The sequence below is a fragment of the Pseudothioclava alba genome, from assembly GCF_033100795.1.
In the GTDB taxonomy this organism is placed as follows: domain Bacteria; phylum Pseudomonadota; class Alphaproteobacteria; order Rhodobacterales; family Rhodobacteraceae; genus Pseudothioclava.
The window spans coordinates 53,907-275,993 of sequence record NZ_JAWLVI010000003.1; the positions used below are offsets into that span (position 1 = coordinate 53,907).

General features: G+C 61.5%; 225 protein-coding genes, 4 tRNA genes and 1 other RNA gene (2 of these 230 running past the window's edge). 91 read left to right on the forward strand and 139 right to left on the reverse strand.

Annotated features, from left to right (window positions below):
- The 3 genes from RYZ20_RS08295 to RYZ20_RS08305 form a co-directional block, all read right to left on the reverse strand.
- Positions 1-38 carry the start of a cupredoxin domain-containing protein gene (locus RYZ20_RS08295; RefSeq protein WP_317672352.1) on the reverse strand. The gene continues 379 nt to the left of window position 1, outside the view, so only the first 38 of its 417 coding nucleotides appear in the window; its start codon is at positions 36-38; its stop codon lies beyond the left edge, outside the window.
- Positions 39-107: 69 nt separating this feature from the next.
- Positions 108-1,901, reverse strand: a complete 1,794-nt coding sequence (locus RYZ20_RS08300) for a NapC/NirT family cytochrome c (protein ID WP_317672354.1) — start codon at positions 1,899-1,901, stop codon at positions 108-110.
- A gap of 119 nt (positions 1,902-2,020) precedes the next feature.
- A complete protein-coding gene (locus tag RYZ20_RS08305) occupies positions 2,021-3,700 on the reverse strand; it encodes a cytochrome D1 domain-containing protein (RefSeq protein ID WP_317672356.1) in 1,680 nt (559 codons plus the stop codon).
- A 277-nt stretch (positions 3,701-3,977) separates the two neighbouring features.
- On the opposite strand from RYZ20_RS08305, the gene RYZ20_RS08310 reads away from it, so the two are divergent.
- From RYZ20_RS08310 to RYZ20_RS08340, 7 genes are all read left to right on the forward strand, one after another.
- Positions 3,978-5,165 (forward strand): NnrS family protein, encoded by a 1,188-nt coding sequence (locus RYZ20_RS08310; RefSeq protein ID WP_317672358.1) that lies wholly within the window; start codon positions 3,978-3,980, stop codon positions 5,163-5,165.
- 129 nt (positions 5,166-5,294) lie between these two features.
- Positions 5,295-5,750 (forward strand): c-type cytochrome, encoded by a 456-nt coding sequence (locus RYZ20_RS08315; protein WP_317672360.1) that lies wholly within the window; start codon positions 5,295-5,297, stop codon positions 5,748-5,750.
- Between the two features lie 23 nt (positions 5,751-5,773).
- Positions 5,774-7,132, forward strand: coding sequence for a cbb3-type cytochrome c oxidase subunit I (locus tag RYZ20_RS08320; RefSeq protein ID WP_317672362.1), 1,359 nt, complete (start codon positions 5,774-5,776; stop codon positions 7,130-7,132).
- 26 nt (positions 7,133-7,158) lie between these two features.
- On the forward strand, positions 7,159-7,968 hold the full coding sequence (locus RYZ20_RS08325; RefSeq protein ID WP_317672364.1) for a CbbQ/NirQ/NorQ/GpvN family protein: 810 nt from the start codon (positions 7,159-7,161) through the stop codon (positions 7,966-7,968).
- Positions 7,969-7,976: 8 nt separating this feature from the next.
- Positions 7,977-9,920, forward strand: coding sequence for a nitric oxide reductase activation protein NorD (locus RYZ20_RS08330; protein ID WP_317672366.1), 1,944 nt, complete (start codon positions 7,977-7,979; stop codon positions 9,918-9,920).
- Positions 9,917-10,486 (forward strand): cytochrome c oxidase subunit 3 family protein, encoded by a 570-nt coding sequence (locus RYZ20_RS08335; RefSeq protein WP_317672368.1) that lies wholly within the window; start codon positions 9,917-9,919, stop codon positions 10,484-10,486. The genes RYZ20_RS08330 and RYZ20_RS08335 overlap by 4 nt, the downstream gene beginning before the upstream one ends.
- Positions 10,487-10,491: 5 nt before the next feature.
- Positions 10,492-10,770: a nitric oxide reductase F protein gene (locus RYZ20_RS08340; RefSeq protein ID WP_317672370.1), complete on the forward strand. Its 279-nt coding sequence runs from the start codon at positions 10,492-10,494 to the stop codon at positions 10,768-10,770.
- Here the strand turns inward: RYZ20_RS08340 and RYZ20_RS08345 are convergent.
- Entirely contained in the window at positions 10,767-11,471 is a 705-nt protein-coding gene (locus tag RYZ20_RS08345; protein ID WP_317672372.1) for a Crp/Fnr family transcriptional regulator, read from the reverse strand. The two genes, RYZ20_RS08340 and RYZ20_RS08345, sit on opposite strands and share 4 nt — an antisense overlap.
- A gap of 184 nt (positions 11,472-11,655) precedes the next feature.
- Here RYZ20_RS08345 and RYZ20_RS08350 point away from each other — a divergent pair, with 184 nt between their 5' ends.
- Together RYZ20_RS08350 and menA are read left to right on the forward strand one after the other, a co-directional pair.
- Positions 11,656-12,408: a ubiquinone/menaquinone biosynthesis methyltransferase gene (locus RYZ20_RS08350; RefSeq protein WP_317672374.1), complete on the forward strand. Its 753-nt coding sequence runs from the start codon at positions 11,656-11,658 to the stop codon at positions 12,406-12,408.
- Positions 12,405-13,298: a 1,4-dihydroxy-2-naphthoate octaprenyltransferase gene (gene menA / locus RYZ20_RS08355; RefSeq protein ID WP_317672376.1), complete on the forward strand. Its 894-nt coding sequence runs from the start codon at positions 12,405-12,407 to the stop codon at positions 13,296-13,298. The genes RYZ20_RS08350 and menA overlap by 4 nt, the downstream gene beginning before the upstream one ends.
- A gap of 68 nt (positions 13,299-13,366) precedes the next feature.
- On the opposite strand, the gene RYZ20_RS08360 is transcribed toward menA, so the two are convergent.
- A complete protein-coding gene (locus RYZ20_RS08360) occupies positions 13,367-13,816 on the reverse strand; it encodes a copper chaperone PCu(A)C (protein ID WP_317672378.1) in 450 nt (149 codons plus the stop codon).
- Positions 13,817-14,013: 197 nt separating this feature from the next.
- Here RYZ20_RS08360 and nosZ point away from each other — a divergent pair, with 197 nt between their 5' ends.
- From nosZ to RYZ20_RS08410, 10 genes are all read left to right on the forward strand, one after another.
- Complete coding sequence (gene nosZ, locus RYZ20_RS08365) at positions 14,014-16,302, forward strand: Sec-dependent nitrous-oxide reductase (protein WP_317672380.1); 2,289 nt, start codon at positions 14,014-14,016, stop codon at positions 16,300-16,302.
- Between the two features lie 79 nt (positions 16,303-16,381).
- Positions 16,382-17,032: a c-type cytochrome gene (locus tag RYZ20_RS08370; RefSeq protein WP_317672382.1), complete on the forward strand. Its 651-nt coding sequence runs from the start codon at positions 16,382-16,384 to the stop codon at positions 17,030-17,032.
- Positions 17,033-17,050: 18 nt separating this feature from the next.
- Positions 17,051-17,761 carry a c-type cytochrome gene (locus RYZ20_RS08375; protein ID WP_317672384.1) on the forward strand — a complete coding sequence of 237 codons (711 nt, stop codon included), beginning with the start codon at positions 17,051-17,053 and terminating at the stop codon, positions 17,759-17,761.
- Between the two features lie 67 nt (positions 17,762-17,828).
- Complete coding sequence (locus RYZ20_RS08380; RefSeq protein ID WP_317672386.1) at positions 17,829-19,010, forward strand: hypothetical protein; 1,182 nt, start codon at positions 17,829-17,831, stop codon at positions 19,008-19,010.
- Positions 19,011-19,019: 9 nt separating this feature from the next.
- Positions 19,020-20,309 carry a nitrous oxide reductase family maturation protein NosD gene (nosD, locus tag RYZ20_RS08385; RefSeq protein WP_317672388.1) on the forward strand — a complete coding sequence of 430 codons (1,290 nt, stop codon included), beginning with the start codon at positions 19,020-19,022 and terminating at the stop codon, positions 20,307-20,309.
- Complete coding sequence (locus RYZ20_RS08390; RefSeq protein ID WP_317672390.1) at positions 20,306-21,082, forward strand: 4Fe-4S dicluster domain-containing protein; 777 nt, start codon at positions 20,306-20,308, stop codon at positions 21,080-21,082. The genes nosD and RYZ20_RS08390 overlap by 4 nt, the downstream gene beginning before the upstream one ends.
- Positions 21,079-22,056: a NapH/MauN family ferredoxin-type protein gene (locus RYZ20_RS08395; protein WP_317672392.1), complete on the forward strand. Its 978-nt coding sequence runs from the start codon at positions 21,079-21,081 to the stop codon at positions 22,054-22,056. The genes RYZ20_RS08390 and RYZ20_RS08395 overlap by 4 nt, the downstream gene beginning before the upstream one ends.
- A gap of 10 nt (positions 22,057-22,066) precedes the next feature.
- A complete protein-coding gene (locus RYZ20_RS08400; RefSeq protein ID WP_317672394.1) occupies positions 22,067-22,930 on the forward strand; it encodes an ATP-binding cassette domain-containing protein in 864 nt (287 codons plus the stop codon).
- Positions 22,931-22,933: 3 nt separating this feature from the next.
- The gene (locus tag RYZ20_RS08405) at positions 22,934-23,431 is read left to right on the forward strand and encodes a hypothetical protein (RefSeq protein ID WP_317672396.1); all 498 of its coding nucleotides are present in this window, start codon (positions 22,934-22,936) and stop codon (positions 23,429-23,431) included.
- On the forward strand, positions 23,428-24,327 hold the full coding sequence (locus RYZ20_RS08410; RefSeq protein WP_317672398.1) for an ABC transporter permease: 900 nt from the start codon (positions 23,428-23,430) through the stop codon (positions 24,325-24,327). Before RYZ20_RS08405 ends, RYZ20_RS08410 begins: the two co-directional genes overlap by 4 nt.
- 1 nt (position 24,328) lies before the next feature.
- On the opposite strand, the gene RYZ20_RS08415 is transcribed toward RYZ20_RS08410, so the two are convergent.
- Positions 24,329-24,883: a TlpA family protein disulfide reductase gene (locus tag RYZ20_RS08415; protein WP_317672400.1), complete on the reverse strand. Its 555-nt coding sequence runs from the start codon at positions 24,881-24,883 to the stop codon at positions 24,329-24,331.
- Positions 24,880-25,503: an SCO family protein gene (locus RYZ20_RS08420; RefSeq protein ID WP_317672402.1), complete on the reverse strand. Its 624-nt coding sequence runs from the start codon at positions 25,501-25,503 to the stop codon at positions 24,880-24,882. Before RYZ20_RS08420 ends, RYZ20_RS08415 begins: the two co-directional genes overlap by 4 nt.
- A gap of 120 nt (positions 25,504-25,623) precedes the next feature.
- Between RYZ20_RS08420 and RYZ20_RS08425 the strand changes: the two genes are divergently transcribed.
- The 3 genes from RYZ20_RS08425 (at position 25,624) to RYZ20_RS08435 (ending at position 28,582) form a co-directional block, all read left to right on the forward strand.
- The gene (locus RYZ20_RS08425) at positions 25,624-26,484 is read left to right on the forward strand and encodes a bile acid:sodium symporter family protein (RefSeq protein ID WP_317672404.1); all 861 of its coding nucleotides are present in this window, start codon (positions 25,624-25,626) and stop codon (positions 26,482-26,484) included.
- A gap of 117 nt (positions 26,485-26,601) precedes the next feature.
- On the forward strand, positions 26,602-27,393 hold the full coding sequence (locus RYZ20_RS08430; protein WP_317672407.1) for an IclR family transcriptional regulator: 792 nt from the start codon (positions 26,602-26,604) through the stop codon (positions 27,391-27,393).
- 10 nt (positions 27,394-27,403) lie between these two features.
- A complete protein-coding gene (locus RYZ20_RS08435; protein WP_317672409.1) occupies positions 27,404-28,582 on the forward strand; it encodes an acyl-CoA dehydrogenase family protein in 1,179 nt (392 codons plus the stop codon).
- A gap of 135 nt (positions 28,583-28,717) precedes the next feature.
- Here the strand turns inward: RYZ20_RS08435 and RYZ20_RS08440 are convergent, their stop codons facing one another.
- The 5 genes from RYZ20_RS08440 to RYZ20_RS08460 form a co-directional block, all read right to left on the reverse strand.
- Positions 28,718-30,550: a bifunctional sugar phosphate isomerase/epimerase/4-hydroxyphenylpyruvate dioxygenase family protein gene (locus tag RYZ20_RS08440; protein ID WP_317672411.1), complete on the reverse strand. Its 1,833-nt coding sequence runs from the start codon at positions 30,548-30,550 to the stop codon at positions 28,718-28,720.
- Between the two features lie 232 nt (positions 30,551-30,782).
- Positions 30,783-32,579, reverse strand: coding sequence for a thiamine pyrophosphate-binding protein (locus tag RYZ20_RS08445; RefSeq protein WP_317672413.1), 1,797 nt, complete (start codon positions 32,577-32,579; stop codon positions 30,783-30,785).
- Positions 32,579-33,985: an aldehyde dehydrogenase family protein gene (locus RYZ20_RS08450; protein ID WP_317672415.1), complete on the reverse strand. Its 1,407-nt coding sequence runs from the start codon at positions 33,983-33,985 to the stop codon at positions 32,579-32,581. Before RYZ20_RS08450 ends, RYZ20_RS08445 begins: the two co-directional genes overlap by 1 nt.
- Before the next feature lie 30 nt (positions 33,986-34,015).
- Positions 34,016-34,855, reverse strand: coding sequence for a sugar phosphate isomerase/epimerase family protein (locus RYZ20_RS08455; protein WP_317672417.1), 840 nt, complete (start codon positions 34,853-34,855; stop codon positions 34,016-34,018).
- Positions 34,852-35,790 carry a hydroxymethylglutaryl-CoA lyase gene (locus RYZ20_RS08460; RefSeq protein ID WP_317672419.1) on the reverse strand — a complete coding sequence of 313 codons (939 nt, stop codon included), beginning with the start codon at positions 35,788-35,790 and terminating at the stop codon, positions 34,852-34,854. Before RYZ20_RS08460 ends, RYZ20_RS08455 begins: the two co-directional genes overlap by 4 nt.
- A gap of 121 nt (positions 35,791-35,911) precedes the next feature.
- On the opposite strand from RYZ20_RS08460, the gene RYZ20_RS08465 reads away from it, so the two are divergent.
- The 3 genes from RYZ20_RS08465 to RYZ20_RS08475 all read left to right on the forward strand — a co-directional run bounded on the left by RYZ20_RS08465 (position 35,912) and on the right by RYZ20_RS08475 (position 39,240).
- Positions 35,912-36,814 carry a LysR family transcriptional regulator gene (locus tag RYZ20_RS08465; RefSeq protein ID WP_317672421.1) on the forward strand — a complete coding sequence of 301 codons (903 nt, stop codon included), beginning with the start codon at positions 35,912-35,914 and terminating at the stop codon, positions 36,812-36,814.
- A gap of 46 nt (positions 36,815-36,860) precedes the next feature.
- A complete protein-coding gene (locus RYZ20_RS08470) occupies positions 36,861-37,892 on the forward strand; it encodes a LacI family DNA-binding transcriptional regulator (RefSeq protein ID WP_317672423.1) in 1,032 nt (343 codons plus the stop codon).
- A 139-nt stretch (positions 37,893-38,031) separates the two neighbouring features.
- The gene (locus RYZ20_RS08475; RefSeq protein ID WP_317672425.1) at positions 38,032-39,240 is read left to right on the forward strand and encodes a CaiB/BaiF CoA transferase family protein; all 1,209 of its coding nucleotides are present in this window, start codon (positions 38,032-38,034) and stop codon (positions 39,238-39,240) included.
- Positions 39,241-39,267: 27 nt separating this feature from the next.
- Here RYZ20_RS08475 and RYZ20_RS08480 read toward each other — a convergent pair whose 3' ends face one another.
- Both RYZ20_RS08480 and aroQ read right to left on the reverse strand, forming a co-directional pair.
- Positions 39,268-40,305 carry a Gfo/Idh/MocA family protein gene (locus tag RYZ20_RS08480; RefSeq protein WP_317672427.1) on the reverse strand — a complete coding sequence of 346 codons (1,038 nt, stop codon included), beginning with the start codon at positions 40,303-40,305 and terminating at the stop codon, positions 39,268-39,270.
- The gene (gene aroQ / locus RYZ20_RS08485; protein ID WP_317672429.1) at positions 40,302-40,742 is read right to left on the reverse strand and encodes a type II 3-dehydroquinate dehydratase; all 441 of its coding nucleotides are present in this window, start codon (positions 40,740-40,742) and stop codon (positions 40,302-40,304) included. The genes RYZ20_RS08480 and aroQ overlap by 4 nt, the downstream gene beginning before the upstream one ends.
- A 303-nt stretch (positions 40,743-41,045) precedes the next feature.
- Between aroQ and dctP (RYZ20_RS08490) the strand changes: the two genes are divergently transcribed.
- The 4 genes from dctP (RYZ20_RS08490) to RYZ20_RS08505 are packed head-to-tail and all read left to right on the forward strand — an operon-like array spanning position 41,046 to position 44,745.
- A complete protein-coding gene (dctP, locus tag RYZ20_RS08490; RefSeq protein ID WP_317672431.1) occupies positions 41,046-42,044 on the forward strand; it encodes a TRAP transporter substrate-binding protein DctP in 999 nt (332 codons plus the stop codon).
- Between the two features lie 3 nt (positions 42,045-42,047).
- Positions 42,048-42,563: a TRAP transporter small permease gene (locus RYZ20_RS08495; RefSeq protein ID WP_317672433.1), complete on the forward strand. Its 516-nt coding sequence runs from the start codon at positions 42,048-42,050 to the stop codon at positions 42,561-42,563.
- An 11-nt stretch (positions 42,564-42,574) separates the two neighbouring features.
- Positions 42,575-43,870, forward strand: coding sequence for a TRAP transporter large permease (locus RYZ20_RS08500; RefSeq protein ID WP_317672435.1), 1,296 nt, complete (start codon positions 42,575-42,577; stop codon positions 43,868-43,870).
- Positions 43,867-44,745 carry a shikimate dehydrogenase family protein gene (locus RYZ20_RS08505; RefSeq protein WP_317672437.1) on the forward strand — a complete coding sequence of 293 codons (879 nt, stop codon included), beginning with the start codon at positions 43,867-43,869 and terminating at the stop codon, positions 44,743-44,745. Before RYZ20_RS08500 ends, RYZ20_RS08505 begins: the two co-directional genes overlap by 4 nt.
- On the opposite strand, the gene RYZ20_RS08510 is transcribed toward RYZ20_RS08505, so the two are convergent.
- Positions 44,742-45,407: a GntR family transcriptional regulator gene (locus RYZ20_RS08510; protein ID WP_317672439.1), complete on the reverse strand. Its 666-nt coding sequence runs from the start codon at positions 45,405-45,407 to the stop codon at positions 44,742-44,744. The genes RYZ20_RS08505 and RYZ20_RS08510 overlap by 4 nt on opposite strands.
- 148 nt (positions 45,408-45,555) lie before the next feature.
- Here RYZ20_RS08510 and RYZ20_RS08515 point away from each other — a divergent pair, with 148 nt between their 5' ends.
- On the forward strand, positions 45,556-46,212 hold the full coding sequence (locus RYZ20_RS08515; RefSeq protein ID WP_317672441.1) for a GntR family transcriptional regulator: 657 nt from the start codon (positions 45,556-45,558) through the stop codon (positions 46,210-46,212).
- A gap of 2 nt (positions 46,213-46,214) precedes the next feature.
- On the opposite strand, the gene RYZ20_RS08520 is transcribed toward RYZ20_RS08515, so the two are convergent.
- The 3 genes from RYZ20_RS08520 to RYZ20_RS08530 form a co-directional block, all read right to left on the reverse strand.
- Positions 46,215-47,717 (reverse strand): tripartite tricarboxylate transporter permease, encoded by a 1,503-nt coding sequence (locus RYZ20_RS08520; RefSeq protein ID WP_317672443.1) that lies wholly within the window; start codon positions 47,715-47,717, stop codon positions 46,215-46,217.
- Positions 47,717-48,229 carry a tripartite tricarboxylate transporter TctB family protein gene (locus RYZ20_RS08525; RefSeq protein WP_317672445.1) on the reverse strand — a complete coding sequence of 171 codons (513 nt, stop codon included), beginning with the start codon at positions 48,227-48,229 and terminating at the stop codon, positions 47,717-47,719. The genes RYZ20_RS08520 and RYZ20_RS08525 overlap by 1 nt, the downstream gene beginning before the upstream one ends.
- A 70-nt stretch (positions 48,230-48,299) precedes the next feature.
- Positions 48,300-49,292: a tripartite tricarboxylate transporter substrate binding protein gene (locus RYZ20_RS08530; RefSeq protein WP_317672447.1), complete on the reverse strand. Its 993-nt coding sequence runs from the start codon at positions 49,290-49,292 to the stop codon at positions 48,300-48,302.
- Between the two features lie 285 nt (positions 49,293-49,577).
- On the opposite strand from RYZ20_RS08530, the gene ilvD reads away from it, so the two are divergent.
- Entirely contained in the window at positions 49,578-51,416 is a 1,839-nt protein-coding gene (ilvD, locus tag RYZ20_RS08535; RefSeq protein ID WP_317672449.1) for a dihydroxy-acid dehydratase, read from the forward strand.
- Positions 51,417-51,505: 89 nt separating this feature from the next.
- Here the strand turns inward: ilvD and RYZ20_RS08540 are convergent, their stop codons facing one another.
- On the reverse strand, positions 51,506-53,257 hold the full coding sequence (locus tag RYZ20_RS08540; RefSeq protein ID WP_317672451.1) for a hypothetical protein: 1,752 nt from the start codon (positions 53,255-53,257) through the stop codon (positions 51,506-51,508).
- 400 nt (positions 53,258-53,657) lie between these two features.
- Positions 53,658-53,734: transfer RNA gene (locus RYZ20_RS08545), tRNA-His, on the reverse strand.
- A 143-nt stretch (positions 53,735-53,877) separates the two neighbouring features.
- Between RYZ20_RS08545 and RYZ20_RS08550 the strand changes: the two genes are divergently transcribed.
- Positions 53,878-54,084 (forward strand): DUF6324 family protein, encoded by a 207-nt coding sequence (locus RYZ20_RS08550; protein ID WP_317672453.1) that lies wholly within the window; start codon positions 53,878-53,880, stop codon positions 54,082-54,084.
- Here RYZ20_RS08550 and RYZ20_RS08555 read toward each other — a convergent pair whose 3' ends face one another.
- Together RYZ20_RS08555 and RYZ20_RS08560 are read right to left on the reverse strand one after the other, a co-directional pair.
- The gene (locus tag RYZ20_RS08555) at positions 54,085-54,540 is read right to left on the reverse strand and encodes an MmcB family DNA repair protein (RefSeq protein ID WP_317672455.1); all 456 of its coding nucleotides are present in this window, start codon (positions 54,538-54,540) and stop codon (positions 54,085-54,087) included.
- Positions 54,541-54,579: 39 nt separating this feature from the next.
- Positions 54,580-54,972 carry a diacylglycerol kinase gene (locus RYZ20_RS08560; RefSeq protein ID WP_317672457.1) on the reverse strand — a complete coding sequence of 131 codons (393 nt, stop codon included), beginning with the start codon at positions 54,970-54,972 and terminating at the stop codon, positions 54,580-54,582.
- A gap of 125 nt (positions 54,973-55,097) precedes the next feature.
- Between RYZ20_RS08560 and ssrS the strand changes: the two genes are divergently transcribed.
- A non-coding RNA gene (gene ssrS / locus RYZ20_RS08565) (6S RNA) lies at positions 55,098-55,254 on the forward strand.
- An 8-nt stretch (positions 55,255-55,262) separates the two neighbouring features.
- Here the strand turns inward: ssrS and RYZ20_RS08570 are convergent.
- The 6 genes from RYZ20_RS08570 to RYZ20_RS08595 all read right to left on the reverse strand — a co-directional run bounded on the left by RYZ20_RS08570 (position 55,263) and on the right by RYZ20_RS08595 (position 59,296).
- The gene (locus RYZ20_RS08570) at positions 55,263-55,853 is read right to left on the reverse strand and encodes a LysE family translocator (RefSeq protein ID WP_317672459.1); all 591 of its coding nucleotides are present in this window, start codon (positions 55,851-55,853) and stop codon (positions 55,263-55,265) included.
- Positions 55,854-56,041: 188 nt separating this feature from the next.
- Positions 56,042-56,377, reverse strand: a complete 336-nt coding sequence (locus tag RYZ20_RS08575; protein WP_317672461.1) for a hypothetical protein — start codon at positions 56,375-56,377, stop codon at positions 56,042-56,044.
- A gap of 118 nt (positions 56,378-56,495) precedes the next feature.
- Complete coding sequence (gene nusB / locus RYZ20_RS08580) at positions 56,496-57,008, reverse strand: transcription antitermination factor NusB (protein WP_317672463.1); 513 nt, start codon at positions 57,006-57,008, stop codon at positions 56,496-56,498.
- A complete protein-coding gene (locus RYZ20_RS08585) occupies positions 57,005-57,556 on the reverse strand; it encodes a 6,7-dimethyl-8-ribityllumazine synthase (RefSeq protein ID WP_317672465.1) in 552 nt (183 codons plus the stop codon). The genes nusB and RYZ20_RS08585 overlap by 4 nt, the downstream gene beginning before the upstream one ends.
- A 4-nt stretch (positions 57,557-57,560) precedes the next feature.
- Entirely contained in the window at positions 57,561-58,700 is a 1,140-nt protein-coding gene (gene ribB / locus RYZ20_RS08590) for a 3,4-dihydroxy-2-butanone-4-phosphate synthase (protein WP_317672467.1), read from the reverse strand.
- Positions 58,697-59,296, reverse strand: a complete 600-nt coding sequence (locus RYZ20_RS08595) for a riboflavin synthase (RefSeq protein ID WP_317672469.1) — start codon at positions 59,294-59,296, stop codon at positions 58,697-58,699. The genes ribB and RYZ20_RS08595 overlap by 4 nt, the downstream gene beginning before the upstream one ends.
- A 203-nt stretch (positions 59,297-59,499) precedes the next feature.
- Here RYZ20_RS08595 and RYZ20_RS08600 point away from each other — a divergent pair, with 203 nt between their 5' ends.
- The 3 genes from RYZ20_RS08600 to RYZ20_RS08610 all read left to right on the forward strand — a co-directional run bounded on the left by RYZ20_RS08600 (position 59,500) and on the right by RYZ20_RS08610 (position 64,008).
- Positions 59,500-60,786 carry a capsule biosynthesis protein gene (locus RYZ20_RS08600; protein WP_317672471.1) on the forward strand — a complete coding sequence of 429 codons (1,287 nt, stop codon included), beginning with the start codon at positions 59,500-59,502 and terminating at the stop codon, positions 60,784-60,786.
- Positions 60,787-60,868: 82 nt separating this feature from the next.
- Complete coding sequence (locus RYZ20_RS08605) at positions 60,869-62,005, forward strand: polysaccharide biosynthesis/export family protein (protein ID WP_411572343.1); 1,137 nt, start codon at positions 60,869-60,871, stop codon at positions 62,003-62,005.
- Positions 62,005-64,008 (forward strand): capsular polysaccharide biosynthesis protein, encoded by a 2,004-nt coding sequence (locus RYZ20_RS08610; protein WP_317672473.1) that lies wholly within the window; start codon positions 62,005-62,007, stop codon positions 64,006-64,008. Before RYZ20_RS08605 ends, RYZ20_RS08610 begins: the two co-directional genes overlap by 1 nt.
- Here RYZ20_RS08610 and ribD read toward each other — a convergent pair.
- From ribD to dnaG, 6 genes are all read right to left on the reverse strand, one after another.
- A complete protein-coding gene (gene ribD, locus RYZ20_RS08615; RefSeq protein WP_317672475.1) occupies positions 64,005-65,093 on the reverse strand; it encodes a bifunctional diaminohydroxyphosphoribosylaminopyrimidine deaminase/5-amino-6-(5-phosphoribosylamino)uracil reductase RibD in 1,089 nt (362 codons plus the stop codon). The two genes, RYZ20_RS08610 and ribD, sit on opposite strands and share 4 nt — an antisense overlap.
- Before the next feature lie 3 nt (positions 65,094-65,096).
- Positions 65,097-65,564 carry a transcriptional regulator NrdR gene (nrdR, locus tag RYZ20_RS08620; protein ID WP_317672477.1) on the reverse strand — a complete coding sequence of 156 codons (468 nt, stop codon included), beginning with the start codon at positions 65,562-65,564 and terminating at the stop codon, positions 65,097-65,099.
- A 168-nt stretch (positions 65,565-65,732) separates the two neighbouring features.
- Complete coding sequence (locus tag RYZ20_RS08625; protein ID WP_317672479.1) at positions 65,733-66,236, reverse strand: hypothetical protein; 504 nt, start codon at positions 66,234-66,236, stop codon at positions 65,733-65,735.
- Positions 66,233-66,580, reverse strand: a complete 348-nt coding sequence (locus tag RYZ20_RS08630) for a hypothetical protein (protein ID WP_317672481.1) — start codon at positions 66,578-66,580, stop codon at positions 66,233-66,235. The genes RYZ20_RS08625 and RYZ20_RS08630 overlap by 4 nt, the downstream gene beginning before the upstream one ends.
- 102 nt (positions 66,581-66,682) lie before the next feature.
- Positions 66,683-68,671, reverse strand: a complete 1,989-nt coding sequence (gene rpoD / locus RYZ20_RS08635) for an RNA polymerase sigma factor RpoD (protein WP_317672483.1) — start codon at positions 68,669-68,671, stop codon at positions 66,683-66,685.
- 182 nt (positions 68,672-68,853) lie between these two features.
- Positions 68,854-70,809, reverse strand: a complete 1,956-nt coding sequence (gene dnaG, locus RYZ20_RS08640; protein WP_317672485.1) for a DNA primase — start codon at positions 70,807-70,809, stop codon at positions 68,854-68,856.
- A 295-nt stretch (positions 70,810-71,104) separates the two neighbouring features.
- Here dnaG and RYZ20_RS08645 point away from each other — a divergent pair, with 295 nt between their 5' ends.
- From RYZ20_RS08645 to RYZ20_RS08660, 4 genes are all read left to right on the forward strand, one after another.
- Complete coding sequence (locus tag RYZ20_RS08645) at positions 71,105-72,928, forward strand: TadE/TadG family type IV pilus assembly protein (RefSeq protein WP_317672487.1); 1,824 nt, start codon at positions 71,105-71,107, stop codon at positions 72,926-72,928.
- Positions 72,929-72,950: 22 nt separating this feature from the next.
- Positions 72,951-73,529 carry a TadE/TadG family type IV pilus assembly protein gene (locus tag RYZ20_RS08650; RefSeq protein WP_317672489.1) on the forward strand — a complete coding sequence of 193 codons (579 nt, stop codon included), beginning with the start codon at positions 72,951-72,953 and terminating at the stop codon, positions 73,527-73,529.
- Between the two features lie 52 nt (positions 73,530-73,581).
- Positions 73,582-74,205: a TadE/TadG family type IV pilus assembly protein gene (locus tag RYZ20_RS08655; RefSeq protein ID WP_317672491.1), complete on the forward strand. Its 624-nt coding sequence runs from the start codon at positions 73,582-73,584 to the stop codon at positions 74,203-74,205.
- 108 nt (positions 74,206-74,313) lie between these two features.
- A complete protein-coding gene (locus RYZ20_RS08660) occupies positions 74,314-75,225 on the forward strand; it encodes a pirin family protein (protein WP_317672493.1) in 912 nt (303 codons plus the stop codon).
- 29 nt (positions 75,226-75,254) lie between these two features.
- Here the strand turns inward: RYZ20_RS08660 and RYZ20_RS08665 are convergent, their stop codons facing one another.
- Positions 75,255-75,842, reverse strand: a complete 588-nt coding sequence (locus RYZ20_RS08665; protein WP_317672495.1) for a TetR/AcrR family transcriptional regulator — start codon at positions 75,840-75,842, stop codon at positions 75,255-75,257.
- 103 nt (positions 75,843-75,945) lie between these two features.
- On the opposite strand from RYZ20_RS08665, the gene RYZ20_RS08670 reads away from it, so the two are divergent.
- The 6 genes from RYZ20_RS08670 (at position 75,946) to RYZ20_RS08695 (ending at position 80,707) form a co-directional block, all read left to right on the forward strand.
- Complete coding sequence (locus RYZ20_RS08670) at positions 75,946-76,155, forward strand: hypothetical protein (protein ID WP_317672497.1); 210 nt, start codon at positions 75,946-75,948, stop codon at positions 76,153-76,155.
- 82 nt (positions 76,156-76,237) lie between these two features.
- Entirely contained in the window at positions 76,238-77,542 is a 1,305-nt protein-coding gene (locus RYZ20_RS08675; RefSeq protein ID WP_317672499.1) for a homoserine dehydrogenase, read from the forward strand.
- Positions 77,543-77,651: 109 nt separating this feature from the next.
- Positions 77,652-78,620 (forward strand): class II fructose-bisphosphatase, encoded by a 969-nt coding sequence (gene glpX, locus RYZ20_RS08680; protein ID WP_317672501.1) that lies wholly within the window; start codon positions 77,652-77,654, stop codon positions 78,618-78,620.
- 70 nt (positions 78,621-78,690) lie between these two features.
- Positions 78,691-80,445, forward strand: coding sequence for a single-stranded-DNA-specific exonuclease RecJ (recJ, locus tag RYZ20_RS08685; protein ID WP_317672503.1), 1,755 nt, complete (start codon positions 78,691-78,693; stop codon positions 80,443-80,445).
- Between the two features lie 91 nt (positions 80,446-80,536).
- Positions 80,537-80,611, forward strand: a tRNA-Glu gene (locus RYZ20_RS08690).
- A 21-nt stretch (positions 80,612-80,632) separates the two neighbouring features.
- A tRNA-Glu gene (locus RYZ20_RS08695) sits at positions 80,633-80,707 on the forward strand.
- A gap of 40 nt (positions 80,708-80,747) precedes the next feature.
- Here the strand turns inward: RYZ20_RS08695 and msrQ are convergent.
- Together msrQ and msrP are read right to left on the reverse strand one after the other, a co-directional pair.
- Positions 80,748-81,341 carry a protein-methionine-sulfoxide reductase heme-binding subunit MsrQ gene (gene msrQ / locus RYZ20_RS08700; protein ID WP_317672505.1) on the reverse strand — a complete coding sequence of 198 codons (594 nt, stop codon included), beginning with the start codon at positions 81,339-81,341 and terminating at the stop codon, positions 80,748-80,750.
- A complete protein-coding gene (msrP, locus tag RYZ20_RS08705; protein WP_317673005.1) occupies positions 81,341-82,255 on the reverse strand; it encodes a protein-methionine-sulfoxide reductase catalytic subunit MsrP in 915 nt (304 codons plus the stop codon). Before msrP ends, msrQ begins: the two co-directional genes overlap by 1 nt.
- 171 nt (positions 82,256-82,426) lie before the next feature.
- On the opposite strand from msrP, the gene RYZ20_RS08710 reads away from it, so the two are divergent.
- Complete coding sequence (locus RYZ20_RS08710) at positions 82,427-82,876, forward strand: DUF302 domain-containing protein (protein WP_317672507.1); 450 nt, start codon at positions 82,427-82,429, stop codon at positions 82,874-82,876.
- Here the strand turns inward: RYZ20_RS08710 and RYZ20_RS08715 are convergent.
- Entirely contained in the window at positions 82,873-83,391 is a 519-nt protein-coding gene (locus tag RYZ20_RS08715) for a potassium channel family protein (protein ID WP_317672509.1), read from the reverse strand. The two genes, RYZ20_RS08710 and RYZ20_RS08715, sit on opposite strands and share 4 nt — an antisense overlap.
- A 91-nt stretch (positions 83,392-83,482) precedes the next feature.
- Here RYZ20_RS08715 and smpB point away from each other — a divergent pair, with 91 nt between their 5' ends.
- The 3 genes from smpB to RYZ20_RS08730 all read left to right on the forward strand — a co-directional run bounded on the left by smpB (position 83,483) and on the right by RYZ20_RS08730 (position 86,086).
- Positions 83,483-83,956 carry an SsrA-binding protein SmpB gene (gene smpB / locus RYZ20_RS08720; RefSeq protein WP_317672511.1) on the forward strand — a complete coding sequence of 158 codons (474 nt, stop codon included), beginning with the start codon at positions 83,483-83,485 and terminating at the stop codon, positions 83,954-83,956.
- Between the two features lie 97 nt (positions 83,957-84,053).
- Positions 84,054-84,905 carry a 3-mercaptopyruvate sulfurtransferase gene (gene sseA / locus RYZ20_RS08725; protein ID WP_317672513.1) on the forward strand — a complete coding sequence of 284 codons (852 nt, stop codon included), beginning with the start codon at positions 84,054-84,056 and terminating at the stop codon, positions 84,903-84,905.
- Positions 84,905-86,086 carry an amino acid aminotransferase gene (locus RYZ20_RS08730; protein ID WP_317672515.1) on the forward strand — a complete coding sequence of 394 codons (1,182 nt, stop codon included), beginning with the start codon at positions 84,905-84,907 and terminating at the stop codon, positions 86,084-86,086. The genes sseA and RYZ20_RS08730 overlap by 1 nt, the downstream gene beginning before the upstream one ends.
- Before the next feature lie 119 nt (positions 86,087-86,205).
- On the opposite strand, the gene RYZ20_RS08735 is transcribed toward RYZ20_RS08730, so the two are convergent.
- Together RYZ20_RS08735 and RYZ20_RS08740 are read right to left on the reverse strand one after the other, a co-directional pair.
- Positions 86,206-87,552, reverse strand: coding sequence for an ammonium transporter (locus RYZ20_RS08735; RefSeq protein ID WP_317672517.1), 1,347 nt, complete (start codon positions 87,550-87,552; stop codon positions 86,206-86,208).
- Between the two features lie 23 nt (positions 87,553-87,575).
- Complete coding sequence (locus tag RYZ20_RS08740; protein WP_317672518.1) at positions 87,576-87,914, reverse strand: P-II family nitrogen regulator; 339 nt, start codon at positions 87,912-87,914, stop codon at positions 87,576-87,578.
- 267 nt (positions 87,915-88,181) lie between these two features.
- Between RYZ20_RS08740 and RYZ20_RS08745 the strand changes: the two genes are divergently transcribed.
- Positions 88,182-90,395, forward strand: coding sequence for a transglycosylase domain-containing protein (locus tag RYZ20_RS08745; protein WP_317672520.1), 2,214 nt, complete (start codon positions 88,182-88,184; stop codon positions 90,393-90,395).
- A gap of 37 nt (positions 90,396-90,432) precedes the next feature.
- Here RYZ20_RS08745 and RYZ20_RS08750 read toward each other — a convergent pair whose 3' ends face one another.
- Positions 90,433-91,032, reverse strand: coding sequence for an MlaC/ttg2D family ABC transporter substrate-binding protein (locus RYZ20_RS08750; RefSeq protein ID WP_317672522.1), 600 nt, complete (start codon positions 91,030-91,032; stop codon positions 90,433-90,435).
- Positions 91,022-91,798 (reverse strand): MlaA family lipoprotein, encoded by a 777-nt coding sequence (locus RYZ20_RS08755; RefSeq protein ID WP_317672524.1) that lies wholly within the window; start codon positions 91,796-91,798, stop codon positions 91,022-91,024. Before RYZ20_RS08755 ends, RYZ20_RS08750 begins: the two co-directional genes overlap by 11 nt.
- Before the next feature lie 205 nt (positions 91,799-92,003).
- Between RYZ20_RS08755 and RYZ20_RS08760 the strand changes: the two genes are divergently transcribed.
- Entirely contained in the window at positions 92,004-93,752 is a 1,749-nt protein-coding gene (locus RYZ20_RS08760; RefSeq protein ID WP_317672526.1) for a type I secretion system permease/ATPase, read from the forward strand.
- Positions 93,749-95,083 carry an HlyD family type I secretion periplasmic adaptor subunit gene (locus tag RYZ20_RS08765; protein ID WP_317672528.1) on the forward strand — a complete coding sequence of 445 codons (1,335 nt, stop codon included), beginning with the start codon at positions 93,749-93,751 and terminating at the stop codon, positions 95,081-95,083. Before RYZ20_RS08760 ends, RYZ20_RS08765 begins: the two co-directional genes overlap by 4 nt.
- Here RYZ20_RS08765 and RYZ20_RS08770 read toward each other — a convergent pair whose 3' ends face one another.
- Complete coding sequence (locus RYZ20_RS08770; protein ID WP_317672530.1) at positions 95,084-96,265, reverse strand: lytic murein transglycosylase; 1,182 nt, start codon at positions 96,263-96,265, stop codon at positions 95,084-95,086.
- 190 nt (positions 96,266-96,455) lie between these two features.
- On the opposite strand from RYZ20_RS08770, the gene RYZ20_RS08775 reads away from it, so the two are divergent.
- Complete coding sequence (locus RYZ20_RS08775) at positions 96,456-96,803, forward strand: hypothetical protein (RefSeq protein ID WP_317672532.1); 348 nt, start codon at positions 96,456-96,458, stop codon at positions 96,801-96,803.
- Positions 96,804-96,810: 7 nt separating this feature from the next.
- On the opposite strand, the gene fmt is transcribed toward RYZ20_RS08775, so the two are convergent.
- Genes fmt through def (RYZ20_RS08790) form a run of 3 tightly spaced genes read right to left on the reverse strand, consistent with a single transcriptional unit; the run spans position 96,811 to position 98,743 of the window.
- Complete coding sequence (fmt, locus tag RYZ20_RS08780) at positions 96,811-97,707, reverse strand: methionyl-tRNA formyltransferase (RefSeq protein ID WP_317672534.1); 897 nt, start codon at positions 97,705-97,707, stop codon at positions 96,811-96,813.
- Positions 97,707-98,207, reverse strand: coding sequence for a peptide deformylase (gene def, locus RYZ20_RS08785; RefSeq protein ID WP_317672536.1), 501 nt, complete (start codon positions 98,205-98,207; stop codon positions 97,707-97,709). Before def (RYZ20_RS08785) ends, fmt begins: the two co-directional genes overlap by 1 nt.
- A gap of 5 nt (positions 98,208-98,212) precedes the next feature.
- A complete protein-coding gene (gene def, locus RYZ20_RS08790) occupies positions 98,213-98,743 on the reverse strand; it encodes a peptide deformylase (RefSeq protein ID WP_317672538.1) in 531 nt (176 codons plus the stop codon).
- A gap of 126 nt (positions 98,744-98,869) precedes the next feature.
- Between def (RYZ20_RS08790) and RYZ20_RS08795 the strand changes: the two genes are divergently transcribed.
- On the forward strand, positions 98,870-100,048 hold the full coding sequence (locus RYZ20_RS08795; RefSeq protein ID WP_317672540.1) for a MalY/PatB family protein: 1,179 nt from the start codon (positions 98,870-98,872) through the stop codon (positions 100,046-100,048).
- Between the two features lie 30 nt (positions 100,049-100,078).
- On the opposite strand, the gene RYZ20_RS08800 is transcribed toward RYZ20_RS08795, so the two are convergent.
- Positions 100,079-101,515, reverse strand: a complete 1,437-nt coding sequence (locus RYZ20_RS08800; RefSeq protein WP_317672542.1) for an aldehyde dehydrogenase family protein — start codon at positions 101,513-101,515, stop codon at positions 100,079-100,081.
- Between the two features lie 154 nt (positions 101,516-101,669).
- Between RYZ20_RS08800 and RYZ20_RS08805 the strand changes: the two genes are divergently transcribed.
- Together RYZ20_RS08805 and RYZ20_RS08810 are read left to right on the forward strand one after the other, a co-directional pair.
- The gene (locus RYZ20_RS08805; RefSeq protein ID WP_317672544.1) at positions 101,670-102,323 is read left to right on the forward strand and encodes a peroxiredoxin; all 654 of its coding nucleotides are present in this window, start codon (positions 101,670-101,672) and stop codon (positions 102,321-102,323) included.
- A 191-nt stretch (positions 102,324-102,514) separates the two neighbouring features.
- Positions 102,515-102,733, forward strand: coding sequence for a DUF1127 domain-containing protein (locus RYZ20_RS08810; protein ID WP_317672546.1), 219 nt, complete (start codon positions 102,515-102,517; stop codon positions 102,731-102,733).
- Between the two features lie 69 nt (positions 102,734-102,802).
- Here RYZ20_RS08810 and RYZ20_RS08815 read toward each other — a convergent pair whose 3' ends face one another.
- The 3 genes from RYZ20_RS08815 to tnpB all read right to left on the reverse strand — a co-directional run bounded on the left by RYZ20_RS08815 (position 102,803) and on the right by tnpB (position 106,069).
- Entirely contained in the window at positions 102,803-103,144 is a 342-nt protein-coding gene (locus RYZ20_RS08815; RefSeq protein WP_317672548.1) for a hypothetical protein, read from the reverse strand.
- A 103-nt stretch (positions 103,145-103,247) separates the two neighbouring features.
- A complete protein-coding gene (gene pnp / locus RYZ20_RS08820; protein WP_317672550.1) occupies positions 103,248-105,392 on the reverse strand; it encodes a polyribonucleotide nucleotidyltransferase in 2,145 nt (714 codons plus the stop codon).
- A gap of 344 nt (positions 105,393-105,736) precedes the next feature.
- Positions 105,737-106,069: an IS66 family insertion sequence element accessory protein TnpB gene (gene tnpB, locus RYZ20_RS08825; protein ID WP_317672552.1), complete on the reverse strand. Its 333-nt coding sequence runs from the start codon at positions 106,067-106,069 to the stop codon at positions 105,737-105,739.
- 390 nt (positions 106,070-106,459) lie between these two features.
- On the opposite strand from tnpB, the gene RYZ20_RS08830 reads away from it, so the two are divergent.
- The 12 genes from RYZ20_RS08830 (at position 106,460) to nirD (ending at position 121,476) form a co-directional block, all read left to right on the forward strand.
- A tRNA-Ser gene (locus tag RYZ20_RS08830) sits at positions 106,460-106,549 on the forward strand.
- Positions 106,550-106,649: 100 nt separating this feature from the next.
- Positions 106,650-106,997 (forward strand): hypothetical protein, encoded by a 348-nt coding sequence (locus tag RYZ20_RS08835; RefSeq protein WP_317672554.1) that lies wholly within the window; start codon positions 106,650-106,652, stop codon positions 106,995-106,997.
- A gap of 403 nt (positions 106,998-107,400) precedes the next feature.
- Positions 107,401-107,985 (forward strand): ANTAR domain-containing response regulator, encoded by a 585-nt coding sequence (locus tag RYZ20_RS08840; RefSeq protein ID WP_317672556.1) that lies wholly within the window; start codon positions 107,401-107,403, stop codon positions 107,983-107,985.
- A complete protein-coding gene (locus tag RYZ20_RS08845) occupies positions 107,982-109,145 on the forward strand; it encodes a CmpA/NrtA family ABC transporter substrate-binding protein (protein WP_317672558.1) in 1,164 nt (387 codons plus the stop codon). The genes RYZ20_RS08840 and RYZ20_RS08845 overlap by 4 nt, the downstream gene beginning before the upstream one ends.
- A 274-nt stretch (positions 109,146-109,419) precedes the next feature.
- Positions 109,420-110,787: a CmpA/NrtA family ABC transporter substrate-binding protein gene (locus tag RYZ20_RS08850; protein WP_317672560.1), complete on the forward strand. Its 1,368-nt coding sequence runs from the start codon at positions 109,420-109,422 to the stop codon at positions 110,785-110,787.
- Between the two features lie 65 nt (positions 110,788-110,852).
- The gene (locus RYZ20_RS08855) at positions 110,853-111,935 is read left to right on the forward strand and encodes an ABC transporter permease (RefSeq protein WP_317672562.1); all 1,083 of its coding nucleotides are present in this window, start codon (positions 110,853-110,855) and stop codon (positions 111,933-111,935) included.
- A gap of 5 nt (positions 111,936-111,940) precedes the next feature.
- A complete protein-coding gene (locus tag RYZ20_RS08860; protein WP_317672564.1) occupies positions 111,941-113,620 on the forward strand; it encodes an ABC transporter ATP-binding protein in 1,680 nt (559 codons plus the stop codon).
- 4 nt (positions 113,621-113,624) lie between these two features.
- Complete coding sequence (locus RYZ20_RS08865) at positions 113,625-114,848, forward strand: NAD(P)/FAD-dependent oxidoreductase (protein WP_317672566.1); 1,224 nt, start codon at positions 113,625-113,627, stop codon at positions 114,846-114,848.
- Positions 114,848-117,481, forward strand: a complete 2,634-nt coding sequence (locus tag RYZ20_RS08870) for a molybdopterin-dependent oxidoreductase (protein WP_317672568.1) — start codon at positions 114,848-114,850, stop codon at positions 117,479-117,481. Before RYZ20_RS08865 ends, RYZ20_RS08870 begins: the two co-directional genes overlap by 1 nt.
- 13 nt (positions 117,482-117,494) lie before the next feature.
- Positions 117,495-118,298, forward strand: coding sequence for a uroporphyrinogen-III C-methyltransferase (gene cobA, locus RYZ20_RS08875; protein ID WP_317672570.1), 804 nt, complete (start codon positions 117,495-117,497; stop codon positions 118,296-118,298).
- Between the two features lie 404 nt (positions 118,299-118,702).
- Complete coding sequence (gene nirB / locus RYZ20_RS08880; protein ID WP_317672572.1) at positions 118,703-121,159, forward strand: nitrite reductase large subunit NirB; 2,457 nt, start codon at positions 118,703-118,705, stop codon at positions 121,157-121,159.
- Positions 121,156-121,476 carry a nitrite reductase small subunit NirD gene (nirD, locus tag RYZ20_RS08885; protein ID WP_317672574.1) on the forward strand — a complete coding sequence of 107 codons (321 nt, stop codon included), beginning with the start codon at positions 121,156-121,158 and terminating at the stop codon, positions 121,474-121,476. The genes nirB and nirD overlap by 4 nt, the downstream gene beginning before the upstream one ends.
- A gap of 2 nt (positions 121,477-121,478) precedes the next feature.
- Here nirD and RYZ20_RS08890 read toward each other — a convergent pair whose 3' ends face one another.
- The 8 genes from RYZ20_RS08890 to gabT form a co-directional block, all read right to left on the reverse strand.
- Complete coding sequence (locus RYZ20_RS08890) at positions 121,479-122,228, reverse strand: cyclic nucleotide-binding domain-containing protein (RefSeq protein ID WP_317672576.1); 750 nt, start codon at positions 122,226-122,228, stop codon at positions 121,479-121,481.
- Between the two features lie 582 nt (positions 122,229-122,810).
- Positions 122,811-123,473: an iron-sulfur cluster repair di-iron protein gene (gene ric / locus RYZ20_RS08895; protein ID WP_317672578.1), complete on the reverse strand. Its 663-nt coding sequence runs from the start codon at positions 123,471-123,473 to the stop codon at positions 122,811-122,813.
- A 97-nt stretch (positions 123,474-123,570) separates the two neighbouring features.
- Positions 123,571-125,316 (reverse strand): cytochrome D1 domain-containing protein, encoded by a 1,746-nt coding sequence (locus tag RYZ20_RS08900; RefSeq protein WP_317672580.1) that lies wholly within the window; start codon positions 125,314-125,316, stop codon positions 123,571-123,573.
- Positions 125,317-125,592: 276 nt separating this feature from the next.
- Positions 125,593-127,140, reverse strand: coding sequence for a DHA2 family efflux MFS transporter permease subunit (locus RYZ20_RS08905; protein WP_317672582.1), 1,548 nt, complete (start codon positions 127,138-127,140; stop codon positions 125,593-125,595).
- A complete protein-coding gene (locus RYZ20_RS08910; RefSeq protein ID WP_317672584.1) occupies positions 127,137-128,234 on the reverse strand; it encodes an HlyD family secretion protein in 1,098 nt (365 codons plus the stop codon). The genes RYZ20_RS08905 and RYZ20_RS08910 overlap by 4 nt, the downstream gene beginning before the upstream one ends.
- Positions 128,231-128,674: a MarR family winged helix-turn-helix transcriptional regulator gene (locus RYZ20_RS08915; protein WP_317672586.1), complete on the reverse strand. Its 444-nt coding sequence runs from the start codon at positions 128,672-128,674 to the stop codon at positions 128,231-128,233. The genes RYZ20_RS08910 and RYZ20_RS08915 overlap by 4 nt, the downstream gene beginning before the upstream one ends.
- Before the next feature lie 135 nt (positions 128,675-128,809).
- Complete coding sequence (locus RYZ20_RS08920) at positions 128,810-130,249, reverse strand: aldehyde dehydrogenase family protein (RefSeq protein ID WP_317672588.1); 1,440 nt, start codon at positions 130,247-130,249, stop codon at positions 128,810-128,812.
- A 67-nt stretch (positions 130,250-130,316) separates the two neighbouring features.
- Positions 130,317-131,609, reverse strand: coding sequence for a 4-aminobutyrate--2-oxoglutarate transaminase (gabT, locus tag RYZ20_RS08925; protein WP_317672590.1), 1,293 nt, complete (start codon positions 131,607-131,609; stop codon positions 130,317-130,319).
- 120 nt (positions 131,610-131,729) lie between these two features.
- Here gabT and RYZ20_RS08930 point away from each other — a divergent pair, with 120 nt between their 5' ends.
- From RYZ20_RS08930 to RYZ20_RS08945, 4 genes are all read left to right on the forward strand, one after another.
- On the forward strand, positions 131,730-132,305 hold the full coding sequence (locus RYZ20_RS08930) for a cupin domain-containing protein (RefSeq protein ID WP_317672592.1): 576 nt from the start codon (positions 131,730-131,732) through the stop codon (positions 132,303-132,305).
- A 281-nt stretch (positions 132,306-132,586) separates the two neighbouring features.
- Positions 132,587-133,606 carry a TRAP transporter substrate-binding protein DctP gene (gene dctP, locus RYZ20_RS08935; RefSeq protein ID WP_317672594.1) on the forward strand — a complete coding sequence of 340 codons (1,020 nt, stop codon included), beginning with the start codon at positions 132,587-132,589 and terminating at the stop codon, positions 133,604-133,606.
- On the forward strand, positions 133,603-134,133 hold the full coding sequence (locus RYZ20_RS08940) for a TRAP transporter small permease subunit (protein ID WP_317672596.1): 531 nt from the start codon (positions 133,603-133,605) through the stop codon (positions 134,131-134,133). The genes dctP (RYZ20_RS08935) and RYZ20_RS08940 overlap by 4 nt, the downstream gene beginning before the upstream one ends.
- A gap of 51 nt (positions 134,134-134,184) precedes the next feature.
- Positions 134,185-135,504 carry a TRAP transporter large permease gene (locus tag RYZ20_RS08945; RefSeq protein ID WP_317672598.1) on the forward strand — a complete coding sequence of 440 codons (1,320 nt, stop codon included), beginning with the start codon at positions 134,185-134,187 and terminating at the stop codon, positions 135,502-135,504.
- Positions 135,505-135,546: 42 nt separating this feature from the next.
- On the opposite strand, the gene RYZ20_RS08950 is transcribed toward RYZ20_RS08945, so the two are convergent.
- The gene (locus RYZ20_RS08950) at positions 135,547-135,999 is read right to left on the reverse strand and encodes an Lrp/AsnC family transcriptional regulator (RefSeq protein ID WP_317672600.1); all 453 of its coding nucleotides are present in this window, start codon (positions 135,997-135,999) and stop codon (positions 135,547-135,549) included.
- A gap of 342 nt (positions 136,000-136,341) precedes the next feature.
- Here RYZ20_RS08950 and RYZ20_RS08955 point away from each other — a divergent pair, with 342 nt between their 5' ends.
- The 4 genes from RYZ20_RS08955 to lpdA are packed head-to-tail and all read left to right on the forward strand — an operon-like array spanning position 136,342 to position 141,214.
- On the forward strand, positions 136,342-137,568 hold the full coding sequence (locus RYZ20_RS08955; protein ID WP_317672601.1) for a thiamine pyrophosphate-dependent enzyme: 1,227 nt from the start codon (positions 136,342-136,344) through the stop codon (positions 137,566-137,568).
- A 1-nt stretch (position 137,569) separates the two neighbouring features.
- On the forward strand, positions 137,570-138,583 hold the full coding sequence (locus RYZ20_RS08960; protein WP_317672602.1) for an alpha-ketoacid dehydrogenase subunit beta: 1,014 nt from the start codon (positions 137,570-137,572) through the stop codon (positions 138,581-138,583).
- Positions 138,584-139,819, forward strand: coding sequence for a dihydrolipoamide acetyltransferase family protein (locus tag RYZ20_RS08965; RefSeq protein ID WP_317672603.1), 1,236 nt, complete (start codon positions 138,584-138,586; stop codon positions 139,817-139,819).
- 3 nt (positions 139,820-139,822) lie between these two features.
- Entirely contained in the window at positions 139,823-141,214 is a 1,392-nt protein-coding gene (gene lpdA, locus RYZ20_RS08970; RefSeq protein WP_317672604.1) for a dihydrolipoyl dehydrogenase, read from the forward strand.
- Here the strand turns inward: lpdA and speB are convergent.
- A complete protein-coding gene (speB, locus tag RYZ20_RS08975; RefSeq protein ID WP_317672605.1) occupies positions 141,211-142,167 on the reverse strand; it encodes an agmatinase in 957 nt (318 codons plus the stop codon). The genes lpdA and speB overlap by 4 nt on opposite strands.
- A gap of 225 nt (positions 142,168-142,392) precedes the next feature.
- Here speB and RYZ20_RS08980 point away from each other — a divergent pair, with 225 nt between their 5' ends.
- Together RYZ20_RS08980 and RYZ20_RS08985 are read left to right on the forward strand one after the other, a co-directional pair.
- Positions 142,393-143,223: a thymidylate synthase gene (locus tag RYZ20_RS08980; protein WP_317672606.1), complete on the forward strand. Its 831-nt coding sequence runs from the start codon at positions 142,393-142,395 to the stop codon at positions 143,221-143,223.
- A gap of 3 nt (positions 143,224-143,226) precedes the next feature.
- Positions 143,227-143,703 (forward strand): dihydrofolate reductase, encoded by a 477-nt coding sequence (locus tag RYZ20_RS08985; protein WP_317672608.1) that lies wholly within the window; start codon positions 143,227-143,229, stop codon positions 143,701-143,703.
- Here the strand turns inward: RYZ20_RS08985 and RYZ20_RS08990 are convergent.
- Complete coding sequence (locus RYZ20_RS08990; RefSeq protein ID WP_317672610.1) at positions 143,700-144,533, reverse strand: alpha/beta fold hydrolase; 834 nt, start codon at positions 144,531-144,533, stop codon at positions 143,700-143,702. The two genes, RYZ20_RS08985 and RYZ20_RS08990, sit on opposite strands and share 4 nt — an antisense overlap.
- Before the next feature lie 60 nt (positions 144,534-144,593).
- Between RYZ20_RS08990 and RYZ20_RS08995 the strand changes: the two genes are divergently transcribed.
- On the forward strand, positions 144,594-145,181 hold the full coding sequence (locus RYZ20_RS08995; RefSeq protein ID WP_317672612.1) for a hypothetical protein: 588 nt from the start codon (positions 144,594-144,596) through the stop codon (positions 145,179-145,181).
- Here the strand turns inward: RYZ20_RS08995 and RYZ20_RS09000 are convergent.
- The 4 genes from RYZ20_RS09000 to fabA form a co-directional block, all read right to left on the reverse strand.
- Positions 145,178-145,849 carry a haloacid dehalogenase type II gene (locus tag RYZ20_RS09000; protein ID WP_317672614.1) on the reverse strand — a complete coding sequence of 224 codons (672 nt, stop codon included), beginning with the start codon at positions 145,847-145,849 and terminating at the stop codon, positions 145,178-145,180. The two genes, RYZ20_RS08995 and RYZ20_RS09000, sit on opposite strands and share 4 nt — an antisense overlap.
- A 79-nt stretch (positions 145,850-145,928) precedes the next feature.
- A complete protein-coding gene (locus RYZ20_RS09005) occupies positions 145,929-146,717 on the reverse strand; it encodes an enoyl-ACP reductase FabI (RefSeq protein ID WP_317672616.1) in 789 nt (262 codons plus the stop codon).
- Between the two features lie 19 nt (positions 146,718-146,736).
- Positions 146,737-147,966 (reverse strand): beta-ketoacyl-ACP synthase I, encoded by a 1,230-nt coding sequence (fabB, locus tag RYZ20_RS09010; protein ID WP_317672618.1) that lies wholly within the window; start codon positions 147,964-147,966, stop codon positions 146,737-146,739.
- Between the two features lie 26 nt (positions 147,967-147,992).
- Positions 147,993-148,502 carry a bifunctional 3-hydroxydecanoyl-ACP dehydratase/trans-2-decenoyl-ACP isomerase gene (gene fabA / locus RYZ20_RS09015; protein ID WP_317672620.1) on the reverse strand — a complete coding sequence of 170 codons (510 nt, stop codon included), beginning with the start codon at positions 148,500-148,502 and terminating at the stop codon, positions 147,993-147,995.
- Positions 148,503-148,656: 154 nt separating this feature from the next.
- Here fabA and irrA point away from each other — a divergent pair, with 154 nt between their 5' ends.
- Entirely contained in the window at positions 148,657-149,073 is a 417-nt protein-coding gene (irrA, locus tag RYZ20_RS09020) for an iron response transcriptional regulator IrrA (RefSeq protein ID WP_317672622.1), read from the forward strand.
- Positions 149,074-149,100: 27 nt separating this feature from the next.
- Here the strand turns inward: irrA and RYZ20_RS09025 are convergent, their stop codons facing one another.
- Together RYZ20_RS09025 and efp are read right to left on the reverse strand one after the other, a co-directional pair.
- Entirely contained in the window at positions 149,101-149,859 is a 759-nt protein-coding gene (locus tag RYZ20_RS09025; protein WP_317672624.1) for an SDR family NAD(P)-dependent oxidoreductase, read from the reverse strand.
- 108 nt (positions 149,860-149,967) lie between these two features.
- Positions 149,968-150,537: an elongation factor P gene (gene efp, locus RYZ20_RS09030; protein WP_317672626.1), complete on the reverse strand. Its 570-nt coding sequence runs from the start codon at positions 150,535-150,537 to the stop codon at positions 149,968-149,970.
- A gap of 103 nt (positions 150,538-150,640) precedes the next feature.
- Between efp and epmA the strand changes: the two genes are divergently transcribed.
- A complete protein-coding gene (epmA, locus tag RYZ20_RS09035; protein ID WP_317672627.1) occupies positions 150,641-151,678 on the forward strand; it encodes an EF-P lysine aminoacylase EpmA in 1,038 nt (345 codons plus the stop codon).
- Here epmA and RYZ20_RS09040 read toward each other — a convergent pair.
- The 5 genes from RYZ20_RS09040 to RYZ20_RS09060 all read right to left on the reverse strand — a co-directional run bounded on the left by RYZ20_RS09040 (position 151,675) and on the right by RYZ20_RS09060 (position 154,635).
- Positions 151,675-152,046, reverse strand: coding sequence for a DUF2237 family protein (locus tag RYZ20_RS09040; RefSeq protein ID WP_317672628.1), 372 nt, complete (start codon positions 152,044-152,046; stop codon positions 151,675-151,677). The two genes, epmA and RYZ20_RS09040, sit on opposite strands and share 4 nt — an antisense overlap.
- 22 nt (positions 152,047-152,068) lie before the next feature.
- Positions 152,069-153,226 (reverse strand): serine hydrolase domain-containing protein, encoded by a 1,158-nt coding sequence (locus RYZ20_RS09045; protein ID WP_317672630.1) that lies wholly within the window; start codon positions 153,224-153,226, stop codon positions 152,069-152,071.
- An 89-nt stretch (positions 153,227-153,315) separates the two neighbouring features.
- On the reverse strand, positions 153,316-153,825 hold the full coding sequence (locus tag RYZ20_RS09050) for a MarR family winged helix-turn-helix transcriptional regulator (protein WP_411572344.1): 510 nt from the start codon (positions 153,823-153,825) through the stop codon (positions 153,316-153,318).
- A gap of 163 nt (positions 153,826-153,988) precedes the next feature.
- Positions 153,989-154,261 carry an FAD assembly factor SdhE gene (locus RYZ20_RS09055; protein ID WP_317672632.1) on the reverse strand — a complete coding sequence of 91 codons (273 nt, stop codon included), beginning with the start codon at positions 154,259-154,261 and terminating at the stop codon, positions 153,989-153,991.
- A complete protein-coding gene (locus RYZ20_RS09060) occupies positions 154,258-154,635 on the reverse strand; it encodes a helix-turn-helix domain-containing protein (RefSeq protein WP_317672634.1) in 378 nt (125 codons plus the stop codon). Before RYZ20_RS09060 ends, RYZ20_RS09055 begins: the two co-directional genes overlap by 4 nt.
- An 81-nt stretch (positions 154,636-154,716) precedes the next feature.
- Between RYZ20_RS09060 and RYZ20_RS09065 the strand changes: the two genes are divergently transcribed.
- Positions 154,717-155,919, forward strand: coding sequence for a pyridoxal phosphate-dependent aminotransferase (locus RYZ20_RS09065; protein ID WP_317672636.1), 1,203 nt, complete (start codon positions 154,717-154,719; stop codon positions 155,917-155,919).
- Between the two features lie 34 nt (positions 155,920-155,953).
- Complete coding sequence (locus RYZ20_RS09070; protein ID WP_317672638.1) at positions 155,954-156,364, forward strand: hypothetical protein; 411 nt, start codon at positions 155,954-155,956, stop codon at positions 156,362-156,364.
- On the opposite strand, the gene RYZ20_RS09075 is transcribed toward RYZ20_RS09070, so the two are convergent.
- The 4 genes from RYZ20_RS09075 to ppk2 all read right to left on the reverse strand — a co-directional run bounded on the left by RYZ20_RS09075 (position 156,361) and on the right by ppk2 (position 160,151).
- Positions 156,361-157,728 carry an MATE family efflux transporter gene (locus RYZ20_RS09075; RefSeq protein ID WP_317672640.1) on the reverse strand — a complete coding sequence of 456 codons (1,368 nt, stop codon included), beginning with the start codon at positions 157,726-157,728 and terminating at the stop codon, positions 156,361-156,363. The two genes, RYZ20_RS09070 and RYZ20_RS09075, sit on opposite strands and share 4 nt — an antisense overlap.
- 72 nt (positions 157,729-157,800) lie before the next feature.
- Entirely contained in the window at positions 157,801-158,424 is a 624-nt protein-coding gene (locus RYZ20_RS09080; RefSeq protein WP_317672642.1) for a cytochrome b/b6 domain-containing protein, read from the reverse strand.
- A gap of 3 nt (positions 158,425-158,427) precedes the next feature.
- Positions 158,428-158,892 carry a c-type cytochrome gene (locus RYZ20_RS09085; protein ID WP_317672644.1) on the reverse strand — a complete coding sequence of 155 codons (465 nt, stop codon included), beginning with the start codon at positions 158,890-158,892 and terminating at the stop codon, positions 158,428-158,430.
- A gap of 236 nt (positions 158,893-159,128) precedes the next feature.
- Positions 159,129-160,151, reverse strand: a complete 1,023-nt coding sequence (gene ppk2 / locus RYZ20_RS09090) for a polyphosphate kinase 2 (protein WP_317672646.1) — start codon at positions 160,149-160,151, stop codon at positions 159,129-159,131.
- A gap of 137 nt (positions 160,152-160,288) precedes the next feature.
- Between ppk2 and RYZ20_RS09095 the strand changes: the two genes are divergently transcribed.
- Together RYZ20_RS09095 and parE are read left to right on the forward strand one after the other, a co-directional pair.
- A complete protein-coding gene (locus RYZ20_RS09095; RefSeq protein ID WP_317672648.1) occupies positions 160,289-160,954 on the forward strand; it encodes a glutathione S-transferase family protein in 666 nt (221 codons plus the stop codon).
- Positions 160,955-161,075: 121 nt separating this feature from the next.
- Positions 161,076-163,034, forward strand: a complete 1,959-nt coding sequence (gene parE / locus RYZ20_RS09100) for a DNA topoisomerase IV subunit B (protein WP_317672650.1) — start codon at positions 161,076-161,078, stop codon at positions 163,032-163,034.
- A 291-nt stretch (positions 163,035-163,325) separates the two neighbouring features.
- Here the strand turns inward: parE and RYZ20_RS09105 are convergent, their stop codons facing one another.
- Positions 163,326-163,784 (reverse strand): Lrp/AsnC family transcriptional regulator, encoded by a 459-nt coding sequence (locus tag RYZ20_RS09105; RefSeq protein ID WP_317672652.1) that lies wholly within the window; start codon positions 163,782-163,784, stop codon positions 163,326-163,328.
- A 124-nt stretch (positions 163,785-163,908) separates the two neighbouring features.
- On the opposite strand from RYZ20_RS09105, the gene putA reads away from it, so the two are divergent.
- Together putA and RYZ20_RS09115 are read left to right on the forward strand one after the other, a co-directional pair.
- Complete coding sequence (putA, locus tag RYZ20_RS09110; protein WP_317672654.1) at positions 163,909-167,313, forward strand: bifunctional proline dehydrogenase/L-glutamate gamma-semialdehyde dehydrogenase PutA; 3,405 nt, start codon at positions 163,909-163,911, stop codon at positions 167,311-167,313.
- 308 nt (positions 167,314-167,621) lie between these two features.
- A complete protein-coding gene (locus RYZ20_RS09115) occupies positions 167,622-168,251 on the forward strand; it encodes a cytochrome b/b6 domain-containing protein (RefSeq protein ID WP_317672656.1) in 630 nt (209 codons plus the stop codon).
- Positions 168,252-168,284: 33 nt separating this feature from the next.
- On the opposite strand, the gene RYZ20_RS09120 is transcribed toward RYZ20_RS09115, so the two are convergent.
- The 6 genes from RYZ20_RS09120 to rocF form a co-directional block, all read right to left on the reverse strand.
- Positions 168,285-169,019, reverse strand: coding sequence for an ABC transporter permease (locus RYZ20_RS09120; protein WP_317672658.1), 735 nt, complete (start codon positions 169,017-169,019; stop codon positions 168,285-168,287).
- Positions 169,016-169,714: an ABC transporter permease gene (locus RYZ20_RS09125; protein ID WP_317672660.1), complete on the reverse strand. Its 699-nt coding sequence runs from the start codon at positions 169,712-169,714 to the stop codon at positions 169,016-169,018. The genes RYZ20_RS09120 and RYZ20_RS09125 overlap by 4 nt, the downstream gene beginning before the upstream one ends.
- Before the next feature lie 57 nt (positions 169,715-169,771).
- Positions 169,772-170,497, reverse strand: coding sequence for a transporter substrate-binding domain-containing protein (locus RYZ20_RS09130; RefSeq protein WP_317672662.1), 726 nt, complete (start codon positions 170,495-170,497; stop codon positions 169,772-169,774).
- A gap of 31 nt (positions 170,498-170,528) precedes the next feature.
- Positions 170,529-171,302: an ABC transporter ATP-binding protein gene (locus tag RYZ20_RS09135; RefSeq protein WP_317672664.1), complete on the reverse strand. Its 774-nt coding sequence runs from the start codon at positions 171,300-171,302 to the stop codon at positions 170,529-170,531.
- Positions 171,303-171,458: 156 nt separating this feature from the next.
- Positions 171,459-172,505 carry an ornithine cyclodeaminase gene (locus RYZ20_RS09140; RefSeq protein ID WP_317672666.1) on the reverse strand — a complete coding sequence of 349 codons (1,047 nt, stop codon included), beginning with the start codon at positions 172,503-172,505 and terminating at the stop codon, positions 171,459-171,461.
- Entirely contained in the window at positions 172,505-173,431 is a 927-nt protein-coding gene (gene rocF / locus RYZ20_RS09145; protein WP_317672668.1) for an arginase, read from the reverse strand. The genes RYZ20_RS09140 and rocF overlap by 1 nt, the downstream gene beginning before the upstream one ends.
- A 120-nt stretch (positions 173,432-173,551) precedes the next feature.
- On the opposite strand from rocF, the gene RYZ20_RS09150 reads away from it, so the two are divergent.
- A complete protein-coding gene (locus RYZ20_RS09150; protein ID WP_317672670.1) occupies positions 173,552-173,980 on the forward strand; it encodes an Lrp/AsnC family transcriptional regulator in 429 nt (142 codons plus the stop codon).
- Positions 173,981-173,992: 12 nt separating this feature from the next.
- On the opposite strand, the gene mgrA is transcribed toward RYZ20_RS09150, so the two are convergent.
- The 5 genes from mgrA to RYZ20_RS09175 all read right to left on the reverse strand — a co-directional run bounded on the left by mgrA (position 173,993) and on the right by RYZ20_RS09175 (position 177,462).
- Positions 173,993-175,024 carry an L-glyceraldehyde 3-phosphate reductase gene (mgrA, locus tag RYZ20_RS09155; protein ID WP_317672672.1) on the reverse strand — a complete coding sequence of 344 codons (1,032 nt, stop codon included), beginning with the start codon at positions 175,022-175,024 and terminating at the stop codon, positions 173,993-173,995.
- Positions 175,025-175,092: 68 nt separating this feature from the next.
- Positions 175,093-175,521: a DoxX family protein gene (locus RYZ20_RS09160; RefSeq protein ID WP_317672674.1), complete on the reverse strand. Its 429-nt coding sequence runs from the start codon at positions 175,519-175,521 to the stop codon at positions 175,093-175,095.
- The gene (locus RYZ20_RS09165) at positions 175,518-176,279 is read right to left on the reverse strand and encodes an HvfC/BufC N-terminal domain-containing protein (protein ID WP_317672676.1); all 762 of its coding nucleotides are present in this window, start codon (positions 176,277-176,279) and stop codon (positions 175,518-175,520) included. Before RYZ20_RS09165 ends, RYZ20_RS09160 begins: the two co-directional genes overlap by 4 nt.
- Entirely contained in the window at positions 176,266-177,111 is an 846-nt protein-coding gene (gene bufB, locus RYZ20_RS09170) for an MNIO family bufferin maturase (protein WP_317672677.1), read from the reverse strand. Before bufB ends, RYZ20_RS09165 begins: the two co-directional genes overlap by 14 nt.
- A gap of 66 nt (positions 177,112-177,177) precedes the next feature.
- The gene (locus tag RYZ20_RS09175) at positions 177,178-177,462 is read right to left on the reverse strand and encodes a BufA1 family periplasmic bufferin-type metallophore (protein ID WP_317672678.1); all 285 of its coding nucleotides are present in this window, start codon (positions 177,460-177,462) and stop codon (positions 177,178-177,180) included.
- Positions 177,463-177,650: 188 nt separating this feature from the next.
- On the opposite strand from RYZ20_RS09175, the gene RYZ20_RS09180 reads away from it, so the two are divergent.
- Both RYZ20_RS09180 and RYZ20_RS09185 read left to right on the forward strand, forming a co-directional pair.
- Entirely contained in the window at positions 177,651-178,208 is a 558-nt protein-coding gene (locus RYZ20_RS09180) for a sigma-70 family RNA polymerase sigma factor (protein WP_317672679.1), read from the forward strand.
- A complete protein-coding gene (locus RYZ20_RS09185; protein ID WP_317672681.1) occupies positions 178,205-178,840 on the forward strand; it encodes an NrsF family protein in 636 nt (211 codons plus the stop codon). Before RYZ20_RS09180 ends, RYZ20_RS09185 begins: the two co-directional genes overlap by 4 nt.
- Positions 178,841-178,902: 62 nt before the next feature.
- On the opposite strand, the gene RYZ20_RS09190 is transcribed toward RYZ20_RS09185, so the two are convergent.
- The 51 genes from RYZ20_RS09190 to rplL form a co-directional block, all read right to left on the reverse strand.
- Entirely contained in the window at positions 178,903-179,694 is a 792-nt protein-coding gene (locus tag RYZ20_RS09190) for an amino acid ABC transporter ATP-binding protein (protein ID WP_317672683.1), read from the reverse strand.
- Positions 179,695-179,706: 12 nt separating this feature from the next.
- Entirely contained in the window at positions 179,707-181,194 is a 1,488-nt protein-coding gene (locus RYZ20_RS09195; protein ID WP_317672685.1) for an ABC transporter permease subunit, read from the reverse strand.
- 1 nt (position 181,195) lies between these two features.
- The gene (locus RYZ20_RS09200) at positions 181,196-182,461 is read right to left on the reverse strand and encodes an amino acid ABC transporter permease (RefSeq protein WP_317672687.1); all 1,266 of its coding nucleotides are present in this window, start codon (positions 182,459-182,461) and stop codon (positions 181,196-181,198) included.
- 135 nt (positions 182,462-182,596) lie between these two features.
- Positions 182,597-183,613, reverse strand: a complete 1,017-nt coding sequence (locus RYZ20_RS09205; protein WP_317672689.1) for an amino acid ABC transporter substrate-binding protein — start codon at positions 183,611-183,613, stop codon at positions 182,597-182,599.
- Positions 183,614-183,827: 214 nt separating this feature from the next.
- Entirely contained in the window at positions 183,828-184,538 is a 711-nt protein-coding gene (locus tag RYZ20_RS09210; RefSeq protein WP_317672691.1) for an ATP12 family chaperone protein, read from the reverse strand.
- Positions 184,535-185,200: an HAD-IA family hydrolase gene (locus RYZ20_RS09215; RefSeq protein WP_317672693.1), complete on the reverse strand. Its 666-nt coding sequence runs from the start codon at positions 185,198-185,200 to the stop codon at positions 184,535-184,537. The genes RYZ20_RS09210 and RYZ20_RS09215 overlap by 4 nt, the downstream gene beginning before the upstream one ends.
- Complete coding sequence (locus RYZ20_RS09220) at positions 185,197-186,261, reverse strand: RluA family pseudouridine synthase (protein WP_317672695.1); 1,065 nt, start codon at positions 186,259-186,261, stop codon at positions 185,197-185,199. Before RYZ20_RS09220 ends, RYZ20_RS09215 begins: the two co-directional genes overlap by 4 nt.
- Positions 186,258-186,644, reverse strand: coding sequence for a fluoride efflux transporter CrcB (gene crcB, locus RYZ20_RS09225; protein ID WP_317672697.1), 387 nt, complete (start codon positions 186,642-186,644; stop codon positions 186,258-186,260). Before crcB ends, RYZ20_RS09220 begins: the two co-directional genes overlap by 4 nt.
- Positions 186,645-186,690: 46 nt before the next feature.
- Positions 186,691-188,001: a replication-associated recombination protein A gene (locus RYZ20_RS09230; protein WP_317672699.1), complete on the reverse strand. Its 1,311-nt coding sequence runs from the start codon at positions 187,999-188,001 to the stop codon at positions 186,691-186,693.
- 84 nt (positions 188,002-188,085) lie between these two features.
- Positions 188,086-188,673 carry an acyl-homoserine-lactone synthase gene (locus RYZ20_RS09235; RefSeq protein ID WP_317672701.1) on the reverse strand — a complete coding sequence of 196 codons (588 nt, stop codon included), beginning with the start codon at positions 188,671-188,673 and terminating at the stop codon, positions 188,086-188,088.
- 56 nt (positions 188,674-188,729) lie between these two features.
- Entirely contained in the window at positions 188,730-189,341 is a 612-nt protein-coding gene (locus tag RYZ20_RS09240; protein WP_317673009.1) for an autoinducer binding domain-containing protein, read from the reverse strand.
- A 162-nt stretch (positions 189,342-189,503) separates the two neighbouring features.
- A complete protein-coding gene (rplQ, locus tag RYZ20_RS09245; RefSeq protein ID WP_317672703.1) occupies positions 189,504-189,923 on the reverse strand; it encodes a 50S ribosomal protein L17 in 420 nt (139 codons plus the stop codon).
- Positions 189,924-190,075: 152 nt separating this feature from the next.
- Positions 190,076-191,092 carry a DNA-directed RNA polymerase subunit alpha gene (locus RYZ20_RS09250; RefSeq protein WP_317672705.1) on the reverse strand — a complete coding sequence of 339 codons (1,017 nt, stop codon included), beginning with the start codon at positions 191,090-191,092 and terminating at the stop codon, positions 190,076-190,078.
- 119 nt (positions 191,093-191,211) lie between these two features.
- Positions 191,212-191,601 (reverse strand): 30S ribosomal protein S11, encoded by a 390-nt coding sequence (rpsK, locus tag RYZ20_RS09255; RefSeq protein ID WP_096433975.1) that lies wholly within the window; start codon positions 191,599-191,601, stop codon positions 191,212-191,214.
- Between the two features lie 15 nt (positions 191,602-191,616).
- Positions 191,617-191,985 (reverse strand): 30S ribosomal protein S13, encoded by a 369-nt coding sequence (gene rpsM, locus RYZ20_RS09260; protein WP_317672709.1) that lies wholly within the window; start codon positions 191,983-191,985, stop codon positions 191,617-191,619.
- 185 nt (positions 191,986-192,170) lie between these two features.
- A complete protein-coding gene (locus tag RYZ20_RS09265; RefSeq protein ID WP_317672711.1) occupies positions 192,171-192,827 on the reverse strand; it encodes an adenylate kinase in 657 nt (218 codons plus the stop codon).
- 24 nt (positions 192,828-192,851) lie between these two features.
- Positions 192,852-194,216, reverse strand: coding sequence for a preprotein translocase subunit SecY (secY, locus tag RYZ20_RS09270; RefSeq protein ID WP_317672713.1), 1,365 nt, complete (start codon positions 194,214-194,216; stop codon positions 192,852-192,854).
- Positions 194,217-194,321: 105 nt separating this feature from the next.
- Positions 194,322-194,792: a 50S ribosomal protein L15 gene (gene rplO, locus RYZ20_RS09275; protein WP_317672715.1), complete on the reverse strand. Its 471-nt coding sequence runs from the start codon at positions 194,790-194,792 to the stop codon at positions 194,322-194,324.
- Between the two features lie 132 nt (positions 194,793-194,924).
- Positions 194,925-195,254 carry a ribonuclease E inhibitor RraB gene (locus RYZ20_RS09280; protein WP_317672717.1) on the reverse strand — a complete coding sequence of 110 codons (330 nt, stop codon included), beginning with the start codon at positions 195,252-195,254 and terminating at the stop codon, positions 194,925-194,927.
- Between the two features lie 94 nt (positions 195,255-195,348).
- A complete protein-coding gene (gene rpmD / locus RYZ20_RS09285; protein ID WP_317672719.1) occupies positions 195,349-195,537 on the reverse strand; it encodes a 50S ribosomal protein L30 in 189 nt (62 codons plus the stop codon).
- Between the two features lie 12 nt (positions 195,538-195,549).
- A complete protein-coding gene (rpsE, locus tag RYZ20_RS09290; RefSeq protein ID WP_317672721.1) occupies positions 195,550-196,110 on the reverse strand; it encodes a 30S ribosomal protein S5 in 561 nt (186 codons plus the stop codon).
- A 114-nt stretch (positions 196,111-196,224) separates the two neighbouring features.
- Complete coding sequence (gene rplR / locus RYZ20_RS09295; protein WP_317672723.1) at positions 196,225-196,584, reverse strand: 50S ribosomal protein L18; 360 nt, start codon at positions 196,582-196,584, stop codon at positions 196,225-196,227.
- 11 nt (positions 196,585-196,595) lie between these two features.
- On the reverse strand, positions 196,596-197,129 hold the full coding sequence (gene rplF / locus RYZ20_RS09300; RefSeq protein WP_317672725.1) for a 50S ribosomal protein L6: 534 nt from the start codon (positions 197,127-197,129) through the stop codon (positions 196,596-196,598).
- Positions 197,130-197,139: 10 nt separating this feature from the next.
- Positions 197,140-197,538 (reverse strand): 30S ribosomal protein S8, encoded by a 399-nt coding sequence (rpsH, locus tag RYZ20_RS09305; RefSeq protein ID WP_317672727.1) that lies wholly within the window; start codon positions 197,536-197,538, stop codon positions 197,140-197,142.
- An 11-nt stretch (positions 197,539-197,549) separates the two neighbouring features.
- On the reverse strand, positions 197,550-197,855 hold the full coding sequence (rpsN, locus tag RYZ20_RS09310) for a 30S ribosomal protein S14 (protein WP_317672729.1): 306 nt from the start codon (positions 197,853-197,855) through the stop codon (positions 197,550-197,552).
- A 19-nt stretch (positions 197,856-197,874) separates the two neighbouring features.
- Positions 197,875-198,432 (reverse strand): 50S ribosomal protein L5, encoded by a 558-nt coding sequence (gene rplE, locus RYZ20_RS09315; RefSeq protein ID WP_317672731.1) that lies wholly within the window; start codon positions 198,430-198,432, stop codon positions 197,875-197,877.
- Positions 198,432-198,737 carry a 50S ribosomal protein L24 gene (rplX, locus tag RYZ20_RS09320; RefSeq protein WP_317672733.1) on the reverse strand — a complete coding sequence of 102 codons (306 nt, stop codon included), beginning with the start codon at positions 198,735-198,737 and terminating at the stop codon, positions 198,432-198,434. Before rplX ends, rplE begins: the two co-directional genes overlap by 1 nt.
- Positions 198,737-199,105 carry a 50S ribosomal protein L14 gene (gene rplN / locus RYZ20_RS09325; protein ID WP_035714274.1) on the reverse strand — a complete coding sequence of 123 codons (369 nt, stop codon included), beginning with the start codon at positions 199,103-199,105 and terminating at the stop codon, positions 198,737-198,739. Before rplN ends, rplX begins: the two co-directional genes overlap by 1 nt.
- A gap of 76 nt (positions 199,106-199,181) precedes the next feature.
- Complete coding sequence (gene rpsQ / locus RYZ20_RS09330) at positions 199,182-199,415, reverse strand: 30S ribosomal protein S17 (protein ID WP_096433962.1); 234 nt, start codon at positions 199,413-199,415, stop codon at positions 199,182-199,184.
- 11 nt (positions 199,416-199,426) lie between these two features.
- Positions 199,427-199,627 carry a 50S ribosomal protein L29 gene (gene rpmC, locus RYZ20_RS09335; RefSeq protein ID WP_317672740.1) on the reverse strand — a complete coding sequence of 67 codons (201 nt, stop codon included), beginning with the start codon at positions 199,625-199,627 and terminating at the stop codon, positions 199,427-199,429.
- Between the two features lie 183 nt (positions 199,628-199,810).
- A complete protein-coding gene (gene rplP / locus RYZ20_RS09340; RefSeq protein ID WP_275811937.1) occupies positions 199,811-200,224 on the reverse strand; it encodes a 50S ribosomal protein L16 in 414 nt (137 codons plus the stop codon).
- 13 nt (positions 200,225-200,237) lie between these two features.
- The gene (gene rpsC, locus RYZ20_RS09345; protein ID WP_317672744.1) at positions 200,238-200,948 is read right to left on the reverse strand and encodes a 30S ribosomal protein S3; all 711 of its coding nucleotides are present in this window, start codon (positions 200,946-200,948) and stop codon (positions 200,238-200,240) included.
- Positions 200,948-201,328: a 50S ribosomal protein L22 gene (rplV, locus tag RYZ20_RS09350; protein ID WP_317672746.1), complete on the reverse strand. Its 381-nt coding sequence runs from the start codon at positions 201,326-201,328 to the stop codon at positions 200,948-200,950. The genes rpsC and rplV overlap by 1 nt, the downstream gene beginning before the upstream one ends.
- 5 nt (positions 201,329-201,333) lie before the next feature.
- Positions 201,334-201,612 carry a 30S ribosomal protein S19 gene (gene rpsS / locus RYZ20_RS09355; protein ID WP_317672748.1) on the reverse strand — a complete coding sequence of 93 codons (279 nt, stop codon included), beginning with the start codon at positions 201,610-201,612 and terminating at the stop codon, positions 201,334-201,336.
- A 3-nt stretch (positions 201,613-201,615) separates the two neighbouring features.
- Positions 201,616-202,452, reverse strand: a complete 837-nt coding sequence (gene rplB / locus RYZ20_RS09360) for a 50S ribosomal protein L2 (RefSeq protein ID WP_317672750.1) — start codon at positions 202,450-202,452, stop codon at positions 201,616-201,618.
- Between the two features lie 153 nt (positions 202,453-202,605).
- A complete protein-coding gene (locus tag RYZ20_RS09365) occupies positions 202,606-202,902 on the reverse strand; it encodes a 50S ribosomal protein L23 (RefSeq protein WP_317672752.1) in 297 nt (98 codons plus the stop codon).
- The gene (gene rplD, locus RYZ20_RS09370) at positions 202,899-203,519 is read right to left on the reverse strand and encodes a 50S ribosomal protein L4 (protein WP_317672755.1); all 621 of its coding nucleotides are present in this window, start codon (positions 203,517-203,519) and stop codon (positions 202,899-202,901) included. Before rplD ends, RYZ20_RS09365 begins: the two co-directional genes overlap by 4 nt.
- A complete protein-coding gene (gene rplC, locus RYZ20_RS09375) occupies positions 203,516-204,250 on the reverse strand; it encodes a 50S ribosomal protein L3 (RefSeq protein WP_317672757.1) in 735 nt (244 codons plus the stop codon). The genes rplD and rplC overlap by 4 nt, the downstream gene beginning before the upstream one ends.
- 11 nt (positions 204,251-204,261) lie before the next feature.
- Complete coding sequence (rpsJ, locus tag RYZ20_RS09380) at positions 204,262-204,570, reverse strand: 30S ribosomal protein S10 (protein ID WP_036639457.1); 309 nt, start codon at positions 204,568-204,570, stop codon at positions 204,262-204,264.
- Positions 204,571-204,784: 214 nt separating this feature from the next.
- On the reverse strand, positions 204,785-205,960 hold the full coding sequence (gene tuf / locus RYZ20_RS09385; RefSeq protein WP_317672766.1) for an elongation factor Tu: 1,176 nt from the start codon (positions 205,958-205,960) through the stop codon (positions 204,785-204,787).
- 66 nt (positions 205,961-206,026) lie between these two features.
- The gene (gene fusA / locus RYZ20_RS09390) at positions 206,027-208,144 is read right to left on the reverse strand and encodes an elongation factor G (RefSeq protein WP_317672768.1); all 2,118 of its coding nucleotides are present in this window, start codon (positions 208,142-208,144) and stop codon (positions 206,027-206,029) included.
- 18 nt (positions 208,145-208,162) lie between these two features.
- The gene (rpsG, locus tag RYZ20_RS09395; RefSeq protein WP_317672771.1) at positions 208,163-208,633 is read right to left on the reverse strand and encodes a 30S ribosomal protein S7; all 471 of its coding nucleotides are present in this window, start codon (positions 208,631-208,633) and stop codon (positions 208,163-208,165) included.
- A 12-nt stretch (positions 208,634-208,645) separates the two neighbouring features.
- The gene (rpsL, locus tag RYZ20_RS09400; protein WP_096433949.1) at positions 208,646-209,017 is read right to left on the reverse strand and encodes a 30S ribosomal protein S12; all 372 of its coding nucleotides are present in this window, start codon (positions 209,015-209,017) and stop codon (positions 208,646-208,648) included.
- Between the two features lie 251 nt (positions 209,018-209,268).
- A complete protein-coding gene (locus tag RYZ20_RS09405; protein ID WP_317672775.1) occupies positions 209,269-209,982 on the reverse strand; it encodes a phosphatase PAP2 family protein in 714 nt (237 codons plus the stop codon).
- Positions 209,979-211,406, reverse strand: coding sequence for an ArnT family glycosyltransferase (locus RYZ20_RS09410; protein ID WP_317672777.1), 1,428 nt, complete (start codon positions 211,404-211,406; stop codon positions 209,979-209,981). The genes RYZ20_RS09405 and RYZ20_RS09410 overlap by 4 nt, the downstream gene beginning before the upstream one ends.
- Positions 211,381-211,674 carry a lipid-A-disaccharide synthase N-terminal domain-containing protein gene (locus RYZ20_RS09415; RefSeq protein ID WP_317672779.1) on the reverse strand — a complete coding sequence of 98 codons (294 nt, stop codon included), beginning with the start codon at positions 211,672-211,674 and terminating at the stop codon, positions 211,381-211,383. The genes RYZ20_RS09410 and RYZ20_RS09415 overlap by 26 nt, the downstream gene beginning before the upstream one ends.
- 15 nt (positions 211,675-211,689) lie before the next feature.
- On the reverse strand, positions 211,690-212,421 hold the full coding sequence (locus RYZ20_RS09420; protein WP_317672781.1) for a glycosyltransferase family 2 protein: 732 nt from the start codon (positions 212,419-212,421) through the stop codon (positions 211,690-211,692).
- 121 nt (positions 212,422-212,542) lie between these two features.
- The gene (locus RYZ20_RS09425; protein WP_317672783.1) at positions 212,543-213,253 is read right to left on the reverse strand and encodes a hypothetical protein; all 711 of its coding nucleotides are present in this window, start codon (positions 213,251-213,253) and stop codon (positions 212,543-212,545) included.
- A gap of 146 nt (positions 213,254-213,399) precedes the next feature.
- On the reverse strand, positions 213,400-217,629 hold the full coding sequence (gene rpoC / locus RYZ20_RS09430) for a DNA-directed RNA polymerase subunit beta' (RefSeq protein WP_317672785.1): 4,230 nt from the start codon (positions 217,627-217,629) through the stop codon (positions 213,400-213,402).
- Between the two features lie 50 nt (positions 217,630-217,679).
- Positions 217,680-221,816: a DNA-directed RNA polymerase subunit beta gene (rpoB, locus tag RYZ20_RS09435; protein ID WP_317672787.1), complete on the reverse strand. Its 4,137-nt coding sequence runs from the start codon at positions 221,814-221,816 to the stop codon at positions 217,680-217,682.
- A 245-nt stretch (positions 221,817-222,061) separates the two neighbouring features.
- A protein-coding gene (gene rplL / locus RYZ20_RS09440) for a 50S ribosomal protein L7/L12 (RefSeq protein WP_317672789.1) crosses the window boundary here: on the reverse strand, positions 222,062-222,087 show its final stretch. Its footprint extends 346 nt past the window's final position; the window shows 26 of its 372 coding nt (coding positions 347-372); its start codon lies off the right edge, out of view; its stop codon occupies positions 222,062-222,064.

A 222,087-nucleotide genomic window follows, 5' to 3' on the forward strand; every position in this document is an offset into this window, starting at 1 on the left:
GACAGGGCGAACAAAACGGACGAGGCAAGCAGACGCATCATATATCTCCGGCTTGAAACAGACCAAGGGCGGCCAGTTTCCTGACCGCCCCCAAGTTTAGCATGGTTTTACTGCGCTGTGGCGTTGATCTCGACACCCGGATCATCCAGACCCAGACGCCAGTCCATCGACACATGGTGGAACCGCGCCGAGGTGAAGTCATCGTGGATCGCGAAGCCGACGGTATAGACCTTGCCGGGTTCGATCTTGATGTCGCCAGTCGCGCCGGTATCAAGCGGGCGCTTGATCACAGCAGTCCAGGTGTTGCCCTCAAGCGTGACCGAGCTTTCGATCGCCCCGCCCGAATTGCTGACACGCTGCTCAAGGATGTGACCGTTGTCGCCACCGGCCGACGGGCTGGCACGCAGCACATCCATGAACGAGCCACCCTCCAGAAGCGCGGTGATCTCACCCTCTTCTTTCAGCTTGTCCCAGCCGCCAAGCGGCTTGCCGCCACGGCCTTTCAGCTCGATGTCAGTGCGGCTTTCGGCGATGTATTTGGTCACATAATCAGTCGCGCCGATCCGTGCAGCCACATCCCCCGCAGCACCCAGAGCCGCCGCATCCGGCGCATCGGGCATATAGCGGTTGTCGTTGTGACAGGTCGCCCAGCAACCGGCCTGATCGACATACTCGATGCCCGTGCCCGCGATCATCATCGCAACCTTCACCGGATTTTCCGGGTCCATCTTGCCGCCGTCAACGAAGGGCACGGGCGTATGCGGCGCGGCCTCCCATTGCAGCTTGAGATACAGGTTCTCGGCGTCATGCGTCGCTTGCAGCGTCACGTCGATGGAACCGCGCTTGCCGGGGATCGGGGTCGGCTCGGCCTTTTCGCCTTTGACGATCTTGGCCCCCATATTCGCAAGTTCCTTGGCGTGGCAGGTCGAGCACTTGTCGCCGCCCTTGGTGAAGGGTCGTGCACCACCGTGCGTTTTACCGTTCTGCACCCATTCAAAGCTGGCTTGCCCCGGATAGAACAGCGTCACCGGAACCGGAGCCGCAGAGCCCCAGTCCAGATCACCGCCGACCGTGTCACCAGAAGCAGCCGCGGGAGCAGCTTGACCCGAGGCTTTCGCCTGCTCTTCGGCGCGTGCCTTCTCGACCGCGGCTGCGATCTGTGCGGCGACGGCCTCTTGCTGCGCCTTGGCAGCGGCAGCAGCGGCGTCGGCCTCTGCGGCTTCCTTGGCCTCGATTCTGGCAAGGCTATCAAGGTAAAGCTGCGGAACCTTGCGGGCATAGTCCGGGTTCGGCGATTCCAGCTCGGCGAGATATTCCTCGTCGGCGCGGTCGCGCAGATCTTTGTGCGCGATCCCCTTGTGGCAGTCGATACAGGTCTGCCCTGTTTCGATCGCGTTCAGGTGCTGCTGACGCGCGCGCGGGCGCTGTTTTTCGGGCAGCATCGATTCGAAATCGTGGCAGTTGCGGCACTCGCGCGAGTCGGAACCTTTCATCCGCTCCCATTCGTGCATCGCCAGTTCAAGGCGTTTGGCATCGAATTTCTCGGGCGTCGCGATCGAGCCGGTCAGCTTGCCCCAAACCTCTTTCGAGGCCTTGATCTTGCGGATGATCTTATGCGTCCAGTCCTTCGGAACGTGGCAGTCCGAACAGACCGCGCCTACACCCGAGCGGTTCACATCGTGGATGGTGCCCTGATACTCGGCGTAGACGTTATCTTCCATCTCGTGACACGAGATACAGAAGGTCATCGTATTGGTGGCTTCCATGGCGGTGTTGAACCCGCCCCAGAACATGATACCCGCCACAAAGGCGGCGGCGGCACCCGCGACGGGCACCCCGAAGTAGACATAGCGCCGCCACAGGCGGCCGGTTTTTTGCGTTTCTTCGCTCTCTAGCGGCATGATGCGGCTCCTGTGAAAAAGGCCAGCCTTGACGGCATCTCAAGCCGAAGGCGGCCTCTTACAAGTCCTTGAGGATAAAGGGAGGCGGGCCACCCCAAGGGCAGCCCGCCGGTCCCACATCAGGTGACGTGGTTGGTGCGGTTGTAGACGTTGAATTTGCCGGTCGGAGCATAAAGCCCTTTGACCCGTGCTTTTTCTTCAAGCGTCTCGGCGTCGTAGATCACCATCTCGCCATTCGGCTCTTTCGAGTTCTTCAGGTTCCACTTGGACACCCAAACTTCGGTGCCGTCTTTGTTGAACTCGAAGTGGACAGCCGCGCTGCCAGCCTCGTCCGTAACCTGGATGGTCTTGGCAATCTCGCCCGTGGCTTTGTCGATAACCTGGATCGACTGCTGCACTTCCGGCTCCGGGTGTTTGGTCTGGTCAGCCCAGACATACTTGGAGTTCGGGTGCGTGCGGACGAACAGGCCGGGGCCATCGGTTTCGACCGTGTAGCAGACCTTCCATGCGTTGTCGGCGTGGCCTTCGGGGTCGTTACCCCAAACCGTCACGGTGCCTTCGCCAAGGTGCGTGGTGCCGGCAACCGGACCGCAGTTCGGGTCTTCCCAGTTCGCGCCCGGACCCGGGTGCGGCAGGGCGCCGACGTCGATCATAGCCTCAAGCTTGCGCTCTTTGGTGTCGACCACGACCATCTTGTTCGAGGCGTTCGCCGCGATCTGGAAGTAACGGCCGGTCGGATCGAAGAAGCCGTCGTGCAGGAACTTGGCCGAGTTGATTTCTTCGATACGCAGGTTGTCGAGATCCGAGTAGTCCACCTGCCACATCTGACCAAGCTCTTTGACCGCCACAAGGAAGGTCGGCTCGTTCGGCGTGGTGTAGATAGCGGCCACACGGGCTTCTTCGACATAGTTGCCGTCGACGTTCACGCCACGGGTCGAAACCACTTTCAGCGGCTCCATGGTCTGGGCGTCTGCGATCACGAAGTGCGGCGGCCAATAGCCCCCACCGATCACATATTTGCCGTCGCCCGACACAGCAACGTCACGGGCGTCGTGTGCGATGTCGACTTCGGCGACCAGCATCTTGTCCGGCGTCTGCCAGAGGTCGATCTTGGTCATCTTGCCGTCGCGGCCCATGGTGTACCAGAAGCGGCCCGGGTTCTCCATGTGCTCCACATTGTGGTGCTCGGAAGCCTTGATCACGTGCACGGCATAGCCGGTCGGGATGTGGGTGATGACTTCTTTGGTGTCGCCGTCGATGATCGCGACCTTGCCGACATCACGCTCGATGACGACGAAGAAGTTTTCCCAGTTGCGGCCGTGCTGCGGCTCGGTCGGATAGTCGGCCGGGTCCACATAGACCTTGCGCGAGGCTTTCATCTGCTCGAGCGACCATTCCGGAGGCTTCGGCGCATCCATCTGGATGTAGGTCGCCATATCCTTGATTTCCTGCTCGGACAGGATGTCCGAGAAGTTGTTCATCCCGCCTTCGGTGCCGAAGGAGATGATCTTCTCAAGGCGTTCCTGACCAAGGGTCAGCGTGCCGCCTTCGGTGACGGTGCCGTCTGCTGCGGTTTTCTTCCACTTCGGCTCGAGGTTCTTACCGGTCGCGCCTTTGCGCAGGACACCGTGGCAACCTGCACACTGCTGGAAGTAGATCTCTTTCGAATGCTCGAAAGCTTCTTCACTCAGCGTGGGTGCGTCCTGGGCGAGCGCAGGAAGCGCCACGCCAGCAAGGAATACGGCGAGACCCGCACTCGGGGCAAAGCCGAAGCGATTGTTCTTTTTCTCAAGTGACATGATCACTCTCCTGTGGGGCGATGAGGCAAGTGGAACCTCGCAAGACGGGGGCACAAGAGCATTGACCAAAGTCAAGACTTTGTGAGCATCCGTGATCGCACCGCACGGCACCCATCAAGCCACTGATTTATAATAATTTATTTACCTGCGACTTTGCGCCCCGCCTGCATCTTGACTTTCGTTAAGGTGACGCAGGCGGGCAGCTTGCATCCTGACCCGGAACAGGAATTTGACCCGCCCGCGCAACTGCGCGCGCGGACTATAGGAGATGCCCCGAATGCAAGGCTTCAAACGGCTGTTTTCCGAGGGCTTCCGAATCTTCTTTCTGGCTGCCACCCTCTTTGCCATCGCGGTTATCGCGGCTTGGGAAGTGAGTCTTGCTGGCGACTTGGGCGGGCTTGACCTGATGCCCTTCCCGATCGCCCCCGCCCCGACGGGCTGGCACGCGCACGAGATGATCTTCGGCTTTGCCACGGCGGCACTTGGCGGGTTCTTCCTGACCGCCGTGCCAAACTGGACCGGCACGAAGGCCGCGCAGCAGATGTTTATCGCCTCGGTCGCGGGGTTCTGGTTTGTCGGGCGGCTGGCGGTCTGGTTTTCCGGCGTCCTGCCGCCCGCCCTTGTTGCGCTGGCCGCGCTATCCTTCGTTCCGGTTCTGGGCGCCAAGATCGCCAGCCAGCTTATCAAGCGTCCAAAACCGCAGAACATGATGTTTCTGGGGATTCTGGCGGCGCTTTGGGGCGGTGAGCTTTTGGTTCTGGCCGAATGGATGGGCCTTGGTTGGGGCGACGCCTCGCGCGGGTTGCGCGTCGGGCTGTTGGCGGTTTGCGCGATGATTGCGGTGATCGGCGGACGGATCACGCCTGCCTTCACGCGCAACGCGATGGTGCGGCTTGGACGTGAGACCGGATTACCCGACTCGCCCAAGCCCCTCGATGTCGCGGGGATCGCCAGTGCAATGATCCTCCCGCTTGCGATTCTTTTTGGCCTCCCCGCAGTAGTGTCAGCCCTGATCGCCTGCCTTGCCGGAGCGGCGGCTCTTGGGCGTCTGGCCTTCTGGCACGGGTCATGGACGCGGCCCTTCCCGATTCTCTGGACGATGCACCTGTCCTATGGCGTGCTCGGGCTTGGCTATCTTGCATTTGGTTTCTCGAACCTCGGGTTTGGCGACGAAATCCCCGCGCTGCACCTGTTGGGGATCGGGGCGGTCGGCGGCATGGTGCTGTCGGTGATGACCCGCGCGAGCCTTGGCCACACAGGCCGCCCGCTGATCGCGCCGCGCGAAGTGATCCCCGCTTTTGCCCTGATACCCGTCGCCGCGGTCCTGCGCTGGAGTGTGACGCTTGCGCCGTCCTATGATCTGGAAATCTCACTTGTGGCGGGGGCTTTGTGGCTGATCGCCTTCGGGCTGGCCGCGCGCGCCTTGTGGCCGATTTTGCTGGAGCCGCGCCTGCCGCGCGCGTAACCCGCGACGCCTGACTTTTTCCTGACTGATGGCGTCAAGAATGGCGGACGATTGACTTTCGTTAAGGCGAGTCACCCCCCGTCACGGTCATGTGAACACACCATCAACCGCTCCGAAAAGGAGAGCGCAATGCGCGAAGTCATGACCAAGAGCATGGCCCGTAACATTTTTTATGGCGGGTCACTGTTCTTCATCATCATTTTTGTGGGCCTCTCGGCACAGTCCCACTTCCATATCGTCAATAACTCGACAAATGCCGAAACGCTCACCGACTCCGTTCGGGCGGGCAAACGTGTCTGGGAAGAAAATGCCTGCATCAACTGCCACACGATCATGGGGGAAGGCGCCTACTTCGCACCTGAACTGATGAACGTGATGACCCGTTGGGGCATTGAACCGGGCGACCACGAAGGCGCCAAAGACTCCCTCGCTGCCTGGATGGACGCTATGCCCACGGGTATCGAAGGCCGTCGCCAGATGCCGCAGTTTAACCTCTCGGACGAAGAATACCAAAACCTCGCCGACTTCCTGCTCTGGGTCGATACCATCGACGCACAGGGCTGGCCGCCGAACGACGCCGGTTGAACGAGAGGGAAGGAGAAACGGATATGAAATATCAATCCCAGAAAGTCGCCCTCATCTATATGCTGACGGCGCTCGCACTCTTCGCAGTGCAGGTTTCGATGGGTCTGGTCATCGGCTGGATCTATGTCGAACCGACCTTCCTGTCAGAGCTTCTGCCCTTCAACATCGGGCGGATGCTGCACACCAACTCGCTGATCGTGTGGCTGATTACCGGCTTCTTCGGCGCGGCCTACTTCCTTGTGCCCGAAGAATCCGAGCGTGAACTGCACTCGGTGAAACTCGCCTATATCCAGCTTGCCATCCTCGTGCTTGGCACCGCTGGTGTCGTTGTGACCTATCTCTTCAACCTGTTCGAAGGCAACTTCCTGCTGGGTAAAGAGGGCCGCGAATTCCTTGAGCAGCCGCTCTGGGTGAAAGCGGGTATCGTGGTCGCTGCGCTGATCTTCCTCTACAACATCACGCTGACGGTGCTCAAAGGCCGCAAGACCGCGATCACCAACATCTTGCTGTTGGGCCTGTGGGGTCTGGCGCTGCTGTTCCTCTTTGCCTTCTACAACCCCGGCAACCTCGCCCTCGACAAGCAATACTGGTGGTATGTTGTCCACCTGTGGGTTGAAGGCGTGTGGGAACTGATCATGGCCTCGATCCTCGCCTTCCTGATGCTCAAGCTGACGGGTGTCGACCGCGAGATCGTCGAGAAATGGCTCTATGTGATCGTCGCTGCCGCACTGTTCTCGGGTATCCTGGGCACCGGCCACCACTACTACTGGATCGGCACTCCCGCTTACTGGCAGTGGATCGGCTCGATCTTCAGCTCGCTCGAGGTTATCCCGTTCTTCGCGATGATGGCGTTTGCCTTCGTCATGGTCTGGAAAGGCCGTCGTGACCACCCGAACAAAGCAGCCCTTCTGTGGTCGCTCGGCTGTGCCACGCTCGCCTTCTTCGGCGCTGGCGTCTGGGGTTTCCTGCACACCCTGCACGGCGTGAACTTCTACACGCACGGCACGCAGATCACCGCTGCGCACGGACACCTTGCTTTCTTCGGCGCCTATGTCTCGCTGAACCTTGCGATCATGTCCTATGCGATGCCGATCTTGCGGGGCCGCGATCCCTACAATCAGGTGCTCAACATGGCCTCTTTCTGGCTGATGTCGGGTGGCATGGTGTTCATGACTTTTACGCTGACCTTTGCCGGCACGGTGCAAACCCACCTGCAACGCGTTCTGGGCGAAGGCTTCATGGATGTGCAGGACCAGCTTTGGGTCTTCTACGTGATGCGCTTCGGCTCGGGCGTGGCAGTTGTCCTTGGTGCTCTGCTCTTCATCTACGCGCTGCTTGCACCGCGTCGTGAAGTCATCAGCCAGGGTGTTGCTGCGGAATAACGCAAGCCAGAACAGGACATCAGGAAATGAACGCGCAAACAAACAAACTGGAGGGGGCGGCGAAAGCCCCCTTCTACCTCCCGCAGGGCGATGAGTGCGAGATCTTCGCAGCCGCCTATCAGAATCAACTGCCGGTCCTTCTGAAAGGTCCGACCGGCTGCGGCAAAACCCGCTTTGTGGCCCATATGGCCGCGCAGCTTGGTCGTCCGCTTTATACCGTTGCCTGCCACGACGATCTGTCGGCCGCCGATCTGATCGGTCGCTACCTGCTCAAGGGCGGCGAGACGGTCTGGGTTGACGGCCCGCTGACCCGCGCGGTGCGCGAAGGGGCGATCTGCTATCTCGACGAGGTGGTCGAGGCCCGCAAGGACGTAACAGTCGTCCTGCACCCGCTGACCGACGACCGGCGCATCCTGCCGATCGACCGCACCGGCGAGGAACTGGAGGCAACGCCCGGCTTCATGCTGGTCGCCTCGTATAACCCCGGCTACCAGAACATCCTGAAAACGCTGAAACCTTCGACCCGTCAGCGTTTTGTCTCGATGGAATTTGACTTCCCTGCCCCCGAGCATGAAGTGCCCGTGGTCGCCCGCGAATCCGGCCTGTCCGAAGATCGCGTGCAACCGCTGGTGCGACTGGCCAACAAGCTGCGTGGTCTTAAGGGGCAGGACCTTGAAGAAGGCGTTTCGACCCGTCTGGTCGTCTACGCTGCGACCTTGATTGCGCAAGGCATGAGCCATGAACGCGCGATCAATGCCGCGATGATCGAGCCGCTCAGCGATGATGCGGACGTGAAACGCGGGCTCCACGATCTTGTCACGGCCATTTTCGGGTGAGGCACACCGTGTCCAAGATCGACTTCGAGCCATGGGAACCCGAAGAATCCGTCGGGAAGCTGTGGCACGCCCTTGCCAGCCGTCTTGACGCCCCCGAGGCGTATGATGGAGCCCGTGTCGACCTCTCCGAGGTCGGCGGACGGCTGGCAGTCCTATTCCGCGCCCTTGGGGGTGCTGCTTCGGTCGAAGTAAAACCGGTGTCCGAGGAAATCTCGCGCCACCGGCTCAGCTTCCTGCGCCGTCTGGGGACCGAGGCCGAGGCGCTGCCGCGCGCCTCTTTCGACGGGGCGGCGCTGCGCCTGCCCGCGTCGCTGGCGATTTTCCCCTCGCGCGAGGCGAACGCCGCCACCTATCTGTGGCTGGCCGCTATTTCCGCCCATGCGGCACAGACCGACGAGCGCCCCGAAGACCCGCTTCAGGCGGACCTTTTGCAACTGGCCTATGCAAACCGCATGGTGCGCGACACGCTGGCCGATGCAACGGGCCTGCGCTCGCTTTATGCGGACCTTTGCGCGGCCACGCTGGCGCTGCGCCCGACGCCCTCGCTACCCACAACCGAGGCCGCGATCGAGGCGCTGATCCGCGCCGAACTGGGGGACACCGCGCCTCTTTCCCCCGCCGCGCAAGAGCTGCGTTCGGCGCTGCTCTCCGGCGATATTTCCGCGCTTCAGGCGCCCCGCGGCTATCAGCCCTTCCGCCCCGTAGCGCTTTGGCCCGACCTGCGCGCTGTTGGCAGTTCGGCAGGCACCTCGGTCGAGACACGCACGACCGAAGGCACCCCCGAAGAGGGCGAGGGCAACAAGACCCACCGCGCCAAGCGCCGCAAAGCCGATCAGGCCGAGCGCCGTGACAGCCTGATCTTGCACAAGTTCGAGGCGATCCTGTCCTGGGCCGAGTTCATGAACCTCAACCGCCGTGTCGAGGATGACGACCCGGACAGCGCCAAAAAGGCCGCCGACGATCAGGAAGAGATCGGGCTGGGGCAAATCTCGAAGGCGCCCGCGACCAAGCTGAAGCTGCACCTTGACCTAGCCCCCGAAGACGTGGACCGCGAGGCGCTGTCGGGCGAGTTCACCTATCCCGAATGGGACGTGCGCACCGGCGCCTATATCCCCGCCCACGCCCGCGTTCTGGCCAGCCGCGTCGACGAAAGTGACGAAGACCCCGGTTTCCGCAAAGACCCGCGCGCGCATCGGCGCATCCGCGCCGTCAAGCGCCAGTTCGGAGGGCTGCGGCCGGGTCGCGTGTCGACCAGCGGGCACCTTGACGGCGACGAGCTGGACATGGAGGCCACCGTGCGTGCCGCCTGCGATCTGCGCGCAACGGGCGCCCCGCAAGAGCGCATCTGGCGCCAGACCCGCCCGCTCAAACGCGATCTGGCGGTGTCGATCCTGCTGGATGTGTCGCGCTCGACCGAAAGCGCGGTCGCGGGCCGCGCCGTCATCGACATCGAACGCGAGGCCTTGGCCGCGCTCGCTTGGGGGCTGGATGCCTGCGGCGACGATTTCGCAATCAACGCGTTCTCCTCGCTCAAGCGCAACCGCGTCTATTTCCTGAATTGCAAACGCTTCGGCGAGCCGATGACGCAAAACGTCGAGGCCCGCATTGGCGCGCTGCGGCCCGGTTTCTATACGCGGCTTGGCACGGCGATCCGCCATGCCTCGGCCGATCTGGCAACGCAGGGGCGCAAGCGGCGGCTGTTGCTGGTCATCACCGATGGCAAGCCGAACGACCTTGACCACTATGAGGGCCGCCACGGCATCGAGGACAGCCGCATGGCCGTCCTGGAGGCGCGACGCGCAGGCCACGCTGTCTTTGGCATCACCATCGACCGCGAAGGCAAATCGTGGTTCTCGCGCATCTTCGGGCGGGGCGGCTTTGCCGTTATCCCGCACCCCGACCACCTGACCGCCGCCCTCCCCGAGATTTACCGGCAACTGGTGGGCGCATGAGCGATACCCGCACCCCGGACGAGCCGCTTCATCCGCTGGAGCAACTCCCCGGCGATCTGATGATGTGGGTGCTGATTATTTCAGAGCTTCTGGTTTTCGGCGCGGGGCTTGCGGCCTTTCTTGGCGTGCGGATCACCGATCCGGCGGGTTTTGCCGAGGCGCAGGACGCGCTCCACCGCACTGGTGCTGGCATCAACACGCTGGTGCTGGTGACATCGGGCTTTTTTGCCGCGCTGGCGGTGCGCATGGCCGAACATGGGCGCAGAATGGCAACGCGGGCGTGGCTGGCTGCAGCCTCGGCGCTTGGGGTCGTGTTTCTGGTCATCAAGGGGCTGGAGTTTCTGGACAAGGCCCGCCACGGCATCGGCCCCGACACCCACGCCTTCTATACGTTTTACTACCTGCTGACGGGTTTCCATGCCGCACATGTGGTTGCGGGGATCGTAATCCTCGGGCTGGTCGGCATCCATTGCAAACCGCGCACCGTCGAGGTTGGCGCGGCGTTCTGGCATATGGTCGATCTGGTCTGGGTGCTCTTGTTCCCCGTGATCTATCTGCTGAGGTGAGGAGAATGGGCTGGCTCTCTGATCCTTTGATCCGCGCATGGGCCTGGCTGATCGGGCTGTCTGCGGCCTCGACCGTTCTGGCAGCGGCGGTTTCGGCGGGATGGCTGGCAGGCACAGGCGTCACAATCGGAGGCGCGGCGATCCTGACGCTCGCCTGGGCAAAGGCAGGCGTGATACTGTCGCGATACCTCGGGCTGGCAGCCGCGCCCTTCTGGCATCGCGGCTTTTCAATCGTGCTGGCGCTTTATGCGATCTTGCTGCTCGCGCTATACCTGATCGGTTAGCCCTTTTGCCACGCGGTCGCGGGGTCTTCCTCGGCGTAATCGCGCAGGCTTTCGAGGTGTTCGATCACCGCGTGGTTCTGCTTTACCTTCACCCCGTGCTCGCGCAGCTTGGCAAAAGCGCGCGAGAGGCTTTCGGGTTTCATCCCCAGACGCCCCGCGATCAGCACCTTGTCATAGGGCAGCTTCACCTCGACCTTGCCGCTGGCATCATCGGGGACAAGCTCCAGCAGGAACTCGGCCACGCGCTGCGCGCCGGTTTGTGCCTTGAGCTGCTCGATCTGCGCCACCAGCCGGTGCAGGTGGGCAAATGTCGCGGACAGAAGCGAGAGCGCAAACTCGGGCTTGTCACGCACCATGCGCAAGATCGCGTCGGTTTCGATGCGGATCAGCGTGCAGTCGGTCGCGCATTCGGCCGACACCGGATAGGCGTCATGGGTAAAGGCGACGGCCTCGCCAAAGCTGTGGCCTTTGGTGAAGACACCCACGACGGCTTCGGCGCCATTAGGCGCGATCCGATACAGCTTCACCCAGCCTTCGATCACGATATAGACCGCTGCCGCGCGCTCGCCTTGCAAGAACACGGTCGCTCCGCGCTCGGTCTCGCGCACGCGGGCGCGCTCCAGAATCGCCTTGGCGGCATCCTCTGGAAGACCTGCAAGCAGAAGCGATTTCCGCGCGACCTGATAGATGGACGACAGCATACCCCATCCTTTCGAAAGCAAAAAAGACCCCGCCCCCCACAAGCACGATCAATGCAGTCTTTCCCCTGCCAGAGCCTTGCGGAAATGTAAATGCGGCGGATCAAACGAATCCGATTGAGCGAAGTCAAGGTGGCGATCTGCCTCTATGATAGCCCGAAGCGACCCCATGACGAAGAGGACGCAGATGACGCGCGCCAGCAAACTTGACGAGATGCGCACGAGCTTTGGCTCGGAAAAAGTGTCGATGGACGAGCGGCGCTCGCGCGTGACCGCGTTGTTTGACCGGATTGCCCCGCACTATGACCTGATGAACGACCTGATGAGCTTTGGCCTGCACCGGTTGTGGAAATCGGTGATGGTGCGCGAGACGCTAAAGGTTCTGGCGCGGCGCGAGGGGCCGCTGGTCGATCTGGCAGGCGGGACGGGCGATATTGCGCTGGCGGTCAAAACCGCCGATCCGTTACGTCACGTCATTGTGGCCGATGCCTCGTCGGGGATGCTGGCCCAAGCGCGCGAGCGGGGCGGCGAGCGGTTGGGCTATATCCATGCGCCCGCCGAGGATCTGCCGCTTGAGGATGGCGCGGCGGCGGCGGTGACGCTGGCCTTCGGGCTGCGCAACATGACCGACCCGACCCGCGCGCTCTTCGAAGTCGCGCGTATCTTGCCGCAAGGTGGCGCGCTCGTGTTGCTGGAGTTTTCCGAGCCAGACCGCTGGTTCGCGCCACTTTACGCACTTCACGCGCGCTTTGTCATTCCCGCGCTTGGCGCATTGGTTGCCCGCGATAAGGGCGCCTATCAATATCTGGTCGAGTCGATCGAGAAATTCCCCAACCGCGAGGATATATCGCGCGAGCTTGCACTTGCGGGGTTGCAGCTTGTGCGCGAACGCGCCTTCATGTTCGGGATTGCCCGCCTTCACATTGCCGTAAAACCATGACGATACAGACCGATGCCCTGCGCGCGCGACTGGAGCGCCTGCCCCGCCCCGCCCTTTGGGCGATTGCCGCACGCCTGAAAACCCTCAGCCTGTCGGTCGCGCCGGTGCTGGCAGGAAGCTGGCTGGCCGCGACAGCCGGATCATGGCGCCCCGATGTGACGCTGGCGGCGGTTGTTTCGGCCGCCGCGATCCAGATCGGCACGAACCTGTGGAATGACGCTGCCGACGCCGCAAGCGGGGTTGACCGGCCCGACCGGCTTGGCCCGCCGCGCCTGACCGCGCTTGGCCTCTTGCCCGCGCCCGAGGTGCGGCGCGCCGCGATGCTGGCTTTCGGAGTGGCGATTCTGGCAGGGCTTTATCTGGCAGCACTTGGCGGCTGGCCGATTGTTGCGATCGGCCTTGTATCGCTGGCCTTGGGGTATCTTTATTCGATGGGACCGTTCCCGATGTCGGGCCTGCCCTTTGGCGAGGCTTTGGTCATCGCCTTTTTCGGGCTTGTGGCGGTGTCTGGCACGGCATGGCTGCAAGGGGTGGCGCCACTGGCACCGCAAACACTGGGGCTGGGGCTGATGATCGGCTTGCCCGCCGCTGCCGTATTGATCCTGAACAACCACCGCGACCGGATGCAGGATGCCCGCGCGGGGCGGCGCACTCTGGCGATTCTGATCGGCCCGACGGGCGCGCGTCTGTTCTATTTCGGCTTCCTTTTGGGGGCCATTGCGACAGCCGCCACGCTTGCGCCGAGCCTTTGGCTACTCGCACCTTTCGCGCTGGCGCTCTGGCTGGGCCACGCGATGTGGCACTGGCCGGTATCCGCACGGCTGAACGCCCTTCTGGGGCAAACGGCGCTGTTCCAGCTTTTGCTGCTGCTCTGCGTCGCCCTTGCGTGACCCCCTGAAATGACGAAGACCGCCGGTTTCCCGACGGTCTCATCAAGCGCATGAACTGGAAGGGACGGTCAGTTCATTGCGCCGGGCTTCTTGACGGGCAGCGACACGGCCACCTCGCCTGCTTGTTCGAAAATCAGGGTCACATCGACGACATCGCCCTCGGCCAGCGGGCCGGTCAGGTCGATCATCATCAGGTGCAGGCCGCCGGGTTTCAGCTCGACCATGCCGCCTGCGGGCACGTCAATCGCCTCGACCTGACGCATCCGCATGATGCCGTTGTCGTTGATATGGGTGTGCAGCTCGGGGCGGTTGCACTGGGGCGAACGGAAAGCGACCAGACGGTCGGCCTCGCCCTTGGAGCGGATGGTCAGAAAGCCCGCGCCATTCGGGCTGACCGAGGCGCGCGTGAACCCGCCTGAAATCTCAAGCGTATCGGTCTGCGCCTCTTGCGCGAAGGCCGGAAAAGCGGCGGTCATCGTCAAGGCAACGGCGGCGAAAAGGGCGGTGCGGCGTTTCATAAGGTGGTCGGCTCCTTGCAGTCGAATCCCGCTCAAACGGGTGCAAAGCCTTCTTCGCGCAAATGACACATCTGATCCTTAACATATGTCAAGGCGACTCCCCTCTCGATCATGTGATGACAAAGCAGGCACAGGCAACGGACCACTGTGCCTATGGGAAACGCGTTTCGCTCTGGGTCCGAAAGCGAGGGCAAACAATGGGTAAGACCATTTATCAAAGCCTATTGGCCACGACGGGAATCGTTGCCATGGGCGTCGCGATGAGTGCTTCTGCGGAGACGCTCGACGAGGTCATGGCGCGCCGGGGACTGTCCCAACAGGATCTGGTTGCTGCGGCAAAAACGTATACGCCGACCGGCGGACGTGACGAGTTCATCGTATTTTCTTCGGGCGGTCAGTCGGGCCAGGTGATGGTCTACGGCGTGCCGTCGATGCGCATTCTGAAATACGTCTCGGTGTTTACGCCCGAGCCGTGGCAAGGCTTCGGCTTTGACGAAGAATCCAAAGCGATTCTCGAAGCTGGCAAGGTTGACGGCCGCGAACTGCACTGGGGTGACACGCACCACCCGGCAATTTCGGAAACCGACGGCAACGTGGACGGCGAATACCTGTTCATCAACGACAAATCGGCGCCGCGTATCGGCGTGATTTCGCTGCATGACTTCGAAACCCAGCAGATCGTCGTGAACCCGATCCTGCAATCCGAACACGGCGGCGCTTTTGTCACGCCGAATTCGGAATATGTGATCGAAGCCGCGCAGTATCCGGGCGTTCTGGGCCGTGGCTATGCGCCGCTGTCGCAGTTCAACGAGAAGTTCCGCGGTGCAGTCACCTACTGGAAATTCGACCGCGAGGCAGGCCGTATCGACCCGTCGCAGTCGTTCTCGATCGAACTGCCGCCCTATAGCCAAGACCTTTCGGACGCAGGTAAGCTGGTTTCCGAAGGCTGGTCGTTCACCAACTCCTTCTGCGCCGAGCGTTATGTCGGCGGGATCGAAAACGGCCGCCCGCCCTTCGAGGCAGGCTGCTCGCAGAACGACACCGACTATCTGCATGTGATCAACTGGAAGAAAGCCGAAGAGCTTTATAAGGCTGGCAAGGTCACGATGATCAATGACCACCCGGTCATTTCGATGCAGACCCTGATCGACGAAGGCGTTGTCTACCTGATCGCCGAACCGAAGTCGCCCCACGGCGTCGACGTTTCGCCCGACGGTAAGTTCATCGTCGTCGGCGGCAAACTGGATACCCAAGCCTCGGTCTATTCGTTCGAAAAGATCATGGCAGCGGTCGAAGCCAAGAAATTCGCTGGCACCGACCCCTACGGTATTCCGGTCATCGCGATGGAAGACGCCATCCACAAGCAGGTGCCGCTTGGCCTTGGCCCGCTGCACAACCAGTTCGACAGCAAGGAATGCGTTGTCTACACCTCGCTCTATGTGGACAGCCAGATCGCCAAGTGGGACTACTGCGAAGGCAAAGTGCTCGACAAACTGTCGATCCACTACAACGTCGGCCACCTTGTCGCGATGGAAGGTGAATCCATCAACCCGGCAGGTAAATACCTGATCTCGCTCAACAAGCTGGCAATCGACCGGTTCAACCCCGTGGGTCCGCTGCACCCGCAGAACCACCAGCTGATCGACATCTCGGGCGACAAGATGGAGCTGCTCTACGATATGCCGGTGCCGCTGGGTGAACCCCACTACGCAACCGCTATCGCAGCCGACAAGCTCAAGCCGCTGGTCCGTTATAAGTACGGCACCAACTCCCGCACCGGCGGTCGCCACGAAGGCGCTGTCCGTCCGGGTCAGGAGCGCATCGAGCGCGACGGCACGAACGTCAAGGTCTACATGACCGCGATCCGTTCGCACTTCACGCCTGAAATCGTCGAAGTGAACGAAGGCGATACCGTCGAGTTCATCATCACCAACTCCGAGCGTGCGCAGGACGAAACCCACGGCTTCTCGGTCTCGACCTATGACGTGAACCTCTCGCTGGAACCCGGCAAGACGGCAACCGCCAAGATCGTCGCAGACAAGCCCGGCGCATTCTCGTTCTACTGCACCGAGTTCTGCTCGGCGCTGCACCTCGAGATGACCGGCTACCTGATGGTGAAACCGAAAGGTTATGTTGACGAGACTTCCGGCCAGATGACTGAAGGCCAGGCCTACACCCAGGCCGATTACGAAAAGCAGACCGCGAACAACGTGGCGACGCAAGAAGTGATCGACTCGGTGGTCGTCTACATCACCGAACGCAACTACGACGCGTTCCCTGAAGTTGTCTCGCTCGTCGAAGACGCTACCGACCAGCTGAACTTCGCAGCAGACGCCAAGGCGAAAGCCGAAGACGCCGCCGCGAAAGAAGACTGGCAGAACGCGACCCTCTGGGCCGGCCAGTGGTGGCAGTATCAGGTTAAAGCGGCAGACATCGGTCTGCGCGCCAAGACCTTCCTCGACGAACATGGCGCTGTGAAGAAATAAGCACCCTCGGAAGGCGGCGGTTTTCTATCGCCGCCTTCCTCCATCCGAATACATTCAAATATTCACAAGGAACCGCGATATGCGCCCGATCCTGAAAAGCCTTCTCGCCGCAGCGTTCGCGCTTTCCGCGACCGTCGCCTCGGCGGATGCAATCGCTGACGGCAAAAAGGTCTACATGACCAAATCGTGCATGGCCTGCCACGGTATCAAGGGGGCCAAGCCTGTGCTCTCTTATCCGATGCTCGCCGGTCAGAACGAGAAATACCTGCTCAACCAGCTCAAAGACATCAAAGCCGGCAAGCGCGTCGGCACAGTCGACACCACCACTGGCGCCCCCTTTGTGCAAGGCATGATCGACATCATGCATCTGGTTGATGACAACGACCTGAAAAACGTCGCGAAATACCTGTCGTCGCTGCCGCCCGGCAAGCCGAAGCCCGTCGACCCGCCGTTTGAGGCCGACCTTCTGGCCGCTGGCGAAAAAGCGTTCAACTCGCTTGGCTGCAAATCGTGCCACGGCGCGAACGGCGTGAAGCCCACCGCCAAGACCTATCCCTTTATTGCCGGCCTGAACGCGCAATATCTCGCCCGCGCCATGACCGAGATGCGCGACAAAGTGCGCGTCGGCGGCCAGTCGAAACTCATGTTCGGAACGATCAAGAAAGCCTCGGATGAAGACATCACCGCGATGTCCGCCTGGCTCTCGCAGATCGACCGCTCCGCGAACTAAACACAAAGGAAACGACCCATGAAAACCCATCTCCTCTCCGCTGCCCTGATCGCGCTGGCGCTGCCCGCGATGGCAGAGGGCACTGTTGATACCTCGTCGTGGAACCAAGGCGGCGGCGAACAGGACGAAGCGCTGACCCTGACGCCGAACCACGAGCACGGCATCGAAGTTTACGAGGTCTGCTCGGCCTGTCACCAGCTTAACGGCTGGGGTCTGACCGATGGCACCTTCCCGCAGATCGCGGGTCAGCACTTCAACGTCATCATCAAGCAGCTTGCCGACATCCGCGCGCTGAACCGTGACAACCCGACGATGTATCCCTTCGCGCTGCCCTCGGAAATCGGCGGCTCGCAGTCGATCACCGACGTTGCTGCCTATATCGAAAAGCTGCCGATGAATCCCGAAAACGGCGTCGGCGAAGGCACCGATCTTGAGCACGGCGAAGCGCTGTATAAAGAGAACTGCGTGCGCTGCCACGGCGAAGAAGGCGAGGGCAACAACGAGAAATACTACCCGCGGATTCAGGGTCAGCACTACAACTATCTTGTGCGTCAGTATCAGTGGATCAAGGAAGGCAAGCGCCGCAACGCGAACCCGGACATGGTGCAGCAGATCCAGACTTTCACCGACAAGGACACCAAAGCTGTTCTGGACTATGTCTCGCGTCTGAAGCCGCCGGCTGATATGCTGGCCGCGCCGGATTGGGTCAACCCCGACTTCGACTGGTAAGACCCCTCAGATACGGGCGGAGCTGGCCGGTTCCGCCCGTTGACTTCATAGCCAAAGGACCTCACCCATGGACCAGGCCGCTTCGCGCAAGCGCGGTATCATCTACCGCGTCCTGACCCTTATATCTGTCTGTCTTATCGCCTTTTCCTTCGTCAGCCCCGGCTGGTGGGTGTCTTTGACCGCCCCCAACTACCCCGAGGCGACCTTCCCGCAGGGGATCAAGATCCTGTTCCATATGGACTCGGTCCGTAACGGCTGCACCATCCGCGCCAGCCAGGAAGTCGAAGAGAACGAAGCCCTTGATTGCGTTCACGAAATGGACACGATCAACCACTACGTCGGCATGTATCCGATCGCCTCGGGCGGTCCGGTCGAGAAGGCGTTTTCGCCGTTCCTGTTCGCGATGATGGGCGTGATGCTTCTTGCCTTCGCGGCCCCCGGTCGCAAGTCGCGCATCGGCGTTTCGGTTCTGGGCTATGGCGCGATTGCCGCATGGATGGCGATGGCGATGTATGGCGAGAACGGGATTTCCAAGCATACGTCAGGCTATCTTGAGGGGCTTGTGGTTTCGCTTGGTCAGGACAGCAAAGAAGCGGTCGATGACAGCAACCTCTCGCCCATCGTCAAGATGCTCAAGCAATCGCTGGCCGAAACCGAAGATCAGGAAACCAAGGCCGTCGCCGCCAGCGGCGACAAGCAATCGCTGATCGACAATATCCGCGCGAACTATAACATCGACAACAACAAGAAACCCGCCGCCGAACAGGAAGAGTGGAACGGTTCGGTCATGCAGGTGTTCCAGTGGCACTATGCCAAATCGCTGGCACGCTGGTTCAACGAACCCGAGCGCAACGACCCGCTGGTCGCTACGATGAGCTCGGTCGCGCAAATCCTGTTCGTCGTGATCATCGCCTTCATGGCGCTGATGGTCTTTGCCGCTTTCTCGGCGCGCTCGGTGTTCTACTGGCTTTTGGTGATCGTGCCGATGGCGCTGCCGGTTGGCTTTTTGGCGGAATACGCGGGCTGGCTGTGGTGGTATGGCCATTCGCTGAACGAAATGGGGGCGTTTACGCTTAAACCCTTCATGCCGACGGTGTTCGGTGACGGTAAGGTCGCGCAGTTCACGACCCACTCCTATCCGGCACAGGGCTTTGGCCTGATGGCGGCCTCGTCGCTGGTGCTTGCACTGGCCGCGCTGATCCGGTTCAAACAACTCAGGCTGGCGGGTGATGCCGCCAAGGAGATGTGAGACCTGACCATGCGTGCCCTGCCCGCCCTTCTGACTGCTCTTTGGGCCTCGCTGGCGGCGTCAACGGCGCTGGCGAGCACCCTGCAAGAGCGGATCGACATGGCCCCCGATGGCGCCGAGATCACGCTTGAAGGGGTGAATGAAGGCCCGATCGTGATCCGCCATCCGGTGGTGATCGACGGGCAAGGCAGCGCCGTGATCGACGGCGGCAGCACCGGCACGGTCGTGACCATCGAAAGCGATGCTGTCACGCTGAAAAACCTGACAATCCGCAACTCGGGACGGCTTCATAACAAGGTCGATGCCGGGCTGCGGATCAAGGGCAATTACAACGTCATCCGCGATGTCCGCATCGAGAACTCGCTCTTCGGGATGGACCTGACGCAGGCCTCGAACAACGTGATGCGGCGCAATTATATCACCTCGAAGGACATGCCGCTTGAAATGCGCGGCGACAGCGTGCGCATTTGGTATTCGAACGACAACGTCTTTGAAGACAATCTGATCGAGCATTCGCGCGACTTCGTGATCTGGTATTCGCAAGGCAACAAGATCCGCAACAACCGCATCCGGCACGGGCGCTATGGCATCCATTTCATGTATGCCCACGAGAATTTCGTCGAGGACAACGAAATCTCGGACAGCGTGGTTGGCGTTTTTCTGATGTATGCCAATAACATCAAGGTGACGGGCAACCAGATTTTACGCTCTTGGGGCGCCAGCGGTATGGGCGTCGGCTTTAAGGAAACCTCGGGCGCCGTGGTCGAAGACAATAAAATCCTCGGCAACGCGGTCGGCATCTATATCGACCCCTCGCCCTGGGACCCGGACATGACGAACGAGTTCCACCGCAACCACATCGCCTATAACGGCATCGGGATCGAGTTCCACACCGATTGGGTGGGTAACAACTTCTCGCAAAACAACTTTATCTCGAACTTCACGCAAGTCTCGGTGCGCGGACGCGGCACGGCGCTGCGCGAGGGCTGGAACGGCAATTACTGGGACGATTACGCGGGCTTCGACCATGACGGCGACGGCATCGGCAACGCCCCATACGAGATTTACAACTACGCCGACCGACTGTGGATGGACCGCCCCTATGCGGCTTTCTTCCGCGGCGGCATCGCGCTTTCGGCGCTTGATTTTGTCGAACGGCTGGCGCCCTTCACCGAGCCGCAGCTACTGGTGCGCGAGGCCGCGCCCCTGTTCGAGCCTGTTGACCACGCTGCCTCTCGCGCCGAAACCCGCGCGCAGAGCGGCAAACCCAAAACCGCCCTGGAGATGCTGACGCAATGACCGAGGCAAACACCCCTCCCGCCGCCCCCAAGAAAAAGCGCCTGACTCGGCGCGAACTGGAACGTCGCCGGATGCTGCTGCGCTCGCTTGGTGCAGGCGTGGCCGCCGTGACGGCGGGGCTTGTCGGCTGGTATCCCGTTCACAACCGGATTTTCGACCGCCTGCGCCCGCCGGGCGCGATCCCCGAGGATGATTTTCTGGCCGCCTGCATCAAGTGCGGCCAATGCGTGCAGGTCTGCCCTGTCGAGGCGATCAAGCTGGCCGATGGCGACGAGGGCTACGGTCTTGGCGTGCCCTATATCGACGCGCGCGCACAGGCGTGCGATTTCTCCTGCGACGCAGTGCAATGCGTTCTGGCCTGTCCGACGGGCGCGCTGAGCCACGAGATCGCACGGAAGGAAGAGGTCTCGATCGGCTATGCCCGCCTTGCCCGTCCCGATAGCTGCCTTGCCGTCAAGGGCGAGGGCTTCAGGGGGCTTGCACGCGGCTATGATTTCGAGGGGCTTTTGCGCTACGAAGAGATCGACCGCTGGGACCCGCAGCCCGTCGCCTCCTATCCCTACGACCTTGATCTGTGCGACCTGTGCCTGCGCGAATGTCCGATCGAGGGGGCCATATCGCTGGAGCCCCTCTCGGATAACCCCGATGACAAGCGCCGCATCCCGACGATCCACAAATCCTGCGTCGGCTGCGGCACCTGCGAGATGATGTGCCCGACCGAGCCGGCCTCGATCATCATCGACACCGAACTGAAACTGGAGGCGCAGGCATGAAGTGGTATCTGCACAAGCTCGCCATGATGTTCGGCGCGGAGGGCCGCAAAGCGACCCCCGATGAAGAAACCGACGCCGCGCGCGAGATGAAGAAGCTCAAAAAGACCCCCGAGCAGGTCCAGAAGCGCAAAGAGATCATCGAGCACGAGCATAAGTATCCGGTCATCAGCAACAAGTGGCGCAACCTGCGCTGGCTTTCGATCATCGTGATCAATGCGATGTTCATCGTGTCCTACGCGTGGGATGTGCAGCTTGTCGAAGGAGCGCTGACCGCCTCGCGCTTCCTTGGCTTCCACATGGCCGACCCGAACGCGGCGCTTCAGGTGATGCTTGCCTTCAAAGAGGTAATGCTGAACCTTGTGATCGGCACCGTGACCGTGGTCGTGATCTGGTGGCTGGTGGGCGGGCGCGCGTTTTGCTCATGGGCCTGCCCCTATCACCTGCTGGCCGAATGGGCCGAGGCGATCCACCTGTTCCTTGCCCGCAAAGGCTGGGTCAAGGACCACCCGTTCCACCGCGGAATGCGCGTCGTGCTATGGGTGATGTTCATGGCGCTGGCTTTCCTGACCGGCTACACCGTCTTCGAATATATCAACCCCGTCGGCATCATCAGCCGCGCGTTGATCTATGGCCCGACTGTCGCCGTGATGTGGGTGATTTTCCTGCTTGGCATCGAGATTTTCTTCTCGCGTCGGTTCTGGTGCCGCTACGTTTGCCCGATGGGTTTTACTTATGGCATCACATCTGCGGCAGCACCGATCCAGATCAAATACGATCTCGAGAAATGTGTGCATGAAGGGGAGTGTCGGGCCGTCTGTCTGGTGCCGCATGTGCTCGAGATTACCAAGATGGGCTATGCTTCGGATACCACCGAATATGTCGGCCCCGATTGCACCCGCTGCGGTCTGTGTGTAGATGCCTGCCCGCAAAAGGCACTAAGTTTCACCGTCCGGGGGCTGGACAAGATCATCTGAGGACCCTGTCATGATCACCATCGACCGCCTCACCAAACGCTTCGACCGCCGCGCAGTGCTGGACGAGCTGACGCTTGCTATCGACGCGGGCGACCGCATCGCACTGATCGGGTCGAACGGGGCGGGCAAAACCACGCTGTTCCGCTGCCTTCTGGGCCATTACGGCCATCAGGGCAGCATCAGCTTTGCCGGACAATCGGGCCGCCGCCGCGCGCCTGAACAACTCGCCCGCGTGGCCTTTGTGCCGCAGCTTCCCCCGCCCTTGCGGATGCCCGTGGGCGAATTGATCGGCTTTGCGGTGAATGGCGCTGGCGCCGACCGCGAAGCAATGACCGAAATCGCGCATCGCCTTGGCATTGATCTGGACGAGGTGCGCACCCGCCCCTTTTACCGGCTGTCGGGCGGGCAAAAGCAGAAGCTTCTGGTGACGATTGCGCTTGGCCGCGCCGTGGACCTGATGATCTTTGACGAGCCAGCCGCGAACCTTGATCCGGCTGCGCGCGCGGTGTTTGTCGACCTGCTGGCCGAACGGCGCGAGGCCTCGATGCTGATTGCCTCGCACCGGCTGGAAGAGGTCGCGCCCCTTGTGAACCGCGTGATCGAGTTGGACCGTGGCCGCGTTGTGCTGGATGACAGCATGGTGGACCGGCTGCAAGCGGGCGAGTTGCGCACCGCGCATATCGTGCTAAGCCAGCCGCACGCGCCCTTCGCCGCCGCGCTGACCGCTTGGGGCTTTACCGTCGATCCGGCGGGCTTACGGTTTTCGGGCGCGGTTCCAGCGGCTGAAACCTTCCGTTTTCTGGGGCTTCTGGCCCGCTATGGCAGCCTGATCGAGCAGCTTTCGCTTGACGAGCGCCTGTCTGAAAAGGTCTGAGCTATGTGCCGCCATTGCCATATGATCGACCGCCGCAGCTTGCTTGCCCTGATGGCGGCAACGCCCGTGCTGGCCGCGTGCAAGCCGCAAACCGAAGGCCCGGAAGACATCCGCTGGGGCCGCGAGCCATGCGAGATTTGCGGCATGATTATCTCGGACCCGCATTATGCTGCCGAAGTGCGCGGCGGTCCTGAAAAGAGGCTGGTCAAGTTCGATGACATCGGGGATGCGGTTCACTGGCTCGACCAGCAGGACTGGAAGGACGATCCGGCGGTCGAGTTTTGGGTCATGGACAGCGACACCGGCACCGAGTGGCTGGACGCGCGCCAGGCCCAGTTCCGCGCGGGCGCCCTAAGCCCGATGGATTACGGCTTTGCCGCGGTGAAGCTGCCCGCCTCGGACACGGTCGATTTCACCTCGATGCGCAAAGCCGTGCTGGAGCGCGGGTTGACATGGCGCTGCCTGCCCGATGGGCAAATTGTAGGAAACACCAGCGAATGAACGCGATGAGCTTTGATCCGAACGCACAGCCGGAACCAACCCTGATGCCACGCGCCACCGATGTTCGGGGCGCGAGCCTCGGCCTTTCGATGCGCCTTGAGCTGGCGGAATCGCTGCGCTCGCGCTGGTTCCATTTCTATTCAGCCGTGGTGATCGGGCTGATGCTTTTGCTGGTCACGACCGGCATTTCGGAAAGCCGCGTGCTTGGCTTTACCGGCCTGTCGCGCCTTTTGGTGACCTATATCCAGATCATGATGGCGGTGCTGCCCTTGTTCATCGTCATCACCACCGCGCGCTCGATGGTGGGCGACCGCGAGGCGGGGAACCTTGAGTATATGCTGGCCTTCCCGATCTCGCTGAAGGTCTGGTTCTGGGGCCGGTTTCTGGCGCGTCTGGCGCTGATCGTGCTGCCGATTGCGGCCTCTCTGGCGCTGGCGGCGGGCTATGGCGCGGTGAAGGGCCACGCGATCCCGTGGACGCATATCGGCCTCTATTCCGCGCTTCTGGCTGCGCTGACGACCTGTTTTCTGGGTATCGGTTTTCTGATTTCCTCGCTCGCGCGCTCGACCGAGGTCGCCCTTGGCCTGAGCCTTCTGGTCTGGATGGTACTGGTCGCGCTGCTGGATCTTTTGCTGCTTTCGATCCTGATCCAGGGGCAGTTTCTACCTGACTTCGTGATCGGCATTGCACTGGCGAACCCGCTGCAATCGTTCCGCACCGCGTCGATGATCCTTTTCGACCCGCAGCTTATCTTGCTGGGGCCGTCATCCTATGTCATCCTCGACCACTTTGGCGTGAATGGCTATGTGATCTGGGCAACCGTCTATCCGACAGTTCTGGGCGTGGTGATGGCGGGGCTTGGCTACCTGCGCTTCTCGCGCGGCGATCTGGTCTGATCTAGAGCAGGCTGCGCAGCCAGTCCTGCGTGGCCTGATCGTCCCATTGCGCCTCGGCGGCGATGGAATGGGTCACATGCCCGTCGGGCGCGACAATCAGCGTTGTCGGCAGGTTTTCCAGCCCGAGAACCGCCTTGAGGTTCTCGCCGTCCCCCATCAGCACCGGCAGATTGTCGATGCCCAGTTCCGCAAAGAACCGCCGCACCGTCACCGGCCCGCGCCAGTCAAAGGCCAAGGGCACAACGGCGATTTCCGGCATCACCGCCGCCAGCGCGGCGACCGAGGGCATCTCGCGGCGGCACGGAATACACCACGGTCCCCAAAGGTTCAGAACCGCAAGCCGCCCCTTTGCCACCGCGTCATAGCTGGTTGGCTGGCGCTGCCCGTCGCGGATGTCCAGATCGCGGGCGTTCCCGGGCGTGCTGAAGGCGCGCGCCAAACTGGCCGCAGGCGGCGCGAACACCCCCTCCGAAGCGATCAGCGCGCGCGGGAACACAGCCGCCGCACAGGCCGCCCCGCCCGCGCGCAAAATCTGGCGCCGCCCGAGGCGCATCATTGCGCGGCCTTGTCGATCTCGGCCGCGATGTCCTTGGCTATGTCCTCGGCGCTGGTCCCATGCGGGAAGCGCTTGATCAGCATCCCCGCCGGATCAAGCAGGGCCATCGACGAGGTATGATCGACCGAGTAACGCTTGGGGTTCTCGGGGTCTTCGATGTGAAACTCGTAGCGCGCGTTGAACGCCTTGACCATGTGATCGGTATAGGCTTTGGGGCCGCGCAAAGGCACGATCCGCGTATGGAACATCGCGGCGTATTCACGCAACAGTTTCGCCGTGTCGCGATCCGGGTCCACCGTCACGAACAAGGGCACCAGCGCATCGGCCTTGTCGCCCAGAATATCCAGCATATCCCCCATCGTCGACAGCGAGGTCGGGCAGACATCGGGGCAGCCGGTATAGCCGAAATAGACCAGAACGAATTTGCCCTGATAATCCTCGTTCGTCTGCACGTTGCCGTAGGTGTCTTCCATCATATAGCGGCGCGGCATTTCGGGCAGGCCATCGGAGGCCGCCGCTTCCTCGGTCACACCAAGATCGACATGCTGGGCAAAGCCCGCAATGGGCGTTGCAAACAGCCCCGCGCAGGCGGTGGCAAGAAGGGTTCTACGGCTAAGCATCTGCGACGTCCTATGCTGAATTCACGCCGACACTAGACGCACAAACCGGTATCGGCCTTGACTTTGGTCAGAGTAAACTACGCCACAAGCAGGCAGTTCGAAAGGCAGAGGAGATCACATATGCAGCAGCTTCTATCCATTTTTCTTCCCGTCGCGATGATGATCCTGATGGTGTCTTTGGGGCTGCGGCTGTCGCCCTCGGCGCTGATGCGGGCCTTCGGGGCGCCGAAGCCCTATCTGGCGGGGCTGACGGTTCAGGTTCTGGGGCTGCCTGTGCTGGCTCTGGCGCTGGCGCAGGCCTTTCAGCTTTCCGCGCCCCTGACGTTGGGTCTGATACTGGTGGCAGCGTCGCCGGGCGGAGTGACCTCGAACTATGTCACGCTACTGGCCAAAGGCTCGGTGCCGCTGTCGGTGGCGATGACCCTGACCACAAGCCTTATCGCCCCGATCACCCTGCCGATCGTTCTGGCTGTGGCGGGAACGGTCGCGCCCGATCCGGCTGGCCTTTGGAAAATCAGCCTTGGCATGAGCGGCGTCGCCCTTGTGCCGCTTCTGATCGGCGTCGGGCTTGGCGTCTGGCTGCCGCGTTTTGCCGCCGCCCTTGCGCGCCGCCTTGATCCGGTCGCGAAACTGCTGTTCGTGCTGATGGTGCTGGCGACCTTTGCCCAGAACTGGGGTGCCATGCGCGAGGCTTTCGCCCAAGTCGGGCTGGCTGTGATGGCGCTTAGCCTTCTGGCCCCCGCCCTTGCGCTGATCACCGGACGCGGGCTGCGCCTGCGCGGGGCCGAGACACGCACGGTCATGGCCGAAGCCTCGCTGCAAAACGTCGCGATCACGATCTTCGTCGCCTCGCAGCTTGTGGGCGACCCGACGCTGGCCCTGCCCGGTCTGATCTATGCGGTCCTGATGAACATCGTCGCGCTTGTGCTGATCGGTCACGCCCACCTTGGCAGCCGCAACGGGGCCGAACAGACCGCCTGATCTTTTCCGAACCTCCCTCCTGCCCGCGTCAACTTTGTTTGGCGCGGGTTTTTTCTTGCCCATTGCAACGATATTCATTATTCAAACACTGTTCCACTTTTGGAATCAGGAGAAGCCATGTCTTTCAGCCATACCGAGCGCAGCCTGCGCGCCCTCGAAGTTCTGGCCGAAGCGCCCGAGGGGCTGCAACTGGCGCAGATCGCGGTGGAGCTTAAGATGCCCAAGCCCGGCGCGCACCGCCTCATGGCCGAGCTGATCCGCCTTGAATATGCCGCCCAAGCCCCGAACGGTGCCTACCACCTGACCCCGCGCCTCGTGTCGGTCGCCTTCCGCCATCTGGCGTGCCTTGGCACCGTCGATGCCGCGCAGCCGGTGCTGGACGATCTGGCGCAAGCCTCGGGCGAGCTGGTGCGCCTGTCGGTCACCGATAGCCAGCGTCAGGTCTTTGTGGCCAAGGCGCAGGGCGCGCGCGGCGGGCTGATCTATGACCCGCAGATGGGTGAGGCGGCGCATCTGGCCTCGATGGCGACGGGGCAAGCGTGGCTTTCAACGATGGATGATGTGTCCGCGATGCGATTGGCGATGGCACAGGGGCTTGCCGCAGCGGGGCTTGGCCCGAACGCGCCTGCCTCTCCTGCCGCGTTGCTAGACCGTCTGGCCGAGGCCCGTGCGCACGGGCTGGCCATTGCGCTTGATAGCTCTGCCCCCGGCATGTCGGCCCTTGCCGCCCCGATCTACCACCCCGCGACCGGCGCCTGCCTTGGCACGGTTTCCATCGGCGGCCCGTCTACGCGGCTTACGCCCGAACGGATCGACGCCCTGACAGATACCCTTCTCGAGGCCGCCCGCGCCCTTTCGGATCGCGTTGCCGGATCAAGCTATTTCACCCCCGCCCGCGCGGCGATCTGAGGAGAGACCTATGGACCTGACGCTCAGCCACGAGCAACGCCTGCTTGTCGACACCGTGCGCGACTTTATCGCGACCGAACTGGCACCGCTGGAAGAAGAGGTCGAACAATCCGGCGCGCTCGCCCCCGAAAAGGCAGCCGCGATTTTCCGCAAAAGCTCGGAACTTGGCCTTTACGGCATGAATATCCCCGAAGAGCACGGCGGCGGCGGGCTGTCCGCCCTCGACACCATGCTCGTCGAAGAGCAATTCGGCCGCACGACCGACATCCTGATCCGTCGCGCCTTCGGCAATGTCTACGAGGTTCTTCTGGCCTGCACCGGCAATCAGGTCGAGCGCTGGCTGCGCCCCGCCGTGCGCGGCGAGCGGGTCTGTTCCATCGCCATCACCGAGCCGGGTGCGGGATCGGATGCGGCCTCGATCACCACCAAGGCTGTCGAGGACGGGCAAGGCGGCTGGCTTTTGTCCGGCGCCAAGCATTTCATCTCGGATGGGCTTGTGTCGGATTTCTTCGTCGTCTCGGCCGTGACCGATCCGGGCAAGGGCGCGCGCGGGATTTCGCTGTTCTTGGTTGATAAGGGCTGCGAAGGGCTGACCATCGGGCGCGATCAGCCGATGATGGGTCTGCGCGGCACCTCGCATGTGGAACTGGCCTTCGATAATGTCCGTCTTGGGCCGGAAAACATGCTGGGCGCGCGGGGCGAAGGGTTCCGCATGGCGCTTGGCGTCCTGGGGCGGGTGCGTCTGGCACAGGTTGGCGCGCGGTCCATTGGCAAGGCGACGAAGGTGCTTGACCTGATGGTCGACTACGCGCGCGAACGCAAACAGTTCGGCCAACCGATTGGCGAGTTCCAACTGGTCGGCCAGATGCTTGCCGACAGCGCGCTTGAGATCAACGCCGCACGGCTGGCGCTGTGGCAAACCGCCATCGAGATTGACGAGGGAAAAGACCCGCGCACCCGCATCAGTCTGGTCAAGGTGCAGGCGGCGGAAACCCTTGGCCGCGTCGTGGACCGCGCGGTGCAACTCTTTGGCGGCATGGGGTTTTGCAAAGACCTGCCGATCGAGCGCTATTACCGCGACGCACGGATTTACCGCATCTTTGACGGCACCTCCGAGATCCACCGAACCGTCATGGCGCGTATGCTGATGAAGGGCGAATCCACGCTTTACGACCCCTTCAGCGGTTGATCCATCCGGCCCTGACAAAGCTCTCAACAGGGCCAAAACGAAGGCGCGGGAGACCCCTCTCGCGCCTTTCGCGGTGCGGTGGCGACGCCACCGGCGCGGCAAGGGGGTTCGACGCCCCCGCGCCGCGCGCGCCCCTTACAAAAGGTGCAGCGCGTCCTCGGTTTCAAGCTCGCGCAGCTGCGCCAGCATCCGCACCGGCGCATTCGCCGCGCCCATGCCGGTATAGCCGCGCCGCTCGACCACCTCGAAGAAAACCCCATTGATCGCGCGGGTATAAAGCTGGAAATACTCGCCCCCCGCATCGCGATCATAAAAGATATTCAGCGCCTTCATCTGTTCGATCAGCCCCGCATCCAGATCGAAACGGCACGCCAGGTCTTCGTAATAATTCGCGGGCACCTGCAGCACGTCGAACGGCTCCATCGTCTGCGCGAAGGCAAAGATGTCATCGCTATGGAACGCGATGTGGTGCCACGGTGCGAAGCCCGATTTCTCAAGGAAGCGCTGCGTCGTCGTGCCCGCCCCGAAGGACGCATTCAGCGAAATCCGCACAGCCCCCGTATCATTGGCCAGCGTGCGCGAATGCACCGTTCCGTGTGGGTCGAGCACATCGCGGATTTCCTCGGAGCGCATGTCAAAGATCGAGCGATAGAACATCAGCCCCGACAGGAACAGATTGGGCTGGAGCGCCTGCGCGCAATGGTCGATCCGCGAGATCAGGGCGGCGGGCACCTCTCCCGTCGGCGCGAACCCTGCGTAACCTGCGGTGGTCTCGATCGGCCCCGAGGCCAGATAGAAGACCGATCCACCCGGCCCGCGCAACACCGGCAGCCCGTAGGGAGGCTCGGCGGCCTCGCCCACGCGCTCGCCATGGAAGAGACCAATCCGCGCGTCCATCTCGTTCAGGTCGTCGACGATCACACCAAGGCCCGAGACCGACAGGCCTTGCAGCAGATAGATCGAATGGGCCAACCCCTCGGTCATCTGGTTCAGCGCGATCACCGCATCGCCCTGCCGCCACAGCGCCACCTGCCCCGCCTCATGCGTGCGCGCAAACCCCATCGCGCGCAGCAGGCTTTCCAGATCGGCGGCCTCATCCTCTTGCGCGACAAATTCGACAAACGACGGTGCGACCAGATCGGAATGGGGCTGCGTGTCGCGGCGGTGGGTCTCGGCCAGCAGGTGAAACGCCCGCATCCCGTCGCGCGCGATCTGCGAGGGCGGCAACGAGCGGATCTGGTCATTGAAGGTTTCGATCGACATCGGCGCACTTACGCCAAGCGCCAGAAGTTGGGAATAAAGTGCGGCCACGGGCAGGTTGCCCTGCCCCGGAAACAGGCGGAAGGATTGGGTCAGAAGCGCGCGATCAATCCGCGTCGTGGGCGCGTCGGCCAGGTGCACCAGTGCGATCCGCTCGGGCGGGATTTGCGCCAGAAACGCCGGATCGGTCTCCATCGCGAACAGATGCACCGCGCCAACCACAAGGCCAAGGTTCGGCGCCGCGACGTTGCGCACGACCTCCCACGCGGCCTCAAGCGTGTTGATATGCGCGGATGTCGCCAATGCCTCGTAGCCAAGGGTCAGCCCGCGATCCGCCGCCATCCGCGCAAGCTCGGCCAGATCGGCGGCAAGGACAGCGGTTTCCGCAGAGGCCTCGGGGCGGGTGTTGGCGCAGACGATCAGCATCGGCGCCCCCACGCGCCTGGCCAGATCAAGGAACCGCTCGGCACGACGCAAGGCGGCCTCGCGGGCGTCCCCCGCAAGCCCCTCAAAGTCGCGCAGGCTTTGCAGCGAAACAATCCCGATCCCCGCGTTTCGGGCAAAAACCGGAATATCCTCGGGCGCGCCCTCAAAACCGATAATGTCTTCGCGGAACAGCTCGATCCCGTCGAAACCCGCCGCCGCAGCGGCCTCGATCTTGTCTTCGAGCTGGCCCGAAAAACTGATCGACGAAATTGAGCGGAACATGTCTGTCCTCCTGCGAAGGGTTGCGGCAAGTGCCTGATTTCACCGCGAACGAAACGGCCCCGGCAGGCCACAAAGAGAGGTTATCGCCTGCGCGTCAGCCGCGCAAACCGAAAGCGAAACCCGCCGCATCCTGAAGGGAGGATGCGGCGGGCAGAGCCATGCCGCCCACGGTGGAGCGGGCAGCATGTCAGCCTTGCGCGGGGGCATTGGGCCCGCCCCCGCGCGGAGGCGATTACGAGGTCGAAACGTGCCCGACACCGCCCTCGGGCGAGTAGATGTCGAGAATGTTCCAGTGACCCGAAGTCGGCGTCGGGTTGTTGATCATCGCCACGTCGATCACCGTCGGACGTCCCGAGGCAATCGCCGCTTCAAGTGCGGGCTTGAACTCGGCCGCTGATCCCACACGCACCCCGTCCACACCATAGGCGCGGGCGATTGCGGCGTAATCGGGGGTCTGTTCCATGATCGAGTTCGCCTTCTGGAAAGTCGTCCCGTAGGTCAGATCGTAATGCGCCTTTTGCAGGCCCGCGATGGTGCCAAACGCGTTGTTGTTCATCACGACCCAGATCACGGCAAGGTTCTCGGCAGCAGCGGTCGCCAGAACGGCGGGGTTCTGGCCAAAGCCACCATCCCCCACCAGCGAGATCACCACGCGATCAGGCGCAGCCACCTTGGCACCAACAGCTGCGGGCGGGCCAAAGCCCATCGTCGCGAAACCGCCGGGGATCAGGATCGAGCCGGGGGTATAGATGTCGAACTGCTGCGCGACACCGTTCTTGTTCCAGCCCACATCCGAGGTCAGGATCGCATCGCGCGGCATTGCCTCGCGCAGGTCCGCCAGAATGCGCTCGGGCATCATCGGGAAGGCATCCGAGGCCTGCATCGCGGCATTGCGCGCTTTGAACTCGGCACGGAAATCCCCGATGGCCTTGACCAGATCGGCACGTTGCACACCGTTCGGCGCCATTTCCTTGGCGACGCGGGTCAGCACTTTCAGCGCGGCCTTCAGGTCAGCCACCGCACCAATCTCGACCGGATAGTTGCGCCCGATTTCCTGCGGTTCAATGTCAAGGTGGATAAGCTTGGTCGCCCCTTCCCCGATGTTGAACGTGTATTCGGGATACCACGAGGAGCTATCCGCCTCTTTGAAGCGACTGCCAAGCGCGATGATCCAGTCGGCGTTGAGCGTTTGCGCGTTGGTGAACTCGGTCCCCCAGAAGCCCGTCATCCCCAGCACCAGCGGGTGATCATCCGGCAGGCAGCCCTTGCCCATCAGCGAATGCGCCACCGGAATTTGCAGGTGGTCAACAAATTCGCGCAGCTCGTCCCATGCTTTCGCCAGCGCAACACCGCCGCCCGCATAGATCACCGGACGCTCGGCGCTTAGCAGCGCGCCGATGATTTCACGCGCGGTTTCGTCGTCAAGCGAGGGCTTCTTCAGAACCTTGGTATTGGCGTTCTGTTTCTCCCACAGGACGTTCGGGATCTGCGCCGAGAAGTAATCCATCGGCACGTTGACCAGAACCGGCCCCGGCTGGCCGCTCTCGGCCAGTTGGAACGCCTTTTCCATGATCTCCGGCAGCAGCTCGGGCGTATCGACGCGCCAGGCGCGCTTTACGAAGGGGCGATAGATTTCATATTGCGAGCCATCGGCGTGCAGGTTCACCTCCTGATGGGGGTGCTTGCCGTAGTAATAGCTCGGGATGTCGCCCGCGATCACCACCATCGGGATGCAGTCCAGCGCCGCGTTGGCAACACCGGTCGCCGCATTGGTCAGGCCGGGCGAAAGGTGCGACAGAACCACCGACGCCTTACCTGTGACCCGCGCATACCCGTCTGCCGCGTGGGCCGAGATCTGCTCGTGGCGCACGCTCACGAACTCGATCCCGCTTTCGGCCATCGCCGCCAGAACGGCGATGTTCGTGTGTCCGCACAGACCAAAGACGTGACGCACGCCGCGGCCCTCAAGATAGCGGCAAAGCTGATTGGAAATCAGGTCCTTGCCCGGTTCAATGTTCTTCGTCGCCATTACATCACCTCGGTGTTGTAGAACTCGCCAAAGAGTTCTTCGTCAGAGGGGCGGTCAGCCGCAATCGGGCGCGCCACCCAGGTCACATTCATGTAGTGCTTGAGAGAGACGTTCTCGTTCGTGATGTTGCCCCCCCAGATGCCGCAGCCAAGGCTGGAGGTCATCGGCATACCGTTTTCGAACGAGCCAGCGTTCGCTTTCGATTGCGGCTGGCGCACCATGACGCGGCTCACCGGCGCGTTCATCGCGTGACGGATGATATGATCCTCGTTGAACGAGTAGATCCCGCACGAATGGCCCTTGCCGCCGACGTTGTAGATCGCGCGGACCTTGGCAAGCGCATCCTCGAAATCGGCCGCCTTATACAGAGCCATCGTGACCGAGAGCTTCTCGCCCGAGAACTTGTGCTGGTAGCCGATCTCGTCTTGCTCGACCATCAGGAACTTACGATCCGCAGGGATCTCGAAGCCTGCGAATTCAGCGATTTTCTGCGCGGCGATTGCCACGGTCTCGATGCGGCGGCCGCCATCCTCTTTCCACAAAGCCTTGGCCAGCAGTGCTTTTTCGTCAGCGTTGCACAGATAGCCGCCCTCTTTGACCAGCGCCTCTTTCATCGCGTCATAGATTTTCGAGTGGATCACAAGGTTTCCATCCGCCGAGCAGCCCGACCCGAAGTCCGAGGTTTTCGAGATACGCGAGTTCATCGCGGCTTCTGCGATGTCTGCGTCCTCGTCGATCACCATGGTCGCATTGCCCGCGCCCACGCCGTAGGCCGGCTTGCCCGAGGAATAGGCCGCCTGCACCATCGGCTTGCCGCCGGTGGCCATGGTCAGATCGCAGTTTGCCATCAGGTAATCGGTCAGCGGGATCGAGGGGTTCTCGACGCACTGGAAAATGTCCCGCGGCGCGCCCAGTTTCGCCAGCGTCTCACGCATCACGCGGACCATCTCGAAGGTGGTCGCCTTGGCGCGCGGGTGGGGTGAAAAGATCACCGCATCCTTGCACTTGATCGCGTAGATACCCGTGACCGGCGGGGTCAGCTCGGGGTTGGTGGTCGGGATCAGCGAGGCGATCACACCAGCGGGTTTGGCGATCTTGGTCAGACCCTTGACCGGATCTTCCTCGATGATGCCGACCGACTTACCGCGCAGCGCATCACGCAGAACACCAAGGATCTTGAAACGCTTGCCAGCGCGGCCAGCACGGTCACCGATGCCGCTTTCATCAACGCCCATCTGGGCGATGCGGACAAAGGTGGTCTCGTTGCCGCAGTTCCAGCCAAGCGCGCGGGCAAGGCGGTCAACCTGCTCCTGGTCATAGTCCTTGATTTCTTCCATCGCGGCGCGGGCGCGGGCGATCAGGTCGTCGGTATAAGCCATTTCTTCGGAGGTAAGTTCACGGGCCATTGGGGTTTCCTTGTCTATAGGTCGGGCCGCTCAGGCGGCAGAGGTGGCGCGAACATCCGCGCCGTTGTCAAAAAAGCGTTTGGCGCCCTCAAGGCAGCGGCGCGCGTGTTCCGTGTGGCCGTATTGGGCCGAGCGCGCCGCATTGGGCAGTTCCAGCGAGATCGCCGCATCCGGCAGCGCCGCCGCGATCAGCGGGAAGGAGATCACACCCTCGCCCGGATAGAGGCGGGCGTCGCGGGCGATATGGATCATCTCTTCCTTGTTGTAGGCGACGTGATCGGTGTCGCAGACATGCAGAAAATTGACCCATTTCTTCGGCACACGGGCCAGATCGGCCAGCGTGCCGCCGGTGAAGTGGTGGTAAAGCGTGTCGATCAGCAGCCCCTGGTTGGGGCGCGCCGCCAGACGCAGAACCTCCAGCGCATCGTCGATGCAGCACAGACGCGAGAAGGCGGGGTATTCAAGGTTCACCGTCAGATCGTATTGCGCCGCCAGATCGCAAATCTCTGCAAAGCGCTCGACGACGAAGCCTTTATCGTTGCGCACATCGGTCCAGGCCGACGAGATCACCTGACGCGCGCCAAGCTCGGCACCCGCGGCGAAGGCGCGCTCATAGGCACTGGCGGGGGTGGCGCGCAGGATGCGAGCCAGTTCGATGTCATAGCAGGTCAGCCCTGTATCATTCAGCGCGGCCTTGGTCGCCCGCACGACCTGCGGATCGCACGGATCAATATCGGGTTCACCGGCCACACCCATCTGGATCAGGCGAAAGCTGGCGGCGTCATAACCCGCCTCATGCGCGATATGCACCTGCTCGACAGGCGTCACACCCGGCACGGTCAGATAGGCAAGCGAGTAAATCCGGCTCATGCGCAGGCTCCCAGGTCTTCGGTTCCGGCATCGCCGGGTTGGTTGATGTGCCCCATACGTCCGGGCAGGCGACGGCCCAGCATCTCTTCGGCGCGGGCAATGGCGGGTTTGAGCGCCCGCCAGTCGATCCCCGTCGCCATCCCCATCTCGGTCAGGGCGAAAACGGCGTCTTCGGTCGCAATATTTCCGGTGGCTTTCGGAAGGAACGGGCAGCCACCAAGCCCGCCAAGGGCCGCATCAAAAATGCGCACGCCCGCCTGAAGGCCGGCCACCATATTCGCCAGCCCTAGCCCGCGCGTGTCATGCAGGTGGAGCGAAAGCTGGACCTCGGGGCGGATCACATCACGCACCACGCGACACAGGTCGAAAATCTGACGCGGGTTCCCCAACCCCGAGCTATCGGCAAGGTTGATCTCATGCGCGCCAAGGTCGGACCACTGGCGCGCAATATCCAAGACCACAGCCGGATTGATCTCGCCTTCAAAGCCGCAGCCAAAGGCCGACTGGATACCGGCACGCACCGCAACACCCTCTGCCAGCGCCTTCTCGATGACAGGCGCGATGCGGGCACGGGCGTCCTCGACCGAGCGGTTGGTATTCTTCATCGAATGGGTTTCCGAGGCCGACACCGAAATCGACAGGTGCTTCACCCCCACATCCAGCGCACGATCCAGCCCCGCCTTGTTCAGGATCAGCGCGGTGTAGGTCACCCCCGCTTTCGGCGTGATGCGCGAAAACAGCTCATCCGTGTCGGCCATGGAGGGCACCCACTTCGGATGCACGAACGAGCCAAGCTGGATACGGCGACAGCCCGCAGCCTCCAGGTCGGTCAAAAATCCCAGCTTTTCTTCGATGGAAAACAGGCGCTTTTCATTCTGCAAACCGTCGCGCAGAAATTCGTCCTCGATCAGGACATCGCCTTTCAGATCGTACACGGCATTCCTCCCATAGGGCTAACCCTTTGAAAGAACGATACCCGCAACAGAAACTAACAACAAATACCACTCTGGACGCCGGTGTAGCCTTTATGTTAATTTCTGAAAAACGGAGGACGCCATGCTGACGCTCAGACAGATCGAAGTGATCCGCGCGATTCTGATTACCGGCACTGTGAAAGGGGCTGCCGATCTGCTGGGCGTCTCGGCGCCCGGTATCAGCCGCGTCATGAAGCACACCGAAAGCCAGCTTGGGCTGCGGCTGTTTTCGCGCGCACACGGGCGCTTTGCCCCCACCGAAGAGGCCCGTCACATCTTCGGCCAGATCAACGAGGTCTTCACCAAGGTCGAGAACCTTCAGGAATCGATCGACATGCTTAAACGCGGCGAAAGCCGGATTTTCGCCTTCGCCTCGGTGCCCTCGATCGCGCAAAGGATGCTGCCGAACGCGGTCAAACGCCTGCGTGAGCGCTACCCTGATCTGCGCATGACCATCGACCAGACAAAGATCGAAGAATCCATCGACTACCTTCTGCTGCGCAAGGGAGAGCTGGTCGCCAATTCGTTCAAGATCGACCATCCGGGGTTGATTTCGCTGCCGATTGGCACAGGCCGCGTGATGGCCCTTTTGCCCGAGGATCACGAGCTTGCCGCCGAGGAAACCGTCTCGGTTCACGATCTTGCGAAAAACCCGATGATCGGGATTTCACCGACCGACCCTTATGGCACGATCATCTCGCGCCCCCTGCGCGACGCGGATCTGCCGGTCGAGTATCAGATCGAAGCGCGTTTCGGGCAGACGGTGCAGGCGCTTGTGAAAAAGGGGATGGGGGTTGCGCTGATCGACGAGTTTTCGGTGGCCGACCAGAGCCTTCCCGGTCTTGCGGTGCGCCCCCTGCGCGAGCCGACGACCTTCCGCACCTATGCCGTCGTGAATGCCGAGGCGCCGCGCTCGATCTTTGCGGAAACGCTGATTGATCTGCTCAAGCAAGAGATGCGTGCCGTCACCTCGCGCAAGCACTAGGGAAATTCTTGGCATCGGCGCAGTTTTGAGGCATCAAATTGATCTTATGACCGATCAGATGCCTCCAAAGCCCCGAATCGTAGACATCGCCCTGCAAGCAGGCGTCGGCACCGCCACGGTTGACCGCGTGCTGAACGGGCGGCCCGGCGTCAAGCCGAAGACCGTGCAAAAGGTGATGGAGGCCGCACGGTTTCTGGAAGAAAGCGGCGGGCGCCCGACGGTGCTGGCCCCTACCCCCGCAGGGCTGAAGCTACGCGCCTTTCTGGGTGGCTCACCGGGGTTCGCGAATGAGATTCTGGCGCAGGCTCTGCGCGAACGGGCGCGCGCGGCAGGGTTTCCGCTACGCCTTGAGTTTGTCCGCCGGACCGAACCGGCAGCACTGGCACAGGCGCTTCTGGACTGCGGGACCGATGGCACCAGCGGCGTGATTGTGCAACCGGTCGAGCACCCTTTGGTGCGCGATGCGCTCGCAACACTGGCGGCAAAAGGCGTGCATATCGCGACCGTCCTGACGCAGATCCCCGGCATCGACGGGCTTGGATATGCCGGACTGGACAACCGCGCAGCCGGGCGTGTCACCGGACAAATCCTTGGTCATATCATTGGAAAACAAGGTGATATTGCGATTTTTCACTCGGATGCCCTCTATCGCAGTCATGAGGAACGCGAGGCGGGGCTACGCTCGATCCTGCGCGAAGATTTCCCGATGGTCCGCATCATCGAGACCGCCTCGACCGACGACAACCCCGCTGAATGCCTGCGCATGACGCATGACCTGATTGCCCGTCACCCTGACATTTCCGGCATCGTCAATTTCGCAGGCGGCAATCGCGGGATCGAGCGGGCCTTGCTGGACGCAGGCCGCGCGCAGGACATCACCTATATCGCCTTCAACCTGACGCCGCTCACCCGCAAGGCGCTGATCGAGCGGACGATTGATGTGGTTATCCATCAGGACATGGGTCGGATCGCGGAATCGGCGCTCTCTGCCCTGCTGAGCGCCCATCAGGGCGCACCGATGCGGATCACGACCGTCCACGCCGAGCTGATCCTGCGCGAGAACTTGCGCGATATATGATCGCCAAATGATGCATCAATTTATATTATGATGCATTATTTTGGATTTTGCGTCATAAGAAGGCGGCAAACTCATAGTTGCGGATTGGGCACCTGGCGGGCAGCGGATATGCCTAAGAAAACGCACCGATGAGGTTCCCATGACCGACCTTCCGCTAAAAGGCATCAAGGTTATCGACTATTCGCATTTTCTGGCCGGCCCCTTCATGAGCCGCACGCTGGCTGCCCTTGGGGCCGATGTGATCAAGGTCGAGCGCCCGAAAACGGGCGACGCTGGCCGCGCCAGCCCCACGCAGAAAGACGGGATCTCGGGGTATTTTCTGCAGCAGAACATGGGCAAGCGCGGGCTTTGCCTTGATCTGCGCCACCCCAAGGCGGTCGAGCTGATGAAGCGCCTGACCCGCACGGCGGATGTTTTTGTTGAAAATTACCGCCCCGGCGCGCTGGCAAAATTCGGTCTGGGCTATGAGGATCTGGCCAAAGACAACCCCGGTCTGGTCTATGCCTCGGTCTCGGCGTTCGGGCACACCGGCCCGCTGTCGGAACGCGCGGGCTTTGGCCTGATTGCCGAGGCGATGTGCGGCGCGATGTCGATCATCGGCAAGAAGGGAGAGGCTCCGCCCCTGTTCCGAATGCCGCTGGCCGATATGTATACCGGCATCCACGGCACGGCGGCGATTATCGCGGCGCTTTATGGGCGCGAAAAGACGGGCCTTGGCCAGCACATCGACCTTGCGCTTTATGACTGCATGGTCTCGATGCACGACTACGCGCTTCAAGGCTATCTGATGTCGGACGGCCAAAACCTGCCCGAGCAGACGGGCGACAACCTGCCTGACTCAACGGTTTACGGCTGCTTTGCCGCGCCCGATGGCTATCTGGTGATCGCCGCGCAGGTCGATGATACATGGATCCGGCTGGCGAGGCTGATCGGAGGCGACGCACTGGCAAATGACGCGCGCTTTATTGGCGCGGCCAACCGCAACGCCCATAACGCCCAGGCGATCGCGCTGGTCCGCGACTGGTGCGCCGCGCAAGAAAGCCGCGCCGCGATTTTGCAGATGCTTGATGCGGCGGGTGTGCCTGCGGCCCCTGTCCAGACGATCGACGAGGTGGCGAATGATCCGCAAATCGCCGCGCGCGGTATGATTATCGAACAAGACCACCCCAAGCTTGGCAAGGTTCGCCTGCCCAACCTGCCCTTCCGCTTTTCGGGCTACGATCTGGGGGTGCCCAAAGCCGCGCCGGAGTTGGGCGAGGACAACGCCTCGATCGCGCAAGAGCTTGGGTTTTCGGCGGATGAGATTGCCGAAATGCGGGAAACGGGCGCGCTGTATCAGGACAGCTAAGGCGGGGGCCAAGCCTCCCCCGCCCCTTTATTCACCCAGAACCACGCGCTGCCCCGTGGCCGCAGAGCGCTGCACCGCCTCGATCAGTTCGATCGTGCGCAGCCCCTCGCGCCCCGACACAAGCGGCGCCTCGCCGTCACGAATGACGCGCGCGAATTGCTCGGCCTGCAAAATCAGCGGATCGCCATTGCCGCGCGGGCTGTAGCGCGCGGTCAAAGGCTCCCACCAACTGCGCTTGGCCGGATGGCTCCAGACCCGCCCCGAGGGCAGATCAAGCGAGCCATGCGTGCCGCCGATCTGGTAGCAGGCCTGCTGCGTCGGTGCGTAGGCGGGGTTCTCGCCCGTCGTCAGCTCCCACGACCACGGCGCCACAATGCTATCCGAGATATTCGCCGTGCCAAGCGCGCCGTTTTCGAACTCGAAGGTCAGCACACAGGTCTCTTCGATCTCGTGGCCCCTGATCGCGTTCGAAGTCACCGCCTGAACCGCGCGGACCTCGCCAACAAGGTGGCGCATCAGGTCGAAGTCATGCGCAAGATTGGTCAGGATCGGACCCGCGCCCTTTTTGCGGCGCCACTCGACATCGAAATAATCGTCGGGTTTCATCAGCCAGAACATCGCGTGAGCCGAGACGATCCGCCCCAAGGTGCCCGCCTCGATCTCGGCCTTCGCGGCCGCAATCAGCGGGTTATGGCGACGGTGATGCCCTGTCAGCAGCGGCACGCCCGCGGCCTCGGCCGCTTCGACCATTCGGCGCGCCGCAGCCGTATCTGAATCCAGCGGCTTTTCGACCAGAGACGGAAGCCCTGCCTCGATACAGGCCATCCCTCCCGCCGAATGAAGCGCCGTGGGCGTGCAAAGATAAACCCCGTCGCAGGCCCGCGCCGCGATCAGCGCGTCAAGCGTCGGGAAATGCGCCACGCCAAGTTTCGCCGCGAAATCAGCCGCCTGCGGGGCCGGATCGACAATCGCCGACACCCGCGCCCCGTCGGCTTGCGCGATTGCGGCTGCGTGGCGCTGACCGATCAGCCCCGCGCCCGCAATCGCGAACCGGACCCCGGTCATTCAGCCAGAACCGAGCACGCCCGCTGCACGCAAAGCTCGTAACCCTGCACACCAAAGCCCGCCATCACGCCATCGGCGCGCATCGAGACATAGGAATGGTGGCGGAAGCTCTCGCGCTTGTGCACGTTCGAGATGTGGCATTCAAAGACCAGGCCGTCGAAGGCGTTGAGCGCATCAAGGATCGCAACCGAGGTATGTGTATAAGCGCCGGGATTGATGACAATGGCGCAAGCCTCTTCGCGGGCCTTGTGGATCAGCTCCACGATGCCGCCCTCAAAATTCGACTGGTAAAGCGCAACCTCGAAGCCGCGCTCGGCAGCGACAGCGGCGCAATTACGCTCGACATCCTCAAGCGTGTCATAGCCGTAGATCTCCGGCTGGCGCTTGCCCAGCAGGTTCAGGTTCGGGCCGTTCAGGATGTAGATCAGTTTGCTCATGGGTTCCTCCCCTAAAGAAGCAGATGCGCCCGGCGAAAACCGGGACCGTTGCAGAATTCGTAAACCACCTGCCCCCGTCTGGCGAGGGCATTGGAAGAGGTTAGGGATGCCTTTTTGTTACATCTCCAATATCTGATCTCAAAATAAACGATTATTTTTATAATTTCATTATTATGACAGATAATTAATTTCATCAATCTGCATAAGATATTTTCTGGACAGATCGACTCGAATCCTTCACCCTCCGCAACGCGCCCCTTTGGAGGAAGGGGAATCCGACATTTTCAACGGGAGGAACCCTTGATGACCGCTACCTTCACCCGCCGAGCCATTTTGGCTGTGACCGCCGCCGCGACGCTTGCGGTTTCAACGGGCGCCTCGCTGGCTGACGGCAAAACCCAGTTGCGCCTGTCATCGGTGAACTCCGAGACCGACCAGCGCGCCATCGCTCTGGTCGAGAAATTCGGCCCCGCTATTTCCGAATTTGCCACCTTTGAACCGCACTGGAACGGCACGCTGTTCAAGCAAGGCACCGAGCTGGAAGCCATCGCCCGCGGCAATCTGGAAATGGCGATCACCTCGGCGCAGGAACTGGCCGAGTTCTTCCCTGAATTCTCGATCTTCTCGGCGGGCTATGTGCACCAGTCGGCCGAACATCAGGTCCGCGTTTTCAACGCGCCGCTGATGGATGCATTCAAGCAAAAGGTCGAAGACGAGCTGGGGATCAAGCTGCTCGCGGTGATGTATCTGGGCAAGCGCCAGCTGAACCTCAAGGGCGACAAAGCGGTCAGCGCCCCCGCCGATCTGGCGGGCGTCAAGCTGCGGATGCCCGGCTCGGAAGCCTGGCAATTCCTTGGCCGCGCGCTTGGCGCCGCGCCGGTTCCGGTCGCTTTCACCGAGCTTTACACCTCGCTCCAGACCGGCGCGGTGGACGGGCAGGACAACCCGCTGCCGACCGTTGTTGACGCCAAGTTCTACGAGGTTACCAACCAGATCATCCTGACCTCGCACCTGGTTGACCTGAACTACATCGCGATCTCGAAGGCCGCTTTTGACGCGATGACGCCCGAGCAGCAGGCGACCGTCACCAAGGCTGCGGAAGACGCCGCCGAGTTCGGCCGCCAGAACCAGCTCAAGAAAGAGGGTGAGCTTCAGGCGTTCCTCGAAGAGAAGGGCATCAAGTTCTCGACCCCCGATGTCGCCGCCTTCCGCACCAAGGTGCAGGCCGACTATCTGGCGTCGGATTACGCGGCAAGCTGGCCCGAGGGCGTTCTCGACCAGATCAATGCGCTTGGCGACTAAGCGATGAAACGGCTGACCCACTTCCTCGGAATGGGCGCGAATATGGTGGCGGCGGGGATGCTCGCCGCCATCTTTGCAACCTTCCTGATCCAGATCGCGGCCCGGTATCTGCTGACGCAGTTCGGGGTCCAGCTTGAGCTGGGTTGGACGATCGAGCTGAACCTGACGCTCTGGCTCTGGCTGGTTTTATTCACTTGCGCCTTTGTCCTGCACGAGCGCGACCATGTGAAATTCGACCTGATCTATTCCCACGGCTCGATGCGGCGCAAACGGGTGTTCGCCGTGCTTTCGGCCCTGTCGATCATCGTCGCACTGATCGCCGCGATGCCCGACACATGGGACTACGTCAGCTTCTACAAGATCAAGAAATCGCCCACGATGCGGATCAGGCTGAACTATGTGTTCTCGATCTACCTTGTCTTCGCGGGCGTGATTGCGTTGCGCTATGGCTGGCGCCTGATCGACGTGGTCCGCGGGCGCGATCTGACGCGCGATGACCGCGATATTCTGGCGGACTGACGGGGGACGATATGAGCTTTGCCTTCGCGATCTGTCTGGCCGTCCTGTTTGGCGTGGCCGCCCTTGGGACGCCCATCGGCTATTCGATGCTGGTGGCCTCGATTGCCTATCTGGCGGCCTCGGGAGCCGACCTGTCACTGGCCGCCGAGCAACTGATCCAGAACATCTATACCGGCTACATCCTGCTCGCGGTGCCGCTGTTCATCGTCGCCGCCAATATCATGAACGCCGGCGCGATTTCCGACCGCCTGCTGGAGTTCTGCATCGCGCTGGTCGGGCGGTTCCGTGGCGGGATGGGTTATGTGAATATCGCCGTATCGCTGATCTTCGCGGGCATGTCCGGCTCGGCGGTGGCGGATGCCGCTGGCCCCGGCAAGATGATTATCGGAATGATGACCAAGGGCGGGCGCTATTCGCGCGGGTTTGCCGCCGGCATCACGGCGGCCTCGGCGACCATCGGGCCGATTGTGCCGCCCTCGATCCCGATGGTGATGTATGCGCTGATCTCGGACCAATCCATCGGTTATCTGTTTCTGGCGGGCGTCGTGCCAGGGTTGCTGATGGCGCTGGTGCTGGCGGTGATGAACTACGTTCTGGCCAAGCGGGGCGAGTTGGTGCGCGAAGAGCCTGTGCCGTTGCGCGAGCTGCCGCGCCTGACGCTGCGCGCGATCCCCGTTCTGTTCATGCCGGTGATCCTTTTGGGCGGGATCTACGGCGGCGCCACCACACCGACAGAGGCCGCCGCGATCGCTGCCCTTTACGCGCTTGTCCTCGCCATGGTCTTTTACCGCCAGCTTAGCCTGCACGGTCTTGGGCAGGTGTTCTCGGAAAGCGCGCGCCAGGCGGCAACAGTCGGCATCGTCATCGGCTCGGCGCTGATCTTCAACTACATCGTTGCGGCTGAGCGTATCCCCGATGCGTTGGCGGGCTTTCTGGCCGGGATCAACCTTGGCCCCGTCGGCTTTATGGTGCTGGTCAATATCCTGCTGCTGCTTTTGGGCACGCTGCTGGACGGAGGAACCATCATCCTCGTCGTGCTGCCCCTCTTCATTCCTGCCGCCCGTGCGCTTGGCATCGACCTGATCCATTTCGGCGTCGTGGCGGTTGTGAATACCATGATCGGGCTGGTGACACCTCCCTATGGCATGTTGATCTTCGTGATCAATGCCGTCACTGGCATCGCGATCAAGGACATCATTCGCGGGGTCCTGCCCTTCCTTGCCGCCTTGCTTATGGCTTTGGTGGTTTTGGCGGCTTTCCCGGACCTCATTCTATTCCTCCCCCGACTGCTTGGATACCAAGGATGACCTCTCAACCCTCTTCCGCCTGTTCTCCTGCCCGGTCTTTCCGGCTTGGCCTTATCGGCGGCAATATCAAAGAAACCCGCTCTCCGATCCTGCATATCTCTTGCGGGCTGTCGCACGGGCGCAATGTCACTTACGACCTGATTATCCCCGCCGAGCGGGGCGAGGAATTCGCGGCCCTGCTGAAGCAATGCGAAGAGGCCGGCTTTGACGGTGTGAACATCACCTACCCGTTCAAGGAAGAGGCCGCCAGGCTGGTGCCTGCGGGCGATCCGGTGGTGGCGGCGATGGGATCGGCGAACACCATCAAGTTCACCCCGCAAGGGCCGCGCGCCTTCAACACCGATCACTCGGGGTTTGTGGCCGCCTATCATGCACGTTTCGGCGCGGTCCTGCCCGGTCGTGTGCTGATGCTCGGCACGGGCGGTGTTGGTCGCGCGGTGGCCTTTGGTCTGGCCGATCTGGGCGCCTCCGAGATTGTGCTGTTCGATCTGGACGCCAGCAAGGCCCAAAGCCTCGCCGCGGCGGTCGAGGCCCATGCGCCGGTGAAGGTCACGCTGGCCACGCCCGAGATGCTGCATGATCTGACAGGCTTTGACGGTGCGATCAACTGCACCCCGCTTGGCATGGTGGGGCGTGATGGCTCGCCGCTGCCCGCAGGTGCAACGGGGGCTTTGCGGTGGGGGTTTGACGCTGTCTACACGCCGATCGACACCCAGTTCCGCGCCGAAATCGAGGCGATGGGCGCCGACTTTCTGAACGGATACGAGCTGTATTTCCATCAGGGCATTGATGCGTTCGAGATCTTCACCGACCTGACGGTTTCCGAAACCGCCTGGGTGCGCTCGATCATCACGCACAGCCCCGCGAAACGCTAAGCCTGTTCTGCGCTCTGGTCTCTTTGCGCGGCCAGAGCGTGTTTGACCCCGCCCTCGATGTGGCGGGCCAGAACGCCCTTGGCCGTTGCGACATCACGCGCCAGTGCCGCCTCTTTCAGGTGCAGATGCTCGACGCGCGAAATCTCGCCGCGATCTGTCAGGAAGAGCATCTGGTAGCGCAGATATTTGTCGAAGACCATCGCATGAACCGCCATCAGCTCCTGCGAGCCGCAGGCGGAAATCAGCGTCTGGTGGAACTCCCAGTCATAGCGCCGCCAGTCGTCCAGCGTGGCAGCGTCCTTGACCCCCGCGCCCTCGACCCGCGCCAGCTTGTGATGGGCCGCAACGACGCGCGCCTCCCACTCCATATCACCGTTGCGGATGGAATGCTCCAGCGCGTCCATCTCGATCAGGCGACGCAGGCTGGCCAGTTCCAGCAGGTTCTCGGCCGAGATCGGCGCGACCGCGAAACCGCGCTGGTCCTCTGCCACGACAAACCCTTCAGAGGCCAGCCGGTTCAGCACCTCGCGCAGGGTAGGCACCGAGGCGCCATAGCTCGCGCGCAACTCGTCCAGCCGCAGCTTTCGCGACGGCGCCAAACGCCCGAAAATGATGTCCGCGCGCATCTGCATAAAAACGGATTGCGCCAAAGAATGCGACATTTTGCGGCCTCCCGGCCCTGAGTATAGAAAGCCCGGCCCAGCCTCGCCATGAAAATCTGACAAAATCGGAAAAATCAATTTTTGACCAAATCATTGCCTGAACCTGTTGCGCCGACTATTGTGACCTCACCTTTCGGCAGGAGATCACATGGCGCGCGACACGACCCGCAAAGCAACGCATTCCTCGCGGATTTCAGCAGAGTTGCGCGAACAGATCCTGCGGGGCGATCTGGCTCCGGGTGAGAAGATCAACCTTGACCGGCTGCGCGACGCTTACGCCATTTCCATCAGCCCGCTGCGTGAGGCGGTGTCGCGGCTGGTCGCAGACGGTCTTGTCAGCTTTGAGGACCAGCGCGGCTATACCGTCACCCCGATTTCCACCGCCGATCTGGCCGAGGTCACGCAATTGCGCGGAGAGCTTGAGGTGATGGCGCTGGCGGCCTCGATCGCCGAGGGCGACCTTGACTGGGAAAGCCGGATCATGGGCGCGCAATATCGGCTCAGCCGCACCCCAAAGGCCGACACCGACTGGGAAACAGCGCATACCGAATTCCATCTGGCGCTGATCTCGGGGTGTAACAAACCGCGGCTATTGCAATTTTGCACCGTGCTGCGCATCCAGCATGACCGATACCGTCGCGTGCTTTTGTCAGGGGCGGAAGCGCGGCGCATCGACGAGGAACATGCCGCCATCGCCGGGGCCGCCGTGCAGCGCGAAAGCGCCCGCGCGCAGGCATTATTGCGCGCCCATATCGAGGCGACAGGGGCGGAGCTGCGCGCCCTTTTGCAAGCGCGCGCAGTCTAGGTTCAGGCGGATCTGCGCGCCAGTTTGCGCTTGATCCAGGGCCAGGCAGGCGTATTGGTCACAAAGATCATCACGACGGCGGCAAACAGCACCAGCGACAAAGGCGAGCCAAAGATCCCCGCGAAGAAGCGCGGCAGGCTTTCCTGCTCCGAGATGATCGCGCGGCGCCAGTTATCGTCGATCAGCCGCGACAGGATCACACCCAAAATCACCGGACCGACCTGATAGCCGTAGATTTTCATGAAGTAGCCCAGAACCCCGAAGCCCAGCATAAAGTAGACATCAACGATCGAGTTGTTCACCGCAAAGGCACCGACGATCGACAAAAGCAGGATCAGCGGGAACAGGATCGCACGCGGAAGTTCAACGATTTTGACGAAGAGGCGGATGCCGGTCAGGCCAAAGATCAACATGAAGATGGTCGCCAGAACCAGCGCGCCAAGGATGAACCAGAACATCTCGGGGCGCTCGATCATCAGCATCGGGCCGGGATTGAGGCCGTGGATGAACATCGCGCCGATGATAATCGCCGTCACCGCATCGCCCGGAATACCCAGCGTCAGCATCGGGATAAACGCTCCACCGACGGCTGCGTTATTCGCGGTTTCGGGTGCGACCAACCCCTCTTTCGCGCCCTGTCCAAAGGGAACTTCGGGGTTCTTGGTGGTGCGCTTAGCCTGATCGTAGGCCATCAGCGCCGCAATATCGCCACCCGTGCCCGGAAGCGCGCCGATGATAACCCCGATCAGCGACGACTGGATCGAGACCGGCAGGTATTTGACCATCGCGCTCCATTGCGGGACGACGCGGCGGATCACCTGCTTCACGGCCTCGGTATCGACATGCTGAAGCTGCAACAGCGCCTCGGAGACCCCAAAGAGGCCAATCATCACCGCGATGAACGAAATCCCGCCCCACAGCTCGACATAGCCAAAGGTGAACCGCTCTTGCGCGGTCAGCGGATCAAGGCCAACGGCACCGATAAACAGACCCAAGCCCCCCGCGAAGATGCCCTTCATCAGGCTTTCGCCCGAGAGAGAGCCGACCAGCAGGATGCCAAGGATCGCCAGCAGCAGATAATCGCGCGGCTGGAAGGTCAGCGCGAAATCCGACACGGCGGGGGCAGCAAACCCAAGAACCGCGATGCCGATAAAACCGCCAAGCGCCGACATCGTGGTCGAAAGGCCAATCGCCTCGCCCGCAAGCCCCTGTTGCGCCAACGGATAACCGTCAAGCGCGGTCGCAATCGCCGAAGGCGCGCCCGGGATATTCAGCAGAATTGCCGTGCGAGAGCCGCCATAGACACCGCCCATATAGATGCCGATCATCAGCGAGAGCGCGTCATACATCTCCCACGAGAAGGTAAACGAGATCAGGATCGACACGGCCATCGTCACCGACAGCCCCGGAATAGCACCAACGTAGATGCCCGCGAACGTGCCAAGCGCCACAAGCCCCAGAAGCTGCGGATCGAGCCATGAAATCAGGAAATATTCTAGGTTCATCAGTTCGCTCCTCCGCCAAGGGCCGCGCGCAGATAGGCAAGGATTTCGCGTTCCGGCACAACGCCTTCGGGCATCAGCACCGAGAAGACGAGGCGGAACACCACATAGACCAGCGCCAAAAGCAGCACTGACAGGATCGCCGCGCGCCAGACCGGAATACGCATCATCACCTTGGTCGAGATCATCAGGAACACGAACGAGGTGGGCAGGAAGCCGACGGGTTTAAGGGCAAAGGCGTAGAACACCATCAGCACCGTCATGAACACCACAAAGCCGGGCAAAATCGCACGCCAGCCATGTTCGTCCGTGGCGGGCAGGCGCAGGGTTTTGAGCGAGATCAGAAGCGCGGTCAGCGCCATCAGGCCGGTCGCAAACATCGGGAACGAGCCGGGCTCGGACAGCCCCGCAAAGCCGGAAATCAGCGTCGCCTGATAGAAAAGGTAAAGGCTAATGCCAGTCAGCAAGAGGGAAAACAGCCCCTCTCCGGGCAGCCTGCGGTTCGGGTTATGCATGGGTCCTCCCCCCGGGTAGTAAAACGCCGCCCCCAAGGGTCAGGGGCGGCGCAAGCTCTGTCAATGCCGATTACGGGCGCGGAATGCCGAACTCTTCGGGCGACTTCTTGGCAGCACCTGCATCGTAGACCAGCCACGAGGTGACCGACTGCCACTTGTTCAGGAACGCACGGGCCTCATCGCCAGCAAGGTTCAGAACCGCAAAGCCACGGCCTTCGATCAGCGAGACGAACTCGGGGTTCTTCACGCCTTCTGCATAAGCGGCCTGAAGTTTGGCAACTGCGTCTTCCGGCGTGCCGTTTTTCACGAAGATGCCGAAGAACGGCCCCCAGGGCAGGAACTTCTCATAACCCGGATACTCGGCGGTGATCGGAGCCACACCCGGAAGGGCCGCGTTTTCTTTGGTGTCGACGAGGGCGATAACCTTCATGCGGCCAGCCTTCACGCCTTCGATCGCAGCGCCCAGAACGGCGGGCATCACGTCAATTGCGCCACCCTGAAGGGCGGTCAGCGCCGGACCGTCACCGTCGTAAGGAACGAAGGTCACATCCAGAGCAACTTCCGAGGTCAGCATCGCGGTCACAACCGACGGCAGGCCGCCCGGGCCGGTCGAGCCGAACTTCACCTCTTTCGGGTGAGCCGCGACATACTCGACCATCTCTTTGAACGAGTTGAAGGGCGCATCGTTATTGGCAACCAGCAGCGGAACGCCACGCGCGATCACGTTGATCGGGGTGAAGTCTGCGTAGTCGGTGTCGCCAAGGCCCATGACCTTGTAAAGCTGCGGGTTTTCAGCGCCCATCAGCAGGGTGTAGCCATCAGCATCCTGAGCGCCCACGAATTTGGTCGCAATCGCGCCAACGCCGCCGGTCATGTTCTGCATCACGACCTTGCCGCCCAGAACGGCCTCGGCGTGCGGCGTCACAGCGCGCATAACGGTATCGGTCGAGCCACCTGCACCCCACTGGATGATACCCGCGACTTCTTTCTCGGGATATTCAGCCAGCACCGGAGCGGCAGCGACCAGCAGCGCGGCAACCGCGCCAAAAAGTTTGGTTTTCATGTCATCCTCCCAGTTGGATAAACCGTCTCAACACCACGGCACGGGGTCGTCCCGCGCCTCCTCCGGCCTTGAGATCGAACACGCGCTCAGTAAGCGGATACAGGGCCGGATGGTCAATTGATTAGACCTGCGCTCGGAATAACCTGATGTTAATTTTTGCGCCATTCTTGCGCATATTGTCCGCCGCGACATTTTGATGCATCAAACCCGCCTCTGTTCAAAAGGGCGCGGCTGTTCTATGCATCCCCTCAACCCCTAATGACGCCAGAAACGGAAAGAGTCGAGATGCCCCATTACCGTTCCCGCAAATCCACCCACGGCCGCAATATGGCAGGCGCGCGCGGCCTTTGGCGCGCAACCGGCATGACCGACGGCGATTTCGGCAAGCCGATCATCGCGGTGGTCAACTCGTTCACGCAATTCGTGCCCGGTCACGTCCACCTCAAAGACCTCGGTCAGATGGTTGCGCGCGAGATCGAGAAAGCGGGCGGCGTTGCCAAGGAATTCAACACCATCGCCATCGACGACGGGATCGCGATGGGCCACGACGGGATGCTCTATTCGCTGCCCTCACGCGAGGTTATCGCGGATAGCGTGGAATATATGGTCAACGGCCATTGCGCCGACGCGATGGTCTGCATCTCGAACTGCGACAAGATCACGCCCGGTATGATGATGGCCGCAATGCGCCTGAACATTCCGGTGATCTTTGTGTCCGGCGGTCCGATGGAAGCAGGCAAGATCAGCCCCGATGTGATCGACCATGACCTCGACCTCGTGGATGCGATGGTCGTGGCCGCTGACGACAATTACACCGACGAGCAGGTTCTCGAAATCGAGAAAGCCGCCTGCCCGACCTGTGGCTCGTGCTCGGGGATGTTCACCGCCAACTCGATGAACTGTCTGGCCGAGGCGCTTGGCCTTGCGCTGCCGGGCAACGGCTCGATGCTGGCGACGCACGCCGATCGCAAGGAGCTGTTCCTTGAGGCGGGTCGCAAGATCGTCGAGATCACCAAGCGCCACTACGAGGGCGAAGAAAAGGGTCTCCTGCCGCGCGACATCGCCTCTTTCGCTGCGTTCGAGAACGCGATGAGCCTTGATATTGCGATGGGCGGCTCGACCAACACCGTGCTGCACCTTCTGGCGATCGCCTACGAAGGCCAAGTCAACTTCACGATGGACGATATTGACCGCCTCAGCCGCAAGGTGCCGGTGCTGTGCAAGGTCGCCCCGGCCCTGCAATCGGTCCATATGGAAGACGTGCACCGCGCTGGCGGCATCATGGGCATCCTGGGCGAGATGGGCCGCGCGAGGCTTCTGAACACCGATGTCGGAACCGTGCATTCCGAAACCCTTGGCGAAGCGATCCAGAAATGGGATGTCGTCACCGCCAATGATCCGGCCGTGGACGAGTTCTACCGCGCCGCACCCGGCGGCGTGCGCACAACGCAGGCCTTCTCGACGCAGAACCGCTACAAAGAGGTCGACCGTGATCGTAAGGCGGGCGTGATCCGCTCGGCCGAGCACGCCTTCTCGAAAGACGGCGGTCTGGCGGTGCTCTTTGGCAATATCGCCGAAAAGGGCTGCATCGTGAAAACAGCGGGCGTGGACGACTCGATCCTCAAGTTCACCGGCACGGCCAAAGTCTATGAATCGCAAGACGACGCGGTTTCGGGCATCCTTACCGGCAAGGTCACGGCAGGCGAAGTGGTCATCATCCGCTACGAAGGCCCGCAAGGCGGCCCGGGTATGCAGGAAATGCTGTATCCCACCAGCTATCTGAAATCGAAAGGTCTGGGCAAATCCTGCGCGCTTCTGACCGACGGTCGCTTCTCGGGCGGCACCTCGGGCCTGTCGATCGGCCACGTCAGCCCCGAAGCCGCCGAGGGTGGCCTGATCGGCCTTGTCGAGACCGGCGATACGATCGAGATCGACATCCCGAACCGCACGATCAATCTGGCCGTGGACGAGGCCACGCTGGAGGCCCGCCGCGCGGCAATGGGACCGCTGCCGTGGAAACCTGCCCAGGCCCGCCCGCGCGCCGTTTCGACCGCGCTCAAGGCCTATGCGCTGCTGGCCTCTTCGGCCCATATGGGCGGCGTGCGCATCCTGCCGGGCGAGTAAGCCTGCGCCAACAGACACATGTTTAAAGCCGCGCCCGAAAGCGCGGCTTTTCTTCTGCTCGATCACTGCTCTCTTTATCTGTGACGCCGTCAGGCAATGCCGCCAAACGCCAGAAGCGGCAAGAACGCGGCAAAGAACCCAACATCCATCCCGCCAGCACCATCGTCGCCACCGTCTTCCGCAGCTTGTTCTTCTTCGTCCTGCGTGTCGTCATATTCGGGGATCTGAACGAGCGGCAGGTCGACAACCGGCTCGTCAATCCCGACATCGGCAACTTCAAAAATCGCGTCGTCAAGGACCGCATTGCTGGCCGCGAACACCTCTGCAAAGTCATCCGTCGGCGTCACATCATGGATCACGACCTGCATGATTTCGCCCGGATCCAGCGTCACGCTCAGATTGCCGTTCGCGTAGATGCTGGCAGGGTTCACCGTCTCGACAACCGCATCAGACTGGTTGCTACCCGCCGCCTGACCATCCGCAACACCAAGAACCGTAACCTCCATCGCGCCGTGCCCCGCGATCAGGCCCGAGAAATCAAGCGCCGTTGTTGCGGTCGCATCGGCGTTCGACGTAATGTAGAACACCACGTCGCCCTCACCTGCGAAGCCGTGAACGTCAACTGTATCGGTCTCGAGCTGGGTTTCGCGGTCGTTCGGCGTGAAGTCGAGCATCGACTTGCCGGGCAGGTTTTCGGCCATCATACGGAACATCTCGGCAGGCGAGTTCATGCCGGTGTAATCAAAACCGCTGCTCAGCGCGTTGCGCGTGTTCTGGATCAGCGGCCAGACATGGGCTTCGGTCACGTCGTAGGTCATGAATTCCTCGACGATCTCAAGCATCTCTTGCGCTTGATACAGACCGTAGTCCGCGTTCGGGTCGAGAGCGGTCGTGGATTTCAGGTTCCATTCCGTGACGTGAATGTCGATGTCGCGAAATGCCGGATCGTCACGCCAGATATGGTCGATCGTCGAAAGATCGTAGGCTTTCGAGTAATCATCCAGTTCGCCAGTCGAATAGACATGCGCCACGATACCGTCGACGGCGTCCTGTTCCTCGACCGTGTCGAAATTCACCTTGATCAGCTCGTTATTGACTTCGGTCCAGTTCAGCGTGCCGTTGGCGCGGATATTGGCATCGGTCAGATTTGTGCCGTAGGCGCTGTTGATCTGGGCGATAGCCTCGTGCGCATCCATCGCACCATATGTGTCGGAAATCCGCGAGGTGCCGTAGTTCAGACCCATCTGAACCAGAATATCGGTCTGATTGGTGTCGATCTCAGGGTGCGCGTCATTGACGATGCGCAGCTGATCGTCGATGAGCGTCGCCATTTTCGAGGCAAGACGACCGTATTCGGTCGCGTTCATCTCGCCGCCGCTCCAGTATTCGTTGCCTATTTCGAAGGCAGAAACCTTCGCATCGCCATAGACACCTGTCATGACATCATTGACGAAAGTGCGCAGCGCGTCTTCGTCAATATGCGGAAGGCGGTCGCCATTTGCATCGACGCTATCGGTCAGCAGATCGCGCGTCGGGATTACGATCGTCACCGGATGCCCTTCGACAGCGGCAAAGTTCATGAAATCGCTCAACGGGATGAAGTCGGTCGTTTCGCCTGTGCTTTCGTCGACACCAATCTCGGCATTGGGGTTGCTGATGTCGAAGAACTGCTCGGCGAGCGTCCCGCCAGGATAGCGAAGCGAGGTGACACCCATGTCATTGATCGCTTCGCCATAAGAGCCGTCACCGGCCATATCACTGCGCGTTGCAAGAACATTTCCACCGAAAAGATCTGCACTTGCGATGCTGCCTGCGAGTTCGGGGATATTGAGCGTAACCATAACAATCGTCTCCTTTGGTTAAAGGAGAGCGCGGAATTAACCTGATTGGAAAAACGCACCGGAATAGATTCCGGCCCACATTGGTTAATCGGATGACCGTGTGGGATGGGTATTTTGCCCCAAGGGATGTAGGCCGATACCTGCGTATATATCCTGCTGGTATCTGGCGGACGTATCTTTGCTATCTTTTGATTTTTTACGGTAACCCTAACCGATGGTTAACCTGCCAGTTTTGGGTATGACCATACCTATCGTTAACCCTTTTGGGGTGGTGATTCTCGAAGGATTACGCCCTTCGGACTGCCGTGGCGCCTTATGGATATGTCAGGAGAGCCGCGCGGCCTCGACCCTGCGAGGCGCCAAAAACACCAAAGCCGCCCCCTTCGGAGCGGCTTTTGAGTGGTACCGCCTCCCTGGCTTGAACAGGGGACCTCTGGATCCACAATCCAGCGCTCTAACCAACTGAGCTAAGGCGGCACTGCGCGCGGATTTAGCGCCCGCGCGCGCCGAATGCAAGAGCGCATCTTGCGAAAATCGCAATGACACGCTCGGGGCTTGTGAGATAAGGAACAAAGGGCTAGGGCCAAGGTCAGGCACCAGCCCAGTTCAAGGAGGCGATCATGGGGATCAACAACGAAAGCGATATTGCGGCGAATCTGCAGATCGGCCCGACAGACGTCGGCATGGTCCGCATCTACCTTGAGGGGGACGGCATCGACCTGCCGCTGGACTTCGACCCCGAAGAGGCCGAGGAAATCGCTGAAGAGCTTTTGGCCGCGGCCGAAGCTGCCCGCCAGATCGGCGCCGGCTCCAAAAAGAAGAAGTAATCAGCGCCGCGTGTCAAACGGTGGGCGCGGGTCAAGCACCCCATGCAAGCGCGTCGCGGCACGGCGCGCAAAATCGAGCGTAAGCACCTTGCGCCGCGCAGGCGCAAGCGGCGCATAGACAGCCTCGCGGACGATCTCGGCCCCGAAACCGTCCGCAAGGATGATCCCAGTATCATCGGGCAGAACCTCCTGCGGGAAGGCCGTATCAACCGCCCAGAAATACCGGTCGCACCATTCCAGATAGCCTTGCCACTTGCGATCGGCCTGAAAATCAGCGCGCGAGGATTTGCACTCGACAATCCAGACCTCCCCCTTCGCGCCAAGAGCCATCACATCGGCACGCAGCCGCCCCTTCAGCGGCATCTCGACAACGCTGGCGAAGCCGTGCCCCGCGAGCGCGCGCTGGACACCACGCGCAAGGATTTGACCGGGAGGGGGATCGGAGATACGGACCATCCCCGGAACATGAACGAAAAGAGAACGATTGTCGAGAGATCAGAACCCCACGACCCAGATCAGCAGCACGAGATGCGCCATCATCGACAGCGCAACGGCAAGCGACCCAAGGTCTTTGGCATGTTTCGCAGTTTCCGACCAGTCGGGTGAAACGCGGTCCGTCAACTCTTCGATGGCCGTATTGAGCGCCTCGAAAGCGAAGGTCAGAAAGGCCAGCATGACGAAGAGCACAATCTCGAAGGGCGTCGCATGGGCCGCGACATAGACTGGCAGCAATAGCCCCGCCGCAAGCACCTGATGGCGAAAAGCCGTCTCGCGCCACAGCCGACCGAGCCCGTCAAGCGAATATCCCGCAGCCGCAATAATATGGGGAAATCCGGCCACGGCATCCGGTGCGGAACGTTTGCGTCCGCTCTCCTCCTCTGCGTCCATTCCTGCGCTCCCTGACTGACAGTTCGCCCGCCTGCGAACCGCAATGCTAGGCGACAAGACCGACGACCTCAAGCCGTTCGCAGGGGCTTGCCAAGCGGCTGGCACGCTCCTATCTGGGGAACTGGTGGTTACTGCTCTGCGCGTGTAAGGCCCTTTTCCAGTGGCCGATAAGCATTTCCGAGGGAGCTGGCTCTGTCGAGATCCTGGTCTCGTTACCTGGCGCCCACCTGATTAGTCAGGCTCTCGGGAAATTCACGCCTTCACGGCTGCTGTGGTTTCCACCACCCCAACTACTCGGCCAGCCTCTGGACGCGCGCCAGCTTGAGCCCGAAGCCGATGAAGACAACTCCGGTTACCCCCTTGAGCCAGCGCTGGAAGCGTCCGCTCCGCGCCAGACCTGCCAGCTTCGCGAACAGCACGACCATCGCCCCGAACCAGAGCGCGTTGACCATCGAGTGCAGGAAGACAAGCAGGAACGCCGCCCCCGTCGCGCCCTCGCCCGCGGGGATGAATTGCGGAAACGCGGCAAGGTAGAACATCGACACCTTGGGGTTCAGCGCATTCGTCAGAAAGCCCTCGAGCCAGGCGCTGCGCAATCCGCGCCTGCGATGTGCCGGGACATCGGCGCGCGGCACCTCCAGCCCCCTATAGGCCGCAACCAGCGCTTTCAGGCCAAGCCAGACCAGATAGGCCGCCCCAAGATATTTCACGATCGTGAACAAGGTCGCTGACTGCACCAGAACGATCGAGATGCCCAGAATGGAAAGCGCCCCGTGCAGATAGAAGGCGCAGACAAATCCGGCGACATTCATAAACCCCGCAGCCCGCCCGGACGTCGGAACAATTTTCGCGATCAGCGCCCCGTTCGGCCCTGGCGACATGACGAGAAGGGAGACCACAAAAACGAAGGTCAGAACTTCGGAGAACGTCACTTGCCCCTCGCTTTCAGTGGATGCTGATTGCCCTTGCCAGCAGGCTAGCAAAGCGAGGCACGACGACCAAGCCGCGGCTGGCAGCGTCCCGCACCCGAGTGCTTGCCCGTGAGCAAAAACGTCCCGTATCGGATTGTTCAGCGGCGCAGCTGCTTGCGCGATTGCGGTTCGACCGGCACGCGCACGGGCACCATTTCGGCCACATGCTGCGCGGGGATCGCATCGCGCTTGCCACCGCCGGGGGGAGTTTCATCCTCGGCCATACGCATAACCGCAATCGCGAACTGAACACCCGCGAAAACGATGGTGTTAAACACGACCAGCAGGGCCAAGGCGATATAACCGACATCCGAGGTCGAGATCAGGTGCCACAGATTCGCGACATTGAACCACAGCAGAAGCCCGACAAAGGCGACCGCAAGGCCAAATCCCATCACGATATTCTTGATATAAAGCCTGACCAGTTCCGGCATAATGTTCCCCCTAAAGCACACGCCAATCTTACCCGCCACGCGGGCAGAATCAAACGCGCAATCTCGCCGTAGGCAAAGATAGCGCGGATTTGGCGAAGATCGGGTAAATTTCAGGCGGTCAGAACGCGTCGGCGCGCAGTTCGTGGGCCATATGGTCCAGAACGGCGTTCACGAACTTGGGTTCCTTGCCTTCGGGAAAGAAAGCACGGGCCACATCGACGTATTCGGTGATAACCACCTTCGGCGGCGTCGCGGGGGTTACCATCTCGGCTCCGGCGGCGCGGAACAGCGCACGCAGAACCGGGTCGATCCGGTCGATCGGCCATTTCGCAACCAGCGCGCGGTCGGTCGCCTGGTCGATCTTGCCCTGCCACATCACCGCATCATCCAGAACGCGGCGGAACAGAGTGCTGTCGCCCTCGGCCATTTCGGTGCCGTCCTCATCGACCGCACCGAAGCGGTAGCTTTCGAACTCGCGCGCGACACGGTCCACGCCCTGCCCGCCGGCTTCCATCTGGAACAGCGCCTGCACCGCATAAAGGCGCGCAGCCGATTTGCGCTGGCGCTTCTCTTCGAGGGTCAGCTTGCGCGGCTTTTCAGCCGGAGTTTCGGGCGTGGTATCGTCGGTCATGCGGTGGTCGGTCCTTCGGTGTCGCCTGCGATGCGGAACGACTCAGCTTCCGGTTTGAAGCCGATGCCGCGCGTCAGGCCCGCCCATTTGCGCGACAATGCGACAAGATGCAAGGCCGCAGCCGCCGCGCCACCGCCTTTGTCCTGATCGGCGGGGTCAGCGCGGACCTCGGCCTGATGCCGGTTCTCGACCGTCAGGATGCCATTGCCGATGCAATAGCCCTGAAGCCCGAGCATGGTGATTGCGCGCGAGCTGTCATTGCAGACCGTGTCGTAATGGGTGGTTTCGCCGCGAATAACACAACCAAGCGCGACAAAACCGTCGTAATTGGCCATCCGCCCCGCCATACCGATAGCGGTCGGGATTTCAAGCGCGCCGGGAACCTCGACCAGATCGACCTCGGCCCCCGCCTTGGCCGCCATTGCTTTGGCGCCCGCGATCATATTGTCCGCGATGTCCTTGTAGTAAGGAGCGACCACGATCAACAGCTTCACCGGCTTGTCGAAGCTGGGCAGATCAAGCGTGTAATGGGATTCATGCGCGGCCATTGGATTATTCCTCGGAAATCGGGCGCGTGCCGACGATTGACAGGCCATAGGCGTCCAGACCGACATAGCGCGTTTGCGGGTTATCGGTCAGCAAGATCAATTCATGCAGACCCATCGACGAGAGAATCTGCGAGCCAAGCCCGATCTGCTTGATCGTGCGCGGCCCCTTTTCCTCTTCGCGGAACAATTTTGCACTCGGATCACGGAACAGGCACACCGCGCCACGCCCTTCGGCGGCGACGATCTCCATCGCGCGGGCCAGCTCACCCGCGGGGGCGCCGACACCCAGAACGTCCTCAAGCACATTCAGCGAATGGGTGCGCACCAGAACCGGTTCGGGCGTGGTGATGTCGCCCTTGGTCAGCACGATATGGTCGATGCCTTCGGCCTGATCGGTGAAGACGCGCATCTCCCACTCGCCGCCATGCAAAGCGGTGACGGTCTGAGACAGGGTCTCGCGCACAAGGTTATCGTGACGGCGACGATAGGCGATCAGATCCGAGATCGTGCCGATCTTCATCCCGTGTTGCTTGCCGAACTCGATCAGGTCGGGCAGGCGCGCCATCGTGCCATCGTCCTTCATGACCTCACAGATCACACCCGACGCATCGAGGCCCGCGAGGCGCGAAATATCGACCGCAGCTTCGGTATGGCCCGCGCGCACCAGAACGCCCCCATCGCGCGCGCGCAACGGGAAGACGTGACCGGGCGAGGCAAGATGCTGCGGCCCTTTCGACGCATCAATCGCCACGGCAATCGTTTGTGCGCGGTCATGCGCCGAGATGCCCGTCGAAATCCCTTCGCGCGCCTCGATCGTGACGGTAAAGGCCGTCTCGTGGCGCATCGAGTTCGAGCGCACCATCGGCGGCAGTTCCAGAGCGTCCACACGCGCCGAGGTCAGCGGCAGACAGATCAGCCCGCGCCCGTAGGTCGCCATGAAATTCACCGCATCCGCCGTGCACTTCTCGGCCGGGATATAGAAATCGCCCTCGTTTTCGCGGTCTTCGTGATCGACAAGGATCACCATCCGGCCCGCGCGGGCCTCGGCGATGATTTCCTCGGTCGGCGAGATCGCGTGACGCAGGCTTTCCTCCACCGCGCCCGGAACATCGTGCGTGCCGGATTTATCGACGGGTTTGATCATGCGTTCCACTCCTGAAGGCGGGCGACATAGCGCGCCAGCGTATCTATTTCGAGATTGATCCGGTCACCCGTGCGCGCAGCGCCCCAGACAGTGACCGATTTCGTATGCGGGATGATGTTGACGCCGAAGTCACAGCCTTCGACCTCGTTCACGGTCAGAGACGTGCCGTTCAGCGCAACCGAGCCTTTCGGCGCGATGAATTTCGCCAGCGCCTCGGGGGCGCGGAAGGTAAAGCGGGTGCTGTCGCCCTCGTCACGCATGGCGACGATCTCGGCCACGCCGTCCACATGGCCCGAGACGATATGGCCACCCAGCTCATCCCCGACCTTCAGCGCGCGCTCAAGATTAAGGGGCTTGCCCACCGCCCAATCGCCGATATTCGTTTTCGCCACGCTTTCCGCCGAGATCTGCACGTCGAACCAGTTTTGCGGCTCGGTGCCGGTGGCGATGACCGTCAGGCAAACCCCGTTGCAGGCGATGGACGCGCCCAGATCAATCCCCGCCACATCATAGCCGCACCCGATCCGCGCGCGCAGGTCGCCCGCTTGTTCCAAGGCAAGAATGGTGCCGACATCGGTGATAATTCCGGTAAACATCGCGGTCCCCTTCGTTTCTGCCTCTGCCTAGCCCGAGGCGCGCCCCCGTGCAAGGCCCGCCGCCTTGCGCAAACGCAGGGAAAGTTAAGCATCCATGCACCGTTCTGCCCCATTCTGGTCGCACCCTTATGCGACAAATGCGCATCGTCAGGTGACATTCGCGCCAAAATCGCGCAAAAGCATGGGTAAAGCCGGATACGAGTATGAACCGTTTTACAGATCGTCGCTTTCTTCTGTTGCAGGGGCCGCACGGGCCTTTCTTTGACCGGCTTGGCCGGATGCTGCGGGCTGCGGGCTGCGATGTTTGGCGCGTCGGCTTCAATCAGGGGGACGAGGCGTTCTGGCGCGACCGTCGCTCGTTCATCCGATATGCGGGCTCTGCAGCAGGCTGGCCCGCGACTGTAAGCTCCCTGATCGCGGACAAAGGTATCACTGATCTGGTCCTTTACGGCGACACCCGCCCGATCCACGCCGACGCCATTCTGGCGGCCCGCGCGGCGGGGTTGCGCATCCATGGGTTCGAAGAAGGTTACATCCGGCCCTATTGGGTCACCTATGAGCGCGGCGGCGCCAACGGCCATTCACGACTGATGGAAATGAGCGTGGCCGAAATGCGCACGGCTCTGGCCCAGTCCGAGATTGAATGGCCCGACGCCCCCCCTCGCTGGGGCGATATGCGCCAGCATATGTTCTATGGCGCGCTCTATCATTTCTTCGTGCTGGCCCTGAACCGCCGCTATCGTAACTTCGCCCCCCATCGCGGCGTGACCGTCTTGCAGGAGTTCCGCCTTTATCTGCGCCGCCTGCTGATGCTGCCCGCGCATATTCTGGAACGGCGCCTCGCAACCGGACGGATCAAGCGGGGCGGCTTTCCCTATCATCTGGTGCTGATGCAGCTTGAGCATGACGCCAGCTTCCGCATGCATTCGGAGTTCACCTCGCAGACGCAATTCATCGAAGAGGTCATCGCAGGCTTTGCCGAAGGTGCGCCGCGCCATCATCATCTGGTCTTTAAGGCCCACCCGCTAGAGGACGGTCGCGCGCCCGTCACAGCAGCGATCAAACGCGCGACCGAACGCTGGGGGCTGAAGGGGCGCATCCATTTCGTGCGCGGCGGGAAACTGGCGGGGCTGCTTGCGCAGGCGCGCTCGGCCGTGACGGTGAATTCGACCGCCGCGCAACAGGTGCTCTGGCGCGGTCTGCCGCTCAAGGCCTTTGGTCGCGCGGTCTTTGCCAAGCCCGAGTTCGTCTCGACCCAACCTCTGCGCGAGTTTTTTGCCGAGCCTGCCCGCCCCGACACCCGCGCCTATCGCGACTATCGTCACTTCCTGCTGGAAACGAGCCAGGTTCCGGGCGGTTTCTACTCCGCCAGGGGGCGGCGCACCTTGTTGCGCCAGGTTGTCGACATGATGCTCTCTGACGTTGACCCTTATGAGGCGCTCATCGCAGGCAAAGCGGCGCCACGGCAACAGTTGCATGTCGTGAAATAACCCTACTGGCTTTTTATCAACTCTTTCTGTAGGGTTGCACCCAAAAGATAATGCAAGCATCCCGCAAAGAGGAGCTCGAGCAGTGACGACCAAGACTTCCCGCAGGGCCGTTCTGGCTGGCCTGTCGGCGGCGCTTATGGGCGCGGCTTCGTGTGGCATGCCCCGTTCCGGCCCCAGCAAACGTGAAATTTTCGCCGGCTCCGTGCTGAAAGAGGGCGATGCCTTCGTGGTGTCGGTCAACGATTTCGTGACCCGCACCACCGGCGTCCAACCCGCGCTCGGGTTCAGTTCCGCCTTCCGCAATGCGGGTGTGGTCGGCTCTGACATCATCCGCCCGGGCGACACGCTTGGCCTGACGATTTGGGAAAACGTGGACGACGGGCTTCTGGCCTCGCAAGGGGTCAATGCGACCGCGCTGACCGAAGTGCAGGTCGATGGCGCAGGCTTTATTTTCGTGCCCTACGCAGGTCGTGTCAAAGCCGCGGGCAACACGCCCGACGGGCTGCGCAAGGTTATCACCTCCAAGCTGGACCCGCAGACGCCGGACCCGCAGGTCATGGTGACGCGCGTTGCGGGCGACGGTGCGACCGTGTCGATCATGGGCTCGATCAACGGGCAAGGTGTCTACGCGATCGAGCGCCCGACCCGCACCCTGTCTGCCATGATCGCGCGCGCAGGCGGCGTGGCCATCAAGCCCGAGGTCGCCAAGGTGACCGTGACCCGCGGCAAGGCCACGGGAACGATCTGGCTGAAAGATCTGTATAAAAACCCGCAGATGGACATCGCGCTGCGTCCGGGCGACGTGATCCTCGTCGAAGAGGATACGCGGGCCTATGTCTCGCTTGGCGCGACCGGAGCGCAGGCGCGCGTGCCCTTCGACACGCAAACGCTCTCGGCGCTCGAAGCCATCGCGACCGTTGGCGGGCTGCAAACCAATCTTGCCGATCCGACGGGTGTGTTCATCTTCCGCAACGAGCCGGTCGAGATTGCCTCGGCCGTTCTGGGGCGCAACGATCTGATCGGCGATCAGCGGCTGATCTATGTTCTTGATCTGACCGAACCGAACGGCATGTTCCTTGCGCGCGATTTCATCATCCGCGACGGCGATACGGTCTATGTGACCGAGGCGCCTTATGTTCAATGGACCAAGGTGCTGAGCGCCATTACCGGCGCGGCGAATTCCGCGTCGAATTTCAACAGCCTCGCCACAGGAAACTGATGACGGGCGAGATGCGAACGAATGCCGCCGGAAGCGAACTCCGGCGGCTTTTCTTTTACAACGGCGGCTTTCTGCGCAACGACCTCCGCGCGATCTTGCGGGCGGGCGGCTTTGCTGCGCGCATAGGCCTGCCCAAGCCCGGCGACATGGTGGCCGTCTGGGGCCGCAGCCCCTATGCCGCGCGAGGCGAGGCGATCGCCGCGAAATACGGCGCCCCCATTGTGCGGGTCGAGGATGCGTTTTTGCGCTCGATCCACCCCGGACGCGCCTCACGCGAAACGCCGCTCGGGTTGATCATCGACGAGGACGGGGTGCATTTCGACGCCTCCAGCCCGTCCAAGCTGGAAAATCTGCTGGCCAAGCACCCTCTGGATGACACCGATCTGCTGAACCGCGCCCGTGACGGCATGGCCCGGCTCAAGCAGCTTGAATTGTCGAAATATAACAATTTCGACCCGCATATCCCCCCTCCAAAACCGGGATATGTGTTGGTTATTGACCAGACCGAAGGCGACGCCTCAGTGACTTATGGCAAAGCGACGCCCGCGACGTTCCGCGAAATGCTGGCCACCGCGCAGATCGAGCACCCCGGCCAGCGCATCCTGATCAAGACCCACCCCGAGACCCGCGCGGGCCTGCGCCGCGGCTATTTCGGGCCAGAGCATTGCGACGCCCGCACCGAACTGATGACGGATGCCGTTTCGCCCTGGGCACTGCTGGAGGGGGCGATTGCGGTCTATTGCGTTTCGTCCCAGATGGGGCTTGAGGCGATTTTTGCGGGCCACAAACCGCGCATCTTCGGCCAGCCTTTCTATGCCGGATGGGGGCTGACGCAGGACGAAAATCCGGTGCCGCGTCGCACGCGGAAACTGACCCGCGCGCAGCTTTTTGCCGCCGCCTATATCCTTGCGCCAACGTGGTTCGAGCCGTGCCGCAAGCGCGCGTGCAGCTTTGAAGAAGCCGTCGATCAGCTTGAGGCCGAGGTGCGCACGTTCCGCGCGGATCGTAATGGCTATGACGCGGGCGGGATGCGCCTTTGGAAGCGTCGGCATTTGCAGGCGTTTTTCGGGCACCATGCGCCGCTGCGCTTCATAAAAAACGCAGACACCTCTGACCGCCCGCTTCTGTGGTGGGCTGGATCGGCCCCGCCTGACCAGCCCCTGATCCACGTCGAGGACGGTTTTCTGCGCTCTCGCGGGCTTGGGGCAGAGCTTGTGCCACCGCTGTCGCTGGTCGCGGATCAAAGCGGCATCTACTACGACCCGACGCGCCCTTCCGATCTGGAGACCCTGATCGCGCAGGAACCTCCTGCCGGCGGGCGCCTGCGGGTCGAACGATTGATCGCCAAAATCCGCGCGGCAAAATTGTCAAAATACAACATTTCCGGCGCGATGCCCGAACTGCCCGAAGGCCGTCGCATCCTTGTTCCGGGACAGGTCGAGGACGACGCCTCGATCCGTCTTGGTGCAGGAGATATGTCGACCAATCTTGCGCTTTTGCAGGCTGCGCGCGCGGCAAACCCTGATGCGATCATCGTCTACAAGCCTCACCCCGACGTCGAGGCCGGTCTTCGCAAGGGCCACATCACGCCTGAAATCATCTTGCAGTTTGCCGACATTATCGCGGATCACGCCGATCCGGTCGCGCTATTGGAAAACGTCGAGGAGGTCTGGACGATGACCTCGCTTCTGGGGTTCGAGGCACTGCTACGCGGCAAGAAAGTCACCTGTGCCGGGATGCCATTTTACGCGGGATGGGGACTGACACATGACCTGATGATCCCGCCTGCGCGGCGGCAGGCGCGGCCCGATCTGCTGCAACTGGCCTATGCGGCGCTCATCGCCTATCCGCGCTATCACGACCCGATCAGCCGCCGCCCCTGCCCGCCCGAAGTTGCGGTCGAGCGGCTGGCCTCGGGCACCCTGCCGCGCGCGGGCGCGGCAAACCGGATCCTGTCAAAGCTTCAGGGGGTCTTCGCCTCAGCCGCGTGGCTCTGGCGTTAAACTGCCAGCCAACGGTGCAGAATATCGACGCCAACGGGGCGGCTTTCGACCAACCGGAAACGGGGCGCATCAGCCAGATGCGCTAGCCCCATCGGCCCGATCGAGGCGCGCCCTTCGGATCCAAGCGCGACACCGGCGGTAAAGCCGATCAGCTCGTCGACAAGCCCCTCGCCCAGCAACGCCGCCGCCAATTGCCCGCCGCCTTCGCAGAAGACCCGCGTCAAGCCGCGCGCAGCCAATTCCGACAGCATCGCTGCCGCCGAAAGCCCCTGCGGCCCCGTCGGCACCTCGATCAGTTCGGCCCCGCGCGACATCCAATAGTCGCGCGCCTCCGATGGCGCCTCGGCACCGTGCAAAATCCAGAGCGGCGCCGCGCCAACCGAGGCCGCCAGCCGCCCGCGCGGCAGATCAAGCCGCGCCGCAGCCACCACGCGCACGGGTTGGCGCAAGGGAGCAAACCCGCGCACGGTCAGCAACGGATCGTCAGCGCGCGCCGTGCCCCCACCGACCATCACCGCATCGAACCGCGCGCGCAGCGCATGGACATGGGCGCGCGCCTCGGGGCTGGTGATCCACTGGCTTTCACCGCTGGCGGTCGCAATACGGCCATCAAAACTGGTCGCAAGCTTTAGCGCGACCCAAGGCCGCCCGCGTTCGATCCGTGACAGAAAACCGCTTTGCTGCGCGCGGGCCTCGGCCTGCATGACGCCGGTTTGAACCGCGATCCCCGCTTGCCGCAGAATATCGTGCCCCCGCCCCGAGACGCGCGGATCGGGATCCTCTAGCGCACTGACAACCCGCACCACGCCCGCCGCCACAAGGCTTTCGGCACAGGGCGGGGTTTTGCCGTGATGCGCGCAGGGTTCCAGCGTAACATAGGCTGTAGCCCCTCGCGCCGCCTCGCCCGCCTGCGCCAAGGCCCGCGCCTCGGCATGAGGGCGCCCGCCCGGCTGCGTCCAGCCCCGACCAACGATCCGGCCGTCGCGCACCAGCACGCAACCGACCGCAGGGTTAGGCCAGACATTGCCAAGCCCCCGCGCCGCCAAAGACAGCGCGAGGGCCATATAACGGCGGTCCTCGCTCAAGGGTTACTCCGTGTCCGCAACCGGCGGACGCAGTTCTGAGACGAATTTATCGAAGTCGTCCGCAGCCTGGAAGTTCTTGTAAACGCTGGCAAACCGGACGTATCCGACAGTGTCGATCCGCGCGAGGGTCTCCATCACGATCTCACCGATGGTCTTGGAGGGAATGTCGGTTTCGCCCATCGACTCCAACCGGCGCACGATCCCCGAGATCATCTGGTCGATCCGCTCGGGTTCAACCGGACGCTTCTGCATCGCGATGCGGATCGAGCGCTCCAGCTTGTCGCGGTCGAAATCTTCGCGCTTGCCAGAGGATTTGATCACCACCAGATCGCGCAACTGCACGCGTTCGTAGGTTGTAAAACGACCGCCACAGGCCGGACAAAAGCGACGCCGACGGATCGCAACGTGATCCTCGGCGGGGCGACTGTCTTTTACCTGAGTGTCAACATTACCGCAAAATGGGCAGCGCATCGGCTTCCCCCTTCTTCCTGTTCCCGCCTCATGATGGGGTCTTTTCGCCCCAGTTATCCACAAGACTATAGGACGGGTCCGAAATTTTGGGTAGCGAAAATATTGCCCCACCAGATGTAGGCAAAAACCTGTGGCACATGAGACTCAGCAAGCATCGGCCAACGCAACCTATTCGCAATACCACCCGCCAGGCCCGCGCTTCCAGCGGTCCACCGCGCGGCAATACCCCTGCGCGACCAGTGCCTCGCCCAAGGGAGTGAAATCGGCGGTCTGTTCGCCCGCGCATTCGATCTCGGCAAGCGGTTCCTCCCCGCGCAGCACGGCGACGCCTGTGCCGGAGCTGCCCGGATCGCTGTCGTCGATCGGACGCTCCACCCATGTATGGACGGCGTAGGTGATGCCCTTGTTGCGGATCTGGACATCCTCCCAGATCGTGCGCCCGACGCCGGGCCACGGGGTGTAGACGACGTCTCCGACATCGCGCTCCAGCACCAGTTCCGGCGCTCCTTTAGGGCCAAAGCTGTAGCGCAGAGCACCGCCCGTCAGGCACAGATCCAGCCACTTGGACGACCCTTTGATCTGGCACGACACAAGCACCGTTCCGGCGCAATCGGCCAGAACCGGCACCCCAGACAACAGGGCCGCCAGTGCGACGACGCCCAACCGGATCATTTCTCGGCAGCGGGCTGTTCGGGAGCGGGCCGCGCCATCGAGCGGTCCTCGGCAATAATCGCCAGACACTCGGGGTTCACATCCATGATCCTGCGCTCTTTCGCCCAAAGCGCGTCCAACGCCTTGGCGCTCAGCCCCCGCTTGACCATCGCATTCGGCGTCTTGCTGCCATCACCCACACCCGAGGTCAGCGTAAAGCGCCCCGACGGCTCGGCGGTCACATAAAGAAAGCAGGTGCCTTCCCGATCAATCCGGGGCTTTGCGGTTCCATCCGGATTATACCCCTCCATCTGGCAGGCTGCGAGCAGCGCGAAAACCGAAGTGGCGGCAAAAAAACGGATCATCGTAACCTCAACTGAAAACCTGTCATCAAGGGATAGCAGAGAAATCGCGGCGCGGAAAAGGGCGCCAGAAAAGAAAACGCCCCCTTTACGGGGGCGCCTTGATTACTGGTCGAGGAAGGAGCGCAGCTTGCGCGACCGTGACGGGTGCTTGAGCTTGCGCAGCGCTTTCGCCTCGATCTGGCGGATACGTTCGCGGGTAACGCTGAACTGCTGCCCCACCTCTTCAAGCGTATGGTCGGTGTTCATGCCAATCCCAAAGCGCATCCGCAGCACGCGCTCTTCGCGCGGGGTAAGGCTGGCCAGAACGCGGGTCGTGGTTTCCTTCAGGTTTTCCTGAATCGCGGAATCCAGCGGCAGAACCGCGTTCTTATCCTCGATGAAATCGCCAAGCTGGCTGTCTTCCTCGTCGCCGATCGGCGTTTCAAGGGAGATCGGCTCCTTGGCGATTTTCATCACCTTGCGGACCTTCTCAAGCGGCATTTGCAGCTTTTCGGCCAGTTCCTCGGGCGTCGGCTCGCGGCCGATTTCGTGGAGCATCTGGCGGCCGGTGCGCACCAGCTTGTTAATCGTCTCGATCATATGCACCGGAATACGGATGGTGCGCGCCTGATCGGCGATCGAGCGGGTGATCGCCTGACGGATCCACCACGTCGCATAGGTCGAGAATTTATAGCCGCGGCGGTATTCGAACTTATCGACCGCTTTCATCAGGCCGATGTTGCCTTCCTGAATAAGGTCAAGGAATTGCAGGCCGCGGTTGGTGTATTTCTTGGCGATCGAGATCACCAGACGCAGGTTCGCCTCGACCATCTCTTTCTTGGCCTGACGGGCTTCTTTCTCGCCCTTCTGGACCTGGTTCACGATGCGGCGGAATTCCGAAATATCAACGCCGACATATTGACCGACCTGCGCCATCTCGGCGCGGAGTTCCTCGATCTTGTCGGTGCTTTTCTCGACCAGCATCTGCCAGCCACGACCGGCCTTGTCGGCCATCCGCTCAAGCCAGGTCGGGTCAAGCTCGTATCCGCGATATTCGTCGATGAACTCGCGGCGGTTAATGCGCGCCTGATCGGCAAGCTTCACCATGCCGGAGTCGATCGACATGATCTTGCGGTTGATGCCGTAAAGCTGGTCGATCAGCGCCTCGATACGGTTGTTGTGCAGATGCAGCCCGTTCACCAGCTCGACGATCTCGGAGCGCAGTTTCTGATACGCCGCTTCTTCGGAAACCGAGAACGAGCCGTCCTCGTTCAGTGTCGCCGACATCCGCAGATCCTGCATCTCGGCCAGCGTCGCATAGTCGCGCGCGATCAGTTCGAGGGTTTCCAGAACGCGCGGCTTGAGCGCGGCTTCCATCGCGGCGAGCGAAAGGTTCGCCCCCTCGTCATCGTCGTCATCATCCGACTGGATCGGGTTGCCGTCGGCGTCAAGCTCCTGCTCGGACTCTTGGGTCTGCTCGCCCTCACCAGAGGAAACGCCATCAAGCGAGGTCTCGCCCAGTTCGTCGTCCTCTTCGCCTTCCATCGAGTTGCCGAAGGTCGCCTCAAGGTCGATCACGTCGCGCAGCAGGATGTCTTCGTTCAGAAGCTCGTCGCGCCAGATCGTGATTGCCTGAAACGTCAGCGGGCTTTCGCACAGCCCGAGGATCATCGTGTTGCGCCCCGCCTCGATGCGTTTCGCAATCGCGATCTCACCCTCGCGGGACAGCAGTTCGACCGAGCCCATCTCGCGCAGATACATGCGCACCGGATCGTCCGTGCGATCCAGCGTTTCGGTGGTCGAGGAAGACAGCGCCACCTCGCGCGAGCCGGAATCCGTCGTGGCGACCTGCGTGCTGCGATCCTCGTCCTCGACTTCCTCGGCCTCGATCACGTTGATGCCCATTTCCGAGAGCATCGACATCACGTCTTCGATCTGGTCCCCAGACACCTGATCGGGCGGCATCACCTTGTTCAGCTCGTCATAGGTAATGTATCCGCGCTCTTTCGCGTCGGCGATCATCCGCTTTACAGCGGCCTTCGACATGTCGAAGGAGGAGTCGTCGTCGCTGGAGGTATCCGGCTTGTTCTCGTCGATGTCTTTTGCGGCCATGGGGGCTCCTTGGTCGGCTTGGCGGTGAAGCGTCCCTCACCTTGGCTCCGAAGGCATGACCACTCGAATCATGCCGCTTGGTTGTATCGAATCGCAAAACCGAATCACAGGGGCGAATCGCAGATTTCATCTGCCTGCGCGCGTGCCGTGTCCGGCTTTGGCTCTCTCTCATGTAATGCGCGTTATTTTTTGCGCCAGATCTCCTTGTCGATCATCGCCTGCAATTGGGCAGACAGGGCCGAACGATCCTCGCCCATATCGCTGTTATCGTCCAGTTTCGAGCGTTCTGCCCGATGGCGCGCCGTCGTCGCCTGATTAAGCCGCCACGTCACGCCCTCGTCCGCCAGCCCCTCCAGATCTTCCATGGCCTCCTCGACCTCCGCGCGGATTGCGCGATCAGCCGAGAGTTTGGCCAGTTCTTCCGCCAGACACATGCGGGCAAGCTCGGGGTCGTCGGCCTTACGCACGGGCGGCGCAGTTCGGACATGGGGAAGCGCCATCAGCTTTTCAAGATCAAAGCTGGCCTCTGCTTCCAGACGCGCGCGCAACTCCTCGGGCGGGGCATCCACATGCATCAGCATCAGGTGGCGCAGCCGGTCATGGGCGGGATCAACCAGCGGCACGCGGTCAAGCTGGCTTTCGAATTCGGCGACAAGGGCGGGGTGGGCAACACAGATACCCAGAACCATCGCCTCGCGCAGATGCTCGGTCACATTCTCGCCTGTCGCCGTCGCCAACAGGGTCGAGCGCGTCGAGGGAAGCGGCTGCACTGGCGCGCCCTTCCAACCTGCCTGCCCCGAACGCGCAGGACGCCCACCGCCAAACCGCCCACCCGGGCGCGCGACCGGACGCCCGGCGCGGAACAACTCTTGGCGCAGCGCTTTGAACTCTTCACCGTAATGGGCCTTGATCGAGGGGTCCTTGATCCGCGAGATCGCCTCGTGCAGACGCTTCTCCAGCGCGGCTCGGCGCTCGGGGCTGTCGAATACGCGGCCCTCGGTCTCGCGCGACCAGATCAGATTGACCATCGGTTGCGCGCCATCCAGCACCTTTTGCATCGCCTCGCGACCCTGCGCTTTAATCAGGTCGTCCGGGTCCAGCCCCGCCGGCATCATCGCGATACGCAGCGCCTTGCCCGCCTCGATCAGCGGCAGCGCCAGATCGACAACCCTCAAAGCCGCCCGCTGCCCCGCCTGATCCCCGTCGAGCGCAATGATCGGCTCGTCGTGCAGGCGCCAGAGCAGTTGCAACTGCGTCTCGGTCACGGCGGTCCCCAAGGGCGCAACGGCACCGTTAAACCCCGCCTCGGCCAGCGCGATCACATCCATATAGCCTTCGGCGACAATCAACTGCCCGCCCTTGCCACATGCCTCGCGCGCGGGGCCGTGATTATACAAAGAGCGCCCCTTATCGAAAAGGATCGTCTCGGGCGAGTTAAGGTATTTCGCGTTATCGTTCGGGTCCATCGCGCGCCCGCCAAAGGCGATGCAGCGCCCACGCGGGTCGCGGATCGGAAACATGATGCGGTTGCGGAAGGCGTCATACGGGGCTTTGCCGTTCTGGCTCGCCTTGGCCAGCCCCGCTTCAAGGATCAGATCATCCGCGATCCCCTTGGCGTGCAGCGCATCGCGAAGGTTCTGCCATCCCCCCGGCGCAAAGCCGATCTCGAAACGCCCCTGCGCCTGTGCGGACAACCTGCGCCGCGCCAGATAGTCGCGCGCCTCGGCCCCCGCCTGCGTGGACAATTGCAGACGGTAGAACTTCACCGCCTCTTCCATGACTGCCGCCACCTCGCTGCGCCGGTCGGCCTTTTCCACCGCGCGCGGATCGCGTTCGGGCATCTTCAGGCCAGCCTCACGCGCGAGGATCTCGACCGCCTCCATGAAGCCCACATTCTCGGTCTCGCGCACGAAGCTTAGCGCGTCGCCCTTCGCGTGGCAGCCGAAGCAATAGTAATAGCCCTTCTTGTCGTCCACATGGAATGAGGCCGATTTTTCGTGGTGGAAGGGGCACGGCGCCCACATATCCCCCTTGCCCATGTTGGACTTGCGCATATCCCACATGACTTTGCGACCGACCACTTGGGCGATCGACACGCGGTTGCGCAACTCGTCTAGGAATCCGGGCGGCAGGCTCATGCGGCCTATATTGGCCGGAGTGCGCCCAGAGTCGAGAGGGCAGAGACGATTCGTCTCCTCTCATCAGCGGCGGTAATATTGGTTAATCAAATGACTATTGGTTACTGACAATTTTTCGCAAATCCGAACGATTGCCGGAATTAAGCGCGATTTAACACATATCCCCCCACAATAAGGCGGTTTCGCCCGTTCCGTGCCATTTTTTCGCCTCAGGTCTTTGCGACACCAGCATGAGAGAATTTCCATCTTTGCGTTCTCGGCGGGGCAGCCCCGCCGCGGCACAGGGAGACGTAGAATGCAAGATTATGACCGCCCGAGGCAGCACCTTCACCACGCGACGAAAGCGGGGTGGTTCAAGCGGTTTGCGCGCGAAGAGGACGGCTCGATCCTGATCCTCTCCTTGCAGATTTTCATCATCATGCTGGTCTGCACCGGCATCGCGATTGATATGGTCCGGCAGGAAGAGCGCCGGACGCTGATCCAGGGCACGGTCGACCGCGCAGTTCTGGCGGCGGCAGCGCTGAACCAGCAGCTTGATCCCAAACTGGTGGTCAAGGACTATCTTGCAAAGGCCGGACTGGACTACCTCGAGATTGACCCTGTGATCGAGCAGTCGGACACCTCTTCGGGGCAGGCGCTGTCGTGGCGCAAAGTGTCCGTGTCGGTCAAGGACAACATGCCCACACTGTTCGGCCCTCTGATGGGCGTCACTTCGCTGGCGTCGAACGGGACAAGCCAAGCAGAAGAATCTGTCGGCAACGTCGAGATTTCGCTGGTTCTCGACATCTCGAACTCGATGAACACCTCGACATCCAGCGGCAAGACACGCATCCAGTTGCTGCGCACCGCAGCGCGCAATTTCGTGGCACGCATGTTCGATACCGTGCAGCCTCCAGACATGCCCGGGGACCGTCTTTCGATTTCGATTGTGCCCTACAACCAGCAGGTTGTTATCGGCAATGATCTGGCTTCGGTCCTCAACCTGTCGACCGATCACACCAAAAATACCTGCGTCGATGTGCAGACCCTTGGCTGGAACAGCACGTCGATTTCGCCGACAACGCCGTTGCTGCGCACCCATTACGCTGACAACTTCGACTTTTGGTATTACTGGCAACTCTACTACGGCAACACCTCTAACACCGGCGCCTACAAAACCTATACGGTCGACAGCACCGGCAATGCGAACTCGTCGATTCCCGGCTGCGTCCAGAACAATGCCGCTTCCATCATGGCCTTTTCGACAAGCCGGTCAAATCTGCAAAGCAAGATCGACACCCTGTCCTACATTGCCGACGGGAATACCTCGATCGACATAGGTGCACGGTGGGGGCTGGCGCTTCTTGACCCGGCCTTCCAGCCCGCGACGGCGGAACTAGTCCAGAAGGGCAAAGTCGCGGGGTCTATGGTCAATCGACCGCTGGCTTTCGACACAAACGGCGTAACGGTCGACGAGACCGCGCTGAAAGTGCTCGTGCTGATGACGGACGGCGCCAATACGACATCCTACTCTTTGAAAGAGGAATACCGTCAGGGCGCGTCGGGCCTTTACTCGACGATCAGCTCCACCTCCATCCGCCCCTACGGCACCTACTACGGAAACGTCTACGAGGAATGGAAACAGCTCTATTATTATGCGCCTTCGCGTAGCAAACCCTGGTATTCCTTCTATAGGAACAGCTGGTATTCCGAGAGCGACATCAAGTCCGTCACGGGCTACAAGAAGCTCTACTCGATCGACTGGAAGGTCTTGTGGGACAATAAGCGCTATACGCTGCAATACTCGATCGAGGCGTTCCTGCAATACCCGTTCAAGACGATCTACTATGATCTGCCCAATGACGCGGCCCGTCGGAAAGCCGTCTATGACAGCATGGCACTTCAAGGGGAATACGACGAAAAGGACGACAACCTTCGCAGCCTGTGCAAAGTCGCCAAGGACTCGAACCACCGCATCGTGATCTACACTGTCGCCATGCTCGACGGGATCTCGGGCGCCTCGGTTCTGAACGACTGCGCGACAAGCTCAGCCTATGCCTATAACGTCAATTCGTCAGATCTGAACAATGCCTTCGCGGGGATCGCCACCTCGATCACGGCATTGCGCCTGACCAACTGACCCGAAAAACGAGCCCTGCGCCATGACCAGTAACCTCGCCACCAGACACAAGCCCGAACGTCGGCAACGACGCAGCCTTCTGGCGCGCTTTCGCCGCGCTGAAGATGGCGCGGTCACGATTCCGGCGGTTCTGTTCCTGCCACTGTTCATCATGATCATGGCGGCCTCGGTCGAGCTTTGCGTGCTGGCCTTCAAACAGACCCTGATGGAGCGCGGTGTCGCCCTGTCGGCACGGGTCATGCAACTGGGGATGTCAGATCTGCCGGATCACACAACACTCAAACGCTCCATCTGCCAGAACATCGCCTTTTTGGGTAACTGTATGGACGATCTGCGGGTCGAAGTGTTCGAAGTCGACAAAACAACGTGGAGTTCGTCACGGTCGGGCACCAGCGCGACATGTGTCGACCGTAGCGATGTCACTCAGCCCGACCCCGACATCGAGGGCGGAGCCTCCGACCAGCTTATGATCATGCGCGCCTGCCTGTTGGTTGACCCGATGATGATGGTGAACCCTCTCGCCCGCGCATTGGTGCAAGGCACAGAAGGCGAATACGCACTCGTCACCATCACCAGTTTCGTCAACGAACCACGCATCTAGACCGTGAGGACACGGGCTTTCGCCGACCAACAAACGAGCAGGAACCAGAACAATGTATAACATTTTCAATCGGTTCAGAAAGAACGAAAGCGGCTCGATCCCGATCGAGGGGGTGATGGGTGTGCTATTGCTTCTTGGCTGGTATGCGATTGCCTTCGAGTTTTACGATGCGTTCCGGATGCGCGCCAAGGCATCGAAGGCCGCCTACACGGTTGCCGACCTTCTCTCCCGTCAGCAAGAAGAGATCGGTCCTCGTTTCGTCGGCGGCATGAAGAAAGTATATGATTATGTAGCCGAGGCACGCATCAGCGAGCGCAGCTGGATGCGCGTCTCGCTCATCGAGTGCCGCGCCGATAATGATGACTGGGATCCCTGCGACGGCGTGAACAAGAAAGTCTCCCTGATCAACAGCTATTCGACCGACCCCACCGTCGATACGCACACAGATACCACCATCAAGGATGAAAGCTTCCGCATCCCGATCATGTCTGCGGGCGAAACTGCCTCCATCGTCGAGACCTCGTCGCACTACAACCCGGTGATCGGCATTGGCGACAAGGTTTTGATCATGGGCGGAGAGAGCACACGGATCGGGCTGTCCTCTTCGGTGCGGTTCTCGAATTTCGTCGTAACCCCTCCCCGCGACGAGCGTCACATCTGGAACACCTCGAAGTAATACACTCCGGCCGGTTCGCGCATTTTCACACAGGCGCTCTGCCCAAGGGCGCAATTGCTTTGCGCCCCGTTCCCCCTATGTTTGGCTCAAGACTAGGGGAGACCACATATGTCCATTCGTCCTGTTCTCGACACCCGCCAGGCCCGCCCGACGCTTGAAGGCGCAGGCGTAAAGCTGCATCGCGCCTTCGGGTTCACCGACCCGTCCGAGTGCGACCCGTTCCTGATGTTCGACGATTTTCGCGGCGACCATCCCGCCGATTACATGGCGGGTTTTCCGTGGCACCCCCATCGCGGCATCGAGACGATCACCTATGTTCTGGCAGGCAGCGTCGAACACGGCGACAGCCTTGGTAATCAGGGCACTCTTGGTGCGGGCGATGTGCAATGGATGACCGCCGGTTCGGGCATCATGCATCAGGAAATGCCCAGTGGAAACGCAACCGGCCAGATGCACGGCTTCCAGCTTTGGGCGAACCTGCCGTCGGATCTGAAGATGACCGCGCCGCGCTATCAGGACATCAAATCGGGCGATATTCCCGAGGTGATCGACGATGACGGCACCCGTGCGCGCGTGATCGTGGGCGAGTTCTGGGGCCAGCGCGGGCCGATCGACGGTATCGCCGCCGACCCGCAATATCTGGACATCTCGATCCCTGCGGGCGTGAAAAAGCGCATCAAGATCGACACCTACCGGCGCGCCTTTGCCTATGTGTTCGAGGGGTCTGCCTATTTTGCCGATGCCGCAGCTCCTCAGGGGGTTCTGCTGGAAAAAGAGGTCATGGGGCAAGAGGTCAACATCCGCGATCTATCCGGCAATCGCACGCTGGTGCGTTTTGGCACAGGCGACGAGATTGTGGTTCAGGCGGGCGAGCGCGGGGTCCGCTTTTTGTTGATCTCGGGTGCACCCATTGAAGAACCCGTCGCATGGCATGGCCCGATTGTAATGAATACCCGATCCGAGCTGGAGCAAGCCTTCCGCGAATTGCGCAACGGCACTTTCATCAAGCCGCAGCACTAGACAGCGGGGGCACAATGCCCCCGTTTGCCTCAGGCGCGCACCGATTTGCGCACCATATCCCAATAGATCCCCTCGACGGTCTCGCGCGACAGGCGCCCGCCTTCACGGAACCATGTATTGACGCCGGTCAGCATCGCGATAATCGCCATTGTTGCCAGCTTGGTATCGGGCAGATCGAAGGCGCCGTCCGCCTGCCCCTGCTTCAGGATGGCCTCAAGCTTGGTCTCGTAGGACTTGCGCAGCCCCTCGATGACCGCGAAATTCTCGGGGCCAAGGTTGCGCAGTTCCATATAGCTTAGAAACACCGCATCCGCGCGCTCAAGGTTATAACGGATGTGAAAGCGCACAAAGCTTTCCAGCCGCGCCAGCGCGCCGGCGCCCACCGGCTCTGCTGCCCAAGCCTCCAGCAACCCGTCCATATGGGTTTTCAGAAGGTCGAACAGCAACGCCTCTTTGTCGGGCGTATAAAGATACAGTGCCCCTGCCTGCACCCCCACCGCCGCCGCAATCTGGCGCATGGATACAGCCGCAAAACCGTGGCGCGCGAACAACCGCTGCGCCTCGGTGCGGATGCGCGGGCCTGTGATTTCAGAATGTGATCCGGTCTTGCGTGCCATGACGCGACGCTAACTGAACGGTCGTTCAATAGCAAACGCCAAAGCACCTCTGGAAACGCGGCCCGCTTGCGCATACTGTGCCGCTGTCTGAAGGTGAGGTCCGATGCGCTACCTTTCTGTTTTGTCCGTGTTGTTTCTGCTCGCCGCCTGCGCCACAGGCCCGGAGGCGGACTATCCGCGGCTGGTCCCAAAGGCCTCGCTGCTGGAGGCCGCGCCCCTGCCTGACGACCCAAGCGCTGCAGTGCTTGCCCGCGCGGCAGCGCTGAATTCCCGCGCCAATGATCTGCGCGCACTGGACGACGGCACCCAATAGCATCGGGCAGCGCCACCCGCGCGTTGCAAGCCTCGTGCGAAGGCTGTAACAGGGCGAGGCAAACAGAATGAATGAGGTTCCCATGTCCGCCCAGACCGCATCCGGCAAAGCGCTTCGCCTTGGCATCGCCGGTCTTGGAACCGTGGGGATCGGGGTCGTCAAGATCGTGCAGCGCCACGCTGAGATGCTTGAGGCCCGCACGGGTCGCCCTGTGGTGATTACCGCCGTTTCCGCGCGCGACCGCAGCAAGAACCGCGACGCGGATCTGTCGGAATATGCGTGGGAGACGGATCCGGTCGCCCTTGCGACGCGCGACGATGTTGACGTGTTCGTCGAACTGATGGGCGGGCATGAAGGCGCAGCCAAGGATGCGATGCTTGCCGCGCTGAAGGCGGGCAAGGATGTGGTCACGGCGAACAAGGCGCTTTTGGCCCATCACGGGCAGGCTTTGGCCGAGCTGGCCGAGACCGAGGGGCGCGTGATCCGCTTCGAAGCCGCCGTGGCTGGCGGCATTCCGGTTATCAAAACTCTGACCGAAGGTCTGGCGGGCAACCGCCTGCGCCGCGTGATGGGCGTGATGAACGGCACCTGCAATTATATCCTCACACGGATGGAAGATGCGGGTCTGCCCTATGATGTCGTCTTCGAAGAGGCCAACCAGCTTGGCTATCTCGAAGCCGACCCGAACCTTGATGTCGGGGGTATCGACGCCGGTCACAAGCTGGCGATTCTGGCCTCGATCGCCTTTGGCACCAAGGTCGCATTCGACCATGTCCAGCTTGAAGGTATCGGCCGGATCTCGATCGACGACATCCGTCGCGCCTCGGATATGGGCTACAAGATCAAGCTGCTGGGTGTCGCGCAGATGACGGGCCGCGGCCTTGAGCAGCGCATGACGCCTTGCCTTGTGCCGGCTTCCTCGCCGCTGGGGCAATTGACCGGCGGAACGAATATGGTCGTGCTCGAAGGCGACTCGGTCGGCCAGATCGTGCTGCGCGGTGCGGGCGCGGGCGAAGGCCCGACAGCCAGCGCGGTGATGGGCGACGTGCTGGATATTGCGCGCGGGCTGCGTCTGGCAACCTTCGGGCAGCCCGCAACCACATTGGAAGAGGCCCAACCCGCCGTTTCGGCAGCGCCTGCGGCCTATTACCTGCGCCTCAACCTGATGGACAAACCGGGCGCGCTGGCCAAGGTGGCTGCTGTTCTGGGCGAGGCAGGCATCTCGATCAGCCGGATGCGCCAGTATGGCCACGCCGACACCGCCGCGCCGGTTCTGATTGTCACGCATAAAACCACGCGCGACGCGATCGACCTTGCGGTGGGCAATTTCCTTCCGACCGGTGTGGTCGAAGGCGATGCCATCGCGATCCGGATCGAGGAACTCTGATCCACTCCGCAATAAAAGCGGCCTGTTAGCGTTCCCAGACTTGCCCTTTCGGGCGAGATGGGGCTTTTGTGGCGCAGGCCCGAAAGCGTAACGCAAACAGGAATGTTCGATGACTCCTCAGACTGATTTTTCCGACCGTATGCTCAGCCTCGGCTTGGCGCGCGTCTCCGAAGCTGCCGCCCATGCGTCGGCCACGCTGATCGGCCGCGGCGATGAAAAGGCTGCCGACCAGGCGGCGGTCAACGCCATGCGCGACCAGCTGAACCTGCTCGACATCAAAGGCGTTGTCGTCATCGGCGAGGGTGAGCGCGACGAAGCTCCGATGCTCTATATCGGCGAAGAGGTCGGCACCGGAGAAGGTCCGGCAGTCGACATCGCGCTTGATCCGCTCGAAGGCACGACGCTGACCGCCAAGGACATGCCCAACGCCCTGACCGTTATCGCAATGGCACCGCGCGGCACGCTTTTGCACGCGCCCGATACCTATATGGAAAAGCTGGCCATCGGGCCGGGTTATCCGACGGATGTTGTCTCGCTTGAGATGTCTCCGACCGAGCGCGTGCTGGCTCTGGCGGCCGCACAAGGTGTGAAACCGACCGACATCACCGTTTGCATTCTTGAGCGCCCGCGCCACGAAGACATGATCCGCGAAGTGCGTGAAACCGGCGCCGCGATCCGCCTGATTACCGATGGCGACGTCGCAGGCGTGATCCACTGCGCCGAGCCGGAAATCACCGGCATCGACATGTATATGGGTCAAGGCGGCGCCCCCGAGGGCGTGCTGGCGGCTTCGGCGCTTAAATGCATGGGCGGCCAGATGTGGGGCAAGCTCGTGTTCCGCAATGATGACGAGCGTGGCCGCGCGGCCAAAGCTGGCATCACCGATTACGACCGTATCTATTCGCGCGACGAAATGGTGCGCTCGGACGTGATTTTCGCGGCGACCGGCGTGACCAATGGGTCGATCCTGCGCGGCGTGAAGCGCGAGCCGAACTTCATCGAGACCGAAACGCTACTCATGCGCTCGAAAACCGGGTCTCTGCGTCGCATGACCTATCGCAACCCGATCAAGCGCTGATCGCGGCTCAAAATACCCATAGAACGGCCCTGCCTCTGGCGGGGCCGTTTGTTTTTTGGCATGAGGGGGCATGAGCAATTCACAAGCCTATCTTGGAGTAGAAGCCTCGCTGAACGGGCGCCGCTGGGTCGGCCCCTCACCCGAGGCTGACCGTCTGGCCGAAGCCATGGTGCAGGCAACCGCCCTGCCCGAGGCGCTGGCGCGTATCCTTGTCGCGCGGGGCGTATCGCCCGAAGAGGCGGCGGGTTTTCTGGAGCCGACGCTGCGTGACCTGCTGCCCGATCCGCGCTCTCTGAAAGACATGGAGCTTGCGGCGCGGCGTTTTCTGGCCGCCGTGAAAACCCGTGAACCGATCGCGATTTTCGCTGATTACGACGTGGATGGCGGATCGTCAGCGGCCCTGCTGATAAGCTGGCTGCGCGCGATGGGCCGCGAGGCGACGCTCTATATCCCCGACCGTATCGACGAAGGCTATGGCCCCAACGAACCCGCGATGGAGGCCTTGGCCAAGGATCACAAGCTGATCGTCTGCGTCGATTGCGGAACCCTTAGCCACGGGCCGGTGGCGGCAGCCAAGGGGGCCGATGTCGTCATTCTGGACCACCACCTGGGCGGCGAAACCCTGCCCCCCGCGCTGGCCTGCGTGAACCCGAACCGGCAGGACGAAAGCGGCGATCTGGGGCATCTTTGCGCGGCAGGCGTCGTCTTTCTGATGCTGGTCGAGGCGAACCGCCAGTTGCGCGACGAGGGCGTCAAAGGCCCGGATCTGATGGGGCTTCTGGATCTGGTGGCGCTGGCAACGGTCGCCGATGTCGCACCTCTAACGGGCGTGAATCGCGCGCTTGTCCGTCAGGGGCTTAAGGTCATGGCGCGGCGTGAACGTCCGGGCCTTGTGGCGCTGGCCGATGTCGCGCGAATGGACCAGACGCCCAATACCTACCATCTGGGCTTTCTTCTGGGACCGCGCGTGAACGCGGGTGGCCGGATCGGGGCGGCCGATCTGGGCGCGCGGCTTTTGGCCACGACCGACCCGCACGAAGCCACCGCTTTGGCCGAGCGGCTGGACATGCTGAACACCGAGCGCCGCGACATCGAAAACCGTGTGCGCGACGCAGCCCTTGCGCAGGCCGAAGAGCGCGGACTTGACGCGCCGCTGGTCTGGGCCGCGGGCGCGGGCTGGCATCCGGGCGTCGTCGGCATCGTCGCCGCGCGTCTGAAAGAAGCCACCAACCGCCCCGCCGTTGTGATCGGGCTTGAAGACGGGATCGGCAAAGGCTCGGCCCGTTCGGTTCCCGGCGTAGACCTTGGCGCAGCCGTGCAGCGCGTCGCCGCCGAGGGGCTGTTCCAGAAAGGGGGCGGGCACAAGATGGCGGCGGGCCTGACCGTCGAAGAGGGAAAACTTGAGGCCGCGATGGAACGGCTGTCCGAGCTGCTGGCAAAGCAAGGCGCAGGCGTGGGTGGCCCTCGTGACCTGCGGCTGGACGGGCTTTTGATGCCAGGCGCCGCAACGATTCGCCTGATCGAAGAGATCGAGCAGGCCGGCCCCTTCGGCCAAGGTGCCCCCGCGCCGCGCTTTGCCTTTGCCGATGTCGAGATTCGTGGTGCGCGGCGGATTGGCGAATCCCATCTGCGCTTCCGCTTTGGCGACGGGATGGGCGCGCAGATCGACGCGGTCGCCTTTGGTGCCTTTGACGGTCTGTTGGGAGAGATCCTCCTGACGCCGGGCGCGGGGCGTTTTCACCTTGCGGGGCGGCTTGAAATCAACACTTGGGGCGGGCGTTCGAACGTGCAGCTCCGGCTGGAGGATGCCGCGCGCGCCGGTTAGTCACCCCCCGCGAAAATCGCTGCTTAAAAACCGAAAAAACCTCTTGCGCGGCCATTGCGCCTACCGTATGAACCGCCCACGCCGCTGCGATGGCCCGTTCGTCTATCGGTTAGGACGCCAGGTTTTCAACCTGGAAAGAGGGGTTCGATTCCCCTACGGGCTGCCACTTCAGCGACGCGCCAAGCACGGCCCGTTCGTCTATCGGTTAGGACGCCAGGTTTTCAACCTGGAAAGAGGGGTTCGATTCCCCTACGGGCTGCCACTGCTTTCCCCTTCAATAAAATGTAACGTTGCAACGCTGCCTATCGCTTTTTCGGGATACGCAGCGCCAGTAAAACGACGATCACAGCAAGCCAGGTCCAGCCTTCGGCGGACACTACTTTCATTTGCAGAAGATAGTGCACCACGCCAAGGAACACTGCCGGATAGACCAGCCAGTGAACGCGGCGCCAGTTGCGCCCCAGCCGACGCACGGACCAGTTATTCGAAGTCAGCGCCAAGGGCAGAAGCATTAGGAACGCAGAGATCCCCAGCAGAAGATACGGCCGTTTTATCAGGTCGTTAGCTGCCTGCTGCCAAAGCAAGGTCATATCCAGAACAACCCAGGCCATCAGATGCAGCACCAGATAGAAAAAAGCCAATAGCCCGATCGCACGACGATAGCGGATCAGGTTTAGCCCCCATATCCGGCGCGCGGGCGTAATGGCCAGACCACCAACCAGAAACCAAAGCGCGTCCTTGCCCAAGCGGTGCTCGATCTCCTTCACGGGGTCCACTCCGATGTCGCCGCCGATCACCAGCCAGACGATCCACGCCAGCGGCAAAAGTCCCGCAAGATAAACCGCGCCGACCGGAAGCCGACGCAATGTTCCGTTCAAAGGCGCCACAAGCTGCATCAGTAGTTCTTTGCCAGATCCATGCCCGAATATAGCGCGGCGACCTGCTCCTCATAGCCATTGAATTTCAGCGTCGGTTCACGCGGCGCAAACAGCCCCGCGCCGATTTTGCGCTCGGTCGCCTGCGACCAGCGCGGGTGATCCACCTCGGGATTCACATTGGCGTAAAACCCGTATTCGCGCGGCTGCAACGATTTCCACGTCGTCGCCGGTTCTTTATCGGTCAGGGTGATTTTCACGATGCTCTTGATCGACTTGAAGCCGTATTTCCAAGGCACAACCAGCCGGATCGGCGCGCCGTTCTGCTTGGGCATTTCCTCGCCATACAGCCCCGTCGCCAGAATGGTCAGCGGGTTCATCGCCTCATCCAGCCGCAGCCCTTCGCGGTAAGGCCAGTCGATGCCGCCCGCACGCTGCCCCGGCATTTCCTCGGGGCGATAGAGCGTCTCGAACGCTACATATTTCGCAGATGGCTGCACGCCCACACGGTCCAGAAGCGCGCGCAGTTCGAACCCGATCCACGGGATCACCATCGCCCAGGCTTCGACGCAGCGGAAACGGTAGATACGCTCCTCAAGGGTCACGGGCTTGAGAATATCATCCAGCGGATAGGAGCCGGGACGATCGACCATCCCGCCGATCTCGATCGACCACGGATCGACCGACAGCTTGCCCGCGTGCTTGCGCGGGTCGGATTTATCCCAGCCGAATTCATAGAAGTTGTTGTAGTTGGTAATATCCTCAAGGCTGTTCGGCTTGGCCGATGTTGAAAACGCCGACTGTTTCGCGGCGATCTTTGCCAGCGCGGGCGCGCCCGCAAACCCTGCCCCCAATGCCGCGGCCCCCGCGATCACGCTGCGCCGGTTCAGAAACATCTCCTTGGGCGTGACCTGCGACCATAACAGATTGCGAATTCCTGAGCGCTTCATCTCGATCTCCCTCTACTCACGGCCCAAAGGTAGGGCATCTCCTCGGGCTTTCTCTTCACAATACGATTAGCGCCCTCGAATGTTACATCTTAACTTTTGAATATATCTGCGCCATTGTGCGTCTGGCCGGATGGGAGCCGGCAGGGAGATATATGGATGAATACAATTTTTTCGGGCGCTTTTGCCCTTTTGTGTCTGTCGGCCACGTTTGCCAATGCCGGAGACGGGCATTTCTGGACCGTCGAGGACGATTTCGACAACGTCACCTTCTCGGTTGAAAGTGCAATTCTTGACGCGGGGCTGGTCATCGACCACACCAGCCACACGGGCGAAATGCTCGAGCGGACCAAGGGCGATGTGGGTGCGACACGAACGATCTTTACCGCCGCCGATGTGTTTTCCTTCTGCTCGTCGAAAGTGTCGCGCGCGGTGATGGAGATCGACCCGGCGAACGTGCAATTCTGCCCCTACAACGTCTTCGTTTTCGAGCGCCCCGAGGAACCCGGCCAGATCACGGTGGGTTTCCGCGATTACCCCGAAGGCGAGATGGACATGGTCGAAGACCTGCTTGGCGGCATCATCAAAGAGGCGCTTGGGCTGGACTAGCCCTGCGCGTCACTGCGCGCGCTTGCGATGCGCTCGCGTTCGGCCTGTTCTTCGGCAATCCGGCGGGCGCGGCGCACCTCTAGCTGGCTTAGCCGGACATGGCGCAGCGCCTCGACCAGAAGCGCGGTCAGCAGGCCGATGTTCAGCAGCCCGTTGGCCGCCGCCATGCCACCCAGAATGCGCCACTCATGGGTCAGCAGGATGTCGCCATAACCAAGCGTGGTATAGGAAACGAGCGAGAAATAGACCGCCGACTCCATCGTGATAAAAATCCCGAGCGCGCGAAAGCAGAACGCCCATAGCCAGACGCCAAGCGTGACCAGCGCCAGCGCGGCAAGCGCGGTGATCAGCGTCACGACCATCAGCTTCGGGCGGTGCGGCTCTGCCATCAGCCAGCCATGCGAGCGGGCAAACAGCGCCTCCATCACCCAAGCGGCCATCCCTGCGATGACGACGGTCAAGACCATCATCGCCGAGCCGATCCCGATCTGGATGAACATTTGCTGCGATTCCATCCGTCAGCGCCTAATTCCTTGCGAGATTCCGGTCAAGCGGCTTCACGCCCCTCTGGACAGCCCCCCTGCCCTGCCCTATCTCGGTGCGACCATGGCAAAGAAGTCCGATCCCAACTCCAAGCTGATCGCCGAGAACCGGCAGGCACGCTATCACTACGCTATCGAGGACACGCTCGAAGCGGGGGTCATGCTTATGGGCTCCGAGGTGAAAAGCCTGCGTATCGGTCAGGCGAATATCGCGGAAAGCTACGCCTCGGTCGAGGATGGCGAGCTGTGGCTGATCAACGGCTATATCGCGCCCTACCTGCAAGCCGCGCATTTCGGCCATGAAGAACGCCGCAAGCGCAAGCTTCTGGTCTCGAAAAAAGAGCTGTCGCGCCTTTGGAACGCGGTAGGTCGCGATGGCATGACCATTGTGCCGCTGAAGATGTATTTCAACGACAAGGGCCGCGTGAAGCTGCTGCTTGGTCTGGCCAAGGGTAAAAAGCTGGCCGACAAGCGCGCGACCGAGGCCAAGCGCGACTGGGACCGCCAAAAGCAGCGCCTTCTCAAGCAGAACTACTGATCTGCGGGGTTTTTCGCCCCTTATATCCCGTCTCCCCTTGCACCGATTGCCGCCTTGAGTCTAAGGACAAAATGACAAACAGGAGGTGCGGAATCCCATGGACGATCCGAAAACGCTCGTTTCTACCGAGTGGCTCGAAGCCCATCTGAAAGACCCCGACCTGCGCGTGCTGGACGCCTCGTGGTTCCTGCCCGCCATGAACCGCGATGCAAAGGCCGGCTATGCCGAGGCGCATATCCCCGGCGCGCGTTTCTTCGACATCGACGAGATTTCAGACAACCGCTCGGAGCTGCCGCATATGGCCGCGCCGATCGAGAAATTCGTCTCACGGATGCGCGCGATGGGCGTGGGTGACGGCCATCAGGTCGTTGTCTACGATCAGGCCGGGATTTTCTCGGCTCCGCGCGTTTGGTGGAACTTCCGCCTGATGGGCAAAATGGACATCGCCGTTCTGGATGGCGGCCTGCCCAAATGGATCGCCGAAGGCCGCGAGACCGAAGACCTGCCGCCGATGCCGCGCGACCGCCATATGACCGTGCAGCGTCAGGCGCATCTGGTCAAAGACGTGACGCAGGTCGCCCATGCCTCGAAGCTGGGCGATCACGAGATCCTCGACGCCCGCCCGTATGGCCGCTTCATCGGGCAGGACGACGAGCCCCGCCCCGGCCTGCGCAAGGGCCATATCCCCGGCGCGAAAAGCATCCCGTGGGATTCGCTTCTGAACGCGGACGCCACGATGAAATCCCCTGATGATCTGCGCGCCCTCTTTGCCGCAGCCAAGGTCGATCTTGCAAAGCCCGCGATCTGCTCGTGCGGCTCGGGGGTTTCGGCGGCGATGATCGCGCTGGCGCTGGAACGTGTCGGCCACCTGAACTGGTCGCTCTATGACGGCGCATGGGCCGAATGGGGCATGTATAACGATCTACGCATCGCAACCGGAGAAGCATGATGCTCAATAACCTCAAGCCGCAGGCGCCGGATAAAATCCTTGCGCTCATGGGCGAATTCCGCGCCGATCCGCGCGAGAACAAAGTCGATCTGGGTGTCGGCGTCTACAAAGACGCGGAAGGCAAGACCCCGATCATGCGCGCGATCCACACTGCCGAGCAGCAGATGTGCGACACCGAGGTTACCAAGACCTACGCCGGCCTCGCCGGTCAGCCCGAGTTCCACGCCGCAATGGCCGAAATGGTTCTGGGCAAGGGCTATCCGGCGGATCGCCTGTCGTGCCTGTCGACCGTGGGTGGCACCGGCGCGTGCCGCATGGGGTTCGAACTGGCCCGTATGGCCAACCCCGACACGACCGTCTGGGTTTCCGACCCGACCTGGCCGAACCACCTGTCGATCCTGAATTTCATGGGTCAGGGCTACAAGCTTTATCACTACTTCGACAACGCTACCCGCTCGGTCGATTTCGATGCGATGATGGGCGACCTTCAGGGCGTCAAATCGGGCGACATCGTGCTGCTGCACGGCTGCTGCCACAACCCGACCGGCGCGAACCTGACGCTTGATCAGTGGGGCGCCGTAGCCGACCTGATCGAGGCCAAAGGCGCGATCCCGATGATCGACCTTGCCTATCAGGGCTTTGGTGACGGGCTTGAGGAAGACGCCGCAGGCACCCGCCTGATCGCCTCGCGCCTGCCCGAAGTTCTGATCGCTGCCTCGTGCTCCAAGAACTTCGGCATCTACCGCGAGCGCACCGGTTGCCTGATGGTTCTGGGCGATGCAGCCACGCAACCCGTGACGCAAGGCACGCTCGCCTTCCTGAACCGCCAGTCCTATTCCTTCCCGCCCTTCCACGGGCAGCAACTTGTGACCAAGGTTCTGACCGATCCGACGCTGCGCGCCGAATGGGAAGCGGAACTCGAAGCCGTGCGGGGCGGTATGCTGGACCTGCGCCAGCAGCTTTCCGACGAGCTGCGCAAGCTCTCCAACTCGGACCGCTTCGACTTCGTCGCAGAGCACCGCGGCATGTTCTCGCGCATCGGAGCCACGCCCGAGCAGGTCGCCACGATGCGGGAGAAAGACGCGATCTACATGGTCGGCGACTCGCGGATGAACATCGCGGGCCTGAACGAGCAGACCGTGCCGCTTCTGGCCAAAGCCATCATCGACGCGGGCGTCTAAGACGCTCGCGGAGACATGCAGCAAACGGCGGCCCTTGGGCCGCCGTTTTCATTTGGATCAATCAAAAAAGGCCCGGACATTCGTCCGGGCCTCTCGTTTGCAGGGAGGGAAGTGAAGGATCAGACCTTGAACTCCGGGTAGGCTTCCATGCCAAGTTCCGCCTTATCAAGGCCCATCATCTCGTCTTCTTCCGGCGCACGGATGCCCATCACCGCCTTCAGGATCACCCAGACGATCAGCGAGACCACGAAGGTAAACGCGCCCACGATCACAACCGAGATAAGCTGCCCGCCGAAGCTCGCGTCCGAGTTGGTCAGCGGAACAGCCAGCGTGCCCCAGATACCGCAGATCAGGTGGACCGGGATCGCGCCGACAACGTCATCGATCTTGATCTTGTCGAGGAAGGGCACCGCAAAGACCACGATCACGCCGCCAATAGCACCGATCAGGGTTGCAGCGCCAATGGTCGGGGTCAGCGGCTCTGCCGTGATCGACACAAGGCCCGCCAGCGCACCGTTCAGAACCATCGTCAGATCAGGCTTCTTATACAGGAACTGCGTCATCAGGAGGGCAGCAATAGCCCCACCGGCAGCGGCGGCATTGGTGTTCACGAAGATGCGCGAAATATCCGCCACATCGCCGATGGACCCCATCGCAAGCTGCGACGCGCCGTTAAAGCCGAACCAGCCAAGCCACAGGATGAACGTCCCAAGCGTCGCCAGCGTCAGGTTCGAACCCGGCATCGGATGCACGCGGCCATCCTTGTATTTGCCCAGACGCGGCCCCAGCACCAGCACACCGGCAAGCGCTGCCCAGCCACCGGTCGAGTGCACGACCGTCGAGCCAGCGAAGTCAAGAAAGCCGAACTGCGTATCAAGGAAGCCGCCGCCCCATTTCCACGAACCCACGATCGGATAGATGATCGAAGTCAGGATCGTCGTGAAGATCAGGAAGGGCCAGAGCTTGATGCGTTCAGCCAGCGTGCCCGAAACGATCGACGCCGTGGTCGCGCAGAACATCACCTGGAAGAAGAAATCCGATCCGGTCGAGGCATAGGAATAATCATCCACCGCATCGGCACCAACACCAACCGCTTCCAGCACCGCCACAGCGAAGGCGCCCAGATAACCGCCGGTCTCATCGGCACCAACCGACCAGTTCCCCAGCGGATACATCAGGTTATAGCCGATCAGGTAATACATCGTGCAAGCAATCGCGAAGAGGATCACGTTCTTAAGCAACTGCATCGTCACGTTTTTCGAGCGCACGAGACCCGCTTCGAGCATGGCAAACCCTGCCGCCATCCAGAAGACGAGGAAGCCACCGATCAGGAACAGAACCGTATTGAGGATCCAGACCACATCGGTCGGAACCATTGCGGGCGCTTCGGCGTCTTGCGCAAGCGCGGGAAGGGCAGCAACGGCCAGAGCCGAGGCAAGACCCGAGATTTTGAAGAGGTTTTTCATATCAGCCTAGTCCTGTCGCTATCTCACAAAGCGTCGTCATTGGCCTCGCCCGTGCGCACACGGACGGCCTGATTGACGTCGAGAACAAAGATTTTGCCGTCACCGATCTTATCGGTTTTGGCGGTCTTGAGGATCGTATCGACGACCTCGTCGGCGAGGCCATCCGAGACGACAATCTCGAGCTTGACCTTCGGCACGAAGTTCACGGCGTATTCCGCGCCGCGGTAAATTTCGGTATGGCCCGACTGTGCGCCAAAGCCCTTGATCTCCGTCACCATCATGCCGCGAACGCCGATTGCGGTGAGCGCCTCGCGCACCTCCTCGAGCTTGAACGGCTTGATTGCAGCAATAATCAGTTTCACCTGCTATCCCTTCCTTGATCAGATTTGGCTGGCTGCAGGGCCGGCCTCACAAGGGACAGAAGGCCCGCACCGGTCGCAGCGAACAAGGAAAGCTATGGGTGGCCAAGGGACCGGAGGCGGTATTTTTGCCCAAAAAATGCACAAATCAGGCAACTCGCCTAACTTTTAATCAATCACAAAAGAGAATCGGCGCGGTTCCCCGCTCCACATCCGCAATCGCAGCGTGTAGATTGGCGCAAACAAGAACACAGGCACCGGACCAAAGATATGGCAGGATCAGGTCGGCCTCGCAGGCCACTGGTGGCGGAAAAACGCTATTCGCCCGCAAAAGCGAGCACGGACAAACCGAAGGCGAAACCCGCGAAACCCCCAAAACGCAAAGCGCCGCGCAAACGCGGCCTGATCGGCACGCTTGTCTATGGGCTTCTGGGGTTCGTGCTACGCCTGTTCTGGGGCATCGGCTGGCGGGTCGGACTTGTGGTCGCAGGCATCGTCGGGCTCGCGACATTCTATTTCTACTCGCAACTGCCCGAGGTTTCGGCCCTTCTGGACGGACGCCATCGCGGTTCGGTCACGATGCTGGATCGCGAAGGCAAAGTCTTCGCCTGGCGCGGGGAAACCTTTGGCGGCCAAACAACGGCAACCAATGTCTCACCCCATCTGAAAAATGCGGTCGTCGCCACCGAGGACAAACGTTTCTACGGTCACTTCGGCGTCTCCCCGCGCGGCATCGCCTCGGCGGTGCGGATCAACCTGTCAGAAGGGCGCGGGCCGTTCTCGGGCAACGGCGGCTCGACGATCACGCAGCAGGTCGCGAAACTGCTGTGCCTCGGTGTCAAATACGATCCGGCAATCTGGAAGACCGAGGCCGCCTATGAAAACGACTGCCGTTCGGGTGGGCTGAAGCGCAAGATCAAGGAGATCCCTTTCGCGCTTGCGATGGAGGTCAAATACACCAAGGACGAGATCCTGACGATCTATCTGAACCGCGCCTATCTGGGGGCAGGTGCGCGCGGGTTCGAGGCTGCGGCCCAACGCTATTTCGGTATTTCCTCCGCCAATCTGAACCCGCAGCAGGCCGCAATGCTGGCGGGACTTCTGAAAGCGCCCACGCGCTATGCGCCGACGAACAACCTCAAACGCTCGCAGGATCGCGCCGAGACCGTGCTCGCGCTGATGCACGATCAGGAATTTCTGACCGACGCCGAATGGCGCGAGGCGGTGGCTAACCCTGCCACCCTGTCGGAAGCTGCACAAAAGCGCGCGGGCGGCTATTTTGCCGACTGGATCATGGATGCGGCCCCCGATTTCCTGACGACGCAGACGACCGAAGACGTGATTATCGACACGACCCTTGACCAGCGCATCCAGACAGCCGCCGAGGATGCAATGAAATACATCTTCGAGACCAAGGTGAAAGAAGGTTCCGAGGCCGAGGCCGCAATCGTTGTGATGTCGGCGGATGGTGCGGTGCGCGCGATGGTCGGCGGGCGCGCGACGCAGGTGACGGGCGCGTTCAACCACGCGACGATGGCCAAACGGCAGACCGGATCGACCTTCAAGCCCTTCGTTTACGCCGCCGCGCTTGATATGGGCCACACGCCCGATGACATCGTCGAGGATGCGCCGCTCACGATCAACGTGCCCGGTTCGGGCAACTGGTCCCCCAAGAACTACACCCGCGAATATCGCGGGCCGATCACCCTGACGGATGCGCTGACCCATTCGGTCAACACCGCGACCGTGCGCGTCTCCGAGGCTGTCGGACGCGACGCAGTGCGTCAGGTGGCGCGCGATTTCGGCTTTGCCTCTGATCTGGCGGATGGGCCGGCGGTGGCGCTTGGCGTGTCCGAGTCCACGCTGCTGGAGATGACCGGCGCCTATGCGGGCATCCTCAATGGCGGTTCGGCGGTGAAACCCCACGGGCTAAGCGCGCTGCGCCTGAAGGGAGATAGCGCGCCGCTGTTCACCGAGACACAGGGAATCGGCGAGCGGGTGATCTCGGAGAAGGCCGCGCGGGAGTTGATCTATATGATGCGCTCGGTGGTGCAGAACGGCTCGGGACGGCGCGCAAACCTGCCCGACCGCGAGGCCGCGGGCAAAACCGGCACGACGCAGGCGTCGCGCGATGCGTGGTTCATCGGGTTTACCGCCGATTATGTGACGGGCATCTGGATGGGCTACGATGACAACCGCCCGCTTTCGGGCGTGACGGGGGGCGGATTGCCCGCCGACATCTGGCGCGAAACGATGGTCCGCGTCGAAGAAGGGCTGCCCGCCTCTCCCCTGCCGATGGCTGACCCGTCGGAATGGCGCTATGCCGCACAACCTTGGGCGCAAGAGGGCGTGACGCTTGGACCGGGCAATCGCAAGGATGACTGGTCGCAACCGATGGACGCGCGCCGCCCTGTCGAGAAATCCCCCGATGTCGCTGAATCCATCCTGCTGGAGGTGCTGCGCGCGATTACGGGGGGCAACTGAACCGGCGGGGCCATGGCGGCCCGCCCGCCACGCCGGATCAGCCCGCTTTTTTCAGATCCTTGATCATCGCGTCCAGATCGCCGCGCCGCTTGTCCAGCATCGCGCCGACTTCTGAACGCTCCAGCGTGAGCATGTTCACACCTTCGATGACCAGATTGAAGAACCGGTCTTGCCCGGATTTATCCGAGACATGCCACAGCACCTCGAACGGCGCCTCGCCCTTGAAAATAGCGGTGGTCTTGACCTCATAGAAGGTCTTGACGGGACGAGCGCCCGCCACCTCGAACTTGGCGCCGATAAACTCGCGGAAGCGCTTGCCGTATTTGCGCGACAGATAGCCCTGAAACGCCTTGGTGAAAGCCGCCATCTGCGCCGCCGAGGCCGCGCGCGCGGGCGCACCAAGCGCAGACCGCGCGATAATCGGCACATCCCCGTATTTCACGAAAATCCGCTCGAAATCGGCGTATAGCGCTGTTCCGGTCTTGCCCGAGGAGATGGCCTTGTTCACATCCTCGACCGCGCGGGCAATCAGGCTTTTGGCCTGCGTATCATTCAATGCCAGCGCCGCGCGGGGCATCAGCACAGCGGCCAGCCCCAGCCCGAGCGCCGCGCGCCGGTCCAGCCCTCTATTGCGCATAGGGGTCAAGGTAGGGGTCTTCATAGGGATCGAAGCTTTCGGCATCGAGGTCCTCCTGACCTGAAAGTTGGTGGCGCCGGTTCTGCAGATACAAAAGCCGGCTTTGGGTGTAACTGTCAGCGCTGTCGAACAGGATCGAATTCGCGGTCGCCGCATAGCGCTGGCTATCCACGATCTTCGCGCCAAAGCGCAACGCGACCGAGGCCGCGCGCTCGTTCCCGCGCAGCAGATGGCCGACGGGATCAATCGCCATATCGACGATTCGCCCGAGCGTATCGCGTTCCGTCGAGGGGCCGATCACAGGCAGCTCCATATAGGCGCCTTCGCGCACGCCCCAGACATGGAGCGTCTCGCCGAAATCCGTTTCCTCTTCGGTCAGGTTGAACCAGTGCCCCGCCGGATCGAAGATACCCGCCACCCCGATGGTCGAGTTCACCGCGAACCGCAGCGTGTTCTTCACGGCAGGTTCGGGGCGCCCCTGCAACACCGAGTTCAGCACCATACGCGGCAGGCCAAGGTTATGCCCGACATTCGACACCGCCTTGCCCAGCGGCCCCGGCTCGCCCCCTTTGGCATCTTTCGCGAAAGTCGCAACCAGCGCCTTGTTCATCTCGTGGGTTTCGCGGTTGGATTGTTCGTAGGGATCCCAGACCTGCCCCACAGGCGGGCGCTCGGCCGCGCAACCGGTCAGAAATGCCGCGCACACCGCACCCGTCGTCAGCGTCAGCACCCGACCGGAAACTCCCTTTTCAGCGCGCGAACCCATAAACCCTCCGGTTACCTGCAGTTGCCTATAGTGGCGACAACCGTTTAAATTCCGATCACAAACCTCTGCCCCAAGAAATATTCTTTCCCGCCCCGAAGAACAAGGTCGCCCCAGTAAAGACTAGCTGATACCGAAGTTTCAGAACCCATATTTACCAGTTTCCGGCAGGCGATGGACCGCCGCCATGGAGTGCAGGAGCCAACAGATGCGCACAGCCGAACAACGCAAAGGTGCCGCCGAGTTACATTCGGCCCGCAAGACCGTGCGCGCACTGGTGTTCTCGGCCGCGCTGTTTTCGGCGTTCGTGAACCTGCTGATGCTCACCGGCCCCTTGTTCATGTTGCAGGTCTATGACCGTGTGATCTCGGCCCGATCGGTCGAAACGCTGAGCGCCCTGTTCATTCTGGTCATTTTCCTATTCCTGATGATGGGCATTCTGGACAGCGCGCGGTCGCGGGTGATGAGCCGCGTTTCGGCGTGGATACAGGCGCGGCTGGAGGCGCGGGTATTCACGTCGGTTCTGCGCCGGAACTCCGCCAACCCGGGCGACGCGCTGGCAGCCACTGGAATGCGCGATCTCGAAGCGGTGCAGAGGTTCGTTGCCTCTCCGATCTTGCTGGCGATATTCGACGCACCGTTCACGCCGCTTTTCCTTGCCGCGATCTTCATCTTCCACACATGGCTCGGGCTTTTGGCGCTTGGCGGCGGCGTTCTGTTGCTGTTCGTGACAATCCTGAATCAAAGGCTGACGCAGGCGCCTTTACAGCAAGCGACGGTTGCGCAAATGGCGGCCGACCGTCTTGCAGACCAATTGCGCGACGAGGCCGAGTTGATCCAATCCCTCGGGATGCGCGAGGCCAGTTTCAAGCGCTGGCTCCGCGCGCGTGAAATGGCGATGACAGCGGTGCTTTCCGCCAGCGATCTCAGCTCTGGCTTTTCGGTTTCGACCAAGGCATTCCGGCTGTTTTTGCAATCCGCGATGCTGGCGATGGGCGCGCTTCTGGTGCTGCGCGGAGAATTGACCGCGGGCGCGATGATCGCAGGTTCGATCCTGATGGGACGGGCGCTGGCGCCGGTCGAACAAATGATCGGCGGGTGGGCGCTATTCGCGCGCGCGCGTGATGGCTGGCATCATCTGGAACTTCTGCTGGGCGCGACCCCGCCCGAGCCACCCCGCACGCCCCTGCCGCGCCCTGCCGCCAACCTAGAGGCGAACCAGTTGGCCGTAGTGCCCCCCGGCCATCGCGCGGCCACCCTGCGCGGGGTCAGCTTCAAGCTGCCGCCGGGAACGGCGATGGGGGTGATCGGCCCTTCGGGATCGGGCAAATCGACCCTCGCACGGGCGATCTGTGGCGTCTGGCCCGTGTCGAACGGGTGGATTCGCCTCGATGGCGCGACGCTGGACCAATACGATCCCGATGTGCGCGGCCGGTTGATCGGTTATCTGCCGCAGCGCGTCACCCTGTTCGATGGCACCATCGCGGAAAATATCGCGCGACTTTCGCCCACGCCGGACCCCGAGCAGGTTGTCAAAGCCGCACAACGTGCCGCCGCGCACCAGATGATCCTTGATTTGCCAGAGGGCTACGACACCCGCGTCAGCCAGACGGGCGGGCGGCTTTCGGGCGGGCAGATCCAGCGGATCGGCCTTGCGCGCGCCTTCTACGGCAACCCCGTTTTGCTGGTGCTGGACGAGCCGAACGCCAACCTCGACAATGACGGCTCGGTTGCGCTGAACGCTGCGATCCGCGAGATGAAAGCGGCGGGCGGCTCGGTGCTGATTATGGCGCACCGCCCCGCAGCAATCGCCGAATGCGAGACGCTGATGGTTCTGGATAACGGGCTATGCAGGGGCGTTGGACCGCGCGACCAGATCCTGAAATCCATGGTCACGAATGCGCAAGACATCACACGCGGCCAGACCGGAACGATCCAGCCCGGAGGTGTAGCATGAGCCCCCTGAAACCCTCCACACCTCCGAACGCTTCGAGCGGCGCAGAGCCCTCGGCGCGTGGCCCTCTGATCCTTGGATTTCTGGCGGTTGCGATTCTGTTGGGCGGGTTCGGCCTATGGTCGGTGGCGACCTCGATCTCGGGCGCAGTGGTCGCGTCGGGCCGTGTCGAAGTCGAACAGAACCGCCAGATCGTCCAGCACCTTGACGGTGGCATCGTGGCTGAGATCGCCGCAAAAGACGGGGATCGCGTTCACGCGGGCGACATGCTGTTGCGCCTTGATGGCGAGATGCTGCGCTCTGAACTCGCGATTGTGGACGGGCAGTTTTTCGAATTGCTCGCCCGCCGCGGACGGCTTGAGGCCGAGCGGAACGAAGACCCCGCGATCCGCTTCCCCGACGAGCTTGTCAATGCCGCGCAATCCTCCGCCGAGGTCGCGCGCATGATGGCAGGGCAAAGCGACCTGTTCGATGTGCGCCGCACCTCGTTGCAAAAAGCGCTCGATCAGTTGGCAGAGCGCGGCGCACAGGTCGAAAAACAGATCGAAGGGATCGACGCGCAGCTTGCCGCGCTCTCGCGCCAGCTTGAACTGATCCAGCAGGAACTGACGGACCAGCGCAAACTGCTGGAACGCGGGCTTGCACAGGCCAGCCGCGTGCTGTCTCTTGAGCGCGAAGAGGCGGCGCTGTCGGGACGCGTCGGTGAACTGATCGCCGCGCGCGCGCAGTCGCAAGGCAAGCTGGCCGAAAACGAAATCGAAGCGCTGCGCATGACCGCCAAGCTGCGTGAAGATGCCGAGACCGAACTACGCGACACCAGCACCCGTGAATTAGAACTGGCCGAGCGGCGGCGCGCGCTGCGAGGCCAGATCGAGCGGCTGGATATTCGCGCCCCCGTTTCCGGCGTCGTTTACGCGATGAGCGTGACAACCCCGCGCTCGGTCATCCGCCCCGCCGAGCCGATCCTCTATCTGGTGCCACAGGATCGCCCGCTGGTCATTTCGGCCCGCATCTCGCCGATCAACATCGACGAGATCACCATCGGCCAGCCGGTCACACTACGGTTCTCGGCGTTTTCCTCGCGCACCAGCCCCGAGTTCTTCGGGCAGGTCAGCCGGATCTCAGCGGACGCACTGACTGACGAGGCGACGCAAGTGTCCTATTTTCTTGCAGAAATCGCGTTGAACCCCGGCGAGGAGGCCAAACTTGACGGCCTTGTCCTTGTGCCCGGTATGCCCGCCGAAGTCTTTATCCAGACGCAGGAGCGCAGCCCGCTGGCCTATCTGCTGAAGCCCGTCGCCGATTATTTCAACCGCGCCTTCCGCGAAAGCTGATTACAGCCCGTTCAACAGCGCCCGCGTCGGCCATGCGTCCGCAGGCAGGCCAAGGCGCTGTTGTTCGGCCTGCACGGCGGCGCGGGTTTTCTCGCCCAGAATACCGTCGATCTTGCCCACATCATGCCCGCGCGCAGTCAATTTCTGTTGCAGCGCTTTCATCTCGTTTCCGCTCATCGCAGGATCGGGTTGGCCCAGATCGAACTTCGGCGCGCCCTCAAGACGGGTCGCGAAATAACCCGCCGAGGTGACATAGACGAAGCTCTTGTTCCATTCGAACAGCACACGGAAATTCGGATAGACCATAAAGGCCGGCCCCTTGCGGCCCATCGGCAAAAGCACCGATCCTTTCAGTCCACCGGCCAGCGCCCCCGAGCGCGCCTTGACGCCCATCTGCGCCCATTGGTTTGTGGCCAACTCGGTTTCCAGACCCGTTTTCGACCAATCCAGATTGGCAGGCACAACGACTTCCTGCATCCACGGTTGTCCGGCTTTCCACCCCAACCCGCGCAGCATCCTGGCGCCCGACATCAGCGCATCCGCCGACGAGCCGCGCAAATCGACATGCCCGTCACCATCCCCATCGGTGCCGTTGCGCAAAATATCCTCGGGCAGCATTTGCACCTGCCCGATCTCGCCCGCCCAAGCGCCCTGATTGCGCGCGGGGTCGAAATCGCCGCGTTGGTATAGCTTGGCCGCTGCCAGAACCTGAGGCCGGAAGAGATCTGGCCGACGGCAATCATGCGCCAGCGTCACCAGCGCATCGCGGGTGTTGAAGTCCCCCTGAAACGCACCGAAATCGGTTTCCAGCCCCCAGAAGGCCACGATCACCCCGCGCGAGACACCAAATTTCTGCTCTACCGCATCCAGCGTCTTGCGATAGGCCTTCATCTTCGCCGCGCCGGTTTGCAGGCGATTCTGGCTGATGACCCGGCCTGCGAATTCGGCAAAAGGTTTCTGGAACACGCCCTGCGCGCGATCCGCCTTAAGCACGCGCTGATCCTGCTTCACGCCTGCGAAAAACGCTTTCGCCTGCTTGTCGGACAGCCCCTCGGCCATCGCCTCGCGCTTAAGACCCTCGACAAAAGCGTTGAAACTGCCCCCGCAAGTTTGAGCCAAGGCACCCCCTGCACTCGCCAGAGAGGCGATAAAAACCAACGGGAAAAGGGGAAAGCGGTGCATCGAAGGCTCCTGTTACTTGTTACACGGCGCAGGGTATCGCGCGGGCGTCGGCAGGACAACTCTTCGCTTGGTGCCCGTGTCTTTCGCGCAACCCTATCGAAAGTCATAATTTTTCACAGAGCCTTAGCTTGATTTTTACAATTCCCGACGCAGGATTAACCACGGGGAGACTGGCAGAGCGGAGGGACCAATGGAGTTTCTGCCTAAAGAGCTTGTTCAGGCAATGCGCGAGGCGCAGGCCAAGGCTGCCAAACGGCGTTCGCGCCTGCGGGTTGTTTCGGGAGAAGACAGCTGGCCGGTGTTGCGCAAAATTGCGGGCGGTGTCGTGCTGGACGCGGCCGAGGTCACACACCTGCGTGGCAATGTCGCGCTTTATGAAGGCTCACGCCATCTGTCGAACCTGCTGATCGTCGCCTCGGAAATCGAGAATGGAGAGCTGATCTGCCGCGCCAAGCGCGAGACCTCGGTCACAGAAAAGCCGCCGCTTGATTTCGTGCGCGCGCCGGATGCGCCGATGGGGTATCTGCCCCGCGCGTGAGCGCCCGTCAGCCCAGCAATTCGGGTAGGGTCAGCCCCTTCAGAACCTCGTCTGCGGGCATCGGGCGCTTGCCTTCGCGTTGCGCCAAGACCACGCGCAGCGCGCCCGAACCGCAAGCGATGGTGAACCCATCCAGCGGGGCGCCAGCCGTGCCGGAGCCGTCCGCAGGCTCTGCGCGCAACAGCTTGATCCGCTCTTGCCCCGCCATGCACCACGCACCCGGAAAGGGCGACAGCCCGTTGATCTGCCGGATCAGCTCGGGCGCGGGTTTGGTCCAGTCGATCCGCGCCTCGGCCTTGTCGATCTTATGCGCGTAGGTCACGCCCTCATCCGGCTGCGGAACGGACGTCAGCGTGTCCAGTGACGCCAGCGCATCAACAATCAGTCGCGCGCCCATTTCGGACAGGCGGTCGTGCAGCTCTCCGGTGGTCTCGGTCGCGCCAATCAGCGTCGCCTCGCGCAGCAGAACCGCGCCGGTATCAAGCCCCGCATCCATCTGCATGATGCAAATGCCGGTTTCCGCATCCCCCGCCATGATCGCGCGGTGGATCGGCGCGGCCCCACGCCAGCGCGGCAGCAAGGACGCGTGGATATTCAGGCACCCCTTCGCAGGCGCATCCAGAACCGCTTGCGGCAGGATCAGCCCATAGGCCACGACCACGGCAACATCGGCGTTCAGCGCAGCCAATGCCGCGCGCTCGTCTGCATCCTTGAAGTTCAGCGGAGTGCGGACCTCCAGACCCAGTTCCAGCGCGCGGGCATGAACCGGCGTCGGGCGGTCCTTTTTACCACGACCTGCCGGACGCGGCGGCTGCGAATAAACGGCGACCACCTCGTGCTCGCGGGCCAGCGCGTCCAGCACCGGAACCGAGAAATCCGGCGTCCCCATAAAGATCACACGCATCAGCGGCCTCGCAGCTTTTTCGACTTCTGCACCAGCATCTTGCGCCGTAGGGGCGACAGATGATCGAGATAGGTCTTGCCGTTCAGATGGTCGATCTGGTGCTGCACCGAGGTCGCCCAAAGCCCGACAAAATCGCGCTCTTCCACCTCTCCCGCCTCGTTCAAAAACCGCACAGTCACAGCGCGTGGCCGCTCGATCGAGGCCCAGACACCGGGCAGGTTCGGCGAAGCCTCGTCATGTTTGCGCATCTGCACCGAGGCGTGCAACACCTCGGGGTTTGCCATCCGCACCGCCTGCCCGCGTTTGTCCGATGCATCCACCACGGCAAGGCGCATCGTGATCCCGATTTGCGGCGCGGCCAAGCCGACACCCGGCATTGCCTCCATCGTCTCGATCATATCATCCCAGATCATCCGCACGGTCTCGGTGATCTGCGCCACAGGATCGGCGGGCGTGTGCAGGCGACGGTCATCAAAGGGAATGAAAGGGCGGACCGACATCAGGCTTACGCCTCCTTATCGCGCGCACGCTCGCGTTTGAGCTTTTCCATCTTGCGGGTAATCATCTTGCGCTTCATCGGGCCAAGATAATCAATGAACAGCTTGCCGTTCAGGTGATCGTTCTCGTGCTGCGCGCAGGTGGCCCAAAGACCGTCGAACTGCTCTTCATGCAGTTGTCCATCAAGGCCCAGCCACTTCATCCGCACCTCTTTCGGGCGGGTGACTTCGGCGAATTGCTCGGGGATCGACAGGCAGCCTTCTTCGTAGACATTGGTCTCTTCGGAAATCCACGAAACCTCGGGGTTGATAAGCACCATAGGATCGGGGGCAGCATCCTTTTCCTTGACGCAATCCATCACGAACAGGCGCTTGAGAACGCCGACCTGCGGCGCCGCCAGCCCGACACCGGGCGCGTCATACATGGTCGCAAGCATGTCATCCGCCAGCTTGCGGATGTCATCGGTTACTTCGGATACCGGCTCGCACAGCTTTTTCAGCCGCGGATCGGGATGGATAAGGATCGGTCGTAGGGTCATTTTGCCCATGTAGGCGATCGGCTGCCCTCGCGCAATGCCCGAGCGATTGTCACAAGGACAATTGGGGCTTTGCCAAACCGGCCCGATGCTGTTTGGATGCGGAAAAAGCAGAATAAAGGACGACCCATGGGCCATTTTCCGAATTTCGACGAGCAGATCGACCGCGTCGGCACCCATTCCGCAAAATGGGACCAGATGGAGCCGATCTACGGCGTTTCGCCGCAAGACGGTATCTCGATGTGGGTGGCCGATATGGATTTCCGCCCGCCTGCCGCCGTGCAAAACGCGGTCGAAGGCATGGCCGCGCATGGGGTCTATGGCTATTGGGGCGGCGAAGAGGACTACCGCGCCGCGATCAGCTGGTGGATGAAGGCGCGCCACAACTGGCAGGTTGCACCCGAGTGGATTTTCACCACGCACGGGCTGGTCAATGGCACGGCGCTTTGCGTGGATACTTTCACCAAGGCGGGCGACGGCGTTGTGCTTATGACGCCCGTTTACCATGCCTTTGCCCGTGTGATCCGTGCGGCAGAGCGTAAGGTTGTCGAATGTCCGCTGGCGCTGGTGGATGGCCGCTACGAGATGGATTTCGACGCTTGGGATCAGCAGATGGACGGATCGGCCAAGATGCTGATCCTGTGCTCTCCGCATAATCCGGGCGGGCGCGTCTGGACCAAGGCCGAGCTTGAGGGCGTCGCCGCGTTCTGTCAGCGGCACGGGCTGGTGCTCGTCTCGGATGAGATCCACCACGATCTGGTGATGCCGGGGCAAAAGCACCTGCCCTTCCCCGTCGCCGTTCCCGATCAGCCGGTCATCATGATGTCCGCAACGACCAAGACCTTCAACATTGCAGGCACCCATTCGGGCAATGTGATCATCGCGGACGAGGGGCTGCGTGCGCGTTTTGCCACGCGGATGATGGCGCTAGGAATTTCGCCAAACTCGTTCGGGCTTGCGATGGCGACCGCCGCCTATAGCCCCGAGGGTGCCGAATGGGTCGATGCGCTGGTCGCCTATCTGGATGGCAACCGCAAGGTTTTCGACGCAGGTATCGCCGCAATTCCGGGGCTGAAATCCATGCCGCTGGAGGCCACCTATCTGGCGTGGGTCGATTTCTCGGGCACCGGCATGTCGCGCGAGGAATTCACCGCACGGGTCGAGAAAGAAGCGCAGATCGCCGCGAACCACGGGCCGACCTTCGGGCTTGGCGGCGAAAGCTTCCTGCGCTTCAACCTTGCGACACCGCGGGCGCGGGTCGAAGAGGCGGTCTCCCGCCTCCAGCGCGCATTCGCGGATTTGCAGTAATTCGGACGGGGGCTTCGGCCCCCTGCCCGCTTACTCGGCCCAGCCAGAGATCGACTTGACGTCGCAGAACTCCTCGATCCCCCAGTGACCGCCTTCACGCGCGCGGCCCGAGGCGCCAACGCCGCCGAAAGGCGCGCCAGCTCCGCGGCTTTCGCCGTTCATCTCGACCATGCCTGAACGCAATGCGCGAGCCAGACGATTGCGCCGCGCACCGTCCTGCGACTGGACGTAATTCGTCAAGCCATAGGGCGTATCATTGGCCAGCGCGATCGCCTCTTCTTCGGTGTCAAAGGGCATGATCGACAGCACAGGCCCGAAAATCTCTTCGCGGATCACCGTCATATCGGGCGTGCAATCGGCAAAGACCGTCGGGCGCACATAATAGCCGCGGTTCAGCCCCTCGGGCCGCCCCGGACCGCCCGCCAGAAGTCGCGCACCCTCACTGATGCCGGCCTCGATAAGCCCCTGAATTTTATCGTATTGCGCCTTGTTAATGACCGGCCCGATATGCTTGCCATGCTCGCGCGGGTTGCCCACGCGGGTTTTCTCGGCTTCGACCTGTGCGATTTGCAGCGCGGTCTCGTAATAGCTGCGCTCGACCAGCATCCGCGTCGGTGCGTTACAGCTTTGCCCCGAGTTCTGGAAGCAATGCCGCACACCGCGCGCGACCGCCTTGTCATCCGCATCGGCAAACACAAGGTTCGCGCCCTTGCCGCCCAGTTCAAGACAGACGCGCTTGAGCGTCTCCGCTGCCGCCTTCGAGATCGCCTTGCCCGCGCGGGTCGAGCCGGTAAACGAGATCATCTCGACATCAGGGTGCGCCGATAGCTGCGAGCCAACCCCCACACCATCGCCATTCACAAGGTTGAACACACCCGCCGGAACGCCCGCCTCATGCAGCATTTCCGCGAACAGCAGCGAGGATAGCGGTGCCTCTTCCGAGGGTTTAAGCACCATCGTGCAACCCGCGATCAGCGCCGGAACAACCTTCAGCGTGACCTGATTCATCGGCCAGTTCCACGGCGTAATCAGTCCGACAACGCCCACCGGCTCCAGCGCGATCATCGCGCCCTTGGTGCCATCCCCAAGCGGGCGAACCCAGTCGATCTCTTTCGCGGCGGTGATGAAATTCGCGATGTGCCACGCCCCCGCGCCCACCTGATTGGCCGCCGCCAGATCAATCGGCGCGCCCATCTCAAGGCTCATCGCTTCGGCCATCTCCTGCGCACGGGCCTGATAAATATCGAGAATTTTCTCGACATAGGCCAGACGTTCAGCCGGCGGCGTTGCCTTCCAGCCGGGCAAGGCGCGCTTCGCAGCTGCCACCGCCGCATTGGTGTCTGCCTCGGAGCCAAGGCTGATCACCGCGCAAGCGTCTTCGGTCGAAGGGTCGATGACACTGTGATCGCGCGTGATTGCAGGCGCAACCCATGCCCCGTCGATATAGAACTCGCGTTTCTCGATCATTGCAGCCTCCGTGTGCGCCGTTTCCTGCAACAAGGTGACACCACCGCCCCACAGACGCAAGCTCCCGCACAAGCATGTGACGCGTCGGCAATCCCCCTGTTGAAAACGCCCGCGCCCCCCTATATCCATCTAGAACCATTACAGGAGGGAGCCTATGGGCCTGCGCATTAACGACATCGTTCCGAATTTCACCGCCCAGACCGATCAGGGCGAGATCAGCTTCCACGACTGGATCGGCGATAGCTGGGCTATCCTGTTCTCGCATCCGAAAGATTTCACCCCCGTCTGCACGACCGAGTTCGGCGCCGTGGCGCAGCTTGCGGCCGAATGGGCCAAGCGCAACACCAAGGTCATCGGCGTTTCGGTCGATGGCGTGGAAGAGCACAAGGGCTGGAAGGGCGACATCGAAAGCTTTGCCGGCACCACCGCAGGTTTCCCGATCATCGCGGATACCGATCTGGCCGTTTCCAAAGCCTTCGACATGCTGCCCGCCGAGGCCTATCTGCCCGAAGGCCGCACCCCCGCGAATACCGCGACGGTGCGCTCGGTCTTTATCATCTCGCCCGACAAGAAGCTGCAACTGACGATGACCTATCCGATGTCGGTCGGTCGCAACTTCGCCGAGGTGCTGCGCGCGCTGGACGGCCTGCAAAAGACCTTTGGCGTGCCGCTGGCCACCCCGGCCAACTGGGTCGCAGGCCAGGACGTGATCGCCGCGCTGTCGCTTGATGACGCAGCCGCCGAGGCGAAATACGGCGCGCTGGATAAAAAGCTGCCCTATCTGCGCTTCGTCAAAGATCCGGCCTGATCGCCTGATACAGTCCTCGAACGGCCTCGCAATCTGCGGGGCCGTTTTCGTTTTCCTTCCGGTAACGAGCCATGCGATTTCTGCATCGCGGCAATATCGCAACGGCATTTGTGCAAACGCAGCATTTGCCCCATGTTAGCGCCATCAGCCAAGGGAATGGGCCCAAGGCTGGATCGTAAGGAGAGGCTCAAATGGCACTCGCACATGGACTGCACGCACCGAAACACTTCAACCTGCTCGACGCTGTCGCGCATCTGGCCGCAGTGATCGAAGAAAAGCGCGAGCGTTATTCTGTGTATCGTCAGACCCTTGCCGAGCTTGACGCGATGAGCGACCGCGATCTGTCCGACATCGGCATCGCACGCGTTTCGATCCGAGACATCGCGCGGCAGGCGGCATACGGTAAATAATCCGCTTGGCGGAACTGCGATAGCGAAGGCGGGCCCGGCGGAAGCATGGGCCCTTTTTCGTGTCTGGCGTTATTCTGCTGGGCGGTAGACGTGGCCCGCCTTTGTGCCCCGCTCCCCATCAAAGCGGTAGCCATCACCATCGCGCAGAATTGCGATGCAATCCTCTTGCCCGAGCGGCTCACCATCCAGCGTCAGGCTGCGGCAATAGAAACCGTCCTCGATATGCCACGCGCCGCCCATGACCTTACCGTGAAAATCGCCGCTGATCGTGCCATCCGCATGAATGGTTGCCGTCACCGCGCCGGTTCCAAGCTGGCGATCCAGAATTTCGGCCAACAGGTCTTCGGTCGTCTCGGCCCCTGCGGGCAAAGCAAACCCCGCACATAACATCGCCGCAGCAAAACGTTTCATCTGGTCCTCCTATGGTCGGTCACAAGATGCCCGATCGCGCGGCAGGCGCAACAAAAAAGCCCCGAGGTTTCCCCCGGGGCTTCTGATTTCAACGATGGGCCGATTACTCGGCTTTCTCGTCTTTTTTCTCGGGCGCGATTTCTTCGCCGGTCTCTTGGTCGACCATCTTCATGCCAAGGCGCACCTTGCCGCGATCGTCAAAGCCCAGAAGCTTGACCTTCACTTCCTGACCTTCCTTGAGCAGATCGCTCGGGTGGTTCAGGCGCTTGTTGGCGATCTGGCTGACGTGCACGAGGCCGTCACGCTTGCCGAAGAAGTTCACGAAGGCGCCGAAATCGACGAGCTTCACGACCTTGCCGGTGTAAACCTTGCCTTCTTCCGGCTCGGCCACGATCGAATAGATCATGTCATAGGCTTTCTGGATCGAGTCGGCATTGGCCGATGCGATCTTGATGACGCCGTCATCGTTGATGTCGACCTTGGCACCCGAAACCTCGACGATCTCGCGGATCACCTTGCCGCCCGAGCCGATCACTTCACGGATCTTGTCGGTCGGAATGGTCATCGTTTCGATGCGCGGCGCGTGGGCCGAGAACTCGGTGCGGCCTTCGGCCAGCGCTTTGTTCATCTCACCAAGGATGTGCATCCGGCCTGCTTTGGCCTGAGCCAGAGCCTGCTCCATGATCTCGGGCGTAATGCCTGCGACCTTGATGTCCATCTGCAGCGAGGTGATGCCTTCCGACGTGCCCGCGACCTTGAAGTCCATGTCGCCAAGGTGATCTTCGTCACCAAGGATGTCGGTGAGAACGGCGTAACGGCCGTCTTCTTCAAGGATCAGGCCCATCGCAACGCCAGCCACCGGAGCTTTCAGCGGAACGCCCGCATCCATCATCGAGAGCGAGCCACCGCAGACCGACGCCATCGAGGACGAGCCGTTCGATTCCGTGATCTCGGACACAAGGCGGATCGTGTAGGGGAAGTCGGTCGCAGCCGGCAGAACCGCCTGAAGCGCACGCCATGCCAGTTTGCCGTGGCCGATTTCACGGCGCCCCGGCGAGCCAACGCGGCCAACTTCACCAACCGAATAGGGCGGGAAGTTGTAGTGCAGCAGGAAGTTCGAACGCGAGTTGCCATGCAGCGCGTCGATGATCTGCTCATCATCGCCGGTGCCGAGCGTCGTCACGACCAGCGCCTGCGTCTCTCCGCGGGTGAACAGGGCCGAACCGTGGGTGCGCGGCAGAAGGCCGACTTCCGAAACGATCGGACGCACGGTTTCCTTGTCACGGCCATCAATACGGTCGCCGCCGTTGATGATGTCACCGCGCAGGATGCTCGATTCAAGCTTCTTGATCGCCGAGCCGAGGTTCGCATCAGCCAGATCTTCTTCCGACAGCTTGCCTTTGATCGCCTCGACAGCAGCCGAGATCGCGTTCGAGCGTTCCTGCTTGTCTTTCAGGGCGAAAGCGGCGCGCATTTCGGTCTCGCCAGCGGCTTTCACCTTGGCGTAAAGCTCGCTGTAATCGGGAGCCACGAAATCGAAAGGCTCTTTCGCAGCGGCTTCTGCGAGGTCGATGATCAGGTCGATCACCGGCTGCATCGCTTCGTGGCCGAACTTCACAGCGCCCAGCATTTCGGCTTCGGACAGCTCGTAAGCTTCGGATTCCACCATCATCACGGCGTCTTTGGTGCCAGCGACAACCAGATCGAGGCGCTGCTCGGGGTTCTCGCGCAGCTTCTGCATGTCGTCAACTTCGGGGTTGAGGACATATTCGCCATCCGAGAAGCCGACGCGCGCCGCACCGATCGGGCCCATGAACGGCACGCCCGAAATGGTCAGCGCAGCCGAGGCCGCGATCATCGCCACGATGTCAGGCTCGTTCACCAGATCGTGCGAGAGCACGGTGCACATCACCAGAACTTCGTTCTTGAAGCCCGGGACGAAGAGCGGACGGCACGGGCGGTCGATCAGACGCGCGGTCAGCGTCTCTTTTTCCGACGGGCGCGCCTCGCGCTTGAAGAAGCCGCCCGGAACTTTACCGGCGGCATAGTATTTCTCTTGGTAGTGAACCGTCAGCGGGAAGAAATCCTGCCCCGGTTTCGCGGCTTTCGCGAAGGTCACGTTTGCCATGACCGAGGTTTCACCAAGCGTGGCAATCACGGTGCCGTCAGCCTGACGGGCAACCTTGCCGGTTTCCAGCGTCAGCGTCTCTTCGCCCCACTGGATTGATTTTTTAGTCACGTTGAACATCAGCGTATCCTATCTGGAAGCACTCCGGGCCCTCCCGGTCTTCCGTTTGCGTGGCGGCCCCATTGCCGCCGCCCCTATCCTTTGCATGTGCCCGGGGCTAGGCGTCACGTCGCAGATGCGCTGGCCCATACACGAAAACACCCCCTTTGGAAAGTGGGCACGGGGTCGTGCGCCCCTTTATTCATCAGGCTTGCGGCGCGCATCCCCCGCCCGCGCGGCATCGGCGCGCAACCCCTTGTTTTGCGACCTTTCCAGCAGGTGCGAAAATCTGGCGATAGTAGCGAAAACTATCCGCCCACCGACGATAGTCTCTTCGCGACGACCGCTCTGGTTATGACCGCTGGCTACGCTGCGGCAGAAGTTTCGATTTCGGGTTCGGCTGTTATGTCGGTTACGAGCTGCGCCGCAGAGATCGCAACAGACGCGCCCTCCCGGCTCACGGGCCAGATGAACTTCCCCGCTTCAAGCCGCATCAAATACAGGGACAGTCCGACCCCGTCATGCCAGAGCAGTTTCACCAGATCGCCCTTGCGCCCCCGAAAGCAGAAGATTTCTCCTGCATGCGGGGCGCGGCCAAGACCCTGCCGCACGGTCAGCGCCAAGGTGGTCATGCCCCACCGCACATCCGTCACGCCCCCTGCAATCCACACCTTCGTGCCCGCCGGAAACGCAATCATGACCGCACCATCAAACCGTTCAGCAGATGTGCCGCAGCTGCCATGTCAAACCCGGACGGGACCGTCACACGGCACCGCACCCCCATCCCAACAGCAGCCAGACGGCCTTCCGCGCAGACTTATCTTGGGAGTGAAACTCAAACCTATACACTCAAACAAGAATTAATGGGTGTGCTGCCTGATTTTGGCGGGTATTCCCCCTCCGTTCCCAACCAATAATACAGGGCGTTGGACCTGCTTTGCCTAGCAAATATTCGTTGTAGGCCGCTTTGTCCTTCCGGCCAGCACACCAACCATTCGGGACACTGTGCCGAACTCCGGCACAAAGACAAAAATTAGTTTTTCAGGAGGTCTTGCAAAGCCCTTATTTTACAGATACCTCCCGGCCTTGGAGACGTGGCCGAGTGGTCGAAGGCGCTCCCCTGCTAAGGGAGTAGGCCCGGAAGGGTCTCGAGGGTTCGAATCCCTTCGTCTCCGCCACCACACATTGATTTTATTGAAGAAATTGGCGATCAGCCAATCCTACCCATGAACTACCCATGCGATTTTCAGGGTAAGATGTGCGGCGAGAGGTGATAAATTGGCATCAGAAATTCTACCGATCCATACCCTGAACGCGCGCGGCAACGGGATGCTAGAGGTTATTCGCGACTACTTTGGGTTGTCCCCGGATCGGATGCTCCTTGAGATACAGGGGATGCGTGCTCAAATTACACGGACATTGAAGACTAAGGGCATCAACTACGACGACCTGCGTGCAGCGTTGGTGCCCGACCGCGAAAAGCCTGAGATAGCTTTGATCTTCGACACGATGCAGATTGAAGATAGCTGGTATGGCTACCAAGTGTTTGAACGCATCATTCCGCTGCTCGATCCAAGAACTAAGAACAGCATTTTGGTTGGCGACTACATCGGAAGCAACAGCTAACAAGAGACCCTGTATGAAGCCTTCTGTGAGGCGGTTTGCCCGGTGCGTCGCATCGACTATCGGCATAGCAGCCAATTCTACGTGGTTTACATCAACAACTTGACGGATTCTGCGTTCCAAAAGCTTGCGGACGGGCTGATAGACTATGAACCGTATGTGGGTTGCGCAAAGGCCAGGCTACATCGCTACGTCTGGCTCTATAACCAACAACTCCCGCAATCAGCCTTGGGCAGCAAGTCGCCCTTGCAGTTCTCCAGTGGTCCGATTTGGGTCCACCATTCCAAGCCCAATAATTCCTCACGAACCGCGCATAGCGCCCATTTAGCGGGCAACTCCGATACAGCCGGGGTCGCCATGCAGGGCGCTCTTTACTTCGCCGCGCCGCGCCCCGCTTGTTGGCGCCATGCCCCAGTCACTTTCGATCACCCTTGTTGAAACAGATCCCGCGCGTGCCGCGCTGATTGTCGCAAGCCTGCGCGAAGCGGGTGAATTCGACATCAGCGTCATTTCGCAGATCACCGGCCTCGCGCATCAGATCAAGGTGCGCAATCCCGATGTGGTGCTGATCGACATCGAAAATCCCTCGCGCGATATGCTTGAGGAATGCGCGCTCGCCTCGGGGCCGCTTGAACGTCCTGTTGCGATGTTTGTCGACCGCTCTGATGCCGCCATGTCCACTGCCGCCATCGAGGCGGGCGTATCGGCCTATGTCGTGGACGGGCTGAAGTCGCAGCGGGTCAAACCGATCCTCGATGCGGCCATTACCCGCTTTCGCATGTTCCAGCGGATGCGCACCGAACTGGCCGAAACCAAGCGCGCGCTGGAAGAACGCAAAGTGATTGATCGCGCGAAAGGCATGCTGATGAAGGCCCGTGGCATCGGTGAGGACGAGGCCTACGCGCTGTTGCGCAAGGCCGCGATGGATCAGGGCAAGCGGGTCGCGGATGTCGCACAGGCCCTTGTGACGGCGGCGGGGTTGCTGGGATGAGATCAGCTATTCTCTCCGTTGGCTTCATTCCGCTTGTCGATGCAGCCCCTCTGATCGTCGCACAGGAAATGGGCTTTGCCGCCGAAGAGGGCATCGCGCTTGACCTCAAACGCGCGCCCTCATGGTCGAGCCTGCGCGACATGCTGACCTTCGGGCGCGTCGATGCGGCACACATGCTGTCGCCTGTGCCGGTCGCGACGGCCTTGGGGCTTGGCGGGGCCGGCACACCGCTGACCGCCGTGTCGGTGCTGTCGATGAATGGCAATGTGATTGGCGTCAGCCGCGCGCTGGCGCAAAAGCTGCGCGACAACGGGCATGATTTCGGCTTTGCGGATGCGCGCGCGGCCGGACAAGCCTTGATTTCGGGCGCGGCCGGTCGCTTGCGTATCGGGGTGCCGTTTCCCTTTTCGATGCATGCCGACCTTGTTTACTACTGGCTTTCGGCGCTTGGCCTGCCCGCGCCGCAAAACATCGACATCCGCACGGTTCCGCCGCCGCTTATGGCCGACGCGATCCGCGCAGACGAGATCGACGCCTTTTGCGTGGGCGAGCCGTGGGGCTCGCAGGCGGTAGAAACCGGCATGGGCGAATTGCTGCTGCCGACCTCGGCAATCTGGAGCTTTGCGCCCGAAAAGGTGCTTGCCGTGCGTTCGGACTGGGCGGACAGCGAAGCCGCGCTTCTGGGGCGTCTGATCCGCGCGGTCTGGCGCGCCGGTCGCTGGCTGGCGGATCCGGCCTCGCGCACGCTTGCCGCGGAACTCTTGGCGCGCCCCGAATATCTGAACCTTTCGCCCGAGGTTCTGGACCGTGCGCTGACCGGACGCTTGGTGATCTCGCCGAACGGAGACGAGCGGCAGACGCCGAATTTCGTCGAATTCCACCAGAACAACGCAGGCTTTCCCTGGGCCTCGCAGGCCGAATGGATCGGGCTGCAACTGGCCGCGCGCACGGGGCTGGACCGGGTCGCCTCGCAACGGACGGCGCGCTCGGTGTTCCGCTCGGACATCTACCGCGCGGCCCTGCGCGGAACGACGGCAGAACTGCCAGCCGATTCCACCAAAACCGAGGGCGCGGATACGGCGCTGGCCCGCCAAGAGATGCGCGACACCCCGCATAATGGCTTTTTCGATGGCCGGATTTTTGACCCGCTCGGTGACTAACGCCCAATATTTCCGCACATCCGCGCAAAACGATGCTGCATTGCGGCACAAACATCCTTCGTGGCGCGCTTTTCCTTTGAGCCACACCGCCCGCTTTGGCACGATGATCCCATCGGCAGGCAATGGCGCCACGGGCCGATACCTCTCCCGAAGATCGGGAACGATGAGCAAAGCCGCTCGACCCTCCGCCCTCCCGCGGAGCGTGTCAGCGGCTTTTTTGGTTTTTCGCCCGCCTCTCCTCCTCCTGCGGGCACTGAGAAGGGACAGACGTATTATGAAACGACTTCTGCTTGGCCTTGTGATGACTTCGGCCCTTTCTGCCCCCGGCTTCGCCGCGCCGCTTGCGCTGGAAAAGGACGAACTCACCTTCGGCTTCATCAAGCTGACCGACATGGCGCCGCTCGCGGTGGCCTATGAACAGGGCTACTTTCTGGATGAGGGTCTCTTCGTCACGCTCGAAGCACAGGCCAACTGGAAGGTTCTGCTGGACGGGGTGATCTCGGGGCAGCTGGACGGGGCGCATATGCTGGCAGGTCAACCGCTGGCTGCGACCATCGGCTACGGCACCGAGGCGCATATCGTCACGCCCTTCTCGATGGACCTGAACGGCAACGGCATTACCGTCTCGAACGAGGTCTGGGAGCTGATGAAGCCCGCGCTGCCCACGGATGCGGATGGCAAGGTGCAGCACCCGATTTCGGCCTCGGCCCTTGCGCCGGTCGTCGAGAGTTTCAAGGCCGAGGGCAAGCCGTTCAACATGGGCATGGTCTTCCCCGTTTCGACCCATAACTACGAACTGCGCTACTGGCTGGCCGCAGGCGGGCTGAACCCCGGCTTCTACAGCCCCGAAAACATCACCGGCCAGATCGGCGCCGATGTGCTTTTGTCGGTGACCCCGCCCCCACAGATGCCCGCGACCCTCGAGGCCGGCACGATCAACGGCTACTGCGTGGGCGAGCCGTGGAACCAGGCAGCGGTCTTCAAGGGGATCGGCGTTCCGGTCATCACCGACTACGAGTTGTGGAAGAACAACCCCGAAAAGGTCTTTGGCCTGACCGCCGAATTCACCGAGCAATACCCCAACACCACGCTTGCCATCACCAAGGCTCTGATCCGCGCGGCAATCTGGCTTGATGAAAACGACAACGCGAACCGCGCCGAGGCTGTCCAGATCCTTGCCCGTCCCGAGTATGTCGGCGCCGACCCCGAGGTCATCGCGAACTCGATGACCGGCACCTTCGAATATGAAAAGGGCGACAAGCGCCCGGTGCCCGACTTCAACGTCTTCTTCCGTCACAACGCCACCTATCCGTTCTATTCGGATGCGGTCTGGTACCTGACGCAGATGCGCCGCTGGGGCCAGATCCCCGCGGCGAAGGCGGATGGCTGGTATGATGAGGTCGCGAAATCCGTCTACAAGCCCGCGATCTATCTGGAGGCCGCGCGCCTGCTGGTCGACGAGGGGCTGGCGAACGAAGCCGACTTCCCCTGGGACAGCGACGGCTACAAGCCCGCCACCCCGGCCGAAGACGTGATCGACGGTATCGGCTTCGATGCCAAACTGCCTAACGCCTACCTGGACAGCCTGCCGATCGGCCTCAAGGGCGCGCAGACCGTCGTCGGAAACGACATTCAGGGCTAAGACCCCATCCCCTCCCCGGACTGCGGGGAGGGGCCACCGAAACTCCTGTCCCGAAGGATCGCACCATGACCGTCGCTGACCCCGATTTCGCCCGCGAAGAGGCCCGTGCCGCCCGCCGCGCCCGCCTGTTCACCCGCATCAATGCCGCTGACAAATGGTTCCGTATCCTTGGGATCGCATGGGTAACGCCGATGCTCAAAGCGCTGGCCGGGGACAACCCCAAGACCCAGGCGCGTGACATCTGGCGCTTGCTGGGGGTGCCGCTTGTCGCGATTGGCGCGTTCCTGCTGCTGTGGGGTGCACTGGCGCCCAAGGTGCAAACCTCGCTTGGTGCGGTTCCGGGACCCGCCGAGGTCTGGACCGAAGTCGTCAACCTGCACGCCGACGCCGTGGCCAAAGCCGACAAGAAAGAGCGCTTTGAAACCATGGTCGAGGCGCGCAACGCCAAACTGATCGCCGCCGGTCGCGCCGACGAGGTCAAGTCAGTCGCCTACACCGGTGCGCCCAGCTATTACGAGCAAATCTGGACCTCGATCAAAACCGTGTTCTTCGGCTTTCTGATCGCGACGCTTGTGGCGGTGCCGCTTGGCATTCTGGGGGGGCTGTCACCCACGGCAAATGCCGCGATCAACCCGCTGGTGCAAATCTTCAAGCCCGTTTCGCCGCTGGCCTGGCTGCCGATCGTGACGATGGTCATCTCTGCGATCTATGCGACCAATGACGGGTTCTTCTCGAAAAGCTTCCTGATTTCGGCAGTCACCGTGACGCTGTGTTCGCTTTGGCCCACGCTGATCAACACAGCACTTGGTGTGGCCTCGATCGACAAGGATCTGGTCAGCGTCTCGAAGGTTCTGAAAATGAACACCTGGACCAAGATCACCAAGCTGGTTCTGCCCTCGGCGCTGCCGCTGATCTTTACCGGACTTCGGCTGTCTCTGGGCGTGGGCTGGATGGTGCTGATCGCCGCCGAGATGCTGGCGCAGAACCCCGGGCTTGGCAAATTCGTCTGGGACGAGTTTCAGAACGGTTCGTCCAGCTCGCTTGCCAAGATCATGGTCGCGGTCTTCACCATCGGCATTATCGGCTTCCTTCTGGACCGCGTGATGTTCGCCCTGCAGTCGCTCTTTACCTTCTCGAACAACCGGTGATCGCTATGGGACTTCTGACACTTTCCAATGTTTCCATAGGCTTCGGCGAGGGATTGAACCGCACCGACGTGCTGAGCGGGATTGATCTGGATATTGCCGAAGGGGAATTCATCGCGATCCTCGGCTTCTCGGGGACGGGCAAATCGACGCTGATCAACCTGATGGCGGGCCTGAGTTTCCCCGACACCGGTTCGGTGACCTTCAAGGGCAAGCCGATTACCGGGCCGGGGCCGGAACGCGGGTTGGTGTTCCAGAACTACTCGCTGATGCCGTGGCTGACGGTTCTGGGCAATGTGATGCTGGCCGTTGACGCTGCCAATCCGACGCTTGGCAAACCCGAGAAAGAGGCCAAGGCGCTCCACTATATCCAGATGGTCGGGCTGTCGCACGCAGCCAGCCGCCGTCCGGCCGAGCTGTCGGGCGGGATGCGCCAGCGGGTCTCGGTTGCGCGGGCGCTGGCGCTTGACCCCGAGATGCTGCTGCTCGACGAACCGCTCTCGGCGCTTGACGCGCTGACGCGTGCCAATCTGGCCGATGAAATCCTCCAGATCTGGGAGCAGGACAAAAAGACCTGTGTCCTGATCACCAATGACGTGGACGAGGCGATCCTGCTGGCCGACCGGATCATCCCGCTCAATCCCGATGGCACAATCGGCAAGGCGTTTACGGTCACCCTGCCCCGCCCGCGCGACCGCGGCGCGATGAACCATGACGCCGCCTTCAAGAAGCTGCGCGCCGAAGTCACGGGCTATCTGATGGACACCGGCATTCAGGCGCGCGTCGAGGGCACGCGCCAGCTTCCGGAAGTGACCCCGTTGCACTCGCTGCCCAAAGCCCTGTCAGAGGCCGCGCGCTCGACCCTTGAAGACCGCTATCTGGACTATTCGCAGCTGTATAAAATCTACCCCACGCCCAAAGGGCCGCTGACGGTCGTCGAGAACTTCGACCTGAAGGTCCGCAAAGGCGAATTTATCTCGTTGATCGGTCATTCGGGCTGCGGAAAATCGACGGTTCTGACGATGACCGCCGGGCTGAACGATGTGTCCAAAGGCGGGATCAAGCTGGATGGCTACGAGGTCAGAGGCGCCGATCCGGAGCGCGCCGTTGTGTTCCAGTCGCCCAACCTGTTCCCGTGGCTGTCGGCCAAGGAAAACGTCGCCATCGGCGTGGACAAGGTCTATCCCAAGGCCTCGCTCGCCGAGCGTCAGGACGTGGTCGAATATTACCTCGAACGGGTCGGCCTGGCCGATCAGATGGACCGCCCCGCCTCGGATATGTCGAACGGGATGCGCCAGCGCGTCGGCATCGCGCGGGCCTTTGCGCTTTCGCCCAAACTACTGCTTCTGGATGAACCCTTCGGGATGCTTGACAGCTTGACGAGGTGGGAGCTTCAGGAAGTGCTGATGGAGGTCTGGTCGCGCACCAAGGTGACCGCGATCTGCGTCACCCATGACGTGGACGAGGCGATCCTGCTGGCCGACCGCGTGGTGATGATGACCAACGGGCCGCACGCCACCATCGGCAAGATCACCGAGGTCGACCTGCCCCGCCCGCGCACCCGCAAGGCGCTTCTCGAACACCCGGACTACTATCGCTACCGGCAAGAAGTCCTTGATTTTCTGGAAGAATACGAACACGGCGCCAAGCCGAAGCCCGGCCCCTCGAAGGCGATAGCAGCGGAGTAGCCCCATGCGACAGAAACTCGTGATCGTGGGGGCCGGCATGGCAGCGGGGCGCCTTCTGGACAGGCTGAGCGCGGCGCCCGCACGCTATGACATCACGCTGGTCAATGCCGAGCCACGCGGCAGCTATAACCGGATCATGCTGAGCCCGGTTCTGGCGGGTGACAAGGCATTTGCCGACATCGTCACGCATGACGAGGCCTGGTATCGCGCGCAGGGGATAACCTGTCAGTTCGGCCAGCGCGTTGACACGCTCGACCGCGACGGCAAGCTTGTCACGCTGTCGGACGGGACCGCACTGCCCTATGACCGGCTTGTGCTGGCGACAGGGTCGATGCCGTTCATGCCGCCCCTTCCGGGGATCGGGCTGGCAGGCGTCATCTCTTACCGCGATCTGGAAGACACACGCACGATGATGGACCTGCGCGCGGGGCAACGCGCCGTGGTTCTGGGCGGGGGATTGCTTGGCCTCGAGGCGGCGGCGGGCATGGCGGCACGCGGCATCAAGGTCAGCGTCGTCCACCTGAACACGCATCTGATGGAACGCCAACTTGACGCCGAAGCCAGCGCGCTTTTGCGGACCGAACTGGAGGCGCGCGGGATTAACATTCATTGCGGGGCGCAATCGCAGTCCATCGTTGGGAGCGACGGGCGGGTGCAGGCACTGCGCCTTGAGGACGGACGCGACCTGCCCTGTGATCTGCTGGTTATTGCGACCGGTATCCGGCCCTCGGTCGCACTGGCCCAGTCTGCGGGCCTGACGACTGCGCGAGGGGTCACGGTTGACGACCGCATGACCACCTCTGATCCGGCGATCCTTGCCATCGGGGAATGCACCGAGCACCGCGGCCAGACCTTCGGCCTTGTAGCGCCCGTCTTCGATCAGGCAGATGTCGCCGCCCGGATACTGGCCGGGCAGGAGGCCACGTTCACCCCGCGCGAGATTTCCGCAAAGCTCAAAGTCACGGGCTGCGACCTGTTCTCGGCCGGGGACTTCGATGGCGGCCGCGATACCGAGACCATCGTCCTGCGCGATCCTGCGCGCAGCCGCTATCGCCGCCTTGTGCTGCGGGACAACCGCATCATCGGTATCGTTCTGTATGGCGATACGTCCGATGGCCCGTGGTTCTTTGACCTGATGAAAGCACGCGCGGATGTGTCGTTGATGCGCGACGCACTGATCTTCGGGCAGGCCTATGCGGCCGCCTCCAGACACGGGATGGCTGCGTGATGGATGGATCTTCCCTCCCCGAAATCCGCTCGACTTGCCCTTATTGTGGCGTGGGCTGTGGCGTTCTTTTGCGCGGTGATGGCCACGGCGGGTTGACCGTGCGCGGCGACACCGATCACCCCGCGAACAAGGGGCGGCTGTGTTCCAAAGGCTCGGCCTTGGGTGAAACCGTCGGCCGCGCCGGTCGCCTGACCACCCCCCTCGTGAACGGAGCGCCGAGCGACTGGAACAGCGCCCTTGATCTGGTGGCTTCGACCTTAACGCGCACAATCGCGGAACACGGGCCCGACAGCGTGGCCTTCTACGTCTCGGGGCAGCTGCTGACCGAGGATTACTATGTCGCCAACAAGTTGATGAAAGGGTTTATCGGCTCGGCCAATATCGACACGAATTCAAGGCTGTGCATGGCCTCGACGGTGGCAGGCCACAAGCGCGCCTTTGGCACCGATACGGTGCCCGGCACCTACGAGGATCTTGACGAGGCCGATCTGGTGGTTCTGGTCGGTTCGAACCTCGCGTGGTGCCATCCGGTCTTGCATCAGCGCCTGCTTGCCGCGCGCAAGGCCCGCCCGCAGATGAAGCTTGTGGTGATTGATCCCCGCCGGACGGCCAGCTGCGACGGTGCCGACCTGCATCTGGCGCTCAAGCCCGGCAGCGATGTGGCCCTGTTCAACGGGCTTCTAGCACAAATCGCCGCTCAGGGTGCAATCGACGGGGATTTCGCGCCGCATCTTGATGGGCTTGAGGCCGCACTTGCGTCGGCGCGGGCCGATGACACCGCGCAAACCGGCCTTGACCCCGCCTCGCTTGGCGCCTTTTTCGACCTGTGGATCGGGACGAAGAAGGTCGTCACCGTGTTCAGCCAGGGGGTAAACCAATCCTCGTCGGGCACGGATAAGGTCAACGCCATCCTGAACTGCCACCTTGTGACGGGACGGATCGGCAAACCGGGATGCGGGCCGTTTTCCGTGACCGGCCAGCCCAATGCGATGGGCGGCCGCGAGGTCGGGGGGCTGGCCAATATGTTGGCCTGCCATCTCGATCTGGAAAACCCCGCGCATCGCGATGCCGTCAAGCAGTTCTGGAGCGCCCCCGCCATGCCCGAACAGGCGGGGCTGAAAGCGGTCGATCTGTTTCGTGCGGTGGCGCAAAAGCGGATCAAGGCGCTCTGGATCATCCATACCAACCCCGCCGTCACTCTGCCCGATGCAAGCGCGGTGCGCACCGCGATCGAGGGGTGCGATTTCGTCGTCGTCAGCGATGTGACGGGCGCGACAGATACAGCCCGCCTTGCCGATGTCCTGTTGCCAGCCACGGCATGGGCCGAAAAATCCGGCACGGTCACCAATTCCGATCGCACGATATCGCGTCAGCGCGCGGCCCTTGCGCCCCCCGGGGCCACCCGCCCGGATTGGGATACTCTGGCCGAGGTTGGCCGCCGCATGGGATGGGCAGGCGCCTTTGATTACCGCTCGCCCGCGCAGATTTTCCGCGAATATGCCGCGCTTTCGGGGATCGCAGGTGCCTTTGGCCGCGATTTCGATATCTCGGGGCTCTCTGAAATTTCGGACACCGATTACGAGGGGATGCCTCCGCAGCGCTGGCCGGTCAGCGCCACGAAAACGGGGGGGCGTTTCTTTGCTGACGGGCAGTTCTTTCACGCGGATAAGAAGGCGCGCCTGATCGCGGTTCGCAACAGCGCGCCGAAGCACGCGCCGGACGCGGAACGTCCTTTCCTGCTGAACACAGGGCGGCTGCGCGACCAGTGGCACACGATGACGCGCACGGCGCTTTCGCCGCGCCTGTCCGCGCACCGCCCCGAGCCCTTTGCCGAACTGCACCCCGCAGACGCGGCCGCGCTTGGCATTGGCCAAAGCGATCTGGTCGCGTTGTCGAATGAGCTGGGTCAGGTGATCGTGCGGGCGCAAATCACCGATGCCGTGGCGCAAGGCCAGATCTTTGTGCCGATGCACTGGACGGGCGAAACTGCGCCCACCGCGCGTATCGATACCCTTGTGCGGGCGGTGACCGACCCTGTGTCGGGTCAGCCCGAGAGCAAAGCCTCGACCGTTTCCATCTCGCGCTTTGCGGCCCGCTGGTATGGGTTCGCAATCAGCACCGACGGGTTCCGCCCAAAGGCCGAATATTGGGCCGTGGCGAAAACGGCATCGGGCACGCGCGCCGAACTCGCGGGGATGAGCGATCCGGCGGATTGGGAAAGCTGGGCGCGCGATCTGTTCGGGCTTCCCCATGCAAGCCTGCAATCAGTATCCGACGAAACCCGCGGGTTGCACCGTTTGGCCTTTGAACAGGACGGGCGCCTGCTGGCGGCGCTGTTCATCTCGCGCGAGCCTGTTGCCGTCATGCGCGACTATCTTTCCAGCCTGCCCGGAACCGATGCCCCCGAGGCGCTGTCAGGGCGCACTCCGCCAAACCGCCCCGATCCGGGACCGATCATCTGTTCGTGCTTTGGCGTCGGGATGAACACGATCCTCGCCGCTATCGAGACCGACGGGTTAAGCGATGTCGACGCAATCGGCGCCGCATTGAAGGCAGGCACAAACTGCGGCTCGTGCCGCCCCGAAATCGCAGCCCTGCTCGCGCGCGCCAGCGCACGCGAAGCCGCCGAATAGCCAAGGAGCCACGATGCGACACGATCCGTCCCTTACGACCCCTGCGGAAATCCCGGGCTCGAAACCCGCCTCCATCTGCCTGATCGGTGCCGGCCCCGGCGCGCGCGACCTTTTGACCTTGCGGGCGGTTGCACGACTGGCCGAGGCGGATATCGTTTTCTTCGACCGTCTTGTCGACGAGGGCGTGCTCGATTTCACCCGCCCCGGCGCCGAGCGCGTCTATGTCGGCAAAGCCGTCGGCGCCTGCGCCTGGCCGCAAGAGCGGATCAACGCGCTGATCGTCGCGCACGCCCTGCGCGGGCGCCGCGTCGTGCGGCTGAAATCCGGGGATCCGGGTATTTTCGGGCGCGCGGGCGAGGAAATTGCCGCGGCCAGCGCACACGGCATTCCGGTTGAGGTTGTGCCCGGCATCACCGCCGCCTGCGCGGCAGCCGCAAGCGCGGGGCGCTCTTTGACCGAACGGGGCGAGACCGACACGCTGATCCTGACGACAGGTCAGGCGCGCGCGGGCGCCCCCCTGCCCGATTGCACCCGCCACGCACAGCCCGGCACGACGCTGGCCTTCTATATGGCCGTGGCTCAGGGCGCGCGGATCCGCGACGGGCTGACCGCGCAAGGGATGCCGGGTGACGCACCAGTCACCGTGGCGGTCGAGGTTTCGAAAGCGGGCGAACGGATCATCGAGACGTCACTCGCATGCCTGCCTGACGATCTTGCCGCGCACCGGATCACCGGCTGCGCCACGCTGATCGTATCATGGCCCAAGGCGCATGCGGGCGATGCGCCGATGGCAAAAGCGCTGACAGCCAGCCTGTGATCGCCCGCCGCGTCCGCCGAACGCCCCGCCCACGCGGGGCGTTTTGCATATCCGGACCGAAACTATCCGCGTGCAAACCGTTCGCAGCCAGCCTGAAAATTGGGCAACCCCATTGTGCAGCGCCCATCCCAAAAGCGGCGCAAACTTTTTCCGGTGGCGCCCCCGCGCCTTGCGTAATACCCGCTTGGTCAAACGGCGACCAACACCTAACAGTAAAGTCACGGGAAAACCCTCCCGGCCGGTCGCAATGAGGCGACGGGTTTTGCCCATGACGGGCTTGCAGCAACGGCGCTGCGGTTTCTCGACCCCTTCGGGGTGTCGTGGACACGCGGGGCCAGGCGCATCGTCACTCGTCCCCCCCCCCGTGTTCCAAGCAACGCAACGCCGAACGCAGGATGACACCAATGACTCAGCCCAAACAAAACCTGGTAATCGTCGGAAACGGGATGGCTCCGGGCCGGATGCTTGAACATCTGTTCGAGCTGACCGACCGCTTCGCCGTCACCATCTTCAACGCGGAACCGCGTGAGAACTATGACCGGATCATGCTCTCGCCGGTTCTTTCGGGCGAGAAGACCTATGACGACATCATCATCCATAATGCGCAGTGGTATGCCGATCACGGGATCACGCTTCATCGCGGGGAAAAGGTCGTTTCGATCGATCGTGCCGCGCGGCAAGTGGTGTCGGACAAGGGCACGGTCGCGACCTACGACAAGCTGGTGATCGCAACGGGTTCTGCCCCGTTCATCATCCCTGTTCCGGGGCATGATCTGCCGGGGGTTCTGGCCTATCGCGACCTTGACGACACTGACGCCATGATTGCAGCCGCCGAAAAAGGCGGGCGCGCGGTGGTGATCGGCGGCGGGCTGTTGGGGCTTGAAGCGGCGGCGGGGCTGAAGTCGCGCGGGATGGAGGTGACTGTCCTGCACCTCATGCCCAACCTGATGGAGCGCCAGCTCGATCCGGCGGCGGGTTATCTGCTTGAGAAAGAGCTGACGGGCCGTGGCATCAAGGTGCGCTGCAAGGCGAATACCAAGGCCATTCTGGGCAGTGATCGGGTTGAAGGTGTCGCCCTTGAGGATGGCACGGTTCTCGATGCATCGTTGGTGGTGATGGCGGTCGGCATCCGCCCGAATACCGAGCTGGCGAAACAGGCGGGGCTAGAGGTCAACCGCGGCATCATCACCGACGCGCATATGCGCAGCTCGGACCCCGACATCCTGTCGGTCGGCGAATGCGTCGAGGTGGGCGGGATGGTCTATGGCCTTGTTGCCCCCCTGTATGACATGGCGAAGATCGCTGCACACACGCTTGCGGACGCACAGACCCGTGGTTTCGCGCATCAGGAAACGCCGACAAAGCTCAAGGTGACGGGCGTAAACCTGTATTCTGTCGGCGATTTCGGCGAGGGCGAGGGCCGCGAAGACATTATCCTGCGCGACGCCCGCCGTGGCACCTACAAGCGTGTGATCTTGCAAGGCGACCGGATTGTCGGAGCGGTTCTTTATGGCGATGTGACGGACGGCGGCTGGTATAACGAAATGCTGCGCGCAGGCACCGATATTTCAGCCATGCGCGAGACGTTGATCTTCGGGCAGGCGCATCAGGGCGGCGGAACCTTCGATCCGGTCGCGGCCGCCGCAGCCCTTCCCGACGACGCCGAGATTTGCGGCTGCAACGGTATCTGCAAGGGGCAGATCGTGCAGGCAATCACCGACAAGGGGCTAAGTTCCTTGACCGAGGTGCGCGCCCATACCAAGGCCTCGGCCTCGTGCGGGTCGTGCTCGGGGCTGGTCGAAAATCTGATGGCGGCGACACTGGGCGCTGCCTTCGCCAAGCCCGCACAAGAGGGCATCTGCGGCTGCACCCCCCTTGGCCACGGCGATATTCGCCGCCTGATCAAGGCCAAAGCGCTGAAATCCATCCCCGCCGTCATGCAAGAGCTGGAATGGGCCACCCCCGAGGGCTGCGCCAAATGCCGCCCCGCGCTGAACTACTATCTGATCGCGGACTGGCCCGGCGAATACGAGGACGACCAGCAGTCGCGCTTTATCAACGAGCGCGTCCACGCGAATATCCAGAAAGACGGCACCTATTCGGTGGTGCCGCGCATGTGGGGCGGGCTGACCTCGGTCTCGGAGCTGCGCGCCATCGCGGATGTGGCCGAGAAATACGACATCCCCACGATCAAAGTGACGGGTGGCCAGAGGATCGACCTTCTGGGTGTGCGCAAAGAAGACCTGCCCGCCGTCTGGTCAGAGCTGAATGACGCGGGCATGATTTCGGGGGCGGCCTATGCCAAGGGGCTGCGCACGGTCAAAACCTGCGTCGGCAAAGAGTGGTGTCGCTTTGGCACGCAGGATTCCACCGGCCTTGGCGTGCGGCTGGAACAGTTTCTTTGGGGTGCATGGTCGCCCGCCAAGCTGAAGTTGGCCGTTACCGGATGCCCGCGCAACTGCGCCGAAGCCACCTGCAAGGACATCGGCGTGATCTGCGTCGATAGCGGCTATCAGATCGTCTATGGCGGCGCGGCGGGGCTGCACATTCAGGGCACGACCGAGCTTGGATCGGTCAAGACCGAGGACGAGGTGATCGAGGTGATCGGCGCCCTGACCCAGATGTATCGCGAGCAGGGCTATTACCTTGAACGGATTTACAAATGGGCGGATCGCGTGGGCTATGACCACATCAAATCGGTCATTATGGACGATGCCGGGCAACGCCGCGCCTATTACGAGCGCTTCGTCTATTCGCAGTCCTTCGCCCAGATCGACCCCTGGGCCGAGCGCGTCGCAGGCCGCTTCGCCCATGAATTCGCCCCGCTCACCACACTTGGCAAACTGGAGGCCGCAGAATGAATATCCGCTCGACAAACTGGATCCCCGTCGGGTCGATCCACGACATTCCGCGCCAAGGCGCCCGCTGCGTGAAACACGGCGAGATGACCATCGCGATTTTCCGCACGGCCGATGATCGTCTTTTTGCGCTTGAGGACCGCTGCCCCCACCGCAATGGCCCGCTAAGTCAGGGGATCGTCCATGACGGCTGCGTCACCTGCCCGCTGCACAACTGGGTGATCTCGCTTGAGACAGGCCGGGCGCAAGGCGCGGACGAGGGGCAAACCGCAACCTTCCCCGTCCGCCTTGAGGGCGACACGGTGCTTCTGGGGCTTTGAGATCAGACCGGGTGGATCGCGGTGGGCGGCGGCAGGCAAATGCCGTCCGACCCTTCCGGGTCCGGCCCGTCCAAGAGCACATTCGGCGCTGCGAATTCGGTCAGACGGTCCCGATCGGTCACGGTCACTTCCATGCCCTTCACGCGCACCCCTTCGGTCTCTAACTGTCGAAGCCCGCGCGACAGGTTTTCGGGCGTCATCCCAAGATAGGACGCGATCAGCCGCTTTTCGACCTGCAACACAAAGCTGTTCGCGTTGTCGGCATAGCGCGACTGTTCCAGCAGATAGGCCGCGATCCTCTGGCGCGCATCGCGCAGCTTGAGCCCCTTTGCGTGGCGGATCACGGTGCGGAACGCGCCCGCCAGTTCGTTGATGACCGAGACCGCGAACTCCGTATCGCGCCTGAACACCGCGCGCAAATCGGGCGCCGGCAGCATCACGATTTTCGAGGGCTGCAAGGTGCGCGCGGACATCAGATAGGGCGCATCCTTGATACAGGCCGCCAGAATGAAGCAGCCAACGGGGCGGATCACCCCCATTGTGCTTTCACGCTTGCCCCAGCCCGCATACATCTCGACCGCGCCTTCGACTACGATGAACAGAAAATCGGCGGGCGCACCCTGCTCGACCAGTTGCATCCCCGCCGGGAAGCTTTGGGAATAGGCGCCGCGCATCAGCGCTTCGAAATTCTCGGTCGCCATATTGCAGAACAGCGGCAAGTGCCGGATGGAGGGGAGTTCGTCGATACGCATGGCGGCCTCGATTTGATATTATTTGCCCGTATAACAGAAAAAAATCAATTGACCTAATGCCATCGCCAGACGGCATTTGCGCGCAGATTTGCAAGAATTTTTTCGCGCGTGATAAAAAATATCCCCAGCACACCTATCAACTTGATATTTATCAAGTCGACTCATCGCGAGATGCTGTTTACAGTGCCTATCAGAAGGTTCGGGGTGAACTGTTGGTCCCCCAAACGCCAACCGATGCAACGCCACAAACGGGAGCCCTCGCGCAGCGGCGTATCAATGCATCTCGGCACCGGACCTGATGGGAGAGCGTTCTTTGCGGCTTGTCGCCACCGGATTCGGGCAAAACAGCAAGCCTCAAAGACTATAACTGTTTCACGGCTTCCTGTGGTCGTGCGGAACAGAGATCGAGGTCGGGCGGCGATGAGGCAACATGCACCCGACCTCGTTCACCCCACCCCGGAAGCCCCCTCTGAGCCGCACGACACAGGGCCAGTCCACCCCCGCGACATCCATTGATAAATATCAACCCAAAGCCCGCCTCCGGTCGGAAGCGGGCTTCATTCTGCATTAAACCGGCGGCGATCAGGCCGGCGAAAACCGCGGAAACAGCACCAGATTTTCAACGGCGATATGCTCGGCAAGGTCATCGGCAAACTTCGTCAGCCCCGTATAAAGCGCAGTCCACGACCGGCACGCCCCCACGGGAAGGGTGAAGTCGCGCGTAACGCGGCGGACCTCGGCCAGAAGGTCAAGCGCCGCATCGTGATCGCGCAGCATGACCGCAATCGGGCTGCCGATCTGCGGATGCCCACCTTCGCGCATCATCGGAAAGAGCACCTGCTCCTCCTTTTGCATGTGGCTGTCCAGTTCTTCGGCCAAGGCGGTCAGCGCGTCTGTAAGACCCAAAGGCGCCTCGTCGTGGTTGCCGTGAACCGCCTCAACCTTCTGCGCCATCTGCAAAAGCCACTCCAGATCGGAGCGGTGGACTTCGTGATAGCGCCACAGGATATGCTCGATCAGCTCGGGCGTCGTATCGGGTAAAACCCGCGCGCCGCTTGCCTGCTCGATCTCGCGGATCGCCGCGAGCAGCCACGCGGGGTCCAGCCCGCTGTTGGCCGCCGCAACCGAGAGCGGATGCCCGCCCCCGCAACAAAAGCTGATGCCGTGGCGATTGAACAGGCCGACCGCAGCGGGCAGCCGCTCGACTATATCGCCGACAGGGGTCTCAAGGTCGAACTCAGACATTTCATATCTCCGCGAATAAGGGTGGTGGCGGGTTCAGGACGCGGAACCCGCCACCGAACACGGCGCCATTTGGGAGAACGGCGCCGTGGGGTTCGGATCAGTAGATGTCCTTGCCAGTGTTGAAGACGTTGAACTTGCCGGTCGGCGTGATCAGGCGCGGGTCCTTGATCACCTTCTTCAGCTCCAGCGTCTTGTCATCCACCACGACGATCGCGCTTTCCTTGTCCTTCGCGTTCCAGACCGAGAACCAGACCTCGGTGCCGTCCTTGTTGAACTCGGGCTGCACGACGCGCGGCTGGCCGTCGGCAATTCCCGCCCATTCGCCGATCGGCAGGGTGGTGAATTCCGGGTCGGCATCGGCGGTCATCTCGCTGATCTTGAACACGGCAACACCCGCCGAGGTCTCTTCATCGGGGTTTAGCGTCGCATCGACATAAAGGTGATCCGAGTTCGGATGCGTCTTGATGAACAGCGAGCCGCCGCCAAGCGCGTAGAAGCTGTCGACCAGCTTCCACGCCTGATCGGGGTGATGCTCGGGGTCGGTCCCGATGAGCGCGACCGAGTCATCGCCAAGGTGCGAGGTCGACCAGACCGGCCCGAAAACCGGATGGATGAAGTTCGCACCGCGCCCCGGATGCGGGGTCTGCCCTTCGGTATCGACGAGCGCCGTCAGCTTGCCTTCCTTGGTGTCGACCACGGCAATCTTGTTGCGCGCGTTGGCTGCCACCATGAAATAGCGGTGCGTGCTGTCAAGGCCGCCGTCATGCAAGAAGCGCTCGGCCTCGATCTCGGTCGTTTTGAGGTTCTTCAGGTCGGTATAGTCAACCAGAAGGATCTTGCCGGTTTCCTTCACGTTGACGATGAACTCGGGCTTGTAGTGCGACGCAAGGATCGAGGCGACACGCGGCTCGGGGTGGTAGGTCTGCTCGTCATAGACATTGCCACGGGTCGAGACGATCTTCAGCGGCTCCAGCGTCGCGCCGTCCATGATGACGTATTGCGGCGGCCAGTAGGCGCCTGCGATTGCCAGCTTGTCTTCCCAGCCTTCAAATTTCGAGGTCTCGATCGAGCGCGCCTCGGAGCCGATCTTGATCTCGGCAACAGGGGCCGGGGTTTCCATCCACAGGTCGATCATCACGACCTTCGCGTCGCGGCCGATCACGAACAAATACCGCCCAGAGGCCGAAATCCGGCTGATATGGACTGCGTAGCCCGTCTTGATGATCGTCTTGATCTCATAGCTCGCGCCGTCGATCAGCGCGATCTCGCCGGAGTCGCGCAGCGTCACCGACATCAGGTTTTCGATGTCCCAATCGTTTTGCTTGCTCGTCGGGCGGTCCTCGGGGGCGACGATAACCTTCCAGCTATTCTTCATCTCGGGCATACCGAATTCCGGCGGTGCGGGCGGCTCCATCAGCACATAGCGCGCCATCAGGTCCACGTCCTCTTCGCTCAACTGCCCCGAGCTGCCCCAGTTCGGCATACCGGCGGGCGAGCCGTAGGTGATGAAGCTGTGAACATAGTCATAGCCAAGGTCGCGCGTGACATCGGGGGTCAGCGGCTTACCGGTCGCGCCCTTGCGCAGAACCCCGTGGCAGCCCGCGCAACGTTCGAAATAGATGTTCGCGGCGCGCTGGAACTCTTCGTCGGTGATGACCGGATCATCCGGCTTGCGGCCCGGAATTTCAACGTTGATCTCGGCCAGCGTCGTCAACGAAGGCGAATAGGATTGCGCGGCGCCCTCGGTATGATCCTGCGCGCCCGACGGCATAGCAGTAAGCGCCAGCGCAAGGGCGGCTCCGCCAAGCAATGCGGCGCGGGTCGGGGTGAATTCGGTCTTCATGTTGTGCTCCTTGAAGTCGAAGATTGCCCCGTTCTTCCTTTTGCACAGGCCGACTCGCCTTGATATTTGTTAAGTCCATAGCGCAAGTAAGAAATTCATTATTCAGAATATTACCTTTAAATACATGCATTTAATCATTTATTTAAAATACATAATTGGCTATGACTTGATAATTATCAACCCTTTACGCATCCACAAAGCCTCGACAAAAAACACAACAGCAAAGGTACGCGACAAAATCGCGCACCACGCCTTTATCCGGCGATTGTCTTCGGGTTATTCGCTGATCGCAGCGTGACCGGCTTCAGCCCCACCATGCTTTGGCGGCTTGCGCAGCAGCGGCAGAATAGGAAATACCGCAAGCGTAAACACCAGCATCAGCAGGAAATTGTCGATATAGCCGATCATCGCCGCCTGCTGCGTCACCAGCTTATCAAGTATCTCCGTCAGGAGCGGCGCTCCGCTTTGAACCTGCGGCATTTGCAGGCGCAACTGCGGCGCGGTAGCGGTCAGAGATGCGGCCAGTTCTGCGTGGTTCACGCTGGTCATCCGCGTCAGAACCGTCGTCACGATCGAAATCCCCACGCCCGAGCCGATGTTGCGCACAAGGCTGAACATGCTCGTGGCATCCGCACGGTATTGCGGCGCGACGGTCGCGAAGGTCAGCGTCGACAGCGGCACGAACACAAACCCAAGCCCAAAGCCCTGAATCAGCCCCGACACGATAATCGGCGTGCTGTCCATCACAATATCGAAGCCCGCCATCATCCACAGCGACCCCGCCGTCAGCAAAAGCCCCACGCCAACCAGCGCGCGCGGATCGTGGCGCGACATCATCCGCCCCACCACCATCATCGCCATCATCATACCCACACCGCGCGGCGCCATCACAAAGCCGGTTTCAATCACCGGATAACCCATCAGCTTTTGCAAAAGCGGCGGTAGCAGCGCCAGCCCCGAGAACAGCGTCAGGCCGATGATAAAGATGAACACCAGCCCCATGACAAAGTTCCGGTCGCGGAACATGCGCGGATCAATGAACGGGTCGCGCGCGGTCAGCGAATGGATCACGAAAATCCAGAACCCGCTGATCGACAGCCCGAAATAGGTCCAAATCTCCAGCGAGCTGAACCAGTCCACCGCCTGCCCGCGATCCAGAAGCATCTGCATCGCCCCGACGCCAAGCGCCAGCATCGCAAAGCCGAAAATATCGAAGACGCGCTTTTTCGTTGCCGCTTTCGGCAAGAAAGCCATCACCCCCAAAAGCGCGATTACCCCAAGCGGCAGGTTGATGAAAAACACATAGCGCCAGTTGAAGGACTCGGTCAGCCAGCCGCCAAGCGTGGGGCCGATGATCGGGCCGATCATGATCCCCGCGCCGTAGATCGCCATCGCCTGCCCCATTTTCTCGCGCGGGTTGATGTCAAGCAGAACGGTTTGCGACAGCGGGATCAGCACCGCCCCCGCGACCCCTTGCAGGATGCGAAAGGCGACCATTTCCTCCAGCCCCGTCGCCAGCCCGCAGGCGACCGAGGTCAGAACAAAGCTGATAATCGCGCCGATAAACACCATCCGCCGCCCGAAGCGATCCGCCGCCCAGCCGGTCAGCGGCGTCGCAACCGCCGAGGCTACGATATACGAGGTCAGAACCCAGGTGATCTCTTCCTGCGTCGCGCCAAGGCTTGCGGCCATATGCGGCAGGGCGACATTGGCGATGGTGGTATCAAGCACCTGCATCACCGTCGCCAGCATGATCGACGCGGTCAACCAGCCCGGCGCCGCGACCTCAAGCGCCGGTTTCGACAGCGCGGCCCCGTGGCTCATCGGAAGGCGTCCAGATGCGAAGCACCAGTATCGACCGAAACATGCGCGCTCATCCCGCCACGCAGCGCGCGCTCGCTTTCGCCCGTCAAGGCGACACGCACGGCGAGGCGCTGCACCACCTTCACCCAGTTGCCCGTCGCGTTCTGCGCCGGGATGATCGAGAATTCAGAGCCGGTGGCAGAGCCGAAGCTCTCGACCGCGCCATGCAGCGTCAGCCCCGGATAAGCGTCCAGCGTCACCTCTACCGGCTGCCCGATCTCGAGCGTATCCAACTGGGTTTCCTTGAAATTCGCCTCGATCCATGTGCGATCGGCCTGCACCATGCTCAGGACCGCCGCCGCAGGAGAGACGAACTCGCCCACATTCATGCCGTCGATCTGCGCAACGACCCCCGCCACCGGCGCGACAACCTCGGCCTTGGCCAGATTGCGCGCAGCCGCATCGCGCTTGGATTTCGCCACGCGGACCGAAGGGATTGCATCCGTTTCCGCCTTCGGATCGCCGCCCAATGCCGCGGCGGCCACGTTCAGTTGCTCTTGTGCAAGCGCCACCGCGTTTTCCGCGGACCGTGCCGCCAGCGTCACCTGATCGACCACCGTCGACGAGGCGACCCCGCGTTCGGCCAGCGCTGTCTGACGCTCCAGCTCGCGTTTTTGCACGTCATAGATATTCTTTGCCGCCTCCAGTTGCGCCGATGCCGCCGCATAGCCGGCGCGAAGCTGGGCCACCCCCAAACGGGTTGCGGCAAGCTGCGCATCGGCCTCTTCGAGCGCAATACGGTAAGGCTCGGCCTCAATGCGAAACAGTGGCATTCCCGCCTCGACGCGCTGGTTTTCAGCGACCATAACCTCGACAATACGCCCCGAAACATCGGGCGAAATGGTCACAATCGGCTGCTGCACATAGGCGTTTTCGGTCTCGACATAACGCCCACCCAAAAGCCAGCTTGCCCCTCCCGCGACCGCCAGAACCAGCGGCAAAGACAGCATCAGCACGCGCTTGCGCAGCTTGGATTTGCGCCCATCCGTCGGGGCGACCTCTTGCAGGTTCGTCACCTTGGCATCGTCGGATTTGCGGTTTTCGGCAAGGCTCATCGGCCCGTTCCTTTCGTCGCGGATTTCGCGGTATCGAGATTTTCAATTATGCGGGTCAGCGTGCGCAGCGTGACCTCGGCCTCTTCTGCCGGGATCCCCACCAAAGCGCGGTCATAAACACCTTTGGCAACCGCGCGCACAGAAGCAACCTGCGCCTCGCCCGCAGGTGTCAGCGCCATGACCTTGGCGCGGCTGTCATGCGGGTCCGGCGCGCGGGTAATCATCCCCGCCGCCTCAAGCCGCTCGGCCAGATCGCTGATCGTCATCGCGCTCGCGTTCAACTCGGAGCAGGTCGACACCTGCGTCAGAGGCGCCTTGTCGGCCAGCAGGCCAAGAACCCGCCATTGCATCAGCGTCAGCCCGTCGGGCCGCAGCTCGCGTTCGAACTCACGCTTCATAACGCTCGCCGCCTCATGCAGCGTCAGACCAAGGGATTTCATCGACTCACCCGCGATTAATACGGAGTCGTATTATACGGACCCATACCAAATAGCCAGAAAATAAACCGCATCGTTCAAAAAGCAGCAACGCCGCCCATACAGGGCGGCGCTGGTATTCATGCACTGGCGTGGCGGTCAGCCAGCGAAGCTGTAGGCCGTCTTGACGGTTGTGTAGAACTCGGCGGCGTAGCTGCCCTGTTCGCGCGGACCATAGCTCGAGCCTTTGCGCCCGCCGAAGGGCACATGGTAGTCCACGCCCGCAGTCGGCAGGTTGACCATCACCATACCCGCCTGCGCGCGGCGTTTGAACTCGCGCGCATGTTTCAGGGACGCGGTGCAAATCCCGGCGGAAAGGCCGAACTCGGTGTCATTCGCAACAGCCAAAGCCTCGTCGAAATCGGCAACCTTGATGACAGCCGCGCAAGGCCCGAAGATTTCTTCGCGCGCGACACGCATCGTGTTGGTCGCCCCCACGAACAGCGCGGGGCGCTGGAAATAGCCCTCGGTCGGGCCGTTCAGACGCTCGCCGCCCTGCACATCGCACCCCTCTTCCGCCGCCAGCGCGACGTAGGAAAGATTGCCGTCAAGCTGTGCCGCCGACGCCACCGGGCCGATTTGCGTTTCGCTGTCCAAGGCGGCGCCCACGCGCAATGCACCCGCCTGTCGCGCCAACTCGGCCACAAACGCATCATGGATACCCGCCTGCACGATCAGCCGCGACGAGGCCGTGCAGCGCTGGCCGGTCGAGAAGAACGCCCCGTTCAGACAGGCCGCGACAGCCGTCGGAAGATCGGCGTCATCCAACACCACCATCGGGTTCTTGCCACCCATCTCAAGCTGGACCTTTTTCATATGCTCGGCGGCAGAGCGCGCAATCCGCCGCCCCGTCGGCACAGACCCCGTGAACGAAACCGCACCGATCAACGGATCGTCGACAATCGCCTGCCCGACGGTGCTGCCCGCCCCCATCACAAGGTTGAACACCCCTGCAGGGCAGCCTGCCTCGTGGATGATCTGCGCCAGAAGATGCGCCGTGCCAGGCGTCAGATCGGCGGGCTTAAGCACCACCGCATTGCCATAGGCCAGCGCAGGCGCGATCTTCCACGCGGGGATCGCGATCGGGAAGTTCCACGGTGTAATCAGCCCGACCACCCCCACGGGTTCGCGCATCACCTCGACATCGACACTCGGGCGGACCGAGGCCACAGCCTGACCGGGGATCCGCAGCGCCTCGCCCGCGAAGAAGCGGAAGATCTGCGCGGCGCGTTTGGTTTCGGCAATCGCCTCGGGCAGGATTTTGCCCTCTTCGCGCGCCAGCATCGTGCCGATTTCGGTCGCGCGCGCCTCGATCATGGTTGCGATCCGGTCCAGCAGGTCTGCGCGCGGCTGAGACCCACCCTCAAACCACGCCCGCTGCGCCTCTGCCGCCGCCGCCGCCGCACGGGCGACATCTGCCGCTTCGCCTGCCGCATAAAGCCCGACCACATCGGTCAGGTCAGACGGATTAAGGTTGCGCGTCACATCCGCGCCCCGGCACCATTCGCCGGCAATAAGGTTGAGATGGCTCTGGGTCATATCGGCCTCATGGAATAAAAAGGCGCGCGCCCGTATCTGGCGCGCGCAGTCAGGGGAAGAGGCTACCTCAGGCAGCCGCCTGCACCGCCGCCTCGATCGAGGCTTCGATGATGTTGAGGGCTTCGTCGAGCTGCTCCATCGGGATGGTCAGCGGCGGCAAAAGCCGGATGACGTTATAGCGCGTGCCGCAGGACAGAAGGATCAGCCCCCGCGCCTCGGCTTCGGCCACAATCGCTGCGGTCAGGGGCGCATCGGGCGCGTTCGTTGCGCGATCCGTGACCAGCTCGAACGCATTCATCGCCCCAAGGCCACGCACCTCACCGATGCATTCCATGCCCTGACGGGCCGCTATCGTCGTCAACCGGGCGCGGATTTTCTCGCCAATCTCGTCGGCGCGGACGCAAAGGTTTTCGTCCTCGATTACGTCCAGAACAGCGTGGGCCGCAGCTACGGCCAGCGGGTTGCCCGCATAGGTGCCACCAACACCGCCCGGATTGGGCGCATCAACAATATCCGCGCGCCCCGTCACCGCCGAAAGCGGGAAACCACCGGCCAGCCCCTTTGCCATTGTGATAAGATCCGGCACCACGCCCGCGTGCTCGCAGCCGAACATCCGCCCCGTGCGCGCCATACCCGCCTGCACTTCGTCGAGGATCATCACGATGCCGTATTGGTCGCAAATCTCACGCAGTTTCAGCAAGAAGCCCTTGGGCGCAATGGTGAAGCCACCCTCGCCCTGCACCGGCTCGATGATCATCGCGGCGACACGCTCGGGGTCGACGGACGAGGCGAAGATGCGTTCAAGATGACGCAGAGCCTCCTCTTCGGACACGCCATGCAGCGGGTTCGGGAAGGGCGCATGGGCGATTTCGGGCGGCATCGCGCCAAAGCCCTTTTTATAGGGCGCAACCTTGCCGGTCAGCGCCATCCCCAAAAGGGTGCGACCGTGGAATGCGCCCGAAAAAGCGACGATCCCCGAACGGCCGGTATAGGCGCGCGCCATCTTGATCGCGTTTTCGACAGCCTCGGCGCCGGTCGTGACCAGCATGGTCTTCTTTTCAAAATCCCCCGGCGTCGCCGCATTCAGGCGCTCGGCCAGCGCAACATAGCTTTCATAGGGCGCGACGTGGAAACAGGTATGCGTGAAGGCCTGCGCCTGCTCGGCAATTGCCGCCATCAGCTTCGGATGGCGATGGCCGGTGTTATTCACCGCGATCCCTGCCGCAAAGTCGATAAAGCGGCGCCCGTCGGCATCCCACAGTTCGGCGTTCTCGGCACGGGTCGCATAGATGCCGCGCGTCCCCACCCCACGGGCGACAGCAGCGGACTTGCGGGCGATCAGTTCGGCGTTGGTTGTCATGTTGCGCTCCTGCAATGCTTCGAATCACATCTAGCATTGCGCAATATTTTGAGCAAATGATTCCGGCAGATTGCGAAAACCCATGCGGCTCCCTATTCTATCGTTAGAAAAGGAGACCCCATGCAGGATTTTGACGTCGGCAGCCGATTGAAGGACATGCGGATCACAGCAGGATTGTCGCAACGCCGCCTGGCCGAACTGTCAGGCGTTCCGCACGGCCAGATCTCGATGATCGAGACAAACCGCTCCAGCCCATCGGTCGCCTCCTTGCGGAAAATCCTTGGCGGGCTGAACGTCACAATGTCCGAATTCTTCGAGCCGGACTCAGGCTCCAGCACTTCTGTTTTCTTCACACCAAACGAGTTAAAAGATTTAACTTCAAGACTTTACAGCACATTTGGCGCCCAAGGCCGGATCACACTCCAACAGGTCGGCGATGCCCGCAGCCACAACCTCCAAATCCTGTCTGAACGCTACGAACCCGGCGCCGACACCGGCGAAACCATGCTGGAACACGTCGCCAGCGAAGGCGGCGTGGTGATTGCAGGCGAGATTGAAGTAACAGTCGGTGAACAGACCGCAATCCTGAAAGCGGGCGATAGCTATCTGTTCAACTCGACCCAGCCGCACCGCTTCCGCAACCTCTCGGACCGTGAGGCGGTCGTCGTTTCCGCCTGCTCCCCCCCATATCTGTAGTTTATTCCGCGTATACGTTCTAATTTTCGAATGTTTGCGCAAAATATTCACACAATCAATCGAAATTTCTTGCGCAATATTCTGTGCGCCTTTAGGACTCCAGCCCGGAAAGAGGAATAGTCTGGCGTGATTCCAGCGGCGCTCTGGCGCGGCAAAGGCACGCCTGACGCAATCGCAGGGGCAGCCGGGAGACCGGAATTTCTGCACACATCCATACCACTTCAACGTGAAAGCCCGACTTTCGCGACCGGAGAGGTATATCGAAACGGGAGAGAGAGACCATGATTTCGAAACGCACCCTCGGACAGATCGCCACCGGACTGGCCGCGACCCTTCTGCTTGGCACCGCCGCCCTGGCAGACACGACCCGCATCCGGTTCCACACCTTCTACGGCACCGAGATCGACGGTATCGCCAAAAAATTCCGCGCGGCGGTCGAGGAAAACTCAGGTGGCGAGCTGAAGATCCAGTATTTCCGTGGCGGCGAGCTTGTCGCTTCGGACCAGTTTGTCGACGCGGTCTCGAAAGGCTCGATCGACGTGGCCTACGGCGTTGGCAGCTACTGGCCGGGCATGGTCGACATGGGCAACATCGAGGCGGGGCTGCCGGGCTTCTGGACCTCGAAAGACGAAGCCACCGCCATCTTCGAGAACGAAACCTTCGCGAAACTGCTGAGCGATGCCTACACCGAGCAAGGCGTGACGCTGATCGGGCGCGGCTATGGTTCGGATTACGACCTGCTGACGAAAAAGCCCGTCACCAGCCTGGATGACCTGAAGTCGATGAAGATCCGCGCAACGGGTCAGGTCGCAAAAGTGCTGCAAGCCTTTGATATTCCGACCGTCTATCTGCCTGCACAAGAGCTTTATATCGGCATGTCCACGGGCGTTATAGACGGCGCGATTTATGGCGGGCCGGTTGAATACGAACAGCTCAAGCTGAACGAGGTGGCGACGCATTACACCTTCCTCAACATGCTCAACCCGGGCTGGACCGATACGATCATCGCCAACCCGAAAACCTGGGAAAGCCTGTCCGAGAAGAACCGCGCCGTCCTGCAAGAGGCGATCGACCAATACGCCGCCGACATCCACGCATGGCTCGAAGACGGCAATAACGCGATCATCGAAGCGGGCGATCAGAGCATTTTCACCTTCGCCACCCTGCCGGCGGAAGGCTCGGCCCGCCTGACGGAAGCTGCGCAAAGCGTGTGGCAGGAAGAAGCCGCCAAATCCGAGCGCAACGCCGCCGCAATCGGCATTCTGGTCGAGAACGCCAAGGCGCAGGGTCGCCTGAAGTGAGCATTCTTGCCCGGTATCTCGTGGCACAAGATGGCCTGTCCGACTTTGTCGGGCGGGCCGTTTCGTGGCTCACGCTCATCATGATCGGCGCGCTCGTGTGGGAAATCGCGGCGCGCTATTTCCTGTCCGCCCCCACGATCTGGGCGCATGAGCTGTCAACGATGCTTTACGGCGCGTTCTGCATTCTGGCGGGCAGCTATACGCTGCGCCATCAAGGCCATGTGCGCTCCGAGGTGATCTACGGCCTCATGCCGCCGCGGATGCAGGCGCTTTGCGATGTCATCGTTTTCGCGATCACGCTTGTCGTGCTTTGGGTCTTTTTCCAGATGGCCGTCGACTTTGCCGCGACTTCATGGGCCGCAAAAGAGTTCTCGGCCCGCTCGACCTGGCAGCCGCCGATCTATCCGTTCAAGGCGGTCATGCCGCTCGCTGTCGGGCTGTTGATGCTGCAAGTGCTGGCCGAGCTGATCCGCGCCGCGATGCGCATGTTCGGCGCCTCGGACGAGGGTCTCGCGCCGCGCGCCTGACCCTACCCTTTCACCTGACGCACGCCAAGGCGTGCCAGACAGGAGGACTTCATGGCCGATCTCGATCCCATGACGATTACCGCGATCATGTTCGCATCCATGCTGGTGCTGATGATCCTTGGCGCACCGCTTTCCTTTGCCCTGATGATCTCGGGCGCAGGCGCGGCCTATATGATGTTCGGGCCGGGCGGGCTGGATCTGCTGGTCGCCTCGACCTACGGGGCGATGGATAACTTCCTGCTCGTGTCGCTACCGCTGTTCATCTTTATGGGGCTGGTGCTGGAGCGTTCAGGCATCACCGACGACCTGTTTGCGATGATCCACAAGCTGATGGGCGGATTGCCCGGCGGCCTTGGCATCGGCACTGTGCTGATCTGCGCGCTGATCGCGGCAATGGCGGGCGTGTCGGGGGCGGCGACGGTGTCGCTTGGCATCATCGCCCTGCCCTCGATGCTCAAGCGCGGCTATGACAAGCGCCTTGTGACCGGCACGATCATGGCAGGCGGCGCGCTCGGGTTCCTGATCCCGCCCTCGGTCTTGATGATCATCTACGCGTTTCTTTCGCGCGACTCGGTCGGCAAGCTGTTTGCGGCGGGCGTGATACCGGGGTTGATGCTGGCAGCGATCTATATCGCCTATATCCTGATCCGCTGCGGCCTGCGCCCGGAAATGGGCCCGCCCGCCCCTGCGGCGGAGCGTGTGAGCGGCATCGAGAAACTGAAATCGCTGCGCTTCCTAATTGCGCCGGGCCTTCTGGTAACGACGGTTCTGGGTTGCATTATCGGCGGCGTGACCTCGCCCTCCGAGGCCTCCGCCATCGGCGCCTTTGGTGCACTAATCATCGCAGCCCTGCGCAGGCGTCTTGATTGGGACATGCTGAAATATGTCATGCTTTCCACCACCAAGCTGATGGGGATGCTGATGTGGATCGCGCTGACGGCGGTGTTCTTTTCGAAGATCTATGTTGGCCTTGGCGCGGGCGCCGTGGTTGGCGAGGTGATCGAGGATTTCGATGTCGCCCCGATGGCCGTGATCGTCGCGATGCTGGCGGTCTATTTCGTGCTGGGGATGTTCCTTGATGATTTCGCGATCATCTTCATCACCGTGCCGATTTTCGTGCCGATCGTGCGCTCTCTTGGCTTCGACACCACATGGTTTGCGGTGCTGTTTGTGCTGTCGATGCAGTCGGCCTATCTGACACCGCCCTTTGGCTATAACCTGTTCTATATGCGTTCGGTTGCGCCGCCTTCGGTAACGATTACCGATATTTACCTCTCGGCGCTGCCCTTCGTGGCCTTGCAGATCCTTGGCCTCGCCCTAGTTGTGATTTTCCCGCAAATCGCGCTCTGGCTGCCATCGGTTCTGTTCTGACACGGATCTCCAAGCCCCGCCGCTCCCGCCGGCGGGGCTTTTTCACGGCACATAGGACAGCTCGTTCTTGAAGCAACGCAGCGAGAAAGCCGAGCGCGACGCGCGGATGTGCGGGATCGTGTAAAGTTTCTCGCGCAGAAATTCCTCGTAGCCGCGCGTGCTGCTGACGGCGACCTTCACGAAACAGTCGAACTCTCCCGAGGTGATATGCACCTCCAGCACCTCGGGGAAGGCGGCGATCTGTTCGCAGACCTGCTCAAGCCGATAGCCCCCGTGCCTGTCTAATGACACCTCGATCAGCGCTGTTTCCGGCGCGCCCATCGCCTCTTGGTCGATGATTGCCTGATAGCCACGGATCACCCCGCTTTCCTCGAGCCGACGCTGGCGCTGCCAGCAGGGGCTTGGTGAAAGCCCCACCTTCTCGGAGAGGCGGTTATTCGAAATCCGTCCGTCCTTCACCAGTTCACGCAGTATCTTCAGGTCGATGCTGTCCATTCGATCCCCAAAACAAGGTTAAAGAAGCTTACCTATATTGCAAAATATAATTCTGCCAGAATTAAATATCTCAAAACCATATTCTTCAATACTCGCAAAATTCGCAAACTTCGAAAGCCTCTTTTGCGCAGACCGTGACAAGCTTGGCTTATCCGGGAAGAGGAGCCCGGGCGCCGTTTCCGACCTCGTTCTCAAGCCGAAAGCACATGCCGCCATGACTGCTTCCCACGCCCCATTTCCGGCAACCGCCGCGTTTCGCACTATATTGAAGAGTGTCGTCTGGCACAGGGCGCAGGCAACCCCGCGCCCTGACTCCGCTCATCATTGTAAGGGGACGCACCCATGAAGCTCCGTTTTCCGACCCCGCCAAGCCGCCCCGGAGAACCGCCGGATTTCTCGGATCTGGTGATCCCGCCCGCAGGCGCCCTGCCCGTGCCGCCTCTGGACCTGACCTCGGCTGCCGCGTGGGATTATGCGAACGGGCTTGTGCGCGTTCTTGACGATGAGGGGCGCGCGGTTGGCCCCTGGGCCGACTATCTGGGTCAGGCGGGCGACGACGAGGCACTGATCCGCGGGATGCGCGACATGCTGACGATCCGCGCCATTGACCGGCGCCTGCTGAACGCGCAGCGTCAGGGCAAGACCTCGTTCTACATGCAATGCACCGGCGAGGAGGCTATTGGTTGCGGCTTCCAGCGGATGCTGTCCAAGGGCGATATGAACTTCCCGACCTATCGCCAGCAATCGCTGCTGGTGGCCGCTGATTATCCACTCGAAACCCTGATGGGGCAGGTCTATTCGAACCGCAAAGATCCGCTGATGGGGCGGCAATTGCCGATCCTGCATTCGGCGCGCGAATATGGGTTCTTCTCGATCTCGGGCAACCTTGGCACGCAATATCCGCAGGCGGTCGGCTGGGCGATGGCGGCGGTGCTCAGTGGCGAGAGCGCGATTGCGGCGGGCTGGATTGGCGATGGGGCGACGGCCTCGAACGACTTTCATTCGGCGCTGGTCTCGGCGGCGGTCTACCGCCCGCCCGTCGTCCTGAATATCGTCAATAACCAATGGGCGATTTCGTCGTTCTCCGGTATTGCAGGCGGCGGCGAGGCAACTTTCGCGGACCGCGCTATCGGCTACGGCCTGCCTGCGATCCGCGTGGACGGGAACGATTACCTTGCCGTTCTGGCCGCCTCGAAATGGGCGATTGCGCGGGCGCGCGGCGGGCATGGGCCCGTTATCATCGAATGGCTGACCTACCGCGCAGCCGCGCATTCCACCTCGGATGACCCGTCCGCCTATCGCTCGAAAGAAGAGGCCTCGGCATGGCCTCTTGGCGACCCGATTGACCGTTTGCGCCAGCACCTTGCGACCAAGGACATCTGGTCGGACGGGCGGCACGCACAGGTCGAGGCGGAGATCCTTGATACCGTGATCGCGACGCAAAAAGAGGTCGAGAGCCACGGCACTTTCGTCAACCCGCAACCGCTTTCACCCGCCGAGATTTTCCGAGGCGTCTACAAGGACATGCCCCCGCACCTGCGGCGGCAGCGTCAGGAAATGGGGTTCTAACATGGCACGCATGACAATGATCGAAGCCATCCGCTCGGCCATGGATGTGATGCTGGAGCGCGACCCGCGCACCGTCATTTTCGGCGAGGATGTCGGCTATTTCGGCGGCGTCTTCCGCTGCACGGCGGGGCTTCAGGACAAATACGGCATCGAGCGCGTCTTCGACACGCCGATCAACGAAAGCGCGATTGTCGGCATGGCGATTGGTATGGCCGCGCACGGGATGCGCCCCTGCGTCGAGATTCAGTTCGCGGATTATATGTTTCCCGCCTATGACCAGATCACGCAGGAAGCCGCGCGTATCCGTCACCGCTCGAACGAGGATTTCACCTGTCCGATCACGATCCGCATGCCCACAGGCGGCGGCATTTTCGGCGGCCAGACCCACAGCCAAAGTCCCGAGGCGCTGTTTACCCATGTGGCCGGGCTGAAGGTCGTGCAACCCTCGACGCCCTATGACGCCAAGGGGCTTTTGATCGCGGCGATGGAGGAACCCGATCCCGTGATCTTTCTTGAACCCAAGCGACTGTATAACGGCCCCTTTGACGGCCACCACGAGGCGAAGGCCTCGGGTTGGGCAGGCCATCCGGCGGGCGAGGTGCCCGAGGGGCATTACACCATCCCCCTTGGCAAGGCCGAGATCCGCCGCGCCGGATCGGCGCTTACCATTCTGGCCTATGGCACGATGGTTTACGTCGCCGAGGCGGCAGCGCGCGAAACCGGCATCGACGCCGAGATCATCGACCTGCGCAGCCTCTTGCCGCTGGACCGCGACACCATCGTCGCCTCGGTCGCGAAAACCGGCCGCTGCGTTGTCATCCACGAGGCCACCCGCACCAGCGGCTTTGGCGCCGAGCTTATCGCCGAGGTGCAAGAGGCCTGCTTCTACCATCTGGAGGCACCAATTGCCCGCGTCACCGGCTGGGACGCGCCCTACCCGCACGCGCAGGAATGGGACTATTTCCCCGGCCCCGCCCGCGTGGCGCGCGCGCTAATCGAAACGATGGAGGCCTGAATGAAAACGATCGAAATCAAGCTTCCCGACGTCGGCGAAGGCATCACGCAGGCCGAGCTTGTCGAATGGCATGTGAAGGTCGGCGATGTGGTGCGCGAGGATGATGTTCTGGCTGCCGTGATGACAGACAAGGCCACGGTCGAGATTCCCTCGATCTGCGACGGCAAGGTGGTCTGGATCGGCGGCGATATTGGCGAGCATATGCCGGTGGGTTCCCCCCTGATCCGCATCGAGACCGAGGCCGATGTGCCCGCCCCTGCCCCCGAGACCGCCATCGTCGAAGAGGTCGCACCTGCGCCGCCCCCCGCTGCACCGGCCACCCCGCGTCCGCATGTGCCGCATCTGGCCTCGCCTTTGCCCGATGCCTCGCAAGTTATCGCAGCCCCCGCCGTGCGCGCCCGTGCGCGGGAGGCTGGCGTTGATTTGCGGCTTCTGAATGGCTCGGGTCCGGGCGGGCGGATCACGCACGAGGATCTGGACAATGCCATCGCCACTCCGCCCCCCGGAACCGGGCGTAGCTCGGCGCGCGCACCTCGCACCGATATGCAGGAGGAAAAGATCATCGGCCTGCGCCGCAAGATCGCGGACCGCATGTCGCTGGCGAACACGCGCATCCCGCACATTACCGTTGTCGAAGAGGTCGACGTCACCGATCTTGAGGCTCTTCGCACAAAAATGAACGATAATCGCGGCGCGCGGCCCAAGCTAACGGTTCTGCCCTTCATCACCTCGGCGCTGGTGCGCGCGGTGGGCGAGCTGCCGCAGATGAACGCGCATTTTGACGATGATGCGGGCGTCGTGCGCCGTTACGGCGCCGTTCATGCGGGCATCGCAACGATGACCGACAAGGGGCTTGTCGTGCCGGTGCTGCGCCACGTCGAGACGCTGTCCCTTTGGGCCACAGCCGAGGAAATCGCGCGCCTGTCCGAGGCCGCGCGTGACGGTTCAGCCAAGCGCGAGGAACTGTCGGGGTCCACGATCACCATCACCTCGCTTGGCCCCTTGGGCGCCATCGTCACGACACCGATCATCAACCACCCCGAGGTGGCCATCGTTGGCGTGAACAAGATGGCGATCCGCCCGCAATGGGATGGCAACGGCTTTGTGCCGCGCAAGATGATGAACCTTTCGTGTAGCTTCGACCATCGCGTGATCGACGGTTACGACGCGGCGCTTTTCGTCAACCGCCTGAAAACCCTGCTGGAAACTCCGGCGCTGATCTTTGTCGAGGACTGACCGATGCGTGACCTGACTTGCAAACTACTGGTGATCGGCGCGGGTCCGGGGGGCTATGTCTGCGCCATCCGCGCGGGCCAGCTTGGCCTTGATACGATCATCGTAGACGCCCGCCCGCCGGGGGGAACGTGCCTTAATATCGGCTGCATTCCGTCCAAAGCGCTGATCCATGCGGCGGATGAATTTGAGCGTCTGACCTCCATCGCCAAGGGCAGCCCGCTGGGGCTATCCCTGTCGAACCCGGCGCATGATCTGGGCAAAACCATCGACTGGAAAGACGGGATCGTCGCGCGCCTCAACCACGGGGTTGCGGGGCTATTGAAGAAGGCGGGTGTCCGGCTTGTCACGGGCCACGTGCGGTTTGCCGATGGCAAGACGGTGGACGTGACCTCCGAGGCGGGGACACAGCGGATCAAGGCCGAGAATATCGTTGTGGCAACCGGATCGGTGCCGGTTGAACTGCCGTTCCTGCCCTTTGGCGGCAAGGTGATTTCCTCGACCGAGGCGCTGTCACTGCGCGCGTTGCCCAAGCGCCTGTCGATTGTGGGGGGCGGCTATATCGGGCTGGAGATCGGCACGGCATTCGCGAAACTGGGCGCGAAAGTCACGATCATCGAGGCCGCGGACCGGCTCTTGCCGCAATACCCTTCCGCGCTTTCGAAGCCCGTGCAAAAGCGCCTGAAAGATCTGGGAGTGACGCTGCATCTGGACGCGCGCGCCTTGGGGATGTCGGACGACGGCAAGGCACTGGTCGCGCAGATCGACGGGGCCGAGCAGAAAATTGCCTCGGACAAGGTGCTGGTTACCGTGGGTCGCCGCCCCGTGTTGACCGGCTTTGGTCTTGCCGAACTGGGGCTGGAAATCGCGGGACCATACCTGAAGATCGACGACACCTGCCGCACCTCGATGCGCGGGGTCTATGCGATTGGCGACATCACCGGCGAGCCAATGCTGGCGCACCGCGCAATGGCGCAGGGCGAGATGGTGGCCGAACTTCTGGCGGGCCTGCCGCGCGCCTGGGACAAACGCTGCATTCCGGCGGTGTGCTTCACCGACCCCGAGGTCGTCTCGGTTGGCCTTACCGAAGAGGCCGCGCGGGAAACGGGCATCGAGACGATCTCGGGCAGCTTCCCGTTTCAGGCCAGCGGCCGCGCGCTGACGACCGAACGCGAGGACGGTTTCGTGCAGGTCGTGGCGCGCAAAGACACCCATATGGTTCTGGGCGTGCATGGCGTGGGCGCGGGCATCGCCGAACTATCATCCGAGTTCGCCCTGGCCATCGAAATGGCCGCGCGGCTAGAGGACATCGCCGCCACGATCCACGCCCACCCAACCCGCAGCGAGGCCTTTCAAGAGGCCGCGCTTGGCGCCCTGGGCCACGCGCTACACCTTTAGCGCAGCTTGCGCTGGTGCAGCACCCGCCCGATGGTGTTAAGCAACAACTGCGCCGCCAAAATCGAGGTGCCCCCGGTCGGATCGTAATCGGGGGCGACCTCTACCAGATCAATGCCGACGATCTCGCCGCGTTTCGCCAGACCGTCGATCAGCTCCAGCACCTCGTAATACAGAAACCCGCCGTGGCTTGGCGTGCCGGTTCCGGGCGCGATCGAGGGGTCGAACCCGTCGATGTCGATGGTCAGATAGTAGCGCGCGCCCGCCGGAATGCGTTCCAGCATCGCCTCGATCCCCATCTTGCGCACCTGCCGCACTGACTGAATATCCGAGCCCATCGCCCGCGCCGCCTCATACCCGTCTTTCGCCGTGGACGAGACATTGCGGATACCAATCTGGCTTAGCCCCGTGACATAGGGCTTCTCGGCCGCGCGCCGCATCGGATTTCCGTGACCAAAGCGCACGCCGTGGCGCTCGTCCACGAAATCCAGATGCGCGTCGATCTGCACGATATGGATCGGCCCTTGGTCGTCAAAGGCGTTGATGCAGGGGATATTGACCGAGTGATCGCCCCCGATAACCACCGGCAACGCACCCGCCGCAAGGATTTTACGCACGCCAAACTCTATATTCGCGTGGCTTTTTAACGTGTCGGTATGGACAATATCCGCGTCGCCAATATCGACGATGCGCACATCCTCAAGATAGGTCACATCGTCTTCGTGATCATACGCCCCGCCGTGCCCAAAGGCGAACAGCGTCGACGCCTCCCGCACGGATCGCGGTCCCATCCGCGCGCCCGACCGCCACTGCGCCCCAAAGTCGAACGGCGCCCCCATCACCGCGACATCGGCCTCGATTGCATCCCAATTCTCGACATAAGGATACTTGCCGAATGTGCAAATTCCAACAAATGGCAGGTTCAACCGGCCATTATCATACGAATTTCTGGACATTTCCGATCCTCCTATAGGCGATGCCATTCATGCCCACCCCTGCGGGCATGACAAGAGACTTTGCGTTTGATCCGGTTTCAGACGAGCGCCATGGGCCTGGGTATTTACATTGCGCACCCCCTGGAAACCAGCTTACAGGTGTTGGCAACCCACCCTGAAACACGCTATCTTGGGGATCGGCGAGTTTTTCCTTCCATATATGGAAGTCCCAATACGGAGGCTCCAATGCAGCAATATCTGAACGCGCTTCGGACGGTGCTTGAGAACGGGGTCGAATCGAGCGACCGCACTGGCACCGGCACGCTGTCCTATTTCGGGCTGCAATGCCGCTATTCACTGGCGGACGGCTTTCCGCTGGTGACCACCAAAAAGCTGCACCTGCGCTCGATCATCCACGAGTTGCTCTGGTTTCTCTCGGGCGACACAAATATTCGCTATCTGCAAGAAAACGGCGTGTCGATCTGGGACGAATGGGCCGATGAAAATGGCGATCTTGGCCCCGTCTATGGCCATCAATGGCGGCATTTCCCGAAACTTACGCAGACCATCGGCGATGACGGGCAAGCGAAGCTCTTGCTGGGTGAGGTTGACCAGATCACCGATCTGGTCGAGGCCATCCGCAAGACCCCTGACAGCCGTCGGCTGATCGTTTCCGCGTGGAATCCGGGCGATGTGCCGCAGATGGCGCTGCCGCCGTGCCACACGCTTTGGCAGGTCCGCATTATCGGCCGCAAGCTGCACCTGCAACTTTACCAACGCTCCGCCGATATGTTCCTTGGCGTGCCGTTCAACATTGCCTCTTACGCGCTGCTTCTGGTCATGCTGGCCGAGGTCACGGGCTATGAGCCTGGTGATTTCGTGCACTCGATCGGCGACGCGCATATTTACCTGAACCACGTCGATCAGGTCAAAACGCAGCTCTCGCGCGACACGCGCCCACTGCCGCGCCTTGAGATTGCGCGCAAGGTGGAGGATCTCTTCGACTTCCGCTATGAGGATTTCTCGTTCCCCGGCTACGATCCGCACCCGACGATCAAAGCCCCTATCGCGGTGTAACCCATGCTGACCCTTATCGTCGCCCGCGCTGCCAATGGCGCCATAGGCAAGGACAATGACATCCCGTGGCACTCGCCCGAAGACCTGAAGATGTTTCAGCGCGAAACCACGGGCGGCGCGGTCATCATGGGACGCAGGACATGGGACAGCCTGCCGTTCAAGCCGTTGAAAAACCGGTTTAATTGCGTTGTGTCCCGCAACAAGACGCTCACCGATCATGTCGTCGGCAGCGTGTCCGAAGCCGTTTCTCTTTGCTACGCCGAGGGCTATCAGCGGCTCTACGGCATGGGCGGCGAAAGCATCTACCGCGAGATGTTACCGCTTGCCGACAGGTTACTAGTGACTGAGGTCGATCTGACCATCGAGGGCGCGGACGCCTTTTTCCCGAACTTCGCCGAGGTCGACTGGATCGAGGTTTCGCGCCGCCCGCTTGAGGGCACGCCCGCCTGCACCCTGCGCGAACTGCTTCGCAAACGCTAAGCCGCCAGCACTATCCAGCTACGGATTGCCGCCAACGCCTCGGGTTCGTCCAGATAGGGGATGTGCCCGCGGTCCGGCACCTGCGCCAGAACCATATCCGGGCGCAACTCCTGCATCTTTTCAACGGATTGGCGCGACAGAAGCCCCGAATTCATCCCCCAGATCAGAGCCAGCGGCAACCCGGCCAAGGCCTCGAACAGGGGCCAGGCTTCAGGTATATCATCGCCCTGAAACGCCGCCAGAAAGCTCTCGCGCAGCGCGGGATCGTAGTTGATCTTCAGCCCGTTCTCGGTCTGGAGATAGTGGTGGCGCACCTCGTCCAGCCAGCGCTCGGCCGGAACCTTGTCAAACCCGATCATCAGGCTGGGCAGCTTGGCCGCCAGTTCCGAATAGGTTTTTGCCGCCGGATTGCGTCCGATATAGTCGAAAATCGCCTCGAGGCCGCGCCGCTCCAGCTTGGGGCCAACATCGTTCAGACACACTCCCATCAACCGTTCTTTCGCCGTCGCGGCCAGCCACATCGCGATCAACCCGCCCCGCGAGGTGCCCAGAACCATTGCCTTTTCAATGCCTAAGTGATCGAGCAGCGCCAGCGCATCCTCTGCCTCTTGCGGCACGGTATAGCTTGCCGCACCCGTCCATTCCGATGCCCCCCTGCCGCGGTAATCCATCCGGATCAGCCGCACGCCAGCCAGATGCGGCGCGACATAATCAAAATCCTCAACCGTGCGCGTTAGCCCTGCAAGCGCCAGCACCGGCAGCCCATCGCCCTCGTCCAGATAGGCCAGCTTCGCCCCGTCTTTCGCGGTAAAATATTGGTAGGCTGGCATATTCACTCCTTGGCGACAGGCGGAATTTGCCTCACCTTAAGCAAAAATCGGGGGCAAACAATGTCTGATACGCTGGAAAAACTACAGGCACGGCTGAGCGAGCTGGAAAACCAGATCGAGGCCGAATGGGACAGGCGCCGCGCCGAGATGCAATACCGGCTTGAACGCGGCAGGATTGTCTTTGAGGAAGGCGTGAAAGACGCGCATCGGCGCGTGCGGATCGGGCTTTGGCGGTTCCTGCGCCGCACCCGCCCCGCCGTTATTCTTAGCGCGCCGGTGATCTATTCGGTCGCCATTCCCTTTGCGGTCATCGACCTCTGGGTCACGCTTTACCAGCGGATTTGTTTCCCGATCTACGGCATCGCGCGCGTCAAGCGCTCGGATCACATTGTCTTTGACCGGCACCAGCTTGCCTATCTGAACGGCATCCAGAAATTCAACTGTCTCTATTGCAGCTATGGCAACGGCGTCGCCTCTTATGTGCGCGAGGTCTCTGCCCGAACCGAGAAATACTGGTGCCCGATCAAGCACGCCCGACGCATCAAAGGCCCGCACGCCTATTATGGCGAGTTTTGCGATTTCGGTGATGCGGATGGCTTCCAGCGCGAGTCCCCGCGGCTACGGCGGGAACTCGGCAAGGGCGACTAGATCAACGCAGGCACGCCGGACAGATCGCGCAGGATATGGCGGGGCTTGTGCGGCAACCGCTCAAGCGGCAGGCCCGCGCGGTTCACCCAGGCAACGGTAAATCCCGCCCGCGATGCCCCCGCCGCATCCCAACCATTTGACGAGACAAACAAAACCTCGTGCGGCTTGCATCCCGTCCGCGTCTCGACCAAGTCATAAACCGCCTGCGCGGGCTTATAGCGATTGACCAGAGCGACCGAGATGACATCGTCAAGGCTATGCCCGATCCCCGCCGCATGAACCGCGGCCTCGACCATTTCAGGCGCGCCATTGGTCAGGATCGCCCGCCCGATCCCCCGATGACCAAGCGCATCCAGCATCGCGGACACCTCGGGGTAAGCGGGCAATTCGCGGTAAAGCCCCATCAGGCGTTCTGCCAGCGCCGGATCGTCGATCCCCTGCGCCTCCATCGCCCAATCCAGCCCGTCGCGCGTAAGTTGCCAGAAATCGACATACTCGCCCATCACCTCGCGCAGCCATGAATATTCAAGCTGCTTGCGGCGCCAGTCGAAGGCGAGCTTCGGCCAAACCTCGGCCAGACGCGCATCATCAGCGGCCAACGCACGCGCGGCGGCATCCACGTCGAACAGCGTGCCATAGGCGTCGAAAACAGCAAGTTTGATGGTCATCGCAGATCCTCCCTTGCCGGAATGGTGGCACGAAAAAAGGGGCCCCGAAAGACCCCTTTCATACGCCGTGTTACAGGCGTCAGATATTGTCGGATTGCGGCATACCCAGAACGTGGAAGCCGCCGTCCACGCGGACAATCTCGCCCGTGGTGAAGGCGCCGTAGTCCGAGCAGAGGTAAACCGCCGTGCCGCCCACCGATTCCAGCGTCGCGTTTGACCGCAAGGGCGCATTGGATTCAGTGTGGCGATAGGTCTTGCGCGCACCGCCAATGGCCGCGCCCGCCAGCGTCTTCATCGGCCCCGGCGAGATCGCGTTGACGCGAATGCCATCGGGGCCAAGGTCGTTCGCCAGATACCGGACCGAACTTTCCAGCGCGGCCTTGGCGACACCCATCACATTGTAGAACGGCGTCACACGGTTCGACCCGCCATAGGTCAGCGTGATCAGCGAGCCGCCCTCGGGCATCAACTCCGCCGCACGGCGCGACACGTCGATGAACGAGTAGCACGAGATTTCCAGCGCGGTCTTGAAGTTGTCGCGCCCCGTATCCTTGAAGCGGCCCGCCAGTTCGTTCTTGTCGGCAAAGGCAATCGCGTGGACCAGAAAGTCGATCGTGCCCCACTCGGATTTAACCTTCTCGAAAGCCGCGTCGAGCGAAGCTTCATTGGTCACATCCACATCGACCAGCAGGCTGGAGCCGACAGACGCGGCCAAAGGCTCGACCCGCTTACCAAAGGCCTCCCCCTGATAGGTGAAGGCAAGCTCTGCCCCCTCATCGGCCAGCGCTTTCGCGATGCCCCATGCGATAGAGCGCTCGTTCGCGACACCCATAATGATGCCACGCTTTCCGTTCATCAAGCCAGCCATTTTGCCAACCCCTTGAAGATCAATCGTTATATTTGCTCATGACGAGCGTCGCATTGGTGCCGCCAAAACCGAAGCTGTTCGACAGAACCGAGTCAAACGCGACATTCTCACGCAGTTCGGTCGCAATTTCCTCGGGCTTGATCGCGGGATCCAGCTCTTTGACGTTGGCCGAGGCGGTAATGAAACCACCCTCCATCATCAGGAGCGAATAGATCGCCTCGTGCACGCCGGTCGCCCCAAGCGAGTGGCCGGTCAGCGACTTGGTCGACGAGATCGGCGGCACATTGCCTTCGCCAAAGACGCGACGAACGGCCTGAACCTCGGTCACGTCGCCTGCCGGCGTCGAGGTGCCATGCGCGTTGATGTAGCTGATCTTGCGGCCTTCGGGCAGGGTTGCCAGCGCCAGACGCATCGAACGCTCGCCGCCCTCACCCGAGGGGGCGACCATGTCATAGCCGTCCGAGGTCGCGCCATAGCCGGTGACTTCGGCGTAGATTTTCGCACCGCGCGCAAGCGCATGACCCAGTTCTTCCAGCACCACGACGCCGCCGCCGCCCGCAATCACAAACCCGTCGCGGGTCGCATCAAAAGCGCGCGCTGCGGTTTCGGGGGCATCGTTGTATTTCGACGACATCGCGCCCATCGCGTCGAACAGGCACGAGAGCGTCCAGTCAAGCTCTTCGCCGCCGCCAGCAAAAACGATGTCCTGCTTGCCCATCTGGATCTGCTCGACACCGTTGCCGATGCAATGCGCCGAGGTCGAGCACGCCGAGGTGATCGAGTAGTTCACGCCCTTGATCTTGAACGGCGTTGCAAGGCAAGCCGAGTTCGTGGAACTCATGCAGCGGGTGACCATGAACGGCCCCATCCGCTTGGGCGAGCCCTTGTTGATCACCGTATCGAACGCCGAGAAGAAGTTCGAGGTCGACGGACCGCCCGAGCCCATGATCAGGCCCGTGCGCTCGTTCGAGACATCGCCCTCTTCAAGCCCCGCATCCGCAATCGCCTGCTCCATCGCGATGAAGTTATAGGCAGCCCCCGGCCCCATGAAGCGCAGGTTGCGCTTGTCGATGTGGTCCTCAAGAGTGATTTTCGGCAGGCCATGCACCTGACTGCGGAAGCCGTGCTCGGCGTAGTCGGGGGCGAAAACGATCCCCGATTTGCCCGCACGCAGGCTGGCCGTGACTTCAGCCGCATTATTGCCGATGGACGAAACAACGCCCAGACCTGTGATAACGACGCGCCGCATAGGAGCCTCCTGTCTTTATGCTGGGATCAGCTCTCGGAGAGAGCGACCTTCATGTCCTTGACCATGTAGATAACCTCACCGTCGGCTTCTACAATACCGTCGGCAACCCCCATCGTCAGGCGACGGGTTTGCACGGCTTTGGTGAAATCGACCTTGTAGGTCAGCATCTTGCGGTCGGGCCGCACCATGCCGGTCAGTTTGACCTCACCCACGCCAAGCGCATAGCCACGCCCCAGCCAGCCGCGCCAGCCAAGGTTAAAGCCGGTGAGCTGCCACAGCCCATCAAGACCAAGGCAGCCGGGCATGATCGGGTTGCCGGGGAAATGGCAATCAAAGAACCACAGGTCCGGCGTGATGTCGAACTCGGCCACGACATGGCCTTTGCCATGCAAGCCGCCATCCGACGAAATCTCGGTGATCCGGTCCATCATCAGCATCGGCGGCGCGGGCAACTGGGCGTTCCCCGGCCCGAACAACTCGCCACGGGCGCATTTGAGCAGATCTTCTTTCCCGAAGCTCGTCGGATAGGATGCCATGAGAGTTCCCCCAGAGGTGTCTGTTTGTTCTCCTCTAGCACCCGCGCCCGCGCAGGCGCAAGTGATTGCCCTTCTCTATGCCTCGGCAAATCAGCCAAAACGCATTGAAAATCTGGCCGCGACAGTGCATATATGCCGCAGGGAGACTACAGAAATGATGACGCTCGAACAGACTCGCGGCCAGAAGTGGCTGTCCCAAGGGGGGTTGCGCCCGACGCGCCAGCGCCTTTCGCTGGCCACGCTTCTTGTCGGCGACGGCAAGGATCGGCATGTCACGGCCGAAAGCCTGTTTGCAGCCGCGCATAATTCGGGCGAAAAGGTCTCTCTGGCGACCGTCTACAATACGCTCAAGGCGTTTTGCGAGGCGGGGCTGATGAACGAGATCACCGTCGACGGGACGCGGTCTTATTTCGACACGCGGATGGACGACCACCCGCATTTCTTCTGGGAAGACGAAAACCGCCTGTCGGATGCGCCCCCCGAAGAGCTGGAACTGACCTCGATCCCCACGCCCCCCGAAGGGACCGAGATTTCGCGGATCGACGTTGTGATCCGCGTCCGCAAGACCTGACAAAGCGCCCCGAGGGGCGCTTTTATTTCAGATCGAACCGGCCTCGACCATATAGTTATTCGCGCTGCACATCGCCGCGTCATCCGAGGCCAGAAACAGCACCATCCGCGCCACATAGACCGGATCAATCAGATCCGGCAGGCATTGCCGCGCGCGGTGCTTTTCAAGAGCTTCGGGGGTGGTCCATAGCTCTTTCTGGCGCTCGGTCATGATCCAGCCCGGCACGACCGTATTCACACGGATACGGTGCTGCCCAAGGTCGCGCGCCATCGTGCGCGTCAATCCGTGCACGGCGGCCTTGGCGGTGGTGTAGGCCGGAAAATTGCCGCCTGCTTCCCACCAGCTGTTCGACCCCATATTGATGATCGAGCCGCCGCCCTTCGCGATCATATCCGGCGCAACCGCCTGAATTACAAAGAACATATGGCGCAGATTGGTCTGCATCCGCTCGTCCCAGAACTCGGGAGTGACATCGCGCCAGTCGTGGCGATCATCGCGCGCGGCGTTGTTCACCAGCACGTCGAAGGGGCCAAGCTCGGCCCGCAGCGCCTCAATCGCGCCACGCAGGGCATTGATGTCGCGCAGGTCCGCCACCTGATAGGCGATGCGCCCCTCGGTCCGCGCGACCAGATCGGCGCTGGCCTCGGCGTTGAAGTCAATGAAGCCCACCTTCGCCCCTTGGGATGCAAAGCCCGTGACCATCTCGGCCCCGATCCCCGAAGCCCCGCCGCTGACCAGAACGGTTTTCCCCGCAAGGCTGGGGTAGCGCGCAAATCTGTCTGACATCCTGTCCTCCCTGACTGGCGCGCAGCATGGGCGAAAGCGGCCCGATGGTCCAGCAACGAAAAAGGCGCCCACGAAGGGGCGCCTTTGTCTTTGTCATGGGCGGAAGGATTACTCCTTCGAACGCTCAACGTAGGAATAGTCTTCGGTCATGATGACGATACGCGTGCCGACGTCGATATGCGGCGGAACCATCACGCGGATACCGCCGGTGCAGGTCGACGGCTTGTAGGACGAGGACGCGGTCTGGCCTTTGACGACCGGCTCGGTTTCCTCGACCTCGACCACAACCTTCTGCGGCAGTTCGATCGCGATGGCGACGTCGTTATGCGTTTTGATCCAGACGCGCAGGCCATCGCGCAGGAAGACCTTGGCGTCGCCGACCACATCCTCGGTCACGGCGATCTGCTCATAGCTCTCGGGTTCCATGAAGTGGAAACCCTCGGCGTCGTCATAAAGGAAGTCGTATTCCTTTTCCTCGACGTGGGCGCGTTCGACGCCATCGGTGGTTTTCCAGCGCTCGGAGACCTTGGTGCCATCCGAAATGCGGCGCATGTCAACCTGGGTCACAGGCGTGCCCTTGCCGGGGTGGAAGTTCTGGGCGGTCAGCACGACATAGAGGTGGCCGTCGATCTCGACGACATTGCCCTTGCGAAGCTGCGAGGCGATCACTTTGGCCATGGGTCTTTATCCTTGCGAAATAGGGTGTCTCAGGCACTGGCGCCCGGGCTGGCTTGCGCCTAAACCATCTGAAAGCGAATTTCCAGCCGGAAAGCCATCGAAGATGCACGAAACCCAATGGTGGCACCCCTCGCGCCACGCCGACCGCCGCCCGCTGTTGCTGGCCCGCAACCGGATTCAGGCGAGCATTCGTGGCTGGCTGGCAGAGCGCGACTTCATCGAGGTCGACCCCTGCGCGCTTCAGGTCAGCCCCGGCAACGAGGCCCATTTACACGCCTTCGCGACCGAGGCCATCGGCCATGACGGCTCCCCGCGCGCGATGTATCTGCATACCTCGCCCGAATTTGCGATGAAAAAGCTGCTGGCGGCGGGCGAGCCGAGGATCGCGGCCTTCGCGCATGTCTGGCGCAACCGTGAGCGCGGCCCCACCCACAGCCCCGAATTCTCCATGCTCGAATGGTATCGCGCGGGCGAGGATTATACCGTTCTGATGCAGGATTGCGCGGCGTTTTTGCAAATCGCGGCGACCGCGACGGGCGCAAAAACGCTGCAAAACAAAGGCATAACCTGCGATCCCTTCGCCCCCTTCGAACGCCTGAGCGTGGCCGAGGCGTTTGCGCGCCACGCGGGGATAGATCTTTTGGCGACCTGCGGCGCGGGGGGCGCGACCGATGCGGCCGCCTTGCGCACCCAATGCGCGGCGCAGGGTTTCCGCCTGTCGGATGACGATACATGGTCGGATATGCTCTCGAAAGTTCTGGTCGAGCGGGTCGAGCCGCATCTGGGCCACGGACGCCCGACCATGCTGGACCGCTACCCCGCCGCCGAGGCCGCACTGGCGCGCCCTGCCGCCGATGACCCCCGCGTCGCAGAGCGGTTCGAGGTCTATGCCTGCGGCATCGAGCTTGCGAACGGGTTTGGCGAATTAACCGATCCAGCCGAACAGCGCCGCCGTTTCATCGCGGAAATGGACGAAAAAGAGCGCGTCTACGGCGAACGTTACCCGCTGGACGAAGATTTTCTCGCCGCGCTGGCCTTCATGCCGCCAGCCTCGGGCATCGCGCTTGGCTTTGATCGGCTGGTGATGCTGGCGACCGGCGCGCCGCGCATCGACGATGTGCTCTGGACACCTGTTGCCTAGCGAAGCGCGTAATCCCGCAATACCTCGAGCGAGACAACGCGCAGCGCGCGCTCATGCGTGGCATCCAGGACAACTTGCGGGGCGCAACCTTCGTCATGCGCCTCAAGAAACCGGCCCGCGCACAGGCACCAGCGATCACCCGGTTGCAATCCGGTAAAGCCGAACTCGGGGCGCGGAGTCGTCAGGTCGTTACCGACATAGCTGGACCAGACAAGAAATTCCTTGGTCATCACGACGCAGACTGTGTGGCTCCCCTGATCTTCCCAGCAGGTATTGCACGCGCCATCACGGAAAAATCCGGTGCGCGGCGACATCGAGCAAGGCTCCAGCACCCCGCCCAGAACATTGACGGCTGGCAGTTTTTCCATGCGCGCCCTCCCCTGACTGGTGCTATCCAGCCTGAGCGATCGCCCGCAACATAGCAAGGTTTTCGTCGTCCACCCCGTCTTCGCGGAACCCAAGATCGGCCGAATTTACCGCGATCACCATGCGCGCCTCGGGGTTCACATAGATATACTGCCCGTAAATCCCGTGGGCGAAATAGTCGTTTCCGTGCGCGGCCGTGTCTTTGGGCACCCACCACTGATAGCCATAGCCCGCCCCACCAGGCGCCTGCAGCCGGGTTGAGGCCTGCACCCACTCCTGCGGCACGATCTGCTGCCCCATGCCGTTACCAAGCTGCAAGAACATCTGGCCGATGCGGGCATAATCCCGCGTGCGCAGGTTCAGCCCACCCAGAACGAACGACGTGCCGCCGCTATCGGTCAGCATGACCGGCGCGGCCTCGAGGCCAAGGGGTTTGACAATCCGGTCTGACATCAACTCGGCCGGATCTTTGCCCGTCGCGCCCTTGATCACCATGCCCAGAACATGCGTATCGATCGAGACATAATGCATATGGCTGCCCGGAGGCGTCGCGCGCTCTTTCAAAGAGGCCGCAAATTCATCCAGAGCGCCCCCCAAAGCCAGCACGCGGCCCATCCGGTTAATGTCTGAATTATAGTCGAAATAATCCTCGTTGAAGGCCACGCCCGACGACATGGTCAGCACATCATGGATCGTCGCCCCGTCATAGGCGGACCCGACAAGCAGCGGGGCGAATTTGGTAACCTGTTCTTTCAGGTCGGGAATTGTGCCATCCGAATGCAGGACGCCAAACAGGGCAGAAAGAACCGATTTCGCGACCGACCAGCTGATCCGCAAATCTTCGGGCGAGGTTCCGCGGAAGTAGCGCTCATGCACAAGACGACCGTCTTGCAAGACGACCATCGCGGTAACGGCCCGACGCTCGATCCAGTCATCGACCCCTGCGGGAAGCGTAATATCGCCGCCCTCCGGCAAAGGCATTGGTTTTGCCTCCCCCCGGTCCAGCGTGCGGTGGAAAAAGAGCGTGGGCATCGACGAGAAATTCGCGACGATATTCTCGGGGGCGAAGAGCGAATTAACTGCCAGAAGCCGAGAAATCTCATCCCGCTTCCAGACGGCCGCCGCCCCTGCCAGTAATGTCAGCAGCAACACGACCCGCAAAACGATCCGAACGACGCGCATGGACAGCCTCCCCCTTACCCTTGGCTGAGCCCATCCAACACACTGCCGCACGCGCACGCAAGGCCGACCCGACGTCGCCTCGCGCGGGGTTAATAGATATAGCGGATCTGATCGGACCAGTACCGCTCCATCCGGCGCAGGGTGCTGGTGACCTCGTCCATCATGGCGAAGGTAATCACGCCGCGATCTTCCATACCCTTGGCATGGCGCGCGAACAGATCAGCCACGACATCGCGGATTTTCTGCCCTCTCGGCGTCAATCGCACGCGCACCGAGCGGCGGTCGACCTCGCATCGCTGGTGGTGCATAAAGCCGCCATCCACCAGCTTTTTCAGGTTATAGGAGACATTCGATCCCTGATAATACCCTCGGGATTTCAGCTCTCCTGCGGTGACCTCGTTGTCACCGATATTGAACAGCAACAGCGCCTGAACCGGATTGATATCCAGAATGGCAAGTCGCTCAAACTCGTCCTTGATGACATCAAGAAGCAGCCTGTGAAGCCGCTCGACGAGAGACAGCGCATCAAGATAGCCGGACATAATCCCCGCATGCGTCGCGGGGACAATTGCTTCCGTTACTGGGGTCTGCAAAACCATAAGCCTCTCCGAACAACTCGCTTCCCACGACCGTTTTGCGGGAAAAAACGAAGGTTCGGTTAAGCACGACTCGGTTTTGACATTTTTCTGCAAATGAGAACCGCCTGAAAAAAAAACCGCGCCGGACGGATTGCCCGGACGCAGGTCGTTTTTCAGGCGCAGCTTATGCGGTGCCGTGACGCGTTTTCGCGAATTCAGCGATCTCGGTCAGGAAATCCAGATATTCCGGCGGGCACGGACGCGTGCCCGAAACCCACGGATAGAGATCCTGATCGTATTCTTCCAAAAGCGCGTCGAAAAGATCGAGCTTGGCCGCATCCATCCCTTCGAGATTCGTATCGGCATAGGGGCCAAGGATGAGGTCCATCTCTTTGGTCCCGCGCCGCCACGCGCGCATCTTCATCCGCTTCAGCCGTGCCTCATGAGGCTCGCTCATGCCTGTTCTCCGCTTTGCAACTTGCGCTCCAGCCGCCCGAGCCGCGCATCCAGTTCTTCCAGAACCGAGCGGATTTCACGGATTTCGGCGATGGTCGCACTGACTGGCATCGGCTCTGCCACCTGTCCGGGCGGTCCGTCAAGCCCCTCGCCTTCGCCGGTCAGCAACCACATCAACGAGACATTCAAAAGCCCCGCCAGCATCTGAAGCCGGTTCGAGCGGGGATCGGCCAGATCCTCCTCCCAGCCTTGCAAGGTCTCAAGTCGCACGCCCAATCGCCGTGCCAGTTCTTCTTGATCCAGCCCCGCTGTCTCACGCGCGCCTGCCAGCCTGTCACCAAAAGTGGCCTGCGCCGGATCGTACCATTCGCTCATCGCGTCCTCCGTTCCGCTTGATCGTGCATCGTCCCAAGCCTAAGAGATTGAGCGAGAAGATACAAACAGGGGCGCGACGCCATGGCCTTTCTTTCCGACACTCTTGCCCGCGTGAAGCCGTCACCGACGATCGCGATGACCAACAAGGCCGCCGAGCTAAAGACGCAAGGCCGCGACATCATCGGGCTTTCGGCGGGCGAGCCGGACTTCGACACGCCGCAGAATATCAAGGATGCTGCTGTTGCCGCGATTGCAGCGGGCAAGACGAAATACACCGCCGTCGACGGCATCCCCGAGCTGAAGGCCGCGATCTGCGCCAAGTTCCGGCGCGAGAACGGGCTGGACTATTCGCCCGAACAGGTTTCGGTCTCGTCGGGCGGCAAGCAGGTTCTGTTCAACGCGCTGATGGCAACGCTCAATCCCGGCGACGAGGTGATTATCCCCACGCCCTATTGGGTCAGCTATCCCGATATGGTGCTGATCGGCGGCGGCACGCCCGTGTTCGTGCAGGGCGAAAAGGCGCGCGGCTACAAGATCAGCCCCGAGGCGCTGGAGGCCGCGATCACGCCGAAAACCAAGTGGTTCCTGTTCAATTCGCCTTCGAACCCTTCGGGCGCGGGCTATTCGCACGCCGAACTGAAAGCCCTGACCGATGTGTTGATGCGTCATCCGCATGTCTGGGTGATGACCGACGATATGTATGAGCACCTTGCCTTCGACGGATTCACCTTCTGCACGCCCGCGCAAGTAGAGCCTGCGCTGTATGAGCGCACGCTGACCGTCAACGGCGTCTCCAAGGCCTATGCGATGACCGGCTGGCGGATCGGCTATGCGGCGGGGCCGCAACCGCTGATCGCCGCGATGCGCAAGATGCAGTCGCAATCCACCTCGAACCCCTGCTCGGTCAGCCAATGGGCGGCGGTCGAGGCGCTGAACGGCGACCAGTCCTATCTGACGGCCTCGCGCGTGGCCTTTCAGCGCCGCCGCGATCTGGTGGTGCGGATGCTCAACGACTGCCCCGGCATCGACTGCCCGACGCCGGAGGGTGCTTTCTACGTCTATCCCTCGATCGAGGCGTTGATCGGCAAGACCTCGGCAGGCGGCACAAAAATCACCGATGACGAAACCTTCGCGACCGCGCTTCTGGAGGAAACCGGCGTCGCGGTGGTGTTCGGTTCGGCCTTCGGGCTTTCCCCGAACTTCCGCATCAGCTACGCTACATCCGATGCCGCGCTGGAGGATGCCTGCGCGCGGATCAAAGCCTTCTGCCGGGGGCTGAAATAAGGGCCGCGAAGGCCCGAATGATTTGGGGGCGAGTATGTCGGGCGATCTGCCGGAGTTTTATTTTCGCGTGCGCGAGAACGGCGCCGCTGTTTTTCGCGTAGATACCGAAAACCGCCAGCGGCGGATCGAGATGGACCAGATCGCTGTCGTCAACGTCAAGAACGGCGAGATCAAGTCGCAGGGCAACCGCGATCTGTCGCATGACGAGATGGAGGCGATCCGCGCCTGGATGGAACAGCGCATTGCCATTCTGGCGGAGCGCGACATCGACGACATTCGCCGCGCGGTGGACTATATGAACCTTACGACGCAATGGGCGCAGGCCAAGGCCACAGACGCGCAGCTTGACGAGGTGACGGACGATCTGTTGATGGCCATGCACGACCTGCGCTCGGTTCTGGTGCGCAAAAAGGCCGACCGGCTGCTGCGGGGCGATGGGTCTTAGGCGACCCAGTCGCGGTGCCAGAACCGCCACATCAGCAAACCCGCCGCGCAGGCCAGCCCCGCCACCAACCCAAGCCAAAGCCCCTGCGCGCCGAACCCCGCGACAAAGGCCAAAGCATAGCTCGCGGGCACGCCGACCAGCCAATAGCTTGCGCCCGCAACCCACATCGGCACGCGCGTATCATGCACGCCTCGCAACAGCCCCATCGTAATCACCTGTAGCGCATCGACGAACTGGAACAGCGCCGCCACCGCCAGAAGGCTGATCCCAAGCGCCAGAATAGCGGGGGCTTGCGGGTTGTCGTGATCCAGAAACAGGCCGACCAAGGGGCGCGGCAGCGTCAGGAACGCGGAAACCGTCACCACCGCAAAGCCGATCGAGAGCGCAATCGCCGCCACCGCGCCTTTGCGCAGCCCCTCTCCGTCGCGCGCGCCCAGCGCCCGCCCTGCCCGCACGGTCGCGGCATGGGAAAAGCCCAGATGCACCATGAAGGTCAGCGAGGCGAGCTCCAGCGCGATCCCGTGGGCGGCAAGCTCGACCACGCCGATCCAGCCCATCATCAGGGCCGAGGCCTGAAACATCCCTGCCTCGAACACCGTCGCCAGACCAATCGGCAACCCCATCCGCGCCACCGCCATAAAGGCTGGCCAGTCGGGGCGCCAGAACCGGGTGAACAGCTCGACATGCTCCATCCCGCGTGCGCGCGCGGCATAGATCGCGGTCATCACGGCGCTGGCCACCGACACCCCCACCGAGGAAATCGCAGCCCCGCGCAGGCCAAGCTCGGGCGCGCCCCAGTTGCCGAAGATCAGAACCCAGTTCATCAGCGCATTCAGCGCCACCCCGAACAGCGTGATCCACAAAACAACGCGGGTGCGCTCTTGCGCGGCGAGGTAGCTTTTCAGCGTCGCCACGATCAGCGCGGCAGGCAGTCCGATCCAGTTGATCCGCAAATACTCTTGCGCAAGTGCGGCCAGTTCCGCCTCTTGGCCAAGCACGCGCAGGATCGGGTCCGCGAACCAGAAGACCGGGAATGCCGCCAGCCCGAACAGCACCGACAGCCAGATCCCCATCCGCGTATCGCGCCGCATCTGCGTATCATCGCCCGCGCCAAGGGCCGCCGCGACGCGCCCCATAACCGCCATCGCAAAGCCGTTGCCCAGAAGGAACATGAAGAAAAAGACGCCCGTCGCAAGAACTCCGGCGGCAAGCTCCGTCACACCATACCAGCCCAGCATGACCGTATCGGTCACATGCACCAGCATCTGCGCGACGTTCGAGCCGATCAGAGGAAGGCCAAGCGCCAGCACCGCTTTGAAATGGTGGCCTCGCGCGTCGGGCGTATGGGGAAGCTCTGCATTCATCCCCGAGGAGTATCGCCGCGCCCAGCCCGCGTCCAGATGTGAAAAGCGCCCGACTTGCGGGCGCCTTGGGTCTTAGTCGGTCTCGGCGGGGATCTGCTTTTTGCCGGTAATCATCGGCGTCACCAGATCCTCGCCTTTCCAGCGGCGGTAAAACCCGATGGCGGCGATATGAACGATCACCATAATCATCGCCAGATTGCCCAGAAGCTCGTGCAGGCTAAGTGCCGTGCGCGAGGTTTCAATCGCGACGTAATCCGCCAGCGGCCCCGTGTTCACATAATCCTCGGGGTCGCCAATCAGGCCGGTTGTCACCTGCACCACAAGCACCGCAAGGATACCAACCACGAACAAAGCCCCGACCGCATTATGCCCCAGCGTGTTCGAAGGGCGTCGCGCAGGCAGGTGCCGCGCATAGGCCATAACCGCCTTCGGGCCGCGCACGAAACTGGTGAACCGCGCAGGCGCGGGACCGATAATGCCCCAGATCAGCCGCAAGAGAACCAGCCCGCCGACCGCATAGCCTGCATAGAAATGCAGTGTCATCTGATCAGGTCCGAATTTCCCCAGAAACCAGACCGCAAAAAAGGCCAGAACCAGCGCCCAGTGAAACAGGCGCACCACAGGATCCCACAGCGCAACCGAGCGGGCTGCAACAGGCGCCTTGGCGCCCGTTGCGGTATTTTGCTCTCCGGCCATGCCTTAGTAATCCGTCGCGCGGAAATCGTCGTGGCAGGCTTTGCAGGTGCCGCCCAGCTTGCCGACTGCGGGTCGCAGCGCGTCAAGCCCGTTGCCCGCCACCGCGTTCAGCTCGGCCACGGCCGCGCGGAAGGCTGCCCCCTTCTCACCGACCTTCGGGAAATTCTCCCAGATCGCCGGAAGCGCACGGGTCTTGCCCGGCAGATCGGCGTTCGAGGTGCCCGGGGCGAACAAGCCGCCCGGATTATACTGGGTCAGGGTCTGGATATTCGCGGCATGGCCCTGCGCGGCCTCGGCGGAATATTCGGCCTCGCCCTTGGCCATCGCAGCCAGCCCGTCCATTTCAAGACCTAGCAGGCGGTAATAGCCCAGACGGGCATTGACCACATCCTCAGGCCCACCAGCAAAGGACAAACTGGCCGGAACGATCAACGCGGCGGCGATACCGGCGGTGAGAAGTTTACGCATAAAAGGCTCCTTCGTAAAAAACGCGCGTGATCCATGCTACGCGCCACCCAACCGGCTCCGTCGCGTCCTGCTGCGGGTTTTCCGGCTTCCGTTGCGTCATAAAGCACGCGGGACGACCATCGCTCAATCGCAGGAAACTCAACAGAAGCTGTGCGATTTTAGCGGCAAATATCCGGTCAAAGTTTCGTTATCCGCCAACGAAAAAGGCGCGGAGCTTAACCACCGCGCCTTTTCACTCAGGATTTCGATTTTCTTCGCCGCGCCTCGGGGTGGAGCGAGTTGCCCAGAATGTGATCCGACGAATGCACCACATGGCTTGCGTGGCCAACGATCAGCGGATCGGGCGGCGTGGCGATCGAGGGGTCTTTATCGGGATAATCCAGCGTCGAAAGGAAATGCCGCATACAGTTCAATCGCGCGCGTTTCTTGTCGTTCGACTTAACGATCGTCCACGGCGCATCGGCGGTGTCTGTATAGAAGAACATCGCCTCTTTCGCCTCGGTGTAATCGTCCCATTTGTCCAGCGAGGCCAGGTCAATCGGCGACAGCTTCCACCGCTTCAGCGGATCAGTCTCGCGCGATTTGAAGCGGCTGCGCTGTTCGGCCTGCGTCACCGAGAACCAGTATTTGTAGAACCGTATCCCGGAACGGACGAGCATCCGCTCCAGTTCGGGCGTCTGGCGCATGAATTCAAGGTATTCGTTCGGCTTACAAAAGCCCATGACCCGTTCAACACCCGCGCGGTTATACCACGAACGGTCATAGAACACCATTTCACCAGCCGTGGGCAAATGTTCGATATAACGCTGGAAATACCACTGCCCGCCCTCTTTCTGTGACGGCTTGTTCAGCGCGACGACGCGGGCAAAACGCGGGTTAAGATGTTCGGTAAAACGCTTGATCGTGCCGCCCTTGCCTGCGGCATCGCGGCCTTCGAACAGAATCACGAATTTCTCGCCCGTCTCTTGCGCCCATTTCTGGACCTTGAGCAGTTCAGCCTGCAATTCGGCTTTTTCCTGCTCGTATTGCTGGCGTTTCAGCTTGCTTCGATAGGGGTATTTCCCACTTTCAAAGGCCAAGCGGACCTTGCTCGGGTCCACGCGCGGAAAACTTTGCGCCCCCTGCGGCTCACCAGCAGGCACAGCTGCCGCCGATGTGGGGGCTTCAACTACCTTAACGGTCGTGTTTGCGGCTTTCACCGCATCCTGCTGCACCTCTGGCTTTGCCCGCACCGCACCATTCACGGCCTTATCAACCATTCACTTCCCTCCTGCACTTAAATTCACGCGGCACATTTAAACCAAACGGACAAATTTTTCCTTGATACGCATCAACCCCACCCCTTTTCTTTTTGCGCCCGACGGATCACCTTGGCGGCAGAAAACAGGAGATTTGCATGATTACGCTTTACGGGGTGCTCAGATCGCGCGCGACGCGCACTATCTGGCTGCTGAACGAACTGGGGCAGGACTATACGCTCAAGCCCGTCATTCAGGCCTATCGGCTTGAGGCGAAGGGGATCGACCCGCTGGCCCCTGACGCGCCGTTCAACACCCGCACCCCCGAGTTCCTGCGCCTCTCGCCCGCGGGTGCAATTCCGGTGATCGAGGATAACGGGCTGGTGCTGGCAGAATCGCTGGCAATCAACCTTTACCTCGCCAAGAAATCCGGCAGCGCGCTTGGGCCGCAGAACGCGCAGGAAGACGCGCTGATGACGCAATGGGCGCTTTACGGCGCGACCGCGATCGAGGAACCCGCGCTTGAGATCATATTCGCCTATGCGGGCGGGCTTGACGAGGGCGCTCAGCGCACGATTGATGCTGCGACCGACAAACTGCTGCGCCCTCTGGCGGTGCTTGAGGCGCATCTATCCACGCACAGCCACATGGTCGGCGGGCGCTTTACCGTGGCTGACATCAACATGGCCGAACTGGTGCGTTATGCGCAGCCCCACGCGGCACTGATCGGGCGTTTTCCGCGCGTCAAAGGCTGGCTGGATCTGTGCCAGTCGCGTGCTGCCTTCAAGGACATGTGGGCCGCGCGCGAGGGTGAACCGGCATAAGCCACGCACTCACAGCCAGAATTCAACGCACACGAAAACCCATCGGGGGGTATGCTCCTTGCCCCCTGACCCCAAGGTGCTGTATCTCTAGCGTCCAAAGCTACCAAAGAAAGCGAGCAGCATGGCCGACGATCTTCTCTCCGGGCAGCCCGAATCCACCTATGACGCCTCTTCTATCGAGGTGCTCGAAGGGCTGGAGCCGGTGCGCAAGCGGCCGGGGATGTATATCGGCGGCACGGATGAGCGCGCGCTGCACCACATGGTGGCCGAGATCCTCGATAACTCGATGGACGAGGCGGTCGCAGGCCATGCCAACCGGATCGAGGTCGAGCTTCTGGCCGATGGTTCGATCACGGTGCGCGACAACGGGCGCGGGATGCCGGTTGATCCGCACCCGAAGTTTCCGGGCAAATCCGCGCTTGAGGTGATTTTGTGCATCCTCCACGCAGGCGGCAAATTTTCGAACAAGGCCTATTCGACCTCGGGCGGTCTGAACGGGGTTGGCTCGTCGGTGGTGAACGCGCTGTCTGATGAGATGATCGTGCAGGTCGCGCGCAACAAAGAACTTTACGAACAGCGTTTCTCGCGCGGCGTGCCGCAAGGCCCGATCCAGAAGCTTGGCGCCGCCCCCAACCGGCGCGGCACGACCGTCACCTTCCACCCCGACCCCGAGATTTTCGGCTCGCTCCAGCTTAAACCGTCGCGTCTGTTCAAGATGGCGCGCTCGAAATCCTACCTGTTCTCGGGCGTGGAAATCCGCTGGAAATCCGAAATCGACGATGGCGAAACGCCGACCGAAGCCACCTTCCACTTCCCGAACGGTCTTGCTGACTTCCTGAACGAAACACTGACCGGCTCGATGACCTATGCCGACCGGCCCTTCGCAGGCAAGGTGTCGTTCGAAGAGAAATTCGGCGTCCCCGGCTCGGTCGAATGGGCGATCAACTGGACGCCCTCGCGCGACGGCTTCATCCATTCTTACACCAACACCGTTCCCACCCCCGAGGGCGGCACCCACGAGGCGGGCTTCTGGTCGGCGCTGATCAAGGGGATCAAGGCTTACGGCGAACTGGTCAACAACAAGAAGGCCGCGCAGATCACCCGCGACGACCTGACGACGGGGGGCTGCGCGCTCTTGTCGGTGTTCATCCGCGAGCCGTCCTTCGTCGGCCAGACCAAGGACCGTCTGTCCACCGAAGAGGCCGCCCGCTGGGTTGAATCCTCGGTGCGCGACCACTTCGACAACTGGCTGGCGTCGGATACGAAATCGGCCGGTGCGATCCTCGATTTCCTTGTGCTGCGCGCCGAAGAGCGCTTGCGCCGTCGTCAGGAAAAGGAAACCGCGCGTAAAACGGCGACGAAAAAGCTGCGCCTGCCCGGCAAGCTGGTGGATTGTTCGGCCACCAACCGCGAGGGGACCGAGCTGTTCATCGTCGAGGGTGACTCGGCTGGTGGCTCGGCCAAGATGGCGCGCGACCGTCAAAAGCAGGCATTGCTGCCTCTGCGCGGGAAAATCCTGAACGTTCTGGGCGCGGCCTCAAGCAAGCTCGGCTCGAACCAGGAAATCTCGGATCTGGCTCAAGCGCTTGGTGTGGGGCTTGGCACGCGCTTCAACGTCGAGGATCTGCGCTACGACAAGATCATCATCATGACGGACGCTGACGTCGACGGGGCGCATATCGCCTCTTTGCTGATGACGTTCTTCTTTACCCAGATGCGCCCGCTGATCGACAAGGGGCATCTTTATCTTGCCTGCCCGCCGCTCTATCGCCTGACCCAAGGCGCCAAGCGCATCTATGTGGCAGACGACGCCGAGAAAGAGGAATGGCTGGCCAAAGGGCTTGGCGGGCGCGGCAAGATCGACGTGCAGCGCTTCAAGGGTCTGGGCGAGATGGACGCGAAAGACCTGAAAGACACCACGATGAACCCCGCCACGCGCAAGCTGATCCGGGTCACGATCGACGACGAATTCCCCAACGAAACCGGCGATCTGGTCGAGCGTCTGATGGGCAAAAAGCCCGAGCTGCGCTTCCAGTATATTCAGGACAACGCACGTTTCGTCGAAGAGCTGGACGTATAATGGTTTTGTAGGTTTGCGCATAACGTTGCGCGGCTTCCATTGAAAACATTAGATGATTTCGGTCAAAATATGAAGTGACCCCATGAAATCGGACAGTGAGCCAAGGTGCATCCCGAACCTGCGAAGGGATACGAGACTGGCGAAGCGCCGGAATTTTATGGGTCAGTATAAGGCCAAGGTGGCGTTGGAAGCGCTGCGCGGTGACAAGACGATCCAGGATCTCGCATCGAAGCATCAGCTTCAAGGTTGGGCAGACTCTACATCAGACTGAGGGGTTTCGCGGTGGGCAGGTCACAGCGGGATCGCCCCCTCTTCGACAACGGCTTCCATCGCGACAAAGCTTGAGGTCGCGCTGACATGCGGAAGCGCCGAAATCTGCTCGGCCATGACACGCCGGAAATCCGCCATATCGCGCGAGCGCACCTTGAGCAGGTAATCGAACCCGCCCGCGATCATATAGCATTCTTCGACTTCCTCGATCTCGCGCACGGCTGCGTTGAACTGCAGCAAAGCCTGCTGGCGCGTGTCGCCAAGGCGGATTTGCATAAAGGTCACATGCGACAGGCCAAGCTGGATCGGGGAAAGGATCGCGCGGTAACCAGTAATCAGCCCCGCCTCCTCCATCTGCTTTATCCGCAGCGCCACGGGGGTTTTTGACAGACCGACCTTGCGGCCAAGCTCGGTGATCGAGATGCGCGCGTTGATCAGCAATTCGCGGAGAATCTTGCGGTCGGTTTTGTCCAGATCCATGTCTCGCCTATTCGATCCGATATTAATGTTCGTTTCGCCTATCGTTTACATCATCAATGGACGCACTGGCTAATCATTTTCCGGCAAAATGGCTTCAAGACCACCTTTTGCTTTCGGAGCACCCATGTCGGACTTCTCGCAATTCACCCTGGACGCAAAATTCGCGAACGAGCAGACCAGCCTTGACCAACTGGTCGCGCAAGCTGCCCTGTCCGAGGCGAGCCGACAGAGAATCTCGGCCCGCGCGGCCGATCTGGTAAGCCGTATCCGCACCGAGGCCCGCCCGAGCCTGATGGAGCATTTCCTGTCCGAATACGGCCTGTCGACGCGCGAAGGTGTGGCGCTGATGTGTCTGGCAGAGGCGCTGTTGCGTGTGCCGGATGCCGACACGATCGACGCTCTGATCGAGGACAAAATCGCGCCGTCGGATTGGGGCAAGCACATCGGCACCGCCGCCTCGCCGCTGGTCAATGCCTCGACCTGGGCCTTGATGCTGACCGGCAAGGTTCTGACCGAGGAAAAGCCGGGCCTTGCAGGCACGCTGCGCGGCGCGATCAAGCGCCTTGGCGAGCCGGTGATCCGCAAGGCGGGCGGGCGCGCGATGAAAGAGATGGGCCGCCAGTTCGTTCTGGGGGAGACCATCACCAAGGCGCTCGATCGCGCCCGCGGGCTTGAGGAAAAGGGCTTCACCTACAGCTATGACATGCTGGGAGAGGCCGCGATGACCGCCGCCGATGCCGCGCGCTATGCCCGCGCCTATGCCAATGCGATTGCGTCGATTGCGGACGCCTGCAAAACGGACTCGGTCGAAACCAACCCCGGTATTTCGATCAAGCTCTCGGCGCTGCATCCGCGCTACGAGGTCGCGCAGGAGGCCCGCGTTCTGGCCGAATTGGTGCCGGTCGTGCGTGATCTGGCGCGGCAGGCGGCGGCCTCGAACATGGGCCTAAACATCGACGCGGAAGAGCAAGACCGCCTGGTGCTGTCGCTGAAAGTGATCGACGCGGTTCTGGCCGATCCCTCGCTTGCCGGATGGGACGGGTTCGGGGTTGTCGTGCAGGCCTATGGCAAGCGCGCAGGTGCCGCGATCGACTGGCTTTACGAGCGCGCAACGCACTACGACCGCAAGATCATGGTGCGCCTGGTGAAGGGCGCCTATTGGGATACCGAGGTGAAGCGCGCGCAGGTCGAGGGGTTCCCCGGCTTCCCGCTTTACACCTCGAAGGTGGCGACCGATGTCAGCTATATTTCGAACGCGAAAAAGCTGATCGGTTACGCGGATCGCATCTATCCGCAGTTCGCCACGCATAACGCACACACCGTCGCCGCTATTCTGGAAATGGCCCAAGGCGTGCCGTTCGAATTCCAGCGTCTGCATGGCATGGGCGAGCGTCTGCACGACATCGTTCTACGCGAGACAAAGGGCCGCTGCCGGATTTACGCCCCTGTCGGTGCGCACCGCGACCTCCTGGCCTATCTGGTGCGCCGCCTGCTGGAGAACGGCGCGAACTCGTCCTTCGTGAACCAGATCGTTGACGACGAAGTCACCCCCGAGGAAATCGCGCAAGACCCCTTCACCGCGCTGGCAACCGCCAAAGCGCCTGCTGGACTGGCGCATCCCGATGATCTGTTCGGCCAAGGCCGTGCGAACTCGAAAGGGTTTGACCTGAACGACGAAGAGTCACTGGCGCGGATCGAAGCTGCGCGCGGTCTGGCCCTGCCGGATGCGGCCCCTCTGACGGCACTTCCGGCGACCGGCACGGCGAAACCCGTTCTGGACCCCGCCACTGGCGAAACCATCGCGCAAGTGACCGAGGCTGACGCGGCGACTGTTCAGGCCGCCATCGGCGCCGCAGTTCCGTGGACCGCTCCCGTGACCGAGCGTGCCGCCATCCTGCGCCGCGCGGCCGACCTTTATGAAGAAAACTTCGGCGTGATTTTCGCAGCCCTCGCCCGCGAGGCTGGCAAGACGATGGGTGATGCGGTTGGCGAGCTGCGCGAGGCGGTCGATTTCCTGCGCTTCTACGCCGCCGAGGCCGAGGCGAAATCCCCAGCGCCGCGCGGCATCATCACCGCCATTAGTCCGTGGAACTTCCCGCTGGCGATTTTCTCGGGCCAGATCGCGGCTGCGCTTGCTGCGGGCAATGCGGTGCTTGCCAAGCCCGCCGAGCAAACCCCGCTGATCGCAGCTATCGGCGTGCGCCTGATGCACGCGGCGGGCGTTCCGGCCTCGGCTCTGCAACTCTTGCCGGGCGACGGGGCGACTGTTGGCGCGGCCCTGACCTCGGACCCGCGTATCAACGGTATCGTATTTACCGGTTCGACCGAAACCGCGCTTCTGATCCGCAAGGCAATGGCCGCAAACCTTGCCCCCGATGCGCCGCTGATCGCGGAAACCGGCGGGCTGAATGCGATGATCGTGGATTCGACCGCGCTTGCCGAGCAGGCCGTGCGCGACATCGTGGCCTCGTCCTTCCGCTCGGCCGGTCAGCGCTGCTCGGCCCTGCGGTGCCTCTATGTTCAAGAAGACGTCGCCCCCCATCTGATCGAGATGATCAAAGGCGCGATGGACGAGCTGGTCGTCGGCAACCCGTGGCACCTTTCGACCGACGTCGGCCCGGTCATTGACGCCGAGGCACAAGACGGCATCACTGCCTATCTGCAAGCCAATGCGGGCAATATCCTGCACGCGCTCGACGCGCCGAAAGACGGGCATTTCATCGCGCCAACCATGCTGAAAGTCGGCGGGATCGACGATCTGGAGCGCGAGATTTTCGGCCCTGTCCTGCATGTCGCAACCTTCGCGGCAGAGGAAATCGACACGGTTATCGAGCGTATCAACGCGCGCGGCTATGGCCTGACCTTTGGCCTGCACACCCGCATCGACAACCGCGTCGAGGATTGCGCGCAAAGCATCCACGCGGGCAATATCTATGTGAACCGCAACCAGATTGGCGCGGTTGTCGGCAGCCAGCCGTTCGGCGGCGAAGGGCTTTCGGGCACCGGACCCAAGGCGGGCGGGCCGTTGTATCTGCCGCGTTTCTCAGCCGCCAAGGCCGAAGCGACCGACGGGAATTGGAACAATCAGGCCGATACCGCGAACCTTCAGGCAGCGCTGAACCAGCACACTGCGCGCACTCTGGACGAGCAGTTCATGCCCGGCCCGACGGGTGAGCTAAACCGCCTGAGCCTGATTACCCGCCCGCCGCTTTTGTGCCTCGGGCCGGGGCGTGAGGCAGCCGAGGCGCAGGCCGCGTCGGTGCTGGCGATGGGTGGCGATGCGGTAATCGCCGAAGGGGCTATTGATGCGCCCGCCCTGACCACATTGGAAGGCTTCTCCTCGGTAATCTGGTGGGGCGATGCCGAACAGGGCAAAGCCTATGCGCAGGCGCTGGCGCAGCGCTCGGGGGTGATTTTGCCGCTGATCGGCACCAAGCCCGACCTCGCGCATATCTGCCACGAGCGGCACCTGTGCGTTGACACCACGGCAGCGGGCGGCAACGCGGCCCTGCTGGCTGGCGAAGGTTAAGAACACCTCGGGACGGCCCTTCAAGTTTGCAAGAATTCCCGCCGTAAACTTTTCCGTAACGAGGTCAGATGGGCGACGCTGCCACGGCGTCGCCCATCGTTTTTGCGTCGAAGGAAGGGGAACTTCGATGCAACCATCAACCCGACAGACGCGGCATCGGGCGAGCCGGGAGAAAACGGCTATCCCCTCTTTAAACCTCCCCTCCTGACACCGCGCTGACACACCGCGTCAGGCTGATGTCAGGCGCCATCTGCATAGTGCCCCAAAGCCCCCGAGGGGCCGTTCTTGCCATTTCAAAGGAGTGCGCCATGCAAGAGGCAACCGTTAAAGTTTGGGATCCGTTGGTCCGTATCGGTCACTGGGGTCTCGCGCTGGCCTTTCTGGTCGCCTATCTGAGCGAGGGCGAGCCGGAGTGGCTGCACAGCTTTGCCGGCTATACAATCGCCGCCTATCTGGCGGTGCGCCTTGTCTGGGGCTTCATCGGCCCGAAACACGCGCGCTTCTCCTCGTTCCTGTTTTCGCCCCGCAAGGTCATCGCCTATCTGCGGGATCTGCCTCGCGGGAAATCCGAACGCCACCTCGGCCATTCGCCCGCGGGCGGCGCGATGGTCATCGCGCTGATGCTTTCGCTGGGTGGAACCGCGTTTTCCGGCATGGCTTTACTGGCAGCGGAAGAGGGCGAAGGGCCGCTGGCGGGCTATATCGCGCAGACCGACACCCTGGGCGCAGCGCAAACCGCACCTGTCGTCCGCTATGAAGGGAATGACGAGCACCACGAAGGGCGCGGTGACGATAGCGTCTGGGAAGACGTCCACGAGGTCTTTGCGAACCTGACGCTTCTACTGGTTCTGCTGCACCTTGCAGGGGTCGCAATGGCCTCGATCGCGCATAACGAGAACCTGCCGCGCTCGATGGTGACAGGCCGCAAGCGCGCCTGACCGGCCAAAGCAAAAGCGGGCGCCTCTGCGGGTTCAACCGACGTTCAGCCGCCGCTCTACTGCCTTCAGGCCAAGCGTCAGGATGATTGCCAGCAACGAATAGAGCACCGCGCTGTAAAGATAGGTCTCAAGCGAATACCCTCGCGCAAAGACCGAGCGCGTCTGCCCCATCAGGTCCATCACCGTGATCGTCGAGACCAGCGCCGAGCCCTTCATCAGCAAAATCAGCTCGTTGCCATAGGCGGGCCAGGCCACGCGGAACGCCTGCGGCAAAAGAATGCGCCGCATCGCCATCGCGCGCGACATCCCCGCACTCAGCGCCGCCTCCAACTGGCCGACCGGCAGACTGGACAGACCACCGCGCAGAATCTCGGCGATATAGGCCGAGGTGTTGATCGTCAGAACAACAAGCCCCACGGCCCAGCCACTTTTGAACAGGGGCCACAAAATCCCGAGCCGCTCGGGTCCAAGGCTGCCAAGCCCGTAGTAGACGATCCAGAGCTGCACCAGCAAAGGCGTGCCACGAAATATATACGACCACGCCCAGGCGCCCCTGCGCAGCACCGGACGGGTTGAAACGCGCGCCACCGCCACCAGCGTGCCTATGCAAAGCCCCAGAATGCTGGAAAGCGCCAGCAGTTCAATCGTCACCAGAAACCCGTCAACATAGCGCGAGCAATAGGTCGCGAAACTCTCGGGCGTCACGCCCTGCGCGGCATAGCAAACGCCATCCGAGAGCGCATATTTCAGATCCTGATAGGCGCTCATCGTGCCATCCCCCGATTTGCACGCGCCTCGAAGGTCGCGCGCATCTTGTCCGAAACCGCCGTCAGCACCAGATAGATCGCGCCCGCCGCCAGCAGGAATATCAACGGCTGGCGCGTCACTTCGCCCGCGACCTTGGCCACGCGCAACAGCTCGTCAATCGCCAGAACCGCCGCCAGTGAGGTGTCTTTGAGCATCACCAGCCACAGGTTCCCAAGCCCCGGCAGCGCGATGCGCCAAAGCTGCGGCAGGCGAATGCGGTGGAAGATCTGCCAATGTGTCAGCCCGACGGAATGCCCCGCTTCGATCTGGCCTTTCGGCACTGCAAGCCACGCGCCGCGGATCACCTCGCAGCCATAGGCGGCGAAGATCGCAGACAAGCCACCCACGGCTGCGGCGAATTTCGGCACGTCAATATCGCCCTGCAAATTGACCAGTTGCGCGATTGCCGCCACGGCCTTTTCGGTGCCAAAGAACGCCAGCAGAAGGATCAGGAACTCGGGCACACCGCGAATGAACAGCGTGTAGCCTTGGGCGAGCCAACGCAGCGGCGCAAAACGCGACAGCTTGGCCAGAGCCAGCAAAAGCCCGAGGCTCAGACCGATTGCCAAAGACACGATCGCCAGTTGCAGCGTCAGAGCAGCCCCGCGCAGCAGGTCATCCCCCCAGCCGGTCGCACCGAAACCGAGCAGTTCCATCCTCTTGCCTCCCCGAAATGAAACGGGCAGGCCCGTAAGGCCCGCCCATCCCCCGCCTTAGTGAATGTCTGCGCCGAAGTAGCCCGTCGAGACCTTCGCGTAGCTGCCATCCGCGATGATACCGTCCAGCGCCATGTTCAGCGCATTGCGCAGCTCGTCGTCGCCCTTGCGGACCGCAATGCCAATCTGGTCGTTGATGTCGATACGCTCACCGATCACTTCGAACTCGGGATGATCCTTGAGCCAGTCGAGCGCGGGGAAATAGTCCGACACGATGCTGTCGATCCGGCCGGCCTCAAGATCGGTGAACGAGGCGGTCAGGGTGTCGTAAAGGCGCAAATCGCCGCGCGCGCCCACCTTCTCTTCCGCCCAGCTTGACGAAATCGAGGCGCGCTGCGCACCGACCGCATATTGCTGCATCGTCTCTTGCGTCACGTCCGCGCCCTTTTTCGCAACCAGAACCAGATAGTTCGCGTAATACGGGTTCGAGAAATCCACAGTCTGCTTGCGCTCCTCGGTGATCGACATCGAGGCGACGATAGCATCGTATTTCTCGTTCACGAGACCGGGGATGATACCGTCCCAATCCATCGCGATGATCGCGCATTCACGCTCCATCTTGGCGCAAAGCGCGTTCGCGATGTCGATGTCGAAGCCCACGACCTCGCCAGCCGCATTGATCTCCGAGAAGGGAGGGAAAGCGCCCTCGGTGGCAATGCGCAGAGGCTCGGCCGCAGCCGTGGTCGCCGCCAGAAGGCTTGCAGCAATGATCAGAGTTTTCATGGTTATCTCCCTGTTTATCCTGCGATTTCGTTCACAGAACCTTGTTTAGAAACTGTTTGCAGGCGGCAGTTTGCGGATCGCCAAAGATCTGCTCGGGCGCGCCGCGCTCGCCCACTTTGCCCTGTTCGAGAAACACAACCTCGGTCGAGACCTCGCGGGCAAAGCCCATCTCATGGGTCACGACCATCATCGTGCGCCCCTCGGACGCGAGGTCGCGCATCACCGCCAGAACCTCGCCGACCATTTCGGGGTCCAGCGCCGAGGTCGGCTCGTCGAACAGGATGATCTCGGGGTCGAGCGCGAGCGTGCGCGCGATCGCGACCCGCTGCTGCTGCCCGCCCGAAAGCTGGCTGGGATAGGCATCGACCTTGGCCGACAACCCGACGCGATCCAAAAGGTCTTTGGCGCGCTCCACCGCCTCGCCCTTGGCCATGCCTTTCACGCGGATCGGCGCCTCGATCACGTTTTGCAGCACGGTCATATGGGACCACAGGTTGAACTGCTGGAACACCATGCCAAGGTGCGTGCGAATGTCCCGCAGCTCGCGCTCCGAGGTCACGCGTCGGTTGCCGCGCGCATCCGGGTCAGTCAGCGGCATCCGCTTGCCATGCACGAAAATCTCGCCGCGCGTGGGCATTTCCAGCAGATTCAGGCAGCGCAAGAAGGTCGATTTTCCAGACCCGGACGCCCCGATCAGCGAAATCACGTCATGGTTCTTCGCCGTCAGGCTGATGCCCTTGAGCACCTCGAGATTGCCGTAGGATTTGTGCAGATCGCGCACATCAAGGATGGCATCGGTGCCCATGTCTCTCTCCCTGTCCCTTTTTGACGCCGCTCCCTCCTCGGAGAGGCGCCATAGGTCTTGGCTTCGGGCAGCGCCCAAAACCACTTGTCATTTCGCTAAATCAACGGGCCATTCCGCGCAGATTGCCTAAACACCTTCGCAAAACGGCCCCAACCCTCAGGCTGCGCGCATCACCATGCCGAACAGGTCGCGCGGGTCATCAGGATCGGCAAGCATATCGAGCTTGATGAAATAATCGCTGTCCTGCGTGCGATCGAGAATGTAGCGCAGCGCCGAGAAATCCTCGATCGCAAAGCCCACCGAGTCGAACAGCGTGATCTGTTTGGCGTCGCGCCGCCCTTCGGCCTCGCCGCGCATGACCTGCCACAATTCGGTGACGGGGTGGTCTTCGGCAAGCTGCTGGATCTCGCCCTCGATCCGCGTTTGCGGCGGGTATTCGACAAAGATGTCAGAGCGCAGAAGAATGCCTTTGTGCAGCTCGGTCTTGCCGGGGCAATCGCCGCCAATCGCGTTGATATGCACGCCCGCGCCAACCATGTTATCGGTCAGGATCGTGGCATATTGCTTGTCGGCGGTGCAGGTCGTGATGATCTGCACGCCCTCTACGGCCTCCATGCCAGAGGCGCATTTCACCACCTCAAAGCCCTGCGCCGTCAGGTTGGCCGCCGCCTTCGCCGTGGCCGCCGGATCAATGTCATACAGCCGCAGCTTCGTGATGCCGCAGATCGCGCGGAAGGCCAGCGCCTGAAACTCGCATTGCGCGCCATTACCAATCATCGCCATCACCTCGGCCCCTTTGGGAGCAAGGTATTTCCCGACCAGCGCCGAGGTCGCCGCCGTGCGCAGCGCAGTCAGCACTGTCATCTCGGTCAGAAGCACCGGATAGCCATTGGCCACCGACGACAGAACGCCAAACGCCGTGACCGTCTGGAAGCCTTCGCGCATGTTCTTGGGGTGGCCGTTCACATATTTGAAGCCGTAGTTCGTGGCATCCGCCGTCGGCATCAGCTCGATCACGCCATCGGTCGAATGGCTGGCGACGCGCGGGGTCTTGTCGAACTCGGGCCAGCGCTTGAAATCGTCTTCGATATAGGAGGCCAGTTCGGTCATCACCTGCTCGGGGCCGATGGCATTCACCAGCCGCATCATGTTGTCGACAGAGACAAACGGCACATAGGCCAGCTTGGAGGGTTGCGGTTTCATCAATAGCTCCGGGTCATACGGTCAAGAACGCGGCGGCCAAACAGGCTTGCCGTCAGGTCGCACATCAGCTTTGCGGTGCGCCCGCGCTCATCAAGGAAGGGGTTCAGCTCGACCAGATCGAGCGAGGTCACGAGGCCGGAGTCGCACAGCTCCTCCATGATCAGATGCGCCTCGCGGAAGGTGGCGCCGCCGGGAACCGTCGTGCCAACCGCAGGCGCAATATCGGGATCAAGGAAATCGACATCAAAGCTGACGTGCAGCATCCCGTTGGCCGCCCGCACCCGCGACAGGAACGCACGCAGCGGCGGCAAGACGCCGGTTTCGTCGATCGAGCGCATATCATGCACATCAATGCCGGTCTCGCGGATGCGAGCAGCCTCGGCCCCGTCGACCGAGCGGATGCCCATCATCGTAATGTTGCGCGGATCGACCGGATGCGACAGAGGCGGGTAGGCCTCGCAATCGGACTGACCGATGAAATAGGCGACCGGCGTGCCGTGCAGATTGCCGCTTTCGGTGGTGGATAGCGTGTGCAAATCGGGGTGCGCGTCCAGCCAAAGCACGAACAGCGGGCGCCCCTGATCGGCCGCATAGCGCGACACGCCCGAAACCGTCCCGGCCGCCATCGAGTGATCGCCGCCCATAAAGATCGGCAGGTCATGCGCTGCGGCCGCATCATAGGCCGCGCCCTCCAGAACCTCGATCCAGGCCCGCGTTTCGGCCAGATCGTGCACTGCGTGGTTTGCATGCGCCATCGGCTCTTGCGCCGAGATCGCCAGATCGCCCAGATCGCTCACGCGCCAGCCAAGTTCAGCCAGCACCTGCCCAAGCCCCGCCGTGCGCAGGCTGGCCGGCCCCATCAGGCAGCCCGGTTGCGACGCACCCGTCTGGATCGGCGCACCGAGGATCGAACAGCTTCGACTCATTCGTGATCTCCCTTTTCCCGAAATCAGAGTGCGCCGAAGTGATGCAAATTTCGGTTGCTAAATTGATCTAAATGTCATTCTTTCTGGTCGAATTGAAAAACAAGATGATCGAATCGACAAATGACTGCACCTCTCTCGTCCACGGACCGCGCCATCATCGCCGCCCTGCGCAACGACGCGCGCATGTCGATCACCGAACTGGCGCAACGGGTCAGCATCTCGCGCACCACCGCCAAGGCGCGGCTTGAGGCGCTGGTCCGTGAAGGCCGCATCCGGCGCTTCACGATTGAAACGGATACCGATGTCGAAGGAGAGGTGCGCGCGATCACCCTGATCGAGCTTCAGGGGAAAATGTCGCGCAACGTCACCCGCACGCTCAGCCGCATCCCCGAAGTGTCAACGCTTTACGCAACCAACGGGGCGTGGGATCTGGTGGTGGAAATCAAAACCGACAGCCTCGTGAATTTCGACCGCGTGCTGCGTGAAATCCGCGAGGTGCCGGGGGTTCTGAACAGCGAAAGCTGCCTGTTGCTGGCCCATGTCAGCTGATGGGCCTCGCCTTTAGTCCATCTCGGACGAGCGCGCCCAAAGGTTGATCGCCTCGTCCTGCGCATAAAGGTCGATCTCGGCCAATTCTTCGGGTGTGAAATCCAGATTGCCAATCGCACCGACGCAATCTCGCACCTGCTCGGGGCGCGAGGCTCCGATCAGCGCGGTCGTCACCCGTTCGCCGCGCAGCACCCAGGCAAGCGCCATTTGCGCCAGCGTCTGCCCGCGCCGCGTTGCAATCGCATCCAGCGCACGAATTTTCTCGATCGCGGCAGGGGTCAGCGTTGCAGGGTCCAGCGATTTGCCCTGCGCAGCGCGCGCACCTTCGGGGATGCCACCCAGATATTTCCGCGTCAGCAAGCCTTGCGCCAGCGGTGTGAACGCAATCGAACCCACCCCCAGATCATCCAGCGTATCCAGAAGCCCGTCATGTTCGACCCAGCGGTTAAGCATGTTATAGCTTGGCTGGTGGATCAGCAGCGGCACGCCAAGCCCCTTGAGGATCGCCGCCGCCTCGCGCGTGCGCTGCGAGTTATAGCTGGAAATCCCGATATAAAGCGCGCGCCCCGAGCGCCAGATATGTTCAAGCGCACCCATGGTTTCTTCCAGGGGCGTCTCGGGGTCAAAGCGGTGCGAGTAGAAAATATCGACATACTCCAGCCCCATCCGCGCAAGCGACTGGTCACAAGACGCGATCAGATATTTGCGGCTGCCCCACTCACCATAGGGACCGGGCCACATGTCATAGCCTGCCTTGGAGCTGATAATCAGCTCATCCCGATAACCGGCAAAATCGGTCCGCAGGATGTCGCCGAACGCCTCTTCGGCGGAGCCGGGCGGCGGGCCATAGTTATTCGCCAGATCGAAATGCGTAATCCCGCAATCAAAGGCAGTTCGGCAAATCGCCTGTTTTGTCGCGTGCGGCGTGTCGTGGCCGAAGTTGTGCCAAAGCCCGAGCGAGACCGCCGGAAGCTTCAGCCCCGACGCCCCGCATTTGCGATAGACCATCGCGTCATACCGATTTTCAGCCGGAACATATACCATCCCGCACCCCCGTTTGCGCTATCATAAAGCGGCAAGCTGCCCCGTTTGCGCGCCAGAGGCAAGGGGTATCAGACCCGAAGCCCGAGCATCCGGTCAAGCGAAACCCGCCCCGCTCCCTTCGCAATCAACGCAAGAAAACACGCGATCCAAAGCCCATGCGTCGGCCAGGCGTCGGGATAGACGAAAATCTGGATCACCAGCGTCATCCCCATCAACGCCAGCGCCGCAAACCGGGTGAAAAGCCCCGCAACCAGAAAAAGCGGCAAGGTGAGTTCGGCGGTGGTTGCCATGACGGCCGCCAGTTCGGACGGGATAACCGGCAGGGCGTATTCGTGTTCGAACAGGAAGAACGTGCTGTCCTTGATCGAGAAGCCTTCGATTTTGGTTAGCCCAGAGGCAAAGAACACCCACGCCGGAAACAGGCGCAAGGCAAGCGCAGGGATGTCCCACGGCAGGCGAGCCAAGCCCGCATCAAGGCGGCGGATAATATTCATCATGGGGTTTCCTCCGAGGCAATAATGATGCCCGCCGCCTGCATACGGGCAAGCAGGGTCGTCGGGTTGAAAGCCGGATCGGCCTTAAGCGCAGCCTCGGCAGCCGCCAGCAAACTGTGACCTTCCAGAAGCGCGCGCAGGAACACGGCCTCTCCCGCCGCAAGCAGCCAGACTTGCACCTCCAGCGCGCGGTCGCGCAGGATGGCAGCGGTTTCAGGATGATCATCAAGCGGGGTGGGTGTGCTGTCCGGCTGGTTCATCGCCCAGATCGAATAGATCGCATGGGACGAGGCCAGCACCGACACCGACGGATGCAGCGCAAGCCGCGCCTGATCGGCCGAGGCCGCAAGCGCAGCCAAAGCTTCGGGCGTCAGAGGGCGCGCATCGGCCGCATGGTAGGCCCGCCCGCGCGCATATTCGAGGCGCGCAACATCGGGCAGATAGGGCAGCCCCTGCACCGGAGCGAAGGTCTCAAGAAACGGCGGGAATTCTTCGCCCCACGCGAAAAGCATCGGGCTTTGCGGCGGATGAGCCTGCACGAACGCCCGCGCCATAGCCGCGAAAAACGCCTCTCCGACCAACCGTTCAATTACCGGATACCGGCTGGCCAGCGCGCGCCCAAGCGAGTGCAGCACATTGTTGCGGTAAACATCAAAGCGCACAGCGGCCTCGGCGGGATCGCGCGCGGTTACTCCGACGGGCAGATCGCCACCCAGAACACCCGCGCGAAACGCGGTCTGAAACGCCTCATGCGACCGCATCGACCCGACCTTTGCGCAAAATTTCCTCCGCGCGAACAGCATCCGCCAGAAGCACCGGAAACGCGGGCACATCGTTGTCCCATTCGATCAGGCTTGGCAGAGGGCCAGTCCTTGCGATGACTTCTTCGAACAGCACCCACACCGGTTCGGCCACTTCGGCGCCGTGATTGTCGATCAGTAACGGGCCGGAGGGTAGTTCTTCCTCGGCATGGCCGCCAAGGTGTATCTCGCCCACGGCCTCAAGTGGGAAGTCGGCCAGATAGCGGCGCGCGTCGGTGCGGTGGTTCGTCGTCGAAACGAACACGTTATTCACATCCAGCAACAGCCCGCAGCCGGTGCGCCGGACGACTTCGCGCAGAAACTCTGCCTCGGGGATGGTCGAGTCGTGGAACAGAACGTAGGTCGCAGGATTTTCCAGCAGCATCCGGCGGCCCAATGCCTCTTGCACCTGATCCACATGATCGCAAACCAGCGACAGGGTCTCAGGTGTATAGGGCAGCGGCAACAGGTCGTTCAGGTAATCGCCCCCGTGGCTTGCCCATGCCAGATGCTCGGAAAAGCTCTCGGGCTGATAGCGATCGACCAAAGCGCGCAGCCGTTTCAGGTGGTCCACATCAAGCCCGCGTGCGCCACCAATGGACAGCCCCACCCCATGCAAGGACAGCGCATAATCCGCGCGCAACGCCTCGAGCATCGCGTGCGGCGCACCACCCGCCCCCATGTAGTTTTCCGCGTGAATCTCGAAGAACCCCAGATCGGGCGACATCGCACGGATGTCCGCGAAATGCTCGGGCTTGAAACCTACGCCTGCGGCGGCCGGAAGCTGGATCATCGTCGTTCTCCTGAAGACACAAGGCGAACGGGGGCGCGCATCCGCTCGTGCGCGCCCCCGAACGGATTACATCTTGATCGGTTCAAGCGACCCCATGCCGTCGGGCGTGGTGATGGTCGCGCAGGTCCCCGCGGGGACATATTTCCACGCGTTGCCCTGATAGTCCTTGGTCGCGGTGCCCGCACAGGTCGTGCCCGGACCGGCAGCGCAGTCATTCTGGCCAGCCATTGCGACGCCGTAGCACTTTTCCATATCCTGCTTCATCTCGTCGGCGTGGCCTTGGGCCGCAGCAAGGGTCAGGGCGGTTGCAAGGGTCGCGGTCAGCGGCAGGGTCTTGGTAAGAATGGACATGAAAATCTCCTCTGTCAGATGTCCTCGTGGAGGCTCCGTTTGGTCCTCGAACTGCAATTCGCCGGCCCGCAGCCGATTGTTACGCCGTTCACGCATCGGTGATAGTATTGTGCGAAACACTGGGGCATCCGGCTTTTTACGGACACGCTGTAACAATCGGCAGATGCGCCGCGTAGTGCAGGGTAACAATGCAAGAGACCGAGGAAATCTGGGCTGGCTGGATGCGGGCCGCACTTGCAGGGGACGGGCAGGCCTATGCCCGCTTCCTCCGTGCTGTCACGCCCGTTTTGCGCGGGATCGTGCGGGCGCGGGCGCGATGGATGTCGGGAGATGATCAGGAGGACATCGTGCAGGAGGTTCTGCTGGCCATCCACCGCAAGCGCGACACCTGGTCGCCGGATCGGCCGATCCGTCCGTGGCTCTTTGCCGTCACGCGGCACAAGGTGATCGACGCCTTCCGCAAACGCGGGGGCGAGGCCACGCAGCCGCTTGGCGATCAGGCCGAGCAGGTCGTCGACCCCCACGCCGAGGCCCACCTGCAGGCGCAGGAGGCCAGCGAGGAACTGGACGCGCTGATCGGCACGCTTGATCCGGAGGCGGCGGAGCTGGTCCGTGCCCTCAAACTGCGCGAGGAAAGCCCCGAGAGTGTGGCGCGCGCAATGTCGATTAGCGAAGGCGCGCTGCGGGTCCGCCTGCATCGCGCGATGAAGAGACTGGAACAGATCGGAAGGAGTGGTCTGCCATGAAGACCGATGACCTGATTGCGCAACTCGCCCATGAACCGGCGGCAGCAAGCCTGGGCCTGCCCCGCGTGGCCGCAGGGTTTCTGGCCGCCGTGACGGTGCCGGTCGCAGCGTTTTTGCTGATCGCAGGCGTGCGTGCGGGGCTGGGAGAGGTGATGATCCATCCGGTCACGCTGATGAAAACGCTGTTGCCCGCTCTGACTGCGGCCTTTGCGCTGACCGGCGTGCTGCGGTTGATGCGCCCCGAGGGGCAAGTTGGCCTGCTGATGGCGGCGCTGGCGATCCCGCTTCTCGGAGGGATTGGCCTGCTGCTTTATACGGTTGCCACGATGCCCCCTGCCCAGTGGTTTGCGCAGTGGACGGTTCTCGGGATTATCGAGTGCACGGGGCTGACGCTGATGCTGTCGGCCGTGCCTGCGATTGCCGCCGTTCGCCTGTTCCGGCGCGGTGCCAGCCCGGCGCCGCAACGCTCGGCCATGCTTGCCGGGATCGCGGCGGGGGCGGCGGCCTCGACCGGCTATTCGTTCTTTTGCACGCAGGACAACCCGATGTTCTTTGTCATCTGGTATGGCGCCTCGATCGCAACCGTGACCCTTGTCACACTGCATTACGGGCGCAAGCAATTCGCGTGGTAAACGCCCGCGCAACGCAAAAAGGGCCGACATCGCGTCGGCCCTTTTTGATTTCTAGACAGCGCTTAGTGCCCGAGGATCTGGCTGAGGAACAGCTTGGTGCGCTCGGACTGCGGATTGTGGAAGAAGTCGTGCGGGTTGTTCTGCTCGACGATCTGGCCCTGGTCCATAAAGATCACGCGGTTCGCCACCGCCTGCGCAAAGCCCATTTCGTGGGTCACGCAGAGCATGGTCATCCCCTCTTCGGCCAGCTCGATCATGGTATCGAGAACCTCTTTGATCATCTCGGGGTCAAGCGCCGAAGTCGGTTCGTCGAACAGCATGATCCGCGGCTTCATACACAGAGAGCGCGCGATTGCCACACGCTGCTGCTGACCGCCCGAAAGCTGGCCGGGATACTTGTGCGCCTGATCGGGGATCTTCACCTTCTCAAGGAAATACATCGCCGTTTCGATGGCTTCCTTTTTCGGGATCTTGCGCACCCAGATAGGCGCCAGCGTGCAGTTCTCAAGGATCGTCAGATGCGGGAACAGGTTGAAGTGCTGGAACACCATGCCAACCTCGGAGCGCACCTTGTCGATGTTTTTCAGGTCCGAGGACAGCTCGGTCCCGTCGACGATGATTTTGCCCGCCTGATGCTCTTCAAGGCGGTTGATGCAGCGGATCATCGTCGATTTCCCCGAACCCGAAGGCCCGGCGATAACGATACGCTCGCCCTGATTGACGGTCAGGTTGATGTCACGAAGAACATGGAAGGCGCCATACCATTTGTTCATGTTCTCGATGCGGATAGCGACTTCGTCCGAGACCTTCATATGGCTGCGGTCGACTTCGCGTTCGAAATGCGGTTCCGTCATGAGTATCGCTCCTTAACGGTGGTCACGCTTGAGGCGGTTCTCGAGATACATCGAGTAGCGCGACATGGAGAAGTTGAAGATGAAGAAGATGAGGCCGACAAAGACGAAAGGCTCCCAGTAGATGCCCTTCCACTCGAACACCGAGCGGATGAAATCGGGGATGCCCTTCAGCGGGTCGAACAGGCCCACAAACACGACGAGCGTCGTATCCTTGAACATCCCGATGAAGGTCGACACGATGCCGGGGATCGAGATTTTCAGCGCCTGCGGCAGAATAATCAGCCGTTGCGCGCGCCAGTAATCAAGCCCGAGCGCATCCGCCGCCTCGTATTGGCCACGCGGAAGGGCGGCAAGACCACCGCGCACGACCTCGGCGATATAGGCGGCCGAGAACATCGTCACGAGGATCATGACGCGCAGAATGATGTCGAACTGCGTGCCCGGCGGCAGGAAGTAGTTCAGCAGCAGCGAGGCCACGAACAGAAGCGTGATCAGCGGCACGCCGCGGATGAACTCGATAAAGATCACCGAGAGCGACTTGATCAGGAACATGTTCGACTGGCGGCCAAGCGCCAGAACAACGCCCATCGGCAAGGACATCGCAATACCGCCCACGCCGATTGTCACCGCCAGAAGGAAGCCACCGAAACGATCCGAGCCTTGTGCTTCGATCGACAGGGGCACGGCGCTGGCCAGCGCCTCGACCAAGGACTGCCCGCCGAACAAATGGTCGGTGCCGAAAGCGCCTCCCGAGATCAGCCAGAACAGGATCGTGCCGACAATCGCAGCTACCACCGCGATAATCGACCCCATCCGGGCAAAGCCTGACAGCAACAGCCAGCCGATGACAAAGCCAAAGCCGATAAACAGCACCGTCCACGCCGAGCCGCCCCATAGCAGAAAGATCGCCACCAGAGGGAAAGCCGCCGCTGCCAGCATCGCATAGGCAAAACGGCCAAAGATCAGCGCCCCGGTTGCCGCCATGATGCCCGCGCTCAGCGCAAGGATCGCGGCAGAAGTGCCGACCAGGGCCATCGAAACCAGCGCAAACAAGCCGCCAAAGACCATAAAGGCCGCGCGGTTTCGCTGATTTTCGGTGAAAAGGATCGGCCCGATGACAACCAGCAACAGACCAAAGGTCAGCAGCGGGCGCCAATAGAGCGCAGGATCATAGAAGCCGAACATGAACTGGTGCCAGCGCTCGCGGATAACGCCCCAGCACGCGCCCGTGGCATCGGCGCCATAAGCGGTGGTCACGATCTCGCGGCACTCTTTCAGCGAATTCGCGTCCCACACCGAATGGGCAAACCACGGGTAGAAATGCGTCACGAGCCAATAGACAAGGCCAATCCCTGCTAAGGTAAGCACGGTATTCAGCCAGCCCGAGAACAGGTTCTCGCGCATCCATTTCAGCGCGCCGGTCTGGTTCGAGGGCGCAGGTTGTTGCGGCAGCATCGTGTCGCGGACATAGGCGACCGAGGATGTATTTTGCTCGCTCATCTTACCGCTCCTTCAGCTTTACGGATCTGTTGTAGAGGTTCATCACACCCGAGATCGTCAGAGAGATCGCAAGGTAGATCAGCATCATCAACAGGATCGACTCAAGCTCGCGGCCCGTCTGGTTGAGGGTCGTGCCCCCAAGGGTCGCGCGCAGATCGGCATAGCCCACCGCAATCGCCAGCGACGAGTTCTTGGTGAGGTTGAGGTATTGCGAAATCAGCGGCGGCACGATCACACGCAACGCCTGCGGCAGGATCACCAGCTTCATCGTGCGGTTCGGGCGCAGGCCAAGGGCGGATGCCGCCTCGCTTTGCCCCTTCGACACAGCCATGATCCCCGCGCGGACGATCTCGGCGATATAAGAGGCGGTATAAAGCGTCAGGCCCAGCCACAGCGCGACAAGCGCGTTCGAGACATTCGTGCCATCGGTAAAGTTAAAGCCCTTGAGCACCGGCTCGTGGATGTCAAACCCAAGCGCATAAAGCACCATCACCAGCGGGGCGAACAGAATCAGCGCCGATTTCCACCACGTCACGGGCCGCACACCCGACGTTTCCTGAATGACCGTCGCATGGGCAAGCAAGCGCTTGTTCGCCCAGATCGAAGCCAGAACCACGCCAAGACAGATCAGGAAGTTCACCGAGATCGGCGCGAGCGGCGTTTCGATCGGCGCAAATCCGCGGGTGAAATCCGCCGAGGGAACAGCCGTATAGCGGTTCGTGATCGCAACGGAATCAAACAAAAGCATCTCGGCATTCGCGACGCCGGTCTCCGGATTTACCTTGAAATCACGCGGCTGCGGTGAAGCCTCGGTCAGCACGGCAAGCGAGATCAGAATCCACATCAGCACCGGAATGTTACGGAACACCTCGACAAAGACGGTCATGATCCGTGCAATCAGCCAGTTATGCGACAGCCGCAGCACACCGACGAAAATCCCCAGAACAGTCGCGGCAAAGCATCCGAGGAACGACACCCAAAGCGTATTAAACAGCCCGACAAGGGCCGCGCGCGCGTGGGTGGAATCATTGGTATAGGGGATCAGCGTTTGCCCGACATCATAGCCGGCGCGGTTCCACAGGAAGCTGAAGTTAAAGTCCTTGCCCAGAACTTCGAGGTTCTGGATCGTATTGTCGATCAGCCAGCCAAACCCCATCAGCACAAGAATAAGCGTGATGGTCTGGATCGTAAGCGATCGGTAACGTGTGTCGTAAATGAGCTGAGAGAGCCGGAACCCTTGGTTCGGCACGTCTGGTGACGTCGTCATTTAGCTTCCCCTGTTCTCGTCGCATGTCCGGGCGTTTTGCCCTGTTGGCGGGGTCGTTGCCCCCATGCGCGAGTCTTGTTTTACGCAGAAAATAGGGGCGCGCCAAACCATGGCACGCCCCGGTATCAGATCGGATTAGCGGAAGGGCGGAGCGTAGAGCAGGCCGCCTTGGGTCCACTGTGCGTTCAGGCCACGCGCCAGACCGATCGGGGTTGCTTCACCGATGTTGGCCGCGAAGATCTCGCCGTAGTTGCCGCCCGCCATGATCGCGCGCTTGGCCCACTCTTTGTCGAGACCGATCATCGCGCCAAGGTCGCCCTCGGTGCCCAGAAGACGGTTCACTTCGGGGTTCTGCGTGCCTTTCGACAGCTCTTCGACGTTGGCCGAGGTGACGCCGTATTCTTCGGCAGCGATCAGCGCGTTCAGAGTCCAGCTCACAACGTCGCCCCAGTTGTTGTCGCCGTGGCGAACTGCCGGCCCGAGCGGCTCTTTCGAGATGATCTCCGGAAGAATGACGTGGTTTTCCGGGTCCGCATAGGAAGCGCGGCTTGCCGCAAGGCCCGAAGCGTCGGTGGTGTATGCGTCGCAAGCACCGGCTGCATACTGCTGGTCGCCTTCGGTATTCGAGTCAACGGTGACCGGCTGGTAGGTCATGTTGTTGGCTTTGAAGAAGTCAGCGAGGTTCAGCTCGGTCGTGGTGCCGGTCTGGATACAGACGGTCGCACCATCAAGCTCTTTTGCCGAAGTCACGCCCAGATCCTTGCGGACCATGAAGCCCTGACCGTCGTAGTAGTTCACGCCGGTGAAATCGAGCTTGAGGTCGGTGTCGCGCGAGAAGGTCCAGGTGGTGTTGCGAGCGAGCATATCAACTTCGCCCGAAGCCAGCGCGGTAAAGCGGGTCTGGCCCGAGGTCGCAACGTATTTCACCTTCGACGCATCGCCCAGAACAGCGGCGGCAACGGCTTTACACACGGCGACGTCAAAGCCGGTCCAGTTGCCATTGGCATCCGGGGCAGCAAAGCCGACGAGGCCCTGGTTCACACCGCAGTTCAGCTCACCGCGAGCCTTGACCTCTGCCAGCGTATCGGCGGCGGCCATACCTGCGGTCAGACCTGCAAGTGCTACGGTGCCGAGAAAAACGGATTTTTTCATGTTTACCTCTTCCTGAGTTGCCACCCCTTAAGGGGCGGTTCTATCTGCCCGTTTTCGGGCATGGATCGTTATGGGGTGTCCCCAGTGGACGGAGTGTGGAACTAATGATCAAAGCTCGTCAAGGCCGCAGACGCCTGTCGCAAGGGAAGTTTGCACTTTCGCGGCGAAGTTTTATGTCTGCACAAAACTCAGGGTAATATTCTGGCACAATAGCCTAGGCTGACAGCAACAACCAGAAACGCTCGGCCGCCAAAAGGGCGTCGCGTTTCTTGCCGACGGCCTCTGCATCCTCTTCGTCTTCACCCCAATGCTCGATCTGCCAGTTCTCTTCGATTCGCGACAAGTCCCACGCGGTTGCGGCATCAAGCCGCCCATTCGCGACAGCCAGCCCCAGAACCAGCGACCCCGTCAGCCCGACCAGATCGTGCAGGGCTGCAAGGTGGAACGGGTCGAGCGCCGCCACTTCCTGATGCAACCGCGCCAGCGTTGCCTCGGGCTGCGCAACGGGCAGGACACCTGCCGTAACCAGCATATCCACCCCGAACACCTCGCGCGCCCAGGTCAGCAGCGGCTCCCACGCGTCCGACTGCCGCGCGACCAACTCCTCGGGCTTTTCCGCGCGGTAGCATAGCAAATCAGTCCCGCCGTATTCCGCGATCAGAAAGGCGACCTCGGCGTGCTGCGTGCGCACCTTGTCAATCGCCGCATTCGCGCCGCGCGTGACCGGCATCGTCGCGGGATTGATCTTTTCCTCCTGCGCGTCCCATTCGGCAGCAATCGCCTCTGCCATGGCGCGGGTCGGCACGATCAGCGCGGCTTTCGCAGGCGTTTTCACGGTGCGACCGTCGAGGACAACCTCGAACCCGCCCTCGGCCACGCGCACCGATGCCTCTTTCCAGAACCGCTTGGGAACCCAACCGCTCATGCCACTTCCTCCAGAATCTCATCGACTGCAGCTTCAAGCTCTGCAAAGCCGGTCAGGATACGGTTTGCGCCCGCCGCCAACAGATCGGACACGGGATGATAGCCCCAATTCACGCCAAGCGCGGCCACCCGCGCCGCTCGCGCCATCTCAATATCGAAGGTCGTGTCGCCAATCATCACGGCCCGCTCGCGCGCGACGCCGGTTTCGGACAGCGCCGCCTCGATCATCGAAGGGTTCGGCTTTGACGGATGGTTGTCGGCCACTTGCCGGGTCACGAAGATCCCCTCAAGCCCGTGATGCGCGATCAGCGCGTCCAGACCACGGCGCGATTTCCCCGTCGCCACGCCCAACAGCAGATCATCGCGCGCCGACAGCTTTAGCAGGCACTCGCGCGCACCATCATACAGCGGCGCGGGACTGGCCGCACGATGAGTGAAATAGCTTTGCTTGTAGCCCTCGACGATGCGCTCCTGAACATCCACGCCCAATTCGGGCGCCAGCCGCGCAATCGCCTGCGGCAAGGACAGACCGACAATCGACAGCACGGCCTCACGCGGCGGCGGGGCAAGCCCGACGGTTTCAAAGGCCAGCGTCATCGCGTGCGCAATATGCGCCTGCGAATCCGACAGCGTCCCGTCCACGTCAAAGATCACAAGCTTCATGCAAGATCCTCGAACGGGTCGGCGGGCACGTCGGCCTCGTTCCAGCCCAAGGTCTTCCATGTGCGCTTCATATGATCGGGCATCGGCGCGGTCAGCGTAATCCGCTTGCCGCTGATCGGGTGGTCAAAGCTGATCTGGCGGGCATGCAGGTGCAGCTTGCGGCTGATCTCGCCGCCAAGCTGCGCGCCCCAGCCATCGCCAAGATTCTCCTGACTGGAGCCGCCGTATTTCCCGTCACCCACAATCGGGTGCCCCAGCTCGGCCATATGCGCACGCAGCTGGTGCGTCCGCCCCGTGATCGGCACAAGCGCAACCCACGAAACCCGCGTGCCAAGCACATCCAGAAGCGCGTAATCCGTGGTCGCCCGCTTGGCGTCAGGGTGATCGTTGATCTTGGCGGGATGGATGCAGACCATCTTTTCGCCCTCGCCGCCACGGCCATGCCCCGGCGCCTTCATCAGTGCAAACCGCACCGTGCCCATCGCGGGCGTAGGCTTGCCCGCAACGGCCGCCCAGTAGATCTTGCGTGTGGTCTTGTTGCGGAAGGCCTCGGACAGACGGCGCGCGACACGATCAGTGCGCGCCAGCAGCAGAATCCCTGATGTATCCTTGTCCAGACGGTGCACCAGCTTCGGGCGCTCTTTGAAGCCGAACTTCAGCGCCTCGGCCAGCCCGTCCACATGCCGGTTCCCCTGCCCCGAGCCCCCTTGCGAGGGCAACCCCGGCGGCTTGTTGATCGCGATGATATGCTCGTCCTTCCACAGCACGCAGCCCTGGATCATCTTCGCGTCCGCATCCGAGATATGCGGCGCATCGCCATCCGCACGATACGGCGCGCTTGGCATCTCGGCAGGGTTCGGCAGCGGCGGCACACGCACCTCTTGGCCAGGCTCGACACGAGAGTTCGCCTTTACCCGCCCGCCATCGACGCGCAACTGCCCCTTGCGACACAGCTTTTCGATCATGCCTTGCGACATTTGCGGGAAGCGGCGCTTGAGCCAGCGGTCCAGCCGCTGCTCGCCCTCTTCCTCGGTCACTTTGATCAGCTGAACCGCACTCATAGGGCCCCCAATATTGCTCGCATCATGTAAAGTCCCGCTACGAGCCCCAACAGGCCCGCCGACACCGAGATCCCGATATAGGCAGCGCCAAGCGCCATGTCACCGCGCTCGATCATCGTCCATGCCTCAAGCGAGAAGGACGAAAACGTCGTGAACCCGCCCAAGAAACCCGTCGCCAGCAGCGGGTTGAAATGAGTCAACTGACGTTGGCCCAGAAACACCACCAGCGCCCCCATCAGGAACGAGCCAAGGATGTTCACAAACAGCACGCCAACCGGCATCGGTTGCGGGCCAAATGCGCGCATCAGGGCCACGCCGGAGAGATACCGCCCCGACGCCCCGAGCGCACCGCCCAAAGCAACCTGTAAAACCGTCATCAGCATGGCTGTCTCCTTTGAGGCGCCCTTTGGCCCCCAGACGCACCAAATGTCAACCGCCGCGCTTGTCCCGCAGCTTGGCGAACCAGTCCACACGCTTTTTCAACTCGCGCTCGAACCCGCGTTCAACCGGGCTATAAAACAGCGGCCGCTTCATCGTTTCGGGGAAATAGTTCTGCCCCGAGAACCCGTCCTCGGCATCGTGGTCATAGGCGTAGCCCGCGCCATAGCCCTGCTCTTCCATCAGCCGCGTCGGCGCATTCAGGATGTGCTTGGGTGGCGGTTCGGACCCGGAGCGCCGCGCCTCGGCCCGCGCGGCCTTATAGGCCACATAGCCCGCGTTCGATTTCGGCGCGAGCGCGAGGTAAATCACCGCCTGCGCCAGTGCAAGCTCCCCCTCGGGGCTGCCGATACGTTCGTAAATTTCCCACGCATGAAGCGCCTGCGTCTGCGCCTGCGGGTCGGCCAGACCAATATCCTCAACCGCCATACGCACAAAACGCCGCGCCAGATAGCGCGGGTCTTCGCCGCCCTCCAGCATCCGCGCGAACCAGTAAAGCGCGGCATCCGGGTCAGACCCGCGAATGGATTTGTGCAGCGCCGAGATCAGGTTGTAATGCTCGTCGCCCGATTTGTCATATTTCGCTGCGCGCCGCATAAGACGCTGCGAAAGCTGCTCGGTCGTGAGCGGTTCCTTCACCTTCCACGCGGCGACCTGCTCGATAAGGTTCAACAGCGCGCGCCCGTCACCATCGGCCATTTCCAAAAGCGCCTCGCGGGCCGGCCCCTTCAGGGGCAGCGCGCGCTCCAGCGCCTTTTCGGCCCGCTGCGCGAGCAATTCCAGATCGGTCAGGTTCAGCCGCTCCAGCACGATGACTTGCGAGCGGCTAAGAACTGCGGCGTTCAGCTCGAACGACGGGTTCTCGGTCGTGGCGCCCACCAGAAGGATCGTGCCATCCTCCATATGCGGCAAAAAGCTGTCCTGCTGCGCCTTGTTGAAACGATGGATTTCATCGACGAACAACAGCGTCCCACGGCCCTGCGTCGCGCGCAGCTTTGCGGCCTCGAAGACTTTGCGAAGCTCTGGCACGCCGGTGAAAATTGCGGAAATCTGCACAAAGCTTCGCTCGGTCGCATCAGCCAAAAGCCGTGCGATCGTGGTTTTGCCTACGCCCGGTGGCCCCCAAAGGATAATCGACGACAAAGACCCAGCCGCCAGCATCGCCCCAAGCGGCGCCTCCTCGGCCAGAACATGGCGCTGCCCGATCACCTCGGACAGGTGGCGCGGACGTATCCGGTCAGCCAGCGGACGATGCGCAGGCTCGACGGGAGCAGCAGGAGATGAGTCGAAAAGATCAGCCATATCGCGGCGAGCCTACCCGCGCAGACCACGCCCCGCAATTGGGCAGCAGTTACGGAGCGGGTCAAAAGGCCCGCTCCAGCAGTTTTAGTTCATGTTGTTGATCAGATTGATCGAAACGCATTGGCTGTCATAGCCGTCAAACTCGAGCACACGCCCTGCCGCAACCATATCCAGCCCGCAGCGCTTGGCCCATCGCGGCCAGTTCGATGGGATAATGCCAATGACGCGCGACGCACCAAGCTCGCGCGCCGATTTGACCATTTCGGTAATCAGTAGCGCGTGAACCCTGCGGCGGATCGCCATAGGCGTCGCATGTGACACGAAAACGCGCGAACTTTCCCAGATATGTCCTGCAACAGGGGCTTCTTCATAGAGAAGATCCGAAGGGATCGTATCAAGCAGCCCCAATTGGGCGTCGCGGATCATATAGGTGTAAATCCCGCACCGCGCAGTTGTAGGCGTCAGGCGAATCCCCGCCAGCACTTCACCGAACTCATGGACGGCGATCCAACGGCTTGCGGGGGTATCATACTGATCGTATTCCATACCTAGGGCTTCGGGCAGCTCCCATCGGTTTTGCACGATGAAAGACTGCCGTCGCGCGCGAAACAAATTCGCAAAAAGCTCGCCATGGTTGTGCATGTTGGCAAAAGAAAGAGTTGTGGTTTGCATTGCCGTTTTCTCCGGTTTGGTTGAGGAACTTGGTCCCTGCCGGGCGGAGAGAACGACTAGAGCAGACGGAAATCGCGGGCGCGCTGGATCGCCTCGGCGGTGGTTCGGGCGAACAAACGCTCGCGTGCCGAGTTCAACCTGGCTTTGAGTGCGCTTTCGGAAATACCGAGCTTTGCCGCGGCTGCGGCGTGTCGATCTCCTGCGCCGATCAGGCGAAGAGCTTCAATCTGAGCCGGTGTCAGGCTTTCCGGCGGCTGCGTCTTTTGATGCAGACGCAATACGATGGCCCCAATCCGCGCCATCTCATCGTCGGTAAATTCCCGGTCCGAGCGGGCCGCACCAGCAATCGTGCGCGACGACATTTCTCCACAGCCCACACAGCAACCGTAAAGCAGGCCAAACTGTCTGGCCTCTTTCAGGATGCCAAAAGGGTCTGGCAAGGTAATCTCGCTCCAGCGCGACGCGCCGGACTTCGAGAACCCCCAGGCGATCATCGGGTCGCGCATCGCATAGGCATTATTCGTATAATGGTCGATCCATGCCTGATCGTAGGTCTGGAACATCAACAAAGGTGCGGCGAACCGGATGTGGAGCCCCGCAAAATACCCGGCGGGTGAAAGCTTACCCAATTCGTGCAGCAAATTATCAATCGAAAGGTTTGGTGCCATGACAAACGCCAGTTGCTTTTCGTCTATCATTTCATTCCACTGGGCAAATGCAACTTAAAAGCGCATTTCGCTGACCAATCTCTCCTGAACATTTGGTCGCAGCACAAAGAAAAACCCCCGCTCATAGAGCGGGGGTTAACGGTCCGGCAGAGTTTGCAGACCTTATTCTTCCGAAGCTTCTTCAGCTGCGAGGCGGGCCTTGTCAGCTGCGCCTTTGGCTGCCGGATCGCGGTCGACCAGCTCGATGATTGCCATCGGAGCCATGTCGCCATAACGGAAGCCGGCCTTAAGAACGCGGGTGTAGCCACCGTTGCGCTCTTTGTAACGCGGGCCGAGAACTTCGAAGAGTTTGGCCACGTCTTTGTCTTCTTTCAGCTGGGCAGCCGCCTGACGGCGGGCGTGCAGGTCGCCGCGCTTGCCGAGCGTGATCAGCTTGTCCATGACGCGCTTGAGTTCTTTGGCTTTCGGCAGAGTGGTTTTGATCTGCTCGTGCTCAATGAGCGAGCCTGCCATGTTGGCGAACAGCGCCTTGCGGTGTTCGTGGGTACGGTTCAGACGGCGGTAACCGCGAGCGTGACGCATTGTATATCTCCTTTAGCGTTTTGCTTTGTCTGGCAGCCGATGCGTGTCAGCCGCTCTCCTTGGGGCATCATGCCCGATTAGTCCCAGCCAGTGCTGGCATTGGATGGGGGGCGCAATAGCGCGCGCCCCCCGAATGAGTCAAGCGGTGAAGATCAGAACTGGTCTTCGAAACGCTTTGCCAGATCCTCGATGTTCTCTGGCGGCCAGTCTTCGACTTCCATGCCGAGGTGCAGGCCCATGCCCGAGAGAACTTCTTTGATCTCGTTGAGCGACTTGCGGCCGAAGTTCGGGGTGCGGAGCATCTCGGCTTCGGTTTTCTGGATAAGATCGCCGATGTAGACGATATTGTCGTTCTTGAGGCAGTTTGCCGAACGGACCGACAGTTCCAGCTCGTCGACCTTCTTCAGAAGCAGCGGGTTGAACTCCAGCCCGTCGTCCGCGTCCTGCTTGCCAGCCGATTCCGGCTCGTCGAAGTTAACGAAGATCGACAGTTGGTCTTGCAGGATGCGCGCAGCGTAGGCCACAGCGTCTTCCGGCGAGATCGAGCCGTCGGTTTCGATTTTCAGCGTCAGCTTGTCATAGTCCAGAACCTGACCTTCGCGGGTCGGCTGCACTTCGTAAGCGACTTTCTTGACCGGCGAGTAGATCGCGTCGATCGGGATCAGACCGATGGGCGCATCTTCGGGACGGTTCTTGTCGGCAGCGACATAGCCTTTGCCGGTGTTGACGGTCAGTTCCACGAACAGGTCAGCGCCATCGTCGAGGTGACAGACAACGTGATCCTTGTTCAGGACTTCGATACCAGCGGTTTCCGTGATGTCACCCGCGGTGACAACGCCCGGACCCTTGGCCGAGATCGACAGGCGCTTCGGCCCTTCGACGTCCATGCGCAGCGCCACACCTTTAAGGTTCAGCACGATGTCAGTGACATCTTCGCGCACGCCCGCAACCGACGAGAACTCGTGCAGAACGTTGTCGATCTGGACGCTGGTGATCGCCGCGCCTTGCAGCGACGACATCAGAACGCGACGCAGCGCGTTGCCAAGCGTCAGACCGAAGCCGCGCTCAAGCGGTTCAGCGACGACGGTTGCCTGACGGAGGGGGTCGTTACCGGCTTTGATTTCAAGCTGCGTCGGCTTGATAAGCTCGGCCCAATTCTTATGGATCATGCGCTTGCCTCCATTCCTGTTTCCGACCCATGTCCAAAGTTCGGAAACGCCCGAGGAAAAATGCGAAAACGACCGGCCCGCACGGGAAATCCCGCACGGGCCGACCGCGAAAAATCAGATCAGACGCGACGGCGCTTCGGCGGACGGCAGCCGTTGTGAGCGATCGGGGTCACGTCACGGATCGAGGTGACGGTAAGACCGACAGCAGCCAGAGCGCGCAGAGCCGATTCACGGCCCGAGCCCGGGCCTTGAACTTCGACGTCCACGGTTTTCAGGCCGTGCTCTTGAGCCTTGCGGGCCGCATCTTCCGCAGCCATCTGAGCAGCATACGGGGTCGATTTGCGCGAACCTTTGAAGCCCATGGTGCCAGCGGACGACCACGAAATGGCGTTGCCCTGCACGTCAGAGATCAGGATCTTGGTGTTGTTGAACGAGGAGTTCACGTGCACAACGCCAGCGGCGATGTTTTTGCGCTCTTTGCGCTTGGTACGGACCTTATCACGAGCCATGTCTCAAGCCTCCCCTTACTTCTTCTTGCCAGCGATGGGTTTCGCCGGGCCCTTGCGGGTGCGAGCGTTGGTGTGGGTGCGCTGACCGCGAACCGGCAGGTTGCGGCGGTGGCGCAGGCCGCGGTAGCAGCCGAGGTCCATCAGACGCTTGATGTTCATCTGGACTTCACGGCGCAGGTCGCCCTCAACAGTGAAGTTCGCGTCGATGTGTTCACGGATCGCGAGCACTTCGGCGTCCGAAAGCTCGTTCACGCGACGGGTGGCGTCGATGCCGACGGCTTCGCAGATCAGCTTGGCCGAGTGGGGACCGATACCGGTGATGTAAGTCAGTGCGATCGGGACGCGTTTCCCGGTCGGAATGTTAACGCCAGCAATACGTGCCAATGCGTAGTTCCTTATGGTTGCGGTTCCGTAGCGCCGGAACCTTTTTTCACAACATCAGGCCCGCAACTTGTGGTCCGGGCCTGCTCTCGTTTTCCCTTCAGGGAATCCTTCCAAGGGAAACGATTCTCTACAGAGACGGTGTGACCTAGAGGGAATTGTCCAATAGGTCAAGCGCTTGATGAAACTTAGCCTGCCTGCTGGTCCAGAACTGCGGCCATTTGTGCAGCAACCTCGTCGATTTCAGCCAGGCCATCGACAGAGAACAGGTCTCCGGCGTGGTAGTAATAGCCGATCAGCGGCGAGGTTTTCTTGTAATATTCCATCAGGCGCTGCTTGAGGCTTTCCTCGTTGTCGTCAGCGCGACGCTTGAGGTTGGACGAGCCACATTCATCGCATTTGCCCGCCTCTTTCACCGGCTTGGTCTCGTCGTGATAGACCTCGCCGCAGTCGCCACAGGTAAAGCGGCCGGTGATCCGGCGCACCAGCGCCTCATCATCGACTCGCATTTCGATCACCGCATTCAGCTTTTGCCCTGTCCGAGCAAGCAGCTTGCCCAAAGCATCTGCCTGCGGCAGCGTGCGCGGGAAGCCATCAAAGATGAAGCCGGTGCCTTGTGCGGCCCCGAGCTTCTCTTCGATCAGCCCGATCACGATCTCGTCGGTGACCAGCTCGCCACGGTTCATGACATCGGCAACTTTCTTGCCCATCTCCGTGCCCGAGCTCATCGCCTCACGCAGCATGTCGCCCGTCGAAAGCTGCACCATCCCGCGTTCTTCCACGAGGCGGCGGGCTTGGGTTCCCTTACCTGCGCCCGGCGGTCCGAGCAGGATGATGTTGGTCATGATGCGATTACCCTAAGCTACAGTTCAGCGACGCGCCGGAGCGCGGCGTGCCGGTTTTTTCTTGCCACGCCCGCGCAGCTGCGACTTCTCGATCAGTCCCTCATACTGGTGCGCCAGCAGATGCGACTGGATCTGGTTCACCGTGTCCATCGCCACCGACACCACGATCAGCACCGAGGTGCCACCGAAGTAGAACGGGATCGACAACTGCGAGCGCAGGATCTCGGGCAGAAGGCAAACAGCCGCCAGATACAGCGAACCGATCGCCAGAACGCGTGAGACCACATAGTCAAGGAAATCGACCGTCTTCTTGCCCGGACGGATACCCGGCACGAAACCGCCCTGATTCTTCAGGTTCTCGGCCACTTCTTCCGACTTGAACGAGACGTTCGCGGTGTAGAAGTAAGCGAAGAAAATGATCATCGCGGTGAAGAACGCCAGATAAAGCGGCTGGCCCGGCCCGAAATAGGCAAGGATCGTCGACATCACGGGGCCGGTTTGCGCTCCCGAGAAGGTCGAGATCGTGGTCGGCAGCAGCAGCAGCGACGAAGCAAAGATCGCCGGAATAACGCCAGCCGGGTTGACTTTGATCGGCAGGTGCGACGAGCTGCCGTCATAAATCTTCATGCCGACCTGACGACGCGGATACTGGATATGGATCTTGCGAAGTGCGCGCTCCATGAACACCACAAAGCCGATCACCGCGATCACCATTGCAATCACGCCGATGATGACCGGCGTCGAGATCGCGCCCGAGCGGCCTTGTTCGAAGAACTGCGCCAGAGCGGCCGGAATACCTGCAACGATACCGACGAAGATGATCAGCGAGACCCCGTTGCCAATGCCGCGCGCGGTGATTTGCTCGCCCAGCCACATCAGGAACATCGTGCCACCAACCAGCGTAATCACGACCGAAGCCACGAAGAACAGGCCCGGCTCATGCGCCAGATCACCCGCTTCAAGCGAGCGCGCCAGCCCGTAGGCCTGGAAAGTTGCCAGACCGACCGTCGCATAGCGCGTGATCTGGTTGATCTTCTTGCGGCCCTGCTCTCCCTCTTTCTTCATCTGCTCAAGCGAGGGGATGAGTGAGGTCAGAAGCTGGATGATGATCGACGCCGAGATGTAGGGCATGATGCCAAGCGCAAACACGCCCATACGACCAAGTGCGCCGCCGGTGAACATCGACAGCATCCCGCCGATACCCGACGCGGCGCTGTCCATAAACTCCTTCAGGGCGACCGTGTCGATCCCCGGAACCGGGATATAGGTTCCCAGCCGGTAGATGATCAGCAAGCCGATCGTAAAGAAGATGCGCTGGCGCAGCTCGGTGGCTTTGCCAAGGGCGTCCCAGCTCAGGTTCGCCGCCATTTGCTCTGCAGCAGATGCCATATGCTCGTCTCTTTCATGCGAGCGCCGCCGGACCGGTTTCCGGTCGGCGGCGCCTTGGAATAACCTGATGCCTATGTAAGCGGACCGAGGCCCGCTCACAACCGCTTATTCAGCGGCAGCAGTCGCCACCGTCAGCTTGCCACCGGCTTTTTCGACAGCCTCGATGGCTGCTTTCGAAGCGCCGGTCACGTTGATGGTGAGTTTCGACTTCACTTCGCCCTTAGCGAGAACGCGAACACCGTCCAGCTTGCGGCGCACGAGGCCCGAAGCGACCAGAGCGTCTTCGGTGATCTCGGCTTTGGCGTCGATCTTGCCGGCTTCGATGAATTTCTCGATCAGGCCGAGGTTCACCACAGCGAATTTCTTCGCGTTCGGCGCGGTGAAACCGCGCTTCGGCAGGCGACGGTAGAGCGGCATCTGGCCGCCTTCGTAGCCGTTCAGGGCAACGCCCGAGCGCGATTTCTGGCCTTTGATACCACGGCCAGCCATTTTACCCTTGCCCGAGCCCGGACCACGCGCAACGCGTTTGGCTTTTTTGGCGGCGCCCGCGTTGTCGCGGAGTTCATTCAGTTTCATGTCGCTTCTCCTTTGCCGGAAATGCCCTCGCAAGCGACAGAAGGGCAACCACGGCGTTTCTTGATTGATTCTGGACCCCGCAAAGGGCCACCGGGGGGCGTATAGACGCCACACCGGCCCTTGGCAATAGATTTACTCGGTGAAGAAGCCCCAGCCATCGGCGGCAAAGCCGTGGATCGCGCCCATCAGGCTCAGGCGTTCTTCATGCGCCCAGAGGTTTTCCAGCGAAAGCGGCTCTTCGGCGGTGGTGATTTCAAGGCACGCCTCGTCCTCCTCATCCGCGTCATACCATTCAACCGTGTAGCCCGCAGCCTCGGCGGCCTCGGTAAAAGAGTCCCAGTCGGGGTTCTTGCCGTCCACAACGAACTGGAAGTTGATGCAGGCCGCAGCGGGCATGGCCTCGTGCTTGGCGATTTCTGCGAAAACTTCTTCGGTCTCGGCCTTTTGTTCTTTCAGATCCATGTCGGTTCTCCAAATCGGCCCCGTGTCGGCGCCCCCTGATACGAAAACACCCCGACCGAAGCCGGGGTGTCTGCAAAGCAAAGACGAGACCGTCTTAGCCTTTTTCTTCCACGATGGTCACGAGATGCGGGATCTTGTTGACCATGCCGCGGACCGAGGGGGTATCCTCAAGCTCGCGGGTGCGGTTGATCTTGCCAAGGCCGAGGCCTTTGAGCGTCGCAGCCTGAATGGCGGGGCGACGGGCTGCCGAAGCGATCTGTTTCACAACGATGGTTTTAGCCATGGGTCAGATTCCTTACGCTTCTGCCGGAGCTTCAGCTTCGGGCTTCTTCAGGATGTCAGCGACCTTCTTGCCACGGCGAGCCGCGACGTTACGGGGCGATGCTTCCTTCGTCAGGCCGTTCAGCGTGGCGCGGATCATGTTGTAGGGGTTCTGCGAACCGAGCGATTTCGAAACGACGTCTTTGATGCCGAGCATTTCGAAAACGGCGCGCATCGGACCACCTGCGATGATCCCGGTCCCTTCCGGAGCGGTGCGCATAACCACTTTACCAGCGCCGTGACGGCCCTCGATGTCGTGGTGCAGCGTGCGGCCGTCGCGCAGCGGAACGCGGATCAGGTTGCGTTTTGCTTGCTCGGTAGCCTTGCGGATCGCTTCCGGCACTTCTTTCGCTTTACCTTTGCCGAAGCCGACGCGACCACGCTGGTCACCGACAACGACGAGGGCTGCGAAACCGAAGCGCTTACCACCCTTCACGGTTTTCGAAACACGGTTGATCGCAACAAGACGATCTGCGAACTCCGGAGTTTCTTCGCGTTCTTCGCGACGGCCCCGGCGGTTTTCACGTTCTGCCATAAGGCATTCCTTTCGTGATGGCGCGCAATCACGCCAATTTCATCCAATCCTGGTGAGCGACCACAAGGGCCGCTCCCGGATCATCGGGGGGACGCGAACGTCCCCCGCCAAGTCTTAGAACTTCAGACCGCCTTCACGGGCAGCATCGGCCAGAGCCTTGATTTTGCCGTGGAAGAGGAAACCACCGCGGTCGAAATAGCATTCTTCCACGCCGGCTTTCTTCGCACGCTCGGCAATTGCTGCACCGATCTTCGCCGCTGCTTCGACGTTGTTCTTGCCGACAACACCGAGATCCTTTTCGAGGGTCGATGCCGCAGCGAGAGTCACGCCGTTCACGTCGTCGATCAGCTGTGCGCTGATGTTCTTCGAAGAACGATGGACCGAAAGGCGGGCACGCCCGTTGGCCATCGCACGGAGTTTGTTCCGAACGCGCAGGCGGCGCTTGAGGAACAGTTGACGTTTGTTGTTCGCCATAGTCGCCACCCTTACTTCTTCTTGCCTTCTTTGCGGAAGATATACTCGCCTTTGTAGCGGATACCTTTGCCCTTATAGGGCTCGGGTGCGCGCCATTCGCGAATATTCGCTGCAACCTGACCAACAATCTGCTGGTCGATGCCTTCCACAACGATTTCGGTTTGCTTCGGAGAGGTTACCGTAACGCCCGCGGGAACTTCGAAGTTCACTTCGTGCGAGTAACCGAGCGAGAGCTTGAGCACGTTACCCTGCATTGCTGCACGATAACCAACACCCTGAATCTCCAGCTCTTTCTTGAAGCCGGTGGTGACGCCGGTAACCAGGTTCTCGACCATCGAGCGGGTCATACCCCACTGCTGGCGAGCACGCTTCGAGGTTCCACGCGGGGTCACTTTGACCGCGTTTTCCTCGATCGCGATGGTCACGTCGTCGGTGGCGGTGAAGGAACGGGTCCCTTTCGGGCCTTTCACTTCGATGGTCTGGCCCGACAGCGAGGCGTTAACGCCGCTGGGGAGCTCGACCGGTTTTTTACCAATGCGAGACATCGAGACCTCCTTAGAACACGGTGCAGAGCACTTCGCCGCCAACATTGGCAGTGCGTGCAGCCGCGTCCGACATCACGCCCTTGGACGTGGAGATGATCGAGACACCCAGGCCCTGACGGACCGAAGGAACGTCTTGCGCGGCCATATACACGCGACGACCGGGGGTCGACACACGCTTGAGCTCACGAATGACGGGGGTGCCTTCGTAGTACTTGAGGCTGATTTCCAGCTCCGGATGGCCTTTGCCATTCGTTGCGGGCTCGTAGCCACGGATATAACCTTCCGCAAGAAGCACATCCAGAACCCATGCGCGCAGCTTCGAAGCCGGCGTACGGACGGTGGATTTGCCGCGCATTTGCGCGTTGCGGATGCGGGTCAGCATATCGCCGAGAGGATCGTTCACAGACATTCCCGATCTCCTTACCAGCTCGACTTCACCATGCCGGGGATCTGGCCATAGGAGGCCAGTTCGCGCAGCATGATCCGCGAGAGTTTGAGCTTACGGTAGTAAGCATGGGGACGGCCGGTCAGCTGGCAACGGTTGTGCAGACGGACGGCCGACGAGTTGCGGGGGAGTTCCGCCAGTTTCAGAGACGCTTTGAAGCGCTCTTCCATCGGGCGGTCCTGATCGTTGATGATCTCTTTGAGCGCGGCGCGCTTACCAGCGAACTTGGTGACAAGCTGCTGGCGCTTCACTTCGCGCGCAACCATGGATTTTTTAGCCATAAATCTCTTCTCCCCGCGATCAGCTGTTGAACGGCATGTTGAATTGCTTCAACAGCGCTTTCGCTTCCGCGTCATTCGGCGCGGTGGTGACGATGATGATGTCCATACCCAGAACTTCGTCGACTTTGTCGAAGTCAATTTCCGGGAACACGATGTGCTCTTTCAGACCCATCGCGAAGTTACCACGGCCGTCGAACGACGGCTTCACGCCGCGGAAGTCGCGGACGCGCGGCAGCGCGATGTTGATGAGACGATCGAGGAATTCATACATGCGGTCGCCACGGAGGGTGACTTTGGTCCCAAGAGGCATCTCTTCACGAACGCGGAAGCCGGCGATCGACTTCTTGGCTTTCGTCATGACGGCCTTCTGACCAGCGATGAGCGAAAGCTCGTCGGCAGCCTGCTTGACCTTCTTGGTGTCCTTGGTTGCTTCACCAACGCCCATGTTCAGCACGATTTTCTCGAGCTTCGGGATCTGCATCTCGTTCTTGAAGCCGAACTCTTCTTTCAGAGCGGCACGGATGCTCTCGTTGTAGAGCGCCTTGAGACGCGGGGTGTAGGTCGCTTGATCCAGCATCAGATCGCCTCCCCGGTGGTTTTGGCGAAACGGACTTTCTTGCCGTCTTCCACGCGGAAGCCGACGCGAGTCGCTTTGCCGTTCGCATCCAGAAGAGCCAGGTTCGACAGGTCGATCGGCATTGCCTTGGCAACGCGGCCGCCTTGCGACGTCTGGGTCTGGCGCTGGTGACGGATAGCGACGTTCACGCCATCCACGATTGCCTTGCCGTCTTTCGGCGAAACAGAGGTGATCTCACCCTGTTTGCCTTTGTCTTTACCGGCAAGAACGACGACCTTGTCGCCTTTGCGGAGTTTCGCAGCCATCACAGCACCTCCGGAGCGAGCGAGATGATCTTCATGAAGTTCTTGGCGCGCAGCTCACGCACGACCGGCCCGAAGATACGGGTGCCGACCGGTTCACCCTGGTTGTTCAGGATGACAGCGGCGTTGCGGTCAAAACGGATCGACGTGCCGTCTTCACGACGGACTTCTTTTGCGGTGCGCACGACGACGGCCTTACGGACGTCACCTTTCTTAACGCGGCCGCGCGGAATGGCTTCCTTAACGGAAACGACAATGATGTCGCCCACCGACGCATAGCGACGGTGCGAACCACCCAGGACCTTGATGCACTGAACTCGGCGTGCGCCGGAGTTGTCAGCAACATCCAGATTGGTCTGCATCTGGATCATTTGGTTTCTCCCGACCTGTGGGGACGAGCCCCAGGGTTTCGATAAACTGAAAGTTTACCGCCGGGACCTGATTAAATCAGGCCTCGACGACGACCTTCCAGCGCTTGGTCTTCGAGATCGGCGCGCACTCTTCGATGCGAACGGTGTCACCGGTCTTGAATTGGTTTGCCGCATCGTGAGCGCGATATTTCTTCGACTTACGAACGGTTTTCTGAAGCAGCGGGTGCTTGAAGCGGCGCTCGACGAGGACGGTAACGGTCTGGTCGTTCTTGTCCGAGGTCACGACGCCTTGAAGGATACGTTTGGGCATAAGGGAACTCCTCAGTTCGCAGCTTCAGCAGCTTTGGCGTTAAGCACCGTTTTGATGCGTGCGACGTCACGACGGACGGCGCGCATACGGGCGGTGTTCTCGAGTTGGCCGGTAGCCTGCTGGAAGCGGAGGTTGAAGGCTTCCTTTTTCAGCGCAACGAGCTGGTCACGCAGCTCGTCAGGCGTCTTCGCCTGAAGTTCTTGGGCTTTCATCCCATAGTCCTTTCTTGGCACCAGAGGGCCCCCGTAGGGTGACCCTGAATCTGATGGGTTATGTGAGTCCCGTCTCCGGGACCCGCGGGAACTATCATCGCCTGCCCTGTATGGCAAGGCTGAATCTGAAAAAACAAACCCCCGGCCGAAACCGGGGGTCTGCAAATCGCTTTTGCTGGCGAATTACCAGTCCTGACGCTCGACGATGCGGGTCTGGATCGGGAGTTTCGCAGCGCCAAGGCGCAGAGCTTCGCGAGCGATGGTCTCGTTGACACCGTCGATCTCGAACATCACGCGGCCCGGCTTGACCTTTGCGGTCCAGCGGTCGACCGAACCCTTACCTTTACCCATACGAACTTCGGTCGGCTTTGCCGTGACCGGGTTGTCCGGGAAGATACGGATCCATACGCGGCCCTGACGCTTCATGTGACGCGTGATGGCACGACGTGCGGCTTCGATCTGGCGCGCAGTGATACGCTCCGGCTCGACAGCCTTGAGGCCGAAGTGACCGAAGTTCAGGTCAAAGCCGCCTTTGGCTTCGCCGTGGATCCGGCCTTTGTGCAGTTTGCGGAACTTCGTACGTTTCGGTTGCAGCATGTTAACTTACTCCTCAACGAGCGTCGCGACGCGGGCCGCGCGGAGCCGGGCCGTCTTGGGCTTCGGCAATGCGGCGATCGCGTGCTTGCGGATCATGTTCCATGATCTCGCCTTTGAAGATCCAGGTCTTCACGCCGATGATCCCGTAGGGGGTCGACGCTTCGGACAGTGCGTAGTCGATGTCAGCGCGCAGGGTGTGCAGCGGCACACGGCCTTCACGATACCACTCGGTACGAGCGATCTCGGCGCCACCAAGGCGGCCCGAAACGTTCACACGAATACCAAGAGCGCCCATGCGCATCGCGTTCTGAACCGAGCGCTTCATAGCGCGACGGAACGAGACACGACGCTCGAGCTGCTGGCAGATCGATTCGGCAACAAGCTGAGCATCAAGCTCGGGCTTGCGCACTTCAACGATGTTGAGGTGCAGTTCCGAAGCGGTCAGGTTTGCCAGCTTCTTGCGCAGAGCTTCGATATCGGCGCCTTTTTTGCCGATGATCACGCCCGGACGTGCGGCGTGGATCGTGACGCGGCACTTCTTGTGCGGACGCTCGATGATCACGCGGGCAACACCGGCCTGCTTTGCTTCTTCGTGGATGAACTCGCGGATCTTGAGATCCTCAAGCAGCAGATCGCCGTAGTCTTTGCTATCGGCGTACCAGCGGCTGTCCCAGGTGCGGTTGACCTGGAGGCGCATGCCAATCGGATTAACCTTCTGACCCATTACGCTTGCTCCTCGATCTGACGCACCTTGATGGTGAGTTCCGAAAACGGCTTCATGATCTTGCCAAAACGGCCACGCGCACGCGGACGACCGCGCTTCATGACCAGATTCTTGCCGACCCATGCTTCAGCAACAACAAGCGCGTCAACGTCGAGACCGTGGTTGTTTTCAGCGTTGGCGATAGCCGACTGCAGGCACTTCTTCACGTCTTGCGCGACACGCTTGTTCGAGAAGGTGAGATCGGCCAGAGCCTTGTCCACCTTCTTGCCGCGGATCAACGCTGCAACGAGATTCAGTTTCTGCGGCGAGGTGCGAAGCATGCGCGTTTTTGCGAAAGCTTCGTTATCCGCCACGCGGCGCGGATTCTTTTCCTTACCCATGGCTCTTACTTCCTCTTGGCTTTCTTGTCGGCAGCGTGCCCGTAGTAGGTACGGGTCGGCGAGTATTCACCGAACTTCTGACCGATCATCTCTTCGGTGACGTTCACCGGGATGTGTTTCTGACCGTTGTAGACCCCGAAGGTGAGGCCCACGAACTGCGGCAGGATGGTGGAACGACGCGACCAGATCTTGATCACTTCGCTTTTGCCCGACTCGCGCGCTTTTTCTGCTTTTTTCAGCAGATAGGCGTCAACGAAAGGGCCTTTCCAAACAGAACGTGCCATATCTTAACGACCCTTCTTAGCGTGACGCGAACGGAGGATGTACTTATCCGTTTTCTTGTTCGAACGGGTGCGCTTACCCTTGGTGGGCTTGCCCCACGGGGTAACCGGGTGACGGCCACCCGAGGTGCGGCCTTCACCACCACCGTGCGGGTGGTCGATCGGGTTCATCGCGACGCCGCGGACGGTCGGACGCACGCCCATGTGGCGCTTACGACCGGCTTTACCGAGGTTCTGGTTCGAGTGGTCTGCGTTCGACACAGCGCCGATGGTCGCCAGGCATTCCTGACGCACGAGGCGCAGTTCGCCCGAGGACAGACGGATCTGGGCATAGCCACCGTCACGGCCAACGAACTGTGCATAGGTGCCAGCAGCGCGTGCCAGCTGACCGCCTTTACCCGGCTTCAGCTCGACGTTGTGGACGATGGTACCGATCGGCATGCCCGAGAACGGCATAGCGTTGCCCGGCTTGATGTCGGCTTTTTCAGCAGCGATCACCTTGTCGCCAACAGCAAGACGCTGCGGGGCGATGATGTAGGACTGCTCGCCATCCTCATAGCGCACGAGCGCGATGAAGGCGGTACGGTTGGGATCGTATTCGATACGCTCGACGGTTGCCGGGACATCGAATTTACGACGTTTGAAATCGACGATGCGGTAGAGACGCTTCGCGCCACCACCCTTGTGCCACATCGTGACGCGCCCGGTGTTGTTCCGGCCACCCGTCTTGGTAAGACCCTCGGTGAGGGCTTTGACGGGACGGCCTTTCCAAAGCTCCGAACGGTCGATCAGAACCAGCCCACGCTGGCCCGGCGTCGTCGGTTTATACGACTTGAGTGCCATGCTCTCTGTCTTCCGTAGCTTTGAACCAAAAAGGTCCGTTTCGGTAGGATTGGGCGCCGAAGCTCCCTCCCCGCTCAGTGTTTCCAGAACCCTGAAAACAAAAAACTGCACGGGCCCGAAGCGTCGGGCCCGCCAGATTCGTTGCGGCTTCTATCAGAGGCCGGTGGAGACGTCGATAGTGTTTCCGTCTTCCAGCGTGACATAGGCTTTTTTAACGTCCGAGCGCTTGCCCGCGATACCGCGGAAACGCTTGGTCTTGCCTTTGGTGATCGTGGTGTTGACCGCTTTCACCTTCACGCCGAAGAGGGCTTCGACAGCTTCCTTGATCTGCGGCTTCGAAGCGGCTTTCGCGACTTCAAAAACCACCGCGCCATTTTCCGAAGCCATGGTGGCTTTTTCGGTGATGACGGGCTTTACGATCACGTCGTAGTGTTCAGCTTTCGCGCTCATTTCAGACGAGCCTCCAGAGCTTCGATACCCGCTTTGGTGATCACGAGGGTGTCACGCTTGAGGATATCATAGACGTTAGCGCCCATCGACGGCAGAACATCGATACCTTCGATGTTGCGAGCGGCTTTCGCGAAGTTTTCATTCACGTCAGCACCGTCGATGCCCAGGACGCGCTTCCAGCCCAGTTCCTTCGCAGCCTTTGCCAGCAGCGAGGTCTTGGCTTCGGCCATTTCAGCCGCGTCCAGAACCACGAGGTTACCCGACTTGGCTTTCGACGACAGAGCGTGCTTCAGGCCAAGAGCGCGGAACTTTTTGGTCAGGTCATGGGCGTGCGACCGCGGGGTCGGGCCCTTGTAGACGCCACCTTTGCGGAAGATCGGAGCCTTGCGCGACCCGTGGCGTGCGCCACCGGTGCCTTTTTGGCGATAGATCTTCTTGGTCGAGTAGCTGACTTCCGACTTGGTCAGAACCGAGTGGGTGCCAGCCTGAGCCTTCGCACGCTGCCAGCGCACGACGCGGTGCAGGATGTCTGCACGCGGCTCGAGACCGAAGATGTCATCGGCGAGGTCGATCGAACCGGCTTTGCCAGCGTCGAGCTTGATCACATCAAGTTTCATGCTTCACCCCCTTCAGCCGAAACTTCTTCGACCGGAGCAGCGGTTTCTTCTTTCGCAGCGGACTTCAGCGCAGCCGGCATCGGAACGTTCTCGGGGAGCGGTTTTTTGACCGCATCCTTGATCGTGACCCAACCACCTTTTGCACCCGGAACCGAACCCTTAACCAGGATCAGGCCGCGGTCTGCATCGGTCTTGACGACCTGGATGTTCTGCGTGGTGACGCGGACAGCACCAAGATGGCCAGCCATCTTCTTGCCCTTGAACACCTTGCCCGGATCCTGACACTGACCGGTCGAACCGTGCGAACGGTGCGAGATCGACACACCGTGCGATGCGCGAAGACCACCGAAGTTGTGGCGCTTCATCGCACCGGCAAAGCCTTTACCGATCGAGGTACCGGCGACGTCGACGTACTGGCCTTCAGCGTAGTGCTCTGCCGAGATCTCGGCGCCCACTTCGATCAGGTTTTCGGGCGAAACGCGGAACTCGGCCAGCTTACGCTTCGGAGCGACGTTCGCTTTTGCGAAGTGGCCACGCATTGCTGCGGTGGTGCGCTTCGCTTTGGCGGTGCCTGCGCCGAGCTGAACGGCCGCATAGCCGTCTTTCTCGACGGTGCGCTGCGCAACAACCTGAAGGTTGTCGAGCTGGAGCACAGTCACCGGAACTTGTTTGCCGTCTTCCAGGAACAGCCGGGTCATGCCCAGCTTCTTGGCGATAACACCAGAACGCATTCTCGCCTCCCTTAGACTTTGATTTCGACGTCGACGCCGGCAGCGAGGTCGAGCTTCATCAGCGCGTCCACGGTTTGCGGGGTCGGATCAACGATGTCGAGAAGACGCTTGTGCGTGCGGATTTCCCACTGGTCACGCGACTTCTTGTCGATGTGCGGACCACGGAGAACCGTGAATTTCTCGATTTTGTTCGGCAGCGGAATCGGGCCGCGAACCTGTGCACCGGTGCGCTTGGCGGTGTTCACGATTTCCTGGGTGCTGGCGTCCAGCACGCGGTAATCGAACGCCTTGAGCCGGATGCGGATGTTTTGACCAGTCATTGTCAGTCTTGCCTCTCGCAGGGCTTCAAGGTTGAGAGGCAGAAGCCGCCGAATGCGACGCCTGCATCGAACCTACAATCTCTTGGAGATCAGGCGCGTCCACTACGGGGCGAGCCTGAGTCTGTCAAGAGCGAATGGCGCGCCTTTCGGCGCACCATTCAATTTCTTTCCATCGATGTCGCGGGCGAGCCTCAATCGGCCCGCCAGCCAATCATCACTCGATGATTTTGGAGACGACGCCAGCGCCGACGGTGCGGCCGCCTTCACGGATAGCGAAGCGGAGCTTCTCTTCCATGGCGATCGGTGCGATCAGCTCGACGTTGAACTTCAGGTTGTCGCCCGGCATCACCATCTCGGTGCCTTCCGGCAGAACCACGGTGCCCGTCACGTCGGTCGTGCGGAAGTAGAACTGCGGACGGTAGTTCGCGAAGAACGGCGTGTGACGGCCACCTTCCTCTTTCGTGAGGATATAGGCTTCGGCTTCGAACTTGGTGTGCGGCTTCACCGAACCCGGCTTGCACAGAACCTGACCACGCTCAACGCCGTCACGGTCCACACCGCGCAGCAGCGCGCCGATGTTGTCGCCTGCCTCACCGCGGTCAAGCAGCTTGCGGAACATCTCAACGCCCGTGCAGGTCGTTTTCTTGGTGTCGCGGATGCCGACGATTTCGAGTTCGTCACCAACGTTCACAGCGCCACGCTCGACGCGGCCGGTCACAACCGTACCACGGCCCGAGATCGAGAACACGTCTTCGATCGGCATCAGGAACGGCTGGTCAACAGCGCGCTCCGGCGTCGGGATATACGAGTCAACGGCTTCGATGAGCGCGCGGATCGAGTTCTCGCCGATCTCTGCGTCGCGGCCTTCCAGTGCGGCCAGAGCCGAGCCTTTGACGATCGGAATATCGTCGCCGGGGTAGTCGTACGACGACAGAAGTTCGCGGATTTCCATCTCGACGAGCTCGAGCAGCTCTTCGTCGTCGACTTGGTCAACCTTGTTCATGTACACGACCATGTACGGAATGCCGACCTGACGGCCGAGCAGGATGTGCTCGCGCGTCTGCGGCATCGGGCCGTCAGCTGCGTTCACAACCAGGATCGCGCCGTCCATCTGAGCCGCACCCGTGATCATGTTCTTAACATAGTCAGCGTGGCCGGGGCAGTCGACGTGGGCGTAGTGACGCGAGTCCGACTCATACTCGACGTGAGCCGTCGAGATCGTGATACCACGGGCTTTCTCTTCCGGGGCGCCGTCGATCTGGTCGTAGGCTTTGAAGTCACCAAAATACTTGGTGATCGCTGCCGTCAGCGTCGTTTTGCCGTGGTCAACGTGGCCGATCGTGCCGATGTTGACGTGCGGTTTCGTACGTTCAAACTTTTCCTTTGCCATAATGGCCTCCTGTAATTTCGGGAGCGGAAGGCGGGCGCCCGAGGGTTTCCCCGGACGCCGGATGCCTTACGCGTATTTCGCCTGGATCTCGTCCGAGATGTTCTGGGGCACGCCTTCATAGTGATCGAAGATCATCGTGAAGACTGCACGGCCCGAGGACATCGAACGCAGCGTGTTGATGTAGCCGAACATGTTTGCGAGCGGCACGAAGGCGTTGATCACGTTTGCGTTGCCGCGCGTGTCCTGGCCCTGCACCATGCCCCGACGCGAGGTCAGGTCGCCGATGATGCCGCCGGTGTATTCTTCCGGGGTCACCACTTCGACTTTCATGATCGGTTCGAGCAGCTTTGCGCCAGCCTTTTTCAGGCCTTCACGCATAGCAGCGCGGGTCGCGATTTCGAAGGCGAGCACCGAGGAGTCGACATCGTGGAACGCACCGTCGATAAGTGCGACCTTGAAGTCGATAACCGGGAAGCCAGCGAGCGGACCGGAGTCCATAACCGACTGGATGCCCTTTTCGACGCCCGGGATGTATTCCTTCGGAACAGCACCGCCGACGATTTTCGACTCGAACGAGTAGCCTTCGCCCGGCTCGGTCGGATCGATCACGAGCTTCACGCGTGCGAACTGGCCGGTACCACCGGTCTGTTTCTTGTGCGTGTAGTCGATCTCTGCCGCGCGCGAGATGGTCTCGCGGTAAGCCACCTGCGGCGCACCGATGTTCGCCTCGACCTTGAACTCGCGCTTCATGCGATCCACGAGGATGTCGAGGTGAAGTTCGCCCATGCCCTTCATGATGGTCTGACCGGACTCGAAGTTGGTCTCGACGCGGAAGGACGGGTCTTCGGCTGCCAGACGAGCAAGGGCGAGGCCCATTTTCTCCTGGTCGGCTTTCGACTTCGGCTCGACTGCGATCTCGATAACCGGATCGGGGAAGGTCATCGTTTCAAGAACGACAGGCTTGGAAGCGTCACACAGCGTATCACCGGTGGTGGTCTCTTTGAGGCCAGCCAGAGCGATAATATCGCCAGCAAACGCTTCTTCGATTTCCTCACGGTTGATCGCGTGCATCATCATCATACGACCGACACGTTCTTTCTTGCCTTTGGTCGCGTTGAGGATGCTGTCGCCCTTCTTGATCACGCCCGAGTAGATACGGGTGAAGGTGAGCGAGCCCACGAAGGGGTCGTTCATGATCTTGAAGGCCAGAGCCGAGAACGGCTGTGCGTCGTCTGCCGAACGCTCGATATTGCGCGTTTCGGTTTCATCACCCGGCTCAAAGCCGAGGTAAGCCGGAACGTCGAGCGGCGACGGCAGGAAGTCGATCACAGCGTTGAGCAGCGGCTGAACGCCCTTGTTCTTGAAGGCCGAGCCACCCAGAACCGGAACGAACGAAAGCGACAGGGTGCCTTTGCGGATCAGCTTTTTCAGCGTCTCTGCATCGGGCTCTTCGCCTTCGAGGTAAGCCATCATCGCGTCGTCGTCCATTTCGACGGCGACTTCGATCAGCTTGCCGCGCCATTCGTCAGCGAGATCTTTCAGATCTGCGCGGATCGGCTGGCGAACCCACGATGCACCAAGGTCTTCACCCTGCCACACCCATTCTTCCATTTCGATCAGGTCAACGATGCCTTCGAGCTGATCTTCGGCACCGATCGGGAAGTTGACCGGAATACCAGTCGCGCCCGTGCGGTCCTTGATCATCTCAACGCACTTGAAGAAGTCAGCGCCGATCTTGTCCATCTTGTTGACGAACACCAGACGCGGAACCTTGTAGCGGTCAGCCTGACGCCACACGGTTTCGGTCTGCGGTTCAACACCTGCGTTCGCGTCGAGGAGCGCTACTGCGCCGTCGAGAACTGCCAGCGAACGTTCCACCTCGATGGTGAAGTCCACGTGGCCGGGGGTGTCGATGATGTTGAAGCGGTGCTTCGGCGTTTGCGCGTTTTCGCCATCGATGGTGCGTTCCCAGAAAGTGGTCGTCGCAGCCGAGGTGATGGTGATCCCGCGCTCTTGCTCTTGCTCCATCCAGTCCATGGTCGCAGCGCCGTCGTGCACTTCACCGATTTTGTGCGATTTGCCGGTGTAGTACAGGATGCGTTCGGTCGTCGTGGTTTTACCCGCGTCGATGTGCGCCATGATCCCGAAGTTGCGGTAGAGGTTAAGCGGATAGTCGCGAGCCATAATGGCGTCCTTCCCTTATTACCAACGGTAGTGGCTGAACGCTTTGTTCGCGTCGGCCATTTTGTGGGTATCTTCGCGCTTCTTCACTGCCGAACCACGCGAGTTCACCGCATCCAGAAGCTCGCCAGCGAGGCGCTCTTCCATGGTGTTCTCGTTGCGGCCACGGGCCGCGGTGATCAGCCAGCGGATGGCCAGTGCTTCACGGCGGGTCGGGCGAACCTCGACCGGAACCTGGTAGGTAGCACCACCCACACGACGCGAGCGGACTTCGACAGCCGGCTTCACGTTGTCGAGCGCTTCGTGGAACACTTCCACCGGCTCGCGCTTGAGTTTGGTTTCAACACGCTCGAGCGCGTTGTAGACGATCTTTTCGGCAACAGACTTTTTGCCGTCGATCATCAGGTTGTTCATGAATTTGGTCAGCACGCGATCGCCATACTTGGCGTCGGGCAGAACTTCGCGCTTCTCAGCGGCGTGACGACGAGACATCGTATGATCTCCTTATTTCGGACGCTTCGCGCCGTATTTCGAACGGCGTTGACGACGATCTTTAACACCTTGGGTATCCAGCACACCGCGCAGGATGTGGTAACGGACACCCGGAAGGTCTTTCACACGGCCGCCGCGGATGAGCACAACAGAGTGCTCTTGCAGGTTGTGCTTTTCGCCCGGGATGTAGGAGATGACCTCGAAGCCATTCGTCAGGCGCACTTTGGCGACTTTACGCATAGCCGAGTTCGGTTTCTTCGGCGTCGTGGTGTAGACGCGGGTGCAGACGCCGCGCTTCTGCGGACACTGCTGAAGGTGCTGCGACTTGGAGCGCTGCACCTTGGGCTGCCGCGGTTTGCGGATCAGCTGTTGGATAGTAGGCATACCGGTTCCCCGTTTGCTGTTGTCAATACTCGTAGCCGTCCCCGGCTACGCCGCTTCTCGACACGTTCCCGCGCGGATTCGCGAAAACGCCAAATCGCACCCCGCCCCAAACCAGCGGTCAGGGGCTGAATGCTAAGAAATTCAGAGGATCAAGGCGGATTACCTGGACCGTTTCACTGAGTTTCGGCATCCCGCAAGACGCACTGCGCCCGTAGGGATGCGGCGGGCTATAGGAGGAGTCGCAAATATTGTCAACTCTTGCGAGGAGCAACTCTCCAGCCGCGCCCGAACAACCCCCAAAGCAGCCATGCCACTGCAAGGGTCAGGAGTGTTGCGAAGGTCGCATCTGACAGGAAATGCCGCCCCTGCGCGATCCGTTGCAGGATCACAAAGGCCACCATCGCGCCATTGCCGGCATAAAGCAAAAGCAGCGCCCATTCCGGCAGAATGCGCCGCCACAGCGCAGCAAGTATCATCAGCGCCACTGCCAAGGCGACCACGCCCGACACCTCGCCCGACACAAACGAGCAATTCGCGTCGCACTGCTCGGTGAAGGTCCAGGCAGGGGTGAACATCTTATCGCCGCCGAACTCGGCCAGATGGGCGGGACGCGCGCGTCCGGAATGGGCCTTAAGAAACCCGTTCACCAAAAGCCCCGGAGCCAACAGGAACAGGCTAAAGATATAGCCCCAAATCCGCGCAGGCACGGCCAGAACCGAACGGCGCAACCGCCAAGCAACCAAAGCAGCCAGCCCCGAAAACGCAAACACCACCAGCGCAAAGTTCCAGATCGCATGGCGCGCAAACTGCCAACTCTCGCCGGCCCCCATAAATCCGCCAGCCCCGTCGTAGAACAGCGCCGCCAGCCAAAGGTCGATCTGCGGGAACTGCCGGAACAGCACCGTCGCCCCTATCAGCGCGATCAGCAGGACAACACCCGCGCGGCGAAACTCTGCATCGGTCATTCAAGGCACCTCGCTGCCAACCGATAGGCAGCGAGCGGCTGCTTTTGCCAAACGCCCGCGTCGCGTAAATCCGCCAGCGGCAGGACCGCCGCCCCGTCGCATTCTGGCGCGTTCGCCGCTATCACCAGAAGCTCGCCCGCATAGCCTTCGGGCAGCGCAAAATTCTGCTCGTAATAGTGGCCCGGCCGCCCGCTCGGGCGCGTCGCGAAAATAGCCACCCCGCTCTCACGACCGGTATAGAAAAGATCGGCCAGCACATCGCGCCGCCCCGAATAGACCGCCAGCCCCTCGGCCTTGGCCAGATCGAGGATCACCTGACTTGTGTCCGCACGTCCAAGATAGCGCTTCAGCAGAGGCGCACCCGCCTTTTCGGGCCAAGGCGCCAGCACCACCAGCATAAGAACCGCCAAGGACAAGGCGCCATTCACCCCGAACGCGATCTTGCGCCAGCGCTCGGACAAGGCCGCAACGGTCAGAATGGTTCCCGCGAAGTAGGTCGCAATCGCCCAGTTCGCATAGGCGCTTTCCATATAGGCCTGCACCGAGACCGCCACAAACGGCGGTAGTGTCAGCATCCAAAGCCCGCGCAAGGCCGAATTGCCCATCTGCCGAAGCGCCATGATCAGCCCGACAATCGTCACCGGTCCAAACACGGCGATCTGGCTGCCCCAGAACTCGAACAACGTGCTCCAGTGCTTCCGCGCCTCCTCGCGCAGCCAGCCCATGTTGTCCATCGTGTGCTCGACCGTGGCCAGATCATGCGTCAGGTTCCAGACAACATTGCCCGAGATCACAGCCGCAAACGCCACCACCATAACAGCCGCATTCCGCCATCCGGGCCGGAAGTGACGCGATACCAGCGCGGCCAGAACCGCCCCGATCACCAGATAGATCGCGGCGTATTTCGCCAGAAAGGCCAGCCCGGCAAAGCCCCCCGCCAGCAGCGCATCACGCGTCTTTCCACGCTTGGAAGCGCGCAACAAAAACAGCACCGCCGCCGCATAGGCGGGCGCCATGATCGTATCGGTCGAGATCAGCACCGAGCCAACGGCGGTGAAGGGCAGCGTCACATAGATCACCGCACTCCAGAACCCGACGCGCGCACCTGCAACCTTTGCGCCCACCGCGCCCAGAAGCATCGCCGTCAGCCCGTGCAACAGAGGCGCAGGCAGGCGCACCCAGAAGGGCGCATCCGAGCCAGCAAGCTCGGTCACGGCGCGGATCACCCAGCCGATCAGAGGGGGTTTTGAATAATAGCCGAAATCAAGCCGCTGGCCCCAAAGCCAATACTGCGCCTCGTCGGTGTAAAGGTCGATTGGCGTCAGGAACAGCGCCAGCACCCGCAGCCCCGTCACCAGCGCGACAACCCAAAGGGCCGCCGCGAACCAGTGCGTCGGATCAGCTTTCGCCGCGGCGGCTTGCATAGATCAGCCAGAGGTTTCGCGAATAGATCACCACGCCAAGCGCCTGCCCCAGAATAAAGACGGGGTCCGCGCGGTAGATTGCATAGCTTAGCAGCATCACCCCGCCCAGAAGCGAGAAATACCAGAACGCGACCGGCATCACCGAGGCACGCGCGCGCTCGGAGGCGATCCATTGCACCAGAAACCGCGCGGTAAACATCATCTGGGCGGCAAACCCAAAGATCACCCACCAGAATTCCGCGCGCGTATCGACGTGCAGAATATCCATCAGCCATTGCATGATTTATGCCTCTCGCGAAACTTCTTGGGGGCGCGCCTTTTTGCGGCGACGCAAGAGCCACGCAACGCCCGCCAGATCGACGATCCCGACAAGCCCGCGTTGCAGATTGGTATAGTTCGACCGGCCACCGCCCCGCGGACGGTGCGTCACATCCACATGCGCGATCTGCCATCCATCCCGCGCAAACAGCGCGGGCAGGTAGCGGTGCATATGGTCGAAATAAGGAAGCCCAAGGAACCCCTCGCGACGGAAGGCCTTAAGGCCGCAACCGGTATCACGGGTGCCATCTTTCAGCACTTTTGAGCGCAGCGCATTCGCAAATTTCGACGCCATCTTCTTCGACATCGTATCCTGCCGCCCGACGCGCTGGCCCGCGACCAGGCCAATCGCCTCGGACCCGGGCGCGCGCAAAGGCGCCATCAGGGCCGGAAGCTCGGAGGGCGGGTTTTGCCCGTCGCCGTCCAGCGTGCAGATGATCCCGCCCTTCGCCGCCTGGACGCCCGAGTGAACGCCCGCACTTTGTCCGGCGGAATTCGGGTGCTGCAACAGACGCAGGCGCGGCGCATTTTCCATCCGCTTGCGCACGATTGCGTCCATGCCGTCATCCGAGCCATCATCGACGACGATAACCTCGTAATCACAGTGCTGATCCAGCGCTGCGTCGATTTCGTCCAGAAGGGTCTCGATATTCGGCGCCTCGTTGCGCGCGGGGATAACGATGGTGACTTCGGTCATGCGTCCTCACTTGTCAGCCGCTAGGCGCAGGCCCGCCCCTCATAACCGCCGCGAACCGCCTTGTAAACGACAGACGGGGCGCCCGCTGGCACCCCGCCCGTTCACCTTGGCGCGACCGCACCTAGCCGAATTTCGCAAACAGCTTGGAATAGGGAACTTTCAACTGCCCCTGTGCAGCAATGCCTGCCGCGACATCGCCCGCTTCAGCCGCCGCCCTGAATGCAGCGACCGAAGCACCAAATCCGGCAACCAACTGGACATAGGCCGGGTCATCGGCCTCTGGCGCGGGGTGGGCCACGATCTGCGCAGCAAGGTAGTCCAGAAGCTTCGCGTCCGCCATCAGATGCGCGGGCGCGGCGTCACCAAGCGCTGCATAATCCGCCGCCAGAACCTCTTCCATCGCTGCGTGATAGGCATTCATCCGGTCCGAGAAACCGATCAACCCGTTGCGGGTATGCAGCGCACCGATCTCGTCGCGCACCTCTTCAAGCGTGGCGTGGGCCGCCGCCATATCGCCGCCCGCAACCTGCGCCGAGGCCATCTCGATCAGGCTATTGACCGCGCCGAAGGTCACAGAAAGCCCCGTGTCATCCGCATATTGCGGCGGCGGGGTGTCTTGCCATGCCGCGGCGAGGCCGTCCCATGCGGCGTCAAATTTCACCAGGGCTTGAGCGGTTTCTGGCGCCTTGTTCTGGTTGCTCAGGAACAAAGCGGCGCGATAGGAGCCATATGCCCCGCGCAAAGCAGCTTCGGCATCGGCCACCGGACCGGCAGATACCGGCAGGGCCAGCACACCCGCACTAAGGATAAAAAGGGCTGAGGTCAGTTTCATCACAGGAACTCCGTTCGATCACATTCTTCATCGCGAATATGTAGTCGATACGCAGCGCGCGCCTTGATCCGTCGCAAATTCGACGGACGCACAAAAAGAAAAGGCCCCGCAAATGCGGGGCCTTTCCAAATCTGCGTGAATACCGATCAATCGCGGCTTTCGGGCGTCTCGACCGGGCCGAAGCCCGTGTCTTCCATCTCGACCGGAGCCGCCAGAGCCGCAGCGGCCTGAGCCTCTGCCTGACGCTCTTCGATGACCTTGTGGTCGCGATCCGCCGCGATCTTGCGAACGCGGGTCGTCGCGCCACCCGTCCCTGCCGGGATCAGACGGCCAACGATGACGTTTTCTTTCAGGCCGACCAGCTTGTCGCGCTTGCCCTGAACCGAAGCTTCGGTAAGGACGCGGGTGGTCTCCTGGAAGGACGCCGCCGAGATGAACGAACGCGTTTGCAGCGAGGCTTTGGTGATGCCCAGCAGGACCGGCTCGCCGGTTGCTGCGCGGCCACCGCGGGCCTCGACCTTGGCGTTCTCTTCGTCGAACTCCTGCCGGTCGATGTGCTCGCCCTTGAGAAGCGTCGTGTCGCCCGAGTCGATGATCTCGATCTTTTGCAGCATCTGGCGAACGATCACCTCGATGTGCTTGTCGTTGATCTTCACACCTTGCAGACGATAGACGTCCTGCACTTCGTCGATGAGGTAGTCGGCCAGAGCCTCGATCCCCATGATGCGCAGAATGTCGTGCGGTGCCGGGTTTCCGTCCATGATGTAGTCACCCTTCTGCACGAAGTCGCCTTCCTGCACCGGGATGTGCTTGCCTTTCGGCACCATGTATTCGACGGGCTCCAGACCTTCGTCACGCGGCTCGATCGCGATGCGGCGCTTGTTCTTGTAGTCCTTGCCGAAGCGCACATAACCATCAATTTCGGCGATGATTGCGTGATCCTTCGGACGACGGGCTTCGAACAGTTCGGCCACACGCGGAAGACCACCGGTAATGTCCTTGGTCTTCGCACCTTCACGCGGAATACGCGCAACAACGTCACCGGCCTTGATGTCCTGACCATCCTCGATCGAGAGAATAGCATCAACCGACATCGGATAGGTCACCGGGTTGCCCGCTTCGTTGCGGACCGGCTCGCCATCGGCGTCGACGATGATGATCTCGGGCTTGAGGTCATTGCCACGCGGCGCCGAACGCCAGTCGGACACGATCTTCTGGGTCATGCCGGTTGCATCGTCGGTGTCTTCACGCACCGAGATACCCGACACGAGGTCCACGAATTTCGCACGACCCGATTTCTCGGCAATGATCGGCAGGGTATAGGGGTCCCATTCAAAGATCTTGTTGCCACGCTTGATCGCGTCGCCGTCTTTGACGAAGACCTTCGAACCGTAGCCAACCTTGTGGGACGCCAGCTCATCGCCTTGATCGCTGACGATCACGATTTGCATGTTACGGCCCATCACGACCTGCTCGCCAGCTTCGTTGAGCAGAAGGTTCGCGTTGCGGAACTCGATCTTGCCCTCTTGGCTTGCCTCGAGGAACGACTGCGAGCCACCCTGAGCAATACCGCCGATGTGGAAGGTCCGCATCGTCAGCTGCGTGCCCGGTTCGCCGATCGACTGGGCCGCGATGATACCGACGGCCTCACCTTGGTTCACCAGCGTGCCGCGTGCGAGGTCACGGCCGTAGCAGAGCGCGCAAACACCCTCTTCGGCTTCACAGGTCAGCGCCGAGCGGATGCGGATCGACTGCACGCCCGCTGCCTCGATGGCATCGGCCTTGCGTTCGTCGATCAGCTCGTTCTTGCGCACGATCACTTCGTCCGAACCCGGAACCAGAACGTCATCTGCAGCGACACGGCCCAGAATACGCTCGGACAGCGGTGCGACGACTTCACCGTCGTTCACAGCCGCCGAAGCGTTGATCGCCTGCTCGGTGCCACAATCATGCGAGCGCACGATGCAGTCCTGAGCAACGTCGACCAGACGGCGGGTCAGGTAACCCGAGTTTGCCGTCTTCAGTGCGGTATCGGCCAGACCCTTACGGGCACCGTGGGTCGAGTTGAAATACTCGAGAACGGTCAGACCTTCTTTAAAGTTCGAGATAATCGGCGTCTCGATGATCTCGCCGGACGGCTTGGCCATCAGGCCGCGCATACCGCCAAGCTGCTTCATCTGAGCGGGCGAACCACGAGCACCCGAGTGCGACATCATGTAGACCGAGTTCGGCTCTTTCTCCATGCCGGCGTCATCCACCTGCACTGCCGAGATCTCTTTCATCATTTCAGCCGCAACCGCGTCCGAGCACTTCGACCAGGCATCGACAACCTTGTTATACTTCTCGCCCTGAGTGATCAGGCCGTCCATATACTGTTGTTCGAATTCCTTAACCTGATCGCGGACATCGTTGACGATGGTCCACTTGGTTTCCGGAATGACCATATCGTCTTTACCGAACGAAATACCCGCCCGGAATGCTTCGCGGAAGCCCAGACCCATGATCTGGTCACAGAAGATGACCGACTCTTTCTGACCGCAATAACGGTAGACGGTGTCGATGACGTTCTGGATGTCTTTCTTCCGCAGCAGACGGTTCACCAGCTCGAACGGAGCCTTCGCGTTGAGCGGCAGGAGCGAGCCCAGACGCATACGACCGGGGGTCGTTTCAAAGCGCTGGTAAACCTCGTTGCCTTCTTCGTCGATCTGCTTGACGCGTGCGATGATCTTCGAGTGCAGGTGGACTGCCCCCGCGTTCAACGCATGTTCTACCTCTTCGACGGTGCCGAATGCCATACCTTCGCCGGGCAGGCCTTTGCGCTCCATCGTGATGTAATAGAGGCCCAGAACCATATCCTGCGACGGAACGATGATCGGCGCGCCGTTGGCGGGCGAGAGAACGTTGTTCGTCGACATCATCAGAACGCGTGCTTCAAGCTGGGCTTCCAGCGAGAGCGGCACGTGAACAGCCATCTGGTCGCCGTCGAAGTCAGCGTTGAACGCCGAGCAGACGAGCGGGTGCAGCTGGATCGCCTTACCTTCGATCAGGATCGGCTCGAACGCCTGGATGCCCAGACGGTGCAGCGTCGGCGCACGGTTCAGAAGAACCGGATGCTCGCGGATCACCTCGTCGAGAATATCCCAAACCTCGGGACGCTCTTTCTCGACCAGCTTCTTCGCTTGCTTGACGGTCGAGGACAGACCCTTCGCTTCAAGACGCGAATAGATGAACGGCTTGAACAGCTCGAGCGCCATCTTCTTCGGCAGACCACACTGGTGCAGCTTAAGCTCCGGACCGGTCACGATGACCGAACGGCCCGAGAAGTCCACGCGCTTACCCAGAAGGTTCTGACGGAAGCGACCCTGCTTACCTTTCAGCATATCCGACAGCGACTTCAGCGGGCGCTTGTTGGTGCCCGTGATGACGCGGCCGCGACGGCCGTTGTCGAACAGTGCATCGACCGATTCCTGAAGCATACGCTTTTCGTTACGCACGATAATATCGGGCGCACGCAGTTCGATCAGGCGCTTGAGACGATTGTTCCGGTTGATGACGCGGCGATACAGGTCGTTCAGATCCGAGGTCGCGAAACGGCCGCCATCCAGCGGCACGAGCGGACGCAGTTCCGGCGGGATCACCGGCAGAACGGTCAGCACCATCCACTCGGGGCGGTTGCCCGACTCGAGGAACGATTCCACAACTTTCAGACGCTTGATGATCTTCTTCGGCTTGAGTTCGCCGGTCGCCTCTTTCAGCTCTTCACGGAGCTGGTCCGCGGTCGCTTCAAGGTCGATCATCTGCAGCATTTCACGGATAGCTTCCGCGCCGATATTGGCGGTGAAGGCGTCCGCGCCATACATGTCCTGCGCGTCGAGATACTCTTCTTCGGTCATCAGCTGGCCGTAGCTCAGGTCGGTCAGACCCGGCTCGATCACAACGTAGTTTTCGAAGTAGAGGATGCGCTCAAGATCGCGCAGCGTCATGTCCAGCATCAGGCCGATGCGCGAGGGCAGCGACTTGAGGAACCAGATATGCGCCACGGGCGAGGCCAGTTCAATGTGGCCCATACGCTCGCGGCGGACCTTTTGAAGGGTCACTTCCACGCCGCATTTCTCGCAGACGACGCCGCGATACTTCATGCGTTTGTATTTGCCGCACAGGCACTCGTAGTCTTTGATCGGGCCAAAGATACGGGCGCAGAACAGGCCGTCACGCTCGGGCTTGAACGTGCGGTAGTTGATGGTCTCGGGCTTTTTGATCTCGCCATAGGACCACGACAGAATCCGCTCTGGCGACGCCAGCGAGACCTTGATCTCGTCGAATTGCTTCGGCGCCGCAAGCGGGTTGAACGGGTTTTGGGTCAGTTCCTGGTTCATCTGTTATTCCTTGAATGAGGGCAGAGGGGGCGAAGTGAGGGGGTGCCCCCTCACTCGTCGTCCTCCGCATCCAGGAGTTCCATGTTGAGGCCGAGGCCCCGGACCTCTTTGACGAGAACGTTGAACGATTCCGGCACGCCGGCTTCGAAGTTGTCCTCGCCTTTGACGATCGACTCGTAGACTTTCGTCCGGCCAGCCACGTCATCAGACTTCACCGTCAGCATTTCCTGCAAGGTGTAGGCGGCGCCGTAGGCTTCGAGTGCCCAGACTTCCATCTCACCCAGACGCTGACCACCGAACTGCGCCTTACCACCCAGCGGCTGCTGCGTGACAAGCGAGTACGGGCCGGTCGAACGGGCGTGCATCTTGTCGTCGACAAGGTGGTGCAGCTTGAGGACGTATTTCATCCCCACCGTGACCTTACGGGCGAATTGCTCGCCGGTGCGACCGTCGAAGACGACCGACTGACCCGACTTATCAAAGCCTGCACGCACCAGCGCGTCGTTGACGTCTTCCTCTTTCGCGCCATCAAAGACCGGAGTCGCGATCGGAATTCCGCCGCGCACCGCTTCGGCGCTTTCAAGGAAGTTCTCATCCGCCATATCGCCGAACACCTCGTTATAGGTGTCGTCGCCATAGCCGATGCGCATCGCTTCGCGCACAGGCGTCAGGTCGCCCGAGTTGCGATACTGCTGCAGCGCTTCGTCAATGTGCAGGCCAAGGCCGCGAGCCGCCCAACCCATGTGGGTTTCCAGGATCTGACCGACGTTCATACGCGAAGGCACACCCAGCGGGTTCAGCACGAGGTCGACCGGAGTGCCGTCTGCGAGGAAGGGCATATCTTCCATCGGGACGACCTTCGAGACGACACCCTTGTTGCCGTGACGACCAGCCATCTTGTCCCCTGCCTGAAGCTTACGCTTCACGGCAACGAACACTTTGACCATCTTCATCACACCCGGAGGCAGGTCGTCGCCCTGACGGACTTTCTCGACCTTGTCCTCGAAGCGGTGATCGAGAGCACGCTTGAGCGCGTCGAACTGGTCGTTCAGCGCCTCAACCTCTTTCGCTTCGCCTTCTTCTTCGAGGGCAAGCTGCCACCACTGGCCACGCGAGAGCGTGCCAAGCAGCTCTTCGGTGATTTCCGAACCGGCCTTGATGCCTTTCGGGCCTTTGACAGCGACTTTGCCAAGGATGATCGACTTCAGACGCGCGTAGATGTTGCGCTCGAGAATAGCCAGCTCGTCGTCGCGGTCACGAGACAGACGTTCGACTTCTTCACGCTCGATTTGCAGCGCGCGCTCGTCCTTGTCGACACCATGACGGTTGAAGACGCGGACTTCGACGATCGTGCCATAGGCACCCGGCGGCAGACGCAGCGAGGTATCGCGAACGTCGGACGCTTTTTCACCGAAGATGGCACGCAGAAGCTTTTCTTCCGGCGTCATCGGGCTTTCACCCTTCGGCGTGATCTTACCGACCAGAATGTCGCCCGGGCCTACCTCGGCGCCGATGTACACGATGCCAGCCTCGTCGAGGTTGCGCAGCGCTTCTTCACCGACGTTCGGGATGTCACGGGTGATCTCTTCCGGGCCAAGCTTGGTATCGCGGGCGGCGACTTCGTATTCCTCGATATGGATCGAGGTGAAGACGTCATCACGGTGGATACGCTCGGAGATCAGGATCGAGTCTTCGTAGTTGTAGCCGTTCCACGGCATGAAGGCCACGACCACATTCCGGCCAAGCGCCAGTTCACCCTGGTCGGTCGACGGACCGTCAGCGATAACCTGACCCTTCGCAACCGTATCGCCCACCTTCACGATGGGACGCTGGTTGATGGTCGAGGACTGGTTCGAGCGCTTGAACTTGCGCAGACGATAGATGTCGACGCCAGCATCGCCGGTGCCAAGATCTTCGGTCGCACGCACAACGATACGCTGCGCATCGACCTGGTCCACGATACCACCGCGGGTTGCCATGATCGCAGCACCTGCGTCACGCGCCACAACGGCTTCCATGCCGGTGCCCACGAAGGGGGCTTCGGCCTTCAGCAGCGGAACCGCCTGACGTTGCATGTTCGCGCCCATAAGTGCGCGGTTAGCGTCGTCGTTTTCCAGGAACGGAATAAGCGCCGCACCAACAGACACAAGCTGCTTGGGCGACACGTCGATCAGGTCGACGATTTCCGGCGGGTTCAGCGCGTATTCGCCCGACTGGCGGGTCGACACGAGGTCGTTCACGAACTTGCCGTTCTCGTCGAGCGTTGCGTTCGCCTGAGCGACCGTGTGGCGCATCTCTTCGGTTGCCGACATATAGACGACCTCATCGGTCACCTTGCCTTCGACAACCTTGCGATACGGGGTCTCGATGAAGCCGTATTTGTTCACGCGCGCAAAGGTGGCGAGCGAGTTGATCAGACCAATGTTCTGACCTTCCGGCGTTTCAATCGGACACATCCGGCCGTAGTGGGTCGGGTGAACGTCGCGCACCTCAAAGCCAGCACGCTCACGGGTCAGACCGCCCGGGCCAAGCGCCGAAAGGCGGCGTTTGTGCGTGACTTCCGACAGCGGGTTGGTTTGGTCCATGAACTGCGACAGCTGCGAGGAGCCGAAGAATTCACGCACCGCAGCCGCAGCCGGTTTCGCGTTGATCAGATCTTGCGGCATGACCGTGTCGATCTCGACCGAGGACATACGTTCCTTGATCGCGCGCTCCATGCGCAGCAGGCCGATGCGATACTGGTTTTCCATCAGTTCGCCGACCGAACGCACACGGCGGTTGCCAAGGTGGTCGATGTCGTCGATCTCGCCCTTGCCGTCGCGCAGTTCCACGAGGCCGCGGATACAGGCGATGATGTCCTCTTTGCGCAGCGTGCGCTGCGTGTCGAGGGCGTCAAGGTCGAGGCGCATGTTCATCTTCACGCGACCAACAGCCGAAAGGTCGTAGCGCTCGCTATCGAAGAACAGCGTGTCGAACAGCGACGAGGCTGCTTCGACGGTCGGCGGCTCACCCGGGCGCATCACGCGGTAGATGTCCATGAGCGCGGTGTCGCGGTTCATGTTCTTATCTGCCGCCATCGTGTTGCGGATGTAGGGGCCGACGTTGACGTTGTCGATGTCCAGCACCGGGATCTCGGTGATGCCGTTGTCGAGGAGCGTCTTGATCGAACCGCCCGACAGCTCGCCGTCGCGGTCGAACTCTGCGGTCAGCTCGTCGCCAGCTTCGATGTAGATGAAGCCGGTTTGCTCGTTGATGATATCCTTGGAGCAATAGCGGCCAGTGATATGCTCGAACGGCACGAGAAGGTGCGTAACCAGACCTTCGTCGATGATCTTCTTGACCATGCGCGGGGTCATCTTGTCGCCGGCCTTGCAGATCACTTCGCCGGTGTTGGCGTCGATCAGATCATAAGTCGGACGGGTGCCGCGTGCGCGCTCGGGGAAGAACTTGGTGATCCAGCCCGACTTGCCTTTGGCGGTGTATTGGACGGTGTCATAGTAGGCATCCATGATGCCTTCCTGATCCAGACCAAGCGCATAAAGCAGGGTCGTCACCGGCAGTTTGCGGCGGCGGTCGATGCGCGCGAACACAAGGTCTTTCGCGTCGAATTCAAAGTCCAGCCAGGAACCGCGGTAGGGAATGATGCGGCAGGCGAACAGCAGTTTGCCCGAGGAATGGGTTTTACCGCGGTCGTGGTCGAAGAACACGCCCGGGGAACGGTGCATCTGGCTCACGATGACCCGCTCGGTCCCGTTCACGACGAAAGTGCCGTTCTGCGTCATGAGCGGCATATCACCCATGAACACATCCTGTTCCTTGATGTCCTTGACCGAGCGTGCGCCCGTGGTCTCGTCGACATCAAACACGATCAGGCGCAGCGTGACCTTCAGCGGTGCCGAATAGGTCATGTCGCGCTGTTGGCATTCGTCAACATCGTATTTCGGTTTTTCGAGTTCGTATTTCACGAACTCCAGAATCGCGTTGTCGTTGAAATCCTTGATCGGGAAGACCGACTGGAAAACACCCTGGATACCCTCGCCGTCCAGCGGCGCAGAGGCATCGCCCGAGCGCAGGAACAGATCATAAGAGGATTTCTGAACCTCAATGAGGTTCGGCATTTCAAGGACTTCGCGGATTTTGCCGTAATAACGGCGGATACGCTTCTGACCAACGTAAGCTTGAGCCATGCTCGTCGTCACCTTTCGTCTTTTCGCTCGCGGCACAGTGTCGGGGCCCACTGCGCGCGCCTGGCGATAAGGGGGGCGGTTCCATTCATGTCTCCCCTCCCACAGGGAAACTCCCGAACCGCGAACACCGCCTTGGAGAAGGCTTTAACCGGGGCAAAGCCCTCTCCGAGACAGGTTCGGCTGGGCCCGGGACAAGCCCGGACCCAGCCAATTCTTCAGAACGGATGCAAGCGCATCCGGCTCGATTACTTGAGGTCGACTTTCGCGCCAG

Excerpts from the sequence above, each read along its gene's own strand:
- RYZ20_RS08300 (WP_317672354.1), bottom strand. The coding sequence starts at position 1,901 with ATGCCGCTAGAGAGCGAAGAAACGCAAAAAACCGGCCGCCTGTGGCGG.
- RYZ20_RS08305 (WP_317672356.1), bottom strand. The coding sequence starts at position 3,700 with ATGTCACTTGAGAAAAAGAACAATCGCTTCGGCTTTGCCCCGAGTGCG.
- RYZ20_RS08310 (WP_317672358.1), top strand. The coding sequence starts at position 3,978 with ATGCAAGGCTTCAAACGGCTGTTTTCCGAGGGCTTCCGAATCTTCTTT.
- RYZ20_RS08315 (WP_317672360.1), top strand. The coding sequence starts at position 5,295 with ATGCGCGAAGTCATGACCAAGAGCATGGCCCGTAACATTTTTTATGGC.
- RYZ20_RS08320 (WP_317672362.1), top strand. The coding sequence starts at position 5,774 with ATGAAATATCAATCCCAGAAAGTCGCCCTCATCTATATGCTGACGGCG.
- RYZ20_RS08325 (WP_317672364.1), top strand. The coding sequence starts at position 7,159 with ATGAACGCGCAAACAAACAAACTGGAGGGGGCGGCGAAAGCCCCCTTC.
- RYZ20_RS08335 (WP_317672368.1), top strand. The coding sequence starts at position 9,917 with ATGAGCGATACCCGCACCCCGGACGAGCCGCTTCATCCGCTGGAGCAA.
- RYZ20_RS08340 (WP_317672370.1), top strand. The coding sequence starts at position 10,492 with ATGGGCTGGCTCTCTGATCCTTTGATCCGCGCATGGGCCTGGCTGATC.
- RYZ20_RS08345 (WP_317672372.1), bottom strand. The coding sequence starts at position 11,471 with ATGCTGTCGTCCATCTATCAGGTCGCGCGGAAATCGCTTCTGCTTGCA.
- RYZ20_RS08350 (WP_317672374.1), top strand. The coding sequence starts at position 11,656 with ATGACGCGCGCCAGCAAACTTGACGAGATGCGCACGAGCTTTGGCTCG.
- menA (WP_317672376.1), top strand. The coding sequence starts at position 12,405 with ATGACGATACAGACCGATGCCCTGCGCGCGCGACTGGAGCGCCTGCCC.
- RYZ20_RS08360 (WP_317672378.1), bottom strand. The coding sequence starts at position 13,816 with ATGAAACGCCGCACCGCCCTTTTCGCCGCCGTTGCCTTGACGATGACC.
- nosZ (WP_317672380.1), top strand. The coding sequence starts at position 14,014 with ATGGGTAAGACCATTTATCAAAGCCTATTGGCCACGACGGGAATCGTT.
- RYZ20_RS08370 (WP_317672382.1), top strand. The coding sequence starts at position 16,382 with ATGCGCCCGATCCTGAAAAGCCTTCTCGCCGCAGCGTTCGCGCTTTCC.
- RYZ20_RS08375 (WP_317672384.1), top strand. The coding sequence starts at position 17,051 with ATGAAAACCCATCTCCTCTCCGCTGCCCTGATCGCGCTGGCGCTGCCC.
- RYZ20_RS08380 (WP_317672386.1), top strand. The coding sequence starts at position 17,829 with ATGGACCAGGCCGCTTCGCGCAAGCGCGGTATCATCTACCGCGTCCTG.
- nosD (WP_317672388.1), top strand. The coding sequence starts at position 19,020 with ATGCGTGCCCTGCCCGCCCTTCTGACTGCTCTTTGGGCCTCGCTGGCG.
- RYZ20_RS08390 (WP_317672390.1), top strand. The coding sequence starts at position 20,306 with ATGACCGAGGCAAACACCCCTCCCGCCGCCCCCAAGAAAAAGCGCCTG.
- RYZ20_RS08395 (WP_317672392.1), top strand. The coding sequence starts at position 21,079 with ATGAAGTGGTATCTGCACAAGCTCGCCATGATGTTCGGCGCGGAGGGC.
- RYZ20_RS08400 (WP_317672394.1), top strand. The coding sequence starts at position 22,067 with ATGATCACCATCGACCGCCTCACCAAACGCTTCGACCGCCGCGCAGTG.
- RYZ20_RS08405 (WP_317672396.1), top strand. The coding sequence starts at position 22,934 with ATGTGCCGCCATTGCCATATGATCGACCGCCGCAGCTTGCTTGCCCTG.
- RYZ20_RS08410 (WP_317672398.1), top strand. The coding sequence starts at position 23,428 with ATGAACGCGATGAGCTTTGATCCGAACGCACAGCCGGAACCAACCCTG.
- RYZ20_RS08415 (WP_317672400.1), bottom strand. The coding sequence starts at position 24,883 with ATGATGCGCCTCGGGCGGCGCCAGATTTTGCGCGCGGGCGGGGCGGCC.
- RYZ20_RS08420 (WP_317672402.1), bottom strand. The coding sequence starts at position 25,503 with ATGCTTAGCCGTAGAACCCTTCTTGCCACCGCCTGCGCGGGGCTGTTT.
- RYZ20_RS08425 (WP_317672404.1), top strand. The coding sequence starts at position 25,624 with ATGCAGCAGCTTCTATCCATTTTTCTTCCCGTCGCGATGATGATCCTG.
- RYZ20_RS08430 (WP_317672407.1), top strand. The coding sequence starts at position 26,602 with ATGTCTTTCAGCCATACCGAGCGCAGCCTGCGCGCCCTCGAAGTTCTG.
- RYZ20_RS08435 (WP_317672409.1), top strand. The coding sequence starts at position 27,404 with ATGGACCTGACGCTCAGCCACGAGCAACGCCTGCTTGTCGACACCGTG.
- RYZ20_RS08440 (WP_317672411.1), bottom strand. The coding sequence starts at position 30,550 with ATGTTCCGCTCAATTTCGTCGATCAGTTTTTCGGGCCAGCTCGAAGAC.
- RYZ20_RS08445 (WP_317672413.1), bottom strand. The coding sequence starts at position 32,579 with ATGGCGACGAAGAACATTGAACCGGGCAAGGACCTGATTTCCAATCAG.
- RYZ20_RS08450 (WP_317672415.1), bottom strand. The coding sequence starts at position 33,985 with ATGGCCCGTGAACTTACCTCCGAAGAAATGGCTTATACCGACGACCTG.
- RYZ20_RS08455 (WP_317672417.1), bottom strand. The coding sequence starts at position 34,855 with ATGAGCCGGATTTACTCGCTTGCCTATCTGACCGTGCCGGGTGTGACG.
- RYZ20_RS08465 (WP_317672421.1), top strand. The coding sequence starts at position 35,912 with ATGCTGACGCTCAGACAGATCGAAGTGATCCGCGCGATTCTGATTACC.
- RYZ20_RS08470 (WP_317672423.1), top strand. The coding sequence starts at position 36,861 with ATGACCGATCAGATGCCTCCAAAGCCCCGAATCGTAGACATCGCCCTG.
- RYZ20_RS08475 (WP_317672425.1), top strand. The coding sequence starts at position 38,032 with ATGACCGACCTTCCGCTAAAAGGCATCAAGGTTATCGACTATTCGCAT.
- RYZ20_RS08480 (WP_317672427.1), bottom strand. The coding sequence starts at position 40,305 with ATGACCGGGGTCCGGTTCGCGATTGCGGGCGCGGGGCTGATCGGTCAG.
- aroQ (WP_317672429.1), bottom strand. The coding sequence starts at position 40,742 with ATGAGCAAACTGATCTACATCCTGAACGGCCCGAACCTGAACCTGCTG.
- dctP (WP_317672431.1), top strand. The coding sequence starts at position 41,046 with ATGACCGCTACCTTCACCCGCCGAGCCATTTTGGCTGTGACCGCCGCC.
- RYZ20_RS08495 (WP_317672433.1), top strand. The coding sequence starts at position 42,048 with ATGAAACGGCTGACCCACTTCCTCGGAATGGGCGCGAATATGGTGGCG.
- RYZ20_RS08500 (WP_317672435.1), top strand. The coding sequence starts at position 42,575 with ATGAGCTTTGCCTTCGCGATCTGTCTGGCCGTCCTGTTTGGCGTGGCC.
- RYZ20_RS08505 (WP_317672437.1), top strand. The coding sequence starts at position 43,867 with ATGACCTCTCAACCCTCTTCCGCCTGTTCTCCTGCCCGGTCTTTCCGG.
- RYZ20_RS08510 (WP_317672439.1), bottom strand. The coding sequence starts at position 45,407 with ATGTCGCATTCTTTGGCGCAATCCGTTTTTATGCAGATGCGCGCGGAC.
- RYZ20_RS08515 (WP_317672441.1), top strand. The coding sequence starts at position 45,556 with ATGGCGCGCGACACGACCCGCAAAGCAACGCATTCCTCGCGGATTTCA.
- RYZ20_RS08520 (WP_317672443.1), bottom strand. The coding sequence starts at position 47,717 with ATGAACCTAGAATATTTCCTGATTTCATGGCTCGATCCGCAGCTTCTG.
- RYZ20_RS08525 (WP_317672445.1), bottom strand. The coding sequence starts at position 48,229 with ATGCATAACCCGAACCGCAGGCTGCCCGGAGAGGGGCTGTTTTCCCTC.
- RYZ20_RS08530 (WP_317672447.1), bottom strand. The coding sequence starts at position 49,292 with ATGAAAACCAAACTTTTTGGCGCGGTTGCCGCGCTGCTGGTCGCTGCC.
- ilvD (WP_317672449.1), top strand. The coding sequence starts at position 49,578 with ATGCCCCATTACCGTTCCCGCAAATCCACCCACGGCCGCAATATGGCA.
- RYZ20_RS08540 (WP_317672451.1), bottom strand. The coding sequence starts at position 53,257 with ATGGTTACGCTCAATATCCCCGAACTCGCAGGCAGCATCGCAAGTGCA.
- RYZ20_RS08550 (WP_317672453.1), top strand. The coding sequence starts at position 53,878 with ATGGGGATCAACAACGAAAGCGATATTGCGGCGAATCTGCAGATCGGC.
- RYZ20_RS08555 (WP_317672455.1), bottom strand. The coding sequence starts at position 54,540 with ATGGTCCGTATCTCCGATCCCCCTCCCGGTCAAATCCTTGCGCGTGGT.
- RYZ20_RS08560 (WP_317672457.1), bottom strand. The coding sequence starts at position 54,972 with ATGGACGCAGAGGAGGAGAGCGGACGCAAACGTTCCGCACCGGATGCC.
- RYZ20_RS08570 (WP_317672459.1), bottom strand. The coding sequence starts at position 55,853 with ATGTCGCCAGGGCCGAACGGGGCGCTGATCGCGAAAATTGTTCCGACG.
- RYZ20_RS08575 (WP_317672461.1), bottom strand. The coding sequence starts at position 56,377 with ATGCCGGAACTGGTCAGGCTTTATATCAAGAATATCGTGATGGGATTT.
- nusB (WP_317672463.1), bottom strand. The coding sequence starts at position 57,008 with ATGACCGACGATACCACGCCCGAAACTCCGGCTGAAAAGCCGCGCAAG.
- RYZ20_RS08585 (WP_317672465.1), bottom strand. The coding sequence starts at position 57,556 with ATGGCCGCGCATGAATCCCATTACACGCTTGATCTGCCCAGCTTCGAC.
- ribB (WP_317672467.1), bottom strand. The coding sequence starts at position 58,700 with ATGATCAAACCCGTCGATAAATCCGGCACGCACGATGTTCCGGGCGCG.
- RYZ20_RS08595 (WP_317672469.1), bottom strand. The coding sequence starts at position 59,296 with ATGTTTACCGGAATTATCACCGATGTCGGCACCATTCTTGCCTTGGAA.
- RYZ20_RS08600 (WP_317672471.1), top strand. The coding sequence starts at position 59,500 with ATGAACCGTTTTACAGATCGTCGCTTTCTTCTGTTGCAGGGGCCGCAC.
- RYZ20_RS08610 (WP_317672473.1), top strand. The coding sequence starts at position 62,005 with ATGACGGGCGAGATGCGAACGAATGCCGCCGGAAGCGAACTCCGGCGG.
- nrdR (WP_317672477.1), bottom strand. The coding sequence starts at position 65,564 with ATGCGCTGCCCATTTTGCGGTAATGTTGACACTCAGGTAAAAGACAGT.
- RYZ20_RS08625 (WP_317672479.1), bottom strand. The coding sequence starts at position 66,236 with ATGATCCGGTTGGGCGTCGTCGCACTGGCGGCCCTGTTGTCTGGGGTG.
- RYZ20_RS08630 (WP_317672481.1), bottom strand. The coding sequence starts at position 66,580 with ATGATCCGTTTTTTTGCCGCCACTTCGGTTTTCGCGCTGCTCGCAGCC.
- rpoD (WP_317672483.1), bottom strand. The coding sequence starts at position 68,671 with ATGGCCGCAAAAGACATCGACGAGAACAAGCCGGATACCTCCAGCGAC.
- dnaG (WP_317672485.1), bottom strand. The coding sequence starts at position 70,809 with ATGAGCCTGCCGCCCGGATTCCTAGACGAGTTGCGCAACCGCGTGTCG.
- RYZ20_RS08645 (WP_317672487.1), top strand. The coding sequence starts at position 71,105 with ATGCAAGATTATGACCGCCCGAGGCAGCACCTTCACCACGCGACGAAA.
- RYZ20_RS08650 (WP_317672489.1), top strand. The coding sequence starts at position 72,951 with ATGACCAGTAACCTCGCCACCAGACACAAGCCCGAACGTCGGCAACGA.
- RYZ20_RS08655 (WP_317672491.1), top strand. The coding sequence starts at position 73,582 with ATGTATAACATTTTCAATCGGTTCAGAAAGAACGAAAGCGGCTCGATC.
- RYZ20_RS08660 (WP_317672493.1), top strand. The coding sequence starts at position 74,314 with ATGTCCATTCGTCCTGTTCTCGACACCCGCCAGGCCCGCCCGACGCTT.
- RYZ20_RS08665 (WP_317672495.1), bottom strand. The coding sequence starts at position 75,842 with ATGGCACGCAAGACCGGATCACATTCTGAAATCACAGGCCCGCGCATC.
- RYZ20_RS08670 (WP_317672497.1), top strand. The coding sequence starts at position 75,946 with ATGCGCTACCTTTCTGTTTTGTCCGTGTTGTTTCTGCTCGCCGCCTGC.
- RYZ20_RS08675 (WP_317672499.1), top strand. The coding sequence starts at position 76,238 with ATGTCCGCCCAGACCGCATCCGGCAAAGCGCTTCGCCTTGGCATCGCC.
- glpX (WP_317672501.1), top strand. The coding sequence starts at position 77,652 with ATGACTCCTCAGACTGATTTTTCCGACCGTATGCTCAGCCTCGGCTTG.
- recJ (WP_317672503.1), top strand. The coding sequence starts at position 78,691 with ATGAGCAATTCACAAGCCTATCTTGGAGTAGAAGCCTCGCTGAACGGG.
- msrQ (WP_317672505.1), bottom strand. The coding sequence starts at position 81,341 with ATGCAGCTTGTGGCGCCTTTGAACGGAACATTGCGTCGGCTTCCGGTC.
- RYZ20_RS08710 (WP_317672507.1), top strand. The coding sequence starts at position 82,427 with ATGAATACAATTTTTTCGGGCGCTTTTGCCCTTTTGTGTCTGTCGGCC.
- RYZ20_RS08715 (WP_317672509.1), bottom strand. The coding sequence starts at position 83,391 with ATGGAATCGCAGCAAATGTTCATCCAGATCGGGATCGGCTCGGCGATG.
- smpB (WP_317672511.1), top strand. The coding sequence starts at position 83,483 with ATGGCAAAGAAGTCCGATCCCAACTCCAAGCTGATCGCCGAGAACCGG.
- sseA (WP_317672513.1), top strand. The coding sequence starts at position 84,054 with ATGGACGATCCGAAAACGCTCGTTTCTACCGAGTGGCTCGAAGCCCAT.
- RYZ20_RS08730 (WP_317672515.1), top strand. The coding sequence starts at position 84,905 with ATGCTCAATAACCTCAAGCCGCAGGCGCCGGATAAAATCCTTGCGCTC.
- RYZ20_RS08735 (WP_317672517.1), bottom strand. The coding sequence starts at position 87,552 with ATGAAAAACCTCTTCAAAATCTCGGGTCTTGCCTCGGCTCTGGCCGTT.
- RYZ20_RS08745 (WP_317672520.1), top strand. The coding sequence starts at position 88,182 with ATGGCAGGATCAGGTCGGCCTCGCAGGCCACTGGTGGCGGAAAAACGC.
- RYZ20_RS08750 (WP_317672522.1), bottom strand. The coding sequence starts at position 91,032 with ATGCGCAATAGAGGGCTGGACCGGCGCGCGGCGCTCGGGCTGGGGCTG.
- RYZ20_RS08755 (WP_317672524.1), bottom strand. The coding sequence starts at position 91,798 with ATGGGTTCGCGCGCTGAAAAGGGAGTTTCCGGTCGGGTGCTGACGCTG.
- RYZ20_RS08760 (WP_317672526.1), top strand. The coding sequence starts at position 92,004 with ATGCGCACAGCCGAACAACGCAAAGGTGCCGCCGAGTTACATTCGGCC.
- RYZ20_RS08765 (WP_317672528.1), top strand. The coding sequence starts at position 93,749 with ATGAGCCCCCTGAAACCCTCCACACCTCCGAACGCTTCGAGCGGCGCA.
- RYZ20_RS08770 (WP_317672530.1), bottom strand. The coding sequence starts at position 96,265 with ATGCACCGCTTTCCCCTTTTCCCGTTGGTTTTTATCGCCTCTCTGGCG.
- RYZ20_RS08775 (WP_317672532.1), top strand. The coding sequence starts at position 96,456 with ATGGAGTTTCTGCCTAAAGAGCTTGTTCAGGCAATGCGCGAGGCGCAG.
- fmt (WP_317672534.1), bottom strand. The coding sequence starts at position 97,707 with ATGCGTGTGATCTTTATGGGGACGCCGGATTTCTCGGTTCCGGTGCTG.
- def (WP_317672536.1), bottom strand. The coding sequence starts at position 98,207 with ATGTCGGTCCGCCCTTTCATTCCCTTTGATGACCGTCGCCTGCACACG.
- def (WP_317672538.1), bottom strand. The coding sequence starts at position 98,743 with ATGACCCTACGACCGATCCTTATCCATCCCGATCCGCGGCTGAAAAAG.
- RYZ20_RS08795 (WP_317672540.1), top strand. The coding sequence starts at position 98,870 with ATGGGCCATTTTCCGAATTTCGACGAGCAGATCGACCGCGTCGGCACC.
- RYZ20_RS08800 (WP_317672542.1), bottom strand. The coding sequence starts at position 101,515 with ATGATCGAGAAACGCGAGTTCTATATCGACGGGGCATGGGTTGCGCCT.
- RYZ20_RS08805 (WP_317672544.1), top strand. The coding sequence starts at position 101,670 with ATGGGCCTGCGCATTAACGACATCGTTCCGAATTTCACCGCCCAGACC.
- RYZ20_RS08810 (WP_317672546.1), top strand. The coding sequence starts at position 102,515 with ATGGCACTCGCACATGGACTGCACGCACCGAAACACTTCAACCTGCTC.
- RYZ20_RS08815 (WP_317672548.1), bottom strand. The coding sequence starts at position 103,144 with ATGAAACGTTTTGCTGCGGCGATGTTATGTGCGGGGTTTGCTTTGCCC.
- pnp (WP_317672550.1), bottom strand. The coding sequence starts at position 105,392 with ATGTTCAACGTGACTAAAAAATCAATCCAGTGGGGCGAAGAGACGCTG.
- tnpB (WP_317672552.1), bottom strand. The coding sequence starts at position 106,069 with ATGATTGCGTTTCCGGCGGGCACGAAGGTGTGGATTGCAGGGGGCGTG.
- RYZ20_RS08840 (WP_317672556.1), top strand. The coding sequence starts at position 107,401 with ATGCCCCAGTCACTTTCGATCACCCTTGTTGAAACAGATCCCGCGCGT.
- RYZ20_RS08845 (WP_317672558.1), top strand. The coding sequence starts at position 107,982 with ATGAGATCAGCTATTCTCTCCGTTGGCTTCATTCCGCTTGTCGATGCA.
- RYZ20_RS08850 (WP_317672560.1), top strand. The coding sequence starts at position 109,420 with ATGAAACGACTTCTGCTTGGCCTTGTGATGACTTCGGCCCTTTCTGCC.
- RYZ20_RS08855 (WP_317672562.1), top strand. The coding sequence starts at position 110,853 with ATGACCGTCGCTGACCCCGATTTCGCCCGCGAAGAGGCCCGTGCCGCC.
- RYZ20_RS08860 (WP_317672564.1), top strand. The coding sequence starts at position 111,941 with ATGGGACTTCTGACACTTTCCAATGTTTCCATAGGCTTCGGCGAGGGA.
- RYZ20_RS08865 (WP_317672566.1), top strand. The coding sequence starts at position 113,625 with ATGCGACAGAAACTCGTGATCGTGGGGGCCGGCATGGCAGCGGGGCGC.
- RYZ20_RS08870 (WP_317672568.1), top strand. The coding sequence starts at position 114,848 with ATGGATGGATCTTCCCTCCCCGAAATCCGCTCGACTTGCCCTTATTGT.
- cobA (WP_317672570.1), top strand. The coding sequence starts at position 117,495 with ATGCGACACGATCCGTCCCTTACGACCCCTGCGGAAATCCCGGGCTCG.
- nirB (WP_317672572.1), top strand. The coding sequence starts at position 118,703 with ATGACTCAGCCCAAACAAAACCTGGTAATCGTCGGAAACGGGATGGCT.
- nirD (WP_317672574.1), top strand. The coding sequence starts at position 121,156 with ATGAATATCCGCTCGACAAACTGGATCCCCGTCGGGTCGATCCACGAC.
- RYZ20_RS08890 (WP_317672576.1), bottom strand. The coding sequence starts at position 122,228 with ATGCGTATCGACGAACTCCCCTCCATCCGGCACTTGCCGCTGTTCTGC.
- ric (WP_317672578.1), bottom strand. The coding sequence starts at position 123,473 with ATGTCTGAGTTCGACCTTGAGACCCCTGTCGGCGATATAGTCGAGCGG.
- RYZ20_RS08900 (WP_317672580.1), bottom strand. The coding sequence starts at position 125,316 with ATGAAGACCGAATTCACCCCGACCCGCGCCGCATTGCTTGGCGGAGCC.
- RYZ20_RS08905 (WP_317672582.1), bottom strand. The coding sequence starts at position 127,140 with ATGAGCCACGGGGCCGCGCTGTCGAAACCGGCGCTTGAGGTCGCGGCG.
- RYZ20_RS08910 (WP_317672584.1), bottom strand. The coding sequence starts at position 128,234 with ATGAGCCTTGCCGAAAACCGCAAATCCGACGATGCCAAGGTGACGAAC.
- RYZ20_RS08915 (WP_317672586.1), bottom strand. The coding sequence starts at position 128,674 with ATGAAATCCCTTGGTCTGACGCTGCATGAGGCGGCGAGCGTTATGAAG.
- RYZ20_RS08920 (WP_317672588.1), bottom strand. The coding sequence starts at position 130,249 with ATGACCCAGAGCCATCTCAACCTTATTGCCGGCGAATGGTGCCGGGGC.
- gabT (WP_317672590.1), bottom strand. The coding sequence starts at position 131,609 with ATGACAACCAACGCCGAACTGATCGCCCGCAAGTCCGCTGCTGTCGCC.
- RYZ20_RS08930 (WP_317672592.1), top strand. The coding sequence starts at position 131,730 with ATGCAGGATTTTGACGTCGGCAGCCGATTGAAGGACATGCGGATCACA.
- dctP (WP_317672594.1), top strand. The coding sequence starts at position 132,587 with ATGATTTCGAAACGCACCCTCGGACAGATCGCCACCGGACTGGCCGCG.
- RYZ20_RS08945 (WP_317672598.1), top strand. The coding sequence starts at position 134,185 with ATGGCCGATCTCGATCCCATGACGATTACCGCGATCATGTTCGCATCC.
- RYZ20_RS08950 (WP_317672600.1), bottom strand. The coding sequence starts at position 135,999 with ATGGACAGCATCGACCTGAAGATACTGCGTGAACTGGTGAAGGACGGA.
- RYZ20_RS08955 (WP_317672601.1), top strand. The coding sequence starts at position 136,342 with ATGAAGCTCCGTTTTCCGACCCCGCCAAGCCGCCCCGGAGAACCGCCG.
- RYZ20_RS08960 (WP_317672602.1), top strand. The coding sequence starts at position 137,570 with ATGGCACGCATGACAATGATCGAAGCCATCCGCTCGGCCATGGATGTG.
- RYZ20_RS08965 (WP_317672603.1), top strand. The coding sequence starts at position 138,584 with ATGAAAACGATCGAAATCAAGCTTCCCGACGTCGGCGAAGGCATCACG.
- lpdA (WP_317672604.1), top strand. The coding sequence starts at position 139,823 with ATGCGTGACCTGACTTGCAAACTACTGGTGATCGGCGCGGGTCCGGGG.
- speB (WP_317672605.1), bottom strand. The coding sequence starts at position 142,167 with ATGTCCAGAAATTCGTATGATAATGGCCGGTTGAACCTGCCATTTGTT.
- RYZ20_RS08980 (WP_317672606.1), top strand. The coding sequence starts at position 142,393 with ATGCAGCAATATCTGAACGCGCTTCGGACGGTGCTTGAGAACGGGGTC.
- RYZ20_RS08985 (WP_317672608.1), top strand. The coding sequence starts at position 143,227 with ATGCTGACCCTTATCGTCGCCCGCGCTGCCAATGGCGCCATAGGCAAG.
- RYZ20_RS08990 (WP_317672610.1), bottom strand. The coding sequence starts at position 144,533 with ATGCCAGCCTACCAATATTTTACCGCGAAAGACGGGGCGAAGCTGGCC.
- RYZ20_RS08995 (WP_317672612.1), top strand. The coding sequence starts at position 144,594 with ATGTCTGATACGCTGGAAAAACTACAGGCACGGCTGAGCGAGCTGGAA.
- RYZ20_RS09000 (WP_317672614.1), bottom strand. The coding sequence starts at position 145,849 with ATGACCATCAAACTTGCTGTTTTCGACGCCTATGGCACGCTGTTCGAC.
- RYZ20_RS09005 (WP_317672616.1), bottom strand. The coding sequence starts at position 146,717 with ATGGCTGGCTTGATGAACGGAAAGCGTGGCATCATTATGGGTGTCGCG.
- fabB (WP_317672618.1), bottom strand. The coding sequence starts at position 147,966 with ATGCGGCGCGTCGTTATCACAGGTCTGGGCGTTGTTTCGTCCATCGGC.
- fabA (WP_317672620.1), bottom strand. The coding sequence starts at position 148,502 with ATGGCATCCTATCCGACGAGCTTCGGGAAAGAAGATCTGCTCAAATGC.
- irrA (WP_317672622.1), top strand. The coding sequence starts at position 148,657 with ATGATGACGCTCGAACAGACTCGCGGCCAGAAGTGGCTGTCCCAAGGG.
- RYZ20_RS09025 (WP_317672624.1), bottom strand. The coding sequence starts at position 149,859 with ATGTCAGACAGATTTGCGCGCTACCCCAGCCTTGCGGGGAAAACCGTT.
- efp (WP_317672626.1), bottom strand. The coding sequence starts at position 150,537 with ATGGCCAAAGTGATCGCCTCGCAGCTTCGCAAGGGCAATGTCGTCGAG.
- epmA (WP_317672627.1), top strand. The coding sequence starts at position 150,641 with ATGCACGAAACCCAATGGTGGCACCCCTCGCGCCACGCCGACCGCCGC.
- RYZ20_RS09040 (WP_317672628.1), bottom strand. The coding sequence starts at position 152,046 with ATGGAAAAACTGCCAGCCGTCAATGTTCTGGGCGGGGTGCTGGAGCCT.
- RYZ20_RS09045 (WP_317672630.1), bottom strand. The coding sequence starts at position 153,226 with ATGCGCGTCGTTCGGATCGTTTTGCGGGTCGTGTTGCTGCTGACATTA.
- RYZ20_RS09050 (WP_411572344.1), bottom strand. The coding sequence starts at position 153,825 with ATGGTTTTGCAGACCCCAGTAACGGAAGCAATTGTCCCCGCGACGCAT.
- RYZ20_RS09055 (WP_317672632.1), bottom strand. The coding sequence starts at position 154,261 with ATGAGCGAGCCTCATGAGGCACGGCTGAAGCGGATGAAGATGCGCGCG.
- RYZ20_RS09060 (WP_317672634.1), bottom strand. The coding sequence starts at position 154,635 with ATGAGCGAATGGTACGATCCGGCGCAGGCCACTTTTGGTGACAGGCTG.
- RYZ20_RS09065 (WP_317672636.1), top strand. The coding sequence starts at position 154,717 with ATGGCCTTTCTTTCCGACACTCTTGCCCGCGTGAAGCCGTCACCGACG.
- RYZ20_RS09070 (WP_317672638.1), top strand. The coding sequence starts at position 155,954 with ATGTCGGGCGATCTGCCGGAGTTTTATTTTCGCGTGCGCGAGAACGGC.
- RYZ20_RS09075 (WP_317672640.1), bottom strand. The coding sequence starts at position 157,728 with ATGAATGCAGAGCTTCCCCATACGCCCGACGCGCGAGGCCACCATTTC.
- RYZ20_RS09080 (WP_317672642.1), bottom strand. The coding sequence starts at position 158,424 with ATGGCCGGAGAGCAAAATACCGCAACGGGCGCCAAGGCGCCTGTTGCA.
- RYZ20_RS09085 (WP_317672644.1), bottom strand. The coding sequence starts at position 158,892 with ATGCGTAAACTTCTCACCGCCGGTATCGCCGCCGCGTTGATCGTTCCG.
- ppk2 (WP_317672646.1), bottom strand. The coding sequence starts at position 160,151 with ATGGTTGATAAGGCCGTGAATGGTGCGGTGCGGGCAAAGCCAGAGGTG.
- RYZ20_RS09095 (WP_317672648.1), top strand. The coding sequence starts at position 160,289 with ATGATTACGCTTTACGGGGTGCTCAGATCGCGCGCGACGCGCACTATC.
- parE (WP_317672650.1), top strand. The coding sequence starts at position 161,076 with ATGGCCGACGATCTTCTCTCCGGGCAGCCCGAATCCACCTATGACGCC.
- RYZ20_RS09105 (WP_317672652.1), bottom strand. The coding sequence starts at position 163,784 with ATGGATCTGGACAAAACCGACCGCAAGATTCTCCGCGAATTGCTGATC.
- putA (WP_317672654.1), top strand. The coding sequence starts at position 163,909 with ATGTCGGACTTCTCGCAATTCACCCTGGACGCAAAATTCGCGAACGAG.
- RYZ20_RS09115 (WP_317672656.1), top strand. The coding sequence starts at position 167,622 with ATGCAAGAGGCAACCGTTAAAGTTTGGGATCCGTTGGTCCGTATCGGT.
- RYZ20_RS09120 (WP_317672658.1), bottom strand. The coding sequence starts at position 169,019 with ATGAGCGCCTATCAGGATCTGAAATATGCGCTCTCGGATGGCGTTTGC.
- RYZ20_RS09125 (WP_317672660.1), bottom strand. The coding sequence starts at position 169,714 with ATGGAACTGCTCGGTTTCGGTGCGACCGGCTGGGGGGATGACCTGCTG.
- RYZ20_RS09130 (WP_317672662.1), bottom strand. The coding sequence starts at position 170,497 with ATGAAAACTCTGATCATTGCTGCAAGCCTTCTGGCGGCGACCACGGCT.
- RYZ20_RS09135 (WP_317672664.1), bottom strand. The coding sequence starts at position 171,302 with ATGGGCACCGATGCCATCCTTGATGTGCGCGATCTGCACAAATCCTAC.
- RYZ20_RS09140 (WP_317672666.1), bottom strand. The coding sequence starts at position 172,505 with ATGAAACCGCAACCCTCCAAGCTGGCCTATGTGCCGTTTGTCTCTGTC.
- rocF (WP_317672668.1), bottom strand. The coding sequence starts at position 173,431 with ATGAGTCGAAGCTGTTCGATCCTCGGTGCGCCGATCCAGACGGGTGCG.
- RYZ20_RS09150 (WP_317672670.1), top strand. The coding sequence starts at position 173,552 with ATGACTGCACCTCTCTCGTCCACGGACCGCGCCATCATCGCCGCCCTG.
- mgrA (WP_317672672.1), bottom strand. The coding sequence starts at position 175,024 with ATGGTATATGTTCCGGCTGAAAATCGGTATGACGCGATGGTCTATCGC.
- RYZ20_RS09160 (WP_317672674.1), bottom strand. The coding sequence starts at position 175,521 with ATGATGAATATTATCCGCCGCCTTGATGCGGGCTTGGCTCGCCTGCCG.
- RYZ20_RS09165 (WP_317672676.1), bottom strand. The coding sequence starts at position 176,279 with ATGCGGTCGCATGAGGCGTTTCAGACCGCGTTTCGCGCGGGTGTTCTG.
- bufB (WP_317672677.1), bottom strand. The coding sequence starts at position 177,111 with ATGATCCAGCTTCCGGCCGCCGCAGGCGTAGGTTTCAAGCCCGAGCAT.
- RYZ20_RS09175 (WP_317672678.1), bottom strand. The coding sequence starts at position 177,462 with ATGTCCATTCTTACCAAGACCCTGCCGCTGACCGCGACCCTTGCAACC.
- RYZ20_RS09180 (WP_317672679.1), top strand. The coding sequence starts at position 177,651 with ATGCAAGAGACCGAGGAAATCTGGGCTGGCTGGATGCGGGCCGCACTT.
- RYZ20_RS09185 (WP_317672681.1), top strand. The coding sequence starts at position 178,205 with ATGAAGACCGATGACCTGATTGCGCAACTCGCCCATGAACCGGCGGCA.
- RYZ20_RS09190 (WP_317672683.1), bottom strand. The coding sequence starts at position 179,694 with ATGACGGAACCGCATTTCGAACGCGAAGTCGACCGCAGCCATATGAAG.
- RYZ20_RS09195 (WP_317672685.1), bottom strand. The coding sequence starts at position 181,194 with ATGAGCGAGCAAAATACATCCTCGGTCGCCTATGTCCGCGACACGATG.
- RYZ20_RS09200 (WP_317672687.1), bottom strand. The coding sequence starts at position 182,461 with ATGACGACGTCACCAGACGTGCCGAACCAAGGGTTCCGGCTCTCTCAG.
- RYZ20_RS09205 (WP_317672689.1), bottom strand. The coding sequence starts at position 183,613 with ATGAAAAAATCCGTTTTTCTCGGCACCGTAGCACTTGCAGGTCTGACC.
- RYZ20_RS09210 (WP_317672691.1), bottom strand. The coding sequence starts at position 184,538 with ATGAGCGGTTGGGTTCCCAAGCGGTTCTGGAAAGAGGCATCGGTGCGC.
- RYZ20_RS09215 (WP_317672693.1), bottom strand. The coding sequence starts at position 185,200 with ATGAAGCTTGTGATCTTTGACGTGGACGGGACGCTGTCGGATTCGCAG.
- RYZ20_RS09220 (WP_317672695.1), bottom strand. The coding sequence starts at position 186,261 with ATGAGTGCGGTTCAGCTGATCAAAGTGACCGAGGAAGAGGGCGAGCAG.
- crcB (WP_317672697.1), bottom strand. The coding sequence starts at position 186,644 with ATGCTGATGACGGTTTTACAGGTTGCTTTGGGCGGTGCGCTCGGGGCG.
- RYZ20_RS09230 (WP_317672699.1), bottom strand. The coding sequence starts at position 188,001 with ATGGCTGATCTTTTCGACTCATCTCCTGCTGCTCCCGTCGAGCCTGCG.
- RYZ20_RS09235 (WP_317672701.1), bottom strand. The coding sequence starts at position 188,673 with ATGCAAACCACAACTCTTTCTTTTGCCAACATGCACAACCATGGCGAG.
- RYZ20_RS09240 (WP_317673009.1), bottom strand. The coding sequence starts at position 189,341 with ATGGCACCAAACCTTTCGATTGATAATTTGCTGCACGAATTGGGTAAG.
- rplQ (WP_317672703.1), bottom strand. The coding sequence starts at position 189,923 with ATGCGTCACGCTCGCGGTTACCGCCGTCTGAACCGTACCCACGAACAC.
- RYZ20_RS09250 (WP_317672705.1), bottom strand. The coding sequence starts at position 191,092 with ATGATCCATAAGAATTGGGCCGAGCTTATCAAGCCGACGCAGCTTGAA.
- rpsK (WP_096433975.1), bottom strand. The coding sequence starts at position 191,601 with ATGGCTCGTGATAAGGTCCGTACCAAGCGCAAAGAGCGCAAAAACATC.
- RYZ20_RS09265 (WP_317672711.1), bottom strand. The coding sequence starts at position 192,827 with ATGACCAACATCATCCTGCTCGGACCGCCGGGCGCAGGTAAGGGAACC.
- secY (WP_317672713.1), bottom strand. The coding sequence starts at position 194,216 with ATGGCATCTGCTGCAGAGCAAATGGCGGCGAACCTGAGCTGGGACGCC.
- rplO (WP_317672715.1), bottom strand. The coding sequence starts at position 194,792 with ATGAAACTGAATGAACTCCGCGACAACGCGGGCGCCGCCAAAAAAGCC.
- RYZ20_RS09280 (WP_317672717.1), bottom strand. The coding sequence starts at position 195,254 with ATGGATCTGAAAGAACAAAAGGCCGAGACCGAAGAAGTTTTCGCAGAA.
- rpmD (WP_317672719.1), bottom strand. The coding sequence starts at position 195,537 with ATGGCTAAAACCATCGTTGTGAAACAGATCGCTTCGGCAGCCCGTCGC.
- rpsE (WP_317672721.1), bottom strand. The coding sequence starts at position 196,110 with ATGGCAGAACGTGAAAACCGCCGGGGCCGTCGCGAAGAACGCGAAGAA.
- rplR (WP_317672723.1), bottom strand. The coding sequence starts at position 196,584 with ATGGCGAACAACAAACGTCAACTGTTCCTCAAGCGCCGCCTGCGCGTT.
- rplF (WP_317672725.1), bottom strand. The coding sequence starts at position 197,129 with ATGTCTCGCATTGGTAAAAAACCGGTCGAGCTCCCCAGCGGCGTTAAC.
- rpsH (WP_317672727.1), bottom strand. The coding sequence starts at position 197,538 with ATGTCTGTGAACGATCCTCTCGGCGATATGCTGACCCGCATCCGCAAC.
- rpsN (WP_317672729.1), bottom strand. The coding sequence starts at position 197,855 with ATGGCTAAAAAATCCATGGTTGCGCGCGAAGTGAAGCGCCAGCAGCTT.
- rplE (WP_317672731.1), bottom strand. The coding sequence starts at position 198,432 with ATGCTGGATCAAGCGACCTACACCCCGCGTCTCAAGGCGCTCTACAAC.
- rplX (WP_317672733.1), bottom strand. The coding sequence starts at position 198,737 with ATGGCTGCGAAACTCCGCAAAGGCGACAAGGTCGTCGTTCTTGCCGGT.
- rplN (WP_035714274.1), bottom strand. The coding sequence starts at position 199,105 with ATGATCCAGATGCAGACCAATCTGGATGTTGCTGACAACTCCGGCGCA.
- rpsQ (WP_096433962.1), bottom strand. The coding sequence starts at position 199,415 with ATGCCCAAACGTATCCTTCAAGGCGTCGTGACCTCGGACAAGAACGAC.
- rpmC (WP_317672740.1), bottom strand. The coding sequence starts at position 199,627 with ATGAAAGCCCAAGAACTTCAGGCGAAGACGCCTGACGAGCTGCGTGAC.
- rplP (WP_275811937.1), bottom strand. The coding sequence starts at position 200,224 with ATGCTGCAACCGAAACGTACGAAGTTCCGCAAACTGCACAAAGGCCGG.
- rpsC (WP_317672744.1), bottom strand. The coding sequence starts at position 200,948 with ATGGGTCAGAAGGTTAATCCGATTGGCATGCGCCTCCAGGTCAACCGC.
- rplV (WP_317672746.1), bottom strand. The coding sequence starts at position 201,328 with ATGGGTAAGGAAAAGAATCCGCGCCGCGTGGCGGATAACGAAGCTTTC.
- rpsS (WP_317672748.1), bottom strand. The coding sequence starts at position 201,612 with ATGGCACGTTCTGTTTGGAAAGGCCCTTTCGTTGACGCCTATCTGCTG.
- rplB (WP_317672750.1), bottom strand. The coding sequence starts at position 202,452 with ATGGCACTCAAGTCGTATAAACCGACGACGCCGGGCCAGCGTGGGCTG.
- RYZ20_RS09365 (WP_317672752.1), bottom strand. The coding sequence starts at position 202,902 with ATGAGCGCGAAAGCTGAACACTACGACGTGATCGTAAAGCCCGTCATC.
- rplD (WP_317672755.1), bottom strand. The coding sequence starts at position 203,519 with ATGAAACTTGATGTGATCAAGCTCGACGCTGGCAAAGCCGGTTCGATC.
- rplC (WP_317672757.1), bottom strand. The coding sequence starts at position 204,250 with ATGCGTTCTGGTGTTATCGCCAAGAAGCTGGGCATGACCCGGCTGTTC.
- rpsJ (WP_036639457.1), bottom strand. The coding sequence starts at position 204,570 with ATGACTGGTCAAAACATCCGCATCCGGCTCAAGGCGTTCGATTACCGC.
- tuf (WP_317672766.1), bottom strand. The coding sequence starts at position 205,960 with ATGGCAAAGGAAAAGTTTGAACGTACGAAACCGCACGTCAACATCGGC.
- fusA (WP_317672768.1), bottom strand. The coding sequence starts at position 208,144 with ATGGCTCGCGACTATCCGCTTAACCTCTACCGCAACTTCGGGATCATG.
- rpsG (WP_317672771.1), bottom strand. The coding sequence starts at position 208,633 with ATGTCTCGTCGTCACGCCGCTGAGAAGCGCGAAGTTCTGCCCGACGCC.
- rpsL (WP_096433949.1), bottom strand. The coding sequence starts at position 209,017 with ATGCCTACTATCCAACAGCTGATCCGCAAACCGCGGCAGCCCAAGGTG.
- RYZ20_RS09405 (WP_317672775.1), bottom strand. The coding sequence starts at position 209,982 with ATGACCGATGCAGAGTTTCGCCGCGCGGGTGTTGTCCTGCTGATCGCG.
- RYZ20_RS09410 (WP_317672777.1), bottom strand. The coding sequence starts at position 211,406 with ATGCAAGCCGCCGCGGCGAAAGCTGATCCGACGCACTGGTTCGCGGCG.
- RYZ20_RS09415 (WP_317672779.1), bottom strand. The coding sequence starts at position 211,674 with ATGGATATTCTGCACGTCGATACGCGCGCGGAATTCTGGTGGGTGATC.
- RYZ20_RS09420 (WP_317672781.1), bottom strand. The coding sequence starts at position 212,421 with ATGACCGAAGTCACCATCGTTATCCCCGCGCGCAACGAGGCGCCGAAT.
- RYZ20_RS09425 (WP_317672783.1), bottom strand. The coding sequence starts at position 213,253 with ATGAAACTGACCTCAGCCCTTTTTATCCTTAGTGCGGGTGTGCTGGCC.
- rpoC (WP_317672785.1), bottom strand. The coding sequence starts at position 217,629 with ATGAACCAGGAACTGACCCAAAACCCGTTCAACCCGCTTGCGGCGCCG.
- rpoB (WP_317672787.1), bottom strand. The coding sequence starts at position 221,816 with ATGGCTCAAGCTTACGTTGGTCAGAAGCGTATCCGCCGTTATTACGGC.